This window comes from Janthinobacterium sp. BCJ23, from assembly GCF_059617945.1.
Window position 1 is genome coordinate 112,937 of the sequence record NZ_JCAQAW010000004.1, and the last position, 227,098, is coordinate 340,034.

Consider the following 227,098-nt stretch of genomic DNA (forward strand, 5'->3'; position numbering starts at 1 on the left):
TACATATTGCGCGACGACAAAGCCAGGCCATCGTCCGCGCGGTAGGTTTCGGCGGCGATGATTTCCGTCGGCAGCGCGAACTGGCGCGCCATGTTGCGGATGATCATCAGCTGCTGGTAATCCTTCTTGCCGAACACGGCCACGCGCGGACCCACGCACGAGAACAGCTTGGTGACGACCGTGCACACGCCTTCGAAGAAGCCGGGGCGGAACTCGCCTTCCAGGGTATTGCCCAGGTCATCGGGCGGGCGCACGCGGTATTCCTGCGGTTCCGGGTACAGTTCCTTTTCCGTCGGCGCGAACAGCACGTACACGCCTTCCTTTTCCAGCTTGGCGATGTCGGCCGCCATGGTGCGCGGATATTTCTCGAAGTCTTCGTTCGGGCCGAATTGCAGGCGGTTGACGAAGATCGAGGCGACGACGGGGTCGCCATGCTTGCGCGCCAGGCGCATCAGCGACAGATGGCCTTCGTGCAGGTTGCCCATGGTGGGGACGAACGCCGTGCGCAGCTGTCCGCTGAGCTGGTCGCGCAATTCTTCGATGTCGGAAATAATTTTCATGGATTGCTTTCGCTAAAACCCCGTTGTACGGTGGTCAGTGACAAAGGGAAGGGGTCAGGCGGGCGAATAGGCCAGCCGGACGTAGATGGGGGCAAACGGTTCTGCCTGCGTGATTTCGATCAGGGTTTCCTTGGCCAGTTCCAGCAGGGCCACGAAGTTGACCACCACCACGGGCACGCCGCCGGCAATGTCGAACAGCTCGCTGAACTCGACGAAACGCGACGATTGCAAGTGGCGCAGGATGCTCGACATGTGCTCGCGCACGGACAGTTCCTGGCGGCTGATGCGGTGATGCTGGGTCAGCTTGGCGCGTTTCAGCACGTCGAGCCACGCCTGCTGCAAGTCCACCGGTTCCACGTCGGGCCAGGTGGGCGTCAGGCTTTGCTCGATGAAAATCTGCGTGCGCACGAAATCGCGCTCGAACTGGGGGATGGCGTTCAGGTCGTAGGCGGCCAGCTTGATCTGCTCGTACTCGAGCAGGCGGCGCACCAGTTCGGCACGGGGATCGCCGCCATCTTCCTCGACGTCGCTCTTGCGCGAAGGCAAAAGCATGCGCGACTTGATCTCGATCAGCATGGCGGCCATCAACAGATACTCGGCGGCCAGCTCCAGGTTGCGCACGCGGATCTGGTCGACATACTTCAGATATTGCAGGGTCACCTGCGCCATCGGAATATCGAGAATGTTGAAGTTTTGCTTGCGGATCAGATAGAGCAGCAAGTCGAGCGGGCCTTCGAAGGCTTCGAGGAAGATTTCCAGCGCGTCCGGCGGAATGTACAAATCCGTCGGCATGCGCATCATCGGCTCGCCATACAGGCGGGCGATGCCCAGCGGGTCGGCGGCGGGTGCCGCGTCCGTTACTGCCGTGGCGGATGCTGCAGGGTCGCCGCTGCCGTCGCCGTCAGCGACAGGTGGGGGCGACTCGATGACTGCGCCGGCACCGGAAGCATCGGCTTCCGGCGTGACTGCAGACTCTTCAGGCAACATCGTGCCGGTTCCAGATCTTAGTTCTTGTTCTGGTAAACGTAAGCCTGTTGCTTGACGGCCGACGCCAGCTGGCGTTCCTGCTCATCGATGCTGACGGCCGGCTTGTCCCACAGCAGGGCGCGGCCCGCTTGCTGGCCCGCTTCCATGCCAGGGTTCTTGGCCTTCAGTTCGGCGATGAACAAGGTGTGGTCGGATACGTAGTTGGTGTGTTTTGCAGGCAGTTTCATATTCTCTTCTGAGTGTCTTATGGGTAAGGTCAGCCGGCCGTATTTTACCGCGCCGTGCGGCTTGGCGGGTTGTTGTATCGGCAAGTCCGGGGCGAAATTGCTAAAAATCAATAACGCAGCAAACGCCGCATCACCATCGGTGCCGGTTCTGCGGGGTTGGCGTGCGAATATTCCAGTTCTTCGGCCAGGTCGAATTCGAAGGCCGCATAAAAATCTATCAGCTTGCGCTGGTCGCGCCGCACGGCCAGGCGCAATTCCTCGGCCTGGCACGACAGGCCATGATGAATGATGGCTTCGAGCAAGTGCTGCGAGACGTGGCTGCCCCGGTAGGCGGGCAGCACGCCCATGCGTGAAATCTTCCAGATGGCGGGGTCGCTGTCGAGCGGCATCCAGCGCAGCGAACCGGCTGGAATGTCGTCGATCAGCAACAGAAAACCGCCGCCGTGGCGCAATTGCTCCGCCACTTGCTCGGCCGTCTCGTGGTGTCCACTGGACGAGGCTGCCACCTTGCCGGCCCATGCGGCGCGGGTCAGCTCGGCCATCAGCTGTGCATCGGCATTTGTTGCTTCGCGCACCACGATATTCATCATCGGTCCTTGTGGGCGCTTAGCGGATGCGCATGCCAGGTTCGGCGCCCGGCCACGGGTTCAGGATGTAGATGCCCGGATTCGCCTTCTCGTCGGCGGCGGACGCGGCCATGACCATGCCTTCGGAAATGCCGAACTTCATCTTGCGCGGCGCCAGGTTGGCCACCAGCACCGTCAGCTTGCCGATCAGCTCTTCCGGCTGGTACGCCGAGCGGATGCCGGAGAACACATTGCGCAAGCGGCCTTCGCCCGCATCCAGGGTCAGGCGCAGCAGCTTGTCCGAGCCGTCGACCAGTTCGCAGTTGACGATTTTCGCGATGCGCAGGTCGACCTTGAGGAAGTCGTCGATTTTGATTTCGGGCGCCAGTTCCTCGATGGCGGCAGCGGTTGCCACTGGAGCTGCGGCGTCATTCGCGGCGTCGCCGGCCGGTGCGGCAATGGCGGCGGCCGCTTGCTGCGCGTCGAACAGCGCTTCGATCATCTTCGCATCCATGCGCGTCATCAAATGGCTGTAGGCGCCGATGGTGCGGCCCAGCATGCTGTTCGAGACGGCGTCGCCGAACACCTGCGTGTCGGCCCAAGTGAATTCTGCGTCGTTGAGGAACGATGCCACGTTCTTCGCCACGCCCGGCAGGACCGGCGACAGCAGGATCGTCAACTGGCGGAACAGGATCAGGGCCGTCGTGCATACGTCGTGCAGTTCCGCGGTCTTGTCCGCGTCCTTGGCCAAAATCCACGGCTTGTTTTCATCGACATACTGGTTGGTGATGTCGGCGATTTCCATGATTTCGCGCAAGGCCTTGCCGAATTCGCGGTTTTCGAAGTGCGCAGCGATGCTGGCCTGGCGCTCGACGATGACGCCGTTGACGTCCACCGTCAGCGCGCGGTTGATCCAGCTTTGCGCGCCTTCCGACAGTGTCGACGCCAGCTTGCCGTCGAAACGCTTGGCGATGAAGCCGGCGCAGCGGCTGGCGATGTTCACGTATTTGCCGATCAGGTCGCTGTTCACGCGGGCGACAAAATCTTCGCCGTTGAAGTCCAGGTCTTCCACTTTCGAGTTCAGCTTGAAGGCGATGTAGTAGCGCAGCCATTCCGGGTTCATGCCCAGGTCCAGGTAGCGCAGCGGCGAGATGCCCGTGCCGCGCGACTTCGACATTTTCTCGTTGTTGACCGTCAGGAAGCCGTGGACGTTGACTTTCAGTTTGTCAATCACCGGGTGATTGGCGAACTTCAGCATGGCGGGCCAGAACAGCAAATGGAAGGAAACGATGTCCTTGCCGATGAAGTGGATCTGTTCCGTCGACGGATCATTCAGGAAGGCGTCAAAATCGATGCCTTTCTTGTCGCAATAGTTTTTCAGGCTGGCCAGGTAACCGACGGGCGCATCCATCCACACATAGAAGAATTTACCTGGTGCATCGGGAATCGGGATGCCGAAGTAGGGTGCGTCGCGCGAGATATCCCAGTCGGCCAGCTTTTCACCGGCTTCGCCCAGCCATTCGCTGACCTTGTTGACCATTTCCGGCTGCAAGCGGCCTGGCGTGTTGAGCCAATCCTTGAGGAATTCGAAGCAGCGCGGATCGGACAGCTTGAAGAAATACTGTTCCGACGGCTTCATCACGGGCGTCGCGTTAGTAAACACGGAGAACGGGTTGACCAGGTCGGTCGGCTGGTAGGCTGCGCCGCACACTTCGCAATTGTCGCCGTACTGGTTCTTGGCGCCGCATTTCGGGCATTCGCCCTTGATGTTGCGGTCGGCCAGGAACATGCCTTTGACCGGGTCGAAGAAGCGGTCGACGGTTTTCGTGACGATCAGGCCCGTATCGCGCAGCTTGCGGTAGATCGATTGCGACAGGTCGACGTTTTCCGGCGAATCGGTCGAATACCAGTTATCGAAGGCGATATGGAAGCCATCGAGATACTGGGCGCGGCCGGCCGCGATGTTGGCGACGAATTGCTGCGGCGTGATGCCTTCCTTTTCGGCGGCGATCATGATGGGCGTGCCATGCGTATCGTCGGCGCCCACAAAGTGCACTTCACGGCCGGCTGCGCCATCGCGTTGCATTCGCTGGAACCGGACCCAGATATCGGCCTGGATGTATTCCATGATGTGGCCAATGTGAAAAGCGGCGTTTGCGTAAGGCAGGGCAGTGGTGACGAACAGCTTGCGAGTCATGATTGATGCACTTTTGGGATGGATAATAGGACATTTTAACAGCGGAAAGGCAATATGAGCAGATGCAGGGCCGGCAAGTGATGCTTTTGCCGCCATCGCACCATGCAAATTTGCGCTAGACTGCGCGTATTGCACATATGTAGTACACACGGAGATTTACATGAGCATCACAGTAGAAGACGTCAAGGCCGCGCTGGCCCAGGTTATTGATCCAAATACACATAAAGATTTCGTTTCCAGTAAAACCGTCAAGAATCTGAAGGTCGATGGCGATGATATTTCCCTCGACATTGAGCTCGGCTACCCCGCCAAAAGCCAGATCGACCTGATCCGCAAATCCGTGCTGGCCGCCTTGCGCGTGCTGCCGGGCGTGGGCAACGTCAGCGTGGGCGTGTCGTCGAAAATCATTTCGCACACGGTGCAGCGCGGCTTGAAGCCGATGAGCAACGTGAAAAACATCATTGCCGTCGCTTCCGGCAAGGGCGGTGTTGGTAAATCGACCACGGCCGTCAACCTGGCCCTGGCCCTGGCGGCTGAAGGCGCCACCGTCGGCATGCTGGACGCCGATATCTACGGCCCGTCGCAACCGATGATGCTGGGCATCAGCGGCCAGCCGAAGACCCTCGACGGCAAGAGCATGGAACCGATGGAAAACCACGGCCTGCAAGTGTCCTCGATCGGCTTCATGATCGATCCGGACGAGCCGATGGTGTGGCGCGGCCCGATGGTCACGCAAGCCTTGCAGCAATTGCTGGACCAGACCAACTGGCGCGACCTCGATTATTTGATCGTCGACATGCCGCCAGGCACGGGCGACATCCAGCTGACCCTGTCGCAGAAAGTGCCCGTCACGGGCGCCGTGATCGTCACGACGCCGCAGGACATCGCGCTGCTCGACGCGCGCAAGGGCTTGAAAATGTTCGAGAAAGTCGGCATTCCTATCCTCGGCGTGGTGGAAAACATGAGCACGCACATCTGCTCGAACTGCGGCCATGCGGAAGAAATCTTCGGCGCCGGCGGTGGCGCGAAGATGTGCGCGGACTTCGGCGTGGAATTCCTCGGCGCCTTGCCGTTGACCATGGCGATTCGCCAGCAGACGGATTCGGGCACGCCAACCGTCGTTGCCGAGCCGGAAGGCCCCGTCGCCGTGATCTACAAGCAGATCGCCCGCACCATCGCGATCAAAGTGGCGGAAAAGGCGAAGGATATGACGAGCAAGTTCCCGTCGATCGTCATCAAGAACGATTGATGATCGGCCATGGGGTCAGACCCGCCGGGGGAGTGCATCCCAATGGAATGCGCTCCGATCGCGAAGCGACTGACCCCAGCAGCTCCCCGGCGCCATGGTCGCCAGGAATATGGTTTCATGCAGTCCGTGTTGTTATTAAACAAGAGGAGACATCATGCAATTGAACACCGTATTCCTGCGTAAAGCAGCCGCCGTGATTGCCGGCAGCTTGCTGGCCGCCAGCGCGTTCGCGCAATCCGTTTCCTTCGTCGAGCCAGCCGATGGCGCGACAGTGGCGAGCCCGTTCAAGGTCAAGTTTGCCGTCAGTGGCATGGACGTCAAGCCGGCCGGCGACATGACGGCCAAGACGGGCCACCATCATCTGCTCATCAATACGGGGCCGATGAAGGCGGGCGAAATGATCCCAATGGATGACAAGCATTTGCATTTCGGCAAAGGACAGACGGAAACGGACGTCACCTTGCCGCCGGGCCAGTACACCCTGACGATGCAGTTCGCCAACGGCGCGCACCAGTCGTATGGGCCGGAGCTGGCCAAAAGCATCAAAGTGACGGTCAAGTAAGCCAGGCAAATTCATCTGTTCCGGCATCGGGCCGGGTTCCAGTAATGGGGCCCGGCCTTTTCTTGTTATTGCTTCTGTCATCATTGCGTCATATAGTCGGCGTATGCTGCCCGGTGGCCTAACTTTTGATGAGCGGATATGACGAAACCTTTCTCCCTTTCCCGGCAACTGGCACAGGCGCTGCTGCTGGCCGCTGGCGTGGCGGCGTGCCACGCGCATGCGGCCAAGGCGGTGCCCAATGCTGCGACGCAGCCGAAGCTGGTCGTGGTGCTGGTAGTGGACGGCTTGCCGCAAGAGCAGGTGACGCGCTACCGCGACCAGTTCGGCCAGGGCGGTTTCCGCCGCCTGCTGGAACAGGGCGCGTGGTTCAGCGATGCGCACCAGGCGCACGGCATCACGGTCACCGCCATCGGCCACTCGGCCGTGTTGTCGGGCGCCTACCCTTACCAGCATGGCGTGATCGGCAATAACTGGATCGATCCCGTCACGAAGAAATCCGTGTATTGCACCGAGGATGGCAATTTCCATTACATCGGCGAAGAAACGCAACCCGACGACGGCACGGCGCCGACCAGGCTGCGCGTGAGCACCCTCGGCGACGAACTGCGCTATTCCACGGGTGACAAGGCCAAGGTCGTCACCGTGTCGGGCAAGGACCGCGGCGCCATCCTGCTGGCCGGGAAAACGGGCACGGCGTATATGTACATGGAAAAGACGGGCAATTTCGCCAGCAGCACCTACTATATGCAGCAGCACCCGCAATGGGTGCAGCGCTACCAGGCGGCCAAACCGCAGGACCGCTATTACGGCAAGAGCTGGACGCCGCTGCTGGCCGATTCGGCCTATGCGCGCGACGCCCGCGACGACCTCGTGCCTGCCAAGCCGGGCGCGCGCAACACCTTCCCGTTTGCCTACTACAGCGACAGCGGCAAGCTCGATGGCGAGTACTACAGCCGCCTGAAGTCCGGTCCTTTCCTCGACGAGCTGACCCTGGAATTCGCCCGCGCCGCCATCGATGGCGAAAACCTGGGCCGCAATCCGGCCGGCGTGCCCGATATCCTCGGCGTGAGCTTGTCCGCGCACGACTACGTGAACCATGCCTACGGCCCGGAAAGCAAGATGTCGCACGACCACCTGCAGCGCCTGGACCGCATGCTGGCCGGCTTCTTTGCCGACCTGGATAAAAAAGTCGGCATGGATAACGTGCTCGTGGTGCTGACGGCCGACCATGGTTTCGCCAACGTGCCGGAATTTTCCGAAACGCGCGGCTTTTCCGCCAAGCGCATCGACGGCGCCAAACTGGTCGATGCGCTGAATCAGCACCTGGCGACAAACCTGGGCATCGACAAGCTGGTGACGGCGTCGTCGCTGCCGAATATCTACCTCGATTACGCGCTGGCGGAAAAGAGCGGCGTCCATCGCGCCGCCCTGGAAGATGCGGCGGCCCGCTTTCTGATGCAGCAGGACGGCCTGGCTCAAGTCTACACGCGCACGCAGATGGAAACGGGAGCCGTCGCCACGCGCATGGACACCTTGATGCGTCGCGCCTGGAACCGCCAGCTGTCGGGCGACCTGATGGTCGTCACAAAGCCGGCCTGGTACTTCGGCAAGGGCAGTGGCGGCACCTCGCACGGCACGCCATACACCTATGACACCAACGTGCCGCTGATGGTGTTCGGCCCCCGCTGGATCAAGCCGGGCGCCTATGGCCAGTACGCGGAAGTGGTCGACATCGCACCGACCTTGGCCCACCTGCTGCGCATACGCCAGCCGTCGGCGTCGGAAGGGCGGATTTTGACGGAAGCGGTGCGGTAAGGCTCTTGGGCTGTGGTGTTGTCGGCTTACGCGCTGCGCGCTAAGCCGACCTACGGGGTTTGCATGTCGGCGCCGCCGCCAATTTGACCGGCGTTGTTTGCGTTTCGGTGCCGCCACCAACACGACCGGCCTTGGTCTTGTGAAGAGAGTAGGTCGGATTAGCGGGGCAAAGCCCCGCGTAATCCGACAACAACGTTGGCAAAACCGCTTACAACAACCAATCGATCGGCAGCACCGACAGAATCGCTACGCCCATGCGCTTCCACACGCTGGTGCCCGGTTCCGTGTCGTAGCGCGTGGTGGCGCCGCTGGCGTCGCGGGCGAGCCAGTACAGTGCGCCGTCGTCGCCAAGCAGCACCTGGTAGGCGCGCTGCGGGATCGTGGTGCGCATGGCTAGCCCCAGCTGGCTGGCCAGCGCGGGGCTGTCGATGACGAGGCCCATTTCCGTATTCAGCTCGATCGAGCGCGGGTCGAAGTTGAACGAGCCGACAAAGATGCGCTGGTCGTCGACGGCAAAGGTTTTCGCATGCAGGCTCGATGCGGAGCTGCCGAAGCGGCCCGGCTGTTCGCGCGCATCGCCCGCTTCCCACGAGCGGCGCGATTCGTACAGCAGCACGCCCGCTTCCAGTAGCGGCTTTCTCCACTTCGCATAACCGGCATGCACGGCCGCCACGTCGGTCGCTTCCAGCGCATTCGTCAGGATGCGCACGCCCACGCCTTTTTTCGCCAGGTCGGCAAAGGCTTGCGTGCCCGATTTGCCGGGCACGAAATACGGCGATACCAGGTCCACTTCCTTTTCAGGCACGCCCAGCAGGTTTTGCAGGTTTTCCGCTACGCCCGTGCCGGGCCTGGCCTTGTCCAGCACCTTGGCCGGGTCGTCGCTGACCATGCGCGTCCTGGCCCATTCGAAGGGCAGGGTGCGTTCCATCATCTGCTTGACGAAGGGCGAGGTGCGCAGCGCCTGCACGTATTCCTCGGCCGCCTTGGTGTCGTCGATGCGGTCCGCCTCGGCGGCGATAGTGGCCGCGTCGCCTTCGACAGGGCTCGTCAGCAGCAGCCTGGCCGGGTAGGCCGAGGCGCTGTTCCAGTAGCGGTCGAAATCGTGCGAGACCTCGTCGACGACGGGGCCGATGGCCAGCACGTCCAGGTCGGCGAACAGCACGTCGCCGGCCGCGCCAAAATATTCATCGCCCACATTGCGCCCGCCAATGATGGTGGCCTGGTTATCGGCCGTGAACGATTTGTTGTGCATGCGCCGGTTGAGGCGCGAAAAATCCGTGGCAAAGGCGAGTGCGCGCGGCGCACGGGGAATAAAGGGGTTGAACAGGCGGATTTCCAGATTCTGCTGCTTGCCCAGCATGGTCAGGGTCTGGTCCAGGCCCGCCGTGTTGTTATCGTCGAGCAGCAGGCGCACGCGCACGCCCCGTTCGGCCGCCTGGCGCAAGGCATCGAACAGCAAGGTGCCCGTGATGTCCTTGTGCCAGATGTAGTACTGCACGTCCAGGCTGCGCTGGGCCGCGGCGGCCAGCAGGGCGCGCGCGGCAAACGCATCGCGCCCGTCGACCAGCGGATAGATGCCGGACACGCCCGGATGCTGCGCCACCATGGGCGCAATGGCCGTGGCCAGTTGGGTGTGCGCGGTATCGGTGACGACTTGGGAAGGGACGCGGCCTTCCAGCGAGGGCAGTGAAGCGCAGCCGGCGAGGACGGCGGACAGCAGCAGGGGCAGCAGAGGCAGCAGCCGCAGGCTGGCGCTGCGTGAGGGTAGTGCGGGAACGGGCATGGCGGGCTTTCATCGAGTTGCACGATGTTAGCAGATGCGCATGCCCGCACGCGGGCGCGGTTTTACAGTTGTTCCAGCGCGATCAGTTCTGCCACCGTTTGGCGGCGGCGAATCAAGCGGGATTGCTCCCCATCGACCAGGTATTCGGCCGCATGGGGGCGGCTGTTGTAGTTCGACGACATCGACGCGCCATACGCGCCCGCGCCTTCGAAGACGACGTAGTCGCCCACCTGCGCTGCTGGCAGCAGACGTGTTTCGACCACGCCGCCATCGCGCTGGGTAAACACGTCGCCCGATTCGCACAGGGGGCCGCCGACGACGGTGGCGCATGCGGGGCTGGCGTCCAGCGCGCGGCCGTCATGCGCGATCACCGACATTTCATGGTAGCTGCCGTACATGGCGGGGCGCATCAGTTCATTGAAGCCCGTGTCGAGCAGGGTGAAGTGGTTGCCGCCCATTTGCTTGGTGGCGCGCACTTCGGCCACCAGCAAGCCCGCGTCGGCCACGAGGAAGCGGCCCGGTTCGATTTCCAGGTGCACGGGATGGCCCAAGTGCGCCTCGATCTGCTTGCGTGCCGCATCCCACAGCTGGAAGTAGTGGTCCGTATCGACGGGCTGCTCGCCGTCGCGGTAAGGCACGGACAGGCCGCCGCCCGTGGAAATGGCTTCGATGTCGTGGCCCATGTTCTTGACCAGGTCGACCATGGTGCCGCAGACGGTTTCCAGGTGGCTGTAGTCGACGCCCGAGCCGATGTGCATGTGCAGGCCCACCAGGTGCAGGCCATGCGCGCGGATGACGGCCAGCGCCTCCGGCAGCTCTTCATGCCAGATACCGTGCTTGCTGTTTTCGCCGCCCGTGTTGGTCTTGTTGCTGTGGCCATGGCCATAACCGGGATTGATGCGCAGCCAGACGCGGTGGCCGGGCGACACGGGGCCCAGCTGGCGCAGCATGTCGACGGAGCCGCAATTGACTTCGATTTTTGCCGCCGCCACGCGCGCCAGCGTGGCGCGGTCGAACAGGTCGCAGGTGAACACCACGCCGGCGGCGCCATGCGTTTGCGCCGGCGTAAAGCCTGCCTGCAGCGCGCGTTCGATTTCGCCCAGCGAGACGGCATCCACGTGCACGCCCGCTTCACGCATCAGGGTGAGAAGATGGATGTTCGAATTGGCCTTTTGCGCGAAGCGCACGGTGTCGAACTGCGCCAGTTGGGCGATGCGCGCGCGGATGGTGGCCGCGTCATACACCCACAATGGCGTGCCGTGTTCCTGGGCGAGTTGGGCGAGGGTGGCGTCTGGCACTGGTTTCATGGTGGCTGTCTTTGTCATGTTGTGGGGTGGTGTCGGATTACGCGGGCTTTGCCCGCCAATCCGACCTACGATGCTGGCCATGATGCGGGTTTTTTCGCTAAACATAAAATATCCATTTAAGCTGACCTTATTCATTTATGATATGGACATGACTATCTCCCTGCGCCATATCGAAGTCTTTCGCGCCATCATGACGACGGGCAGCGTGACGGCCGCCGCCGCCATGCTGCACACGTCGCAGCCCACCGTCAGCCGCGAGCTGGCGCGCCTCGAGCATTTGACGGGCTTGACCCTGTTCGAACGCGAGCGGGGGCGGCTGCGTCCGACGGCCCAGGCGCTGCAGCTGTTCGAGGAAGTGCGGCGCGCGTACTTCGGCCTCGAACGCATCGTCAGCACGGCGGCGGCCCTGCGCCAGTTCGACCAGGGGCAGTTGTCGATCGCCTGCCTGCCCGTGTTTTCCCAGTCCTTGCTGCCGCAGGCGTGCAAGCGCTTCGTCGCCGATTTTCCCAAGGTGAGCATCAGCATCACGCCGCAGGAGTCGCCGCTGCTGGAAGAGTGGTTGTCGGCGCAGCGCCACGATATCGGCCTGACGGAAGTGGACAATGCCCCGCCGGGTACGGCGCTCGCCACCCTGATGTCCGTCGATGAAGTGTGCGTGCTGCCCGACGGCCATTCGCTCGCCGGCAAGGCCGTGCTGCAGCCGGCGGACTTCGCGGGCCAGCCTTTCATCAGCCTGGCCGCCGTCGACCCGTATCGCCAGCAGATCGACGCCATCTTCGCGCAGGCCGGCGTGGAGCGGCGCCTGGCGCTCGACACGCACAGCGCCGCTTCCGTCTGCGCGATGGTGCGCGAAGGCGTGGGGCTGGCCATCGTCAATCCGCTCACGGCCCTCGATTATGCGGGGCAGGGCTTGCAGATTCGCCGCTTTGCCGTGTCCTTGCCGTTCACCGTGAATCTGGTCAAGCCTTTGCACCGGCCCTTGTCGCAACTGGTGGCCCTGTTCGAGCAGGCGCTGCATGCGCAGGCGGACGAGGTGAAAAGGCGGCTGCTGACACTATAAGACAAGCCCCTTGAAGGACCGGGGTCAGACCCTCAGGGGAAATGGGACCCAGTGGGCCCCATTTCGATCACGAAGTGACTGACCCCGGGGTTTGCCTTTGGGCTTTGCTTAGGTAGTAAAATGGCGTTTTACTTATTCAAGCCTGATTACTTCGATGACCACAACCGCTACTCCCGTCCGTACCCGTTTCGCTCCCAGCCCGACCGGCTATCTGCATCTGGGCGGCGCCCGCACCGCTTTATACAGCTGGGCGTATGCCCGCCACTTCGGCGGCACCTTCGTGCTGCGCATCGAAGACACGGACGTGGAGCGTTCCACGCCGGAAGCCGTGCAAGCCATCATCGAAGGCATGAAGTGGCTGGGCCTGGACCACGACGAAGGCCCGTTCTACCAGATGCAGCGCATGGACCGCTACCGCGAAGTGGTGGCGCAGATGCTGTCCGAAGGCACGGCATACCACTGCTACTCGTCGCCGGAAGAAGTTGAAGCGATGCGCGAACGCATGCGCGCCGCCGGCGAAAAGCCGCGCTACGACGGCACCTGGCGCCCGGAACCGGGCAAGACCCTGCCGGCCATCCCTGCCGACCGCAAGCCCGTCGTGCGCTTCAAGAATCCGCTCGATGGCGACGTGAGCTGGGACGACGTGGTCAAGGGCACGATCACGATCTCGAACCGCGAGCTGGACGACCTGGTGATCGCGCGTCCGGACGGCACGCCGACGTACAACTTCTGCGTGGCCGTCGATGACTGGGACATGCAGATCACCCACGTGATCCGCGGCGACGACCATGTCAACAACACCCCGCGCCAGATCAATATCCTGCGCGCCATCGGCGCACCGCTGCCGCTGTACGGCCACCTGCCGATGATCCTTGGTGCGGATGGCGAAAAGCTGTCGAAGCGCCACGGCGCCGTCAGCGTGATGGATTACCCGGCGCAAGGCTTCCTGCCGGAAGCGATGCTGAACTACCTGGCGCGCCTGGGCTGGAGCCATGGCGACGATGAAGTGTTCTCGACCGAGCAGTTCTGCCAGTGGTTCAACCTGAACCACCTGTCCAAGTCCGCCGCCCAGTTCAACAATGAAAAACTGGCCTGGCTGAACAACCACTATATCAAGCAGGCCGACAACACGCGTCTGGCAGACCTGGCGCGTCCGCAAATGGTCGCTGCCGGCGCCGTCTTCGAAGGTGCGCCGGACCTGGCGCAAGTGCTGGGCATGATGAAAGAGCGCGCCAACACGGTCAATGAACTGGCCGCCGCTTCGATACTGTTCTTCCGCGAGCCGCAGCCGGAAGCGGAACTGGTGGCGCAGCACATCACGGATGCCATCAAGCCCGTGCTGGCGCAATTCGCCGAGCGTATCGCTACGGTGGAGTGGAGCAAGGAAGCCGTGGCCGCCATGATCAAGGAAGTGCTGGCCGCCAACACCATCAAGATGCCGCTGCTGGCCATGCCTTTGCGTTTGATTTTGACGGGCCAGTTGCAGACCCCGGCCATCGATCAGGTCGTGGTGATCTTCGGCCGCGACACCGTGCTGGCGCGCCTGGCAAAGTGGCTGTAATCGCCGCTCTTAAATACGCGTAAAAATACGGTGCGGAAACCGCCTCTATGAAAAGTTGCTCATAGACGAAAAAGGGTATTTGCAGAGTGAAACTTCTTTGCTATACTCTTGTTTCTGCACCAACGGGGGTATAGCTCAGCTGGGAGAGCGCTTGCATGGCATGCAAGAGGTCAGCGGTTCGATCCCGCTTACCTCCACCAGCAGCAAAATCGCAGTCAGGTTTTGTTAGTCGTTGAAGTGGTGCAGATGTTGTTTGGAAGTTCCGCGGTCCCCATCGTCTAGAGGCCTAGGACATCACCCTTTCACGGTGAGTACAGGGGTTCGAATCCCCTTGGGGACGCCAGGTTGTTGTGGTATAGTAGTGGCAGTTGTTTGTACTGATTGTTGTAAGTTCAGGCCCGTAAAAACGGAACCTGGATGGAAAGCAAGTAGTAAAACAAAGTCGCCAAGTGCGGCTTTTATTATTTCTGCGCCCGGGGGGTATAGCTCAGCTGGGAGAGCGCTTGCATGGCATGCAAGAGGTCAGCGGTTCGATCCCGCTTACCTCCACCAACAGCGCAGACGTAAAGAAGTAAATGTAGTGCCGAGGTCCCCATCGTCTAGAGGCCTAGGACATCACCCTTTCACGGTGAGTACAGGGGTTCGAATCCCCTTGGGGACGCCAGTTCAGTCTGGTGTTGTAGTAAAGAAGTAGCAGTGTTTCTGCGCCCGGGGGGTATAGCTCAGCTGGGAGAGCGCTTGCATGGCATGCAAGAGGTCAGCGGTTCGATCCCGCTTACCTCCACCAAAAGCGCAGAAACAGGTAGTGAATAAATCAAAGTCGCCTCGAGCGGCTTTTTTTATTTTGGCGAAGTATTTCCGCCATACCCTCAGGGGAATATGGCTAAGCTGTTAGCGCGCTTGCATGGCATGCAAGAGGTCAGCGGTTCGATCCCGCTTACCTCCACCAACAGCGCAGAAACAGGTAGTGAATAAATCAAAGTCGCCTTGAGCGGCTTTTTTTATTTCTGTGCCCCGTCCTGGAGTGGGGCGTAGGTCGGATTAGTGCAGCGTAATCCGACAGCACCATCGGCCTAACTCGGCATCCATAAGTCGCTTATGCGGCTTTTTTTGCGCTTGCTGAAATCGCAATAACGCAGTATTGCCATATCGCACGAGCATCTTCTGCCCCATAGCGAGAACCCTGCAAATAAGATGCAAAATAAAACCCCCGGCAGTTGATTTCGTGAATCACTCCATGCTATACTTCGCGCACGCTTTTTTGAGGGGCTAAGCAAAGCCTTCAGCGAAGAGTCCGCTGAGAGTAAAGCCAGCACAGGTCCCCATCGTCTAGAGGCCTAGGACATCACCCTTTCACGGTGAGTACAGGGGTTCGAATCCCCTTGGGGACGCCAGGATTTCGTTGTAAAGTAAGAGTGCAGTGCTGAACGGGCCTGACAAGTCAGGCTTTTTTTGTTTCTGCAATATTGCTGCAGTACCGGGTCAGGATGCAAAGTAGCGCATTCAGGACAGATTTCTGTCCCCATCGTCTAGAGGCCTAGGACATCACCCTTTCACGGTGAGTACAGGGGTTCGAATCCCCTTGGGGACGCCAGATTCGCAAGCAGTAAGACAAGCAACAGGTCGGGATGCAGAGCAGCGCATTCAGGACAGATTTTCTGTCCCCATCGTCTAGAGGCCTAGGACATCACCCTTTCACGGTGAGTACAGGGGTTCGAATCCCCTTGGGGACGCCAGACCGGCTGAATCAGCCAACAACAAAGCCGCCTGGTAACAGTGCGGCTTTTTTGTTATGGGCTGCCATGTCACGTTTTTCTCTTTTCCTTTGAATATGCCATTAGCTACCGATCGCGCGCCATCCCTGGCCATCTTCTGCAAAGTCGTCGACAACTACGGCGATATCGGCATTTGCTGGCGCCTCGCGCGGCAGTTGGGTGGCGAGCACGGCGTAGCCGTCACCCTGTGGGTCGACGATCTTGTCAGCTTTCAGCGCATTTGCCCCGTGATCGACGTGGCAGTTGAGGCGCAGCAAGTGTCCGGCGTCACGATACGCCACTGGCGCGGCCAGGATGGTGTATTTGTGCCCGCCGATATCGCCGATATCGTCATCGAGTTTTTTGCCTGCGACATTCCGCCCGGCTATATCGCCGCCATGGCGCAGTGTTCGCCGCAGCCCGTGTGGCTGAACCTGGAAGGCTTGACAGCGGAAGAGTGGGTCGAGGGCTGCCATGCGCTGACGTCGCCGCGCCACGGCATGATCAAGCATTTCTTCTTCCCCGGCTTCACGGATAAAACGGGTGGCTTGCTGCGCGAAGCGGCGCTCGACGAGCAGCGGCTGGCGTTCCAGTCCGATGCCGCCGCCATGGCGGCATTCCTCGGGCAATTCGGCGTGACGGCGGCGGACATGCGCGCCTTGAAAGTGTCGCTGTTCTGCTATCCATCCGCTCCCGTCGCCGAGCTGTTTGCTGCCTGGCAGGCGGGCAGCGAGCCGATCACCTGCCTGGTGCCGGAAGGCGTCGCGTTCGATGCCGTTCAAGCGTTTATCGGCGACGATGCAGCGGTGCCCGGTGCGGCGCGCACGCACGGCGCGCTTACCGTGCGCGTGCTGCCTTTCGTGCCGCAAGACGATTACGACCGCCTGCTGTGGGCTTGCGACGTGAACCTGGTGCGCGGCGAGGACTCGTTCGTGCGCGCGCAATGGGCCGGTCAGCCGTTTCTCTGGCATATCTATTTGCAGGATGAAAACTTGCATCACGTGAAATTGCGCGCCTTCCTGCAGCGCTATGCGGCGGATGCGGACGGTCCCATCGACAGCCTGGTGCAGGCGGCGCTGGCCTGGAATGGCGCCAGTGCGGACGCCTTGCCGTGGGCCCGGCTGTGGCCCGCATTGCAGGCCGATCTGCCGCGCATCCGGGCGCGCACACAGGCCTGGCAGCGGCAGATGCAGGCTAATGGCGATCTGGCAAGTAACCTGCTGGGGTTCGCTGGCGCGACGAGATAGGCGCTTGCCCAAAATTAAGGTAAAATGCCCGGTTATTTCTAACGTATTTTTAACCGATCAAACGCAAGCTTGCGGCGCTGATGGCGCACAGGCGGCAGATGGTCTTCATGCAACCCACTTTTTACGTACATTCCTATGAAACCCGCAAAAGAAATTCGTGTTGGCAATATCATCATGGTCGACAGCAAGCCTATGATCGTGTTGCGTTCTGATGTCAACGGTTCGAGCCGCACGGGCTTCACCTACAAATGGAAGATGAAAAATCTTCTGACGAACACCCCGATGGAAAACGTGTTCCGCGGCGACGACAAGTTCGACGTTGTTGTTCTGGATAAAAAGCCAGTGACGTATTCGTACTTCGCCGACCCGCTGTTCGTGTTCATGGACACCGAGTACAACCAGTACGAAATCGAAGAAGAAAACCTGGGCGAAGCGCTGAACTACCTGAAAGATGGCATGGAATGCGAAGCCATTTTCTACGACGGCAAAGCTATCTCCGTTGAACTGCCTACGACCATCGCCCGTCAAGTGGTGTACTCGGAGCCAGCGGTCAAGGGCAACACCTCGGGCAACGTCCTGAAAGAAGCCAAGATCGAAAACGCCATCGACGCGCACCGCCACACCGTGCAAGTGCCGCTGTTCGTGGCACAGGACGACGTCATCGAAATCGACACCCGCACCAACGAATACAAGCGTGTCGTACGCAACTGATTTGCTCCAGTACTGGACCATCAAGAAACGCTGCCTTCGGGCGGCGTTTTTTTTGCTTGGAAAATAATTCCTTATCACAACTATTAACTTGCAAGGACTGCTATGCTATGGCTAGCACATTATTGCGTTAGAAACACTGAGGTTTCCTGGAGATACGATGCAGCGCAGTCAGATGTTACGCAGTGGCGCGTCCCGGAGCGTGCCGCGCCCCGTACTGGCCCGTGCCACGGCGCCGGCCAGTCCCATGGCCCATCTGCTCGACGCCGGCGTCTTGCCGCAACAGCAGATGATGCAGGCAGGCAAACTCAGTTCCCATGCGCTGACGTCGCAGTACCTGGCCCGCATCCGCTCTCTGTGCAGCATCGGCGCGCGCGCCTATCCCGGCATTGAAATCAATCCCGACGCCTTGAAAATCGCCTTGGAAATGGACCGCGAGCGGCAAGTGCACAAGGTGCGCGGCCCCTTGCACGGCATCCCCGTCGTCTTGCGCGACAACATCGCCACGGGCGACCGCATGAAGACGCGCACGCAGGCGCCGCTGGCCACGCATGCCAGCTGCGATTCCTTCGTGGCGGCGCGCTTGCGCGCGGCCGGCGCCGTCATCATCGGCAAAAGCAATTTGCGCCAGTGGGCCGCCGTCAGCGTGCCGCATGCCAGTGCCAGCTGGGCCGGGCTCACCATCCTGGCCGTCGACAGCGCGGCGGATGGCTCCATCGTCGCGCCGGCTTCAAACTGCGGCCTGGTTGCCATCAAGCCCACAGGCAGGGCCGCAGGCGGGCAGGGGGGCGAGCCGGCCACTGCCGGACCGATGGCGCCCAGCGTGCGCGAGGCGGCTTGGCTGCTTGCCGCCTTGAGCGGCGAGCGCCTGGCCGATGGCGTGGTGTTCGATGCCGCCGGCTTGCGCGGGCGCCGCATCGGCGTGGCGCGCAGCCTGTTCGGCCTGTGCGCCGGCACCGATGCCCTGATCGAGCAGGCGCTGAACGTGTTGCGCGAGCAGGGCGCGGAACTGATCGAATTGCCGCCCGCGTCGGGGCCGGGCGGCATCGACGCGCTGCTGCGCTCGGATGGCCTCGATGCGCTGGTGGGGCCGACTTGCCATGGCGTAGCGCAGCCGCAGTCCGACTTGCCGCACATCACGGTGCCTGCCGGCGTGCTCGGGGGCTTGCCGGTCGGCTTGTCCTTCATCGGTCCTGCCCACGGCGAGAAGCCGCTCATTGCGATGGCGTATGCCTACGAGCAGGCGACTTTGCACCGGCGTACGCCCGCACTGCCATCGAGCATCACCCTGGCGCTGCGCCGACCATGATGATTCTTTCGTTTTCTTTCGATAAACTATGCTTGCAACCTTGCTGCTGAGTGCGGCCGTGGCCGCCACCCCGACTCCTTTCGATGCCGAACAGCTGTCCGGCAGCTGGTCCGACAGCGTGAATACAAATAGTGTGTGCGAAGAAGCGCGCCACTTCACGCGCATGCAGCTGTCTGACGACCATCAGCGGCTGGCGATCTTCAACGACCGCACGTGGAAAAGCAAGCTGGGCGAAACCAACCGCTTTGCCGCGACGGTGGTGGCGGAAACGGAGCGTAGCCTGACGTTACGCTATGACAATGAAACCCGCCTCAATGCCGCCGGCAAACTGGTGGAATGGCAATTGATCATCGTCGCGCCCGGCGTGTACCGCTGGCGCGAGACGGGCTGGCCCGAAGGCAAGGTCAACGGAGTGGTCGGCATCCGCTGTTCTCCCTGAAGCGCGCACAAGCATGCCATTCTGCTATGCTTTCAGCATTATTCGATATTGTTAGGAAATTGCATGTCCGCACGTTTGCTCCTGCCCCTGTTCCTGGGCGCTGCCGTGGCGCTGGCCGCCATGCCGGCGCAGGCCCGTACGCCGAGGCTGTCGCTGATCGAGCAGGCGCAAAGTTGCGACGGCGGCGCTACCTGTCCGTATTTCCCGGATGTCTACAAGGCGGATTACGCCTTTCGCAAGGCTTTTAATGTCGGCTTGAAAAAGGCGGGCCTGAAGCGGCAGCGCTGGGTGCCCGATGGCGTGGCCAGCCCGCTCAAGCCGATCGAGATCGACGGCAAGGCGCGCCTGCTGAGCAGCGTCTGCGAACCGCACAATTGCGGCCACCGCTATTCGATTTTGTACGACCCGGCCGCGCGCAGCATGACGGGCGTGTACATGGGTAGCGATGGCAAGGGCGGCGTGCGCACCGTCTACTTCGGCGAGCCCAGCATCGCAGAAGCCGAACTGCTGTACAAGAACTGATGCACGCGTCACTGCACATTTCCAGCGAGCGCGACGAACTGGACGTGCCCATGATTCACCGCTACCTGAGCGAGCAGTCGTACTGGAAGCGCGGCGTGGCAATCGACACGGTGCGCAAGGGGATCGCCAATGCGCTGTGTTTCGGCGGCTATGTGGATGGACAGCAAGTGGCGTTCGCCAGGGTCGTCACCGACTACACGGATTTTGCGTACCTGCGCGACGTGTTTGTGTTGCCGCAATACCAGGGGCGCGGATATGGCAAGCAGATGGTGGCCGCCGTACTCGGCGATGATCGCTTGTGCGATGTCGCCTGGATGCTGGGCACCGACGATGCGCACGGCCTGTATGCTGGCTTTGGTTTTACGCCGCTGGAGGCGCCGCAAAAGTACATGCGCCGCCCGGCACCAGTAAAATTATCAAAAGAATAGTTGATTCCATAAAAACTATTGATATTGTCGTATCATATTAATATTGCCTTGATAATGACAATATGTCATTATGCGCGCTCTGCTGCGATTGCGCAGCCGTACTTTGCTGGTGTTTTGCCTTGCCATCGCCATACGGTGAGGGCGAGCTGAATGAGCGGTCTGACTGGTCGTCCCCTGGGTACGTTTTTTCGACAATGTAAAGGAATACATCATGAAACAATATGGCGCCGAATTTCTCGGCACGTTTTGGCTGGTACTGGGCGGTTGCGGCAGCGCCGTTCTGGCCGCGGCCTTCCCTGGTCTTGGCATCGGCTTTGTCGGCGTGGCGCTGGCGTTTGGCCTGACGGTGCTGACCATGGCTTACGCCATCGGCCACATCTCGGGCTGCCACCTGAATCCTGCCGTCTCGATCGGCCTGTGGGCCGGCGGCCGCTTTCCCGCCAGCCAACTGTTGCCATACATCATCGCGCAAGTGCTGGGCGCCATCGTGGCCGGCGGCGTGCTGTACGTGATCGCCAGCGGCCAGGCCGGTTTCGATGTGAGCAAGGGCTTTGCCTCGAACGGTTTCGGCGCCCACTCGCCGGGCGGCTATTCGATGCTGTCGGCGCTGGTCATTGAAATCGTGCTGACGATGTTCTTCCTGATCGTCATCCTGGGCGCCACCGACAAGCGCGCACCGGCCGGCTTCGCCCCGCTGCCGATCGGCCTGGCGCTGACCCTGATCCACCTGATCAGTATCCCCGTCACCAATACCTCCGTCAACCCGGCCCGCAGCACGGGCGTGGCCCTGTACGTGGGCGACTGGGCGACGAGCCAGCTGTGGCTGTTCTGGCTGGCACCGATCATCGGCGCCTTGCTGGGTGCGCTGGCCTACCGCCTGATTGCTGGCGAAAAAGAGTAGGCCGGCTTGGCCCGCAGGGCGTAAGCCGACAATACCGGCAACGCAGCTTGTCGGCTTACGCGCGGCGTTGCCACGCTAAGCCGACCTACGCGGCTGGCCTACCGCCTGATTGCCGGCAAACGATTTGACGAAAGCAGCCCACGGGCTGCTTTTCTTGTTTACTCCGCGGCGCGCCACTCGCTCAGGTAGTGCTGCGGCGTGCGACCCAGGATGCGGCGGAACATGGCGCTGAAGGCGCTGGGGCTGGCGTAGCCCAGCGCATAGGCGATGGCGGCCACGCCTTCGCCCCGGTCCAGGCGGCAGAAGGCCTCGGCCAGGTGGACTTGCTGCAGCCATTGGCGGTAGTGCAGACCCGTTTCCTTGGGGAATAAACGGATCAGGGTGCGCGCGCTGGCGCCCGCATCCTGCGCCCAGTCCTCGATGCTGCGCCGGCTGCCGGGCGCGTCCATGATGGCCGAGCACACGGCCACCAGGCGGCGGTCGCGCGGCCACGGTATGGCGAGGGGCACGGTATCGGCCGCCGCCAGTTCCGACAGGATCAGGTGCGCCAGCCAGTCGCCGCGGCCCTCTAGCGCATATTCGACCGGTTCGGCCAGCAAGGCCAGGATCAGTTCGCGCAGCAGCCGGCTCACTTCCAGCACCTTGCAATCGGCACCATATCGGGCCGCCACCTGTGCGTCGATGTACACGGTACGCATGCTCAGTTCGCTCAAGATGTGGACTTCATGCACGATGCCCACGGGGATCAGCAGGGCGCGCCGCGGCGGCAACATCCACACGCCGTGCTCGGTGGACACGCGCATAACGCCTTCCGTCGCATACAGCAGTTGCGCCCGCACATGGCTGTGCGGCGCCGTGTAGTCGCCCGCCGCATATTGCCGCGACATGGCCGTCACGGGGCGCGGCACGTGCTGGTAATCGTGCGAGCTGGTGCTGCGGCTGAACGGCACGCCATCGGGGTGGGTCTGGACGAGGGGTTGGGTGTACATGCTGGTCGTTGGATGCGCTCTTAATTGTCACCTAGTTGTCACTTGGGCGACGATTATTGGAAGTTATCAGTTCAGTGACCATACTATACTGGCTTCTTTGCCGGGCCGCCCGCCGAGCCCGATTATTGCGGATGACACATGCACACAACCACAACTGCTCCAGCATTGGCCAAGTCCGTGCCGGCGGCTCCTTCGCTTCATAGTTCCCAACAACAATCCGGTCTGGCCATGCACATCCTGGGCGCCGTCGCCTTCGTGCATTTGCTCAATGACTTGATCCAGGCATTATTGCCGTCGATTTATCCGATGCTGAAAGCCGAGTTTTCACTCAGTTTTACCCAGGTCGGCCTCATAACCCTGACGTTCCAGTGCACGGCTTCCTTGCTGCAGCCCTGGATCGGCTTGTACACGGACCGCCGTCCGCTGCCATTCCTGCTGCCCGTCGGCATGTGCTTTACCCTGGCCGGCGTGCTGATGCTGTCCGTCGTCTCGACCTTTCCCACCTTGCTGATCGCCTCGGGCCTGATCGGCGTCGGTTCCTCGACCTTCCACCCGGAAGCGTCGCGCGTGGCGCGCATGGCCTCGGGCGGGCGCTACGGCTTTGCCCAGTCGCTGTTCCAGGTGGGCGGCAATGTCGGTTCCGCGCTGGGGCCGCTGCTGGCGGCCGCCGTCATCGTCAACCGTGGCCACGGCAATATCGCCTGGTTCAGCCTGCTGGCCGTGCTGGCCATCGGCGTGCTGTACAAGGTCAGCCACTGGTACAGCGGCCACCTGGCCAGCTTCAAGCCGAAGGCGGGCGGCCATGGGCCGAACTTGTCGCGCAACAAGGTGATGGGGGCGCTGGGCGTGCTGGCCCTGCTGGTGTTTTCGAAGTACATCTACATGGCCAGCCTGTCGAGCTACTACACGTTTTACCTGATCGACAAATTCCACCTGTCGCTTGGCGATGCCCAGCTGTATTTGTTCCTGTTCCTCGCCGCCGTGGCGGCCGGCACCTTCATGGGCGGCCCCATCGGCGACCGCATCGGCCGCAAGCGCGTGATCTGGATTTCCATCCTGGGCGCCGCGCCATTTACCCTGCTGCTGCCCTACGTCGACCTGTTCTGGACGGCCGTGCTGACGGTGATCATCGGTTTCGTGATTTCATCAGCGTTTTCCGCCATCGTCGTTTTCGCGCAGGAACTGGTGCCGGGCAAGGTGGGCATGATCGCGGGGATTTTCTTTGGCCTGATGTTCGGCGTGTCCGGCATCGCCGCCGCTGCCATGGGCCACCTGGCCGACGTGGCGGGCATCGCCTATGTGTACAAAATCTGCTCCTACCTGCCGCTGCTGGGCATATTGACGGTGCTGCTGCCGCATATCGAGCAGGCGAAAAAATAAGCCAGCGCCGCGGGAGGGCTTGACGGCCCGCCCGCGCGCATGCGATATTGTCTCCATGATCTCTTCCATCCTCCCTCCAGTCCTTGCATACCGCGCCGCCGCTGCGCTGTGTCCGTGTACCTGGCTTCGCGAGGATGCGGCCCGGCGCCGTTAAACTTTTTACTCCTCATTCCGATGGCCACAGCGTTGAAAAACCTGTGGCCATTTTCTTTTTCCGCAACGCGCATGAAAGCCCCGCATGACACTTCATTTGTACGACACGTATAGCCGCAGCCTGCGGCCCTTCGAAACCATCGCCCCGGGCCAGGCGGGCCTGTATGCCTGCGGTCCCACCGTCTACGATTACGCGCACATCGGCAACCTGCGCACCTATCTGTTCGTCGACGGCTTGCGCCGTGCGCTCGAATTCAATGGCTTGCAGGTGCGCCACGTGATGAACATCACGGACGTCGGTCATCTGACGTCGGATGCGGACAGCGGCGATGACAAGATCGAGGCGCGCAGCGCCCGCAGCGGCAAGTCCGCCTGGGACATCGCTGCCGAATTTACGCGCGCGTTCGAGGGCGATCTGCAGCAGCTCAATATCCTGCCGCCCACCGTCTGGTGCCGCGCCACGGACCACATCGCGGAGCAGATCGCCTTCATTCTCGACCTGGAAGCGAAAGGCTATACCTACCGCACGGACGACGGGATCTATTTCGACACGAGGCGCCAGGACAGCTATGGAAAACTGGCGCGCCTGAACCGCGACGGCCTGCAGGCGGGCAAGCGCGTGGACCTGGGAGAGAAACGCGACATCTGCGACTTCGCACTGTGGAAGTTCAGCGGCGTGCCGGGACAGCGGCAAATGGAGTGGGACAGCCCGTGGGGCCTGGGTTTCCCGGGCTGGCACATCGAATGCTCGGCCATGGCGGAAAAGCACTTGGGGACATATTTCGACATCCATTGCGGCGGCGAGGATCACGTGGCCGTCCACCACAGCAACGAGATCGCACAAACGGAAGCGCGCCACGGCACGCGCCTGGCCAACTTCTGGCTGCACGGCGCTTTCCTGAAAACACAGGATGCGAAGATGTCGAAATCGTCGGGCGGCTTTTTACGCTTGCAAAGCCTGGTGGAGCAGGGCATCGATCCGCTGGCCTACCGCTACCTGTGCCTGGGCGCCCACTACCGCAGCAGCCTCAATTTCACGGATGAAGCGCTGCGCGCCGCCAGCAGCGGTTTGGCGCGCCTGCGCGTCAGCGTGCATGGCCTTGGCGAAGCACAGGGAGAGGCTGATCCCTCGTGGCTGGCGCGCTTTGCGGCGCAGGTCAACGATGACCTGAACTTTCCGCGCGCCCTGGCCGTGGCCTGGGAACTGCTGAAAAGCGAGTTGCCGGACGCCGTCAAAAAGGCCACCATGGCCCGCTTCGATGCGGCCCTGGGGCTCGATCTGCTGGCCTGGCAGCCGGCGCAAGTAGATGTGCCGCAGCCCGTGCAGGCGTGGATGGCGGAACGGGCCATCGCCCGCGCGCAGCGCCAGTGGGCCGAGGCGGACCGCTTGCGCGCACTGGCGCGCGCGGCCGGCTATGACATCGACGATACGCCGCAGGGGCAACAGGCGCGGCCTTTGTGAAGATGTCCGGCATAATGGCCGCTTGATGACACTGGAGATGCCGTGAAGCGCCGTTTGCTGCTATTGAGTTGTTGCCTTGCCTTTTCTGCCGCCCGGGCGGCCAGCGAATGCCCGGGCTTTCCCGCGCTGGCCACTTCCAGCGAGACGCTGCTGGCGCAAGTGCGCGCGCTGCCGCCCGTCGGCATCGACCGCGAACGGCAGGCGTGCGCGCCGGCGACCGTCATCGATTTTGCCTACAGCGGCGGGGTGCTGTGCAGTTTTGGCAGTGAAGTGGAGGCGGCGACATCCGCCGTCACGCGCCTGGCCGATGGCGGTGAACTGGTCGAATACCTGTATCTGTTCCCGTATGCGCCGGCCACGCATGCGCGCTTGCTGGTGCTGCTGGCCGCGCGTTTTACACCTGTCGACAGGGCGGCCTGGCCCGCCTTCCTGCAGGGGGGCAGGCCGGGCAAGGAAACCACGGCCCTGTTCACGCATGGCGGCTTTTATATCTCGCTGGGCAAGCCCACCGAAGGCGATCCTGCTGAATGGTATTCGAATGTGATCTTTGAAAAGATGGACAAGCCTGCGCTGGGCGTGCGCAAGGTCTGCAAGGAAGCTGGCGATGGCTGAAGCGGATGCCTTTCCGGCCGCATTGGCCGGCACTGTGGCGCAGCTGTTGCCTGCGCTGGGCAGTAACCACGCACACCCGCCATTTGCCGTGCGCCAGGATGGCGAGACTTTGCTGATCCCGACGCGCACGTATTACGATAGCGAGCGGCTGCTGGCTTGTACGCGGCTGCCCGGCGATGCGGGCGTGATTGCCCTGTGCCTGGGCGCGCGCCACCATGACGGCCATGTGCGCGAAGCGTGTGCAAGGCAGCTGTTGCTGCAGGAGCGGGCGTGGACGGTGCCGTTTGTCGTGCACCTGTGCGGCGAATACGTGCTGGAGATTGTCGAGATAATTGGCGCGGCGCTGCCGGCCTGGAATACGCAGGCGCTGGCGCGCTACCTGCGGGAGAACCCCGCCTATGTGGACACGCTGGAGCGGCGCACGATCAGTTACTGGAGCTGCTACTACCGCGGGCGCCATCCCGCGTGGGATAGCTACCCGGGACGCAGGACCATGGCGGCCCTGCGTGCATTGCAGCAGCTTACGCCTCGATAAAGCGCATCTTGAAGCTGCGGCCCTTGATATTGCCGAAGTCGCGGCCCAGGGTATTGCCCGCGTTCAGGCGCTTGAAGGCCGCTTCGGCCACCTTGCGGTCCAGCGCCACGTAGGTCATGAACTCGAACACGTTGATCTTGCCCACCTGCTCCTTGGTGAGGCCCGCGTCGCCCGTCAGCGCGCCCAGCAAGTCGCCCGGGCGCAGCTTGTCCTTCTTGCCGCCCATGATGCACAGGGTGACCATCGGCGCCGGCAGCACCTCCATGCCGTCATCTTCCGCCAGTTCCTTCAGGTCGTGCCATTCGGCAGCGCTGTTCTGGTATTGCTCGATCAGCTTGACCCATTTTTTCTCGTTCGGCGCGCACAGCGACAGGGCCAGGCCCTTCTTGCTGCCGCGCCCCGTGCGGCCGATGCGGTGGATGTGTACTTCCGTGTCCTTCGACACGTCGACGTTGATCACGGCGCCCAGGTCGGAAATATCGAGGCCGCGCGCGGCCACGTCGGTGGCCACCAGCACGGAGCAGCTGCGGTTGGCGAACAGCACGAGGATTTCATCGCGCTCGCGCTGTTCCAGCTCGCCGTACAGGGCCAGCGCGGAAAAGCCTTGCTGGCGCAGCTCGTCGGCCAGTTCGCGGCAATGCACCTTGGTGTTGCAGAAGGCCAGCGTGGATTCCGGCTTGAAGTGTTTGAGCAGTTTGCCGACGGCGCTATTGCGCTCGTCGAAGCCGATTTCATAGAAGCGCTGCTCGATCTTGTCGTTGTCGTGCTGCGCCTCGACCGTCACTTCCAGCGGATTGACGAGGAACGACGCCGTGGCGCGGCGGATGTCTTCAGGGTACGTGGCCGAGAACAGCAGGGTCTGGCGACGCGCCGGGCAGGCGCTGACGATGCCGGCGATTTCTTCGTAAAAGCCCATGTCCGTCATGCGGTCCGCTTCATCGAGCACCAGCGTTTGCACGTGATTCAGGTTGATGGTGCCGCGGCCCAGGTGGTCGCGCAAACGGCCCGGCGTGCCGACGACGATGTGCGCGCCGTGTTCCAGCGAAGCGATTTGCGGGCGCATCGGCGCGCCGCCCGTCAGGGTCAGGATCTTGATGTTGCCAGCCGCGCGGGCCAGGCGGCGCAGTTCATTGGCCACCTGGTCGGCCAGTTCGCGCGTGGGGCACAGCACCAGGCCCTGCACGGCAAACCAGGCCGGATTGAGCTTGTGCAGGATGCCGATGCCGAAGGCGGCCGTCTTGCCGCTGCCCGTTTTCGCCTGGGCGATCAGGTCGCGGCCATCGAGTACCGCCGGCAGGCTTTGCGCCTGGATGGTGGTCATCTCGTGGTAGCCGAGCGAATCCAGGTTGGCCAAAAAGGCGGGCGTCAGCGGCAGGCTGGAAAAAGAAGTGGTGGCGGATGTGGTGTTCATAAGGGCGGAGCCGGTAAAAAGCGGGTGGATGGGCACAGTCTACAGGCGTTATACGCCCTTGTGCGGATGGTTGTGGAAGCTGGCGGCAAACGGCCGCCGGCGTTGGTGTACTAGTTGTCGGGCGCCCAGATGGGCAAGCCGGTCAGATCGAGGCCGGCGTCGCGCGTCCATACGGGCAAGCCCGTGGCGTCGGTCGGCTCCAGCAATTCGAGCTGCACCTGCTTCAAAGCCACCTTGCGCGCGCGCGTGCGGCGTTGCGGTTCCGGCGCCGGCTCAGGCGCCTCGTGCGCTGGCGGCGGGCCGAAACCGGGCAAGTCGATGGTGGCGTTGTCTTTTTTATCTCTCATTTCTGAACCTCTGGTCCCTGGCCGCGAAAACATGGCGCCGGGGAGCGGGCAAAAAGCTGTCCGCGATGTGAATACTCTGTACGCTTCGTCCACAAAACAAAAGCCCGGCTACTGGAGTCGGGCTCATTGTTGGAACAACCGTCAGGAATACCTGTCCTGCGGATTTAAGTGCGGCACGCAGTGTATCACAGGCGTGCCGCATTGTGGGTGGCTTAGCGGAAGCTCAGAGCGCCCGTCAGGTCGCCCGGCGGCAGCGCGCCGCGCGACGCAAAGGCGTCGTTGCGCACTTTCAAGCCTTCGAGCAGCGGCAGGTCGTGCAGGCGCGTAATCAGGCGCAGGATCGACGTGGTGTCATAAAAACTGTGGTCGACGGCGCCTTTCTTCGCGTATGGCGAGACGACGATGGCGGGAATGCGCGTGCCCGGACCCCAGCGGTCGCCTTTCGGCGGCGCCACGTGATCCCACCAGCCGCCGTTTTCATCGAACGTGATCACGACGATCATGTCCTTCCACTGCGGCGATTCCTTCAAATGCTGGATGACGTTGGCCACGTGCTGGTCGCCCGATTCGATATCGGAATAGCCGGCGTGCAGGTTCAGATTGCCCTGCGGCTTGTAGAAGGTCACGGCCGGCAGCTTGCCCGCCACGGCGGCGGCGAGGAATTTGTTCGAGATCGGGCTGTCGCCTGTGCCGCCGTCGCGCAGGTGCTCGGCGCGCGCGGCCGTGCCTGGCGCGAACTGCTTGAAGTAGTTCAGCGGCTGGTGGTGGAACTGGAAGTTCGGCTTGCTGCCGCCGCCTTTTTGGTCGAGCGCCGCTTGCCAGCCGCCGCCATACCACGCCCAGCTGACACCCTTGCGCGACAGCAGGTCGCCGATGGTGTCATAGGTTTGCGGCGGCAGGGTGTTCGCGTCGGCCGGGTCGGCATGCAGCGGGTCGCCGTCGAAGGCGGGGCGGATGTAGCTCGGCTGATATGGCGGTGCCATGGTGTTGACGGCATAGCCGTCCGGCGTGATGGCGCCGTCGTTCACATATTTCGGCTTGCCGTCCAGCGCCGAGGCGGGGCAGTCGGGCGAGATCGCCAGGCGCACGCCTTGCGGGCCGTCGGACAGCACGGCGATTTTTTTCTTCGCCGCCGTTTCGGCCGCGTTGAAGTATTCGTTGGCGCGGCCCGTGACGAGGAACTGGTGGTTCATATAGGAGCCGCCGAAGGCCGCCATGAAGAAGTTGTCGCACAGCGTGTATTGCTCGGCGATCTGCCACAGGTTCAGGTTTTTCGACGTTTCGCCGTAGTGGCCCATCACCAGGCCGCCGCTGTCGGCCCACGCGGCAAAGCCGTCGTTCTTGCCGCCGTTGATCTGCATCTGGTTGTTATAGAAGCGGTGTACGAGGTCGCGCGTGATGATGCTCTCGGGCAGGGGTTTGCCGGCCGCGTCGCTCAATTTGTAGGGCGCGTTGGGCAGGCCGGAAATCTGGTCTTCCTTGATCAGGTAATCGGTGCCGCCGATATTTTGCTGGTTCGGCACGAGGCCGCCCCAGATCTTCGGCAGGGTGGCCAGCGGCTTGCCGTCGCGGTCCAGCTGCTGCGCCTGTTCCGCCGTGACGGCGGACAGGGGCGCGCTGGTGCCGGGGAAGTTGGCGAACAGGTTGTTGAAGCTGCGGTTTTCCAGGTAGATCACGACCACGTTCTTGACGTGCGCCTTGAGTTTCGCGTCGAGCGAACCCTTGGCGATGGTCTTTTTGGCGGGCGCGGCGTCGGCCAGCGCCGGCAGGCTGGCGGCCAGGCCGACTGCGGAAGCAGCCTGGAAAATGCGCCGGCGCGAGGGATTGGCGGGTTGGTCGGCCGGATCGGCTGGCAGGGCGGGGGCGAGGTCCTTCACACATTCTCCTTGGGTGTCTCTATGGGCACGGGCGTTGGCGGCAATGGCCGGCAACGCCCGTGAAGCGGGAAAATTGTATCACCGGCCCTGCGCCGGTGTGAAATGCTAGAACTGGTAACGCACGCTCAGCGCCACCTTGCGCGCCGGACCATACATGCCCGAGTACCACCAGTCCGACACGGAAGCCGTGTATTTTTTGTCGAACAGGTTGGCCACGTTGACGGTGGCAGACAGCTTGTCGTTGACGTCGTAGCGCGCCATCAGGCTGGCCACCGAGTACGCCTTCTGTTCCCAGTGCATGGTGCTGTTGATCTGCCACGCGTCGATGTCCGAATACACGCGGCTTTGCCAGTTCACGCCGCCGCCGATGGTCAGGCGATTGAGGTCGCCGGGCAGGCGGTAGGTGGTCCACAGTTTCACCAGGTGGCGCGGGAAGGTGGTCAGGATGGCCTTGCCGGCATTGTTTTCCGTCTGGCTGTACGACCACGAGGCAGACACGTTCCAGTCCTGTGTGATGGCGCCCGTCGCTTCCACGTCCACGCCCTGGGTCTTGGCGCCCTTGATGGCGCGGTTGGCAGGATTGTTCGTGCCAGGCACGGTGTAGCCGGGGTCCGATTCGGACAGATTGCTCTGGCGGATCTGGTACAGCGCGGCAGAGGTGTTCAGGCGGCCATCGAGCCAGCCGCTCTTGATGCCCGCTTCAAAGGTCTTGCCTTCGCGCGGCGCCAGCAGCTTGCCGTAGCGGTCTTGCGATGCTTGCGGCTGGTAGATGGTGGAGTAGCTGGCGTAGGCGCTGTGCGTGCCGTCGATATCGAATACGAGGCCGCCATACGGCGTGAAGACACGGCTCTCCGAGGCGGGGGACGCGCTGTAAAAATTCACGGAAGGCGCGTCCGAGATGTAGTTCTCGCTGTAGCGCAGCACCTTGGCGCCAGCGATCAGTTTCAGGCGTTCGGAGAGGTTGAAGCGGCTGGCCGCGTAGGCGCTGGCCTGGCGGCGCGTGCTGTCGTAGATGACGGTGGTACCGCCAAACACGGGCGTTGCCGTGCGATTCCAGCGGTACAGGTTGACGGGCGTGTTTTCGACGCCCCGGTCGAAACGGCCATCGGTCGTGCTTTGAAATTCGCTGTAGTCCATGCCCAGCACCAGCTCGTGCTGGCGGCCGAATGCGCTGAACGGCCCGCGCACATTGACGTCCACGCTGTTGACCTGAAGCTGGTAGTCGCGGTAGTCGGCGTTCAAGCTCAGGCCATCGCCCGTGGCCTGGTCGGGAAAGCCGCCACTCACGCTCAGGTAGACGGCGCGTTCTTCCTGCGACGATTGCACGCGGTTGGCCGAGATTTTCAGCTTCCAGTCGTTGGCCAGCGCGTGCTCCACGGTGGCGAAGAGGTCGGTCGAATTGGTGTCGAAGCGGTTCGACTTGGCGGCCGGGCTGAAAGAGCGTGGCAGGTCCGTCATGACGCCATTGCTGTAGAACAGGGGGAAGCCCAGGTAGGACAAGGATCCGTTCGAGCGCTTGCGCTGGTGCGTGACGCCGGCCGTCAGCTTCGTGTCGCGTGACAGATCCGCTTCGACCACGCCGTAGACCACTTTCTTGTTGCGGCTGTAGCCGTCGATGATGCTGTCGCCTTCTTCGTACACCGTCACCAGGCGGCCGCGCACGGTGCCAGTCTCGTTCAGCGGACCCGAGACGTCGGCCATGGCGCGCCGCTCATCATAGGAAGCCAGCTCGCCCTCGACCGAGGCCTGGAACTGCGCCGTCGGCTTCTTGCGCACCATGTTGATGGCGCCCGAAGCGTCGCCCGCGCCCGTCATCAGGCCCGAGGCGCCGCGCAGCACTTCGATGCGGTCGTACAGCGCCATGTCGGCCAGGCTTTGCGACGGTATCGCATTGAGGCCCAGGTTTTCCGAATGCGTGCTGACGCCATCGAGCTGGTAATTGGTGATCGAATAGCCGCGCGAAGTAAAGCCCGTGCGTTCGCTGCCCAGCGAGAACAGCGTGATGCCCGGCGTCTGCGCCATCACTTGCGCGATCGTGTTCAAGCCCTGGTCCTGCATGCGCTGCTGCGTGATGACGCTGACCGACTGCGGCGTTTCCCTGACCGACAGGCCCAGCGGCGTGGCCGTGGCGATCGGCAGGGTGGAGACATACGCGCCCGAGCCTTCCGTCGCATCCTGCTGCGCCTTGACCGACACTTCCGGCATCATCGCCATCGCTTCGCCACCTGCCGCCGCATCGGCCGGGCGCAGCACATAGCTGCCGTTGGCGCTGCGCTCGGCCTTCAGGCCCGTGCCGCGTAGCACGCCGTTCAGGGCGGCCAGCACGTCGTGGCGGCCGCTCAAGCCGGCCGAGGTCTTGCCGCGCGTCTGCTCCGGCGTGAAACTGAGGATGACACGCGACTGGCTGGCGACCTGGCGCAGCGCCGTGGCCAGGTCGCCGGCCGGCACCTGGAAGTCGAGGCTGGCCGCAGCGGCGGCCGCGCTTTCCTGCGCCAGGGCTGGCGTCTGGACGTTCAGCAGCAGGGCCGAACCGATGAAGACAAGCTCGATGGCATACGCCATGGGTTTGATACGCGGCTTGGAATGAATGGCAGGAGACATGGTTACCTTGTGGTGTAGTCGTCAAAAAGAACGTTGCCTACACAGGTCACGCGAGAATTGGAAACGGGTACTTTTTTTTGCGCCAGCGTCAAAATATATTTTCAGCGCGGCTGGCGCGCCTCGACCTGCACCCAGTAGCGCGTGCGCAGGCGCACGTCCACGGGCAGGGAGTCGGGCAGCGACAGCAGCACGGCATCCAGGTCGGCCAGCGGGAAGACGCCGGAGATGCGCAGGCCGGCGACGGCGTCGTCGCAGCCCAGCAAGCCGTGGCGGTAGCGGCTCAGTTCATGCAGGAAGTCGCGCAGCGGCATGGCGTCGGCCAGCAGCAAACCCTGGCGCCAGGCCCAGACATCGGGCGAGACGGCGTGCGCGGGCAAGGTATTCTGCGCCGTCATGCCGCCGCCCTGGCCCGCGCGGAGCACCGGGCTGGCGTTGCCATGGCGCGGCATCAGCCGCACGGCGCCTTCCTCGACGGCGACCAGGGTGCTGCCGTTCGCCTGGCGCACCGAGTAGCGCGTGCCCAGCGCCTGCGCGTGGCCTTGCGCCGTTTCGACGAGGAAGGGGCGGTAGGGCATGCCCGTTTCGCGGGCCGTGGCGATGAACACTTCGCCCTGCACCAGTTGCAGCAGGCGCTGCGTGCCCGTGTAGCGGATGTTGACGGCGCTGCCGCTGTTCAGGTGCAAACGGCTGCCGTCGGGCAGGGTCAGTTCGCGGCGTTCGCCCACGCCGGTGGACAGGTCTGCCAGCGCGGCGCGGGCCATGTCGGGCGCATATTGCGAGCGCGCGCCGAACCAGCCCGTGAGGCCGATGGCCGAGACCCACGCCAGCAACTGCAGGCTGCGGCGGCGCGAGATGGTCGAGGCAGGGCGGGAGCGCTGTGTCAACGCCGTGCGGCTGGCCTGTGCATCGAGTTCGCGCAAGCCGCCGCTGACGCTTTCGATATGTTTCCACGCCCGTTCATGGTCGGGGTGCGCCTGGCGCCACTGCTGCCAGGCCGTTTTTTCCGCCGGCGTCGTTTCGCCGCTCATCAGGGTGGCCAGCCATTCGGCTGCCTGCATGGCGATGGCCAGGTCGATGGGCTGGCCCTGTGCGTAGACGGTGGCGCCGCGCATGTCAGGAGGCGGCAAAATCGGGCACGGCAAAAAAGCATAGCAGGTTGGCCTTGCTCAGGTATTTTTTGACGGAATGCGTGGTGGTGCCGAGTTCGGCGGCAATCTCGGCGTAGGTCATGCCGTCCAGGTGGGCCAGCAGGAAGGCGGCCCTGGCCTTGGCGGACAGCTGGTCCAGCGCGCGGTCGACCAGCTGCAACGATTCGAGCAGGATGGACATCGCTTCCGGCGACGGCGTGCTCGCTTGCGGCTGGTGCAGCAGGGCGTCGAGGTAAGCCCGTTCCAGCTCTTCGCGCCGGCAGTGATTGGCCAGCAGGCGCTTGGCGATGGTGGCCAGGAAAGGGCGCGGCTGCGCGATCCCCGCACTGCTGCGCGCAACGAAGATCTTGATGAAGGTATCCTGCGCCAGGTCGCCGGCCAGCCCCGCATCGTGCAGGCGGCGCTTCAGCCAGTGCAGCAGCCAGGAATGGTGCTCGGCATACAGGGCCTGGAAGTCGGACGGAGGGGAAGGGGCGGACAGCATGCGAAGAGGGCGGGATAGCTTAATCTAAATGAGAATTGTTCTCATAATAACGCAGCGGCGCGCGCCAGGCAATCAGGAAAACGCGGCGTTGCTGAAATGCGACTGCGCGCCCGGGCCGCGCGCGGTGCCGGATTTGCGCCTGCGCACGGCAGATGTAAAAGTTTCCTTAGCGCAAGCTTTCATGTGAGAAAATGCGGCTTGTCGATGTGGTGCGGAGCGGAGCGAAAAATGATGTGGATGGTTGGCGGTGCCCTGATTCTATTGGTCGCCAGATTTTTATGGCTGGCCTATTTTCATCGGGTCAACGCGATGTCGCGCCAGGCGGAATTGATGAACTGGCTCGATATCGGCCGGGTGTCGAACCCCGATGGCGGCAAGGATATTCTGTTGGCGAGAAACGAGCGCGGCGCCCGGATCGACTGGCGCACGGGCGAAGTCTGGCTGATGAATCCCAAGGTGGCCGAGCCGTTTGCCGATTTCCTCGCCGTCGAGCGCTGGCTGACGATGCGCGACATGCCGGCGGCGGGCAAGCCGGCCGCAGCCACGCCTGCGCCAGTGGAGCCGGAACCGGAGGCGGCGCAGGACGCCGGACCCGTGCGCGACACCTTGCCGGGCTTCCAGCAAAAAGTCGATGCGTGTTTGGCCAAGGCTGAGGGTGGCCAGGAATTGCTGGAAACCAAGCAGGCGTTCGAGGCGGGCAGCGAACCCTATCTCGAGGCGTCGACTGAGTTGAGCAAGACGGCGCTCGAACTCGAAGTGTCGCCAGCCATGGTGGCCACGTTTCATATCAGCGCGTTCGCCGCCCTGGCCGAAACGGCGGGCGCCGACAAGCTGGAAAGAGTAGCGGCCAGCCTGCACGCGGCGGCCAGGCAGATCAGGGCCAGCGTCGCCGTGTAAAAAGCGGGCCTGACCCGGAATGAAAAAAACCGCTGACTCCCTTGCAGGAATCAGCGGTTTTTATGTGTTGGTTGCGGGGACAGGATTTGAACCTGTGACCTTCGGGTTATGAGCCCGACGAGCTGCCAGACTGCTCCACCCCGCAGGCGAATTATAACCGAGTTTGTTGCATTGCGAAAGAGCGGATTGACACGAAGGGCATTTGCTTTGCATGAGGGCGGTAGGCATGCTGCGCCGCAATGGAAAAAACCGCTGATCCCTTTGCAAGAATCAGCGGCTTTTTATATATCTGGTTGCGGGGACAGGATTTGAACCTGTGACCTTCGGGTTATGAGCCCGACGAGCTGCCAGACTGCTCCACCCCGCAGGCGAATTATAGCGGGGTTTGCTGCAATGCGCAATGGCCGGGTTTCAGACCCTCGATTACGCCGCCGCCAGGCGCCACAGTGAGGTGACTTCCTTCGAACGGGCCGCATGCAGGCTGTCGGTGGCGTCCTGCGCGCGCGGGTGCGTGGGTTTGACGTCCAGGCGGTCGACGACTTTCAAGCCCGCCTGTTCTATCCATTCGAGCAATTGTGCGCGCGGGCGCAAGCCCAGGTGCTCGGCCAGGTCCGACAGGATCAGCCAGCCTTCGCCGTTTGGCTCCAGGTGGTCGGCCAGGCCGGCGAGGAAACCGCGCAGCATGCGGCTGTCCGGATCGTAGACGGCGTATTCGATCGGCGAGCTGGGGCGGGCCGGCAGCCAGGGCGGATTGCACACGACGAGCGGCGCGCGGCCGGCAGGGAACAGGTCGGCCTGCACCACCTCGACCTTGTCGATCACATCGAGGCGGGCCAGGTTTTCGCGCGCGCAGGACAGGGCGCGCGGGTCCTGGTCGGTGGCGACGATGCGGGCGACGCCGCGCTGCGCCAGCACGGCGGCCAGCACGCCCGTGCCGGTGCCGATGTCGAAGGCCAGGCTGGCGCGCGCGGGCAGCGGCGCTTCCGCCACCAGGCCCACGTATTCGCCGCGGATCGGCGCGAACACGCCGTAGTGCGGATGGATGCGCTGGCCCAGGGCCGGCAGTTCCACGCCCGTGCGGCGCCATTCATGCGCGCCGATCAGGCCCAGCAGTTCGCGCAAGGAGGCGATAAACGGCTCTTCGCCGCGGCCATACGCTTCATTGCACGCCAGTTTCACGTCCGGCGCGCGGCGCAGCGGGATTGTGTAGTCGGCATCGAAGGGCAGCAGCAGCATGGCCAGGGTGCGGGCGCGCTGCGACTGGGCCTGGCGGTGCAGATGGAACGCTTCCGTGGCGGTCGGTTCCGGCTTGGCCAGCTTGGCGGCCTTGGCCTTCTTGCTTGGCTTGTCGTTCTTGTGGTCGGCGCGCCGTGCCAGCGCCTGCAGCAGCTGGCGCGCGTTCTGGAAGTCGCCGCGCCACAGCATGGCCGTGCCTTCGCAGGCCAGGCGGTAAGCCTGGTCGGCCGTCGTGCGGTCATCGGCGATGACGACGCGCTTGGGCGGCGGCATGCCGCTTTCCGAACGCCAGCGGGCCGAATGCTCGGCGCCGTTTTCGCTCCAGTGGATCTGCTGATGAACGGTAGGTGAAGAAGTGTCGGACATGGGATTCAATCGATAGAAGGGGGCGCGCGGCATGGTCGCCTGCGCAGGCCGTCTTCCATTATACGTTGCTGGCCGTGCCGTCTGTGCTGCCGGCGCTGTCCGTGCCATAGGCGAGTGCCAGCGCGCGGGCGCGCGCCTGGTCTTCCGGCGTGGTTTCCACGATTTTCTTGCCGGCGTCGGCCACCGCGTCCGGCTGCACCAGCTTGAGCAAGCGCAAGCTCAGGCTGCCCGCCAGGTCGCCATCGTTGCCGCTGGCGCTGGCGCCGTCGGACATGCCCTGATAGAGATTGCTTTGCAATTGCTGGCCCAGCAGCTTGAACAGGTCGTGCAGATTGCCGGCGAAATGCGTGTCGGGCAACTGTTTGGCGGGCAGGAAGCCGTCATCGGATGCCGGGGCTTCCGGCGTTTCGCTTTGGGTGTGCTCAAGCACGCCCGCGCTGATGTTCGATTGATATTGCACTTCCACTTCGAAGTCGAAGGTCTGGCCGTCGGCCGTCGTGATCTTGCCCTTGCCGATGAAATGCGCGTTTTCATCGAGGCTGAAGGCGGCCGCGCGGCTGCTGCCATTGGGGCCCGAGACGCTGGCGCTGCCGCTGCTGAAGCTGGAGCCGGCTTGCAAATCGACCGAATCGAAGGCGATGGTGGCGCCGTCGCCGAACAGCTGGCGCGTCATGTTGCTCAGGAAATCCTGCGCCACGTCGACGGTCGCGTTGCCCAGCGCATCGGTGCGTTGCGACAGCCCCTTGGCCGACAGGTCCAGGCCATTCTTCGACAGGGCCACCACGTCTTGCGCCGTGCGCTGCATCAGGGACGAGCCGGCCAGGCCCATGGCGCCGTTGCCCGTGCGGGACGGCTGCTGGCCAGCCAGCGTAGTCGAGGCGGGTTGACGGCTGGCGAGGGCGGGAAGCTGGGACATGGCGGTTTCTCAATGAGCGAAGTACCGTTATTAACGGCGTTCTACGCCCATTCTTTAACCATTAGTGGTGGTGCGACCAGCTACCGTCCGCCGATTCCAGGTAGGACTTGACGGCATCGGCCTGGCCCGTGGCGTGGCGCTTGAGTTCGCCGCATGCGCAAATGCCCTGGTATGGCTGGATATGCGAGCAGGCGGAGACTTTTTGCAGGTAGACCTGCATGGATTTGTGACATTTGACGCACTTGAAGGTGAGGCTGCGGGCGGCTTTCATGGGGTTCCTTGAACTGTTGCGGGGCGCAGGCGGTAGCTGCGCGAAGGCGGCGATTTTAACTCACTCCGCCTGCCGTTACATACTGTTGCAACTGCGCCACGCTGAAGTCAACTGAATCCGGTCTATCACGTTGAGACACTACGGAGGCCATCTGGCATCCATTGACGAGGTAGCACCATGGACAAGCATGACAAGGAAAAGCCTGCACAGCCCGCCAAGGAGCTGGTCAGGAAGTGGCTGAAAGCGGAGCTGGAACAGCGCCGGCCGCCGCCCGACCCCGAGCAGATCCGCCGCGAACTGGGCTGGGATATGCTCAGGCTGTGCCGGGAGCCGGCCAGCCGTTAGCGACCTAACGTACGGTCACCACGCTCTTGCCGCCGGACCCCGGCTGCACGAGGATGCGGGTGGCGATGCGCTCCGTCATTTCCTGTACGTGCGAGATCACGCCCACCTTGCGGCCCATCGCTTGCAAGCCGTCGAGCGCATCCATGGCCACGCGCAGGGTTTCCGTGTCCAGGCTACCGAAGCCCTCGTCGATGAACAGCGATTCCACGCGCACGCGGTTCGATGACAGCGAGGCCAGGCCCAGCGCCAGGGCCAGCGAGACGAGGAACGATTCGCCGCCCGACAGCGAGTGCACGGAGCGCAGCTCGCCGCCCATGTCCTGGTCGCGCACCATCAGGCCCAGCGATGGATTGTTCGGGTTGTCGATGCGTTCCAGCTGGTAGCGGCGCGCCAGGTGGTTCAGGTGCGCGTTGGCATAGCCGAGCAGCACTTCCAGGGTGAATTGCTGCGCGTAGTTGCGGAATTTCTTGCCGTCGGCCGAGCCGATCAATTCATTCAGGCTGGCCCAGCGCCGCTCGATGACGGCTTGCGCCTCGATTTGCGCCAGCATCGCTTGCGCGCTGTGGCGCCGGGCGTCGTCCTGCGCGATGGCCAGGCGCAAGCGCGTCGCTTCCTCGTTGGCCGCCTGGCGTTCCTGCAGCAGGGCGCCGAGCGCCGCCTGCAGCGCGGCCACGTCCATTTCCAGCGCTTCGGGCGGCTGCTGCACATGCGCGGCCAGCTGCTGCCGGCGTTCGGCCAGCACGGAAACGGCTGCCGTGTGGCGGTCGGCGATCACTTGCAGGGCGTCGCGTTCGGCGCGCATGGCGTCCGGCGCGATGGCCAGTCGCGCGCGCAAGCCGGCCATGTCGGCGGGAGCTTGGGCCGGATGGGCTTCTTGGAACTGGCGCAGCCAGTCGTGCAGGGCGGCGGCGGCGCCGTGTTCCTGTTCGCGCAAGGCGGCCAGGCGCCGCGACAACTGCGCGCATGCTTCGTCGAGGCGCGTGCGTTGCTGGCTGGCCGACTGCGCCGCCGTTTGCTGCCGCGCCAGCTGTTCTTTGGACTGCGCGATGGCCGCTGCCAGGCTGCGCTCGACCTCGGCCACGCTCTGGCCCTGCCATAGCGCGTGGCGCTGCGCTTGCAGTGCCGTTCGCTGTTTGTCGGCGGCGGCAAAGACGGCATGGGCTTCCTGCGCCGTGTGCCGCGCCTTGCCGGCGGCCAGCAGCGCCGCTTCCAGTTGCGCGGCCAGGGTCGCCAGTGCGTGGCCGCGCTTGTCCTGGTCCGCCTGCTGTTTCAGCCATTGCCGGCTTTCCGATTCACGCGCCGCGCGGAAGTCGGCCGGGCCGGCGCGCCAGCTGTCTTTCCAGTCCTCGGCGCCGTCGGCGTCGGCAAAGGCGCCATCGAGCTGCGCCAGCAAGGCATCGAGCGTGGCGCGCGCCGTCTCGCCCTTGTCGGCGTTGCCCGCTTGCTGCGCCTGCAGCTGCACCAGCTGCGCTTGCGCCTCGGCGACGGTGCTGGTGCAGCGCGCGTGCTCGCTGGATGCCAGTTCGTGCGCCGCCTGCGCCTGCTCGCGCCGCGCGCTGGCCTGGCGCAGCACCGTTTCCTGCTGCGCCAGCGCCTGCAAGCCTGCCGCATTGGCCGCCAATTGCTGCGTGAACCAGTCCGCGCGCTCGTCTACCGGCGGCAGCTGCAGGGTGTCCGCGTGCGGCTGCCATTGCGCATTCAGGCCGTCGATGATGGACGGCAGTGCCGATAGTTCTTCCGCCGTTTGCGCCTGTTCGCGCATATGGGCGGCCAGTGCCGCCTTGTGCGTGGCCAGCCGTTCCAGATTGCCGCGCGCCTGCGTGCGGCAGGCCAGCACGTCATCCTGCAAGCTGGCCAGCATCGCCTGCAAGGCGTCGTCGGCGTGGCTGTACGGGTGTTCCAGCGCGCCGCAGACGGGGCAGGGCAGGTCATCCTGCAAATTGGCCCGCAGCTGCTCGACGCTGGCCGCGCATGCCGCTTCGGCGCCCTTCAACGATTTTTCCGCCTGCGCCAGGCGTGCTTCCAGCAGCGCCGTTTGCGCCGCTTCCGCCGCCAATGCCGTGCTTTCCGTTTGCGCGGCCTGCGCCAGCTGGGCCGCCTTCGCTTGCCAGTGCGCCAGCGCCTGCCGCTGGCGTGCCAGTTCGCTCCAGGTTTTTTCCGCGCTGGTCAAGATGCGCGCGTGTGCCTCCAGCTGGCCGCGCTGTTCCTGCAGCCCCAGGCCATCGATGGCTTGCACGGCCGCCAGCGCCTCGCGCCGTTCGGCATCGCGCAGCGCCAGTTCGGCAGCGGCGCTGGCCAGCGCATCTTGCGCCGCCTGCGTGGTGTCAAGGGCCTGGCGCACCTGCCGCGCCGATGCGGCCATGCTGGCGTCGGCCGCATCGGCTTGCGCGGCCGCTTGCCCGGCCTGGGTAAACAATTGATCCCATAATTGCCACGATTGCGCCAGCGCCTGCCACTGCTGGTGCGATGCCAGCCACTGACTGCCCGCTTCCTGTTCCGCCTGCGCGGTCTGCTGGCGCTGCTGCAGCGTGTGCAGCGCGGCGCGCGCAGCCTCGTTGGCCTGGTCGGCACCTTGCGCCGCTTGCTTTGCCTGCTCATGCGCGGGCAGCTGGGCCAGGATACCGGCATCGAGCGCCTTGGCCTGGTCGAGCAGGGGCGCCGCATCGTGTTGCGCCGCTTCCCTGGCCTGCAAGGCCGCTGCCGCCAGTTGTACTGCCTGCGCCAGTTGCGTTTCGCTGGCCTCGGCCTGCGCCGCCTGCGCGCGCGACGCTTCCAAGGCCGCGCCCGTGCTGGCGATGTCGTTCGCCAGACGCGCCACGTCGTCGATCAGGGGCCGCGCCGGCTGCAGCAATTCCCACTGCGCCAGCGCCGCACGGCGTTCTTCGGCGGCGGCCCGTTCGGCATCCGCGCCATCGAGCGCCTCTTGCGCCGCCGCCACCTGGGCTTGCAGCTTGTGCGTCTCCTGGTGCCAGCGCTGCTGCAGTTCCAGCACGGCCTTGCGCAAGTCGATGGTGTGCAGGGTGGTGTCGGCCGCGCTGCACAGCGTTTCGGTATCGGCCCGTTCTTCCGGCGACAGGGGACGCTGGTCGGCCAGTTTTTCGCCCAGGCGTTCGAGGACCTGTTTTTCCTTTTTCGCCCGCTCGAAGGCGCGCATGGAGATATCCGTATAGATGCTGCTGCCCGTCAGGGTTTCGAGCAACTCGCCCCGTTCATTGTCTTCCGTCTTGAGGAAGGTGGAAAACTCGTTCTGCGCGAGCAGCACGGCGCGCGTAAACTGGTCGAACGACAGGCCGATGCGCTTTTCGATCTCTTCCTTGACTTCCGTCTTGGTACCGCCGATGGGTTGCAGCGCGGGCAGCTGGTGCAAGCTCATGGCGGTGGCCTGCAGCGCGCCTTCCGCCTTGGTGCGCGAGCGGCGCACGCTCCAGCGCGCGCGGTAGCTTGCGCCGTCCTTGCCGACGAAGTCCACTTGCGCGTAACCGTCGGGCGTGCCGCGCCGCAGCAGGGTGCGCGTATCCTGGGCATTGACGGTTTCCTTGCCCACGTCGGGCAGGGCGCTGCCCCGTCCCAGCACTTTCAGCAAACGCGGCGTGGCGTCGTACAGGGCCAGGCACAGGGCATCGAGCAAGGTGCTCTTGCCCGCGCCCGTGGGGCCGCTGATGGCGAACAGGCCGGAAGACGCCAGCGGCTCCTGCTGGAAGTCGACTTCAAATTCGCCGGCCAGCGAGGCCAGGTTCTTGCCGCTGATGTTCAGTATTTTCATGGTTCTTCAGTTGCGCTCACGCGCCGGGCAGCAGCAGTTCGGCCAGGGCCGACAGTTGTTCGGGGGGCGCTTCCTTGCCGTATTTTTGCAGGTACAGGCGGCGGAAGATGTCGTCGGGCTGCAGCTGTGCCAACTGGTCGAGCGTCAGGTTCTCGGGCGCGCTGCTGCGTGCCGCGCTCGACGTTTCGATCTTCGCCAGGCGCACGTGCTTGCCGTCGAGCGCCGTTTCGATGCGCGTGCGCAGGCCCGGTTCCGGCGCATCGAGGCGCACGCGTACTTCCAGGAAGGGCTGCGCTTCCGCTGGCGCCGCAGGCACGTCGAGGGCGGCCAGCTGCACCAGCACTTCGTTGATGGGCGCCGGCGTGGCGGGCACGCGCAGCAAGGGCACGGCGCGCGGCACTTCGATGACGCGCACCTCAGTCAACTGCTCGCCATCGATATCGAGGCACAGCACCTGATGCCGATAATTCACCTCCGCGAACGACAGGGGAATCGGGCTGCCGCAGTAGCGGATGTGCTCCTGACCGCCCACGGCCTGCGCCTTGTGCAGATGGCCCAGCGCCGCATAGGCGATGGCGGTATCGAAGATCCCCGACGGCAGCATTTCCGTGCCGCCGATGACGATGCGGCGCTCGGAGTCGTTCGACATTTCGCCACCCACCATGTGGCAGTGGCCCATGGCGACGATGGCTTGCCCGGGCTGGCGGCGCGCCAGCGCCAGGTCCGCCAGTTGGCGGTACAGCAGGGCGATGCCACCCAGGTAGGCGTCCTGCGTGTCGCCGGCCGGCAGTTTCGGCACGTCGCCGGGACGCAAAAAGGGCACGGCCAGGCACCAGGCCTGCACTTGCCCGTCGCCGCCGGCGAGCGGCAGCAGCAGGCGTTCCAGGTCGATATTGCCTGCCTCGTCGCGCAGCAGATGGCCGATTACGTGGGTGCCATGCGCGGCCAGCAGGGGGCCGGGCGCTTCGAGCCGTCCCGCCGAATCGTGGTTGCCGGCCACGACGACCAGTTGCAGCGCGGGCAGGCGCGCGCGCGCCTGTTGCAGGAAGACATATAACTGCTTTTGCGAGGCGGCCGACGGGTTGGCGTTGTCGAATACGTCGCCCGCCACCAGCAGCACGTCGACTTGCTCCGTCACGAGCGTGTCGAGCAGCCAGTCGAGGAAGCGCTGGTGTTCGTAGCCCCTTTCAAAATTGTGCAGGGTCTGGCCCAGATGCCAGTCGGAAGTGTGCAGCAGGCGCATGGTGTGGCAACGGTAGGGAGGACAGGCGCCAATATAGCAGGAATGATAGGGGTCAGACCCGTTGGGGACATGTTTCCTGGTAGGGAACTTGCCGATCGCGAAGCGACTGACCCCAGCCTTCAGTTGGGCTTGCCCTCAGCCATCAAGCCGTCAATGCGCCAGCTCTGTATGTATTGCGTCCATCCTGCTTGGCCTTGTACAGCAGCACGTCGGCGCGCTGCAGCAGCACGGCGGGGGAAATGTCTTCGTCGCGGTAGAAGGCCAGGCCGATGCTGGCGGAAATGCGCACGGTGATGCCGTCGAGTTCGAACGGCTGCTGCATGGCGGCGACGATTTTTTCCGCCAGCACGGCCGCGTCGTCGGGGCGGGTGATCTGTTCCATGATGATGGTGAATTCATCGCCGCCCAGGCGGGCGATGATGTCGGTGGCGCGCATGGTGTGCGTCAGGCGCTGGGCGAAGGCGCGCAGCAGGGCGTCGCCGGTGCCGTGGCCGTGCGTGTCGTTGACGGGCTTGAAGCGGTCGATATCCATGTACATGACGGCCATCAGGTGCTGCTGCTGGCGGCTCGCGTGCATGGCGTCGCTGAGTTTTTGCTGGAAGCCGGCGCGGTTCGACAGGCCTGTGAGCGCATCGACCTGGGCCAGCTTCAGCAGGCGCTGTTTTTCGCGCTTTTGCACGGTGATATCTTGGCGCATCACGTGAAAGCCCACCACCTGCAGCTTGTCTTCGCCGATCTGCGGGATGTAGATCACTTCCAGGCAGCGCTCGATGCCTTCCTTCTCGTCTTCTTCCTCGAAGCTCAGGGTTTCGCCGGCCAGCACTCTTTCGATATACGGCGCCACCGTGCGGTAGCGCGCTTCGCCCACCGTGTCGCGCACGCGCTTGCCCAGCGCCTGGCGGCCCGTCAGGCCGAATTCGCGTTCATAGGCGATGTTCAGGAAGCGGTAGACCTGGTCGGCGTCGATGTAGGCGATCATGGCTGGCAAGGTGTCGGCGATGGTGCGCAGGCGCGCTTCGCTTTCCAGCAGCGCCACTTCCGATTCGCGCAAGGTGGTGATGTCGTCCAGGGTTCCCACGTAGCCTTCGATCTTGCCGTCGATGAGGATGGGGGCAATTTTGACGGAGACCCAGACCAGCCGGCCGTCGCGCTGCAGGCAGCGCAAGGTGGACTGGAATGGCGCATGGCTGCGCGTCAGCTGTTCCAGCGCCACGTGCATCAGCGGATAGTCGTCCGGGTGCAGGGCGCTGGTCCAGCCGGCGCCCAGGGCGGCCGCGCGCGGCAAGCCCGTGATCGATTCGAAGGTGCGGTTGACATAGGTGCAGCGGCGCTGGCGGTCCAGGCGCACGAGGCCCAGCGGCGAGGCGTCGTTGACGGCGGCCAGTTCGGCCTGTTTCTGGCGCAGTTCCAGCTCTTGCTGGCGGCGCTGCGAGATATCCTCGGCGATGCACAGGATATGTTCGATCTGCTGGCGCTCGTCGAACACGGGCACGGAGACGGCGCGCAGGTAGCGCAGGCTGCCGTCCGCCAGGCGCAGCGGCTTTTCCGTATGGTCGATGACGCCGTGCTCGGCGAGGATGGCGCGGTCGTCCTCGGCGTCGTGCAGGCCGAAGTCGGGCGGGAAGGCCTGGCAATCGGTCTTGCCGATGACGTCGGCGGCCAGGTGGCCGGTGATGTCCTCGGCCGCCTTGTTCCACACTTCCATCTGGCCGAAGTTTTCCGGCCGTGCGCTTTTCACGTAGACCAGCACGGGCAGATGGTCGATCAGCGACTGCAGGAAGCTGCGGTTGTCCTGCAGCGCCAGTTCGTCGTGCTTGCGCGCGCTGATGTCGCGCGAGGTGACGGCCACGCCGTCGGTGATCGGCACCACCTGGTGGCGCAGCCAGCGCGTGGCGCCCGAGGCCAGGGTCAGCTCGAATTCATCTTCCAGCGGCTGGCGCGTTTCCATCACCAGCACGAAGCGCTGGAAGAAACGCTCGCCGCGCAGCAGCGGCATGTGCTGCAGCACGCGCTGGCCCAGCAGTTCGGAGCGCGGCTTGCCCAGCATGTCGGCGGCCCGCTCGTTGATGTCGGCGAAAATGAAGTCTTCCACCGGTTTGCCCGGGGCGGGGCGCCAGGCTTTCAGCAGCAGCACCGAGTCGAGGCTGCCGTGGTGCGCCGCGCGCAGCAGCGCCTGCGTTTCCGTGGCCTGGCGGATGCTGCGGCGCAGGCGCGCGCTCTGGCGCATCAGCAGGGCCGTAAAGCCGGCAATGAGCACGCTGGCGGCGAGCAGCGCGCCCACATACAACAGGCGGCGGTGTTCAAAGCGGGCCAGGGCAACGGCGCGGCTCACGCCCACCACGGCCAGCAGCGGGTAGCGCGGCAGCTCGCGGTAGCTGTAGATGCGCGGCGTCGCGTCGACGGGCGGCTCGATCAGCAGTTCCTCGGGGGCGTGCCGCGGCGGACCCGGCATGCGGAAGTCGATGCGGTCGCTGAGGATCAATTGCTCGCCGATGCGGCCCACCGTCAGGCCGCTGTCGCGCGCCACCAGCATCAGCGCGCCATGCTCGTCGAGGTTCAGGCGGTCGTAGTCGTCGACAAAATACGTTGGGTCGACGTGGATGACGATGGCGCCGGCAAAGCGGCCCCGCGCATCGTTCAGGCGGCGCGCCAGGCGGATGGTCCAGCGCTTGCCGTCCGCGTCGAGCATCGGTGTGTCGACCAAAACCGTGTCGGATGCATTGGCGGCCAGCGCCCTGAAAAATGGCTGCGCGGCCAGGTTTTCCGGCAGATAGGCGTGGGCGCTGTCGATGACGTTGCCCTGCGCGTCGATGAGGGCGATCGGCAGTTCCAGCTTCGATGGCAGCACGCTGTCGAGCAGGCCCTGGCGGCGCGTGAATTCATTGAGGCGCAGGCCGCCGTCCGTTTCCTCGTATTTGAGCTTGAACAATTGCGTGGCATGGTCGGTCTGGCGCAGCGTGAAACTGGTATGGTCGGCCAGGGTACGCGCCAGCGACTGGCTCGCGGCCACGGCGTCGCGCACGGCGCTGGCCCGCTCTTGGCCCACCTGATAGTAGACGGCCGCCCACAGCGCCAGCAGCAGGATGAGCGCGAACAGGGGCACCAGACTGATGCGGTACAGGCGGCGGGCAAGGCGTTGCAGGGGTCTCGTTATCGCTATCACGGGCGCTTGCAGGCTAGATTCATGGAAAAAGGGAGGGGCGGCGTGGCGCGCATGATAGCCGAAATCGGCTGCCTTGCGCATAAGCCCGTCGCCGCCACGCCCATCGTCTGTTCGCGGTCTGTCGCTGGGCTTATTTTGCGTTAAATCAAGTATCTGTGGTGCCGCGCACGCTAAAAAAGGTGCGCCGGTGGCGACACGGGCTGGCGGCGTGGCAGAAAAAGTACAATTGCGCCCCCATCCTCATTAAAATGGATGCTTCTACCTCCCATATCGAAAGTTGTCATGCAGAGTAAAAAGCCCGATGCGGCACGGCTGGACAAGATCGTGGCCGAAGCGCGCCGCGCCGCCGACCAGCGCGAGAGCGGCTACCGCGAGCGCTCGCTGAAGATGTACCCGTGGGTCTGCGGCCGCTGCATGCGCGAATTTACGCGTGCCAACGTGCAGCAGCTGACCGTGCACCACCGCGACCACAACCACGACAACAATCCGCCCGATGGCAGCAACTGGGAACTGCTGTGCCTGTATTGCCACGACAATGAGCACTCGCGCTACCTGGAAGCGGACCGTGGCGCCGGCCTGCTGTCGGCCGAGGTGGCGCCGGCCACGCACAATCCGTTTGCCGCGCTGGCGGGCCTGATCAAGAAAAAGGACTGAGCGGGCCGCGCCGCTTCGCCATGCGCATCTTGCTGACCGAAGACGACCCGCAGCTGGGCCGCGCCACGCAGATCGGCCTGGAGCAGGGCGGCTATGCCGTCGACTGGGTCACGAGCGCCGAACACGCGCACACGGCCGTGCGCCTGCACGACTATGGCTGCATCCTGCTCGACCTGGGCTTGCCCGGGCAGGACGGCATGCAGGCGCTGGGCGTGTTGCGCGATAACGGCTACAGCGGCGCCGTGCTGGTCGTCACGGCGCGCGACACGGTGGGCGAGCGCATCGCCGGCCTCGACGCGGGCGCCGACGACTTCATCGTCAAACCGTTCGACCTCGACGAGCTGGCCGCGCGCATCCGCAGCGCCTGCCGCCGCGCCGCCGGCCGCCTGCGCGAGCACCTCGTGCACGGCGACCTCGTGGTCGATATCGCGGACCGGCAAGTGACGCAGGGAGGCTTGCCCGTGACCCTGACGGTGAAGGAATTTCGCATCCTGCAACTGCTGCTGGAACATGGCGGGCGCGTGCTGAGCCGGGAACAGCTGGAGAAAAACCTGTACAGCTGGGGCGGCGAAGTGGAAAGCAATGCCGTGCAAGTGCACATCCACCACCTGCGCAAGAAGCTGGGGCGGGACTTGATACGCACCGTGCATGCGATCGGTTATTGCATCGACAAGCCGAAAGCGGCCTGACAAAGAAAACGGGCCGCCCTGAGGCAGCCCGTTGTGCTCTATGGCTGGTCAGCCATCAACTCATCAGAAATCGACGGTGGCCGACAGCCACAGGCGGCGTCCGTCCAGGCTGTTGACATAGCGGTTGGCGTAGGTCAAGGTCGGCGCCGACGAACCACGGTACGGCTGGTAATCGATGAAGTCCTTGTTGAGCAGGTTGTACACGGCCGCGTTCAATGTCACGCGCTTGTTCAGCTGGTAGCTGGTGCCCAGGTGCAGCATGGTGTAGCCCTTGTAGTCGCCCAGCGCGGCCTTGGCGGCGCGCGTGGAAGCCGAGGTGCCCGGATCGCGGAAGCGCTCGCTGCGGTACTCGGCGCGCAGCCAGCCATTCCATTCGCGCGAGATATCCCACGAGAGGCGCGCATTGACGGCGTGCTTTGGCGTGTCGCTCAGCGGCTTGCCCGCGTTGCTGCCACTCTTCTGTTCGCTTTCCGTGTACGTGTAGTTGGCGCTGGCCGACAAGGTCTTGCCCAGCGGGAAGCGCGTGTTCAGCTCGACGCCGCGTGTGACGGCCTCATCCACGTTGACGGACTGGCCAAACGCATCGACGTTGGGCCAGTTGCCGAAGCTGACGCAGCCTGGACGGTTCGGCGACGGACGGTAGTCGCAGTTGACGAGACCGGTGCCCGTCGTGATCTTGTCCTTGAATTCGTTGTTGAACAGGGAGCCGCTGGCCGTCCAGCCGGCCAGGTTGTCGAAGTAGGCGCCGATTTCCGTCGTCGTGCTCGTTTCCGGCTTCAAGTCCGGGCTGCCGACGAGGGGGATCGTGCCCTGGCCGCCGAAACCGTTGATGCCTGGCGACAGTTGCTCCACGCGCGGCGTCTTGTAGCCCTTGCTGATGCCGCCTTTGACGGTCCAGCTCGGCGTCGCGTTCCACACGGCATACGCGCGGGGGCTGGTCTGGCCGCCGAAGATGCTGTGATCGTCATAACGGGCGCCGAAGGTCAGCGCGACGTTCTCCAGCACTTGCCATTCGTCTTCCACGAACAGGGCTTTTTGCGTGAATTCGAATTTCTTCGGCGCCACGCCGTCCGTCATTTCCGCCTTCCACCATTGCGCGCCGACGGTCGCCATGTGCTTGCCTAATGGCATGACCAGCTTGGTGTCGAACACCTGGCTTTCCACTTCCAGCGTGCGTGCGCTGCCGGCCACGGCGCCGGGCGTGCCTGGCGGAATCGTGCGGCCCAGGGTCTCCGTCTTGTTCACCATGTAGCTGCTGTCCAGGGTGCCGAAGCCGAAGCGGCCCGTGTGCGACAGGGTCCACTGGTCGCGGTTGTATTTCTGCTCGGGACCGTAGCCGCCCTGCAAGCCCAGGGTGCCCAGCTGTTTCTTCGAATTGTCGTAGGTCTGGCGGCCTGCGTCCGCGTCGAGGATGACGGTGTGGTAGCGGTTCGGCGTGAAGGCCAGGCGCGCGCCAAAGTTTTCAATGTCCGCGCGCACGGGGTTGGCGCCCATGTTCGGCACGACTTCCGTACCGGTACCGTCGTTGTAGCGGATGTCGGCCGCATCGCGGCGCTGCTTGCTGCCGCGCAGGGACAGGCCCAGCAGGTCGGTGGCGATGGGGCCGCTCAGGTAGAAGCGGCCGGCCTTGACGTCGCCGAAGTCCGATTCCTGCTGCACGGTGTAGTCGGCCGAGACGGAGCCCATCCACTGCTTGCCCACCTTGCGCGTGATGATGTTGATCACGCCGCCCATGGCGTCCGAGCCGTACAGGGTCGACATGGGGCCGCGGATGATCTCGATGCGCTCGATGGCGGCCAGCGGCGGCATGAAGCTCGTCTGCGTGCCGCCGAAGCCGTTCGGCGTGACGTTGCCGGCCGCGTTCTGGCGGCGCCCGTCAATCAGCACCAAGGTGTAGTCGCTGGGCATGCCGCGGATGCTGATGTTCATGCCACCCGTCTTGTCGCCCGCCGCGCCCACGTCGATGCCTTCCACGCTTTCCAGCGCCTGCGTCAGGTTGCCGAAGCGTTCCTTCGACAGTTCCTGGCGCGTCAGCACCGTGATCGAGGCGGGCGCCTGCTTGATGTCCTGCTCGAAACCGGAAGCGGAGACCACCACTTCCGGCATGCTGGCAGGCGCGCCCGTCTGGGCGTGCGCCGGCAGGCAGGACAGGGCGGCCACGGCCAGGGCCAGGGTGGTGGGACGCGGCAGGGGCGCGCGGCGGGTGCTGTTGGACATGCAAACTCCTGATGGTGGATGAGTTATTGGTGTGTGTTGCTGTGCAAGCTAATGGGAATCATTGAGGCAATAAGAATCATTTACAATTGCGGACATGGCATCCCAAAAAATATTTCGCTCCGGATCTTGCGCAGAAGTTCTTAAGAGATTCTTAACGGCTGGCGGCGGCGTGAAAACCTGGTCCTTGCGGCGCACCCTGCTGGCCGTGCTGCTGGGCCTGACCCTGGCCCTGTGGGTGGGCAGCGCCGCCATCGTGTACGTGGAAGCGCGCCGTGAAAGCCAGGAATTGTTCGACCAGTCGCTGATCGAGACGGGTCATCTGCTGCTGTCGCTGGTGGAAAAGGATGCGCGCAAACACGGCTTGACGGGGCCGATCGACGTGCCGCTGCGCGGCCATCCGAATCCCCATCAGTATTTGCTGTTCAAGGTGCGCGACGCGCAGCAGCGCGTGCTGTACCGCAATGACGCGGCGTCCGATATCGCCCTGTCGCGCAGCGCGCCGGACGGCCTGTCCTGGACCAGCATCGGCGGCCAGCGCTGGCGGTTGTTTTCGCTGTGGGACCCGCAGCGCACTTTGCAACTGCTGGTGGCCGAGCCGACCAGCCACCGCGACGACATCAGCCGCGGCTTCTTTTACCGCATCGCGCTGTTCGGCCTGCTGCTGGTGGCGCTGGCCACGATCGCCATCTGGTGGAGCATCCACCGCGTGTTTCGCGTGCTGCAGGCGTCGGCCGATGAAGTGTCGGCGCGCACGCCCGATGAACTGGCCGACGTCAGGCTGGCGGGCGCGCCCGCCGAACTGCATCCGCTGCTGCTGGAAATAAACCGCCTGTTCGGCAGGGTGCGGCAAAGCCGCGACAACGAGCAGCGCTTCACGGCCGATGCGGCGCACGAGCTGCGCACGCCGCTGGCCGCCATCAAGACCAATCTGCAAGTGCTGCAGCGGGCCCGCAGCGCGGACGAACGCGAGGAATTCATCGCCGCCCTAGGCGCCAGCGTGGAGCGCGCCACGCGCCTCGTCAACCAGTTGCTGGCGCTGGCGCAGCTCGATCCGCAGTCGCAGGCGCAGGATACTGTACTGGCGCTGGCGCCGGGCGACCTGGCGCACCTGCTGGCGCAGCAGGGCGCCCAATGGAAGGCGCTGGCCGCGCCGTACGGACTGTCGCTGAGCGTGAACATGGCGCCGGCGCCGTGCGCGCTGCATGCGGACAGCCTGCAGCTGCTGCTGCGTAACCTGGTCGAGAATGCGCTGCGCTATACGCCTGCGCCGGGCTTTGTGGCCGTCAGCTGCGGCGTGGAAGCGGGGCGCAGCTATGTGCGCGTGGCTGACACGGGGCCCGGCATCGCCGAAGATCTGCATGAGCGCGTGTTCGAACGCTTCGTGCGCCTTGGGAGCACAGCGCTGCCCGGCAGCGGCCTGGGACTGTCCATCGTGCGCCGCATCGCCGAACGGCATGGCGCGTACATCATCCTTGGCGAAGGGCTGCAGGGCAGGGGGCTGGCGGTGACGGTCGTGTTTCCATGACGGCCCCGCCAGCGGTGCTTCACATGCTTACAGCGACTTCAGGAAAGCCAGCAGCGTCTCGCGGTCCGTCTTCGACAGATTCTCGAAACGCTGGCGCGCCTTGGTCCCTTCGCCGCCGTGCCACAGGATCGCTTCCGTTAGGCTGCGCGCGCGGCCGTCATGCAGGTAGCCAGCCTTGCCGCCATTGCCCATGACTTTTTCCGTGTAGCCGATGCCCCACAGGGGCGCCGTGCGCCACATGCTGCCTTGCGCCTGTCCTTCCGTGAAGGTGTCGGCCAGTTCGGGGCCCATGTCGTGCAGCAGCAGGTCGGTGTACGGGCGAATGGTCTGGTTGCGCAGTTCCGCAAACAGATGTCCCGCGCCCGTCTTCATTTCCACCGTGTGGCAGGCGGCGCAGCGCATGCCCTGGAACAGCTTCGAACCGGCGGCCACCTGCTGCGGGTCGACCTTGAGTTCCTCGATCGGCGCCACGCCTTTCGGGAAGCCGCTGGCGATGCTGCGCTGTGCCGGCACGGCCACCAGGGCCAGGTATTGCGTGATCGACTGCAGGTCCGCTTCCGAGATGCCCGGCTGGGCGCCTCCCGCCGCGCAGGCTGCCGGCCCCGCCATGCAGGCGCGGTTGCGGTACACGGGCGAGGTGACGGCCATGTCCAGCAGCAGTGCGTCGGCGGCCTGGTGGCGCAAGGTGGCTTTCGCGGCCTTCCAGCCGAAGCGGCCCAGGCGCACGGCGCCCGTCTCCGGTTCATACACATAGTTGGGCAGGCCCATGACGCCGTCGGCATCCGGCGTGCTGCGTGCGCGCGCCAGGATGTCGGCTTCCGGCACGGCTTCCAGCAAGCCCGTGCCGATCATCGGCGGCGCCGCGCGCAGAGAGACGATTTGCGGCACGGGGCCTTCGAAGGCCAAGGTCGGCTTGCGCAGTTCGACCTGCGTGCCATCGGCCAGGGTAGTCTTGCGTGTCGTAAAACCACCCACGCTGACGCTGTTGCCCCAGTTTTGCGGCGCGCCGGACGGCGACACGGCATTCATCTGGATCGCCGTGCCGTATTGCGGGTGCGGCACCTGCTGGCCCGCCGCATTGATGCTGGCGACGCGCACGGCCATCGTGTCGAGGCGCTGGTTCACAGCCATCGGCGCGGGGCTGCGGCCATTGTTGACGTGGCAGGCGATGCAGGCCGACTGGCCGTAGCGCTGTCCCTGCAGGCCGACGGCGGGCGCGTAGCGGTCGTTGCCGCCTTCGTTGTGGTCACCGGTGGTGAAGTTGGTGTGCACAAGGCGGCGGCCCTCGACAAAGCGCTGCATGTTCTGCATGCCGATGTTGTTGTGCGGCTGCTGGAACATGAACAGGGCGTTGTCCGAGTAGTTATACGACACGGAACCGAGGCCGCCGGACAGCGTTTCTTCCGGCAGGGGCACGCCATTGAGGCGCGGCTGCACGCCATACCACGGCCGCAGTCCCGCGCCTACCACATACGTCCATTCGTACGAGTAGTAGCGGATGCCGCCATCATCGCCTTTCGATGCCATCGACGCGGTGGTGGAAAACATCGATGGCGACACTTCGATGATGTCGCCGGCCGTCAGCGCGCGCGCCTTGACCTCGGTGCCATTCGGCATGCCGCCGGCATCGAGGCCGCCATGGCCCGGGTACTCCTTGATCAGCAAGGTGCAGGCGCCGTTGATGCCGTTGGCGTTCGTCAGCCTGTCGTTGGCCGGATAGGCCATCGGCTTGCAGACGGGGACGTTGCGGTCCACCAGTTCGCCGGGCGACATCCAGCCATAGCCCGTCACGCCGGGACGGTCGAAGCCGCGGAAGAAGGCCACGCCGCCGGACAGGAAATCGACGGTGGTGTACTGGTTGACGATCAGCGTAGGCTTGGTGACGCCGCGGACCTTGCTGTTGTCGATGATTTCCACGCCCCAGGTGCGGTTCTTGAAGTACTGCGGCACGAAAGTGAGGTAGTTGCCCGGGCCCTTGTCCTGCGGCAGGTCCGTGACGGGATCGACCGTTTCATTCGGACCGTAGCCGATCTCATTCCATTCCTCGCCCCGCTCGCGGCCATGGCGCGCCAGGCCGCGCGCGCCGAAGCGCGTCACCAGCGTGCCGTCGGCAAGCGTGAATTGCAGGCTTTCCAGCGGCTGCGCGGCGGCGGGCAGCGGTGTCCAGCCGGCGCCGTTGGCGGGGAATTTCAGCGCCGACGTCGCGGTCGACGGCAGGCTGTTGTCGCTGCCCGGCGTCTTGAAGCTCACTTCCAGCAGCGAATAGCCATACTGCGTGGCGCGCGCCACGCCCTGCAGGCGGATGTAGCGGGCATGGATGCCCAGGTTGAAGAATTCCTCGGTGCCGCCGTGGCCATTGCTCACGTAGCGCACTTGCGACCAGTTCTGCCCGTCGTCGGACACTTGCAGCGCGTACTGCTTGCCGTACGCGTTTTCCCACAGCAGTTTCATGTAGCCGACGGGCGTCTTCGCGCCGAAGTCGAACTGTATCCAGGCGCCGTCCTCGAACTTGCTGGCCCAGCGCGTGTCCGTCTTGCCGTCGATCGCCATGGCGGCCGACATGCCGTTGTTTTCCACGGGAGAGGAAGTGGCGGCCACGGGCGAGATGGCCACGCCGGGCTGGCCAGGATCGATGGTGACCGGGGGCGGTTCGGTGACGGGCGGCGTCACGGGCGGCAGTACGGGTGTGCCCGAAAATGCCTGGATTTCAAAGATGGAGTAGCCATACTGGCCCACGCGCTTGACGCCCTGCATGCGCAGGTAGCGTCCTTGCGCGTCGAACCCCGTGATGTCCTCGATGCCGCCCTTGCTGTCGCTGACGTTCTGGATGGTGGTCCAGTGCGTATTGTCGTCCGATACCTGCAGCAGGTAGGCGCTGGCGTGCGCGTTTTCCCAGGCGATATGCACGCGCGTGATGCGCTGCGAGATGCCGAAATCGAGGGTCAGGTATTCATTGTCGGAGAACGCGCTGCCCCAGCGCGTGCCGTCGTTGCGGTCGATCGCGGCGCTGGCCGACAGGTCGCCCCGTTCCGCCGAGCTGGCCGTGGCGGCGACTGGCGTCAGTGCCGTTTCGGCCGATGGCTGCGCCAGCAGGTGCTGGGCCATGGCGGGCGTGGCCGGCTTGTCGCTGCCACCGCCGCCGCATGCCGCCAGCAGCAGGGCCACGGCCAGCGGCAGGTGCCGCCTGGAAAAGTGGATGAAGCCGGCCTGGTGCTGCCGGGGCCGAAGCAGGGATGTGTGCATGCGATCTTCCTTGTTTTTATTGGTTATGCGAGATTGGTCAGACGGGCTACCTCCGCATCCCGCCTATGGTGTTGCGCGTGCTTCACCGCCACGGCAGCGCCTTGCGGGCAAAGATAGGGGAGTGGTTTAATTGCTGTGTGGCAATATTGTTCTTAAGTTATAGAAGCACATACGGCATGTCAAGAAGTCTCGTGCGCTTGTCATCAACTGTTCATATAGCCTGGGTTTTTTGCACTATGCTGGTGCGCAAGGTGACTAAAAATGTGCGAAGGTATGAATAAAATTGGCTATGTCACCGTTAGATGTGGAAATGCACCCAGCGTTGCTTTCAACAGCGTTTCCGGTGAACGGATACGCCTGGCGTCGAGTATCCAACGCCATCCCAGATAGTTCGGCAAGTAGCGCGTCGCCACGCCGTGAAACGGCCCCATCCATTGTCGCAAACGGCTGTGATAGGCGTTGACGTTCTGCACGTGGGCGGCGCCCTGCACGCGGATGCCGGCGCGCAGGTTGACGGCCTGGTGGCTGATCCCCGCTTCCTTGGCGAAGCCCGATAGGCTGCATGACCATCGGTGACCAGTAGCACATCCTTGTCGATGACGGGCAACAAACAGTGATGCAACTGCGCCTTGGTTAGCGCTCCTTTTCCCGTGACGAAATCGAGGGTCTGTCCCGTACGGTCGCGCGCCACCAGGATGCAGACCTGTTCGTTCGATATGCCGCGTTTATGGGCATGGCCGCCCCGGCGGCGGGGCGGACGCGTCATGTTTCTGGATCCCTTTTCCGATTCCAGCAGATATAACTCGTCTGCCTCGGCGATGCCGTGCCGGCCATGCGGCCGGTCCGTCTTTGTCAACGACAAAAAACGGTGGCGCCAGCGAAACGTGGTATTGCGGTGTACGCCCAGCTGTAACGCCGCCTTGCGCACGGAATCCGATGCCAGCAGACAATCGGCGTAATCGAGCCACAAGGTCTTGTGGCGCAGGTGCGCCAGCGGCGTGCCCGTCAAGGCGTTGAAGGTGCGGCCGCAGGGCACGCAACGGTAGCGCTGCAGTCCGTGCACATGACCATGCCGGTGCAGGTGCGCCGAGCCGCAGGCGGGACAGGCCAATCGCGGCTGCGCCACATTTTCCAGCAGCGCGACGGTCGCGTCGTGTGGCGCGTTGCCATGCAGCAGGGCAATGCCTGCCTGCCGCTGGCGTCTGCTCAAACGAGCAAACTGCGCAATCAAGGTGATCCATTCGGCTGACCGCATGATCTGCTCCTGCAGGGTAAGTATGCAGAGTCAGACAAGACATCCAAGGGAAGATTCCGGCATTTCCCCTACTTGCCGATGACAGAGCCATAAAATTCAAGAAAAAATGCGTGGCGCGCGACGGGAATGCGGTATCTTCCTGAAATGCCTGCCGCCGACGCGTCCCTTTTTTTTGAGGAAGAACTGACCTTGCCGATTCCGCCAGCCGCACCGATACTCGCGCCCCTCTCCCTGGCCGCCGCGCGCGCCTTGCACTTGGCCGCACAGGGCTTGCTGCAGGCGCGCCGCAAGAAGGCCGTGAAGGCCGACGTGCTGGCCGCCATCCGCCAGATGGGCGTGCTGCAGATCGACACCATCCACGTGGTCGCGCGCAGCCCGTACCTGGTGCTGTGGAGCCGGCTGGGCGACTATCCGCAGCCGTGGCTCGAGCAATTGCTGGCCGAGGGCGCGCTGTTCGAATACTGGGCGCATGAAGCGTGCTTTGTGCCCATTGAAGACTATGGCTTGTACCGCCACCGCATGCTCGACCCGGCCGCCATGGGCTGGAAGTATTCGGTCAAATGGATGGCCGAGCAGGGCGAGGCCGTCGCTTCCGTGCTCGAACATATCCGCGCCAACGGCGCCGCGCGCTCGGCCGATTTCGAGCGCACGGATGGCAAGGCCGGTGGCTGGTGGAGCTGGAAGCCGGAAAAGCGCTCGCTCGAAGTCTTGTTTACCTCGGGCGTGCTGATGATCGCCAAGCGTCATCAGTTCCAGCGTTATTACGACCTGGCCGAACGGGTGCTGCCGGGCTGGCACGACGGCTTGCTGCCATCGGAAGAACAGGTGCGCCGGCGCCTGCTGCTGGCCAGCGTGAAGGCGCTGGGCCTGGCGCGCGCCAGCTGGATCAGCGACTACTTCCGCACCAAACAGCCGCGCGCCAGCCTGGCGCACGATTTGCAGGCGCTGGTGGACGAGGGGGCGCTGCTGCGCTGCACGGTCGATGGCTGGATGGACGCCGTGTACGTGCATGCCGATCACGCGGAACTGGCGCGCGCGGCGGCCGCCGGCAAGCTGGCGCCCACCCTGACGACGATTTTATCGCCGTTCGACCCCGTCGTCTGGGACCGCCGCCGCGCCCTGGAATTGTTCGGCTTTGACTACCGGCTCGAATGCTACACGCCCGCTGAAAAACGCCGCTACGGCTACTTCACCTTGCCGATCTTGCGCCGTGGCGCGCTCGTGGGACGCCTGGACGCCAAGGCGCACCGCGCGCAGGGGCGCTTCGAGATCAAGTCGCTGGCGCTGGAAGACGGCGTGCGCGTCAGCCCCCGCCTGGTGCAGGACGTGGCCGGCGCCGTGCGGCGCCTGGCGCTCTGGCATGCCTGCCCGGATATTGAAATAGCCCAGGCGCAGCCGGCCGCTTTTGGCGCGCTGCTGGCCGAGGCGCTGCACGACGGCGGCGCCGCCGCAAGGCAGGCCGCATGATGTTGCCGCCGGCTCCGCCCGCGCTGCTCGACGCCGACGGCCAGCCATGTTTCGGCCGCTACACGGGCCAGCTGGACGCTTTCGACTGGGTCGCGCTGGCGCCGCCGTACGCGCGCGGCGGCCTCTGGCGCTTGTTCCACCACAAGCGCTGGCATTACGTGGCCCTGTCGACACCGGCCGTATTTTGCGGCGTGGCCATCGTCGACCTGGGCTGGACCAGCACGGCCTTCGCGTATGCCTTCGACCGCCACAAGGGCAAGATCGTGGCCAGCTTTTCGCAGGATGGCATCCCCGGTCTGTGCGCATCGGTGGCGCCGCATGCGGGCGCCAGCAGCCGTTTCCGTTTTTTGTCGCAAAAAATCAGCATCGAGGCCCAGCCGCAGCAGCGCTACCGTTTGCGGCTCGATTGCGGCCATTTCGGCATCGATGCGGAATGCGGCCCGCCCGTGGCGCCCACCTTGCTGGCCATCGGCCCCGTGGGCGAGGGCGGCAGCGTGCATGCGACGCAAAAGTCGGGCGGTCTGCCCTTGTGGGGCACCGTGCGCTGCGGCGCCGTCGGCTACAGTTTGGATGACGGCGTGGCCAGCTTCGATTATTCGAACGGGCTGCTGGCGCGCGAGACGGAATGGCGCTGGGCTTCGGCGCACAGCCTGGACCTGGGATTCAATCTGCAGGCCGGCTATTTCGGCGCGCATGAAAACGCGCTGTGGCTCGATGGCCAGCTGTATCCGCTGGGCCGCGCGCATTTCGATTTCAATCCCGACAATCCGCTGGCGCCCTGGCATGTGTGGACGGACGACGATTTGCTCGACCTGCACTTCAAGCCGGAAGGCGCGCGGCGCGAAGATAAAAACCTGTGGATCGCCGCCAGCCGCTACATCCAGCCCATCGGCACGTTCAGCGGCTGGGTGCGCACCAGCGCGGAGTCTCCCAAGCGCATCGTGGCGCAGCTGGCGGGTGTCACGGAAAGCCACCGCTCGCGCTGGTAGGCGCGTGATTTTTTGCGAAACGCGTGACAAGGTCAAGTTTTTTTGGCAACGCATCCTATACACTGGACGTGACCAAGCCGCTCCGGCAAACCATGAGGCCAGAACATGAGTATCCGTAATCTCGACAAGCTGTTCAAGCCGGCCTCGGTGGCCCTGATCGGCGCCACGGCGCGCGAGCGCAAGCTGGGCGCCATCGCCCTGTACAACCTGCTGGGCGGCGGCTACCAGGGAGAGATTTGGCCCGTCAATCCCAAGTACGACGAACTGATGGGCCTGAAATGCTACCGCAAGCTGGCGCACTTGCCGAAGGCACCCGATTTGGCCATCATCTGCACGCCGCCTGCCACCATCACGGCGCTGATTCGCGAACTGGGCGCGCTGGGCACGCGCGCGGCCATCGTCATGACGTCGGGCCTCGATCCCGTGCGCGAACAGTCGCTGCGCATGGCCATGCTGAAAGCGGCCAAGCCGCACCTGCTGCGCATCCTGGGGCCCAACAGCATGGGGCTGCTCGTGCCGAAACTGGGCTTGAACGCCAGCTTCGCCCATGTCGGCGCGACGAGCGGCAAGATCGCCTTCGTGTCGCAGTCGGGCGCGCTGGTGTCGGGCGTGCTTGACTGGGCCAACGCGCACGGCGTGGGTTTTTCCAAGTTCATTTCGCTCGGCGCCAGCTACGACATCGATTTCGGCGACCTGCTCGACTACCTGGCCGGCGACATCGACACTGCCGCCATCCTGCTGTACATGGAAGATATCCAGGCCGCGCGCAAGTTCATGTCGGCCGCGCGGGCGGCCGCGCGCAGCAAACCCGTGATCGTCCTGAAAGCGGGGCGCGAGGCGGAAGGCGCGGCCATGGCGGCCTGGCACACGGGCGCGCTGGCCGGCTCCGACGCCGTGTACGACGCGGCCATCCGCCGCGCCGGCATGCTGCGCGTGTATTCGGCCGAAGAACTGTTCGACGCCGTGGAAACCCTCACGCATATCCGCTCGCAGCGCGGCGAGCGCCTGGCGATCCTGTGCAACGGCGGCGGCCTGGGCGTGATGGCCACCGACGCGCTGGTGAGCAGCGGGGGCAAGCTGGCCGAGCTGTCGCCCGACACCGTGATCGCGCTGGAAAAGGCGCTGCCGCGGGGCTGGTCGCACGACAACCCCGTGGGCTTGCCCGGCGACGCGGCCGTGCAGCGCTATGCCGACGCCATCAAGCCGCTGCTCGACGAGCCGCAAGCGGACGCCTTGCTGCTGCTGCACGCGCCAACGGCCATGGTCTCGTCGATCGACATCGCCGAAGCCGTCACGCCGCTGATCAAGGCCACTTCGCGCACGGTGCTGTCATGCCTGCTGGGCGGCACCACCGTGGCGCCCGCGCGCCAGGTCTTCAACCGGGCCGGCATTCCCACCTACGATACGCCGGAAAAGGCCGTGCATGGCTTCATGCAGATCGTGCAGTACCGGCGCAACCAGGAAACCCTGATGCAGGTGCCGGCGCAGCTGCCCATGTCGGCCACGCCGCGCCGCGCCAGGGTGCGCGAAATCGTCGCCGCCGCGCTGGCGGCCGGCCAGACGGTGCTCGGCGAATGTCGTTCGAAAGAGATTTTGGCCGCCTACGGCATTCCCGTCGCCACCACGCGCATGGCGGCCGACGTGGAAGAGGCGCTGGCCGTGGCGGCCGAGATCGGCTATCCCGTCGCGCTGAAGATCCATTCGCCCGACATCGCGCATAAATCCGACGTGGGCGGCGTGGCGCTCGACCTCGACACGCCCGACATCCTGCGCACTGCCGCCGCCGCCATGCTCAAGCGCGTGCGCCGCATGCGCCCCGATGCGCTGATCGACGGCTTCACGGTGCAGCAGATGGCGCGCCGGCCGCAATCGCATGAATTGATCGTCGGCGTGACGACCGACGCCGCCTTCGGCCCCGTGATCCTCGTGGGGCAGGGCGGCATCGCCGTGGAAGTAACGGCCGATCACGCCATCGGCCTGCCGCCGCTGAACATGGTGCTGGCGCGCGACATGCTGGCGCGCACACGCGTGTCGAAACTGCTGGCCGGCTACCGCAACCAGCCGCCGGCCGACATCGACGCCATCTGCTACACGCTGATCCAGGTGGCCGAACTGGTGGCCGACATCGGCGAACTGGCCGAACTCGACATCAACCCGCTGGTGGCCGATGCCGATGGCGTGATCGCCCTCGACGCGCGCATCCGCTTGCAGCCGGGCCAGCAGCGCGACCGCCTGGCCATCCGCCCGTATCCGCAGGAACTGGAAGAGCAGGTGACGTGGATGGACCAGCCGATTCTGCTGCGCCCCATCCGCCCCGAGGATGCGCCGCAGCACATGGACCTGTTCCACGCGCTGGACCCGGACGACGTGCGCCTGCGCTTCTTTACATCCATGCGCGAGCTGCCCGTGTCGCAGCTGGCGCGCCTGACGCAGATCGATTACGACCGCGCCATGGCCTTCATTGCCACGCACACGGGGCCGGACGGCAAGCCGGAAACCCTGGGCGTGGTGCGCGCCGTGGCCGACCCGGACAATATCCACGCCGACTTCGCCATCGCCGTGCGCTCGGCCCTGAAAGGCAAGGGACTGGGCCACATCCTGTTTGAAAAGCTCGTCGATTATTTCCGCAGCCGCGGCACGGAAGCGCTCGTGGGCGAGGCCATGGCGCGCAACAAGGGCATGCAGCGGCTGGTGAAAAGCTTTGGCGGCGACGTCACGCCGTCGGAAGAGCCTGGTGTTGTCAACCTGCATATCGGCTTGCGCGCGCCGTAAAAGAAAGCGCGGCTGGCCCGCCGCGGGTTTGTGCAGGATCAAACCGGCCGCTGTCGGTAGTCTTTACACTTTCACTTCCAGGATCAGACATCCAGCCCATTTTCGGGAGTGAGTGCATGCTTACGGCAACATATATATTGGTTTCCCTGTCGGTGGAACAGGCCAGCATCCGCATGAGCCTGCTGGCCTTTCAGAAGTACATGCATGTGCAGCTGCGCCACCAGAGCAGGCTCAACCTGGCCCAGCTGCAGTATGCGGGCGACTGGCTGAGCCGGCTGTACCAGGGCGGCTACTGGCGCAAGGTGGAGATGTATCTGATCCCCGCCATCCGCCAGGCCGCGCCGCATGCGGACGGTTTGCTCAATGAGCTCAACGGTTTGAACCATGCGGCGCTGGAAAGCATCAACGTCGTGCAGCAGCGCGTGGGCGCCGCCATCGACCATTCCGAATCGCAGGCCGAGCAGCTGTGCGCGGCCATCGACGCCTTTTGCGCGGCCTTGCTGCAGCGCCTGGAAAAAGAAGAGCGCGAACTGTTCGCGCTGGCGCGCAAGGTCATCGTCGGCGAAACGTGGTTTGCCATCGCCTACCAGTTCCTCGCCCATGACGCGCGCGCGCAGGAAGCGCGCCGTGGCAAGGCGCAGGTGCTGCCTTTTGTTTTGCCGGCAGCCGGCGGCAGCGCCGAAACGATAGCGGATGGCACAGAGTCCGCGTCGCCCGTGCCGCCGCAGCCGCTGCGCGCGCAGGCTTGAACGGGGAGCGAGCGCACACCCCGTTCACCCGTTTGCGCCGGGGCCGCGTCCGTGGTTTTGCACTGGCGCTCTCATAGGAGAAATGCCAGCTTGCTTACTATGTTACTGATTTGGTAACTTGTACATACCTGTCCGATGCAATACTCCGGGCTTTGTTATGATGGTGGTTTTGATCCACGCGAAACCCGTCATGTTCGAATTTCTCTTCAAGCGTTCTGCCAGCAAGACTGCCGCACCCGATCCTGTCGTGGCAGAACAGGCCGCCGCCTCGGCGCAGAGCGCATCGCGCCGCGCCGAACAGGTTGCGCGTGCCCATGCCGTGGCCGGCGACGAAGCCGCCGCTGCCGATTTCATCATGTCCAGCGAATTTGCCGATGCCCGTCTGATCGCGGCCGAACACGTCCACGCCTTGCCCTTGCTGGAAAAAGTCCACCACGCCATGCGCAACACGGACCGCCGCGTGGCCAAACTGATGCAGGGCCGCATCGACCTGATCCGCCACCAGGCAGCCGAGACGCAACGCGCCCAGGCCAGCATCGACACGGCACAGCGCCTGTTGAACGATGAAAAGCTGAGCCCGAACCAGGTTGCCGAGCTGGACCGCCAATGGCAAGTCATCAAGGCCACGCCCGAGCTGGCGACGGCGTTTGCCGCCGCGCGCGCCGCACTGGCCGCCCGCCTGGAAGCGCAAGTGGCGCTGCAGCGCGCCGTGATCGACGCCGTTGCCGCCACGCGCGCCTTGGCTGCCAGCGGCCAGTCCGCCGGCGAGCTGGCGCAGGCGCTGGCACGCCTCGACGCGGAACATGCGCAGCATGCGCAATCGCCCGAGCGTGCCTCCTTGCCGAAACACCTGGAAACCGATTTCATCCAGGCGCGCGAGCAGGCGCAGTCCGCCTTGCAAGCGCTGCAGCAGCACCAGGCCTTGTTCGACGCACGCCAGGCCGCGCTGGCAGAATGGCAGGCGCAGGACGCCGCCACCCTTGACGTGGATGTCTTGAAACGCGCTTGGCAAGCCTTGCCGCGCCTGCCCGAGTCGCCATTGTCCGACAGCTTGCAGCAGCAATTTGCGGCCGTGCTGGCCAGCGCGCCGGCGCCCGTGCACGCGGTGCCAGAGGCCGCAGCGGCCCATGCCGAGCCTGTACCTGTACCGCGCAAGCCGCGTCAGGAACACGCACCCGTGTCGAAAGAAGCGACAGAGCAATTCTTCAAGGTGCTCGACGCCATGGAAGCGGCCCTGCAGGATGGCTTGCTGCACGTGGCTTCCGAACACGACAAGACTTTGCGCGACACCAAGCACGGCCGTTTGACGCCGGCGCAAGCGGACCGCCTGGCCCATGTGCGCGCAGAGTTCAAGCGCCTGGCCGACTGGGCGCGCTGGGGCGGCAACGTGTCGCGCGAGGAACTGGTCAAGGCGGGCGAGGAATTGCCGGCGCAGCAACTCCCAATGGCCGAGCTGGCCAAGAAAGTGGGCAGCTTGCGCGAGCGCTGGAAGTCGCTCGACACCCTGTCCGGTCCCGCACCGAAGTCTTTGTGGGAACGTTTCGACGCGGCATGCAGCGTAGCCTATGCGCCAGCGGCCCAGCATTTCAAGCAACTGGCCGAAGAGCGCCACGGCAATGCGGCCAAGGCCCAGGAATTGATCGCGGAAACGGCGGCCCTGGCGGCCGAAGAGAGTACCGACTGGAAACACGTCGCCTCCGCCTCGCAGCGCTTGCGCCAGGCGTGGACGCGCCTGGGCACCATCGACCGCAAGGAAAAGAAACGCCTGGACGCGGAATTTGGCGCCGCGCTGGACGCCCTGTCGAAGCCGCTCGATACGCAGCGCCAGATCGAGACGGCGCGCCGCGAACAATTGATCGTCGAAGTGGGCTTGCTCAAGCCTTCGGAGCGCAACACGGTCGACATGCTGAAAGCCTTGCAGGATAAATGGCAGGAACTGGCGAAAGCCCTGCCGCTCGAGCGCCGCGCGGAACAGGCGCTGTGGCAGCGTTTCCGCGCCGCCTGCGACGATATCTTTGCCAAGCGCAAGGAAACGGCCCACGCGGCCGACCACGAGCGCCGCGAACACCTGCATGCGCGCGAAGCGCTGTGCGCGGCGCTGGAAACGGCCGTCGTGCCCGAGGGCGATGACAAGAGCCGCACCGCCTTCATCAACCACTTGCTGCGCGACACCCGCGCCGCCTGGAACGCCACGGGCCCCGTGCCGCGCGCCAGCGAAGCGAAGATCGAGCAGCGCTACCAGGCGGCTGTCGCCGGCGTGCAAGCGCAAGCGGACGCCATCGCCGAACGGGCTGGCGCGGCCCAGGCCAATGCCCTGCGCGACAAGCTGCGCCTGGTGCAGTCGCTGGAAGCGGCACTGGCTGATGGCGCTGGCACCGATGCGCAAGCATGGAGCGAGCGCTGGAGCGCCTTGCCGCCGCTCGACGCGCAATACGAACGCAGCCTGCAGCAGCGCTTTGCCGCCGCCCAGGCCGCGCTGGGCGAGGGCAGCGCCGCCTACGTGCGGCAATTGCAGGCCAACCAGGAGCGCTTGCTCGATGAAGTGTTGCGCCTGGAAATCGTCGCCGGCGTCGACAGCGGCGCCGAATTTGCCCGCGACCGCCTGAAAATGCAGGTGGAAGTGCTGCAATCGTCGCTGAAATCGGGTCAGAAGCCGCTCACGCAAGCGTCGCAACTGATGCAGCTGTGCGCGATTGCCGCCGCCACCGATGCGCGCACGGCCAGCCGCATCGAAACCCTGCTGCGCCGTATCGGAGGCAACGTCAAATGAGTACCACCGTCCGCGTCCAGCAAGCTGATTTTGACTTGGGTCAAGAAATCGCACAATTGCGTGCAGGCAACCCCAAGGTGGGCGCCGTCGTCGGCTTCGTCGGCACGGTGCGCGACATGAACGAAGGACTCGACGTGGCCGCCATGGAGCTCGAGCATTATCCGGGCATGACGGAAAAGTCCATTGTAGCCATCGTCGAGCAGGCGCGCGAGCGCTGGCCCCTGTCCGGCGCGCTGGTGATCCACCGTGTAGGTCCCCTGCTGCCGCAGGAGCAGATCGTGCTGGTGGCGGTCTCGTCCGCCCACCGGGGCGAGGCCTTCGCCGCCTGCGAATTCATCATCGACTACCTGAAGACGGAAGCGCCATTCTGGAAGAAGGAAGACACGCCCGAAGGGGCGCGCTGGGTCGATGCGCGCGACAGCGACGAGACGGCGTTAAACAAGTGGGCGGCAAAAGCAAGCGCCATTTGAATCGTACGGGTCCCGCACCGTAGCTTTTGCCCAAATGCATCGGTTTTCTGCTTTGTGTATGCTTGAAAAGTACTCTCTCACCCCAATTTGGTTAACAACTAATTAACCGGGAGCGATTTTCATGCGACAAGACAAACTCACTACCAAATTACAGGAAGCCCTGGCCGATGCGCAAAGCTTGGCCGTGGGCAACGACAACCCCTATATCGAACCAGTCCATTTGCTGACGGCCCTGTTGAACCAGGACGACGGCGGCGCCCGCTCGCTGTTGCAGCGTGCCGGCGTCAACGTGGGCGGCCTGTCCAAGGCCCTGGGCGCCTCGATCGAACGCTTGCCCAAGGTGTCTGGTACGGGCGGCGACGTGCAGGTCAGCCGCGAATTCGTGGCCTTGCTGAACCTGGCCGACAAGGAATCGCAAAAGGCGGGCGACCAGTTCGTCTCCAGCGAAATGGTCTTGCTGGCGATGACGGACGACAAGTCCGACTGCGGCAAGCTGGCGCGCGAAAACGGCCTCACCCGCAAGGCACTGGAAGCGGCCATCGACGCAGTGCGCGGTGGTAACAAGGTCGACTCGCAAGAGGCCGAAGGCCAGCGCGAAGCCCTGAAAAAATACACCTTGGACCTGACGGAGCGGGCGCGCAAGGGCAAGCTCGACCCTGTGATCGGCCGCGACGATGAAATCCGCCGCACCATCCAGATCCTGCAGCGCCGCAGCAAGAACAATCCCGTGCTGATCGGCGAACCGGGCGTGGGCAAGACTGCCATCGTCGAAGGCCTGGCGCAGCGCATCGTCAATGGCGAAGTGCCCGAGTCCCTGAAAGGCAAGCGCGTACTGTCGCTGGACATGGCCGCCTTGCTGGCCGGCGCGAAATTCCGCGGCGAGTTCGAGGAACGCCTGAAATCCGTGCTGAAAGAACTGGCCATGGATGAAGGGCAAACCATCGTCTTCATCGACGAGATGCACACCATGGTGGGCGCGGGCAAGGCCGAAGGCGCGATGGACGCGGGCAATATGCTCAAGCCGGCGCTGGCGCGCGGCGAGCTCCATTGCGTGGGCGCGACGACCCTCGACGAATACCGCAAGTACATCGAGAAGGATGCCGCGCTGGAACGCCGTTTCCAGAAAGTGCTCGTCGACGAGCCGACCGTGGAAGCGACGATCGCCATCCTGCGCGGCTTGCAGGATAAATACGCGCTGCACCACAAGGTGGAGATCACGGACGCGGCCATCATCGCCGCCGCCGAGCTGTCGCACCGCTACATCACGGACCGCTTCCTGCCCGACAAGGCGATCGACCTGATCGACGAGGCGGCGGCGAAGATCAAGATCGAGATCGATTCGAAGCCGGAAGTGATGGACAAGCTGGAACGCCGCTTGATCCAGCTGAAAATCGAGCGCGAAGCCGTCAAGAAGGAAAAGGACGAAGCGTCGTTGCGCCGCCTGGGCCTGATCGAGGAAGAGATCGTCAAGCTGCAGCGCGAATACAATGACTTCGAGGAAATCCTGAAGGCGGAAAAAGCCGTGGTGCAAGGCAGCACGCACATCAAGGAAGAGATCGAAAACGTCAAGCTGCAGATGGAGCAGGCCACGCGCGAGAGCAACTGGCAGAAAGTGTCGGAGCTGCAATATGGCAAGCTGCCGCAGCTGGAAGCCCAGCTCAAGCAGGCTGACAGCGGCATCCCGAAACTCGATCCCGACCAGCCGAAGCTGCTGCGCACGGAAGTGGGCGCCGAGGAAATCGCCGAAGTGGTGTCGCGCGCGACGGGTATTCCCGTGTCGCGCATGATGCAGGGCGAGCGCGACAAGCTGCTGCACATCGAAGAGAAGCTGCATGAGCGCGTCGTGGGCCAGGATGAGGCGATCACGGCCGTGGCGGACGCCATCCGCCGCTCGCGCGCCGGCTTGAGCGATCCGAACCGTCCGTATGGTTCCTTCATGTTCCTGGGGCCGACGGGCGTCGGCAAGACGGAATTGAGCAAGGCGCTGGCCACTTTCCTGTTCGATACGGAAGAATCGATGATCCGCATCGACATGAGCGAGTTCATGGAGAAGCATTCCGTCGCCCGTTTGATCGGCGCGCCACCGGGCTACGTGGGCTACGACGAGGGCGGCTACCTGACGGAAGCCGTGCGCCGCAAGCCGTACAGCGTGATCCTGCTCGACGAAGTGGAAAAGGCGCATGCCGACGTCTTCAACGTGCTGCTGCAAGTGCTCGACGACGGACGCATGACGGATGGACAGGGCCGCACAGTGGACTTCAAGAATACCGTCATCATCATGACCTCGAACCTGGGTTCGCATAAAATCCAGGCGATGGAAAGCGATGATCCCGGTGTCGTGAAGCTGGCCGTGATGGCCGAGGTACGCTCGCACTTCCGTCCCGAGTTCGTCAACCGCATCGACGAAATCGTCGTGTTCCACGGCCTCGACGAGAAAAACATCGGCGCGATCGCGAAGATCCAGCTGAAGATTCTCGAAGAACGCCTGGCGCGCATGGACATGCAGCTGAGCCTGACTGACGCGGCCTTGCAGCAAATCGCCGAAGCGGGCTACGACCCGGTGTATGGCGCCCGCCCGCTGAAACGGGCGATCCAGCAGCAGATCGAAAATCCGCTGTCGAAGCTGATCCTGGAAGGCAAATTCGGCCCGAAAGACGAGATCCGCATCGACGCCCAGAACGGCAACCTGGTGTTTGCGGGTGCGCAGGTGGGGCTGGATAAGGTGTAATGTCGCAAAGGCCGGGGTCAGACCCCCGTCATTGTTAGCGCTGAATTTTGCGTTGGCGGTGTTGGGGGTCTGACCCCAGCGGTGAAAGCAGGGCGGTATCAGGCTAGACCTGATGCCGCCCTTCTTGCTATCATCGTCACTATTTTCTGACTAATTCCGGAGGCGGTACGATGGCAAACACATGGCAAGCAGGGCGGCGCATTGGAGTGGGACTGGCCTTGGCGGCGGCCGTACTGGCCTTGCCTGCGCACGCTCAGGCTCAGGAAGAGAAAGTCCTGAACATCTATAACTGGTCCGACTATATCGGCGACGATACGATCAAGAATTTTGAGAAGGAAACGGGCATCAAGGTACGCTACGACGTTTTCGACAATAACGAAATCCTCAATGCGAAACTGGTGGCGGGCAAGTCCGGCTACGACATCGTCGTGCCGACGGCACAGTGGGCGCGCTTGCAGATCGATGCGGGCCTGCTGCGTAAACTCGACAAGAGCAAGCTGACGAACCTGGGCAACCTGGACCCGAACCTGCAGGCCAAGCTGTCGAAGATCGACCCGAACAACGATTACCTGGTCGACTGGCTGTGGGGCTACACGACGGTGGGCATCAACGTCAACAAGGTCAAGGCCGCGCTGGGCGGCATGCCCATGCCCGACAACGCATGGGAACTGATCTTCGACCCGAAATATGCAGCCAAGCTGAAATCGTGCGGCGTGTCCTTCCTCGACTCGCCGTCGGAAGTGCTGCCGGCCGCCCTGCAATACCTGGGCAAGCCCGCGTACTCGAAAACGGCCGCCGACTACCAGGAAGCGGGCAAGGTGCTGCAGGCGATCCGTCCTTACGTGACCCTGTTCAGCTCGTCCGGCTACATCAATGACATGGCCAACGGTTCCGTCTGCGTGGCGCTGGGCTGGTCGGGCGACATCAATATCGCGCGCCAGCGCGCCATCGATGCGAAGAACGGCAACGTGATCCAGGTGCTGGTGCCGAAGACGGCCGCCTTGATGTTCGACACCATGGCCATCCCGGCCGACGCGCCGCACCCGAACAATGCGCACCTGTTCATCAACTATATTTTGCGCCCGCAAGTGCATGCCAGCCTGAGCAACAAGGTGTTTTATGCGAATCCGAATCTGGCCAGCATCAAATATGTGCGCAAGGACATCGGCGAGAACAAGGCCATCTTCCTGTCGGACGCCGACAAGCAGCGCATGGCCGCGCCTGAAGCGACCACGGCCGATATCCGCCGCTTGATGACGCGCATCTATACGAAGTTTAAAACGGGAGTGTAAGACGGGAGTATAAAAACGATGATGGCGCGAGGGACGGGCCTGTTTGGCCGTCGCTGGCGCCATGCGATAGTGCCGAGGTGAGCGCTACTCGTGATAGCGGTCCATCAGCTTATGGTGGCTGCCGCGCATTTCTTCGACCAGTTCAAAGGCGACAAAGCCGATGATGGCGGCGAAGATGGCGATGAAGAGAAAAACGAGGAAGGTGATTAACATGGTCTTTCAGCCGCCGTTGGACGGCTGTCCGCTGGGTTGCTCAATGTGCGGGAGCAGGGCTCTTGCACGTAGTTGATGCAATTAAACTCTAGCAGATCGGCAGCGCTTTACAAGGCTGCTGAGTTGCGAACGCCACTAGTATTTGTCCCAGCGCACTTTTTGCGCATTTCCCCGCATCGCCCCCTTTTTCACGACCCTTACTTCACCACCAGGTCATGCGCCATCACCGCCTTCAAATAGATACTGACGGGGTCGCCTGGCTCGCGCTGCGAAAACCACCAGGCGCTGGCCTTGCGCATTTCCCATTCCTGTTCCTCGCCCGTCAACAGCAGGGCGGCCGCCTGGCCCAGGGTGGGCTGGTGGCCGACGATGAGCACGGTTTCCTTGCCGCCGGGCCAGTTGGCCGCCTTCAGGATGTCTTCCGCCTCGGCGCCGGGCGCCAGTTCCGGCATCAGCTTGAACTTGCGCCCCAGCGCCTCCGCCGTTTGCAGGGTGCGCAGGGCGGGGCTGACGAGGATACGGCAATTTTCCGGTAGTTGCGAGGCCAGCCATTCCCCCATGCGGCGCGCCTGTTTCTGGCCTTTGACGGTCAGGGCGCGTTCGAGGTCGGGGACGCCCGGCTCGGCTTCTGCGTGTCGCCACAAGATGAGATCCATGCTGTACTCCTCTGTGTTGAATTGCCTATTCGCCGACCTCCGCGCCCGGCGTGCCCAGTGTGTGCATCAGGTATTGCTGGGCGCTGAACGGCGTTTGCTTGCCACGCGGCTTGCGGCGCGCGTAATGACCGGTCGGCTCCAGTTCCCATGCATTTGTATTATCCTTCAAATACGGATTCAAGCCCTCGGCGATCACGCGCCGTTTCAGCGCCCGGTCAAGCACGGGGAACGCCACTTCTACACGGCGGAACAGGTTGCGGCTCATCCAGTCGGCGCTGGCCAGGTAGACATCGTGCGCCAGGTCGTTGCGGAAGTAATAGATGCGGCTGTGTTCGAGGAAGCGGCCGATCACGGAGCGCACCTTGATGTTTTCCGACAGGCCAGGCACGCCCGGCTTCAGGGTGCAGGCGCCACGCACGATCAGGTCGATCTTCACGCCATCGGTCGAGGCCGCATACAGGGCGCGGATCACGGATTCGTCGACCAGCGCGTTGACTTTCACGATGATGCGCCCGCGCCGGCCCGAACGGGCGATCTTCGCCTCGTTGCGGATGGCCTTGATGATCTCGCTTTGCAGTCCGAACGGCGCCAGCCACAAGTGGTTCAGGTTGTGCGGCTTGGTCAGGCTCGTCAGGTGGATGAAGACTTCATTGACTTCCACGGCCAGGTCCTGGTTCGCCGTCAGCAAACCAAAGTCCGTGTACAGCTTGGTCGTCGTCGGGTGATAGTTGCCGGTGCCTAAGTGGGCGTAGAAGCGCAGCGCGCCTTCTTCGCGGCGGATGACGAGCGCTACCTTGGCATGGGTTTTCAATCCCACGACGCCGTACACGACCTGTGCGCCCGCCTGTTCCAGCTTGTCGGCCCAGTTGATATTGGCTTCTTCGTCGAAACGCGCCATCAATTCCACGATGACGGTCACTTCCTTGCCCATCTTCGCCGCCGTGATCAGCGACTCCATCAGGTCCGAGTTCATGCCCGTGCGGTAGATCGTCTGCTTGATGGCGACGACAGACGGATCGTAGGCGGCGCTGCGGATGAAGTCGATCACCGTCTGGAACGACTGGTACGGGTGGTGCAGCAGGATGTCGTGCCTGGTCAGCGCGGCAAAGATGTCGTTGCCGATGGCCTTGTGCGCGAGGCCGGGGAAGAACGGCGGGAAGCGCAGCTCGGGCTGCTTGACGTGGTCGATCATTTCCGACAGGCGCACCAGATTGACGGGGCCGTTGACGCGGTACAGCCGGCTTTGATCCAGGCTGAACTGGTCGAGCAGGAATTGCGACAATTCTGGCGGGCAATTGCGCGCCACTTCCAGGCGCACCGAGGTGCCGAACTGGCGGCCGACCAGCTCGCCTTTCAGGGCCTGGCGCAGATTCTTGACTTCATCCTCGTCCACCCACAGGTCGCTGTCGCGCGTGACGCGGAACTGCGAATAGGCGATCACTTCGCGCCCGGCGAACAGGTCGGAAATGTGCGCATGGATGACGGACGACAATAAACAGAAGGACACGCCATCGCCGGAAATCTCGTCCGGCAACTTGATGACACGCGGCAAGACGCGTGGCGCCTTGACGATGGCGATCGCCGTGCCGCGCCCGAACGCATCCTTGCCGCTCAGCGAGACGATGAAGTTGAGACTTTTATTGACTACCTGCGGGAACGGGTGGGCCGGGTCGAGGCCGATGGGCGTCAACAGGGGGCGTACTTCGCGGTCGAAATACTGCTTGACCCACGCGCGCTGCGCCTCGTTGCGGTCGCTGTCGCGCAGCAAATGCACGCCCGCTTCGCGCAGGGCCGGCAAGACTTCGCTATTTAATATCTCGTACTGGCGTTCCACCAGCGCATGGCATTCCTTGCCGATGCGCTCCAGGTTGGCCGCCAGGGCAGGGTGGCCGGCCAGCGAACCGCCGATGCTGCCGGCCGCCAGCAGGCTGGCCACGCGCACTTCGAAGAACTCATCCATATTGCTGCTGACGATGCACAGGTAGCGCAGGCGCTCAAGCAGCGGAATGTTCGGGTCTTCCGCCTGGGCCATCACGCGCCGGTTGAAAGTCAGTTGCGACAACTCGCGGTCAAGCAGGATGCCCGATTTGGTCACTTCCGTGTGCAGTTCAGGTTTCATATTCTTTTGTCTTTGCAGATAGTTAATTCTAGCCGTATTTCATCATGTATGACGCGTTGTGAGTGTAATCATGAAATATGACGTAAGCGTGACATAAGCTGTCATAAAGCGTCGCCGGTCCTGTCATTTTTCGCGCCGAAAATGGCAATTCCCCGGGCGTAGGCAATTATTTCAGGATTTTTTGGCCATGTCATAAAGCTGTCATATTCGCTTGCTAGACTGCGCAGCATTCAACCGGGACTTTGAGCCCCAACAACCCTGAGGACTTGATATGCAAATGAAGCAAATGTTCAAATTTATCGTCGTGGGTGCTTCGGCAGCGATGGCATTTTCTTCCGCTTCCGTCATGGCGGCAGATATGACAGGTGCTGGTGCAACCTTCCCGTACCCGATCTACGCCAAATGGGCTGAGACGTACAAAGCCAACACGGGCAATGGCCTGAACTATCAGTCCGTCGGTTCCGGCGCTGGCATCAAGCAAATCAAGGCCAAGACTGTTGAATTCGGCGCTTCGGACATGCCTTTGAAGGCGGAAGAGCTGGAAGAAGCGGGCCTGATGCAGTTCCCGGCCATCATGGGCGGCGTGGTCACGATCGTCAACCTGGACGGCGTAACCCCAGGCCAGCTGAAAATGACGGGTAAAGTCGTTGCCGACATCTACCTGGGCAAGATCACCAAGTGGAGCGCGCCTGAAATCGCCGCCCTGAACAGTGGCGTCAAGCTGCCGGACACGGAAATCACCGTGGTGCACCGCGCCGACGGTTCGGGCACCTCGTTCCTGTTCACCGACTTCCTGTCGAAAACCAACCCGGAATTCAAATCGAAAATCGGCGCTGGCTCGGCTGTGAAATGGGCCGTGGGCGTGGGCGGCAAGGGTAACGAAGGCGTCGCCGCCAACGTGCAGCGTATCAAGGGTTCGATCGGCTACGTCGAGTGGGCTTACGCCAAGAAAAACAAGATGTCGCACACCCAGCTGCAAAACAAGGACGGCAACTTCCTGCAGCCTGACGACGAAAACTTCAAGGCAGCAGCCGCTTCGGCACCTTGGACGCAAACCCCAGGCTTCGGCGTGGTCCTGACCGACCAGGCTGGCAAGAACAGCTGGCCTATCACGGGCGTGTCGTTCATCCTGATGCACAAAGTCCAGGCTGACGCAGCCAAGGCCAAAGAAGTCCTGAAATTCTTCGACTGGGCCTACAAAAACGGTGGCGCCGCTGCCGTTGAACTGGACTACGTGCCGATGCCGGCATCGGTCGTGAAACTGGTGCAGGAATCGTGGAAAGCCAATCTGAAAGATGCATCGGGCAAAGCCATCTATTGATTCGATAGCTTGACCAGATAAGTACCTGACATCCTTGCCCCGCCAGCAGCACGGCGGGGCAGGGAGTTAGCCAGGACCGCCCGCAAGCCCTTGCAGGCGTTCCCGGCTAAAAGAGCACGATAAAAATAGCAGTACCTGCAGTACCACCCATATGGCACACTATGAGCGCACAATCTACCTCCTCCACGATCCCCATGCCAGGCGGCACCATGACCGATTCCATCAGTCACGCGCAAATGCTTTCCACCATGCGCAAGCAGCGCTTCCAGGATTTCATGTTCCACAAGGTGACGATGCTGTTCGCCCTGTCGGTGCTGATCGTCCTGGTCGGCATCATCATTTCGCTGATCATGGAATCGATACCGGCCTTCAAGACCTTCGGCCTGCATTTCATCGTTTCGGCCGAGTGGGACCCTGTCAATGACCAGTACGGCGCCCTGATCCCCATCATCGGCACCCTGGTGACGTCAATCATCGCCTTGCTGATCGCCTTTCCCGTCAGCTTCGGCATCGCCCTGTTCCTCACGGAAATCTGCCCGGCCTGGCTGCGCCGCCCGCTGGGCACGGCTGTCGAGCTGCTGGCCGGCGTGCCATCGATCATCTACGGCATCTGGGGCCTGTTCGTGTTCGCGCCCCTGTTTGCCGACCACGTCCAGCCCATCCTGAAAGCCACCTTGGGCAACGTGCCCGTCATCGGCCAGCTGTTCAGCGGCCCCATGATGGGCATCGGCCTGCTGACGGCCGGTCTGGTGCTGGCCATCATGATCATCCCCTTCATCGCTTCCGTGATGCGCGACGTGTTCGAGATCGTTCCTGCCGTGCTGAAGGAATCCGCTTACGGCCTGGGCTGCACGCGCTGGGAAGTGGTGCGCAAGATCGTCTTGCCATACACCAAGACCGGCGTCGTCGGCGGCGTCATGCTGGGCCTGGGCCGCGCGCTGGGCGAGACCATGGCCGTGACCTTCGTCATCGGCAATGCGAATAAACTGTCGTGGTCGCTGTTTGCCGCCGGTAACAGCATCACCTCCTTGCTGGCGAATGAATTTGGCGAAGCGCAATCGGCACTGCACGTGTCCTCGCTGTTCTCGCTGGCCCTGATCCTGTTCGTCATCACCTTTATCGTCTTATCCGCCGCCAAGCTGATGCTGGCTGGCATGTCCCGCAAGGAAGGCACGAAATGAGCCAAGTAAGCACTCTCGACGTTCCGGCCAAGCCGGCCATGAACCCCGTCTACCGCAAGCGCCTGCTGATGCACCGTGTCGGCATCGCCCTGTCGGTGGCCGCCATGGCCCTGGGCCTGGCCGTGCTCGTGTGGATTTTGTTCACCCTGGTGATCAAGGGTTTCGGCGCCTTGTCCATCGACCTGTTCACGCAAACGACGCCGGCTCCCGGCAGCGAAGGCGGCGGCTTGATCAATGCCATCGTCGGCAGCGCGCTGATGGTGGGCCTGGCGACTGTCGTCAGCACCCCGATCGGCATCCTGGCCGGCATTTACCTGGCCGAATACGGCGAAGAAAACAAGCTGGCGCAAGTGACGCGTTTTGTGACGGACATCATGCTGTCGGCGCCATCGATCGTCATCGGCCTGTTCGTGTATGCGCTGTACGTGGCGCATGTGAAACATTTCTCCGGTTACGCGGGCGCCATCGCGCTGTCGCTGATCGCCGTGCCCGTGGTCGTGCGCACGACGGACAATATGCTGCGTCTGGTACCGAACAGCCTGCTGGAAGCCGCGTTTGCCCTCGGCGCGCCGCGCTGGAAAGTCGCCACCCTCGTGCGCTTGCGCGCCGTGAAAGCTGGCGTGATCACCGGCGTACTGCTGGCATTGGCCCGCATCGCCGGCGAAACGGCGCCGCTGCTGTTCACGGCCCTGAATAACCAGTTCCAAAGCTTCAACATGAATGCGCCGATGGCCAACTTGCCGTCCGTCATCGCATCGTTTGCGATGAGCCCGTACGACAACTGGCGCTCGCTGGCCTGGGGCGGCGCACTGCTGATCACCTTCAGCGTGCTGGCCTTGAATATCCTGTCGCGCACCGTGTTCAGCCAAAAAGTCCCTAATTAAACAGATACCGAGCGAAGCGAACCCATATGAATACGCAAATGAATCCAGCACAAGACCTGGCACCAAAGAAAAAAACCATCGAGATTTCGGGCCTGAACTTTTTTTACGGCAAAACGCAAAGCTTGCATAACGTCAACCTGGACATCCACGAGAAGAAGGTTACGGCCTTCATCGGCCCGTCCGGTTGCGGCAAGTCGACCCTGCTGCGCACGCTGAACCGCATGTACGACCTGTACCCGGGCCAGCGCGCGGAAGGCTCGATCCTGTACCGCGGCCGCAACGTGCTCGACGCGGACCAGGACGTCAACATGCTGCGCGCCAAGGTCGGCATGGTGTTCCAGAAACCGACGCCGTTCCCCATGTCCGTCTACGACAACATCGCCTTCGGCGTGCGCCTGTATGAAGACCTGTCGAAGGGCGAGATGGACGAGCGCGTCGAGTGGGCCCTGAAAAAGGCCGCGCTGTGGGGCGAAGTCAAGGACAAGCTGACGAAAAGCGGCCTGTCGCTGTCGGGCGGCCAGCAGCAGCGCTTGTGCATCGCGCGCGGCGTGGCCGTCAAGCCTGACGTCTTGCTGCTCGATGAGCCGACCTCGGCGCTGGACCCGATCTCGACCTCGAAAGTGGAAGAACTGATCAGCGAACTGAAACAGGATTACACGATCGCCATCGTGACGCACAATATGCAACAGGCGGCGCGCTGCTCCGACTATACGGCCTATATGTATTTGGGCGAGCTGGTGGAATTCGGCGAAACGGACCAGATCTTCATGAATCCGGCCCGCAAGGAAACGCAGGATTACATCACGGGCCGCTTCGGCTGATCCGCCCAGAATAACGACATACAAGACAACTGAATACGGAGAGACAGCATGATAGGCGAACATTCATCCAAGCAATACGACAACGAACTCGAAGCGATCCGCTCGAAAGTGCTCCTGATGGGCGGCATCGTTGAAACCCAGTTCCTCGACGCGATGACGTGTTTCCGCATCGGCAATGCCGAGCGCGCGGACCGCGTGATGCGCGAAGACGACGTCGTCAACCAGCTCGAAGTGTCGCTCGACGACGCGTGCAGCCACTTGATCGTGCGCCGCCAGCCGGCCGCCAACGACTTGCGCACCATCATGGCCACCATCAAGGTGATTACCGACCTCGAGCGCGTAGGCGACGAGGCGACCAAAATCGCCCGCGTGGCGAAGAATCTGCACAAGCGCGGCAACGGCGTCGTCAATCACTACGAGATGGTGCGCGGCATTGCCAATACGGCCACCGACATGCTGCACGACGCGCTCGACGCATTCGCGCGCAACGATGGCAAACAGGCATTACAATTAATTGCGCAAGACGCCATCATCGACCATGAGTTTCGGTCTATCATGCGCAACCTGATTACCTTTATGATGGAAGACCCGCGTACGATTTCGGCGGCGCTCGATACCCTGTGGGTGGCCAAGGCCATCGAACGGATCGGCGACCATGCGAAAAACATCGCCGAATACGTGATTTACGTGGTTGAAGGCAAGGACATCCGCCACACCAAGGTGGCTGCTCCCGCCATTTCCGAGGAGCTCCCTGAGTAAGCTTTATGGCATCTGATAAAACCACGGTATTGATTGTTGAAGATGAGCCGGCCATCGTTGAACTGGTGACCTATTCGCTGCGCGAATCCGGCTGGAATTGCTGTTCCGTACAAAACGTCGCCGATGCCTGGGAATTCATCCAGCACCGCACGCCGCACCTGATCCTGCTTGACTGGATGTTGCCGGACCAGACAGGCTTGCGCCTGCTGTCGCGCATCCGCGCCGACCGCAATTTCGCCGCCATCCCCGTCATCATGCTCACCGCCAAGAGCATGGAAGAAGACAAGCTGGCCGGCCTGAACAGCGGGGCCGACGATTACGTCACCAAGCCGTTCTCGCCGCGCGAACTGCTGGCCCGTGCCAAGGCTCTCTTGCGACGCAAGAGTCCGGAACACGCGCAGGCGCCCATGCGCGCCGGCAACGTGGCCCTGGACCCGGTCAGCTGCACCGTGATGATGGATGAACAGAAGATCGATATCGGCCATGCCGAATACAAGCTGCTGAAATTCCTGCTGGCCCATCCGGAACGCGTGTTTTCGCGCAGCCAGCTGCTCGACAAGGTGTGGGGCGACCATGTGGTGATCGAGGAACGCACGGTCGATGTCCACGTATTGCGCTTGCGCAAAGCCTTGAAAGAGGCGGAAAGCCTGATCAAGACGGTGCGCAGCGTCGGCTACATGTTGTCTGAAAAGTAAAGCTTGACTCTATGAATCCGAAATTGCTGTTCTGGGTACCGGCCGCCTTGCGCATGGTGCTGGCGCTGCTGGGCGTGGCCGTCGTCTGGTACCTGTTTGGCGCCACGTATGCGCTGGGCATCGCCTTCGTGCTGATGGCCATGATGGTGTTCGTGCAGCTGTCATATCTGTTCCAGCTGAGTAACTGGCTGGACAATCCGCAAAGCGCCAAGCTGCCCGACGGCTGGGGCGCCTGGACCAGCATTTTCGCGCGCCTGTACCGCATGCGCCGCGACGACGAGAAAAACCAGGCCGAGCTGACGGAATGGCTGGCGCGTTTCCGCCAGGCCATGCACCTGCTGCCCGACGGCGTCGTCATCATGGACGACGTGCTGTTCCTCGAATGGTGCAACCCGGCCGCCGAGAAACACCTGGGTCTCACGCACGAGCGCGACAAGGGCATGCGCGTGACGAATTTGATCCGCAGTCCCGAGTTCATGGATTACATCATCCTGGGCCGCTACGACCAGCCGCTGACGATCACCTTCCGCAACCGCAAGCTGATCGTGCAGATCATTCCATTCGAGAACCGCCGCCAGATCCTCGTCACGCACGATGTGACGGAGACGGAACGCATCGAAATGATGCGCCGCGACTTCATCGCCAACGCGTCGCACGAACTGCGCACGCCACTCACCGTCATCGTCGGCTTCCTGGAAATCGCTTCCGCCGAGCTGGATCTGGACGCCACCACGCGCGCCTCCCACCTCAAGCTGATGACGGAGCAGGGCCACCGCATGCAGCATCTGATCGAGGACATGCTGACCCTGTCGCGCCTGGAATCGGTCGATTATCCGCTGCGCCCCGAGCCCGTGGATATCAAGAAACTGATGCAGCAAGTCTTGCGCGACGCCAAGGGCTTGTCAGCCGGCAAGCATGAAGTGACCATGGAATGCGACGGCCCCGACGTGCTGGGCAGCTATGACGAGCTGTACAGCGCCTTCGGCAACCTGGCGTCGAACGCCGTGCGCTACACGCCGGCCGGCGGTACCATCACCCTGCGCTGGCAGGATGGCCCGGCCGGACCGCAATTCATCGCGCAAGATACGGGCATCGGCATCAGCCAGGAACATATTTCGCGCCTGACGGAACGTTTCTACCGCGTCGACAAGAGCCGTTCGCGTGAAACCCAGGGCACGGGCCTGGGCCTGGCCATCGTCAAGCACGTGCTGCTGCGCCATGGCGGTACCTTGGCCATCCAGTCCGTGGCCGACAAGGGCAGCAGCTTCATCGTCAGCATGCCCAAGTCCGTCGTCACGCCGCTGCAGGGCGAGTTGCTGGTCAAGTAAGCGAGGGAAGGGGAGGACTTCTTCCCTGTTTCCTCTGCGACTAGTGCAAGCTTGGCATAAGTCGTTACAATCAGGCCATGACTTTAATCAACACCTCTTTTCGCCACGCCGGCGCGCAACAACTGGCCCAGTCGCTGCAGGCTGCGCGCCACGCTACTTTATCGCTGTTCGACTGTTACGTTACTGCCGGCCTGGACGTGGTGGCCGGCATGCCCCGTCATCCGCGCCTCAATCCGCCCTTGTGGCAACTCGCACAGATCGCCTGGTTTGCCGAATGGTACATCCTGCGCGAAGCCGCTTCCAGCCATCCGGCCGACGCCATTTATAACTCGCTGCTGACGCGCGGCGACGACTTGTTCGACGCCAACATGGTGGAGCACCGTACGCGCTGGAAGCTGGAACTGCCCAGTCCGGGCGCCGTGAAGACGTATTGCCGCGAAGTGCTCGACCGGGTGCTCGATAAACTGTCGCGCGAAGCCAATGTAGACAGCGCCCTGGCGCCGTACCGGCTGGCCTTGGCGCATGAAGACTTGTGTGGCGAGGAAATGCTGGCCGGTTTGCAATGGCTGGGCCTGGAAGCGCCGGAATCGCTGGCGGCCAGCCCGGCCTTGCCGCCGGGGGCGGGCGAGATCGCTTTTCCAGGCGGCACCATCGAACTGGGCTCGCAGCGTGGGGCCGGGTTTGCCTTCGACAATGAATCGCCGCCTTATGCCTGCTACGTGCCGCCATTTTCCATCGATGCCTGCGCCGTATCGAACGCCCAGTTTGCCGATTTTGTTGCCGATGGCGGCTACCAGAACCGCCAGTTCTGGAGCGCGGCCGGCAGCGCCTGGCTGATGCAGCAGGAGCGCTCGTCGCCCCTGTACTGGCTGCGCGAAGCAACACAGTGGCGCACCATGCGCTTCGGCCAGCGCACGACCTTGCCGCCGAATGAAGCCGTGCGCCACATCAACCTGTATGAAGCGCAGGCGTACTGCGCCTGGGCGGGGCGTCGCCTGGCGACCGAGGCGGAATGGGAGTATGCTGCGCTGTCCGGCCACCCGCGCTTTCACTGGGGCCAGGTGTGGGAGTGGACGGCGACGCCGTTCGAACCGTATCCGGGCTTTGCGGTCGATGCCTGGCGCGAATATTCGGCGCCGTATTTCATGCAGCACCAAGTGCTGCGCGGCGCCGCCTTCGCCACGCCGCCGCGCCTGCATTCGCCCCGCATGCGCGCTTTCCACGCGCCCGAACGGGGCGACGTCTTTGCCGGCCTGCGCACTTGCGCCTGGTAACGGCGCAGAGAGTAGCAACCATTTCAGGAATTCTTTTGAGTACAGATAACGCCCCGCAGTTCATTCCCAAACGCATCACGCCCACGCCGGAGCAGGTCGCCATCCAGACGGCGCAAAAGAAGGTGGTCTTGATCGACGCCAATGCCGGCGCGGCCAAGACGACGACCCTGGCCCTGCGCCTGGCCGAAGCGCTGCACCGGGGACGTGCGCCCGAACGCATGCTGGCCCTCGTCTTCACGGAAGCGGCGCGCGTGGCCCTGCGCCAGCGCCTGCTGGAAGTGGGTGTGCCGCTCGGTGTCGTCAAGCGCCTGACGGTCGACACCTTCGACGCCTTTGCCGCCAAGGTGCTGTTGCAGCTGGAAAACATGCAGGTGGCAGCCATGCGCAGCGATGAAGAGCTGCGCCCGATTGCCTGGGAAGCGCTGGAAGTCGTGTCGGAAAAATATGCTCACCGCTATCCGCTGGAAATCAACACGACGAACGGGGCGATCGCCGAATTCTTGAAATTGCAGTTGCGCACCAAGGCGCGCCTCGATTTCCAGAATCCCGACTTCGAAAGCAATTCCCTGGACGACAACCTGGAGCTGCTGGGCATGTCGCGCACGCATTACCTGTGGCTGCGCGAATATGAAGGCTTGCGCGGCGCCGACACGGGCGACATCCAGTTCCGCGCGCCGTTCGACGCCACCTACGACCTCGTGCGCATGCTCGACGGAGACGAGCCGCTGCGCCAGCAACTGCCGGCCTTCCAGATCATCGTGGCCGATGAATTGCACGATTTGAATGAAGCATCGTTCCGCCTGCTGACCATGCTGATACGCCGCGGCAACGCGTTTTTCTGCGGCGCCGGCGACAAGGATCAAGTGATCTACACGTGGTCGGGCGCCGACCACCGCTTCCTGCGCCAGCGCTTCGAGCAGGAATTCCCCACCTTGCAGCGCTTGCCATTGACGGCATCCTACCGCTACGGCCCGCAATTGGCGCAGGCCGTGGGCGTGCTGAAAAACAAGGCCAGCGTGTCGGCTCTCACGCGTGCCACCCACATCGAGCTGCTCGAATATGACCACGCGCAGCCGCAGGCGTGCAGCGCCCAGCTGATCGCCGCGCTCGAACACGCGCATGCGGGCACGACGGCCATTTTGCTGCGCGACCGCGACCAGGCCATCCGCGTGGAAACGGCGCTGTTCCAGAGCGGCATCGCGTATGGCCTGGTGGACATGAACAGCTATCTGCTGAGCCTGGAAGTGCTGATGCTGCGCGGCATGGTTGCCATCGCCCGCAAGGATTTGCATGCGATCAAGAGCGGCCCGCGCCGCGGCGAGATCCTCGAAGCCCTGGTGGCGTTCGCGGAAATCCCGTTTACGCGCGCGGAACTGCAGCAAGCCAAGGCCGACGTGGCCAACTATCCCGACTTGCTGGAAGGCTTCTTGACGAACCAACTGGCCAAGTCGCAGAACCAGGACAAGGCGGCGCTGACCCTGGCCGCCGTCGATTATCTGCGTGCGCTGCCTCCCGATGCGCTGGCGGGCGATGCGCTGCAGCACATCTTTGGCTTGATGCAGCTGGAACAGACGGCGCGCCGCATCTACGTCGATCCGGCCCAGGCGCGGGTTGTCGCCCGCTCCCTGCACGGTTTTATCGCCGTGTGCAGCGAAGCGGGCGTGGCGCTGGGCGGCTTTGCCGGCTGGCTGGGCGAGATGGAAGAGGCCGTGACGGTCTCGACCGGCAAGGCCAAACTGGTCATCGCCTGCATCGACCAGATCAAGGGCCTCGAATACAACCATGTGATCTTGCCTTACCTGGCCGTCGACGAATTCCCGCGCAGCAAGACCGACCCGCTGGAAGAAGAAAACCGTTTCTACGTGGCCGCCACGCGCGCGCGCGACAGGCTCACCTTGCTCACGCCGGAAGACCCCGCCTACCGGAGCCGCTACATCGCCGCCCTGCAGCTCAAGCAGAAGATTGTTGCGCCGAAGTCATAGATCTTTTGCTGTGTGGCCGCTTTTTGCGAAAGACGAAAGCGGGCATACTGGACTGGTGTGATTGACAGCAATCTAACCAGACAGGAGTAAAACATGAAGGTATTTGTTACGGGGGCAGCAGGTTTCATCGGCAGTTCCATCGCGGCGGGCCTCGTGCACGCCGGTCATCAGGTGACGGGCCTCGTGCGCAAACCGGAGCAGGTGGCGGAGCTGGCCAAGGTCGGTGTGTTGGGCGTGCACGGCGATTTGAACGACCGCGCATTGCTCATCGAGCAGGCGAAGGCGGCGGACGCCGTCATCAATGCGGCCAGCAGCGACCACCGGGGCGCCGTCGAGGCGATCCTTGAAGCGCTGGCCGGCACCAACAAAGTGTTTCTGCACACGAGCGGCTCGTCCATCGTGGGCGACGCGTCGGGCGGCGAGGGCACGGAACAGATTTACTTTGAAGACAAGCTGCCGGCACCGACGGCCGACAAGGCGGCCCGGGTCGCCATCGATGACCTGGTGCTGGCCAGCGCAGGCCAGGGCGTGCGCGCGAGCGTGCTGTGCAACACCCTGATCTACGGCCACGGCGCCTTGCCGCGCGACAGCGTGCAATTGCCCCGCTTATTGAAACAGGCGCGCAAGAGCGGCATCGTGCGCCACGTGGGGCCGGGCCGCAATAGTTGGTCCAACGTGCATATCGACGATGTCGTCAGCCTGTATCTGCTGGCGCTGGAAAAGTCGCCCGCCGGCACGTTTTACTTCGTTGAATCGGGCGAAGCGGCTTTCCGCGACATGACGGCCGCCATCGCCACCGCACTGGACCTGGGACCTGCGCAGGACTGGCCGCTGCCGGAAGCGATTGCCGAATGGGGCTACGAGATGGCTTCCTACGGCCTCGGTTCCAACAGCCGCGTGCGCGGCGAGCGGGCGCGCAAGCTGCTGGGCTGGCAGCCGCAGGGACCGTCCGTGCTGGCATGGATCGAGAACGATATGCTCAATCCGCCGCACGCCACCGCCGGTTGATGCAGCTCAGCAAAACCGCACCAGTGTGCGCTAGCGAACGGTGCTGTTTTGCGATCGGGAGTATGATGGCTTTGCTTGGTTGAGACGCACTGCCGTGAAGTTGTCGGCATGTTCGATCTTCCAGCAGGTCAGCCGGTCGCCTCAAGGATCGGCACCAGATTTCCGCCGCCGGCGCCGTTTGCGCCATGCGGCTGTGCACTGCAACTCCAGGTCGCGGTGTGTGCTGCGAACCCCTTCAAGGCCGGCCTAGCCGGTCTTTTTTTTGCCTGTTTTTTCTGCCGTTGCGCCATTCACCGCCACCTGTCCGCCATTCGCCGAAGCGCTGTTTTCGCGCGCCCGAAATCCGCGTATCTTTACGATCAACCAACTTCAAGGGGTGACCGTGAAACCTGAACCAGCGTATTACCGCCGTACCCAGCTGCTGTGGGGCGTGCTGCTGATCGCCATCGGCGCCATCATCCTGCTGGACCGGCTCGATGTGATCTATCTCCATGACTACTATGCACTATGGCATTATTGGCCAGTGATACTGGCCGTCTTCGGCCTCAACAAGCTGCTCACGCCCGTGTCCGCCAAGCAGGTGCTGAGCGGCCTGTGGCTGATCTTCTTCGCCGCCTGGTGGTATGTGTCGTATGAAGAACTGTGGAACTTGAATTTCTACAATAGCTGGCCCGCCTTGCTGATCGCCTGGGGCGTGGGCCTCGTGCTCGAACCGCTGTTGAACAAACATTTTATTGCCTACCGGGAGTCCGAGCATGAAAAATAGACCGCCGCTGCATTCGCCATCGCAGATCGTGCTGGGCGTCATCGTCATCGGCCTGGGGCTGCTGTTCCTGCTCGATAACCTCGGCTTCATCAATGTGCGCTATACCTTCCGCTTCTGGCCGACCATCCTCATCATTTTCGGCTTGCTGAAAATATCGCAAAGCCATTCCCGCTCCGGCTACATCGTCGGCGGCGTGATGGTCTTGCTGGGCCTGAGCTGGACCTTGAAAGCCATGGGATTGTTCTACATCAACTGGAGCATGCTGTGGCCGCTGCTCATCATTGCCGCCGGCGTGGCCGTCGTGTCGAAATCCCTGCCTGGCAGACGGCAGCGCCAGCGCCGCCGTCACTTTGCCGCGCCGCCCGATGCCAGCGCCGCGCCCGATTCCTTCGGCCAGCCCAGAAATGGCGCCGTATCGCTCGACAAGGAACCGGCCGATGCCACTGCAGCGCCCGGCGCCGGAGGCCAGGCGGATGACGATAGCATCATCGAAGTAACGGCCATCCTGGGCGGCTACGTGCGGCGCGTGTCGTCGCAGTGCTTCAAGGGCGGCGATATCAACGTCATCATGGCCGGCTGCGAAATCGACTTGCGCCAGGCCTCGATCGAAGGCGAAGCCGTGCTCAACGTATTTGCCCTGTGCGGCGGCGTCACCATCAAGATTCCGCCCGACTGGAGCGTGGTGCTGCAGGGCACGCCCATCCTTGGCGGCTTCGAAGAAAAGACCATCGTGCCGCCGAACCAGAACAAGCGTTTGTACGTGACGGGCTACGCCATCATGGGCGGCCTGGAAATCCGCAACTAGGCGCGCATGTCCGGACCCTTGTCGAAGCGGCGCGGCGCCGTGGTGGCGTTTCTGGTCTGCATCGCGCTGGGCCTGGCCCTGGCCGCCATCCTGGCCAGGGTGGCGCACGCGCCCTGGCTCAATGCCGTCCTGCTGGTGGCGCCCGCCACGCTCGTGTATGCGATCGGTTCGGGGTTTTCCGCGTTTTATTTGTGCCGCGCCTATCCCTTGCACGCCCGCCATCCGCTCGCCATTGCCGGCGTGATGGGCGTGGCGGCCCTGTTCGCGGGCTTGCTGTGGGCGACCCTGCTGCAATTTTTGAACAGCGTCAGCCAGTTGACGGAGCAGTACTGGCTGGGCGTGAACCTGACGCCATCGCTGCTGGCCCTGTTCTTCGGTCTGGGCGCGCTGTTGTATTGCCTGGCCGCCGCCGTCCATTACCTGCTGCTGGAATTCGTGCGCGCCAGGATGGCCGAGCAACGGGGCCTGGAAGCGCAGCTGATGGCGCAGGAAGCGCAACTGCGCATGCTGCGCACGCAGATCGATCCGCATTTCCTGTTCAACAGCCTGAACTCCATCAGCGCCCTGACGTCTATCGATGCGGCGGGCGCGCGCCAGATGACGGTGCAACTGGCCAGTTTCTTTCGCCAGAGCCTGAGCCTGGAAGCACACAAGCACATCACCGTGCAAGAGGAACTCGTGCTGATCCGCCACTTTCTCGCCATCGAACAAGTGCGTTTCGGCGCGCGCCTGCAGGTGGCGGAAAGCATCGACACTGCCGCGCTGGCGTGTCTGTTGCCGCCCATGCTGATACAGCCGCTCGTGGAAAATGCCGTCAAGCATGGTATCTGCGGCTTGACGGAGGGCGGCCTGATCGCCATCGAGGTCCGGCGCGCGGGCAGCTTGCTGCAGATCGCCGTGCGCAATCCCGTCGATGCGGATCAGGGGCCGGCGCGCGGCAACGGCGTGGGCCTGGAGAATGTGCGCCAGCGCCTGGCCGGTGCGTATGGCCACGAAGCGGGCGTGCATTGGGCGCGGCGCGGCGCGGCGTTTGAAGTAACGCTATCGATGCCGGCACAGACCGGCGACACGGAGGAAGCATGATGCAGGCAAGAATGCGGGTGGCCATCGTCGATGACGAATTACTGGCGCGCAGCGTGCTGCGCGAATACCTGGCACGCCATGACGATATCGAGATCGTCGCCGAGTGCGCCAACGGCTTTGACGCCGTCAAGGCCATCGCGGAACTGGAACCGGAGCTGGTGTTCCTCGACATCCAGATGCCGCGCCTGGACGGTTTTGAAGTGGCCGAATTGATCGGCGCGAAGACAAAGTTGATCTTTGTCACGGCCTACGACCAGTACGCCTTGAAAGCGTTCGAATGCCATGCCCTCGACTATCTGTTGAAACCGTTCAGTGAACAGCGCTTCGACCAGGCGCTGGCCCATGCGCGCGCCAACCGCAGCACGCCGGCCGCGTCCACTGCTGTGCAAACGCTGGCGCGCGAGGCGGCCACGCGCGCCGCGCCCCTCGACCGCGTGCTGATACGCGACGGCGCCAAGGTCCACGTCATCGCCAGCGCGCGCATCGACTACATCGAGGCGCAGGACGATTACATCAGCATCCGTTCCGAAGGCAAGTCCTATCTGAAAAGCCAGCGACTGTCGGAGCTGGAAACCCAGCTTGATCCCGCCAAGTTCCTGCGCGTGCACAGGTCGTATCTGCTCAATATCGACGGCATCCGCCGCATCGAGGCGGCAACGAAAGACAGCCACGTGGCCATCCTGCGCGATGACACGCGCATTCCCGTGAGCAAGGCGGGCTACCAGAAGCTGAAGTTACTGGTTGGCTAGCTGCACATCCCACCAGGTGGGCAAGAGTTGCCGGATTTCCGGGCGCGAAAAACGGTCGTCGATCAGGTAGACGACGCCCTTGTCCGACTGTGTGCGGATCACCCGGCCTGCCGCCTGCACCACCTTTTGCATGCCCGGATACAGATACGTGTAGTCGTAGCCGGCGCCGAAGATGTCGCCCATGCGCTGGCGGATCTGCTCGTTGACGGGATTGATCTGCGGCAAACCCAGGGTGGCGATGAAGGCGCCGATCAGGCGTGCGCCGGGCAAGTCGATGCCTTCGCCGAACGCGCCGCCGAGCACGGCAAAGCCGATGCCGCGCGTGTCCAGGCCGAAACGGCCCAAAAATTGTGCGCGGGCAGTATCATCCATGCGGCGCGGCTGTTGCCACAGGGGCACGTCCGGATAATGCTGGGAGAACAAGTGGGCCGTCTTTTCCATGTAGTCGAAGCTGCTGAAGAAGGCCAGGTAGTTGCCCGGCGTTTCCGCGTATTGCTTCGCCATCAGCTGGGCGATGGGCAGCAAGGAGGCGGCGCGGTGCTGGTAGCGCGTGGAAATCGTGTCGGCCACGCGCACGGACAATTGTTCCGCCTGGAATGGCGATTCCACGTCGACCCAGGCCGTGTCGGCCGGCATGCCGAGGGTGTCGCTGTAGTAATTCCACGGACTCAGGGTGGCGGAAAACAGGGCCGTGCTGTGACTGGCCGCGAAGCGTTCCTTGAGAAACGGCGCCGGCACGATGTTGCGGATGCAGACGGTGGAGCCAGTGTCTGTTTTGCTGACGTCGAACAGCGAATGCTCGCCGAAACTTTCCGCCAGGCGGTTGATCAGCAGCACGTCAAAGTAAAAGCGCTGCAAGTCCTCGTCCAGGGCCGTAGCGTGTTCGGCCATGTAGTCGCCGATGGCCGTGGCCACGCCTTGCAGGGCGCCAAAGAATTTGTCGGGCAAGGCCGCATGCACGTGGTAATCGCCATCCTGCTCTTTCAACAAAGCCGTCCACTGGCGCGAGAGGCGGTCGAGCGGTTTTTTCAAGGTGTCGGGCGCGAACTTGCGCAGCATCTTCAGGTCGATCTGCGCCAGTTCGGCGGTATACATGCTGCGCGCGCGCGACACCATATTGTGCGCCTCGTCGACCAGCACGTTGACTTTCCAGTCGTGGGCCAACGTCATGCCGTACAGCATGGCGCTGAGGTCGAAATAGTAATTGTAGTCGCCGATGACGACGTCGCTCCAGCGCGCCAGCTCCATGCCCAGGTAATAGGGGCAGATACCTTGCTGCAAGGCGACGGCGCGCACGGCCTCCTTGTCGAGGATCAAGCCGCTGGCCAGCGCCACCTCGCGCGCCAGTGGCAGGCGGTCGTAGAAACCCTTGGCCAGCGGGCACGATTCGCCATGGCAGGCTTTGTCCCGATGTTCGCAGGCGCTGGTCTTGGCGCTCAGTTCCAGCACGCGCAAGGGCAGCAGCGGGGCGCTATCCTTGAGGATGGCGCAGGCGTCGAGCGCCATCTGGCGGCCGGGTACCTTGGCGGCCAGAAAAAACAGTTTATCGAGGCCATGCGCGGCCGTCGCTTTCAACATGGGGAACAGGCTGCCCACCGTCTTGCCAATGCCGGTCGGCGCCTGCGCCAGCAAGCCGCAGCCGCGGCTGCTGGCCTTGTACATGGCTTCGGCCAGCTGGCGCTGGCCCGGGCGAAAGTCCGCATGGGGAAAGGCCATGGCCGTGAGTTGTGCGTCGCGGCTGGCGCGGTGCGCCATTTCCTGCTCGGCCCAGTCGAGGAACAGCGCGCAATGCTGTTCGAAGAAGGTGCGCAGCGCCTCGGCCGTGCACTCCTCGTGCATGACGGTTTCCTTCTGGCTCACGATATCGAAATACACGAGCGCCACGCGCAGCATGGGCAAGTTCAGTTGCTGGCACAGCAAGTGGCCGTAGATGCGCGCCTGCGCCCAGTGCAACTGGCGATGGTTGGCGGGCATGGCGTCCAGTTCACCCCGGTAGGTCTTGATCTCTTCCAGCTGGCGCCGCGCCGGGTCGTAGCCATCGGCGCGGCCCCGCACGTGCAGGGGGCCGAAGTCGCCGGAAAGACTAATTTCACGCTGGTAATCATCATCGCGCCGGCTCGTCACGGTGGCGTGGCCGGCCATGCCTTCCTGCGCCGTGGGGGACGGTGTGAAACGCAAGTCCAGGTCGCCCACCTTGGCCGTGAATTCGCACAGGGCGCGCACGGCGATCGTGTACTTCATGCCGCTCATGTGGCCACCTGCCACTGCAGGTAGCACACGCTGACGGGCATGGCGTGCTCGGCGCAATACGCGATCCAGCGCAGCTGGTTGTCTTGCAGACGGTCGCCGGGACCCTTGACTTCGATCATGCGGTAGCGCTGTTCGGCCGGCCAGAACTGGATCAGGTCGGGAAAGCCGCTGCGGTTGCTTTTGATGTCGAGCAAGATGCGCTCGAACGCCTTTTTCAAGTGCGCGGCCGGGATGCAGGCCAGCGCCAGGTCCAGCAAGCCGTCGTCCAGCACCTCCCAGCTGACGAAGGGCGAGACGATGCCGTGCTTGGCGGCAAGCGTGGCGCGGATGGCCGCGTGGTAGCTGCCGTCGCCCAGTTGCGCCAGGCAGGCGGCAAAGTCCTTGCTGCGGCGCTGGTAAAAATCGGCGCTGTGCAAGTCGGCCGGGCCACGGTGGAACGGGTGGAAGAAGGCGCCCGGCATGGGCTTGAAGATGGCGGGCCAGCACAGCAGGCCGAACAGCGAGTTGATCAGGGTGTTTTCCACGTAATACACGGGCGCATCGTCCCGCATCAAATGCTGCTGCACCACGCCTTCCACGTAGCACGCCTGTTCCGGATAGGGCAGCAGCAGGTCGATGCGCTCCACGGCGGCGGCCGCATTGGCCGCCTGCTTCGCATGGCCCAGCTTGCGCCGCAAACGGGGCGCCATGCGCAGCAGCAATTGCTGTTCCGCCTCGCTTTCCGGCGCGGCCAGGGCGATCAGCAGGCGTTCGTAGGCCGCTTGCGGCTGCTCGTCTTTTTCCAGCACGCGGATGGCGCGGCCACGCGCGCCCGGATAGCGGCAATCGGCGTAGGCACGGTAGGCGGCCGGCCAGTCCTGGCATTTTTCCAGGTGCTGGGCGATCTGGAAGCGCAGCTTGTCGCGCCAGCTGGCCAGCCAGGTATTGTTCTCGGACAAGGGCAGCGCAGCCAGTTCCTGCAGCACTTCGTCGGCCGGCGCGCTGTCGTTGTAGCGTTCGCGGCACTGGTGCAGCACTTCATAGTGCTCGATATCCTGGCGCGTGCGAAACCCGCGCGACTGCGGCGAGAATTCCACTTTTTCATACTGGTACACGCCGAGGTCGGACAGCACGAATTCCGACCAGTCCTGGTGGTAGTTGCCAAAGTAAATCAGGCGCAGGCGGTCGCACAGCGCTTGCAAGCCGATGCGGTACAGCACGTCGGTGCAGGCTGGATGCCAAGCGGAAAACGGTTTACTTTCCCCATGCTGCTCGCGCAAGGCGTCCAGCTGCTCGGCCTTGCGCGCCGCTTTCAGCGGGGCGGCGAGGGCGAAGGCCTGGACGATTTCTGCTTTCAGCAGCAGTTCGAACAGTTCATCGAGCGAGATCGCTGGATCAGCCTCGACCCAGCCCGTGGCCAGCAAGGGCAGGGCGGCCGCGCGCGCGTCGCCGATTTCCGGGTAATTGAGCTTGCTGGCGCGAAACAGGCAGCCCTTGCGCATGACGAGGCGCACGAACAGGGCGCGCGACGGCTGCGGCAGTGCGCTGAAGGCGGCGATGAACTGCGTTTCTTCAGGGCTCAGCAGATCGGCGTAACGCGCAGCTATCCAGTTCAGCACATCCTGGAAATTATCCAGATAGTACAGGGGATTTTCCAGGACTCTCAACATGGGGGCAATAGGGCAAGGTTAACGATTTTACTGTGTTTATATACAGTTTAAACCTTCAGCCGCCGCTTGCCCAGCGATTTTATGTTCAGTCAGCCGTGCTGTAGGCAAAATAGCTGTTGAACTTTTCACAGGGAATCAGTTCTGCGCGCAGGCTGGCCAGTTCGATATCGGTCAGCAATCCCCTGTGCGTTTCCGTGCGTCCCTTCGGCAGCGCCACCTCGTAATCGATGATGTCCCTGGCCAGCAAGGCGTGCAACACTTCGGCTTGCCGCGCCGTCAGGTAGCGCGCGTGCGTGCCCAGGGTTTTTGCCAGTTGCTCCTTGAATGCCTCGTCGCTGACGTCGTTGTACGTATCCTGGTCCGCCATGCTGTTCAACAACATGTGAACCATGAAATCTTGCAGGTTTTTTGCCAGGTACTGGGCTTCATTCTCGTCATGCCACAGCAGCACGATGGGCATCTCGCCGTCTTGCTCGCTTGACGCGAAAAAGCAGTAGTGGTCGCCCGCGCCCGTTTGCGCGAAGGGAATGAACTGGAAGGTGGGATCGATCTGCCGGTAATCGTCCGTATCCAGCAAGGTTTCCGCTTCCGCGGCAACGGCCTCGATGTTGAGCAATTCGAAATCGTCCGCATGCAACAGCAGGGTGGGCCGCTCCGTCAATGTGGGATAGACCAGCTTGTACCAGTCGGGGCCGTATTCGCCCACGGCCAGCATGCCGTCGCGCTCCAGCTGCCGATACAATGCGGGATAGGTGAAGCCGTGCTGCTGTTCAATTTCTGACAGTGTCATGTTTGCCCCGTTAAACGTGATTCGTGTGGGCATGATAGCCGAGGCCGTGCCTCGCACGCTTCACGGCAGCAACGATGGACATCATTAATAAACATTTAAGTTTGCTTATGTGGCATGGTCACGTATGCTTGCCAGACTAACATCCGCCGAACCCGCATGAAAAACATCATCCTGATTTCCGCCGCCTGCCTGCTGGCGCTGCTGTCGACCATCGGCGCCTCGCTGCCATACCCGATTCTGCCACCCCTGTTCGCAGCCGAGGCGCCGAATGCCTTCAACAATTTCCTGGGCTTGCCGTCCAAATTGCTGTTCGGCCTGGCGCTGACCATCAACCCGTTGGGCTTGCTGATCGGCTCGGCTTTGCTGGGGCCCTTGTCCGACCGCTATGGCCGCCGTCCCTTGCTGATGCGCACGGCCGTGGGCGCCGCCATCGGCCACGCCATCACGGCCTGGGCGTTGGTGATCCAGTCCTACCCGCTGTTCATCGTGGCCCGTTTCATCACGGGTTTGCTGGAAGGGAACGGTGCCGTGGCGCGCGCCATGCTGGCCGACCAGTTGACGGGACCGCTGCGCCTGCGCGCCATGTCGTGGCTGAACGGGGCGTTTTATCTGGGCTGGCTGGTAGGCCCGATCCTGGCGGGCGCGACCCTGCATTGGGGCGTGACGGTGCCGTTCTGGATCGCCGCCGCCGCCCTGATGCTCGTCGCCGTGCTGGTGGCCGTGGGTTTACAGCGTGAAACGCCCTCGCTATTGACGACGTCGTGGTGGCAAGTGGCGCGTGACCGCCATTCGCTCAATTTGCTGCGCCATGAGGAGCTGCGCACCCTGTTCATCGTGCAATTGGCGTTTACGTGCGGCGTGGCCAGTTTTTACGAGTTCTATCCGCTGTGGCTGGTCGAGACGGCCAATTACCATGCACAGGAGATTGCCTGGGTGAATGTGGGCCTGTGCGGCACGATGACCATCACGTCCTTGCTGGCGGGCGGTCCCAGCCGCCATGCGCCGCTGCTGCGGGCCTGCTGGTATGCGTGCGGCGTGGCGCTGGCCGTAGGGATCTTGGCGTTAGGTAATATCTGGGTGGGCATCGCCGCCATCGTGCTGTTCGGCATTCCGAATGCCCTGTACAACACGGTCATACAGGGCTGGTGCGCCGAGCGCTTCAGCGCACACGGACAGGGCGCCGTGATGGGTTTGCTGGCCACGACGTTTTGCATCGCCAACATCGTCGTCGCCCTCAGTGGTTCCGTGCTGACTCTGATCGATACGCGGCTGATCCTCGTCGCGGGTGCCTTGTCCGCCGCCTGGGCCGCGTGGCGCATGGCGGCCTGGCGCCGCCAGCTGGACGGCGCCGTCGAGGCGAAGGCATGCCAGGATTTCTGCAGCTAGGCTCAGGCTATTTCGGGGGGATGGGAGGGGGCGAATACCGGACCCTGCCGGTGGATTCTTGTAGGTGGTAGGTCGGATTAGCGCGCAAGCGCGTAATCCGACATCACCATTAACGCCAACAATGCGTCGGATTACTTTTTGGCAGCCTTCGGCTTGGCGGCCGGCGCAGCTTTTTCAGGCGCAGCAGTGGCACCGGTCGTGGCTTTTTCCGTGGCCTGCGCCACTTGCGCGCTGGCCTTGGCGATCTGCTCTTCGACGGTCTTCACGGCCTGTTTCGTGGCCTTGGTCACTTGCTCGTAGCCGAGGAAGGCATTGTCGATGGCGGCCTTGACGATGGCGACGGCGTTTTCCGAGCCTGGCGGCACGTTTTTCGTGACGTCGTAGATCAGGGCGCTCAGATTGCTTTTCGCTTCGGCCACATGGGCTTCTGCGGCCGTGGTGAATTCCGTGTGGATTTCCTTGATGATGTCGTCGAGTTGCTGTTTATACGCTTTGGCGCCGGCCACGCCCGGTTGCAGCTGGGCAGCGGCGGCGGCCATGGCGGCCTTCGGATCCTTGGCCTGGCTGATTTCCTTGCCGGCGGCGATGCCATCCTCGATGCCGGACTTGGCGGTGGCCATGTTCAACGCCAGCACCTGTTCCACGCCTTGAACGGCCTTCGAGGTGAGGGTGTTGAAGGTCATCAGCTGGAATTCAAACAGGGCCTTGGTGGCCGATGCGAATTGTTCGGGATTCGTAAACATGTGGTCTCCTCGGTTTGAATAGATACGTTCTTATCGTTCCATACTCTTTCGACGCCGCAATGCCATCGCTTGCAATCAAGCCGGTGCCCCCGTGTGGTCATGGCCCCATTATTTAACAAGCGCCGGTTTTTCGCAACGGCTATCTTTGTACGGTCCCGAGGCCAGTTCCCAGCCAAATCCCAGGGTCGATTGGGCGCACGACAGGGTGCCGTCGATCTTGCTGCGCCATTTGTACCAGGGGGCAGGTCCGGCCATTGCGCAGGCGCACACTGCCAGCAAGGCCGTGGCGATCAGGTATTTCATGGGTGCTCCGAAAGAATGCTTGCGGGCATTGTAGCGCGCTTGCCGCTCAGGGCGCGGGCGATTGCGGCGCCACGGCGGGCAGCTGCAGGGTGAAGGTGGTGCCGCTGGCGTCGCCCGTGCTGCTGGTGGCGTCGATATGGCCGCCCAGCACGCCCGTGATGATGTTGTGCGCCACATGCAGGCCCAGGCCCGAGCCGCCGGAACCGAGCTTGGTCGTGAAGAAAGGGTCGTAGACGTGCACGAGGTCGTCGGCGGCGATGCCCACGCCCGTGTCGGCGATGGACATGGTGATCGTCTTGCCGTCGTCGCTGCTGCGTGCCCTGATGTGAATGGTGCCGCCGCTGCGGCCCTCGAAGGCGTGGCGCAGGCAGTTTTCCAGCAGGTTGCTCAGCACCTGGCCCAGCGGACCCGGATAGCTGTCCATGGCCAGGCCCTCGGGCACGTCCTGCGTCAGCGTCAAGCCGGCCGCCTTGAGCTGCGTGGACAGGGGCAGCATCAGCTCGGCCACGAACTGGCGCAGCAGGAAGTGGCGGCGCTGCGAGCTGGCGCGGTCGACGGCGATCTGCTTGAAGCTTGAGACGAGGTCGGCGGCGCGCTGCAGGTTGCGCAGCATGATGGCGTCGGCCTCGCTGGCCTGCGTCAGGTAGGCGCCCAGTTCGGAGCGGCGCAAGCCATCGAGGAAGCTGGCCTGGATTTCGCGCGTGCGTTCGGCCATCGTGGTGGCGACCACCAGGCCGTTGCCGATCGGCGTATTGAGTTCATGCGCGATGCCGGCCACCAGCGCACCGAGCGCGGCCAGCTTGTCGCGGCGCACCAGTTCTTCCTGCGTGATGGACAGGTTTTCCAGTGCGGCGGCCAATTCGCGGTTCGTCTGTTCCGAGTGTTCCTTGGCCTGCGTCAGGGCCGCCGTGCGTTCGGCCACCAGCTCTTCCAGGTGGGCGCGGTGGCGCTCCAGTTCGCGCTCGTGGCGCATGCGGCCAATCGCAATGCCGGCCAGGTCGGTCGCCGTGTCGATCAGTTCGAGGTCGCGCGCATCGGGCTTGCGCACATCGCGGTAGTACATGGCGAAGGAACCGAGTACGGCGCCATCCTGGCCGAAGATGGGGCGCGACCAGCAGGCGCGCAAGCCGAACGGCGCGGCCAGCTCGCGGTAGGGCGCCCACAGCGGATCGCACATGATGTCGCTGACCACCACCGGTTCGCGCAGGAACATGGCCGTGCCGCAAGAACCCACGCCGGGGCCGATGGCCACGCCTTCGAGCAGGGCCATGTAGTCTGGCGGCAGGCTGGGGCCGGCCGCGCTGTGCATGTGGACGCCATCGTCGTCGAGCAGCATGATGGAGCAGAGCACGCCGCGCGACTGGCCTTCGATTAACAGCAGCAGCTGGTTCAGGGTCGGGATCAGCGGCGCGCCCTTGGCGACCATTTCCAGCAGGGCGCTCTGGCCCGAGCGCATCGCTTCGGCGAGGTTGCGTTCAGTCAAGTCGATGATGCGCGCATGCACGAGCTGGCGTCCCGGCACGGACAGGCGCATCAGCCGGATTTCGCAGGCGATCGGGCGGCTGTCGCGGTGGCAGCAGCTGGCGCGGAAGACGACGATCTTGCCTTGCAAGGTATCGCGGATCTTTTCTTCCAGCAGTTGCGGCGAGGCGCGGCCGTCGCTCTGATGCTGGGGGAACAGCGGCTCCATGCCGCCTTGCAGCAGCTCGGCCAGCGGCATGCCGAACAATTCTTCGGCCAGATGGTTGGCGTCGATCAGCAGGCCGTTGTCGATATCGAACAGCAGCACGGCGTCGGGCGAGCCGGCCAGGATCGAGTGGTAATTGACTTCCAGCGTTTGCGGATGCAGGGGGCGCGGCGGCGTGGCCGCACGCGGCGCGGGCGCCTCGGCCTTGTGCAGCGCCAGTTCCATGAGGATTTTTTCCGCCACGTCGCGCGCGTTGAAGGGCATCTTGATGTAGTCGGAGGCGCCGGCGCCCACGCTGCGGCCCTGTTCCTCGGCGCTGGGCGTGGCCGACATCAGCAGCAGGGGCACGCTGTGGCGTCCGCCCGCATTGCGCAGGCGCATGCAGGTGGCGCCGATATTCGAGCCCGCCAGGGCCGCGTCGAGCAGGATCAGGTCCGTGCCGCCGGCCGCCAGTTCCACGCCTTCGTCGATATCGCCCGCCAGTCCCGTGCCCAGATTATGCCTGTCCAGCACATACAGCAGTTCGCGCACATCGTTCGGCGAATTGCTGACCAACAGCACATTGGCCCGGTCGGTGATGGAAGAAATCAACTGGTTCATGGTGTCGCGCCCTTACGCGTTTCATGGGCCTAGTATTACATCAAGGCAAGTAGGAGTAAACGATAATTCTTGATGACTCAAGGCAATGCGGATGGGTCTCGTTCACGCGGCGTTTTGTGCCGCGGGCGCCGCTGCCAGGTCGGCGCGCGCCTGTTCGATGCGCGGGTAATTATCCTCGATCCAGTCGACCAGCACGGCCAGGCGTTCTGCCGCCTCGCGTCCCAATGGCGTGAGGCTGTATTCCACCTTGGGCGGTATCACCAAGTACGCCTGGCGCAGCACGAAGCCGTCGCCCGCCAGCGCTTCCAGGGTTTGCGCCAGCATTTTTTCGCTGACGCCGCCCACTTCCCGGCGCAGTTCGCTGAAGCGCCGTGTGCCGCTCAGCAGCAGTACCAGCACCAGCACGGCCCAGCGGCTGGTCAGGTGGCTGAGCACGGCGCGCGACGGGCAGGTGGCCGCCAGCAGGTGGGCGTCCTGGGTTTGCCGGGCGAGGGCGGCGCGCAGGCTGGCGCCGGGAGTGTCTGTGGACATGATAGTTGGCCTTGTTAAGGTGGATTGCATTCATACTTACCAAAAGGTACGTACTTACAATAAGTAAGTAATAGTCCTATTATAGGGTTTTACCACCCACGTACCAAGGAGAAATCATGATCGTCATCACCGGCGCCACAGGCAATCTGGGTCAGCACGTCATCGCCAGCCTGCTCAAATCCGTCCCCGCAGCCAATATCATCGCCGCCGTGCGCAACCCGGCCAAGGCCGCCGACCTGGCCGCCCGGGGCGTGCAAGTGCGCCAGGCCGATTACAACGATGGGGCCAGCCTCGACGCGGCGTTCAAGGGCGCAAGCAAGGTTTTGCTGATTTCGTCGAGCGAAGTGGGTCAGCGCGCGCAGCAGCACCAGAACGTCATCGATGCGGCCAAGCGCGCCGGCGTATCCCTGCTGGCCTATACCAGCGTCTTGCGCGCCGACACGTCGCCGCTGGGCCTGGCCGCTGAGCACGTGATCACGGAAGCGGCCATCCGCGCCTCCGGCCTGCCTTACAGTTTCCTGCGCAACGGCTGGTACCTGGAAAACCATACGGAACACCTGGCGCCCGTGCTCGAGCATGGCGTCGTGCTGGGTGCGGCGCAAAACGGGCGTTTCTCGTCCGCCGCGCGTGCCGACTACGCAGCGGCAGCTGCCGCCGTGCTGACGGCGGCCCAGCCGCAGGCCATCTATGAACTGGCTGGCGACCAAGGGTTCACCTTGGCCGAGTACGCGGCCGAAGTGGCGCGCCAGTCGGGCAAGGCGATCGTGTACAAGGATTTGCCGCAGGCGGATTTCAAGGCGGCGCTGGTGAGCGTGGGCGTGCCGGAAGGCTTTGCCGATCTGCTGGCCGACTCCGATGCGGGCACGGCCAAGGGCGGCCTGGAAGACCATGGCAAGCAATTGAGCGCGCTGATCGGCCGTCCGACGACGAGCCTGCTTGACGCCGTGAAGGCGGCGCTGGCGAAATAAGGGGGGGAGGATGCCGTGGCAACGCGGCATCCGGAAATGAAAAAAGCCGCAAACTCGTGAAAGTTTGCGGCTTTTTTGCGAATTAGGTAATGGTGCCCACGAAGGGACTCGAACCCCTACACCCGAAGGCACATGGACCTGAACCATGCGCGTCTACCAATTCCGCCACGTGGGCACTGATGCTGCTTGTTGCTTACTGCTATATCTCACTACTGTACTGCGGACTACAACGAAAACAACTCGTTGCTGGTGGTGCCCACGAAGGGACTCGAACCCCTACACCCGAAGGCACATGGACCTGAACCATGCGCGTCTACCAATTCCGCCACGTGGGCATTGTGCTGCTTGTTACTGCAATCTTACTACTTTACTGCGGATCACAACGATGAACAACTCGTTGCTGGTGGTGCCCACGAAGGGACTCGAACCCCTACACCCGAAGGCACATGGACCTGAACCATGCGCGTCTACCAATTCCGCCACGTGGGCATTGTTACTGCTTGCTGCTTGTCGCTGCGTGTTCTGCAGCGAGGACAAAATCATAAGGGCTGGCGCGCATTCGGTCAATCAACATTTTGCACTTTTCTTCAAGAAACATGTTTTTTCGCCTGAAAAGGGCTGTTCCCTATGAAGAAAGGCTGAGGCTGCCTATTTTTTCAGCGTTTTCCGCAGCTTTTTGTCCGCAGCCATGCCAAGTGAGTTGCTTGCCGGAAGGAGAGGGCTTTTCGCTGCGGAAATGAAAAAAGCCGCAAACTCGTGAAAGTTTGCGGCTCTTTTGCGAATTAGGTAATGGTGCCCACGAAGGGACTCGAACCCCTACACCCGAAGGCACATGGACCTGAACCATGCGCGTCTACCAATTCCGCCACGTGGGCACTGATACTGCTATTGCTTATTACATTGCTGCTCGAGTACTTGTTGCCAAATAACTTAGCAACAATTCTGCTATTATAGCGACTTGAAGAGTTTTGCGCCAGATGAGCTTTCGCTCCATACTGCACATCAACCCTGTACCGCTTTCCTGCAACTGCATTCCCGTGAAGGTTTGTCGCTGCAAGAGACCGAGATTATAGAGCAATATTTGCCGAAGTCAAATGCATTGCGCAGCTTTTCTCCTTTTTTTCATCGGCGGGGCACTTGTTCGGTTTCCGCTACGCTGTCCGTTAGGCAAACCAAGGCGTCCTCCGGTACACTACCGGACATCACCGTGTCAATATTGACGGTGATGTCATCGGTCTTTGTCTTCCGTTTGATCACTGTCAATAACAACTATAGAAATACTTTTGAGCCAAAATACCCACACCATCCCCAGCCGGGAGGACATTCTCGGCATATTCCGCAGCGTCAACGCGCCTCTCGACCCGCAGTCTCTCGGGAAAACGCTGCAAGTGCATGCCGATTCCATGGATGTCCTGGTCCGTCGCCTGAAGGCGATGGAGCGCGACGGCCAGCTCAAGTCTGACGCCAGCGGTGTTTTCAGCCTGGCCGACCAGAGCGCGCTTGTCGCCGGTCGCGTCACCAGCCACCGCGATGGCTTCGGCTTTGTCATTCCCGATGACGCCAGCGCCGACCTGTTCCTGCCTGAGAAAGAAATGCAGAAAGTACTGCATGGCGACAAGGTCATGGCCCGCATCGTCGGCACGGACCGCCGCGGCCGCCCCGAAGGCACGATCGTCGAAGTCACCTACCGCGCCAATACCCACGTCATCGGCCGCCTGATCCAGGAAAACGGCACCTGGGTCGTCGCGCCGGAAGACCAGCGCATCGGCCAGGACATTCTCGTCACCGGTTCGGTCGGCAAGGCAAAAGCCGGCCAGATCGTCAGCGTCGAGTTGACCGAGCAACCAATGCGCTTCAAGCAGCCGGTCGGCAAGATCGTCGAAGTGCTGGGCGCTTTGGATGATCCCGGCATGGAAATTGAAATTGCCGTGCGCAAATTCAACGTGCCGCACATCTTTTCCGCCGCCGCCCTCAAGCAAGCTGAAAAGCTGCCGTTCGAAGTACGCGCCGCCGACCTGAAAGACCGTGTCGACCTGCGCGACGTGCCGCTTGTTACCATCGACGGCGAAGATGCGCGCGATTTCGACGATGCCGTGTATTGCGAGCCCGTCAAGATCGGCCGTGCCAACTGCTTCCGCCTGATCGTGGCGATTGCCGACGTCAGCCATTACGTGAAACCGAACGACGCGCTCGATATCGACGCGCTCGAGCGCAGCACGTCCGTCTACTTCCCGCGCCGCGTGATCCCGATGCTGCCGGAAAAACTGTCGAACGGCCTGTGCTCGCTGAACCCGGCCGTCGACCGCTTGACCCTCGTCTGCGACGCTGTCGTCAGCGACAAGGGCGAGCTGAAGGCTTACCAGTTCTATCCGGCCGTCATCCATTCGGCCGCGCGCCTCACGTATGACGAAGTCGCTGCCGTGCTGGGCAATACCAAGGGTCCCGAAGCGGCACGCCGCGCGGACATCCTGCCGCACCTGCAAAACCTGGAAGCCGTCTACCGCGCCTTGCTGAAAGCACGCACGGAGCGGGGCGCCATCGATTTCGAGACGACGGAAACGTATATCGTCTGCAATAGCGCCGGCAAGATCGAAAAGATCATTCCCCGCACGCGCAACGAAGCGCACAAGATCATCGAAGAGTGCATGCTGGCGGCCAACGTCTGCGCGGCCGATCTGTTGCTGCGTAACAAGCACCCAGGCACCTACCGCATTCACGCCAGCCCGACCAAGGAAAAGCTCACGCAAGTGCGCACTTTCCTGAAACAGGTTGGCCTGAACCTGACGGGCGGCGACACGCCATCGGCATCCGATTACCAGACCCTGATGCAGCAGATCAAGGAGCGTCCCGACGCGGCCCTGCTGCAAACGATGCTGCTGCGTTCGATGCAGCAAGCCGTCTATAGCCCGGACAATATCGGCCACTTCGGCCTGGCGTACGAGGCGTATGCCCACTTCACCAGTCCGATCCGCCGCTATCCCGACCTGCTGACGCACCGCGCCATCAAGGCCATCTTGCAAGGCAAGAAGTACGAGCCGAAGCTGTCCGAGAAGACCGTGCTGAACACGAACGTGTCGAACGCCACGCGCAAGCAGCAGGCCAAGGACAAGGCCGACGGCAAGCCGAAGAAGACGGATCTGACGATCTGGGACGCGCTGGGCGTGCATTGCTCGGCCAACGAGCGCCGCGCCGACGAAGCATCGCGCGACGTGGAAGCCTGGCTGAAGTGCTACTTCATGCAAGACAAGCTGGGCGAGGAATTCACCGGCACGATCACCGGCGTGACCACCTTTGGCGTCTTCGTGCAGCTGGACACCCTGTTTGTCGAAGGCCTGGTGCACGTCACCGAGCTGGGCACCGACTACTTCCAGTACGACGATGCGCGCCATGAATTGCGCGGCGAACGTACGGGCAAGCGCTACCAGCTGACCGACCGTCTGACGGTGCAAGTGGCGCGTGTCGATCTGGAAACGCGCAAGATCGACCTGCGCCTGGTCACCGATGCGGAACTGGCGGGCGAAGAAGCGCCAGCCAAGCAAGCTGGCGGCAAGCGCAAGGGCGAAAAGAAATCGATGGTCAAGCCCGGTCCCGCGACCGAGCAGCGTCACGAGATCAAAACCAGCGTCAATGGCGGCGGCAACAATGGTGGCAAACCCGGCAAGGGTTCCGGCGGCCGTTCCAACGGCGCCAAGGCGCAAGCCAAGCCTGCAGCCAAGGAAGTCCCCAAGGCGGCAGCCCCCAAGGCCGCCGCGCCGAAGCGCAGCAAGAAACCAGCCGCGGCACCCGCTGCGGCGGCACCACGTGCAGCAAAAACTGTATCAAAATCAAGCAAGAACAAGCGATAAGCGATAGATAGATAATGAAGAATAAAATGATTTTCGGCTTCCACGCCGTCACCTCGCGTCTGCGTCATGAAGCGTCGTCCGTGGAAGAAATTTTCGTCGATGCCAGCCGCGTCGACGGCCGCATGAAGGACATGATCGCCGCCGCCAAGGCTGCCAACGTGCGCGTCATGCCCGTCGACTCGTCGCGTCTGGACAAGATCGTCGGCACGCGCCGTCACCAGGGCGTGATCGCGTTTGCCTCGCAACTGTCGCTGGCGCGCAATCTCGATGAGCTGCTGGACGCCATCGACGGCCCGCCGCTGCTGTTGATTCTTGACGGCATCACCGACCCGCACAACCTGGGCGCCTGCCTGCGCGTGGCCGACGGCGTCGGCGCACATGCCGTCATCGTGCCGAAGGACCGCGCCGTGGGCTTGAACGCCACGGCCGCCAAGGTCGCCAGCGGCGCCGCCGAAACCGTCCCGTACATCACCGTGACGAACCTGGCGCGCACCATGCGTGAATTGAAGGATCGCGGCATCTGGCTGATCGGCACCTCGGACGACGGCGAAAAAGGCTTGTACGAAGCCGATTTCACGGGCCCGACGGCTCTCGTCATGGGTTCCGAAGGCGAAGGCATGCGCCGCTTGACGCGCGACACCTGCGACATCCTCGTCAGCATCCCGATGTTCGGCTCCGTCGAGAGTCTGAACGTGTCCGTGGCATCGGGCGTGTGCTTGTACGAAGCCCGCCGCCAGCGCATCGCTTTAGAAGCATAAGTTAGCGTCACTTGGGGTCAGACCCGTCGGGGTGATGCGTTCCAATGGAACGCATCACGATTCCGAAGGAACTGACCCCAGCTTGCCGTTGAGGGGCCTCTCGACGTCAGCCCCTCCAGCATTCCCCCTCCGAATACGCTACCATTTGCGTTCCACCTTATCCATTTTCATTATGTTCCACCACCTGCGCGAAGACATCAACAGCATCATTGAACGTGACCCGGCCGCCCGCAATGGCTGGGAGGTGCTGACCTGTTATCCGGGCTTGCACGCCATCGTCATGCATGGCTGGGCGCACTGGTGCTGGACGCGGCACATGAAGTGGGTGGGGCGCTTCATTTCCTATATCGCCCGCATCATCACGGGCATCGAGATCCATCCGGGCGCGGTCATCGGCCGGCGCGTCTTCATCGACCATGGCTTCGGCGTGGTGATCGGCGAGACGGCCGTCGTCGGCGACGACTGCACCATCTACCAGGGCGTGACCCTGGGCGGCACCTCGCTGCACAGCGGCGCCAAGCGCCATCCGACCCTCGAGCGCGGCGTCATCGTTGGCGCCGGCGCGCAGGTGCTGGGCAGCTTCACTGTGGGCGAGTACGCCAAGGTGGGCTCGAACGCCGTACTGCTCAAACCCGTGCCATCCGGCGCCACGGCCGTGGGCAACCCCGCGCACATCGTGCAAAAGGATGTCAGCGCTTTGCGCGAGGGCAGCACGGCCCATTTGTTCGCCGCGTATGGCGTCACGCCCAACGGCGACGATCCGCTGTCGAAAGCCCTGCAAGGCTTGATCACGCACGCCGTGGCGCAGGAACAGCGCATCGAAACCATCCTCGCCACCCTGAAGGCGGCGGGCATCTGCTGCCAGGGCGTGCCCGAGTGTGATAAATTCGATTCCGAGCAAATGAACAAGCTGGTTGATTAAGGATACAGGCATGACTACAGACGCAAACATAGCTGAAAACGCAGCAGAAAAGAGCACCGACAATCCGAATCTGCTCGACCCCTTCGAGATCCGCGTGCTGGCCGTGCTGGCTGAAAAGGAAGCGCTGACGCCGGACAGCTATCCGCTCTCGCTCAACGCGCTGACGAACGGCTGCAACCAGCTGTCCAGCCGCGACCCCGTCATGGCCCTCTCCGAAGAAACCGTCTACGACGTGCTGCAGCGCCTGATGCAACGCAAGTTCGTCAACGGCATCACGCAGGCGGGTGCGCGGGTCGCCAAGTACGAACACCGCATGCGCATCAAGTGGTCGCTGGAACAAGATAAACTGGCCATCCTGACGATCCTGATGCTGCGCGGCTTGCAGACGGCGGGCGAGATCCGCAGCCGCAGCGGCCGCGTACATGAATTCAAGTCCGTGGCGGAAGTGGAGTCGGGCCTGCAGTTCTTGATCGACAAATATCCGCCGCTGGTGGCCAAGCTGGCCGTCGCACCCGGTGCCAAGGAACCGCGCTACGGCCACTTGCTGGGCGGTGAAGAGGCGCTGGCGCAGATCGAGACGGCGGCAGGCTACGCCGGCGCCGTCAGTGCGCCGCAGCAGGGCAGCAGGGTGGCCCAGCTGGAACAGGAAGTGCTGCAATTGCGCAGCGACTTCGATGGACTGGCGGCGCAGTTCGAGGCGTTCCGCAAGCAGTTCGAGTAATTTCCGGGCACGCGCCTATTGGGCTTGCGGGTCGAAATAGGCGCTCCAGGTCAGGCTGGAAGGGGCAAGGTCCTGCGCCTTGCCAAATTGCGCCATGGCCTTGCGCGGTTTTGCCAGTCCCGCCAGAGCCACCCCCAGGTTGTAATGGGTATGGCTGTCAGTCGAGCCCAGCGTGAGCGCCGTTTCCAGCACGTTGACGGCTTCCCTGTACTTGCCCTGGTCACACAGCACGGCGCCCAGGCAAGTGAGCAGGGCGGTATCTTGCCGATCCGTTTGCCGATCCGTTTGCAAGGCGCTGCGCAGCACGGCTTCCGCTGCCGCCATGTGCGCATCCCATTGCCCGGCATCGCCTTCGGCCAGTTTGATATATGCCTTGCTTGCGGCGATGGCGTCCATTGCCGTTAGCTGGGCCAGGCGGCGCAATTGCTTCCGTCTTCCAGGGCTTCACGGCCGATTTTCTCTATCAACTGCCAAAATTTTTCTTCGTTCATTGTTCATTTCTCGTCAATGGCCAATCGATGCCGAAAGAGGGCAGGCATGCAATGCCGGCGGCGCGCTGCGTCCCGTCCGCGCATCTTGAGCTTGTTGAGAATACCATCTTGCCAAACGTTTGCCTATCGGCCCCTTCTTCGGTTGGCGCGTGCCTGCCGCGTGACAGGCCCGGCTTTGCAGCCGCTCCCTGTCGGTCAGCTCGCGTTTCCGGTATCATTCGGCATGAATAATATTTCCTTCCAACCGTTTGTTATTGGTGTCGCTGGCGGAAGCGGCAGTGGCAAGTCCACCGTATCCCAGCAAGTGCTCGCGTCCTTCGGCGCCGACATGGTCTCGGTCGTGATGCAGGACGACTACTACTGCGACCAAACCCATCTCTCTCCTGAAGTCCGGCGCCAGCAGAATTACGACCATCCGCAGGCGTTCGAGTGGCCATTGCTGGTGCAGCACATCCAGGCCTTGCGCAATGGCGAAGCGATCGAGATGCCCGAGTACGACTTCACGCTGCACAACCGCTCCAACAGGACCATCCCCGTCAAGCCGGCGCCCGTGATCGTGATCGAAGGCCTGTTCGCCTTGTATGACGAAGACTTGCGCAACATGATGTCGCTGAAGATCTTTGTCGACACGGCTTCCGACGTGCGCTTCATCCGCCGCATGCAGCGCGATATCACGGAACGCGGCCGCTCCGTGGAAAGCGTCATCGAGCAGTATCTGGAAACGGTACGCCCGATGCACAAGCAATTCATCGAGCCGACCAAGCGCAATGCCGATGTCATCTTGCCACATGGCGCCAACGGCCCCGCGGTCGACATGATCACGGCCAAGGTGGCCAGCGTCATTGGCCGCCTGAAGCCTGCCGGTTAACAGCCCGCCAGCTTACCGCTCCCCCATCGATTCCGAGAATGTCTTGGTGATCGGTTTCGTCAGGTAGCGCAAGACCGTCTTGCGGCCCGTGTTGATTTCCACGGTGGCCGTCATGCCGGGCTGGATTAGGATCGGCTCGCCATTCTTGCCCATCAGGTTGCGCCCGCTGGTCTTGATCTGCACGCGGTAGTACGGCTGCTCGTTGCCCTTGTTGTCTTCACTTAAGGTGTCCGCGCTGATGTAGCTGACGGTGCCGCGTAGGCGCCCGTAAATGCCGTAGTCGTAGGCGTCGAGCTTCACGGCCGTGGGCAGGCCAGGCTTGATGAAGGCGATGTCGGCCGGTTTGACTTTCGCTTCGATGATCAGGTCATCGTCTGTCGGTACGATCTGCAGGATTTCCTCGCCCGGCTTGGCCACGCCGCCCAAGGTAGTAAGGCGCACGTTGCGCACGATGCCGTCCGTGGGCGCGTAGATATCCGTCGAACCCAGCTGCTCCTTGCGCTGGGTGACCGTCTGCAGCACGCCGGCCAGGTCTTCCTGGGCTTTCACCAGATCCGTCTGGCTATCCTGCAGATATTTGTTGCGCCGGTTGGTGATCTGCGCCTGGATGTCGACCACTTGCCGCCGCAGTTTCAGCACTTCGGCGCGGCTGACGTCTCCCGTTTCCAGCAGCGGCAGGTTCATTTCCAGTTCTTCCTTGATCAGCTTCATGGCGCTTTCCAGCGAGCCCACCTCCGCCTGCACGGCGCCCTGGCGCTTGCTGAACAGGGCCAGCTGGTTGGCGCGAAACTCCGGAAACGCCTGCAGTTCGGGCGGGAACTTCGGCGCGCCGCCAAACACCTCGGCTTGCAAACGCGCCACGGCCGCCTTCAGTCCCGCCGCCTTGGCCGTGCTTTCCAGGTAGCTTGTCTCGGCCCGCGTGCGGTCGAAGCGGGCCAGTAATGCTCCCTTTTTCACCACGCTGCCTTCGTGCACACGCAGTTCGGCCAGCACGCCGCCATCGGCCACTTGGATGATCTGGTTGCGCGAACTGGCGATCACCTGGCCGTTGGCGCGCGTGACCTGGTCCAGCTCCGCCCACGAAGCCCAGGCGATGATGCCGGCCAGTGCCGCCGTGCAGCTCCAGATCAGCACCCGTCCCCGTTTCGCTTCCTCTTTCGCTTCGACCTTGGCCAGTTTCATGCGACCGCTCCTTGCGCCACCGGCGCCGTTGCGGAACTGGGCACGGCCTGCGGCTTGCCCGACAGCTTGGCCAGGACAAAGTCGCGCGGGCCGTCGAGCAGCGCCCGGCCGGCCTGCAGCACCACCAGGCGGTCGAGCAAGGGCAAGAGGGCGTTCTTGTGCGTGGTGGCGACCATGGTCACGCCTTCGGCCGCCAGTTCGCCCAGCAGCCCCACGATGCGCGCTTCCGTCTTCGCATCCATGGCGCCCGTCGGTTCATCGAGCAGCCAGATGCGCGGCTTGGCCAGCAGCAGGCGCGTGACGGCGATCAATTGCCGCTGGCCGCCAGACACGCCGCGCCCGCCTTCGGTGATGCCCAGCGCCAGTCCCCGTGGCTGGCCCAGTATCAGCTCGATCAGGCCCGTGCGCTTTGCCGCCGCGAGGATCGCTTCCTCGCCCGGGTCGGCCAGTCCCAATAACAGATTGTCGCGCAGGGTGCCGCTGAACAGCCGCGTTTCCTGCGGCAGGTAGCCGACCATTTCGCGCACCACGGCCGGCGCCAGCAGGGCCATGTCGACGTCGCCCAGGTACACCTTGCCCTCGGCAGGCTGGTACAGGCCCGAGGCCAGTTTCAGCAGGGTGCTCTTGCCCGAGCCGATGGCGCCCACCAGACCGACCCGTTCGCCGGGGCGGATGGCCAGGCTTTCCACTTCCAGCGCCACCTTTTGCGCGCCGCCATACGTAAAGCGGATGCGCTCGAAGCGCAAGCCCGTATCGAGGCTGCGCGGCGTCAGCGCGAACTGCGCGGTGTCGGCTTCGTTGGGCAGGCTGATGACCTGTTCCAGGCCGTCGATCGAGGCGCGCGCATGCGCCCACTGCACCATCACGGCGGGCAGCTGCACGATGGGCATCAGGGCGCGGTTGCTGATGATGGTGCACGCCATCAGGGCGCCCATGGTCATCTGGTTCTCCGCCACGAACCACGCGCCCATGGAGATCAGCGCCACGTTGGTCAGCTGCTGGAAGGCGGCCGTGATGTTTTGCGACAGGGCCGCATAGTCGCGGATATTCTGCTCCGCGTGGCTGGTCTCGGCCACCAGCTCGGCCCAGCGCGCCTGCATCATCCATTCGGCGCTGCTGCCCTTGAGCGTTTCCACGCCATCGACGGCTTCCACCAGCAAGCCCGCCTTGCGGTTGCTGGCGTTGAGGTTCTTGCGCGTATGGCTCTGGATGGCGCGCTGGAACATCAGCCCGCACACAAGGGCCAGCGGCAGGGCCACCAGCGGCACCACCACGAGCCAGCCGCCGATGATGGTGATCATGGCCAGGAAAATCACGGCGAAGGGTACGTCCGTCAGCACGAACAGCGAGGTCGACGTGAGCACGCCGCGCACCATTTCAAAGCCTTTGACTTGCGCCGCCAGGGTGCCGACGGAAGCGGGACGCGCCTCCATGCGGATGCCCAGCATGCGCTGGAAAAACCATTCGGACAATTCATGGTCGACGTCGTTGCACGAGTGGTCGACGATGCGGCTGCGCACCTGCTTGAGGATGAATTCCAGGCCGATCGACAGCGCCACGCCCACTACCAGCACCCACAGGGTGCTGAAGCTCTGGTTCGGGATCACGCGGTCGTACACCTGCATGGAAAACAGCGAGGTGGCCATGGTCAGCAGGGTCACCAGCGCGGTGGCCAGCACGGCGTCGACAAACACGCTTTTCTTCAGCCACAGGGCCTTGCGCACCAGGCTTAGCGCTCCGGGGCGGGCGCCGCTTTTTTCGCTGCGGCGCGGCAGGCCCACGCAAGCTAAACCTGCCAGCGAGGCCAGTTGCAAGGCGCGGCCATCGATGCCTTCGCCGCGCCAGGCGCCGTCGGCGCCGCGCGACTGCAGCAAGCCCCAGCCCGTGCTGGGGCTGTAGACGGCGAATGGCAGCTCGCCCGGCGTCGGCTCGTGCAGCGGGCGCGCCGCGCCTTCCAGCCCGGCCGCCTGCCAGATGGCGGTAAGCACCACGGCGGGCGCGCCGCTGTCGTCGATATCTTCGAGCTGGCGCTGCAGGTCGGCCAGGCGCGCGGCCGCCAGATGCTGGCCTGTCAGGCGGGCGGCCCGTTCGACGAGTGTCAGCAAGCCATGTTTGATGGAGGTATCCACGCTGTCTCCTGTCTGCATCATGTCGGTGTCAATTCGCGCGCGCCAGGCCCGGCGGCGCCGTGCGCCCGGCCAGGGTGCCCGTCTGCGCGGCCAGGCGCAGGCTGGCGGCAATCGCCTGCGCGCGCGTGTCTTCCAGCGAAAACCGCGCCTGGGTTGCTTCGCGCACGGCGTTGAGCACGTCGTTCCAGCTCTTGCGGCCGATCACGTACTGGCGTGCATACGATTCGAATACCTGCGTCGAGGTGGTGCTGGCCTCGCCCGCATTGTCCAGGCGCTGGCGGCTCGCTTCGGCCTCGTTCCAGTCCAGGGTGAAACGCTCGCGCACGTCGCGCTCGGCCGCATCGTGCGCGGCGCGCGCGCCTTCGCGGCGGGCAACGGCGGCGTCCACGCCGGCCTTGGCCGACAAGCCGGCGCCCGGCTGCGCCTGCAGCACCAGCATGGCGCGTGCGCGGTTGTCCGCATTGATGCCGCCGCCCGTGGGCTTTTCCATGCGCAGCACCACCTTCGGCATGTAGGCAGAGCGCTGCATGGTGATCTCGGAATCGGCCGCCTGCGCCTCGAAATCGAGGCGCTGCAGGGTAGGGGAGTAGCCGATGGCCTGGCGCATGACCCGTTCCAGGCTGGCATCGGGCAGCGGTTCGCCCACGCCGATGCCGGCGGCGGTGACGAGGCGCACGGGTTTGCCGGCCAGCTGCGACAGCTGCGCCAGCGCGTTTTCCTGCGCCTGGCGCGCATTCGACACGTCGTTGGCCGCCTGGTAGGCGCGCGATTCGGCCAGGCGCTGGTCCGTTTGCGAACTGACCGACTGCGCCACGCGGCGCTTGATCATGTCCAGCAGGCGCTGGTGCTCGGCCAGTCCCTCTTCGGCCGAGCGCATGCGCGCCGTCTGGCGCAGCGCTTCCGTGTAGGCGGCGATCACGCGCAGCGAGAGGGTCAGGCGTTCTTCCTCGATGGCGGCGCCGGCCGCGTCGACCCGGCTGCCGGCCGCATCGATGCCGGCGTCGATGCGCCCGCCGCTCCACAGCGGCTGCTCGAGGCGCACCACGCCGCCCGTTTCCTGCGAACCCGTGGGGACTTCGGCCGACAGGCTGGGGAAGCGCTGCCATTGCGCGCCATCGAGGTCGGCGCGCGCGGCCGCCTGCGCCGAGCGCTTGCCCTGCACGGCGGGATGGCTTTGCAGCGCCTGCTGCAAGACCTGGTCGAAGCTCCAGGCGGTGCCGCCCTGGGCCTGGACGAAGGAGCTGATGGATGCCATGGCCATGGCCGCCAGCAAGGCCGCGCCACGTGGCAGTGAAAACAATGCTGGGGAACCGCGTAATCTCATCCCGTATTTTTCCGGCACCAGGCCTGACGCATTTCTAGGTGTGGCGGGAGCGCCCGCTGTGCTGCGCTCCCGCCGCCGTGCCAGGCGCGGCGCCTGGCGTGGGTGCCCGGCTTCAGACGACGAAGTTGGCACCCGTCAGCTGCGTGATGTTCACGCCGCTGAGCAGCACCAGCGCCGTGTCGATGGCGTTGGCGTTGCTCAGGTCAGTCGAGTGATACACGGTCACGGCGCCGCTGTTTTGCGCATCGGCGATGACGATGTAGCCCTGTCCCGACAAGACGCTGTCATCGGCCGCGATGGCGCTGGCCGCCGCGCCGATCGACACGGACGTGCCGTCGAAGATGAACAGGTTGTTGTTGCCAAAGTCCGTGCTCACGTTGACGCCCACGGCCACCGATGCCGCCAGGTCGGCGATGGCCGACATGTCGATCACGTCGCCGCCGGCGGCCGGCAATCCCGTGCTGAAGTCGGCTACCGTCAGCGGGTTGTGCAGGGCATTCTGGCTCAGCACGAACAGCTGGCTCGCGTCCGTCAGGTCGGCCTGGGCCTGGGCCGCCGCTGCCGCCGCGGCATCGGCATTCGCCGCCACCGTCAGCGAGCCGGCGTCCGTCAGGTCCGCCTGCGCCTGCGCCTGCAGGGCCGCGGCCGCGGCCGCATCGGCGGCCAGTTGCAGTGCGCTGGCGTCCGTCAGGGCGGCCGTCTGCGCCGCTGCCAGCGCTGCTGCCGTTGCCGCATCGGCGGCCTGCGTGAGCGCCACGGCATCGGTCTGGTCGGCGATCGCTTGCACGGCGGCGGCGTTGGCCGCATCCGCATTCGCCACGACGGCCAGCGCGCTGGCGTCGGTCTGCGCCGCGATGGCGTTCGCTTGCGCCAGTGCCGCGTCGGCTGCCTGCGCGTCGGCATTGGCCTGGGCCGCCGCCGTGTCGTCCGCCTGCGCGGCATCCGCATTGGCATGTGCTTGCGCCGCAGCCGCTGCCGCGCTGGCGGCGACCGCATCGTCCGCTTGCGCCGCTTGCAGGGCCGCCAGGGAAGCGGCGGCCTGTGCCTGCGCCAGCGGCGCGGCGGCATCGGCCGCATGGGCTGCCGCTGCCGCTGCTATCGCATTGTTGGCGTTGACGGTGGCGGCCGCTGCCGCCGCATCGTCGGCCTGTGCCGCCTGGGTGATTGCCAGCGAGGCGGCGGCCTGGGCCGCTGCGGCTGCTGCGGCGTCATCGTCGTTCTGCGCTGCCGTGGCCGCTGCCAGTGCGCTGGCGGCCGTTGCCGCCGTGCTGACGGCCAGCGCGTCGGCGGCGATGGCTGCCGTGTGCGCGGCGGTGGCGGCAGCGGCATTGGCCGCTGCCTGGTTGGCGGCCGTGTCGTCGGCTTGCGCCGCCTGGGCTGCGAGCAGCGATGCTGCCGCTGCGGCGGCGCTGGCGGTGGCGGCGGCATCGGCGGCTGCCGCTGCCGTGGCAGCCGCTTGCGCCAGTGCGGCGGTTGCGGCGGCATCGGCTGCGGCCTGGTCGTCGGCGACGGCGGCATTGTGCGCCGCCTGGGCGTTGGCCGCGTTGGCCGCTGCCAGCGCGGCTGCCGCGTCATCGGCTTGCGCCGCCTGTGTGGCGGCCAGGGTGATGGCGGCCGCAACGGCCGCTGCCGCTGCCGCAACATCAGCGTCATGCGCGTTTTGCGCCGCCAGTTGGGCTGCCGCCGCGGCGGCGGCCGTGGCGGCGACGTCGGCGTCGGCGGCCAGCGCTGCATCGAGTGCCAGTTGCGCATTGGCTGCGGCGGTGGCGGCTGCTGCCGCAGTGGCGTCGTCCGCCTGGGCATTGAGGGTGGCGGCCAGGGAAATGGCCGCTTGCGCTGCTGCCGCTGCCGCGGCGGCATCGGCGTTTTGCGCCGCGACCGCCGCCGCATGCGCGGCAGTGGCATTGGCGGCAGCGGTGGCTGCAGCCGCATCGTCGGCCTGGGCCGCCGCCAGCGCCGCATGGGCGGCAGCCGCATTGGCATTGGCCTGGGCCGCGTCATCGGCCGCACTCTGGGCGGCGATGAGGAGGTTCAGTTTCAGCGTCTTGTCATTGTCGGCATCCGTGGCGTTGATATCGGCCGTCACGGCGGCGTTCAGGTTGAGGATGGCCGCATCGAGTGCGGCATGGGCGTTGAGGGCTGCCGTGTCGGCCAGTTGCGCCGCCAGGGTGGCGGCCGCCGAGAGGGCGGCCGTGTGCGCGGCATTGGCGGCTGCATCGTCTAGGGCCAGCGCCGCGCTGGCTGCCGCCAGTGCATTATTGGCCGCCGTGGCAAGGGCCGCCAGGGCGACATCGGCCACCAAGGCCGCATCGGAAAGCAGCTGGGCCGCTGCGGCAGCGGCTGCCGTGCTTGCCGCCGTGGCGTCGTCTGCCGCAGCGGCATTGGCGGCGGCGAGCGAGGCGCTGGCCGTCAATATCGCCGCGTTGAGCGTGGTGACGGCCGCATTCAGGGCCGCTTGCGCGTTGGCCGCCGCCGTGGCTGCTGCTGCGGCAGCGCCGTCGTCGGCCAGGGCCTGGTTCAGCGCGGCCACGGCGCTCGCTGCCGTTGCCGCAGTCGTGCCGACGGCGAGATCGGCGGCCAGCGCGGCTTGCGTGGCTGCCAGCGAGATCGATGCCGTGAGGGCGGCGGCGGCAGCAGCGATATCGTCCGCTTGCGCGTGCTGCGTGGCGGCGGCCGAGATGGCGGCCACGGCGGCCGCCGCGGCAGCAGCCGTGTCGGCGGTGGCGGCGGCCACCGCGGCGGCCGTTGCATTGGTGGAGTTCAGCACGGCCGCAGCGGCAGCCGCATCGTCGGCCAGGGCCGCATTCAGGGAAGCGAGCGCGTTGGCGGCGATGGTGGCGGCGCTGGCGGCGGCATTGTCTGCCAGTTGCGCCGCTTGTGCGGCCGCTTGCGAGACGCTGGCGACAGTGGCGGCCGTCGCAGCGGCCAGATCGTCGGCGATGGCGGTAGCGGTGGCCGCGCTTGCCGCCACGGCGGCAGCGGCCGTGGCGGCCGCATTCGCGTCCGCCTGCAAGGCCGCATTCAGGGCGGCCAGGGCGTTGGCCGCCGTCGCTGCCGTCGCGGCGGCGGCGGCATCGGCTGCCTGCGCCGCCTGGGCCGCGGCCAGCGAGGTGGCGGCCACGCCAGCGGCCGTGGCCGCGAGCGTGTCGTCCAGCGCCGCCGCCGTTGCTGCCGCCTGGGAAGTCAGGGCCAGGGTGGCGGCGGCGGTGGCGGCACTGTCAGCCGCGAGAGCATTGTTCAGGGCGGTCAGGGATGCTGCCGCCGTGGCGGCTGTCGAGGCGGCAGCCGCGTCATCGGCTTGCGCCGACTGCGCGACGGCCTGCGACAGGGCCGCCGTGGTAGCCGCTGTGGTGGCCGCCAGCGCCGCCACCAGGTCGAACGGGTGGGCAGCTGAATAGGCGGCCAGGGCGGCGGCATTGGCCGCATCGTTGCTGGCGACGGTGGTCAGTGCGGCGGCATCCGTCAGGGCAGCCTTGGTGGCCGCCACGGTGGCGGCCGTCACATTGAGCGTGTGGGCGGTACCGAGCAGGACGGCGTCGGTGAGACCGGCGACGGCGGCTGCTGCCGTCGAGGCGGTGGCGTTGACGGTCGCGACCAGGCCCAGGGCGACGGCGTCCGTCAGGTTGGCCGTCGTTTGCGCGGCCGTGGCGGCGGCCGCATCGACGGTGGACACCAGGCCCAGGGCGACGGCGTCGGTCAGCGCGGCGGTGGCCGCTGCCGTGTTGGCGGCGGCCGTGGCGGCCGTCGACGCGGTGCCCAGGGCCACGGCATCGGTCAGGTTGGCGACGGCGGCAGCGGCGGTGGCGGCCGTGTTGGCGGCCGTCGAGACGAGGTTCAGTGCCACGGCATCGGTCAGGTTGGCCGTCGTTTGCAGGGTGGCGGCGGCAGCCGCATCGGCCGTGGCCACCAGGCCCAATGCCGTGGCGTCCGTCAGCGCGGCGGTGGCGGCAGCCGTATTGGCGGCCGTGGTAGCCGCTGCCGAGAGCGTGCCCAGGGCCACCGCATCGGTCAGGTTGGCAACATTCGTCGCCGTATTGGCGGCGGCTGCGGCGGCCGTGGCGAGCAGGCCCAGGCCGGCGGCGTCCGTCAGGTCGGCCGTTGCCTGCAGGGTGGCGGCCACGGTGGCATCGGCGGTCGAGATCAAGCCCAGCGCCGTGGCGTCCGTCAGCGCCGCCAAGCTGGCGGCCGAGGAGGCGACCAGCGCATCGGCATTCGAGATGAGGCTCAGCGTGGTGGCATCGGTCTGGCCAGCCGTCGTGACGGCCAGGGCTGCGGCCGCGTCGGCTGCGGAAGAGACCAGACCCAGGGCCACGGCGTCGGTCAGGTTGGCAACGGATTGTGCCGCCGTCAGCGCGTTTTGCGCCAGCGTGTTGGCGGCCGTCAAGGTGGTGACAGCCGTCTGGGCGGCAAGTTCGGCGGCGGCGTCGGTGGTGGAAACGAGGCCCAGCGCGCCGGCATCGGTCAGCAGGGCCGTGGCGGCGGCAGCCGCGGCGGCGGCCTGTGCGGCGGCGGCAGCACTGACTGCCGAGATATCGATCCCGCCCAGCCCGGCGGCCACCTCCGCCGCCGAGACGGCAGCGGCCGCCGCAGTGATGAGTGCATCGGCATCGGTCGCGGCGGCGAGGGTTTGCAGGCCGGCTGCCGTCAGCGCATCGGCGGTGGAGATGCCGGCAAGGATGGTGGCATCGAACAGGGAGGCAGTGATATCGGCATTATCGGCACCGAGCTGCAGGGTATTGACGACAGCCGTCAGATCGAGCACGCTCGTCTGGCCGGCTGTGACGTTGGCGGCCACGGCGGCGATGCTGGCGAGGTTGAAGGCGTTGAGCGCAACGTTGACGTCCAGCAGGCTGGCTTGCGCATTGGCGGCAGCCGCGTCGGCATCGGCCTGGTCGGCCGCTTGCTGCAAGGCGACCACATCGGTCTGGTCGGCCACAGTCTGGGCATTGGCGGCATCGCTGGCGGCCGCTGCGTCGGCGGCGGCCAGGGCGGCCGCATCAGTCTGGTTTGCCGTCGTTTGCGCGGCCAGCGCGGCGGCGGCATCGGCGTCGGAAACCAGTTGCAGGGCGGCCGCGTCCGTCAACGCTGCCTGCGCGGCGGCGCCGATGGAGGTATTGGCGGCCGCATCGGCCGTGATTTGCAGGGCGGCCGCGTCGCTCAGGCTGGCTGTGACGACGGCGTTGGCCGCCACAGTGGCGGCAAGGGCGGCGGCGGCGTCGAGCGCGGCGGCATCGCTACTGGCGGCCAATGCGGCTGCGGCTGCGGCGGCAGCGTCGGCATCGGAAATCAGGGCCAGCGCAGCCGCATCCGTCAAGCCGGCCTGCAGTTGTGCCGCGTCCGACGCCAGGGTAGCGGCATCGGCGATCAGGCCCAGGGTGGGCGCGTCCGTCATGTTCGCTTGCGTCTGTGCATTGGCCGCGTTCGTCGCGGCGGCATTGGCGGCCGCTTGCAGGGCGACGGCGTCCGTGGCGTTGGCGATGGCGGCGTCCTGAGCGGCAATACCGGCGGCGGCGTCCGCTGCCATCGTCAACGCGACGGCATCGGTGAGGTTTGCTTGTGCATCAGCGGCAATGAAGGCATTTGCGGCGGCGGTGGCGGCAATGCCCAGTGCCGTGGCGTCGCTGGCATTGGCCGCTGTCGCGGCATCGGCGGCGGCCGTGGCGGCGGCGCTCGCGGCGGCGGCCAGGGCGGCGGCATCGGTGACATCGGCCAGTTCGGTCGCGGCGGCAGACGCGGCGGCATCCGCATCCGAAATGAGGGCCAGGGCAGCGGCATCGGTAAAGCTGGCCTGGATGCCTGCGGAGACGGCGGTGTTGGCGGCGGCGGTTGCCGCCAGGTCCAGCGCGGCGGCGTCCGTGGCATTGGCCAGCGCCGTGGCGGCGGCTGCAGCGGCGGCGTCATTGGCCGCGATGACGCCCAGCGCGGCCGCATCGGTCAGCGCCGCCTGCGTGATGGCCGCGGCGGCGACCACGTCGGCCGCATCGGCGATGGCTTGCAGGGCAGGGGCGTTGGTCTGGTCCGCTTGTGTTTGCGCCGCATCGGCGGCGGCGTGTGCGGCGGCGGCGTTGGCGGCGGCCGTGGCGGCAGCCGCATCGGCATTTTGCGCCGACGTGGCGGCGGCCTGGGATATGGCGGCGGCAGCGGCAGCGGCGGCGGCAGCGCTGTCGTCATTCGTGGCGGCGGTCGCTGCCGCTTGCGCGCCGGGCACGACAGCGGCCGTGCTGGCCGCCAGCGCATCGTCGCTGGTGGCACTATTGGCGGCGAGCAAGGCGGCCGCCGCGTCAGCGGCCGCTTGCGCCGCCAGCTGGTCGGCCAGGATGGCCGCATTTGCCGCGGCCAGCGAAGCTGCGGCCGTGGCCGCTGCAGCCGCCGCGGCGGCGTCATCGGCCAGGGCATTGGCGGCGGCCGCCGCGGCGGCAGCGGCGGCCAGCACGGCTGCGTTGCTCACGACGGTGGTGGTGGATTGATTGCCAGTGCCACCGCCGGTCGAGCCGCCCGTGCCACCCGTGCCACCTGTGCCGCCGGTACCGCCCGTCCCCGTGCCGCCTCCGGTACCACCGGTGCCGCCTGTGCCCGTGCCGCCACCGGTGCCGCCTCCGGTACCACCGGTGCCGCCTGTGCCCGTGCCGCCACCGGTGCCGCCTCCGGTGCCGGAACCGCCAGCCGCGGCGCCACCGCCTCCGCCACCGCCGGCTGCGGCGGCGACCAGGCCAAGGCCGCCGAGCGCGCCCAGCACGCCAAGTCCGCCCAGGCCACCCGCAGCGCCAGCGCCCGCGCCGCTACCGGCGCCAGCCGATGCGCCGGCCACATCCACGACACTGCCGCTGGGGATGCCGGCAGCACCGGCGCCTGTGCCCGCGGCACCTGCGGCGCCACCATTGTTATCGCTTTGCGGCGTGCCGAGGTCGGCACTGCCATTGCCGGCCTGGCCTGCGGCCGCGCCACTGCCACCGGCTGCCAGGGCGGCTGCCGCCACAGCGGCCGCCGCGCCCACGGCGCCGGCATTGCCGTTGGCGGCGCTTCCCGTGACTTCCACGACATTTTCAGGCGGCATGGTCGCGCTGGCATCGTCCCCTTTGATCAGTTCATCTTCGTCATACTGCTTGCGGTCGCCGTTTTTTGGGTCGACGGCTTTTTTTGCGGGCGTCGCGATCTTGGCGCCAGCGCCTTCGGCATTGACGGGAACTTGTGCTGGGTTTTGGGTGGTGGCCATTTGAAAGTCTCCGGAAAAGGTTAAGTATTCGTACAATTTTCTAAAATAATAAAAAATCAATAATCTGCTTCGATTCCTTGCTTGCTCCGGCGAGGCTTGGGCCGTGGTTGAACTCTGGTGTTTCCGATGTTGATAGTGGCAAGTAAAACATAATTGGGAAAAAAACGTTGGGGCAAAAGAACGCGATTTCGGCGATATTTAAAATGTTATTTCCATATTCGTTTTATGCGTTGCCGCTTTCCTGTATTTTGTGGCGCCGGCAACTGGCTGGTCCGGCGAGACGTAACGGCAGGATGCAGCGTGTGCACGACGTATGTGCTGGCTGCCACTATGAGGATAGTTTCAATTTTGAAACTTCCAATTTCATTTTGATCACTTCCCACGGTCTTATTTTCTCTGGCGTCATGCGGCTAAATACTCACGAATTGTCACGAAGCAGGTGTTTTCGGCTGAGTCTGCTGTCGTGCCCGCGTATTTCTGCGCTTTTTATCCAAAAAACCGCCTTCCTATCGAATTGCTAGTTGTTGTTTTTTAACTGTCGATTATCAAATGTGATTGGTAATAAAATACGATAGAAATAATTATTTGTAATTTTTATATCGGATTAATGCTATCGAATGAATAGTCTTGATGTTGCGATAGGGAGTTTTCATAATAACTATCGCTAAGGTAGTTATTATTTTTTGGGGCTGAATGGAGTAGAAATGAAAAACGCCCCGGCGGGCGGGGCGTTTTGTGGGGGAGGTGATATGGCGCTGTCAGCCTTCCTCGCGCCAGCGGCGCAGGCGGATGGCGGTGTAAATCAGCGCCGCGCCTGCCGCCGCACCCAGCCAGACGGCTGGCAAGGCCAGGCTGGACCAGGAGTTGCTGAACACATCGATGCGCGTCATGTGCGATCCCCCTTCTTCCAGGGCATGCATTTGCGACAGCAGTTGCGGCTCGAACAGATACCAGCTGCCGGGGAGGGTGCCCAGCAGGGCGCGTCCGATGACATTCATCTGTATCCAGCTGACATTGCTTTCCGTCTGCGTCAGCTTGCCGGCCCACACTGTCAGGATGAGCAGCAGCAGCGGCACGCCGACGGCCCACAGGAAGACTTTCGATTTGGCCCAGCTCGAGACCATCAGCAGCCAGCCGACCGTCGGCAAGGCCCACAGGCAATACACGGGCAGCAAGCCGAACACGCGCAGCGGTCCCAGGTACAGGCCGGGGGTGGCGAGCAGTTCGGCAAACACGTGGATGCCGTTGGCTGCCAGCACGCCGCTGAGTATCAGGATCAGGGCCAGCGAAGTCAGGCTGGCGGCGGCGGCCACGATCAGCGGCGCGACCAGCAGGGCGATGGCTGCTTTCGACAGCACCGTCTGCGCATCCGAGATGGGCAGCGATTTCCAGAACAGCACGCTGCGGTCGCGGCGGTCGTCATGCAGGGCGCTCAGGCAATAGAAGAACACGAGGAAACCCAGCGCCAGGAACAGCGGCGCGGCCGCGTACGTGTAGTTGTTGGCGACGGCGTCGATGATTTCCGTGCGGCGCGGGCCGAAAGTGCGGGTATTGAAGACGGTGCTCCAAGACACTTCCTCGCCATTGACGATGAGCGCCGTGCGCATCTTGGTCTTGGCGATGGTGCCTATCGTCATCAAGGCGCCCAGCACAGTCATGACGATGCCGATCAGGGCGGGTGTCCATACCAGCATGCCCTTGTGTTCCCACAGTTCACGCCGGATCAGCCATTGCAGCTTGTTGGCAGGGGAAATACTCATTGGTACGATCCTTTCATGGTCGCGACAAACAGGTCAGCCAGGCTGGGCGTGCGTACTTCGCCCAGGGCGGCCAGCTGGGTGCGGGCGACGCCGTCGAACAGCATCACCGACTTGCCGAATACGCTGCGTTCGCTGATCGGCTGCAGGGCGCGCGCCGGATTGACGTGCTGCGGGCCCACCATCACCTCGATATAGCGCTCGCCCACTTCTTCCATGCTTGAGGCCAGCACGATCTTGCCGTCGCGAATGAACATCAGGTCGCTAAGGATGTGTTCCACTTCCTCGATCTGGTGTGTGGTGATGACGATGGTCTTGTTTTCATCGAAATAGTCTTCCAGCAAGTTCTGGTAGAACTGCTTGCGGTACAGAATGTCCAGGCCCAGGGTCGGCTCGTCGAGCACCAGCAGTTTGGCGTCGATGGCCATCACCAGCGCCAGGTGCAGCTGCACCACCATGCCTTTCGACATGGCCTTGACCTTCATCTTCGGCGACAGCTTGGTGTGGGCCAGGTAGCGCTCGGCCTTGCTGCGGTCGAAACGTGGATGCACGCCAGCAACGAAATCGATGGCGTCGGCCACGCGCAGCCAGCCCGGCAGGATGGCCACGTCGGCGATGAAGCACACGTCGTCCATCAGCGCATCGCGCTGCACACGGGGATCGCGCCCCAGCACCGACAAGTCGCCTTCGAAGCCCGTCAGGCCCAGGATGGCTTTCAGGGTGGTGGTCTTGCCGGAACCGTTCGGCCCGATCAAGCCGACGATGCGTCCCGGCGCGATATCGAAGCTGATGCCATCGATGGCCACCTGCTTGCCATATTGCTTGCGCAAGCCGCGCGCGCTGATGACGCTATCCTTGTTCAATGCATTCATGCGCTCTCTCCGTGTGCGCCGCTGTCGCGGCTCGCTTGCAGTAGTTGCTCGAGGTTCAGGCCCAGTTGCGTGATGCGTTCAAGCATCGCCGGCCATTCTTCGCGCATGAAGCGCTCGCGTTCACTGGCCAGCAATTTGTCGCGGGCGCCTTCCAAGACATACATACCGAGTCCTCTGCGTTTTTCCACCAGGGCATCGTCGACCAGTTCCTGGTAGGCGCGCGACACCGTGATGGGATTCAATTGATAGTCGGCCGCCACCTGGCGCACCGAAGGCAGGGCGTCGCCGGACTGCAGCACGCCATCGAGCATCATGCTCACCACCCTGGCCTTGAGCTGGCGGTAGATGGGGCTATTGTCGTTCCATTCCGCGCTCATGGAATGCGCTCCCATAAGGATGGTGCGGCGCGGCGCGTGAAAAATGCGGTAGGCATCGAAGCTCCGTGATGTATTGAGTTGGTGTTGTAGTTAACTATAACACTAAGACCCAAAAAAACAACACGTATTTTCAGGTCATCCGCGCCTGCAGATCCAGCGCATTGAACAGAGCGGCCCCGGCCGCCGTATTGTCGAAGATGCACCAGCTGTCCGTCTGCGCCGATGCGTGCAATTCGGCGGCCAGCGTCGCCAGGTAATCGGCAGGGTAGTCCGAATAATATATTCTCGGGCTGCCGTGCAGGCGCACGTAGGCCACGTTGGTCGTCGGTACGTGCGGGCCCGGCTGGCCGGCGGGCGGATCGGCGCGCACGCGCGTGATGCGCTGCATCGTCAACAGCTCGGTCGCGCCTTGCTCGAACCAGCTGGGGTGGCGCGCCTCGCACGCGAGCATGCCATCGAAGCGCTGGCGCAGCGCACTGAAAAATGCGGCGGCCACGTCCGCCTCGAAACGCAGGCTGGGCGGCAGCTGCACCAGTACGCAGCCCAGCTTGCTTCCCAATTCCCCCACTTCCGACGCAAAGCGATCGAGTTCGGTCGCGCCATCGCGCAAGCGCCGCTCGTGCGTGATGCTGCGCGGCAATTTCACGCTGAAGCGGAAATGGTCGGGCACGCTGTCGGCCCAGCGTGCGTAGGTGGCGGGCTGGTGCGGGCGGTAGAACGAGCTGTTGATTTCCACGCAGTTGAGCACTTGGGCATAGCGCTGCAGGTGGCTGCCATCGAGGGGAAAGTGGCTGGCGGCGGCGCTGGAAATGCTCCAGCCGGCCGTGCCGATGTAAACAGTATGCATGGCGCCATTACAGCAAGGCCAGGCGGGCGCGGCTATCGGACAAACGCCCGTGCCGCCGTCGGCGCAGAGCTAGTCGATGATGTTGCCGTTCAGGTCGTGGCGCGTGATGTTGCCGCGCGCATCGATGGCGATCCAGCCGCCGCGCGGCGGCGTGACATCGCATTCCCAGTCGGGCAAGACATAGCGCAGGGTATGGCCGACCTGGTGCAGTGCAGGGCGGTGCGTATGGCCATGGATCATGACGGTGCTCGCATGTTCGGCAAACACTTGCGCGACAGCATCGGGCGTGACATCCATGATGTCCATGGATTTTTCGCCATTGTGCTCGCGGCTGCTCTTGCGCAAACCGTCGATGATGGCCTTGCGCTGCGCCAGCGGCATGGACAGGAACTGTTTTTGCCAGGCGGGCTGGCGCACCATGGCGCGAAACTCCATGTATTGCACGTCTTTCGTGCATTCGGCGTCGCCGTGCAGCAGGACGATGCGCTGGCCGGCTATCGTGGCCACGTGCGGTTCGCTGAGCAGAGTGGTGCCGGCGGCAGCGGCAAAGCCGGAGCCGACCAGAAAGTCGCGGTTGCCGGCGATCCAGTAGACGTGCACGCCAGCATCGCTGACGGCGCGGATGGCGGCCGTCATGCGCGCATTGAACGGGTCTTCCAGGTCATCGTCGCCGGCCCAGTATTCAAACAGGTCGCCTAATAGATACAGCGCTTGCGCATATTGCGCATGGTGTTCCAGGAAAGAAAGAAACGCCGCGCTGGTGCGCGGGTGCGAGCTCTGCAGATGCAGGTCGGAAATAAAGAGTGCGGCAGGCATTGTCATCGTTCAACGCTCCCAAAAAGTGATGTGCATGGAGAGGCGAAAACGTTGCAATGCCTGTTATTCATGATGCTGAAGCCTGATTACGCGGCTTCTACCTTCTCGATGATCACGTCCGTCACTGGCACGTCGGCGAACATGCCGGCGCGCGAGGTTTTCACGGCGCGGATGGCGTCGACGACTTCCTTGCCTTCGGTGACTTTACCGAACACGGCGTAGCCCCAGCCGTCCTGGCCTGGATAGTCGAGGAAGCTGTTGTTCTTGATGTTGATGAAGAACTGGGCCGATGCCGAATGCGGATCCGACGTGCGGGCCATGGCCAGCGTGTAGGTATCGTTTTTCAGGCCGTTCTTGGCTTCGTTTTCCACGGTGGTGTCGGCTGGCTTTTGTTTCATGCCTGGCTCGAAACCGCCGCCTTGGATCATGAAGCCGTCGATGACGCGGTGGAAAATCGTGTTGTCGTAGTGACCGGCTTTCATGTAGGCCAGGAAGTTGGCAACCGTTTTCGGCGCTTTTTCGGCGTCCAGTTCAGCGGTGATCTTGCCCAGATTGGTGGTGATGATGACGGAGGTCATGATGATCCTTAATAAATTGGATGAATAATTGATTCAGCGGCGCCATGCAGGCCGGCGCCGCAAAAACGCTATTTTACAGTTTTGCTGGCGCGGATTTGAGTAAAGTCGCCGATTCGATCACCACGGGGGTGACCGGCACGTTCTGGTGCGGGCCCTTGTCGGCAACGGGCACGGCCTTGATCTTGTCGACCACGTCCATGCCGCTGACGACTTTGCCGAACACCGTGTAGCCGAAACCGTCGCGGCCAGGGTAGTCGAGCGCGCCATTGTCGTTGACGTTGATAAAGAATTGCGCGGTGGCCGAATGCGGGTCACCCGTGCGCGCCATGGCGATGCTGTAGGTGACGTTTTGCAAGCCGTTTTGCGCTTCATTCTTGATCGGCGCCTTGGTGGCTTTCTGTTTCATGTTCTTGTCGAAGCCGCCGCCCTGTATCATGAAGCCGTCGATGACGCGGTGAAACACCGTGCCCTTGTAGTAACCGCTTTTGACATACTGCAAGAAATTGGCCACGCTTTGCGGCGCTTTTTCCTGGTTCAGTTCCAGCACGATCTCGCCCATGCTGGTTTTCAGGGCCACATGGGGCGTGGGGTCGAGGGCCGTCGCCGGGGCGGCTGCCACGACGGCGCTGCCCAGGGTCAGGCCGGCAAACAGGGTGCAAAAACGGGCCAGGAAAGACAGGCGTTTCGATTTGGTTTCTTGCATGAAGGTGTCCTTGATCGTTATTTTTCTCTAAACTTGCTTTAATTGTAAAGAAATGAAAATTCGGTTGAACATCGTAAAAACCTGATTCATATCGGGCCAGTATGGTTTTTATCAATGTTATACTTGACCGCTAACGCCCTAATTCTAACAAACAAGAACAACAATACAGCGGGTCGTCCCGTCTCGGCGCACACGGCAGTTCTGTGGCGCGGCACCCCCGGTGTCCGCGCCTGTCTGTCGTTTTGCCAGGCTGGCGGCCGCTCCACTTGCAAAGTACGATGAGCAATCTAAAGATTTACAACACCCTGGCGCGCGAGAAGCAGGTATTCGTCCCGATGGAAGCGGGCAAGGTACGCATGTACGTGTGCGGCATGACCATCTACGATTATTGCCATATCGGCCATGCGCGCATGATGATGGCGTTCGACGTCATCTACCGCTGGCTGAAAGCCTCCGGTTTCGACGTCACCTATGTGCGCAACATTACGGACATCGACGACAAGATCATCCGCCGCGCCGTGGAAAACGGCGAGACGATTTCCCAGCTGACGACGCGTTTCACCCGCTACATGGATGAAGACACGGCCGCGCTGGGCATTTTGACACCCGACCACACGCCGCGCGCCACTGAATACGTGCCGCAGATGCTGCGCCTGATCGAGCAGCTGGAAGCGAAGGACCTCGCTTACCAGGGCGCGGACGGCGATGTGAATTATGCCGTGCGCAATTTCCCCCATTACGGCAAGCTGTCGGGCAAGTCGCTCGACGACCTGCGCGCGGGCGAACGTGTCGACGTGAACACGGGCAAGCGCGATCCGCTCGATTTCGTGCTGTGGAAGTCGTCGAAAGAGTCCGAGCCGGAAGAAGTCAAATGGGATTCGAAATGGGGCAAGGGCCGCCCGGGCTGGCATATCGAGTGCTCGGCCATGTCCTGCGCCTTGCTTGGCGAACAGTTCGACATCCATGGTGGCGGCGCGGACTTGCAATTCCCGCACCACGAAAACGAGATCGCCCAATCCGAAGGCGCGTTCGGCCATACCAGTGTCAATTACTGGATACATAACGGCTTCGTGCGCCTGGACAATGAAAAGATGTCCAAGTCGCTCGGCAATTTCTTTACCATCCGCGAAGTGCTGCAAAAGTTCGATGCCGAAGTGATCCGCTTCTTCATCCTGCGCGCGCACTACCGCAGCCCCCTGAATTACTCGGATGTGCACCTCGATGACGCGCGCCTGTCCCTGACCCGCTTGTACACGGCGCTGGCCGACGTGGCGCTGGAAGAGGGCGCCATCGACTGGAACGAGGCGCACGCCGTGCGCGTGCGCGAAGCGATGGACGACGATTTCAATACGCCGCTGGCCGTGGCCGCCCTGTTTGACCTGGCAACGGAAGTGAACAAGAGCAAGTCGCCGGCCCTGGCGCGCCAATTGAAGGGCCTGGCGGGCGTATTCGGCTTGCTCGAACGCACGCCGCAGCAATTCCTGCAAGCGACCGTCGGCGCCGCCGCCGGTGGCCAGGACGAAGCGGCCGGCATCGAAACGGCCATCGCGGCGCGCAGCGCGGCGAAAAAGGCGCGCGACTTTGCCCAGTCCGACAAGATCCGCGCCGACTTGCTGGCTGCAGGCATCATTCTTGAAGACAAGCCTGACGGCTCGACCAACTGGCGCCGCGCATGATGCCAACGTCCAGGGAAAACGGGGAAGCGCCGGTGGAAGCGCAGGTGATCCAGGTGCCGCATTACTGGGAAGAGGCGAAGATCGAGCTGATGAAGCGCGACCGCATCATGAAAAAACTCATCCCGCAATTTGGCGACCTGCACCTGGTCGGCCATAGCGACCCGTTTACCACCCTGGCCCGTTCGCTGGTGGGACAGCAGATCACGCCCAAGGCGGCCGATGCTGCCTGGAAAAAGCTGCTGCTCGCTTGCCCGAAATGCACGCCGTCGCAAGTATTGAAAGCAGGCGCCGAGCAGCTGTCCGCCTGCGGCTTGTCCAAACGCAAGACCGAATACATCCTCGACCTGGCCGACCATTTCAAGGCCAAGCGCGTGCACGCGAGCCAGTGGGACCAGATGGATGACGAAGCCGTCATCGCCGAACTGGTGCAAATCCGCGGCATCGGCCGCTGGACAGCCGAGATGTTTCTGATATTTAATCTGCTCCGGCCGAATGTCTTGCCGCTCGACGACCCCGGTTTGATCCAGGGAATCAGCGTCAATTATTTCTCCGGCGAACCAGTTTCCCGCAGCGATGCGCGCGAAGTTTCCGCCAATTGGGAACCGTGGCGCACCGTGGCGACGTGGTATTTGTGGCGCAGTCTCGACCCTGCAGCCGCCCCTGCCGCACCCGATGCAGCCCCCGGTGCACCAGCCGGTACGGTAAAATAAACATAGATGACGCCGCGCGCCCTGGCGCCGTGGCCGGTAAAACCTGGAGGTACAATGACTAAAACGACTTTCCTCAATTTTGAACAGCCGATCGCGGAACTCGATTCCAAGATCGAAGAGTTGCGCTTCGTGCAAGACGATTCGGCCGTCGATATCTCCGAAGAGATCGACCGCCTGGCCAAGAAGAGCCAGCAGCTGACCAAAGATATCTACGCCAAGCTGACCCCTTGGCAAGTGGCGCAGATCGCGCGCCACCCGCAGCGCCCCTACACCATGGATTACGTGAATGAAATCTTTACCGATTTCCACGAATTGCATGGCGACCGCAGCTACGCGGACGATCTGTCCGTCGTGGGTGGCCTGGCCCGCTTCAACGGCCAGCCGTGCATGGTCATCGGCCACCAGAAGGGCCGCGACACGAAAGAGCGCGCCATGCGCAATTTCGGCATGCCGAAACCGGAAGGCTACCGCAAGGCCATGCGCCTGATGAAAGTGGCTGAAAAGTTCAACTTGCCCATCTTCACCTTCGTCGACACGCCAGGCGCCTTCCCCGGCATCGACGCGGAAGAGCGCGGCCAGTCGGAAGCCATCGGCCACAACCTGTACGTGATGGCCGAACTGAAAGTGCCGCTGATCGCCACCATCATCGGTGAAGGCGGTTCCGGCGGCGCGCTGGCCATTGCCGTGGGCGACGCCGTGCTGATGCTGCAATACTCGACCTATGCCGTGATCTCGCCGGAAGGCTGCGCCTCGATCCTGTGGAAGAGCGCCGAGCGCGCCTCCGACGCGGCCGAAGCGCTGGGCCTGACCGCCCACCGCCTGAAAGCCATGGGCCTGATCGACAAGATCATCAACGAACCGCTGGGCGGCGCCCACCGCGATCCGAAACAGATGGCCACCTTGCTCAAGCGCGCACTGGCCGACACCCTGCGCCAGTTCCACGGCATGAAAACCAAGGACCTGCTGGCCGCGCGCCATGAAAAATTGCTGAGCTACGGCAAGTTCAAGGAAACGACGCCGAGCGAGTAAGGCTGGGGTCAGACCCGTCGGGTCTGACCCCAAATGTAAGCCAACATAGCATTCAAACACCAGGGACAGCCAGCTAAACGAACCCATCCGTTTAGCAGCCTGTCCCTCTTTGCATTCCCGGAGTCCTGATTGAAAAAGCAACAAACCGCCACCATCGCCGATATCTTTGCCCATGCGCTGGACGCCTGCGGACCCCAAGCCGGCGAGACGGTCGCCATCGCCCTCAGCGGCGGCCTCGATTCCTCGGCCCTGCTGCACCTGGCCCATGCCTGGGCGCAAGAGCACGGCGTTGCTTTGCGCGCCTTTCACGTGCACCACGGCCTGAGCCCGAACGCGGACGCGTGGCTGGTCCACTGCGAACAATTGTGCGCCGGCATGGGCATCGCTTTCGAGGCGCGCAAGGTCACCTTGGAAAAAAATGCGAAGACGGGCACGGAAGAAGCGGCCCGCAAGCGCCGTTACGCGGCCCTGGGCGAGCTGTGCGCCGCGCACGGCGTGCGCCTGCTGCTGACTGCCCACCACCAGGATGACCAGGCCGAGACGGTGCTGCTGCAATTGCTGCGCGGCTCAGGCACGGCGGGCTTGTCCGGCATGGATGGCGCCAACAGCGCGCCCGAGCTGCTGGGCAACCCGGACCTCGTGATGGCGCGCCCCCTGCTGCCCGTGTCGCGCAAACAGCTCGAAGCGTATGTGGAAAAACATGCGATCGCGCATATCCACGATGAATCGAACGACGACCCCCGCTTTGCCCGCAATGCCCTGCGGCACCAGGTGATGCCCGTGCTGGCGCAGGCCTTTCCCGGCTTCCAGGAACGCTTCGCCCGCAGCGCGCAGCACGCGCAATCGGCGCAGCGCCTGCTGACGGAACTGGCGACGCAGGATCTGGCGGCGTGCCTCGATGGCGATTGCATCGAGCTGGCGAAATTGCGCGAGTTGAGCGCGGACCGCTGCTACAACCTGCTGCGCCACTGGTTCGGCACGCGCGGCTTGCGCATGCCGTCGACGGCGTGGCTGGCGGAAATGCTGGCGCAATTGCTGGAAGCGCGGCCCGATGCGCAATTGCTGGTCACGCATCCAGAATGCCACGTGCGGCGCCACCGCGACCGGCTGTACCTGACGCCGAAGCTCGATGACCTGGCCGGCATGCGCGACAAGAGCGATGCGGGCATTCCCGGTCTGGAAAAAGCCAGCCAGGAATTTGTGTGGAAAGGCGAGGCCAGCCTGGCCTTTCCCGCGTATGGCGGCGTGCTGCATTTCGATGCGGTGGAAGAGGGCGGCCAGGGTATCGATATTGCCTGGCTGCAGTCTCAAACCTTGGCCATCGATTTCCGCCAGGGCGGCGAGCGCCTGAAACTGGCCTTGAACCGACCCACGAAGAGCTTGAAATACCATTACCAGGCGTTTGACGTGCCCGCCTGGGAGCGCGAACGCTTGCCGCTTGTCTGTGCGGCGCAACAATTGCTGTTCGCGGCCGGTATTGGCCTCGATTGCCATTGCTTGAGTCTGCTGGATCGTCCCCGCGTCACCTTGCGCTGGGTCTCCTGCTGAGCGCAGGGGCAGCCGCCACGGCCATTCCCGGGGTGGCCGCCAAGCGGCTCCCCAAGCCGGCTGGACTGCATGGATTGGTTATTTCCATATGCGCAATCGGTATGAGCTAATGCGCTTTTTAGCTTGTTATTTTGCATTGCGGCATGTAGAGTAAAGCCCTCCTTTTTTATTCTTCTTGAGCGGAAACTTCACTCTTATGGCTTTAATCGTCCACAAATATGGCGGTACGTCGATGGGCTCGACTGACCGTATCAAGAATGTCGCCAAGCGCGTTGCCAAGTGGCACGACGCTGGGCATCAAATCGTGGTGGTGCCATCCGCCATGTCGGGCGAAACCAACCGCCTGATTGGACTGGCCAAGGAAATCATGGATCAACCCGATCCCCGTGAACTTGACATGATCGCCTCGACAGGCGAACAAGTGTCCGTCGGCCTATTGTCGATGGCACTGCTGGCGATCGGCAAACAAGCCGTATCCTATGCTGGCTGGCAAGTCGCGATCAAGACCGATTCCGCCTTTACCAAGGCACGCATCCAGTCGATCGATGACGAAAAAGTCAAACGCGACCTCGATGCGGGCAAGATTGTCATCATTACCGGTTTCCAGGGCGTCGACGAACACGACAACATAGCGACCCTGGGCCGCGGCGGTTCGGACACCTCGGCCGTGGCGATCGCCGCCGCCATGAAGGCGGCCGAATGCCTGATCTTCACGGACGTCGACGGCGTCTACACGACCGACCCGCGCGTGGTCTCCGAGGCGCGCCGCCTGAAGACCATCACCTTTGAAGAAATGCTGGAACTGGCTTCGCTGGGCTCCAAAGTGCTGCAAACGCGTTCGGTGGAATTCGCCGGCAACTACCGCGTGCCCACGCGCGTGCTGTCGTCGCTGACCGACCCGATGTTGCCGCTGGAAATAGAAGCCAATTCAGGCACCCTGATTTCGTTTGAGGAAGATACAAACATGGAACAAGCAGTCATCTCCGGCATCGCCTTCAACCGCGATGAAGCCAAAATCACCGTGCTCGGCGTGCCCGACCGTCCAGGCGTGGCCTACCACATCCTGGGACCGGTGGCGGACGCGAACATCGAAGTCGACATGATCATACAGAATCAGTCGGTCGACGGTAAAACGGACTTCACCTTCACCGTCTCGCGCGGTGAATATACGCGCGCGCTGGCCGTGCTGGAAGCGAACCGCGAATCGCTGGGCGCGGCCAGCATCACGGGCGACGCGAAAGTGTCGAAACTGTCCGTCGTCGGCGTGGGCATGCGCAGCCACGTTGGCGTAGCCTCGCAAATGTTCCGCACCCTGTCGGAAGAGGGCATCAACATCATGATGATCTCCACTTCCGAGATCAAGATCTCCGTGCTGATCGACGAAAAGTACATGGAACTGGCCGTGCGCGCGCTGCATAAAGCGTTCGAGCTGGAAAAAGCTTAAATATCCAAAAATATTGCCCCACGCCCTTGACCAAAGGGGGGGCAATCGATATTATGACGTTCGTCGCTGCAGCGCAGTTAGCTACAGAGACATAGTTGAGTAATCAGCTAGGAGACGTGGCCGAGTGGCCGAAGGCACATCCCTGCTAAGGATGCATACGGCTTATACCTGTATCGTGGGTTCGAATCCCACCGTCTCCGCCAGAATCAAATAAAAAAGCCTCCCCTGCGGGAGGCTTTTTTATTTGTCTGGACGGAACGGTGGGATTCGAAGACGGAGCGCCCTAGGGGGCGCGAGGCTATTCGAATCGCCATTCTGCCGCGCCCTGCGCGGCCCCGCTGGCCGCGCAGCGGCCAGCGCCGTCCCCTCATCTCAGGCACTAGCAGCCAGCTCTCCCACCGGCGCCATGCCCCACACCAGCATCCATGCCGACATGGAGTGGTGAACGTACGGTGGCTCAATGAATTTTTGCAAGATTACATCTTATAAAAAGTGATCGAACAAGCGCGACTCAATGAATCGTTTGCCAGAAAGAATGCGCACAATCGCTGGCCGGCAGCCCCACATACCCCTACGGCGCACGCGCGCATACACAAATAATAATGATTCTCATTTATAATTCGGGTCAATGGGGTAGCATGGGCTGGCGCCATGGCGCCACGGGCGGTGAAGGAGGCATGATGGGCAGTGTGTATGGCAACGAGGATGTGATCGCGCACGAGCATCGCGTGCTGATGGGAGAGTATGGCCGCGCGCAGGCGCGCTGCAGTGCGCAGCTGGCCGCGCAGGCGGCCCGCATCGCGCAGCTGGAATCGGAATTGATGCGCTCGCGGGCGCAGGTCGTGATCCGCGATACCAAACTGGCGCTGGCGCGCGACGAACTGGCCGAACTGGCGGCCAGCGCGCCCGGCTTGCCGACGCGTGCCAGGCTGGCGCGCAAGGTCGAATGGCTCGGTGAGCGCGTGCAGGACCTGATGCGCGAGTTGCTGCGCCAGCAGTGGTTGCCCATGCCAGCCATGCAGGCCGACGTGCGCGAAAAAGCCGTGCTGTATGTGGGCAGCTATCTGGACCCGAATGCGGGCCAGCAGGCCGCCGGCGCCAACGTGGCGCAGCAGGCCATCGAGCAGGCCGGCGGGCGCTTCCTGCACCATGCGGGCGGCGACGACGGCGCTGATGACGTGGCCGCCCTGGAAGCGGGCCTGGTCGCGGCCGATCTGGTGATTTGCCAGACGGGCTGCGTCAGCCACGACGCCTACTGGCGCGTGCACGACCACTGCAAGCGCACGGGCAAGCGGTGCGTGCTGGTGGACCAGCCGCAAGCCATGCATTTCGTGCGCAAGGAAGTGCTGCTTACCTGACGCCTGTTTCTTCCTGGCCGAGTCCGATGCCGGCGTCGTATCCGACCCGCGCCGTTTCGCGCAGCAGGGTGGGCTGCGACAGGTGCTGGATCATGTGGCCGGCGCCGGGCAGCAAGGTCAGTTCGCTGTTGTCCAGCGCATCGTGCAGGCGCGCGGAATGGTAGCTGGCGCTGACGATCGCATCCTCGCGCCCTGCCACGATGGACACGGGCATGCGCAGTTCCGGGTAGTGTTTGCGCAGCACCGCCGCGCTCGGGATCATCATGGCCGTTTCTTCCGCCTCGGCGCGCAACTGGCGGGGCCGCAGCATCATCCACGGCGACAGGTGCTTGAAGCTGTCCGGCACCGCCGAGGGCGCGAACGCGCGTTTGACCAGCAGGGGCCACATCAGGCGCCCCAGCAGGGGCGACACGGTATGGCTGAGCACATCGCCGATGACGGGGATGGCCGGCGTTGCCGTGAGTACATCGAAGCGCACGCTGGGATAGTAGTAGCCGGAAGCGAGCACCAGGGCTTGCACCAGCTGCGGCTGCTGCACGGCCATCGAGATCGCCACCAGGGTGCCCCACGAGTGCGCCAGCACCACGGCGCGGTGTACGCCCAGCTGATCGAGCGCGGCCGCCAGCAGCGCAGCCTGAGCGGCCGGCGTCCACAGCGTGCCGCGCGGCCGGCTGCTGTAGCCGAAGCCGGGCCGGTCGAAGGCGATCACGCGGTGCGTGCGCGCCAGCTGATCGAACAGGCCCGCATGGCGAAAATCCTCGGCGATCACGCCGTTTCCATGCAACAGCACGATGACGGGACCTTCACCCTGGCTCAGGTAGTGCAGGCGCGTGCCGTGCACATCGAGAAATTGGCCGGCAGGCGGATGCGCGCGCTCCGCCTGCCGGCTGCGGCTGCGGACAAACAGCCACGCCGCGCCCAGGGCCAGCGCGCCCAGGACCCAGCCAGTATTTGCCTGTGCCGGCACCGGCGCGCCCTTCGCCATCACCTTGTTGATGTCTTTATTCATCTCTTGCTCCCGTGCGAGTATGCCAGGCATCCATGATGCCCATGGCAGGCCGCCGGCACGATAGGCGCGCTGCGGTGCCTGGCGTAGGAAAAACACCCGCTCGTCCTGATCCCTTGGCGCTGTCCGGCGGGGCTTGAGGCACAATGGGCGCCTTGACTGTTGATGAAAGCGCCCATGCTGTCCCTGCAAATCGGTCCCCTGGCCCTGCCCACGGGCCTCGTCCTGCTGTTCGTTTCCCTGTGCGTCGCCTACGGCGTGGCGTGGTGGCTGCGCAGATCCCGCCAGTTGCCGGACGCCGGCCCCCTCGTTTCCGACATGCTGATCGCCGGCCTGCTGGCGGCGCGGCTGGCATTCGTCTTGCGCTGGCACGAACAGTACCTGGCCGCTCCCTGGTCCATCATCAATATCCGCGATGGCGGCTTCCTCGCACCGGCCGGTATCGCGGCGGCGCTGGCCATCGCCGCGTGGCGCTGCCGGCGTCCCGCCATGGCGGCCATGCGCCGTCCGCTGGCCATCAGCGTGGCGGCCGGCGCAATGGCCTGGGGCGTGTTGAACGCGGGGATCTCGCTGGCCTACGACAAGCCGGCGGCCTTGCCGGCCGTGGCCCTGCATGCGCTCGACGGTGCGCCAACGACCCTGGCGGCGCTGGCCGGCGGCAAGCCGCTGGTGGTGAACCTGTGGGCCAGCTGGTGTCCGTCATGCCGGCGCGAGATGCCCGTGCTGGCCGCCGCGCAGCAGGCGCGTGCCGATATCGTGTTTGTGTATGCGAACCAGCGCGAGGATGCGGCGGCGGCTGGTGCTTTCCTGGACAGGAGCGGCGTGACCCTGCGCAATGTGGTGCTCGACAGCGGGGCGGCGCTGGGCAAGGCGGCCGGTTCCTCGGCCCTGCCCACCACCCTGTTCTACGACGCGCAGGGGCGCCTGGTCGACACGCACTTGGGCGAACTGTCCGATGCCTCGCTGGCCAGCAAGCTGCAAAAGATCGCGCCGGCGCCTTGAGGCGGCCGTGGCCGTTTCTGATAGTATACCCCCCTATAGTATTGATCGAGGTGAAATCATGGGACACACGACGCACAACAAGACCAAGCTGCTCAATCGCGTAAAGCGTATCCGGGGGCAGGTGGAAGGCCTGGAGCGGGGCCTGGAAGAGGGGCGCGACTGCGGCGAAGTGCTGCAGCTGATCGCCGCCGTGCGCGGCGCCGTCAATGGTTTGATGGCCGAAGTCATCGAAGAACACTTGCGCGAGCACGTGGCCAGTCCCGATATCTCCGGCGAGGAGCGGGCCAGGGGCGCCGACGACATCGCGGGCATCCTGCGCACCTACCTCAAATAAGGAGAACGTCATGAAAACGCAATCCCTCGGCGAAGACCTCTCCGCCTGGCAGCACGAACACGTTTTTGACAGCAGCAATGGCAAGGCCGAACGCCGTGCGCGCATCGTCATGTGGATCACCCTGGCCACGATGGTGCTGGAAATCGTCGCCGGCTGGTGGTACAACTCCATGGCCCTGCTGGCCGATGGCTGGCATATGAGTTCGCACGCGCTGGCCATCGGCCTGGCCGCGTTTGCGTATGCGGCCGCGCGCCGCTATGCGCGCGACCCCCGCTTTGCCTTCGGCACGTGGAAGATCGAAGTGCTGGCCGGCTACACGAGCGCCATCCTGCTGCTGGGCGTGGCCGTGCTGATGGTCGTCGCCTCGCTCGAGCGCCTGTTCTCGCCGCAGCCCATTCACTATCCGCAGGCGATGGCGGTGGCGGCCATCGGCCTGGCGGTCAACCTCGTGTGCGCGCTGATCCTCGGCGGGCACCATGACCACCACCATGGCCATGGGCATGATCATCACGATCATCACGGCCACCACGATCACCATGGCCATGGCGAAGACCTGAACATGAAAGCCGCGTACATCCACGTGCTGGCGGACGCCGCCACGTCCGTGCTGGCCATCGTCGCGCTGGCCGGCGCTTGGGCTTACGGCTGGCAGTGGCTCGATCCCGTGATGGGTATCGCGGGCGCCGTGCTGGTGGCCCTGTGGGCGAAAAAGCTGATGCAGGAGACGGGCAAGGTCTTGCTGGACCGCGAGATGGACCACCCCGTCGTGGCTGAAATCCGCGAGGCCGTGGAAGTGGAAAGCGCCGGCGATACGCCGCGCATCGTCGACCTGCACGTGTGGCGGGTCGGCAAGCAGCTGTATTCGTGCGCCTTGTCCGTCGTCAGCCGCGATGCCGCATTGACGGCCGCCGAGCTGCGCGCGCGCATCGGCATCCACGAGGAAATCGTCCACAGCACCATCGAGATTATTCGCCGGCCTTGACAATGATGGTGAAACAAGCCCGCTGATGCGGGGCGTAGGCAGTATAATGTCGGCTTTTACAGCACACGCTGTTCACCAGACAGAGAAGAAAATGAGCACATTACCACCATGCCCGCAATGCAAGTCCGAATTCACGTACGAAGACGGCAGCCAGTTGATCTGCCCTGAATGCGCGCATGAATGGTCGGCCACGGCCGGCGAAGCGGTGGAAGAGGGCGCCAAGGTGTACCGCGATTCGGCCGGCAATATCCTGCAGGACGGTGACACCGTCAGTGTCATCAAGGACTTGAAATTGAAGGGTGGCGGCGGTGTCGTCAAGATGGGTACCAAGGTCAAGAACATCCGCCTGGTCGACAGCGACCACGATATCGACTGCAAGATCGACGGTTTCGGTTCCATGAGCCTGAAGACGGAATTCGTCAAGAAGGTCTAAAGCTTTTACCCGTAACACGGCGCGCCGGTTTCATTCCTGCGCGCCGTTTTTTTATTCAGACGCCATGCAAATCGATACCATCCGCCAGCGCCTGCGCGCCTTGGGCGCCAAGCCCCTGCACGAACAGCGCGTGCTGCGCGACTGGATACAGGGGCAGCCGCACGACCAAGGCCGGCGCCGCGCCGAGGATTTTTTGCCGCTGCCCGTGCGCGAGGCCTTGCCCGCGCTCGACCTGGAATTGCAGGGCGTGCTGAAACTGCTCAGCACCCATCCGGGCGCCGACGGTTCCGCGCGCCTGCTGGTGGGACTGCACGACGGCCAGACGGTGGAAAGCGTGCTGCTGCCGCGCGACGGCTTGTGCGTCTCGAGCCAGGTCGGCTGCGCCGTCGGATGCCAGTTCTGCATGACGGGTCGCGACGGCTTGATCCGCCAGGTGACCAGCGGAGAAATTGTCGCCCAGGTGGTACTGGCGCGCACCATGCGGCCCGTAAAAAAAGTCGTCTTCATGGGCATGGGCGAGCCGGCGCATAACCTGAACAATGTGATGGAAGCGATCGAGCTGCTGGGCACCGAAGGCAATATCGGCCACAAGAACCTCGTGTTTTCCACGGTGGGCGACCCGCGCGCCTTCGAGCGCCTGCCGCGAGGTCGTGTCAAGCCGGCGCTGGCCCTCTCCTTGCACACGACCAAGCCGGAACTGCGCGAACAGCTGCTGCCGCGCGCGCCCAGGCTCACTCCGCGCGAACTGGTGGACTTTGGCGAGTCGTATGCGCGCCTGACCGGCTACCCGGTGCAGTACCAGTGGACCCTGATGGAAGGCATCAACGATGGCGAGGACGAGATGGACGGCATCGTGGAACTCCTGCAGGGAAAATATGCGGTGCTCAACATGATCCCGTATAACACGATAGCCGACTTGCCGTTCAAGCGCCCCAGCTGGGAAAAGGCGCGCGCCATTGCCGCCGCCCTGCACGCGCGCGGTGTGCTGACCAAATTGCGCGATTCGGCCGGGCAGGACGTGGAAGGCGGCTGCGGGCAGTTGCGGGCGCGCGAAGCGAAGGGCAAGGTTATTCCCATCCGCGCCAGCGTGGCGGCGTAGGTCGGATTAGCGGAGCGTAATCCGACATTCGAGCATACGCTAACAATGGTGTCGGATTACGCGGTGCCCGCTAATCCGACCTACGTGACTGAGCAAATTGCGCGATTCGGCCGTGGAAGGTGGCTGCGGGCAGTTGCGGGCGCGCGAAGCGAAGGGCAAGGTCATTCCCATCCGCGCCAGCGTGACGGCGTAGGTCGGATTAGCGGAGCGTAATCCGACATTCGAGCATACGCCAACAATGGTGTCGGCTCACACCCCGCCCAGCAAATCGTTTTCATTCAATATCGCAAACGCGATCTCGGGATGCGCTGCCAAGCAGCGGCGCACGGCGGCGGGAATGGCGGCGCGCGTCTTGCGGCACAGGCCGGGCCGCTCCAGCAGGCGGATCTGGAAGCCGCGCACGGTGCGCACTTCGCCGCTGCCCGGTGCAATCTGCAATTCCACGCCCAGGTTTTTCTGCAACAGCAGTTGCAGTTTCCGCAGCTGCGAATGGGTGGCGATGCCCTCGATGTGCGCGAGCAGGCGCTTTTCTTCCGTCAGGTTCAGGCGCAGGATGGACAGGTCCGCCTGGGCATCGCCGAGCAGGCGCTCGCGCCCGCAGTCGCATAACTGCGGCGGGCACTCCTTGCGGACTTCAAAGTCGACGATACGCATGTACGGCTTCCAATAGCAACCCCGGATGTCAAGTATCGTCCGCCACCTGGCGCGTGTCAATCAGCGCGGCTGACGATCAGGCGGCATGAATGGCCTTCCGTCTGGACGAAGTGGGCGCTCCCTATTCTGGTACACAATCGTGCGCGGCCTTGACCGCGTGTCTTGGTGCGCGCGCCGCCCTGTGTTGTAATGTTGATCATCCGGACTGAACACGCAAGGCCATGAGAACCCGCATCAAGATCTGCTGTATCGCTTCCATCGACGAAGCGCAACTTGCCATTGCCGCCGGCGCCGACGCGCTGGGCCTGGTAGCGGCCATGCCGTCCGGCCCCGGCCCGATTCCCGACGCGCGCATCGCACAGATCGCCGCCTGGACGCCGCCCCCGGTAGCCACCTTCCTGCTGACGTCCGAGACGACGGCGCAAGCCATCGCCGAACACGTGCGCGCCACGCAGCCATCGACCGTGCAGATCGTCGGCCATATCGACCCGGGTGAGGTCGAGAAACTGGCGCGTTTGCTGCCGCACGTGCGGCGCGTGCAGGTGATCCACGTGGAGGGGCCGGAGGCGCTGGACCTGATTCCCGCCTACGCGCCCCACGTCCATGCTTTTTTGCTCGACTCGGGGCGCCCCGGCGCGGCGGTGCCGGAACTGGGCGGCACGGGCCGCACGCACGACTGGTCCGTCAGCGCGCGTTTCGTGCGCGCCAGCCCCCGTCCCGTTTTCCTGGCCGGTGGACTGGACGACACCAATGTGATGGAAGCGCTGCGTCAGGTTCGCCCCTACGGCATCGACCTGTGCTCGCGCGTGCGCACGGACGGCCAGCTCGATGTCATGAAGCTGGCCTTGCTGATGGCGGCCGTGCGCGACGTCGATGCGGCGCTGTATGCGGAAGGCTAGAGTGTATTCATCTCGCGCACGAACGCTTCCGTAAATGCGGCCACCATGCCGCTGGCCGCGCGCGGCGAGATCAGGCCGACGACGGAGTGCGATTCCTCGTCCGGCAGGGCGATGAAACGCACGCCCGGCGGCGCCACCAGGCGCATGCTGTCGGGGACGATGGCGATGCCCATGTTGGCCTCGATCAGGTTCAGCTGCGACGTCTTGCGCGACAGGGCGCGCGCCGCCTTCGGAAAGAAACCCTGCGCCAGGCACAGGCCCGCCACCAGGTAGCTGAGGCCTCCGCGGTCCTTGTGCGGGATCGAGACGAACGCCTCGTCGCGCAGGGCGGCTATCGTCGTGCGTTCCAGCGCGGCCAGCGGCGACGCCGCCGACACGGCCACCACCAGCTTTTCCGCAAACAGTTCGCGCACGATGATGTTGGCATGCTTGCGCAAGGTGGGCAGGCGCACGAGGCCCAGGTCGGCGCGGCCTTCTTCGATGTCGGCAGCCTGGTTTTCCGACGATCCCTTCGACACATCGAGCGAAACGCCGGGGAACTGCGCCAGCAGGCGGTTCAGCACGGCGCCGATGGCGGGCGTGAGGGTGACGGAGCTTGAATGCAGCAGGCGGATGATGCCTTGCGCGCCTTGCCCCACGTGGCGCGTCTGGCGCACGGTTTCCTCGATGTCGTCGAGGATGCGCTTGGCCCGTTCATAGAACACCTGGCCCGCGGGCGTGAGTTCGATATGGCGCGCGTCGCGCGTGAGCAGCAGCGCCTGCACCTCGCCCTCGAGCTCCTTGATCTGCCGGCTCAGGGCCGACTGCGCGATGTACAGCTTTTCCGCCGCGCGCGAGTAGCTGCCCGCATCGACGACTTCGACAAAGTAGCGGAACTGTCTGATGGAAATCAATCGTATGCCTTTTCGAGATCGGAGACTGCCTGATTTGATATTGGCCCGGCCCCGCCGTTCGCGCTACAGTGGCCTGGTCTGCTGTCACTGCAAAGGAAAGGCCATGCTGGAATTGATCGGGGTGCTGGGACTGCTCGTCAGTATTATCGTAAAACTGATTTTCGTCCAGATCGGAGGCGCTGGAAAAGGAAAGGAAGACTAAGAGGCGAGGGTCGCGACGTAAGGCGCAGGCAGGGATAGGGGCTGTAAATGGCAGTCTATGGGCCGTGCATCCCACTCCGCCAACTGCCTGCCCATGCACTTGAGCGCCGCCTCGCGCGCCGTCCACGCCTGCGCCAGCGCCAATGGGCGCTGCGCATCGGTGCAGGCGCTCAGTGCTTCGGCCACCTGCGGCCCCAGGTAATCGCGCGCCAGAGTGAACCAGTCGGCAATGTCCTGCACGCGCATCGCGTCGATGCCAACGGCGCCTTGCAGGTTGATGGCGCCCAGCGACAGTCCCTCGTCATGGCTGAACGACAGGCTGGCCGCGCGGCCGGCCAGCAGCAAGCGGGGAGGGGCGCCCGGCGTCGACTCCACCGAGATCGCCTCGATGTCCAGCTTCAGCCAGTGCGCCACCGCCTCGCGCACGGCGGCGCGGATGCGCAACCGGGCCTCCAAGCGCGGCAGCACGGCGGCGATGCCGATCACCAGTACGCCATCCCCTGACCAGAGCACCGTAAAAGCCATCAGCTACGATCCGTTGCGTAAAGGCGCGGCCGGGCAGCCCGCCCAGTTGCTGCCGGCGGGGATGTGCTCGCCCTTCATCACCAGGGTCAACGGTCCCAGGCGCGCGTTGTCGCCCACCTTGGCGCTGTACAGCACGGAGCTGCGCGGGCCCATGTAAACGCGCTGGCCGATCTCCACGTGGTCGATCTTCATCACGCGGTCTTCGAACAGATGCGTCTGTGGGCAGGTCAGCGCATTCAATTCGCTGTAGTCGCCGATGTGCACGCAGTCGAATTCCGTGATGTCCGTCGTGTCCATGTAGACGCCGCGGCCGATCTTGCAGCCGAACAGGCGGAAGGCCAGCGGCAGCCACGGCGTGCCGCGCAGGTAGCGCATGAAGTTGGGCACGGCGATGCCTTCATACAGATTGGTCACGCCTTCGGAAATCCACACGAATGGCGTCCACATGGGCGCCGCGTGCTTGCGGTAGCGTCCCAGCAGCAGCCACTTGAACAGCACGACGACCAGGAAATTGCCGATGCCGTAGGCTAGGCCGGCAATGGCCAGGTCGCTCACCACTTCACCCCAGCGCCCGGCACCCGCGATTGGCATCACGTCCAGCACGAGGGTATAGCCGACGGCGATCACCACGGCGTGCGGCGCGACGATGCGGAACGCTTCGATCAGGCTGCGGCCCAGGCGGCGCAACAGCGATGGCTTGAACGTCAGGTGCTCGGCAAAGCCGCTGACCTGTTCGCGCGCGGGCAAATGTATGGGCGGGGAGCCGAGCCACGTATCGCCGCTGTGCATCTGCTCATTGCGCGGCGCATGCGTGTGCACGCCGATCAGCACGTGCTCGGGCAGCACCGTGCCATCCGGGATGTAGCTGCCGTTGCCGACGAAGCTGCGGTGCGAGATGACAGTGGGGCGCATGGTCATCCAGCCGCCGTCGATCTGCTCGTCGCCCAGCATGACGGCGTCGGCGATGAAGGTGTCGTCGCCCAGGGTCAGCATGTCGGGCACGACGCCCAGGGCCGTGGAAATCTCGGCACCCTTGCCCACCTTGGCGCCCAGCAGGCGGTACCAGTACGGCGCGTACACGGTGGCGTAGATGCCGTGCAGGACGTTCAGGCTCGATTCCTGGATATGGCTGACCAGCCACTTGGCGCAATAGATATTGCTGTGCACGGGGGAGCTGCCCGGCTTCAAGCGGGGCAGCGCACCCCAGCGGATGGCGGCCGACAGCAGGGCGGTGAGCACGATCAGCACGGCGCTGGCGGGGAAGGCCAGCAGGAAGTAGCGGGCCAGCTGGGTCGTCACGTCGCGGCCCTGCAGCCACGGCATCATTTCGCGCTCGTCGAACCAGTCGATCAGCACGAAGCTGGGGAAGACGGGCATGAAGAACAGCACGGCGATGAGGACCATGCCGAAGCAGAAGAACACGGTTTCTCCCGTCAGGCGCAGGCGCGAGACGGCGGGGCGCGGTGGGTGGCTGGCAGGGTCGAACGCGCCAATGTCGCGCGCGGGCGACCCCGTGTACACGCGTCCGGCCGGTACCGCGGCGCCATCGGCCAGCGCGGACTGGCCTTCCAGGTGGCCAAACGCGCCCACCGTGGTATTGCCTTCCAAAATCGCGTAAGAGCTGATGCAGGCATCGTCGCCGATGTCGATCTGGCCCAGCAGCAAACGGCCCCGTTCGACCCGGGCGTTTTCAAAGTTGACGGCATTGCCCACGCTGACGTTGTCGCCGATGGACAGCAGGTCGGGCGCGCGCAGGGTCATCGAGCCGATGACGACTTCCTTGCCCACTTTCGCGCCGAGAGCGCGCAGCCACCAGCTGTTCAGGGACGAGCCGCTGAGCAGGTAGGCGGGCGCCGATTCGACCAGGCGGTCGGCCAGCCACCAGCGGTAGTAGGTAACGCCCCACAGCGGATAGCTGCCCGGCTTCAAGCGTCCGGCGATCAGCCACTTGCCGGCAATCGCAATGGCAAATTCGGCCAGGGTCGCCAGCAGGAACACGCCGATCGAGGCGGCGATGGCGCGCGACACGGTGTCGCCCGTGTCGCCCGTGAAAAAGTGATAGGTGAAGAACGGCGCCATCCACTGCGCCATGCGCAGGGTGACGAGGCCCGGCACGGCCGCCGCCTGCGCCGCGCCGCAGGTCCAGCGCTTCCACGTCGATGGCGGCGTCCACTCCGCTTCCGGCGTGGCCAGCGCCGGCGCTTCATTGAGCACGGCGGCGATCTTGCCGATCTGCCGGTTCTGGTAAATATCGCGCACCGTCATGTGGGCGTAGGCCGGATCGGCGCGCAGGGCGGATGCCAGGCGGGCGGCCAGGAAGGAGTGGCCACCGAGGTCGCTGAAGAAGTCCAGCTGGCGCAAGATCGCCTGGCCCGGGAACAGCTTGGCCAGCGCCGCGAACAGGGCCGCTTCGGCCGGCGTTTCCGGCATGTCCGATACACCTGCTTCGCCAGGCGGCGGTGCCGACAGTGGCATGGCTTTCAATGCTTTTCTGTCGATCTTGCCCGAGGTCAGGCGCGGCATCAGCGGCAGCAATTCAAAACGGCCCGGCACCATGTAGGGCGGCAGGTGCAGGTTCAGGGCCGCGCGCAGGGTTTTCACGGCCAAGGCGTCGGCCGGCGCCTCGTCGCTGCCGACGATGTAGGCCACCAGCTGGTCGATGCCGTCATCCTTGCGCAGCAGGACGGCCACCGTGCCCACGCCCGGTTGCTGCGCCAGCACGGCTTCGATCTCGCCCAGTTCCACGCGGAAGCCGCGAATCTTCACCTGGTCGTCGGCGCGGCCCAGGCACAGCACCTGGCCGTCCGCATCGATGCGCGCCAGGTCGCCCGTGCGGTACAGGCGCGCATCGTCGGGGCCCGTGCTCCAGGGATTGGGCAGGAATTTTTCCACCGTCAGGTCGGGCCGGCCCAGGTAGCCCTCGGCCAGGCCGGGGCCGATGATGCACAGCTCACCCGTCTCGCCGCGCGCCAGCAAAGTCAATGGACGGTTTTCTCCCGGCTCGGCCACCTGCAGCACCAGCAAGCCGTAGTTGGGCAGCGGCGTACCGATGGTCACAGGCTCGCCGGGGCGCAGGCGCGCCAGGCTGCACGAGACGGTCGCTTCCGTGGGACCATAGGTGTTGAACATGGCGCGGCCCGGACGCGACCAGCGCTCGACGAGCGATTCCGGGCACATCTCGCCGCCCAGGTTGATCAGGCGCAGGCTCGGTACTTCCTCGGCGAACAGGGCCAGCAAGGTTGGTACGGCGTGCAGCACCGTCACGTGGTTGTCGGCCAGTGCGCGCGGCAGCGCTTCCGGGTCGCCCGACATCTCCTTGGGGCCCAGCCACAGGGTGGCGCCCACCAGGTAGGCGATCCAGATTTCCTCGAACGACATGTCGAAGGCGACGGAAAAGCCCTGGTAGACGGTGTCGGCTTGCGTCACTTCCAGCACGGCGTTTTCGCTGCGCAGGAAGTGGCAGATGCTGCGCTGATTGATCAATATGCCCTTGGGCTTGCCCGTGGAGCCGGACGTGTAGATCACATAGGCCGGGTGCTCGGGCAGCACGGTTGCGCGCGCGGGCAGCAGTTCGCCTGGCGCGGCGGGGGCCAGCAGGCTTTCCGCCGTCCATACGGGGCGGCCGATGCCTGCCTCGGCCAGGCGCGGCGCGAATTGGGCGCAGCTGACGACACCAAAGCCGTTTGCGTCATCGAGGCACACCTGCAGGCGCTCGACGGGCGTGTCTTCATCGACGGGCAGCCAGGCGGCGCCCGACTTGGCGATGGCCGCCTGCATCAGCAGCAGAGGGGCACCGCGCGGCAGCCACAGGCCCACGATGTCGCCGGGCTTGACGCCGGCCGCCACCAGGCGCATTGCGGCCAAGCTGGCTTGCGCATCGAGCTGCGCATACGTGATGCGGCGTTCGCCATCGATCAGGGCGATTTGCTCGGGGCAGCGGCGGGCCGTCGCTTCCAGCAGGTCGGCCAGTACTTCCTCGCGCAGCAGATCCGGTCGCGTCGGGCCGTACAGGATGTCGGCGTGGGTGGAAGGGATGCCTGGACTGACTGCGGTGAAATCGTTCATGGATGACGCTTATCTGTAATGCGGAGTGAGGAATCTGATGGGCTGCGCATGGCGCGCGGCACAGTTGATACATTACAGTACGCAAGACATTTCAGCGTTGCAGATCGGGGAATTTTGTGACGCTTTCAGTAATTTTTGTGCCGCAGGATCAACTGCCATGATTACGGAATGTAAATCGCGGAAACATGGCGCCGATTTGCGCCAAAGTCGTCGCCGCCGGATAGCCGTGCAGGGGGCGGCCAGCCAGCGCCGCGTCCGCGCAGCCTTCGGCGCGGAACTGCTGCAGCACGTAGTTGTCGACACCTTTCGCGGCCAGGGTGGCGGCCAGGGCCAGCAATTGTTCGTCCGGCAGCAGGTCCGGGTGGGTGGTGGTGCGGCATTCGTAGGCCACGCCGCTGGCGAGGATGGCATCGAGGCAGGCGCGCGCCGGGTCGCCGCTGCCGGCCACGCGGGTCACATGACGATAGTCGGCAAACGGCGCCTTGATATCGAAGCCGACCCAGTCGACCAGGGGCAGCACTTCCTGCAGGCGTTGCGGATAGATGCAGGCCGTGTGCAGGCCGATGCCGAATCCCAGTGCCCTGGCGTCCTGCATGGCGCGCGCCAGCGCCGGGTCCATGCACGCTTCGCCGCCGCTGAAGACGACGGCATCGACCAGGCCCACGCGGCGGCGCAGCCAGGTCAGGACGTCCTGCCAGGGCATGGCGCCTTCCGGCGTGCGCGCCTGCAAGTGCGGATTGTGGCAATAGCCGCAGCGCCAGGGGCAGCCCTGCACGAACACCACGGCCGCCAGCTTGCCCGGGTAGTCGGTGGCGGAAAAGGGCGTCAGGCCGCCCACTTTCAGCTCAAACGCCATGGCAGGCGGGCTGGCCAAGCCGGGCGCTCGCTTCCGTAAAATACTGGCGCTCGTGGAATTCGCCCTGTTTGCCGATGTTGAACGAGGCGACGGGGCGGTGGTAGCCCATCACGCGCGTCCAGATTTCGCAGCGCTGGCGTTCCGTATCGAGCAGGGTGATGGCGGGAGTGAAGTCGGGACGTACGTTCATGGCGTTTCCTTGAGTGGGTGAGCGAGATCGGACTGCTTGCGGGCGATCAGTTCCGCGTCGCAGGTGGGGCAGAATTCATGTTTTCCGGCCAGGTAGCCGTGGCGCGGGCAGATGGAAAACGTGGGCGTGACGGTGATGTAGGGCAGCGAGAAGCGGCTCAGCGCGCGTTTCACCAGTTCGCGGCAGGCGTTGGCATCCGACAGCGCTTCCGTCATGTACAGGTGCAGCACCGTGCCGCCCGTGTACTTGCGCTGCAGCGCGTCCTGCAATTCCAGCGCTTCGAACGGGTCGTCCGTATGGCCGACGGGCAGTTGCGACGAATTCGTGTAGTACGGATTGTCGACCGTGCCCGCCTGCAGGATGGCCGGATAGCGCTTGCGGTCTTCGCGCGCGAAGCGGTAGGTCGTGCCTTCGGCCGGCGTCGCCTCCAGGTTGTACATATGGCCCGTCTCTTCCTGGAATTGCACCATGCGGGCGCGCACGTGGTCGAGCAGGCGCACGGCCAGCGCATGGCCTTCCGGCACCGTGATGTCGTAAGCGTCGCCGCTGAAATTGCGGATCATCTCGTTGATGCCGTTCACGCCCAGGGTGGAAAAGTGATTGCGCAAGGTGCCCAGGTAGCGTTTCGTGTACGGGAACAGGCCTTGCTGCATCAGTTCCTCGATGGTGCGGCGCTTGATTTCCAGGCTGGTCTTGCCCAGTTCCAGCAGGCGGTCCAGGTCCGCCATCAGCGCTGGCTCGTCGCCGCGCCACAAGTGGCCCAGGCGCGCGCAGTTGATGGTGACCACGCCCAGGGAACCCGTCTGCTCGGCGGAACCAAACAGGCCATTGCCCCGTTTGAGCAGTTCGCGCAAGTCCAGCTGCAAGCGGCAGCACATGGAACGTATCATGTTCGGCTTGAGTTCCGAATTGATGAAATTCTGGAAGTAGGGCAGGCCATAGCGGGCCGTCATCTCGAACAGGCGCTCCGCGTTGTTGCTATGCCAGTCGAAATCCTCGGTGATGTTGTAGGTGGGGATGGGGAAGGTGAAGACCCGGCCCTTGGCGTCGCCCGCCATCATGATTTCGATATAGGCGCGGTTGATCATGTCCATTTCCGTCTGCAGCTCGCCATAGCTGAAGTCCATTTCCTGGCCGGCGATGACGGGAATCTGCTCGCGCAAATCGTCCGGGCAGACCCAGTCGAAGGTGAGGTTGGTGAACGGCGTCTGCGTGCCCCAGCGCGATGGCACGTTGAGGTTGAAGATCAGTTCCTGCATGTACTGGCGCACGTCTTCGTAGCACAGGCTGTCCTTGCGGATGTAGGGCGCCATGTAGGTGTCGAAGGAGCTGAACGCCTGCGCGCCGGCCCACTCGTTTTGCAGGGTGCCGAGGAAGTTGACGATCTGGCCAATGGCGCTCGACATGTGTTTCGGCGGGCCCGATTCGATCTTGCCCGGCACGCCATTCAAGCCTTCGTGCAGCAGGGTGCGCAGCGACCAGCCGGCGCAATAGCCGGCCAGCATGTCGAGGTCGTGGATGTGCAGCGCCGCTTCGCGGTGCGCCGCGCCCACTTCCGGCGGATACACCTGGTCGAGCCAGTAGTTGGCGATGACCTTGCCCGACACGTTGAGTATCAGGCCGCCCAGCGAGTAGCCCTGGTTGGCGTTGGCGTTGACACGCCAGTCGCGCCGGTCCAGGTATTCATTGATGGACGCGGCGACGTCGACCTGGCCGCGTGTGGGGGAAACTGCATTTGTCGTCATGAAACCTCCAATAAACACAACATGCGGTGTTTTTATGGAGATTAATCACTAAATATAGTGGCGTCAAAGGGCGCGTGCAGTTGCGTGACGAATCCTTGATGCAGGTGAAGAAAGCGCGTCAGCGGCTTTTTTTTGCGCGGCCCAGGCGCGGGATGAAGCAGCTCAGGCCAAAGTACATGGCGCCGCAGACGGCGATGCTGGCGACGGAGGCGGGCAGCACGTGCGCCCAGATTTCCCGTGCCGAGAAGGTGCTCCAGCTGGCCACGCGCGCGTCGAACGTGACGTAGTTCGCCAGCAGCCAGTAGACGGCCAGCAGGCCCGTGCAGATGCCGGCCTGGCGCAGCACGGGCATGGCGCGGCGGGCGAAGACGGCTTGCAGGAACAGCAGCAGCACGCCGGCCCAGACGCCCAGCGCCTCGGGCGAGAGCACGGAGAGCGTTTCTTCGACATAGCCGTCGGCGGGCGAAGCCCACTGTATTTGCAGCACGGTGAGGAATAGGGTGAGCAGGAATAGCAGCAGCGGTTTGTGGGGCATGGCGGGGAATCGGTGAGGGAGAAAAGTGGGGCATTTTACAGCCAGGTCAAGCAAGTTGAACGCGCGCCAGCCATGCATGCATTCCTTCACCTGCGTCAAGGACTGGGCGGTATGGGCGGGGCTATAGTCTGCACCCTGAGCCGATACAGGACTGTGAACACCATGATGCTTGAATCAACCACCGCCACCCGCGTGGCCGGACCGCTGGAACTGGTCTGCCCCGCCGGCAGCCTGCCTGCCTTGAAAGCGGCCATCGACAATGGCGCCGATACCGTCTACCTGGGTTTTCGCGACGCCACCAATGCGCGCAATTTCGCCGGCCTCAATTTCGACGAGAAGGCCATCGCCGAGGGCGTGCGCTACGCCCACCAATATGGACGCAAGGTGCTGCTGGCGCTGAACACCTATCCGCAGCCGCACAACTGGGCCGTCTGGCGCAGCGCCATCGACCGCGCCGCGCAGGCCGGTATCGACGCCATGATCGTGGCCGATCCGGGCCTGATGGCGTATGCAAGCGAGCACCACCCGCAGCTGCGTTTGCACCTGTCCGTGCAAGGTTCGGCCACCAACTACGAAGCGATCAATTTTTACCATGAGCACTTCGGCATCGCCCGCGCCGTGCTGCCGCGCGTGCTGTCGATGGCGCAGGTCGAGCAACTGATCGCCAAGACGGAAGTCGAGATCGAGGTCTTCGGCTTCGGCAGCCTGTGCGTGATGGTCGAAGGGCGCTGCGCGCTGTCGTCGTATGCGACGGGCGAGGCGCCGAACACCCACGGCGTGTGCTCGCCGGCGAAATCCGTGCGCTGGCTGGAAACACCGAACGGCCTCGAATCGCGCCTGAACGGCGTGCTGATCGACCGCTATGCCCCAGGCGAAAACGCCAGCTATCCGACCCTGTGCAAGGGACGTTTCGAAGTCAACGACGAAGAGTATTACGCGATCGAGGAGCCGGCCAGCCTGAACACGCTGGCGCTGCTGCCGCAGCTGATCGCCATGGGCGTGCGCGCCGTGAAGATCGAAGGACGCCAGCGCAGCCCCGCCTACGTGGCGCAGGTGACGCGCGTGTGGCGCGAAGCGATCGACGCCTGCCGCGAAGGCAATGCGCGCTACGCCGTCAAGCCGGCCTGGATGGCGTCCATGGACAAGCTGGCCGAGGGCCAGCAGCACACCTTGGGTGCCTACCATAGATCTTGGAAATAAAGGATGAACATGCTGAAGCTTTCTTTGGGCCCTTTGCTCTACTACTGGCCGCGCGCCACCGTTTTCGAGTTTTACCAGCAGATCGCCACCACGGCCGCCGATATCGTGTACCTGGGCGAAACCGTCTGCTCGCGCCGGCACGAGGTGCGCCTGGCCGACTGGCTCGATATCGCCGACATGCTGGCCGCCGCCGGCAAGGAAGTGGTGTTGTCGACGCAGGCGCTGATCGAGGCGGGTGCTGAACTGGCGACCCTGCGCCGCATCACGGGCAATGGCCGCTACGGCGTCGAGGCCAACGACATGGGCGCCGTGCACTGCATGGAAAAGGGCACGCCCTTCGTCGCCGGTCCCCATCTGAACCTGTTCAATGGCCCCAGCCTGCAATTGCTGGCGCGCCTCGGGGCGCGGCGCTGGGTGATGCCGCTGGAAATGGGACAGACGGCGCTGGCCGAGATGCAGCGCCAGAAACCGGAAGGGCTGGAGACGGAGGTATTCGCCTACGGCCGCATGCCGCTGGCGTTTTCCGCGCGCTGCTTCACGGCGCGCAACCGCAACCTGCCGAAGGACGATTGCGGCTACAGCTGCCTGGAAGAGCCGGACGGCCTGCTGCTGCGCACGCGCGACGAAGTGCCGTTCCTCGTGTTGAATGGCACGCAGACGCAGTCGGCGCTCGTCTACAACCTGGTGCGCGAACTCGACGCCATGCGCGACATGGGCGTGTCCGTGGCGCGCATCAGCCCGCAAGCCATGCATACGGAACAAGTCATCGCCATCTTCGACCGCGCCCGCCGCGGCCAGGTCAGCGGCATCGGCGCCCAGGCCCAGCTGGCGGCTTGCCAGCCGGCCGGCGCCTGCGACGGCTACTGGCACGGCCAGCCTGGCATGGAACAGCACCAGCACGCCGCCCATTGAACGCATCGAAAGGAAGCACCATGCAAGATCAACTGGAAAGATTGCCCGTCCCGGCCAAGCCTCCCATGAGCAAGCCCGCCGCGTCATACCGGCTGCCCGAACCGCTGGCCGAATTGCTGTCCAAGCTGCCGCCGTATCCCGCCTCGTGGCTGTTCGTGCAAGGCTTGAACCGCCTGCTGGCGCCGCAATTGCCCGACGACGTGCGAAGCAGCCTGGAAGGGCGCAGCCTGCGCTTGCGGCTGCTGGACGCGGGCATCGCCTTCGATTTCGAGTGGCAGGGAACGGTGTTTGTGGCCGAGCGCTATGTGGACGTGCCGGACCTGTGCATCGCCGCCAGCGTGCATGACTTGATGCTGCTGGCGCGGCGCCAGGAAGATCCGGACACGCTGTTCTTCAGCCGCCGTTTGAGCCTGGAAGGTGATACGGAGCTGGGCTTGCTGTTCAAGAATACGCTCGATGCCATCGAGTTGCCGCCGTTCGACCTGCAGGCGCTGGGACCGCGCCGGGTGCTGGCGCATCTGCGCGACCGGGGCGCGCGGGGAGGGTAGGCGGAGAGCTGGCGGTGCGCAGTGGCGGCACTCAATGGCGGCAGTGGCCGCAGGCGCCGCTGCACGAGGCCAGCTGTACTTCATCCGTTGCTTCGCCCATGAAGCCGGCGTCGTTGACGGCGGCCAGCAGGCGTTCCTGCGTGGCCAGGCGTTCGTCGAATTGCACCGTGGCGCCGTGGCGCGCCAGCGAGACGCAGACGGTGGCCACGCCCGTGACGGCTTCGAGCGCGCCCGTCAGCCTGTCGGCGCAGCCTTCATGATCCATTCCAATAATATTCAAGCGCGCTGTCTGCATGGGTTCCTCTTGTTTTTCAGATAAAAAAACAGCGTAGGCGAGGGGCAAGCATGCCGTCCAGAGCCGCACGCAAGATTTATTTTCTATTTGCGGTTTTATTGATCTGGATTAATTCCAACCGCTGCTGGCCAGCCTGAAAGTGCTGTTGTTTTATACACGGTCGCCGTATTCCAGTCGACAAGCGTGCTCTGCTGCGTGATACTGTCATTCTGATAAGTACGCTGATGAAAGCGCTGGAAAGGAGGGCCCATGCAGCGCCGCCCCCTGCTCAAGCTTGCCGCCCTGTGGCCGTTGGGCGCTGCCGCCGCCGGCAAGTCGTCGCCGCTGCCGCTCGTGTATCCGCGCCACCAGGCGATCGATGATCCGCAGCAAGGCTATGTGACGGCCTTGCTGCAACAGGCGCTGGCCCGCTCGGGCCAGGCCTATGTCTTGCGCCGCTCCGAACTGCGCATGGTGCAGACGCGCGCCATGCAGGAAATCGCCACGGCGTCGGGCAGCGTCGACGTCGTCTGGACGATGACGAGCCGCGCGCGCGAGACGCAATTGCTGCCGGTGCGCATCCCCATCGACCGCGGCCTGATCGGCTGGCGAGTGGCCCTGATCCACGCGCGCCAGCCGCAGTTGCTGCGCGATGTGCGCAGCATCGCCGCGCTGGCGCGGCTGTCAGCCGGCCAGATGCGCGACTGGCCCGACTCCGTCATCCTGCAGGCAAATGGCTTGCGCCTCGATACCTCGAGCACCTATGAAGGCCTGTTCCAGCAACTGGCGGCGGGGCGCATCGACTACTTTCCCCGTTCCGTGATCGAGGCGCAAAGCGAGCTGGCCAGCCATGCGCGATTGCCGCTGGCGCTCGATACTCACCTGGTCATTCGCTACCCGGCCGCGCTGTACTTTTTTGTCGGCAAGCACCGGCCGGAACTGGCGCGCCATATTGAAATCGGGCTGGAGAAAATGTTGGCCGATGGCAGTTTCGCGCAGTTGTTCCAGCGCCATTTCGGCCGCTTCGCCGATGGTTTGAAATTGTCCCGGCGCCACGTGCTGGAGCTGGCCAATCCCGACCTGCCCGAAGAGACGCCGCTGGCGCGCAAGGCACTTTGGTATCGTCCAAAAAATTACTAATAGTTTTATTGATCAGTGTCAAACATGCGCTTCAATCGTGCGCATGATGTTTGATGAAACGCAAAGCGAGTTCAACAGAACACCTGTTGACACTTATAAAATTTTCGCCGAACATAATTCCACGTTGCAACACTTTTGCAAACCTTTCCCAGCACAAGCGGTGATACGCAGGTGTCGTGCGGGACCCGTGCGCCCGTTCAACAGCCAGCTGCCGCCAGCCGCCGAACGCTCTGTTCCCTTGTAACCATCCGTTATCTTTTCGAAGGTTTGCCCATGCTCGAGTCGATCACGTCGGTATTGCACCAGGTGCCGGAACTGGCCCTGTTCCTGGCGCTGGCGCTCGGTTACGGGGTAGGGCAGATACGCTTCGGTCCCATCCAGCTGGGCGGCGTGTGCGGCACCCTGATCGCCGCGCTGCTGATCGGCCAGCTGGGCATCACGCTGGACGCCAGCGTCAAGAACGTCTTCTTCATGCTGTTCATCTTTGCCCTCGGCTATGCGGGCGGTCCCCAGTTCTTTGCCAACCTCAATGCCAAGGGTTTGCGCCTGGGCTTGTTGTGCCTGATCGAAGTGGTGGTGGTGCTGGCGCTGGTGCTGCTGGCCACGCGTTTCCTGGGCCTGGACCAGGGAACGGCGGCCGGCATGATGGCGGGCGCGGCGACGGAATCGGCCGTCGTCGGCACGGCCACGGACGCCATCTCGAAACTGGCGCTGCCGGCCGCCCGCATCGCCGAGCTGCAGGCCAACGTGGTTACCGCGTATTCCATCACGTATATCTTCGGCCTGATCGCCATCGTCATCGTCACCAGCCAGATTTTTCCGCTGCTGCTGCGCGTCAATCTGCGCGAGGAAGCCGATAAATTGTGGGAAAAGATGGGCGGCGCGCAGACCGATGGCGACGGCGTGCAGGCGACGCCGGAAATGGTGGGCCGCGCCTACCGCATCAGCCGCGGCGCGGGCCGCCGTCTCGACGCCTTGCAGCATATTTTCGCGGGCCGCGCCAGCATCGCGCGCGTGCGCCGGCATGGCAAGGTATTGCCCTTGGAACCCGCGCTGCGCCTGCGCAATAACGACGAAGTGCTGGTGATCGGCCACCGTCCCGCGCTGGTGGCGGCCGAAGCCATCCTGGGCGAGGAATTTGCCGACACGACGGGCTTGAACATGGCGGTTTCCGCCGTCGAAGTGGTGCTGCAGCAAGCCGCGCTCGTCGGCCAGCCCTTGCGCCAGCTGGCCTTGCCTTCGGGCGTGCACGTGGCGGCCGTCGTCCGTGGCGAGCACAGCATGCCGCCGCTGCCCGACCTGGCATTGCAGCGCGACGACGTGCTGCGCCTGTACGGCACGACGGAAGGGCGCGAACTGAACACGGCGCTGGCCGCCATCGGCAAGCGCGTGCCGACGGGCGACCGCAGCAATATCGTCTATGCCAGCATCGGCATCGTCCTGGGCGTGTATATCGGCGGCTTCAGTGCCAAGCTGGGCGGCATTCCGTTTTCGCTGGGCACGGGCGGCGGCGCCTTGCTCACAGGCCTCGTGTTCGGCTGGTACCAGGCGCGCAAACCGGGCATGCCGGGCATCCACCCGAGCGCGCTCGACATGATGAAGGATATCGGCCTGGCCACCTTCATCGCCTGCGTGGGCCTGGCGTCGGGTCCGCAGGCGATCGACCTGATCCGCCAGTACGGCCTGTCGCTGCCGCTGATGGGCGTGCTGATCGCCGTCATCCCCGCTTCGCTGTCGCTGCTGGTCGGTCACTTTTTCCTCAAGCTGGAAGCACCCGTGCTGCTGGGCGCCATCGCCGGCCAGCAGTGCAGCACGCCGGCCCTGTCCGCCGTGCAGAACGCGGCCGGCAATTCCACGCCCTTGCTGGGCTACACGATTACCTATGCGATTTCGAACGTGGTGCTGCCCCTGTTGGGGCCGCTGATCGTGGCCCTGGCCGGGTCGGTGCACGCATGAACAGCTTGCAAGAGCATAAGCAGTAAAGAATTCCTTCAACATGAAAGGCGGTCCGCATGGAATGGTTGCATGAGTTATTCAAGAAGTCGCCTGAAATTGCCTTGTTTCTCTCCCTGGCAGTGGGTTACTACATCGGCAAGATCAAGTTCGGCTCGTTCCAGCTGGGCGGGGTGGCCGGTTCATTGCTGGTGGCGGTACTCGTCAGCCAGGTAGGCGTCGCCATCGATCCTGGCGTCAAGTCGGTGCTGTTCGCGCTGTTCATTTACGCGGTCGGCTATGAAAGCGGCCCGCAGTTCTTCAATTCCCTGGGGCGCCAGTCCGTGCGCGAAATCATCCTGGCCGTCGTGCTGGCCGTGACGGCGCTGCTGACGGTGGTCATCCTGGCCAAGATGTTCGACCTGGACAAGGGCCTGGCGGCCGGCGTGGCCGCGGGCGGCTTGACGCAGTCGGCCATCATCGGCACGGCAGGCGACGCGATCACCAAGCTGGGCCTGGCGGCCGACGAGGTGGCGCGCTTGCAGGGCAATGTGGCCGTCGGCTATGCCGTCACCTATGTGTTCGGTTCGTTTGGCGCCATCATCGTTTGCGTCAACATCTTGCCAAAGCTCATGGGCCGTACCATCCGCGAAGATGCGATCAAGGCGGAAACGGCGCTGCAGGCGGGCGTGCAAGTGCTGGGGCCGGGCCAGACGCCGGCCGCGCCCGACCTAATCGGCCGCATCTACGACGTGGGCCCCGGTGCCGGGCGCTCCGTGGAGGAGATCGAAAGCGCCCATCCGAACACGGCGATTACCATTGAGCGCGTGAAACGCAATGGCCAGATCATCGATGTCAGCCCGGACCTGGTGCTGGCGGCCGACGATATCGTGCTGCTGGTGGGTCGGCGCGAAGCCATGCTCAGCGTGTCTTCCCAGCTGGGCAAGGAATTGCTTGCCGTCGAAGGCATGGAACTGGTGATGCAGCGCCGCGACATGGTGCTGACCAACAAGGCTTACCACAACAAGACGGTGGGCGAAATCCGCAGCGCGACGGCGCCGGGTGTGCGTCACGGCATCTTTGTCGTGCAGCTGAGCCGCATGGGCAAGATCTTGCCGATGCAGGCGGAAACCGTCGTGCAGACGGGCGATGTGGTGACCATCTATGGCGCCGAGCAGGACGTCAAGCGCGTGGCGGCCGAAGTGGGCTATATGATCGTGCCGAGCGCCAAGACGGACTTCGTCTACATGGGCGCCGGCCTCGTCGTCGGCCTGCTCGTGGGCTTGCTGGTGGCGCGCATCGGCTCGATTCCGCTGACCCTGGGCAGCGGCGGCGGAGTTCTGCTGTCGGGCCTGGTGTTCGGCTGGTTCCGCGCCAAGCGCCAGACGTTCGGCTACATGCCCAGCGGCGCCGTGCAAATCTTGAAAGACTTGGGCCTGGCCGGCTTCGTTGCCGTCGTCGGCCTCACGTCCGGCCTGCAAGCCGTGCAAACCGTGCGCGAACACGGCCTGACACTATTCGGCGTCGGCGTGGTGGTGACCATCCTGCCGATGATCTTGACCATGCTGATCGGCCGCTACATCTTGCGCTATGACAACGTGGCCGTGTTTGCGGGCGCCTTGTCCGGCTCGCGCAGCGCCAATCCCGCGTTCGGCGAAGTGCTGAACGCGGCGCAAAACTCGATTCCCACCGTACCGTTTGCCATCACGTATGCCTTGGCCAACGTTTTCCTGACTTTGCTGGGGCCGCTCATCGTGGCCTTCGTCTGAGTCTGCAAGAACCCTGCACATTGTCTGTCAATAAGGAGTAGCACACATGGATTTCAGTAACCCAAGCAAACTCGCCCTGTTGAGCCCATTCGAATTGAAGGATGCGCTGATCCAGACGGCCAAGCAAAGCAACCGTTTGATGCTCAATGCGGGCCGCGGCAACCCGAATTTCCTGGCCACCACGCCACGCCACGGTTTCTTCCAGTTCGGCCAGTTCGCCATGACGGAAGCGGAACGTTCCTATGTGTACATGGACGACGTGGGCGGTTTCCCCACGCGCGACGGCATCGAGGCGCGCTTTGAAATCTTCGTGCGCAAGCATGAAGGCAACCCGGGCGTGCATTTCATCGAAGCGGCCGTGTCGTACGTGCGCGACCAGCTGGGCTTGAGCGCGGGCGACTTCCTCTACGAGATGTGCGAAGCCATCCTCGGCTGCAACTATCCCGTGCCGGACCGCATGCTGCGCCTGTCCGAGAAAATCGTCGGCCAGTATATCCACCGCGAAATGGTGGGCGACCATCCTTTCGTCGGCAACTTCGACATGTACGCCGTCGAAGGCGGCACGGCCGCCATGACGTATCTGTTTGCCAGCCTGAAATCGAACCACATCATCCAGGAAGGCGACACGATCGCCCTGGGCATGCCGATCTTTACGCCGTACATCGAAATTCCCCAGCTGAACGATTACAAGCTGAACACCGTGCACATCGATGCGCCGCAATCGAACAACTGGCAATTCACGAAGAAGGAACTGGACAAGCTGCTGGACCCGAAAGTCAAGGCTTTCTTCCTCGTCAACCCCAGCAATCCGCCATCCGTCAAGATCGATGACGACACCCTGGAATACATCGCCAAGATCATCAAGAAGCGCCCGGACCTGATCATTTTGACCGATGACGTGTATGGCACTTTTGCCGACAATTTCGTGTCGCTGTTCGCCATTTGCCCGTTCAACACCATCCTCGTGTACTCGTTCTCGAAATACTTCGGCGCGACGGGCTGGCGCATGGGCGTAGTGGCCACGCATGAAGACAATGTGCTCGACGCCAAGATTGCCAAGTTGCCGGAAACCATCAAGAAGCAGCTCGATGCGCGCTACCACTCGATCACGACGGAGCCGCGCGCGCTGAAATTCATCGACCGCCTGGTGGCCGACAGCCGCACGGTGGCGCTGAACCACACGGCCGGCCTGTCCACGCCCGTGCAGGCGCAGATGACCTTGTTCTCCCTGTTCTCGCTGATGGATGAAGAGCAAAAGTACAAGCAGTCGATGAAGCGCATCGTGTTGCGCCGCAAGGAAGCGCTGTACCGCGAGCTGGGCTTGCCGATGGTGCACGACGCCAATTCCGTGCGCTATTACCACTTGCTGGACATGGAATCGCTGGCCGCGCAAATGCATGGCGTGGAGTTTTCGCAGTGGCTGCTGAAAAAACTCAAACCGAATGAAGCGCTGTTCCGCCTGGCCGAGGAAACGGGCGTCATCCTGCTGCCGGGCCGCGGCTTCGGCACCACGCACCCGTCCGGCCGCGTATCGCTGGCCAACCTGAACGAATACGACTACGCCAACATCGGCCGCGCCATCCGCAACATGGCGTCCGAGTTCTTTGCCGTGTTTGAAAAGGAAAAAGAAAAGGGTAGCAAGAAGGCGAAGAAATAATTAGTTTGGTAAAGGCTTGACCGCAACGGGCGCCCCGCAAGAGGCGCCCGTTTTCATGTGCCAGTCCCGGTAACCAATAGTGCAGGCTGGAATGGACATCCGTAGATATAATTGCTATTGTGAAAGTATAAACATGGCAACCCCGTGCTTTCCCCTCATTCATTGACTGGACGCTACATGGGCAGATTGCAAGGACACTTATCATTATTGCTGGCCGGCGCGCTGGGCGCGGCCATGCCCGCCCAGGCGGAACCGCTGACCTTTAACGAAGCGCTGCAGCAAGCGGCCAAGGCTTCGGGCGCCGTGCAGGGCGCCGCGCTCGACGTGCGCGCAAAAACACTCAAAGCCGAGGCGCTATCGAATATCGATGGTCCATCCGTGGACTTGACGGCGTTTCGCGGCCGTTTGTCGACGGACTTGAATATCGATACGAGCGGCCTGGCCGGCGTGGTGGGCGGCATCGAATCCGTGCTGCCGCCGATTCCCGGCTTGCCCAGGCCGCACATTCCCAATTCCCTGAACCGCGAAGTGGTGACGGATTTGACGTCGTTCGGCTTGCTGGGCATGTGGCCCATCTACACGGGCGGGCGCCTGGACGCCGTCAAGGGCCTCGCATCGAGCCTGACCCTGGCCGCGCAGGCCGAGCGCACGGAAGCGGAAGAGCAGCTGGCCACCCTGGTGGCGCAGCGCTATTTCCAGTTGCTGCTGGCCAAAAGAGTGGTGGCCGTGCGGGCCGAAGTGACGGCCGGCGTGACGCAGCACCAGCGCGACGCGGCGAAGCTGGAAAAGGGCGGCCTGATTTCGCGCGCGGAACGCCTGCGCGCCGACGTGGCCCTGGACAGTGCCCGCAGCGACGAGGCACAGGCACGCAGCGACGAGGAAATCGCCCAGGTGGCGCTCGACCGCTTGCTTGCCGTCAATACACAAGTGCTTCCCAGCACGCCGCTGTTCGTCAACAGCTTGCCGGTCGGCACCTTGCAATCGTTCATCAGCACGGGCATGCGGGAAAACGCGAACTGGAAAAAGATCGACAGCAAGCGCGTGCAGGCCGAGCAAGCGTTGAAGCTGCATGGCAAGGAATACGCGCCCACCGTGTTTGCCATCGGTAACTACAATCTCAATCGCGGTAACGAAAAGCTCGTGCGCTCGAACTGGGCCATCGGCCTCGTCGTGTCCGTGCCGCTCGTGCACCGCATCAATACGGGCAAGATGATCGCCGCCGCCAAGCTCGACCAGGAGCGGGTGGAAGTGGTGGCGCGCCAGGCCGAGCGCGACATTCCCACCCTGATCGAGAAGAACTGGCGCGCGCTGGAAAACGCCCGCATCCAGTATTTGTCAACGGCCTCGTCGGTGGAGCTGGCGCGCGAAAATATCCGCTTGCAAACGGTGGCTTTCCAGCAAGGGCAAGTGACGTCGCTGGAAGTGGTCGACGCGCGCCTGAACCTGGCCAAGGTCGAGACTCAGCGTGCGCAGACTGCCTATAACTATGTGATGGGCCTGGCGCAATTGCTGGAAGCGACGGGCGAGACGCAGCGCCTGGGCAGCCTGGCCGCCGCGGCCGATATCCAATTACCTGTGGACAAATAATAATGAGTACTTCCAAAAAACCCTTGGCCATCGGCGCCGCCGTCATCGTGCTGGCCTTCGTCGGCTGGGGCTTGTACCAGGCATTCCAGCCGCAGCGCCTGCCTTTGCAGGGACAGATGGATGCGCAGGAAGTCAATGTCTCGTCGAAAGTGCCGGGCCGGGTGGGCGAGCTGTACGTCAAACTGGGCCAGACGGTGCCGAAAGGTGAGCTGCTGTTCCAGCTGACGAGCCCGGAAGTGGATGCGAAGATTGCGCAGGCCACGGCCGCGAGCCAGGCGGCCGAGGCCGTGGCGCAAAAGGCGCAAGCCGGTGCGCGTCCGGAAGAAGTCGCGGCCGCGAAAGCCAACTGGGAGCGGGCGCAGACGGGGGCGACCATCGCCAAAACGACGTACACCCGCGTCAACAATATGTACGAACAAGGCGTGATCGCCCAGCAGAAACGCGACGAGGCGCAAGCCCAATGGCGCGCCGCCGACCAGCTGGCGCAGGCTGCCCGCGCGCAATATGACATGGCGCAAAAGGGCGCCCGTCCGGAAGACAAGACGGCCGCCGCCGCCCAGGCGCGCCAGGTGGGCGCCGTGTTGACGGAAGCGCAGGTCGCCCTGGCCGAAACGAAGATCGCCGCGCCGGTCGCCGGGCAGGTGAGCAAGATCCAGATACAGCCAGGCGAGCTGGCGCCGCAAGGTTTCCCCGTGATTACCCTGGTGAACCTCGACGACGCCTGGGCCGTGCTGCAAGTGCGTGAAGATGAAATGGCCGCGTTTGCCATGGGCAGCACGCATACGGCGAATGTGCCGGCGCTGAAACAGCAACTGAGTTTCAAGGTCAGCTCCGTGGCCGTGCTGCCGGACTTCGCCACGTGGCGCGCGGCCCGTCCGGGCGGCACGGATTTGCGCACGTTTGAAATCCGGCTGCGTCCCGCCATCAAGGTCGAGGGCTTGCGCCCGGGCATGTCGGTCGTGTTTCCACCGCTCTGATACTAGATGAACGAAGCGGATAAAGAGCCGGTCTCGGCGCTGGCACGCGAGTGGCGGCGCTTGCGCGGCGACTTCTGGGACTTTGGCATGCTCAGCTGGATTCCGGTCGTGCTGTGCGGCATGTTGTGGCTGGTGTTTTCCGCCGGCATCGCGCGCGACTTGCCCATCGTTGTCATCGATAATGATAACTCCACCTTGTCGCGCCAGCTCACGCGCTGGCTCGACGCCTCGCCCGGCATCGAGGTGGCGGCGAAAGTGGCGTCCAGCGATGAAGCCTTGCATCGCCTGCGCGAGCGCACGGCGTTTGGCTATTTGCTGATCCCCGACGATTTCGAGCGGAAGCTGCTGGGCGGCCGGCAAGCCACCGTGCAATGGCTGTACAACGCGCAGTTTTCCTCGCACGCAGGCGCCTTGCTGCGCGACGTGCGCACGGTCAGCACGACCTTGTCGGCCGGCATCGAGATGACGGCGCGCGCGAAAAAAGGCATGTCGGGCGTGCAGGCGGCCGCCCAGTTCGAACCGATACGCACGACCTTGAACAGTTTATACAACGAAAACATCAGCTATGAAGCGTTCCTGACCCTGGCCCTGATGCCGGCCATGCTGCAGATTTTCATCGTCGTCGCCATCGTCACGAGCATAGGACGCGAGTTACGCGACGGCACGGTGCCGCAATGGCTGGCTTCAGCCCATGGCAGCTGGCTGCGCGCCATCGGCGCCAAGCTGCTGCTTCCCCTCATCGCCTACTGCGCGCTGGCGCTGCTGTACTTGCTGTTCTTCAGCCTGGCGCGAGGCTGGGCCGTGGCGGGCAGCTTGCCGGCGTTACTACTGAGCATGCTTCTGCTGGTGCTGGCCTATTGCGGCCTGGCCACCTTGCTGATCGCCGCGACCTTGTCGCTGCGTCTGGCGCTGTCGGGCGCGGCCTTCATCACGGCGCCGGCCTTCGCGTTTGCGGGCCAGGCCTTTCCCTTGATGGCCATGCCGGTGCCGGCCCGCGTCTGGGCGGAAGCCTTGCCGCTTACGCATTATCTGCAGCTGCAAACGAAATACTGGCTGGCCGGCGCGCCATGGCGTTATGGTGTGCAGGAAATGCTGATACTGGCCGGTATCGCCATCGGCTGCGGCGCCGTGGGCGTGTTCCTGCTGGCGCGCCGCGCGAATGCGCCAGCCGCCTGGGGACGCGCATGATGTGGCCGGCCTTTCTCGCCACCTGGCGCGCCATGCTGACGGACAAGGGCGCGCTGACCTTGTTGTTCATCGGCGGCATCATCTATTCCTTCTTCTATCCTTTGCCGTACTCGACGGAAATCGTTCAGCGCGTGCCCGTGGCCGTCGTCGACCAGGACCGCAGCGCCTTGTCGCGCCAGCTGACGCGCTTTGCCATGGCCCATCCGTCGCTGGAGGTGATCGCCGTCACGCCGGACCTGCCCGTCGCGCAGGATTTATTGTGGCGCGATGAAGTCATGGGTGTGCTGATCATTCCCGACGGCTTGCAGACGGACGTGCTGGCCGGACGCGCCGCCCACGCGCAAGTGGCGGGCAACGGCTTGTATCTGATGCTCAACAAGGTGGCCTTGAATGGCCTGGCCGAAGTGGTGGGCACCGTGTCGGCCGGTATCGAACTCAAGCGTTTGGGTGCGGGCACGCCATCGGGCATCCAGGCCAATGCGCAGCGCTCGCCCATCGCCTTCGACGCCGTGCCCCTGTTTAACGTCAAGGAAGGCTATGGCGCGTATGTCGTGCCGGGCGTGGCCACCTTGATCGTGCAGCAGACCTTGCTGATCGGCATGACCATGCTGTTCGGCACCTGGTACCAGCGCAAGAGTTTCCCCGTGGCGGGCAAGCGCACGGCGGGTGGATATATGGGCATGCTGCTGGCGTTTGCCTGCGTGGCTTTCCTCAACTGCTGCTATTTCTTCGGCTTTGTCTTCTGGTTCCAGGATTACCCCCGTGGCGGCAACTTTGGCGGCATGCTCTTGCTGCTGGTGCTGTTCTCGCTGGCGGAAGCGGCCTTCGGCATGCTGCTGGGCATGCTGTTCCGCACGCGCGAACGGGGCACGCAGCTGATGATCGCCACCTCGATGCCCGTGCTGTTCCTGGCGGGCCTGACCTGGCCCGTGTCGTCCATGCCCGTCGTGCTGCAATGGCTGCGCTGGCTGCTGCCATCGACGGCCGGCATCCAGGGTTTTGTCGCGCTGAACCAGATGGGGGCCTCGCTGTATGAAATCCGCCATGAAGTGGCGGGCTTGCTGGCCTTGCTCGTGGCCTGCGTGGCGCTGGGCTGGTGGCGCTGGCGCGCCGAGGCGCCAGTGCCCGTCATCCAGCAAGGCTGAGCATGCAGCCAGGGAGTGAGCTGGAGCCATAACTGCCCGTATCGTTAGCGACGGGATCCATCAAGCTTTCTGCAGTGCCGCCAGCAGCAGCTGGCAAAAACCGTCACGCACCGGGTCGGGCAGGTTGTCATTGGCCCGCAGCAGGCTGTCGACGCGAGGCAGCGGTGCCAGCCGTTCCAGTGCCGCGTGCCGGTGCACACCCGGGCCCAAGTTACGTTCATTGACCACCGCCATGCCCAGGCCGGCGGCAATCGCGGTCAGCATGCCCGCCACCGATGGGCATTCCAGGCCCACGCTCCAGGCCATGCCGGCCTGGCCCAGCTTTTCCTCGGCCAGCCGGCGGTAAAAGCAGTGCGGCCCGTAGGTGATCAGCTTGACGGTCTCTCCCGGCAAGGTCTGCTCTGCCGTGGCAGCGCACCAATGCAGCGTTTCTGTCCATAACAGCGCGTCACCCGGCGCCGCCTTGTCGGCAAAATCCTGGTGCAAAATCACATCGAGCACGCCGTCGGCAAAGCGTTCGCGCAATACCTGGCTTTGCTCCACCACCAGTTGCACATCGACCTTGGGGTGGTGATGCGAGAACTGCGACAGCACCGCGCACACGTCGGCCAATGAAATCTGCTCCGTCACGCCGATGCGCAGCCGGCCTTGCATCGCCGATGGCGAAAAATGGGCGACGGCGTCATCGTGGGCGTCGAGTATGTTGAGCGCATGCCGCAGCAGCACGGCTCCCTGGTCGGTCGTGCCAAACAGCCCGCCGCTGCGCGCCAGCAGCTGGCAATCGAGCTGCTGCTCCAGCCGCTTGATTTTCCAGCTGACGGCCGACTGGCTCAGATGGAGCAGGCTGGCGGCCTGGCTCATGCTGCCGGTTTGTACCACTGCCCTGAACACACGCAGGGCGTCGACGGATAGACGCAAATTCATGGGTTATGACAAAAGTTGGATTGAAAGTAAAAATAATGTCGCTGGCGTCATGTTCAGTCTAGCCTTAGCCTGCAGGTTCTGCAAACAAAAGGACATCTGATGACGAGTCAAGAACCGCTGTTGAATGGCCACGCCCTGATCCACGGCCAGCGTATCGCCACCGGCATCCATGGCGCAGGCACGCCGCTGGTGCTGGTGCATGGCACGCCGGCGCACAGCATTATCTGGCGCGCACTGGTGCCGCTGTTCGTCGATGCGGGTTTCCACGTGCACCTGTATGACTTGCTGGGCTTCGGACGATCCGAGCGGCCCGTCGAAGCCGATACCTCGGTAGCGGCGCAGGTGACCGTGCTGGCGGCCTTGCTCGACCACTGGCAACTGCCGACCACCCACTTGTTCGGCCACGATATCGGCGGCGCCATTGCGCTGCGCTTGGCGTTCGACCATGCGGCGCGCCTGCGCAGCTTGAGCATCGCCGACGCGCCCAGCTACGATTCCTGGCCATCGCCTACCTGGAAGCATCTGCGCGATGACTTCGCCCGGTATGCTTTGACGCCGGCCAGCGAGCATCGCGCCACGATGGCGCGCCAGCTGGGCATGGCCGTTTTTCACAAGGACAGGATGCAGGGCGAGCTTCTGCGGTGTTACCTGAAGCCGCTGTGCGGCGTGGTGGGGCAGCCCTCGTTCTACCAGCACCAGGTGGCGCACTATAACGCCTGCCATACGATGGACTTTACCGAAAAACTGCCGCAGTTGACCTTGCCGGTACAGGTCTTATGGGGCAAGCAGGACGAGTGGCAGCCGGTCGCGTATGGCCATCGCCTGCAGCGCGATATTCCCGGCGCCACCTTGCACCTGTTTGACGAGGCCGGGCACTTCCTGATGGAAGATGCGCCAGCGGCCGTCGCGGAACAAGTGATCGCGTTTATTCATCAGATGGAGAGGAGGGGGCCATGATATTGATCGGAATGCTCGATTCGCCTTACGTCAGGCGCGTTGCCATTGGCATGAAAGTGCTGGGTCTGGAACATGAACACCGGCCCTTGTCGGTGTTTTCCGATTTCGACCAGGTACAAGCGATCAATCCTGCCGTCAAAGTGCCGACCCTGGTCACCGGCGACGGCCAGGTGCTGATGGACTCGACCCTGATCCTCGCATATCTGGAGGAGCTGGCCGCGCATGCTCCCCGCATCAGGCCTGAGCCGGAGCCTGCACGCCTGCGCGCGCTGTGCCAGACCAGCTATGCTTTGGCGGCCTGCGACAAAGCCGTGCAGATCGTCTATGAGCGGCGCTTGCGTCCGCAGGAAAAACAGCACCAGCCCTGGCTGGACCGCGTCCAGCTGCAGTTGCATGGGGCCTGGCGGCAGCTGGAAGCGTCATTGCGCGAAGAGGCGCCGGACTGCCTGAGTATTGCCGGCATCACCATTGCGGTGGCCTGGAGTTTTGCTCAGCAGATGGTGCCCGACGTGATGGCGGCCGGCGACTATCCGGCCGTGGCCGCGCTGACGGCGCTGGCCGAGCGGCAGCCGGTGTTTCTGGCTACGCCGATGGCGGGCTAATCTGCTTTCATCCGAACCGGTGCTTGCAGGCGGCTTGTGCAATAATTTCATTTCCTTAACGGAAGAGTATTGCCATGCCGTCTTTTAATCTGTTCCAGCGCCTGTCCCAGGCCCCCACCAAACCCAAGTCCGCGCCCGTTGCGCGGCAGTTCGACGTGGCCGACCTGTACCAGGGACCCATCGCGCTGGGAGCGGAAGGCGAGGCGCAGGCGCGGCCTTTCGATGAAAAGCTGCGCCAGGCCTACTTCTGGATCGTCAACCACGCCATCATCAGTCCCCATTACGATATCGAATACAACGACGGCCCGTCGCAGACGTATTCCGTGGGCGACAGCCGGCGCACCCTGAATCTGCCGTCGGCGCAAAGCTATTCCAGTTTCATTCTGCTGCCGCTGCTGACGTTCGCCACGCGCCGCAAATGCCTGTTCGTCGGCGGGCCGGGGCGGGGCAAGACGGCCAGCGCCTTGCTGATGGGCGTGCTGGCCGGCTCCACCGTCAAGGAAGTCAAACGCGCCATGCAGCATGGCCACCCGCAGATGACGGTGGCCGATTTGCTGGGCAATCCGCTGCCCGCCGATTTGGTCAACGCGCAAAGCATGGACGATATCCGTATCGCCTGGCGCGCCTGGCTGGGCATGCGCGTGAAAATCGTCGATGAATACAACCGCATCCCCACGCGCACGCAAAGCGCGCTGCTCACCGTCATGGGCGACAATTATGCGGAAGTGCTGAACCATATTTACGAATGCCCGGAAGCGGCCTGGTATCTGACGGCCAACGACGACCAGGGCGGCGGCACCTACCAGGTGATCGAAGCGCTGCGCGACCGGGTCGACGTGACGGTGCAGGCGCTCGCCTTCAATCCGCGCTTTTTAAATGAACTGCTGCTGCGCGTGGAAGAAAACGTGCGCCCCGAAGAGCTGGTGCCGCCCGATATCATCTTCACGGAAGGCGAAGTGGACCAGATCGGCGAGGCGATCCGCCAGGTGGGTATCCCCGACGCCGTGCGCCGGCGCCTGGAATTCTTCGCCAGCCAGTTCGAGCTGTTCGAGACGGCCGGCGGCCAGTTCGAATACATGACCAAGGACACGGCCCGCCTGGCCGGCGCCGACCGGGGCCAGGCGCAGGCGGCCGACAATGGGCGCGACCGCCTGAAGGATCTCGGTTGCCAGACCCTGAACGGCATCTCCGTGCGCACCCTGATGGCGCTCATGATCTACGCCAAGGCCATGGCTTATTTCCGCGGCAATGGCGAGGTGGAGCTGGAAGACTTGCGCCAGGTGCTGCCATTCGTCCTGCATAACAAGCTGCAGCCGGACCCGGACGCGCCATTCTTCGCGCTGCCGGAAAACGCCGCCTACCGCAGCGACAGGCTGGGCTGGCTGCGCCGCCTGTTCGATCTGTCGAACGATGAATTCAACCGCCTGGACCTGGACCGCGACGATCCTGTCGGCGTGCTGTCGGCCGAATTCGACCTGGGCCTCGACGGCGTCAGCGAACGCGAAACCCTGGCGCGTTTGAACCGCATCGAAAAGCTGATCGCCGAACGCACGAAGGGGAGAAAACTATACGGTCCCCTGTACGACGACCTGTTGAAACTCAAGTACCTGCACCAGCGCTATACCAACTACCGCAGCTGGCTGCGTTCGCAATGAGCGTCCTGCGTTGTCAAGGCTTCCTCGAAGCGCTGGCCCTGCTCAATGGCGAAGCCCGTGACCTGTGCGCCAGCTACGAGTTGCAGCGCCTGCCCGATGCGCCCGATCTCTCCACGGCGCTGGGCTTGCGCGTGGAAGATTACGCCTTGCACGTCATCGCCCCCGCGCGCGATTTGCCGGCCGCCCTGTGGCACATCAAGGTCGCGCCGTGCGGGCACGCGGAATTGGAACAAGTGTGCCAGCGCTGGTTTTTCTCGTCGCGGCACATGCAGGCGGCGCCACCGGGGCGCTTCCGCGCGCAGCTGGTGGCCGCTTTCCTGGAGTCGGTCGATGACGCGCTCGGTGGATTTTCCCCGCACGCCGTGACGATGACGCCACCAATGTGGTACGCAATCCACTGGGACGAGATCGCGTTCGAGCGCGATGGCGAACGCTATCTGCTGCACTTTTCGCACAGCGACTGACGGGCCGCGATGATTTCTCCTGCTTTTGCCTCGATACTTGCCAGCGGCCGCGCCCAGTTCAATGCGCGCGCGGCGGAAGCGCGCCGGCGTTTCCCCTCGCTCGACATGGCCGCCTTCGGCGCCTTCTTGCACGACGGCGTCGATCCGCTGGTGCTGGCCGTGTGTTCCGCCGCGCCCGAGCGCGTGGGCGGCGCCACCCTGGCCGCGTACGACATGGCCCTGGAACTGGTGGGCCATGGCCTGGCCGGCCCGGCCGCGAAAAATACCTTCTTGAATACCGTGTGGCGCGAACTGGCGCCGCAGTTCGCACCGCTGCTGGCGACGGCGCCCGTGGATGTATTGGGCATGCTCAGCAACGCCGCCATCCACATAGCCTCTGTGGCCGGCGCGCGGCCCGCGCAGTGGCAGGCCGGGATGGCCGCCGTGGCGCCGCAAGTGGGCAGCGTCGCGCAGCTGCGCGCCGTGGGCCAGGTGCTGGCCTGGCGCGCCGGCGTCGCGCATTTCCGCCAGGGCGCGCTGGCCGCCGCCGACACCTTGCCGCCCGCGCTGGCGCTGGCCGCGTTTGACGAGCCGAGTGCGCAATGGCCGGAGGTGCGGGCACAGCTGCTGGACTATCCCTGGCGCGGCAACGCCGAGGGCAGGGAGTTCGGCAGCTTCAGCGGCCTCGGTGGCGACTTCGGCACGCCGCCGCAAGTGCGCGCAACAAACGACGGTTTTATCGTGCGCAGCGCCGAGCGCCATTACCTGCTGGTGGCCGACGCCCATGGCGCCGTGCTGCACAGCGCCACGGCGCACGAGTATGAGCAGGCGAATTCCGGCATGCCATCGTCCGTGCGCCTCGATGGGGCCACCGTGCATATCGGTGCGCGCAGCATCGCGCTCGACCTGCCGGCCGGTGACATCGCGCTTGCCGCGAATGCGCACACGCTGGCCATCACGTCGCCGTGGACGCACGCGATCCGCCTGCTGCCGCTCGCATGAAGACGACCGCCGACACCGCGCTGATCGACGCCTGGCGCGCCGCCTGGCCCGAGGCCCTGGCCGTGTGGAGCAAATTTACGCGCTTGCGCGACCCCAGCCTGTGCGCCAGCCGCGTCGAAGCCAGCAAGCAGGGCTTGTCCGGCAGCTTCGCCATGATCCGCTTGCTGGACCAGAGCGTCGTGGTGGACTTGCCGCTGGTGACGGAGCTGGGCCTGCAAGACTATGCGCTGGAAGTGCTTGCCCATGAAATCGGCCACCATATCCTCGCGCCGGGCAGCGCAAGCGACCAGTTCCGTCTGCTGGCGCGCATGCGCCGCGCCTTGCCAACCCTGGAGCAGCACGCGCCCATGGTGGCCAATCTGTACACGGACCTGTTCATCAACGACCGTTTGCAGCGCCAGGCGAACCTGCGCATGGCCGATATCTACCGCAAGCTTGAGCAGGGACGCACGGCGCAAGCTGACGCCAAGGACAAGGCCAGCGGCGGCGTATGGACCCTGTACATGCGCATCTATGAAAACCTGTGGCAGCTGGAAAAGGGAGAGCTGGGCGGCGGCCACGCCGACGAGCGGCTGGACACGGATGCCTGGCTCGGCGCGCGCCTGATACGCGTCTATGCAAACGACTGGATGCTGGCGGCGGGCCGCTTCGCCACCTTGCTGCTGCCTTACCTGGTCGAGGACACGGATGCCTTGAGCCCCAGTCGCTATCTGCTCGACACGCGCGATGCGGCCCGTGGCTGCCAAACGTATGGCGCGCAGCAGATCGAGGATGACGAAGAGGACGGTGCCATCCATCCCGTGCACGACAAGCGCATCTCGGGCCTCGATGGGGATGAGTCGCCTGCCGAGCCGGCGGCCAGGCAGGGCGGCGGCCAGCTGCGCGAACCGTTCGAGCTGGGCGACATTCTAAAGGCGTCGGGCGTGGACCTGAGCGACCATGAAATCGCCATCCGCTATTACCGCGAGCGGGCCTTGCCGCACCTGGTGGCGTTCCCCAGCCGCCCCGCGCCCGAATCGCAGGAACCGCAGATGGAAGGGCTGGAACCGTGGGAAATCGGCGACCCGCTGGAAGACATCGACTGGCTGCAATCGGTGATGCAGTCGCCGCGCCCCGTGCCGGGCGTGACGACCGTGCGCCGCGTGTATGGCCGTGAACCGGCGCGCGCCATCGACGCCGTGCCCGTGGACCTCGACATGTACGTGGACAGTTCCGGTTCCATGCCGAACCCGCAGTCGCATACTTCGTTTTTGACACTGGCTGGTGCAGTCATCGCGCTATCGGCCTTGCGCGCCGGCGCGAAAGTGCAGGTGACCCTGTGGAGCGGCAAGAACGAAGTGATGCAAACGCCGGGTTTCGTGCGCGATGAATACATGATCCTGGGCGTGCTGACGGAATTTTTCGGCGGCGGCACCTGCTTCCCCATCCACCGCCTGCGCCAGACTTATGCGGCCAAACGGGAACGGCCCGCGCACATTTTGATGATTTCCGACGATGGCATCACCACGATGTTCGACAACGATGAACTGGGCAACAGCGGCTGGGATATTTCCGCCAAGGCGCTGGCGCAGGGGGGCGCGGGCGGCACCATGGCCCTGAACCTGGAGCGCGAATGGGAGGGCGCGGCGGCTAACAAGTGGCTGCAGAAAACCTATGACGATTTAAAGCGCGCGCGCCGTGAACAGGGCTGGGACATCCACGCCGTCGAGCGCTACGAGGACTTGCTGGACTTTGCGCGGGCGTTCAGCCGGCGCCACTATGTTTAAATCCGGGGTCAGACCCGCCGGGTCTGACCCCAGCCTTTGCTTTTGGGGCTAAATTTGCGCATCACTGTATTAAGAAAAGGCCCATGAATATCTCTGGTCCCCACCTCGAAACCCTGACCCACCGCCTGGCCGATACGCCCGTCGAATTCCTCGCCGAGCCCCGCATTGCCGGCGTCGCCAATGCGCAAGCCGTGGCCGTGGCCGCGCTGGTCAACGACATTTTGCTGCTGCATGGCGCCCGCGCGCCGGCCGCGTCCTTGCAGGGGTTTATCGGCGCGCAGGTGAAGGCGGACCGCAACCGGCTGGCGCTGGCCATGATCGTGTGCTGGCTGCTGGCCGACGACTGGTTCACCAGCCAGCAGTTGCCGCAGCCAGCCTTGCTGCAGGTGCTGGGCGAGGCGGCGCGCGAACTGGCCGCCGCCACGCCGGCCCACCAGTTCACGCAAGACCCCGAGCGGCGCGAGGAACTGGCGCGCATCGTGCTGGCGCGCCTCGGTTTTCGACCGCGCGACGAAAGCGTGGCGCAGGCGACGGATCGATTGTCGGCCATCAGCGGCACGGAACGCCGCCGCCTGCTCGAAGCGAGCCGGCTGGCCGAGCAGCGCGCGCGCGAAATCCGCGAAGCGCTGGCGAAAAAGGCGGCCGAGGAATCGGCCGACAAGTGGTCGCGCGAATGACGCTCGCTGGCAAACCTGACGTCAACCTGCCTGGCGGCGCCTGGGAATCGGACCGCGACTACTGTCCCACCCTGACGCCGGCGGGCGCGCGCATGCTGGCGCACTTGCGCAATCATCCTAGCGCCCCTGTCTACCGCAACCGCAGCGGCAACAAGCTGCTGGCAGCGGAGGTCGAATCACTGCGCACCTACGAGCAGGAAGTCATGGACGCGGTAGTCGCTTGGGGCGCCGATGCGCCGCCGCCCTGGCTGGCCGATTTTCTCAGGACGGTCTACGCCACAGTGCCGCATTACCGCGCCTGCGGCTCGCCACCCGCGCGTCTCGCGGACGTGGCGCCCATCAGCCGCGCCGAACTGGCGCACGACATCGCCGCCTTCGTGCCCGACGATGCGGACCTGGCGCGCATGATCAACTTCCAGACGACGGGCACCACGGGCCACCCGCTGCTGATCGCTTCGCACCCGCTGGTGGCGGGCCGCTACCTGGCCTTTCACAAGCGCGCGCTGCGCCGCTTCGGCGTGACCCTGCGCCATGGGGCGGGACAGGTGGGCGTGATGCTGCTGGGGCACCAGCGCCGCTGCTTCACCTATGTCTCCGTCACGCCCACGATGAACGAATCGGGCCTGGCGAAGATCAACCTGCACGTGGACGACTGGCGCGACCCGGACGACCGCGCGCGCTACCTGGACGCCATGGCGCCGGAGCTGATCGCGGGCGACCCCATCTCGTTTGCCGAACTGCTGACCCTGTCCATGACGCACAAGCCGGCCGCGCTGATGTCCGTGTCGATGATGCTGTTGCCCGGCATGCGCGCGCGCCTGGAAGCGCGTTTCGGTTGCCCCGTGCTCGACATCTATTCGCTCAATGAAGTGGGACCCGTCGCCGTCTACGATGAACAGGCGGGCGGCCACGTACTGCTGCAGCACCGGCTGTACGTGGAAATCCTCGATACTGCGGGCCAGCCCGTGCCCGAGGGCGCGCGCGGCGAAATCACGGTGACGGGCGGCTTCAATTTCTGCCTGCCCCTCGTGCGCTACCGCACGGGCGACTACGCTTCGCTGGCGCATGGCCCGCACGGCCCCGTGCTGGTGGGGCTGGCGGGACGCAGCCCTTTGCGCTATCGCACGCTCAACGGCGAATGGATCAATAATATCGACATCACGCACGCCTTGAAACCGCTGGCCATCGCCCTGTTCGGCGTGCACCAGCATGGCGATGGCGCCATCGTGCTGCGCCTGGCGCCGAACGCCATGCCGCAGGCTGACCGGGCGCGCGCCTTGCTCGCGCCTTTTTTCGGTGCCATCACGGTCGAGACTTTGCTGGCGGAAGACAAGATCATTCAATACACCTCGGATTTGCAGGAAGCGGCAGCATGAACCTTTACAAGCGCGGCCTCGTGGTCGGCAAATTCTGCCCGCTGCACCAGGGCCACGAACTGTTGCTCCATCGTGCGCAAGACGCCAGCGAAGAACTGCTGGTGGTCAGTTACACCAAGCCCGAATTTCCCGGCTGCGAGCCGGCGCGCAGGGACGGCTGGCTGCGCGCGCAGTTCCCCCAGGCGCACATCGTCGTGCTGGACGATGCGCGCCTGGCCGCGCTGTGTGCCGCGCGCGGCGTGCCTGCGCGGACCTTGCCGCACAACGATGCCGATGGCGACGCGCATCGCCACTTCATGGGCTGGCTGTGCTGGACGGTGCTGGAGCGGCCCGTCAATGCCGTCTTCACCAGCGAAGAGTATGGCCCCGGCTTTGCACAGGTACTGGACCGGCATTATGCGAGCGGACCTGTGGCGCACGTGAGCGTGGATCAGGCGAGAACGTTGGTGCCCGTGTCCGGCACCGTGGCGCGGCAAGACCCGCATGCGCACAGCGCCTTCCTGTCGCCGATTGTGCGCGCTGATTTTGTCACGCGCGTGTGCGTGCTCGGTGGCGAATCGAGCGGCAAGACCACCTTGGCGCAAGCGCTGGCGGTGCATTTCGAGACGGACTGGGTGGCCGAGTATGGCCGCGAATTGTGGGAAAGTCAGGATGGTATTTTGGTTTATGACGATCTGCTGAAGATCGGCCGGGAACAGCTGCGCCGCGAAGCGCAGGCGCTGTTGGCCGCGCGGCGCTGGCTGTTTTGCGACACCTCGCCCATGACCACGTATTTCTACTGCGTCGAGATGTTCGGCAAGGCCGAACAGGAACTGGCGCAGCTGGCCGAACACCGCTACGACCTGGTGCTGCTGTGCGCCCCCGATTTTCCCTTCATCCAGGATGGCACGCGCCGCGACGAGGATTTCCGTGCGCGCCAGCATGCGTGGTACCAGGCCGAACTGGCGCGGCGGGGGATTGTCTATGTCAATGTGTCAGGCACGGTGGCCGAGAGGGTCAGGCAAGTCGCCCAGTTGCTTGCGCGTAGGTCGGATTAGGCCCGAAGGGCCGTAATCCGACATCACCACATACGTCAACAATGTTGTCGGATTACGCGGCTGCGCCGCTAATCCGACCTACGTCGTAAAAGCTGTGTTCACGGCTTTCAGGATTTCATCGGAAAACGCTTCATCGTCGACGGCGCGCGCCAGCGCCACGGCGCCCACCATAGCCGACAGCATGACGATGGCGTCCTGCCGCGCATGGTTTTTCTTTTTCCACGGAAAATGCGCTGCCAGCTTGCCGATGATGGCTTTCAGATGGAAGGTGAAGGCAGGGCGTACGGCCGGCTGCTTGCGCGCGTCGCCCGCCAGCGCCGCCAGCAGACAGCCATCGCCCGGTGCGTCGCGGTGGGCTGCGCTCACGTAATCGCGCACGTACTGGCGCATCGCTTCCGGGCTGATGGTCGCCGCATCGAGCGCCACGCGCGAGTGTTCCGAACCGTGCAGGGTGCTTTCCGCCATCAGCGCTTCCTTCGAGGCGAAGTGGTTGTAGAAGGGGCCGTGCGTGAGTCCCGTCGCCTGCATGATCTGCCCCACGCTGACGCCGTCGTAACCCTTTTCACGGAATAGCCGCGCCGCCTGCGTCAGGATGCGCTGGTGCTTTTCGGCGGTTTCTTCGGCGGGATAACGCATGGCAGGCTCCTGATCGCGATTCAAAAAATAATGGTTGACATCATACATGATGTTCGTCATGCTTCAACACATTAAACATGATGACCGTCATATTTAATGTGTTGAAGCATGATGGCTATCATGTTTTATGGCCTCAACCCACCCCATACTGAAGAAGGAATGACCATGAATGCAGTTACTACCCAAGGCACGGCCCTCATCACCGGCGCCTCGTCCGGCCTGGGCGCCGTATATGCGGACCGCCTGGCCGCGCGCGGCTTCGATTTGATCCTCGTGGCGCGCCGGGTCGAGCGCCTGGGCACCCTGGCTGCCTCGCTGGCGGAAAAATATGGCGTGGCCGTGCGCGCCATGGCGGCCGATCTGGCCGCACCGGCCGACCTGCAGCGCGTAGCCGAAGAACTGGCCAGCAACCCAGCCATCACCATGCTGGTGAATAATGCTGGTGTCTCGACCCTGGGCGCCGTCGTGGACTCGCCACGCGAGGGTATCGCCGCGATGGACCAGGTCAACGTGGCGGCGCTGGCGCAACTGACGTACGCCGTGCTGCCGCAATTCAAGCAGCGCAACCGGGGCACCGTCATCAACATCGGCTCCGTGCTGTCCTTCCACATCCTGCCCGTCAGCACGATCTACAGCGCCACCAAGGGCTATGTGATGAATTTCACGCGGGGCTTGCAGCAGGAACTGGCCGGCACGGGCATCACGGTGCAGCTGGTGCTGCCCGCGTCGACGGCGACGGAGATCTGGGAATTGAGCGGCGTGCCGCTGGCACAGCTGGACCAGGCGACCATCATGCGCGCGGAAGACTGCGTCGATGCGGCGCTGGCGGGCCTGGACCAGGGCGAGCTGGTGACCTTGCCTTCGGTGGAAGACCAGGTCTTGTGGGAGCGTTTTGACGCGGCCCGCCTGGCCCTGTTCGCGGGCGCGATGCGCGGCAAGCCGGCATCGCGCTATGGCGTCAAAGCCAGCGCTTAAGCGGCGTTGAGCGCCTGCTCCAGGTCTTCGCGCAAGTCGTCGATATGCTCGATGCCCACGGACAGGCGCAGCATGTCTTCGGACACGCCCGCCTTGGCCAGTTCCTCGGGATTGAGCTGGCGGTGCGTGGTGGACGCCGGATGCGTGGCCAGCGACTTGGCGTCGCCGATATTGACCAGGCGCGTGAACAGCTGCAGGGCGTCGAGCACGCGGGCGCCTGCCGCGCGCGGATCCTCGCCAGCCGCCAGTTTCAGGCCGAAGGACAAGATGCCCGAGGCGCGGCCGTGCATGTATTTTTTCACCAGCGCGTGGTCCGGGTGATCTTCCAGGCCCGCGTAATTGACCCACGCGACCTTCGGATGCTGTTTCAGGTGTTTGGCCAGTGCCAGCGTGTTGTCGCAGATGCGGTCCATGCGCAGGGCCAGGGTCTCGATGCCCTGGATCAGCTGGAACGCGCTCAAGGGCGAAATCGCGGCACCCATGTTGCGCAGCGGGACGACGCGCGCGCGGCCGATGAAGGCGGCGGGGCCGAACGCTTCCGTGTAGACGACGCCGTGATACGACACGTCCGGTTCGTTCAGGCGCTTGAAGCGTTCCTTGTGCTCGGCCCACGGGAATTTGCCGCTGTCGATGATGGCGCCGCCCACGGTGGTGCCGTGGCCGCCCAGGTATTTTGTCAGCGAATGGACGACGATGTCGGCGCCATGCTCGATGGGGCGGAACAGATAGGGACTCGGCACCGTGTTATCGACGATCAGCGGGATGCCGTGCGCGTGCGCGATTTCGGCCAGTTTCGCCACATCGGTCACATTGCCCAGCGGGTTGCCGATCGATTCGCAGAAGATGGCCTTGGTGCGCGAGTCGATCAGGGCGGCGAAGGTCTCGGGCTGGCGCGCGTCGGCGAAGCGCACTTCGATGCCGATCTGCGGCAGGGTGTGGGCAAACAGGTTGTAGGTGCCGCCATACAGCTGGCTGGCGGAGATGAAATTGTCGCCCGCCTCGGCAATCGTCTGGATCGCATAGGTGATGGCCGCCATGCCCGACGCCACGGCCAGCGCGGCCACGCCGCCTTCCAGCGCCGCGACCCGCTTTTCCAGCACGTCCTGCGTGGGGTTCATGATGCGCGTGTAGATGTTACCTGCCACCTTGAGGTCGAACAGGTCGGCGCCATGCTGGGCATTGTCGAAGGCGTAGGCCACCGTCTGGTAGATGGGGACGGCGGCTGCCTTGGTGGTCGGGTCGGGGGTGTAGCCGGCGTGCACGGCCAGGGTTTCGATTCTCATGTGGTCTCCGGTTTCAATAATCTGTGTGGTGAAATCCGCAGCCATTGTGCCATGCGACCATTAGCGCGTTGCTACGCTTGATAGAATATTAAGTCATAAGCTAGTGCGGTCTTGATATAAGTCATGCAGCTCCGCCGGTCCGATGAACCGTTCATGCGTGCCAATCTGCGCGCAGGCAAACGCGCCGCCGATGGTGCCGCGGCGCATGGCGGTGTCGATGCCCGCGCCGTCCAGCCAGGCGTGCAAAAAGGCGGCGACAAACGAGTCGCCGGCGCCATTCGTGTCCACGACGGGCAGCATCAAGCCCGCCGCCGGATAGTGGCGCACGGACGCGTCGTCCCGTTCCAGCAGGTAGGCGCCATCCGCGCCCGCCATGGCGATGACGGCTTGCGCGCGGCCTTCCGAAATAATCGCGCGCATGACGTCGTCCCGGCGCTCGCCCAGCGCCGCCGTGCTGAGAAACACGAGGTCGGCGCGCAGTGCGAATTTTTTGTGGTGCGGGTTGACGCCATCCCAGTCGTGCAGGTCGGTCGATACCGTCGTGCCGCACGTCAGTGCATCGTCAAACAGCTCGGCCACCCAGCCCATGATGGAAAAGTGCGCGTGGCGCGCCGGTCCCAGGTAGGGCAGATAGAAGGCGGCAGGCATGCGCACGTCTTCCGGGTGGCGCCCGTCATACAGCGACAGCCGGCGTCCTTGCGGGTCGACGAGGTTGACGCTGCGCCGCGTGCCCGAAGGTTCGACGATGTGCGAGAAATCGAGTTTGGCTTCCTTGTAGCGCTGCAGGATGGCCGCGCCTTGCGCATCGTCGCCGATGAAGTCGATGAACTTGCAGCGCAAGCCCAGCGCGTGGCAACCGAGCGCCACGCCATTGCCCGTGTGCGCCACGTAGTCGCGGATGGGCGGCACATGCAGCGAATCGGCCACGGGCAATTGCAGGTCGGGGACGCGGACGATGGTGTCGATGCCGGCGCCGCCGACCACTAAAATGTCATAGGTACTCATGGTGCAGCTTTCTCCAGCAGGACGGTGCCGGCAGCGTGTACCGCGACGGCGCCGTCCTTGACTATGTAGGTTTGGTTTGTATAGGCGTCGCGCAAGCTGGCGCCGTCGGCGAACACGCCGTGTACTTTGAGTTCGAGCGCGCCTTGCGCCTCGGGCACGGCGATGATGGCGTCATCCTGCATCACGCGGGCGAACGCATATGGCTTGTCGTTGATGAACCGGTGTTCGCCGCGCGCCAGGGCAGGGTGGCGCAGCCGGAACTGGCCCAGCTTGCGCGCATGGGCCAGGGTGGCCGCATCGAGCTTGTTCCAGTTCATGCTTGACCGCGTCGCCTGCTGTTCGTCGCCGATGGGCGCCGCGCCAGGCTGGCGTGCGCTTTCATCGCCATAGAACAGCTGCACGCCGCCTGGCGCCAGCAGCAGGGCGGACAAACCATGCTTCAGCTGATCGCGCGGGAACAAACTGGTGTCGTGCGACGAGATATACGACAGGATGTCGTAGCGGGGACCCGAGGCTTTGTTCAGCAAGCCCGCATACTGGCGGTATACGCCGTCGATGCTTTTCCAGTCGCCGCTCGCGCGATTCTGGAAATCGAAATTGATCATCGAGTCGAATCCCGCGTCATGCCAGCTGCTGCGCTCGGGGCCATGGCCCCATGCTTCGCCCGTCATCCAGAATGGTGCGTCGTCGATTTTCTGCTGCGGGTGGCGCGCCTTCCAGTCGGCCAGGGCATCGGTGGCCGCCGCGCGCAGGGCCAGCCAGCTGGCCGGCTCCACGTGCTTGACGGTGTCGGCCCTGAAACCGTCGACGCCGAATTCGCGCACCCAGTCGGCCAGCCAATGCACCAAGTAGCCGCGCACGGTGGTGTCGGGCAGGGCGACGGCGCGTGTATCGGCTTTGCGCTGCAGAATCGGCGGCAAGCCCACGGCCTTGCCGCTTTCCGTGCGGAAGTCGGGCAGGTAGGCCAGCTGCATGGTGTAGTCGTCCTTGCCGCCGTCTGAATAGCCGGGCAAGCCGGCGCGCACCCAGTCCGGACCCCACCACTGCGCGAATGCGAAGTTGTTGTAGTCGATGAAGCTGTGATAGTCGCGCAGCACGGCCTTTTCGTGGCCGGGCCACAGCACGGGCACCTTGTACTGCGCCAGGGTGCGCAGGTCCGCATAGCCGGGATGGTTCAGCACCACGTCGAACAGCACGCGGATGCCTTGCGCGTGGGCCGTGTTGATCATTTCGCGCAATTCCTCGCGCGTGCCCATGTTGGCGTCCATCGTCGTGTAGTCGAGCGCCCAGTAGCCGTGGTAGGCGTAGTGCTGGAATTGCTGTTTGCCGCCCACCACCCAGCCGTGTATCTGCTCGTACGGCGCCGTGATCCACAGGGCGTTGACGCCCAGTTCCCTGAAATAGCCGGCCTTCAGCTTCTGCGTGATGCCGGCGATGTCGCCGCCGTGGAAGCTGCCGACGTCGCCGCCTTGCGGGTCGGCGGCGCGGCCATAACTGTGGTCGTTGCCGGGATTGCCGTTGGCGAAACGGTCTGTCACGGCGAAGTAGACAATCGGATTCTCGGCAAAGCTCCCTGCCTGCGCCGAAGCGCACAACAGCAGGGCGGCCAGCGTAGTCAGGGGGCGCCGCATGGTCAGCCTTTCACGCCGCCAGCCGTCAGGCCGGAGATCATCCATTTTTGCGCCAGCAGGAACACGGCCGTGATGGGCAGGCCGGACAAGATGGCTGCCGCGGCGAAGTCGCCCCACAGGTATTTTTGCTCGTACAGGAACAGCTTCGAGCCGACGGCCAGGGTCAGGTTGTTCTGTTCATGCAGCAGCACGGAAGCGATCGGGTACTCGATGATGGCGCCGATGAACGACAGCAGGAACACCACCATCAGAATGGGCACCGTCATCGGCAGCAGCACGTAGACGAACGCTTGCCACTGCGTGGCGCCGTCGACCTTGGCCGCTTCCTCGATTTCGATGGGGATGGTTTGATAATAGCCCTTGATGGTCCAGATATGCAGGGCGATGCCGCCCGTGTAGGCCAGCACCAGGCTGCCGTGGTGGTCGATGCCCAGCCATGGCACGTAGCTGCCCAGCACGTCGAAGATGGCGTAGATGGCCACCAGGGCCAGCACGGCGGGGAACATCTGCAGCAGCATCAGCGCGGACAGCGTCTGCGACTTGAAACGGAACTGCATGCGCGCGAACGCATACGCGCAGGTGGTCGACAGCAGCACGGTGACGGTGGCGCTCATGCTGGCCACCTTGATGGAATTCCACAGCCACAGCAGCACGGGAAAGTCCGGTTCGACGAGGGCACCGTTGGGCGCCTGGTAGGACATGCCCAGCGCCAAACGCCAGTGCTCGAAGCTGATCTCGGGTGGTATCAGGCTGCCCGAGGCGAAATTGCCGGGCCGCAGGGAGATCGACAAGATCATCAGGAAGGGGAACATCACCAGCGCGATCAGCGCGATCACGGCGACGTGGGCCGCCAGGATGCGCCAGCGGTTGGAACGGTCGACAACGATAGCCATGGCTGTCCTTTATGCTTTGTTCATGCGCGTCAGGCGCATGTTGACCAGCGAAATCGCGGCCACGAGGAAGAAGATCAGGGTCGAGATGGCGGCAGCCAGGCCAAAGTTCTGGCCGGAATCCTCGAACGCGATGCGGTAGGTGTAGGACACAAGCAAGTCCGTCGTGCCAGCCGGCAAGGTGGTGTCGAGGAAATCGGGACGCCCGCCCGTCAGCAAGCTGATCAGCACAAAATTGTTGAAGTTGAAACCGAGACTGGCCACCATCAGCGGCGTGAGCGGCTTGATGATCAGCGGTAACGTGATCTTGAAGAAATTCGTCAGCGGTCCCGCGCCGGCCAGGGCCGACGCTTCGTACAGGTCCGACGGAATCGCCTTGATCAAGCCCATGCACACCACCATCATGTAGGGGTAGCCGAGCCAGGTGTTGACGATCAAAATCATGGCCTTGGCCAGGGTGGTGTCCGAGAACCAGGCGGGCTTGATACCGAACAGGGCGTCGAGCACGAGGTTGATTTCGCCAAAGTTGTTATTGAACAAGCCCTTGAAGACGAGGATGGAAATGAAACCGGGCACGGCGTACGGCAGGAACAGCAGGGTGCGGTACAGGCCGCGGAAGCGCAGCGCATCCCAGTTCAGGAGCACGGCCAGCACCATGCCCAGGCCCGTCGTCGTGGCCACGCTGATCAGGGCGAAAACGATGGTCCAGACGAAAATGCGCAGGAAGGGGCCGCGGAACGCTTCATCGGAGAAAATCTTGACGAAGTTGGCGAAGCCGACGTTGACCTTGAAGCCCGGTTCCAGTTTCGTGCCGTCCGGCATTTCATAAAAGCCCGTCTTGAAGTTCGGCGTCACCAGTTCGCCCGTGGCGATCTTCTTCAGGGTCTTGTCCGGCAGTTGCTTGTAGACGTGCGCGACGGGACCGAATTCGCGCAAGCCCACCATGCGCAGCTCGATCTTGTTCGGCAGCACGAGGGTGAGCAGCTTCAAATCCTTTTGCAGGGCGATGATTTCCTTGATGCCCAGCGGCGCGGCCAGCACGGGCGCCTGCACGGGATCGATCGGCGCCACTTCCACGTTCAGGGGCACGGCGCGCTTCAGGGCCAGCGGCTGCGTCAAGAGCACTTCGCCCGTGTCCGGGCTTTCCAGGCGCAAGCGGTATTCCTTGTTGTCGGCATGCACGGTCATCGCATAGCCGGCGCTTTCCACCCGCTGCGTTTCGTCGAGCAGATATTGCGTGGCCCGTTCATAGGTGAGCAGGTTGCGCGAACTGAAATTGGTAAAGCCGATCGACACCGTGTACACCATCGGCAGCAGCACGAAGACGATCACCGCCGTGATGCCGGGAAACAGATAACGGTAGGCATAGGCGCGCGGCGACGTGAAGACGAACGTCGTCAGGGTCAGCAAGCCGAGGAAAACGGCGGCCAGCATGGTCTGGCCGGAAATGTACAACATGAAGAGCAGATACAGACCCAGCGCCATGCTGATGGTCAATACCGTAGGGCCGATAAACTTGCGCACGATGGATACCTGTGAAGATGGATGCTGGATGAAGGCGTTGTGGTGTAGGTCGGATTAGGCCCAAAGGGCCGTAATCCGACAACATTGTTGGCTGCACATGTCGGATTACGCGCAAGCGCTAATCCGACCTACGCGAAGTTACGTGGTGCAGCGCGACATTGATTAATTCGCCGTCGTAATCCGCTTCGCCGCCGCATCGAGGCCATCCTTGGTCGTCTGGCGGCCTTGCGTGATGTTTTCCAGCGCCGATTGCATCGACGACCAGAAACGGCCCATTTCCGGGTTGTTCGGCATCGGGCGGCCCGCTTGCGCGCTTTCCATCGTTGCCTGGATGTTCGGATTGGCCTTCAGTTCCGCGAACAGCACTTTATTAGCTGGCGTGCCCAGCGGGACGTCGGCGTTGATGGTTTTCAGGCCATTGATCTGCAGCATCTGGTTTTCCAGGAATTCCGTGGCCAGGTCCTTGTTTGGGCTGGCTTTCGAAATCATCGCGCCCAATACGCCCACGAATGGCGTGGCCGTCTTGCCTGCCACGGTAGGGATCGTTGCCACGCCGAAATTGATCTTCGACTTGCGCGCATTGTCCCACGACCATGGGCCGTTGATCATCATGGCGATCTTGCCCTGGTTGAAGCCCGCTTCCATTTCCGCGTAGCCGGCGCCCTTCGGCATGGCGCCGCTGTTGATCAGGGTCATCAGCGCATTCACGCCTGCCTGCGAACCGGCATTGTTCACGCCCGTTTTCGCCGCATCGTAGCGGCCGTCGGACTTGACTTCAAACGGGAAGCCGCCGCCCGCGCCCAGCAATGGCCACGTGAAATAGGTATTCGTGTAATCCCACAGGATGGCTTTCTTGCCTTGTGCGGACAGTTTCTTGTCCAGCGCGGCGATTTCCTCGAAGGTTTTTGGCGGCGTCGGCACCAGGTCCTTGTTGTAGACGAGGGCGACGGCTTCGATGGAGATCGGGTAGCCCCAGGTCTTGCCGCTCACCGTGAAGGCGTTCCAGGCCAGCGGCAGGATGGCGGCGCGCGCTTCCTTGCTTGGCGTCAATGGTTGCAGCAAGCCGGCGTCGATCCAGGTGCCGATGCGGTCATGCGGCCAGATCCAGATGTCCGGACCCTTGCCGGCGGCGGCTGCTTGCTGGAATTTGTTTGGCGCATCTTCCGGATGCTCGACGACGACCTTGATGCCCGTCTTCTTGGTGAATTCCTCGCCGACCTTGGCCAGGCCCTTGTAGCCTTTGTCGCCATTGATCCAGATCAGCAGGGTGCCGGCTTCGGCCGCGTTCGCCATGCTGACGGCGGCCAGGTTGCCGATGCCGGCCAGGGCGGCGGCGATCAGGGTGGTTTTGATGAAGCTGCGTTTCGGGTGCGTGAAGGACATGTCAATCTCCAGTATCTTTTTTTATGCTAAGTTTATGTTGAGTATCAAGGCTGAAACGATACAACCAGGCCAGGCGGCGCCTGTAGCGCCTGGCCCTTTAAATGCCGAATCAGGTACGGGTCTGGCCGTGCTCGTCGAATACGTGGACGCGGGCGGGCGCCACCTGCAGCGCCACGGATTGGCCAATGGTCCAGTCCGTTTCCGCATCGGCGCGCACGACCAGCGGCTCGTCGCCGCCTGCTACGTGCACGTACAGATAGCTGATGTCGCCCAGTTTCTCCACGGCCTGCACGGTGGCCGTGATGGCGGCCGTGGCGCCGGGCGCGCATGCCTGTACGTGTTCGGGACGCGCGCCGACGGTGACGGGGGTGCCGCTGGCCAATGGCTGCGTCAAGACGGCTTGCAGCATGCCGCCCGCGTTGGTGGCGATGGTGGCCACGCCGTCGGCGTAGCTGTGGATCTTGCCCTTGAGGAAGTTCATGCGGGGCGAACCGAGGAAGCCGGCCACGAACAGGTTGGCCGGGTGGTGGTACAGCTCGAGCGGTGCGCCCACTTGCTCGATACGGCCCGCGTTGAGCACGACGATGCGGTCGGCCAGGGTCATCGCTTCGACCTGGTCATGCGTGACGTAAATCATGGTCGAACGCAATTCGCGGTGCAAATTCGCCAGTTCGATGCGCATTTGCACGCGCAGCGAAGCGTCCAGGTTGGACAGCGGCTCGTCGAACAGGAAGACGTCGGGCTTGCGCACGATGGCGCGGCCGATGGCCACGCGCTGGCGCTGGCCGCCCGACAAGTCCTTCGGTTTGCGTTCCAGCAAAGGCTCGATGCGCAGGATTTGCGCGGCGCGCTGCACGGCGTCGGCGATCTGCACCTTGCTCATGCCGGCCAGTTTGAGACCGAAGGCCATGTTCTGCGCCACGCTCATGTGCGGATACAGGGCATAGCTCTGGAACACCATGGCGATGCCGCGTTTGGCGGGCGGCACGTCGTTCATGCGGGTCTTGCCGATGAACAAGTCGCCGCCGCTGATTTCTTCCAGGCCGCAGATGCTGCGCAGCAAGGTGGATTTGCCGCAACCCGACGGGCCCACGAAGACCATGAATTCGCCATCGGCGATCTCCAGGTCGATGCCGTGCAGGGTTTGCACGTCGCCATATGCCTTCTTCAGGCCTGTTAACTTCAGTCCAGCCATGTCGTCCTCGTTCTCTCAATTTGGCCCCGCTGATGCGCGGGGCTCGTTATTGTAATTGGCGGCATGGCCGCCAAAGCCTGCGATTTACGCCAAAGTGCCGAACCAGCCGCCATGCGGGGGCAGGCTGAGCTGTTGGTTATCTTTACTACCTGGCAAGCCATGGCCAGCAAGATCGGCCGCTGCCGCCGCGTCCGGCCAAGTGAAGGTGACGGCCTCCGTGCCCAGGTTGAAGGCAGCCAGCACGGACGGTTGGCCGGGCAAGTCGCGGCGCAGGGCCAGTACAGGTTCCGGCGCATCGAAGAAGACGATATCGCCGCGCAGCAATTGCGGCAGGGTACGGCGCCAGGCGAGGATGTTCTGCGCAAAGCGCAGCGCCGAGCCGCTATCGTGTTCTTCCACGTCAGCGGCGCGCGCCAGGTGTTCCGGCGGCACGGGCAACCACGGCGTGGTGGTGCTGAAGCCGCCATGCGGCGCTTCGGCCACCCACGGCATCGGCGTGCGGCAGCCGTCGCGGCCCTTGAACTGGGGCCAGAACGGAATGCCGTACGGGTCTTGCAGCGCTTCGAAAGGAATGTCCGCTTCCGTCAGGGCCAGCTCGTCGCCCTGGTACAGGCACGGCGTACCTTTCAAGGCGGCTTGCACGGCCAGCACGACCTTGGCCAGCGATGGCGACGGGTTCTCGCCGCCCCAGCGCGTCATGACGCGCACGCTGTCGTGGTTGCCCACGGACCAGGAAGCCCAGCCGTCGGCCACTTGCGCTTCGAATTCTTCCACTTGCTTGCGGATGTGCGCGGCCGAAAACTCCGCCGTCAGCAAGTTGAAACTGTAGGCCATGTGCAGCTTGTCGGCGCCCGTATAGGCAGCCATGGTGGCCAGCGCATTGTCGTCGCCCACTTCGCCGATGGAAACGGCCTTGTATTCATCGAGCACGGCGCGCACGCGCTGCAGGTAGGCGATGTTTTCCGGCTGCGTCTTGTCGTACACGTGCGCTTGCATGCCGTAGGGATTGATGGCCGACACGCTGCTCGCGTCGCGCTGCGCGGCTGGCGGATTATCGCGCAGCAATTGATCGTGATACGGGAAGTTGCAGGAATCGAAGCGGAAGCCATCGACGCCGCGCTCGAGCCAGAAGCGCAGGTTGTCCAGCTGGGCCTGCTGTACGGCCGGATTGTGGAAGTTCAGGTCGGGCTGGCTGACGAGGAAATCATGCAGGTAATACTGGCCGCGGCGCGGCTCCCATTGCCACGCGGAACCGCCGAATACGGACAGCCAGTTGTTCGGCGCCGTGCCGTCCGGTTTCTGGTCGGCCCACACATACCAGTCGGCCTTGGGATTGTCGCGGCTGGAGCGGCTTTCCACGAACCACGGATGGTTGTCGGACGAGTGCGACAGCACCTGGTCGATCATCACTTTCAAGCCCAGTTCATGGGCGCGTGCCACAAGACGGTCGAAATCGGCCAGGGTGCCAAACATCGGGTCGACGTCGCAGAAATCGGCCACGTCGTAGCCGAAGTCCTTCATCGGCGACGTGAAGAAGGGCGAGATCCACACGATGTCGGCGCCCAGGGCGGCGATGTAGTCGAGCTTGGAGGTAATTCCGGGCAAGTCGCCGATGCCGTCGCCATTGCTGTCGAGGAAGCTGCGTGGATACACCTGATAGATGACGGCGCTGCGCCACCAGTCGGCGGGCAGGTGGGCGAGATTGTTCTGGATGGTCGGCATGAATGATTTCTTAAAAGTTGCCTGTAGCGTTGGCTATCAGGGCGGCGCTGCTGGTTGGTAGGCGAACGTCTTATTTTAAAATTCAAAGCGCTTTGGGTATGAAATGAGTATAGTTCAAAGCGCTTTGAAAAGTAAAGCGATACACGCTCCAGACATACGATTTTTTTATGAGGGTGATTCAGAAAGGGAAAAACTGCGCGAAGAGGGCGTTTACGAAACCCCCCAGCGGAGGCCGGGGTCGGACCCTGAGGGGGAATGGTCCCAGTGGGACCCATTCCGATCACGCAGTGACTGACCCCAGCTTTCTGCTGCGGGCCAATGCAATATTTAACTACCTAATTACCGGTCCCGCCGACTCGCCCGGCAACAGTTCGCACGGCCACAGTTCCTGCAAGTCGGTGACGGGCGTGCCGTCCATCAGGGCCAGCAGCATGTTGATCATTTTTGCGCCGGCGCCGCGCGGGTCGGGCTGGACGACGGTGGTGACGTTGTGGCCGGCCAGGGAATCTTCCATCACGCCCCAGACGATCAGCGACATCTCGCTGCCTATGGCGATGCCCGCGTCGAGCAGGGCGCGCACGGCGCCCACGCCCGACATGTGATTGTCGACGATGACGGCGGTGGGGCGGGGCGAGCGGGCCAGCAGGCGCTGCATGGCCTGGTAGCCGGCGCGGCGGTCGTGGGCGTTGTCGACCAGGTTGTCCGGGTCGACGGCCAGGCCGCCCGCCTGCATGGCGTGCTGGAAACTCTCGACGCGCTGGCGCACGAAGTTCAGGTCCGGCGTTGCGCTGATCAGGCCGATGCGCTGGTGGCCCAGCTGCGCCAGGCGCTCGACGGCCAGGCGCATGCCCGCCTCGTTGTCGTAGTCGAACCACGCGTGCGGCTGGTTCAGCTGCGTGCGGCCATGCGCGACAAACGGCATGCCCTGCTGCGCCAGGTAGGCGATGCGCTCGTCGAACGGTTTCGTGCGCCCGACGATCAGGCCGTCGATGCGGCGGCCCTTGACCATGCGCTCATACGTGTGGAATTCATTGGTGGCCGAAGCGGGCGCGATCATCATGTCCATCTGCTGCGCTTCCAGCGCTTCCGACATGCCGCCCACGATGTCGATGAACATGGGGTCGGCCAGGTCGTTCGGCATCAGCGGGTAGATGATGCCGACGATATTCGTGCGCCCGACGGCCAAGCTGCGCGCCATGGGATTGGGACGGTAGCCGGCCGCCTGCGCGGCGGCCAGCACCCGCTCGCGCGTGCGTTCGCTTACTTCCGGATAGCCATTCAAGGCGCGGCTGACGGTGGTTTCGGATATTCCTAGCGTTTTGGCGAGATTTTTGAGGTTCATGGATGCTGCAGTCGGGGTGGGTCGGGAGCGGTGCGGTGCCGTGCAATGCAGGGTAGTTTATCTGATAAATGCCGGAATGATCAGAGGTATGGCAAGCGGCGGCGGCGCCCAAAAAAATACGCGGGCAAACCCAGGGGCGCCCGCGCTAAAAGAGGATACTGCTGAATCACTACATTGAAGCTGCCGGCCATCGCGTGCAGCGGCGAAATGGTGGGTCCGGTTACTACCTGCCCCTGAATGAGCGGGTGGTGCTGCTGCCAGTGGCTGGCGCCTTGCGGCGTCAGCCAGTGTTGGATGCCTCTGGTCAATAAAGAGCGTCTGATAAAACGTTCAGGGCAAGGCGCGCGGTCGCAGACAGTACGCTAGTACGGCAAGACCGTGCAACGCCGCCATGGACGTTTTTCAGATGCTCTTACCACCACGACTCGACCTGGAAACCGACCGAGCTGCCGTTTGTTTTTCCACCAAACACGCCCGTCGACGACAGCGCCGATTCCGCGGCGGCGGCCGACTGGGCTGCCTTGTTCCATTTGGCGTAGGTGTAGAAGGCGCGCAGCACGGGACGCGACCAGAAGCTGTTGCCGGCCGACAGTTGCGGCGCGAAGGTCAGCTTGGTCAGGTTGCGGCTCTCGCCGCCTTCCGGCTTGACGATGTCGTGGCCCAGTTCCACGGCCAGGCTGTAGTTGTCCGTGAAGTGGTAGACGGGACGCGCGCCGATCGATGTCCATTTGCTGCTCACGCCTGCCGTTTCCTTGTCTTCGTAGACGAAGGTGCCCATGCCCGACCACGCGCCTTTGGGCTGGATCATGATCTGTTCCGTCAGGCGCACGACCTTGTCATCCTTGCCGGCGCCCAGGCTGAAGCCGCCCGTGTTGGCGGCGCTGCCTTTGCCGTACTGCAATGCCACCTTGTTGAAGCCGCCCAGCAGATTGCCTTGCGTATGCATGACGGTCAGCAAGTGGCCGCTGGCGATGGGGGCCGCGCCTTGCGCGTTGCGTTTCTGGTTGAATTGCAGGCCCAGGGTCAGTTCGCCATCGGGGTTGACCTTGATGCCGGAGAAGCGCAAGTCGTGCGACAGGCCCATGCGATTGCTGTCGCCATCGTCGGCCGTGCGCACGATGGCGTAGGCCAGCTTGGCGGCGCCCAGGTCGATGTTTTCCAGGCCGGCGCCCGGGCCGCTGTTATTCCAGAAGTAGTAATCGGTGATGTGCACGTCCTGGCGGTCATAGTAGCGCTTGCCGACCCAGGCGCGCGCTTCGGCGAAGGCGCCCGTGCCGATCTTGTCGGCGACCACGTTCATTTCACGCCACGCCGGGTCCGATTGCTCCCAGTCCTGGTTCTGATTGACGGAAAACGCCACCAGGGTATTGATGCGGAAAGTGGTGCCGTTGGCTGCCTTGAAGGCTTCGCCGCCGAATTTCAGCTCGCCGTAGGTTTCGCACTCATTGCCCAGACGATACTTGGACGATGCGCCAGCCAGGCCGAAACACGCTTCCTTGCCGCCTTCGCTGCTGGTGCCGAAGCCCGAGCGGATGTAGCCGCCGAAGTCGATCGGCAGGGCGGCCTGGGCCGACGCGCTCAAGGCCATGAGCACTGCCGCTGGCAACGCTTTCAAGAAAAATTTGTTCATTGTGTCTCCAGTGTTTTTATAGGTGTGGGATTAGCGCGCGTAGTTTCGCACAACCAAAGCGCTTTAGTTATGTTTCAAAGCGCTTTGAGTATAGTTCAAAGCGCTTTGATCAGTAAACTAGTTTTATTCCTTGAAACTTTTGAGGTGTTGCGGAGAAACATCAGGGCGGGCGGCGGCGCGTGGGCGCCGCCGTGTACGGCAGGAGGAACTATGATGGTCGTGAATTATTGCTGCACCTTGCAGGCGGGCAGGGCGGCCGTGCCCGTTGCTGCACCAGCTGGATGACGCAAAAAGGCCAGGATCAGCAGGGCCGAGGCCGTCGTAATGCTGGCCAGCACATACAGCAAGTGGCGGAAGGCGGCGCCATACGCTTGCGCCAGTTCGGCGGCGCCGGCCTGCGGCAACAGAGCGCCCGCATGGCGTAATTCTCCCAATGCCAGGAAGGGCGCCGCCAGCGCCGCCTGCTCCAGGGCGAGGCCGGGCACCTTGCCCAAGGCCGCCATCGTGAGCGTACCGAGCAGCGCGCTGACGATGGCCAGCGCCAGGCCTTCACCCGCCACACGCGTCGTATTGAAGATGCCGGCCGCCATGCCGGCCCGTTCGACGGGCACGATGCTGATGGCCAGGCCATCCATCAAGCCCCACGGCAGACTGATGCCGCAGCCGATCAGTAGCAGCGGCCCGATCAAGGTAGCTGGCGCCTGGCCCGGCACGCAAGTGGACAGCCACAGCAAGCCACCCGCCGCCAGCAGCAGGCCGCTGGCGCAGATGTGCGCGGCGGCGATGCGTTGCGCCGCCATGCCGGCCAGGATCGGCAGCACTAGCATGGGCGCCGACAGGGCGATCATCATGCGTCCCGCCTCCAGCGCGCTGTAGCCTTCGATGCCGATGAAGCGGGCTGGCAGCAAGACCAGCAGCACGACAAAGGAAAACGCGGGCGCGGCGGCCAGCAGCTGCACGCCGGCAAAGGCGGGCAGGCGGAACAGGGTCAAGTCCAGCATGGGCCGTGCCGCGCGCCGCTCCACGCGGATGAACACGCCCAGCAGCAAGGCCGCGCCACCGAGCAGCCCCAGGCTGGCGGCGCTGCCCCAGCCGCTGTCGGGTGCCTGCAGCAAGCCATAGGTAAACAAGGACAGCGCACCGGTAAACGTCAGGGCGCCCGGCCAATCGACGCCTTGCGCCTGTGGGTCGCGCGATTCGCGCATGGCCCGCGCGGCGGCCAGCAGGGCGGCCAGGCCAGCCGCGGCCGTGGCCGCAAAAATGGCGCGCCAGCCCGTGTGGGCGATGAGCGCGCCCGCGAGGAAGGGGCCGAAGGCCAGGCCCACGCCGAAGGCCGTGCCGATCAGGCTGAAGGCGCGCGCACGGGCGGGGCCGTCGAATTCCTGCGCCAGCGCTGCCAGTCCGCTCGACAGGGCCATGGCGCAGCCCAGGCCCTGGACGGCGCGCAGCACGTCGAGCCACACAATGCCGGGCGCGGCCGCCAGTGCCAGCGCGGCGGCGGAAAACACGGCCATGCCCAGCAAGAACACGCGCTTGCGGCCATAGCGGTCGGCCAGCGCGCCGGCCACCATCAGGCAGCCGCCAAAGCTGAGCATGAAGGCGTTCGTGATCCACGCCAGCGCCAGCGGCGTGCCGTGCAGGTCGGCGGCGATGGAGGGAATGGCGATGGCCGGCCCTGTAAAACTGAGCGGCATGCATAGCGCGGCCAGGCAGACGGCTGCCAGCACCAGCGTACGCCGTGCAGTTGCTGGTTCCGGGGCTTGCGCGGGAAGATTCGTATCCATGGGAATGATTCCAGAAAGAGGGAATCCGATGATAATATGGACGTAATCTGTGAAAAAGTGGCTGAAAATCCGCTCATAGCGGACAAATATTCCCTAATAGAGACAGCGAGGTCGCATGGATAATCTGAATGGCATTGCCGCCTTCGTGCGCGCGGCGGAAACTTCCAGCTATGTGGCGGCCGGGCGGCTGCTCGGTGTGTCGGCCTCGGCCGTGGGCAAGAGCGTGGCGCGGCTGGAAGAAAAGCTGGGTGTGCGCCTGCTCAACCGCAGCACGCGGCGCATCAGCCTGAGCAACGAGGGCGCGCTGTTCTACGAGCGTTGCCAGCGCATCCTTGCCGACCTCGGTGATGCCGAGGCGGAACTGTCGCACCTGGCAGAAGCGCCGCGCGGCAAGCTGCGTGTCAGCCTGCCCGTGATTGGCTACCGCATCATCCTGCCCCTGCTGGCGGAATTTACCCGGTTGTACCCGGAGATCGAACTCGACCTCGATTTCAACGACCGCCTTGTCGACGTGGTGGCCGAAGGCGTGGACGTGGCCGTGCGCAGCGGTACGCTGACCGATTCGCGGCTGATGGCGCGCGAACTGGGGCCGTTTGCCTTTGCCATCGTCGGCTCGCCCGCGTATTTCGCCCGCCATGGCGTGCCAGCCACGCCGCGCGCGCTGGAAGAGCACGCTTGCGTGCGCTACAAATTTCCCACCACGGGCAAGTTGCAGGAATGGGCATTGCAGCGCGCCGAGGGCGACAGCGGCGGGGAGTTGCGCTTGCCGACCGCCTTGACTTGCAACAATATCGAAGCCTTGATCGGCGCCGCCACGCAGGGCGTGGGCCTCGCTTATCTGCCTGACTTTATCGTGCGCGACGCCATCGCGCGCGGCGAACTGCAAGCCGTGCTGACCGGCTACTTGCTGCACTCGAGCAAGTTCTGGGTGCTGTGGCCGTCAAGCCGCCACCTGTCGCCGAAGATTCGCGTCTTTGTTGACCATTTGTGTACCCACTTGCATTTCTCTTCGCTCCCTCCCGGCCCCGCGCCACTCCTTTGATCCCCCTGGCCGCCGCGCTGGCGGCTGCTTGGGGAATATTCCTACCCAAAAGCGATTAATCCTAACGCCGCCGAATTTATATTTGCTGCACCGCATCAAGCTATGCCGCACGGCATCAACTTATACCCTTTCTGAATACCCATCATTCGTTATGGAAATTGCCATAAGGAATTTATTTATGTTAATTTCATATCTGTTTCTGCAACATTGCATCGGCTCGCCGCTTGCGGGGACATGGGCAGGATTAGGCGCTATCAGCGTGTAGTAACCAACAATTAAGGGATGATAGTCCCGTTCCGTTCAGGGAGTGTGCATGAAGACAGTCACGACGACACCGCCGGATCCGGCATCAGCCGCGACAGCGAAACCGGCCCGCAAAACGGGTTTGCTGCTCGGTGGCGGTGCACCAAATTCCACCTTGATCGCCGGTGCCCTGGCCGCGTTTCTCGATGAGGGCATCGAATTCGACGTCATTTCCGCCTCGGGCGCCGGTGTGTTGATGGGTTTGCTTTACACGACGCCGCACGAAGCCACGCCGCGCCAGGCCTTGCAAAGCTGGGCCGACACGGGCGTGGCCGACAGCATCTACAAGATGATCCCGATCAATTACAAGGTCTTCCAGAAGCCGGGCATGCACGCGAGCACTTTCCGAGACGCCTTCCAGCCGCCGGCCAACAATCCTTTTTTCCAGGCATTCCAGCAAACGTTTGCGGGTGTGCCCACGGCCTGGTCCGACTGGGGCAAGCTGATGGTGTCGTCGCTGTCGCCATCGGACTTGTCGGCGAAAAGCCTGGGCCTGTGCGCGCATTTGCCCTTCCTGGAAAAAGCCGTGGATTTCTCGGGCGTGGCGCGCATGCGTCCCGATTTCTACATCAATGCCTATAACCTCAGCGAGCACCGCATGCAAATCTGGGGCAAGCACGAGATCGAACCGATCCACGTGCGTGCGGCCCTGTCGTTTCCTTTCCTGTATGCACCGACGACCATCGCCGGCGACGACTACATCGAAGGCGCGGCCCTCGACACGCTCAATTTCGACCCGTTTATCGAAGGCAAGGGCGAGCACCATGACGCTGACACCCTGGTCATCCTCGACATCCTCGGCGACGAGCGCTTGCTGCGCAAGCCGCGCAACCTGTACGACGCCTGGGTGCGCTCCATCATTACGCCGCTCGTGAAAATTTCCAAGAGCGAGCTGCGCCTGTTTGAGCTCGAGCACAACACGGATGCGCGCACGGGCCAGCCCAAGCGGCGTTTGCTCAAGCTCGACCTGATGGGCGGCATCCCGGAGCAGCACTGGCCCGACACCCTGGACTGGTCCAGTTCGAACATGCAGTTGCTGTTCGACGTGGGCCACAAGGCGGGCCTGGCGTTTTGCCGCCAGCATGGCGACTTGCTGCGCCGCTTGCCTGACGCCGCCCCGCTGGCGGCCTAGCCGCTAGCAACCGATCCCGGCCACCCGATCGGCAGCTACTCATCCTGCCTGGCCTTGCCAGGCCACCTTTTTTACTGTGACACACCATGAATATCACCAAGCAATTAATTCTGACCCTCACCATCGCCTTGCTGGCCCTGCTATTGCTGGGCGCCGGCGGCGCCATCCAGCTGCAGCGCGCCCAGGAGCGTTTCGACACCGTGCAAAACCGTATCATTCCCAGCATCCAGGGCTTGAATGCGGCCAAGGGTTTCCTCGCCGATTCGCGCCTGGCCGGCTACCGCCTGTCCGTATTCTCGAACCTGGCCGACAAGACGGCGCTGGACAAGGCCGTGGCCGACGCCAACACGAATTTCGACAAGGTCATCGCCACCTACCGCGCCGAGCGCTTGTACGATCCGACGGACAGCAAGATGCTCGACGCCGACCAGGCCGCCATGGAAGCCTACCGCCGCGCGCTGGCGCCATTCTTTGCCGCCGCCTACGCAGGCGACATGGATGGCGTGCGCGCCACCTTGCTGGCCGGCACGCCGCTGGCCATCACGGCCGCCGCCGCGAAAAAGAGCATGGATGACCATATCGCCTACAACAACAAGCTGGTCGACGATGTAAAAGCGGAAAGTCTGGCCGCCTACGACACGGCGTTCAGCACCATGCTGGCCGTGCTGGGCGTGGCCGTGCTGCTGACGGGCGCGCTGGCCTGGCATATCTACCGCACCATCAGCGGTGGACTGGGCAATATCGAACATACCCTGGAGCGCGTCAGCGCTTCGCTGGACCTGTCCGCCGCCATGCCCGTCGAGCGCATGGATGAAGTGGGCCGCACGGCCACGGCCTTCAACAAGTTCCTCGAGCGCATCGTCGGCGTGATCGCCACCGTGCGCGCTTCGGCCGATACGGTCAGCGTGGCGGCCGCGCAGATTTCCGCCGGCAACGCGGACCTGTCCGTGCGCACGGAGCAGCAGGCGTCGTCGCTGGAAGAAACGGCGTCCAGCCTGGAAGAGCTGACCTCGGCCGTGCGTCAGAATACGGACAATGCGCGCCAGGCGAACTCGCTGGCCGTGTCCGCCTCGGACGTGGCACGCAAGGGTGGCGCCGTGGTGGCGCAAGTGGTGGGCACGATGGGGTCGATCAACGAATCGGCGAAGAAGATCGCCGACATTATCGGCGTAATCGACGGCATTGCCTTCCAAACCAATATTCTGGCGCTGAATGCTGCCGTGGAAGCGGCCCGCGCGGGCGAGCAGGGCCGTGGCTTCGCCGTGGTGGCCACCGAAGTGCGCAACCTGGCCCAGCGCTCTGCGGCGGCCGCCAAGGAAATCAAAGGCTTGATCGAGGATTCCGTGGATAAAGTCAACACGGGCAGCGCGCTGGTCGACCAGGCGGGCGCGACGATGGAAGAAATCGTCGTCAGCATCCGCCGCGTGACGGACATCATGGGCGATATCGCCAACGCCAGCCACGAACAAAGCGCCGGCATCGAACAGGTCAACCAGGCCATTTCGCAAATGGACCAGGTCACCCAGCAAAACGCGGCCCTGGTGGAAGAGGCGGCCGCGGCCGCATCCTCGCTGCAAGACCGCGCGGTCGAGCTGGTCGACGTGGTGGCCGTGTTCCGCCTGCGTGGCGATGCTCAGGGAAAGGCGTTGAAAGTGGCGGGCGGCTTGCCTGCCCCGGCAACAGCTGCCGCCAGCCGGCGGGTGGCGCTGCCGGGACGTAGTGCTCGCGGCTAAATCTTTTGACCGCTCCGGTTCATTTAATGGAGGTATTAGGGAAAAAGCGCAGGTATCCAGCGATGTCAGGTCCGCCTCCAGCAAGTTTATCTTTTGGATGGAGTCGGCCTTCGTTGACTGCTACCTCTTCAAAGTCAAACGGGCTGATTCCTTCCAGGCAGGCCACATTGATCCCGAATTGATCGGGTTTTGACCGGCGTTGGTGATGTGTGTATATCCCGCATTTTGAGCAGAAATAGTGCTTCGCTTGCATGGTGTGAAACTGATAGAGCGTGAGCAATTCCTCTCCAGAAGTGATCTCTATATCCTGAAGCGCCGCAGAAACTGCTATCGCACCGCGCATGCGGCAATAGGAGCAGTTGCAGCGCCGTGCCGTATTGAGTCCGTCGCTAAGTCGAACTTGAAATCGTACAGAGCCACAATGGCATGAACCTCGTAACTTCCCATCAGTGCTGTTCATTTTTTTCCTTTCAATGACGGCTTATGGCCGTTCAATCAAAGACAATCCGCTGCCCCACCTCGAATTGATTCTCATGGCAATAAAACAGGATAAGCGGCGTGTCCTTCGAATAGATCATCGCGTCGTCACGTGACGGCACAAAAATATCCGACCAGTTCTCGATCAGGAACGCACTGCTGCAGACGAAGCATGCGTCTTCTCCAAACACCACGACGACCTGCTGAATTCCCGGCACACGAGCACGTAACCAGCTGCTTGCGACGGCCACATCGTCTCCGGAGGCGAGCCGCTCGATTGAATCGACGGTGTCAACGTTCAGGCCGGGATGCGTCTTCGAGTCATGAAGACCAACCAAATCATAGGCACGGCGAGCTTCCTCGGCATCCAGCCAGGCAATATCGGCCGAGTGATGCTGTAGCTCCTGAACTCTCCAATGTGTTGCATTCATAATTTTCAAAATCTAAGGGCTCTTGGCCAGCGTTTCTAGGGTAGCATCGTGCCCAGGTGTGGATACATGCCTTGTCATTTGTTTGTATAGCCAGAATGCAATTATATTGATATTAATAGGGAGATACCCACTGATGCAAATCGAAGAAAGCATCCACATTGCAGTCCCGCCCACGGTCGTCGATCAGATTTGGAGCGAGGTCGACCGATGGCATCAGTGGGATCCGGATACAAAGCAAGCCCGGCTCAATGGGCCATTTGCGGTGGGAACACATGGCCGTATCGTTCCCAGCAAGGGGATGGGCATTCCCATGCTCGTCACGGAGCGCTCCGCGGGCCGTTCGTTCACCGTCGAAGGCTACATCCCTTTGTTCCGCATCCATTTCGAGCACACGGTGGTTGCCGCAGATGGCGGATCGGAAGTCGTTCACCGCGTGTGGTTTACGGGAGCGCTTGCCTTTTTGTTCGGGCCAGGCGTTGCCAGGCAAGTCCGGGACGGGCTTCCCAGGACGATGCGCTCGCTCAAGGCCTATGCCGAGAAGCGCAACGAGACTCCCCATGATGGTGAAGCGGCGGGGCCAGCGCGACAACAGCCTGATAGATAGTTTCCCCTCGTCAATTCCTTGCAAACTGCCGCGTCAAATTAACGTGCCGTTCCCCTCATGATGGAATACAATTCTTGCGTGGCAGCCAGCTTGCCTGGCAATGCCGGGCACGGCGCCTTTGACCTCGGAAAGATGTTTGCTTATGACTCTGCAGTTCCCCCTGCCGAATGTACCTCTTGCGCCTTGCGCGCCATCGAGTCGGTCCCAGCCATTCGGCTCCCTGTTTGCCCTGACCCTGTTCTGCCTGATTCCAGCCGCGTCCGTGATGGCGGCTGCGCCCGCCAGCAGCAGCGTGATGCTGGAAGAGCTGACGAGCACGGAGTTGCGCAGCCGTATCGACCACGGCGCCACGACCGTGTTGGTGCCGATAGGTGGCGTCGAGCAGAGCGGGCCGTATATCGCGCTGGGCAAGCACAATGTGCGTGCCGGGCTGCTGGCGCGGCAGATTGCGCAAAAGCTGGGCAATACCATTGTCGCGCCCGTCGTTTCCTATGTGCCCGAAGGTGCGATTGTTCCGCCGGCCGGCCACATGCGCTTTGCCGGCACCATCTCGATACCGCCCGCCGCTTTCGAAGCCGTGCTGGAAGGGGCGGCCGCCAGCCTGCGCCAGCATGGTTTCCGCGACATCATCTTTCTCGGCGACCATGGCGGCTATCAAAAAAACGAGCAGAACGTGGCCAACAAGCTCAACCGTGCCTGGGGCAAAGCCGCCACCGCCAAGGATGCGCGCGCTTACGCCTTGCTCGACTACTATGACATCACGCAATCGGCGTATATTGCCGAGCTGCAGAAACGCGGCCACAGCAGCGCCGAGATCGGCCTGCATGCGGGCTTGGCGGACGCGGCGCTGATGCTGGCGACGGACCCGTCGCTGGTACGCAGCGAGGCCATGGCGCACGGGCCGAAGCCCGGCGTGGCGGACGGCGTGCGCGGCGATGCCTCGCGGGCGACGGCGGAGCTGGGCCAGATCGGTATCAAGCTGCAGGTGGACACGTCGGTGGCCGCCATCAAGCAGCTGCTGCAACGTACTAAATAATTCCGCTGGAAGTGCTGAACTTCCAGCTTTTGCAACGAAACGACGCGAAATTACATGAAAAAATCTCAACGACGCACCATCGTCACCTTGTCCGCCCTGGCTGCCGCATTGGCCGGCCTGGGCGTGGCCAGCCAGGTCATCGGCGCCAGCACGCCGGCCCCGGCCGCCGTAGCGCCGGCCGCCGCCTATTCGCCGCTGCCGGGCATGCCGCCGCTGGTGGATCCGAAAAACGTGTACGGCAGCATCGCCAGCAGCAATATGAGCCCCGTCGTCAAGGATCATTTGCGCCGCGTCTATGTGCCCAATCTGCGCTCGAACGATGTGTACGTGATCGACCAGGAGAGCCTGAAAGTGGTCGACAAGTTCAAGGTCGGCAGCGGCCCGCAGCACGTCGTGCCGTCGTGGGACTTGCGCACCCTGTGGGTGGCGAACAATGCCGAGCGCACGGACAAGGGCAGCTTGACGCCAATCGACCCGTTGACGGGCAAGCCGGGCAAGGAAGTGCCCGTCGATGACCCCTACAATATGTACTACACGCCCGATGGCAAGTCCGCCATCGTCGTGGCCGAAGCGCGCCACCGCCTCGATTTCCGCGATCCGAAGACCATGGCCGTGCAGTATTCGATCGACACGCCCCAGTGCGGCGGCATCAACCATGCGGACTTTTCGAATGACGGCCGCTACGCCATGTTCACCTGCGAGTTCGACGGCACCATCGCCAAGATCGATCTGGTGGGCCGCAAGGTCGACGGCTACCTGAAATTGCAGATGCCGGCCAAGCGCTTTGCCGAGTCCGGTCCTGTAGGCGGCCCGGCGAATGAAATCTGCAGCGTCAAGAAAGGCATGCCGCAAGACATACGGATCTCGCCGGACGGCAAGAAATTCTTTATCGCCGACATGGACGCCGACGGCGTGCACATCGTCGATGGCGCCACCCTGAAGGAAATCGGCTTCATCCAGACGGGCGTGGGCGCGCACGGTCTGTACCCTAGCCGTGACGGCAAGAAATTGTACGTGGCCAACCGCGGCACGCACCGCATCCATGGCAAGGCGAAGGGCAAGGGCAGCGTCAGCGTGATCGATTTCGCAACGGAAAAAGTCGTGTCGAACTGGCCGATTCCCGGCGGCGGCAGCCCCGACATGGGCAATGTGTCCGCCGACGGCAAGTATCTGTGGCTGTCCGGCCGTTTCGACGACGTGGTCTACCGCATCGATACGAACAGCGGCGACGTTGCCAAGGTCAAAGTCGGCCAGGAGCCGCACGGCCTGACCGTGTGGCCGCAGCCGGGCCGCTATTCGCTCGGCCATACGGGCAACCTGCGCTAGGCTGGCGCATGGCGCTTCCTGGAGTAACTGCGGCGGATATACAGTCGTGATTGCCTAAAAGGCAATATTGGCGCATACTGTATTTTCTATTCCACTACCTCCAGGGAGCGCCACCATGATTCTTGATCACATCGGTTTGAATGTCAGCGATGCACAGGCCAGCAAGGCCTTCTTTTCGGCCGCCCTGGCGCCACTGGGCGTATCGGTGGTGATGGAAGAGCAGGGCTGGGTTGGCATGGGCAAGGATGGCAAGCCCGATTTCTGGTTCGGCGTGGGCGACAAGCCGCATGCCGGCATGCATCTGGCCTTCGCGGCGGACAACCGTGGCCAGGTGGACGCATTCTACAAGGCCGCGCTGGAAGCGGGCGGCAAGGATAATGGCGCGCCAGGCATCCGCGCCCTGTACCACCCGAATTACTATGGCGCTTTCGTGCTGGGGCCCGATGGCCACAATGTCGAAGCCGTCTGCCACCGTCCCGAGTCTTGACGCCGGGCATTACCTGAAGAGAGCAGCATGAAGCACAGCGCCACCCTGTTTGCCGACGATGCCGGCCGCTATGCCTACGTCAAAGCGGGTTTTTCCTGGCCGGCCCTGTTCCTGGGCTCGTTCTGGGCCGTCGCCAAGCGCCGCTGGTGGCTGTTGCTGCTCATGCTGGCGATGGATGCCTGCCTGTGGTTTGGCAGTCATCTCGCCACCGGAATGCGCATCGGCCCGATGATGCTGCTGATGGCCGGCGCGGAACTCAGTTACCTGCTGGCGCGCGGCTGGTATGGCAACCGCTGGCTGGAAGCCTCGCTGCGCAGCCATGGCTACAAGCCCGTCGTGCCAGGCACGGGCGCCGTTGGCTGAGCCTGCCTGGCACAAATATCTCCCTCTGTTACTGACGTTTGCCAAGGGCAAGCTGTCCAGTACAAACTTTCTGCGCTGCCTGGCGCACCTTTGATCCAGATCATCCCTCACCTGCGGTGCTCACGTAGCCTTGGGACTCGCGTTGCAAAGCATCTTCCCACCAACCGGATATGTTTTTTCGCGTTTCGTGGCGTAGCCCGGCCGTCTGCCTCACCCGTTCGACAGCCGGTGGTGCCGCCATATGTCCACCCAACCGCTATTTAATGAGGAACTCCATGTATCCATATTCCCGTAGTGTTACCCCCGCCGCCAAAAACCACCTGGAAGCACAACTGGCTTTTTTCAATGGCCTGTCGAAGTCGCTGTTTCAATCGATGCAGCAGTTCAGTGACCTGAACATGCAGCTGGCGCAAGGCTTGCTGGAAGAAACCACGGTTACCAGCCAGAACCTGCTGACGGTCGAGCGCGCTGAAGATGCGTTCCAGGTGGCTGCCGCATCGGGCCAGCCAGCCGCCGAGCAATTGCGCAAGTACCAGCAACAGGTGTCGCGCCTGGCCGCCGATACGCAGGTCGAACTGGCCAATGTGGCAGAGCGTCATGTGAATGAAACGAGCCGTACCGCCAAGGCCCTGGCCGAAGAAGTGGCCCGCACCGCTTCGGAAGAAACGGAGAAAAACGTGCGCAAGCAGCAGGAAGCGATGCAGCGCATGGCCGAACCGTTCCAGGCTTATCAGCAAAACGGCGCCAACCGCGACCAGCAACGTGGCGCGCAAAGCCGTGACGGTCAAAGCCTGCAAAGTGCCAGCCACCAGGGCAGCCAGCAGTCGGCCGGCAGCGAAGGCTCGGCCAGCGGCAGCGCCTCGCAAGCGGGCTCTGCACAAAGCAAGAGCGGCGCCAGCCGCAAAGAGTAAGCACGAGGCTGCTTGCAGCTGAGCCGCATCGCGAGGGCCGAGCCTTGCTATGCGGCCAGACGGCACGCGGTATCGTGCGTATTGGTTCAGGCAGAACGCCCGCCCTTCATGGGGCGGGCGTTTTGTCGTAGGCGTGCGGCTCAGGCGCCGGCATGGCCGCGCCAGGTACGTGAGGCTGCAAGGCTATGCCTGCCGGCAAGGCTGTATCTGACAAGACCGCGGACAAGACTGCGGACGAGGCCGCATCACCGCTCCCGGTCCCGCTGTTCGCATCGATGAAGGCGCTGACGGCATCCAGGGTGGGTGCCAGCCTGCGCAAGGGGCCGGCCAGCGTGGCGACCAAGGTGGCGTGGCCCACGTGGTCGAAATAGGTTTCCGTCACGGGCCGGTGCAGCGCCCGCAAGGCGCTGGCCAGGCCGCCCGTGTTGCGTTGCGGATTGACCAGCTTGTCCTTGCCGGGCAGCGGGGCGATCAGCAGGGCGGGCGGGGCGTCGGCCGTCACATGGTGGATCGGCTGCGAAGCGGCGGGCGTGTCCGGGTAAAAAAAGACGGGCCGGGTCGTGGTGTTTTCGATGGGCAGGAAATCATAGGGGCCGGCCAGGCCTATCCAGCCCCGCAAGTCGTGCGGACGCATGCCGTGGCGCGCCAGCAGGCTGGCGTCGAGCGCCAGCATGGCCGCATTGTAGGCGCCGGCGCTATGGCCCATGACGAACAGGCGCGTCGGGTCGCCGCCATGGCGGCGCGATTCCATCGCGGCCCAGGCCACGGCGCGGGCCGCATCCTGCAAGATCTCGGGGTAGTGCACGTCCGGATACAGCCGGTAATCGGTGATCACGGCCAGGTAGCCGCGCGCAGCGAGCGCGTGGCCGACGAAGGCATAGTCGGCGCGTTCGCCCGTCGTCCAGTTACCGCCATAAAAGAACACCACGACGGGCACGGGTCCCGTGCGGGCCTTGGGGGCATACACATCGAGTTTCTGCCGTGGCAGGGGGCCGTAGGCCAGGCCCCGCGTCACTTGCGAGGCGCTGCCGGACGACAAGGCATTGATGGCGGTCAAGGGCGAGCAGGCGGCCAGGCCGGCAGCGAGCGGGATGGCCGCCAGCACGCCGAGCAGGGTGGTGCGCAGGATCGTCATGCAAGCTCCCGATGTTGGTGGATGATGCTTGCAGTGTAGGCCAGGCTGGGCAGGGCGCACACGGGAAAGTTGCTCTCTAGCATAGATAAATGTTGCATGCGTCAATCAATCCTGTAACAGCCATTTGCGCGCCGTGGCGATGACGGCGTCCGACAGCGTGCGCGTGAGGGGCGTCTGGATATCCCAGGCATGCCAGGTCAGGGGCACGTCGAGCGCTTGCCCGGCCGCCACGTCGATGAGCCGGCCGGCGGCCAGCGCCATTTCCGCCTGCAGCAAAGGCACCATGCCATAAGCATAGCCCGCTTCGATGAAGCGTACGAAGTCGCGCGCAGAACCGAGCACATGGTGCGGATAGCGGCCCGTGTAGCCGAGCCGGTGCTGCAGGTAGCGCTCGTGCAGCGCATCCTTGCTGCCAAACGTGATGGCGGGCGCCTGGCTGACGGCTTCCACCGTAAAGCCATGGGGAAACCACTGCTGCGCGAACCCTGGTGAGGCCACGCACAGGTAGCGCATGCCGCCCAGCGGCGTGGCCGTGGTGCCGGCCACCAGGTCGTTGGCGCTGGTGACGCAGGCAAACACGCGCCCTTCGCGCAGCTGGCTCAGGGTGTGGTCCTGGTCGTCGAGGCGGATATCAAGCAGGCAGGACGGCGGCAACAGCAGCGGCCCCAGCGCTTCCGGAATCCAGGTGGCGGCGCTGTCGGCGTTGACGGCGATGGCCAGCGCCGGCAATTGCGTGGTGGGGCCGGGCTGGGCGTCGAGCGCCGCTTCGAGCAGCTTGACTTGCCGGTAATGGGCGATCAGGCGCTGGCCCGCTTCCGTCGGCAGGGGCGGGTGGCTGCGGATGATCAGCAGGGTGCCTTCCAGATTTTCCAGGGTGCGGATGCGCTGCGACACGGCCGGCTGGCTGATCGCCAGCGCCTGCGCGGCCTTTTCAAAGCTGCCCAGTCCGATCACGGCGTCGAGGGCGGCCAATCCACGGTAATCGACGACACGCATAAGTTTCTCTTATATATGGTTAAAATCATTCATTATACTTATATTTACTTTTTCTTTACACTGTTGAAATAGGGTAACAACTCCACTCTGCCGCGCGGTCCTCCTGGTTCCGCACCACCCTCCACCTACCTCTGATGACTTTGCCTTTGCCGGCAGAGCGTGGGCGGCCGTGCGCGCGATGGAAAGCAATAAAGGAATCGATATGGACAGCGCAATCTTCTTGAAAGGCATGGGGCTCGGCGCGAGCCTGATCGTGGCCATCGGCACGCAAAACGCCTTTTTGCTCAAACAGGGCTTGAAGCGCCACTACGTGCTCACCTGTATCCTGGTCTGCCTCGTGTGCGACGCGATATTGATCACGGCCGGCGTGGCCGGCATGGGCACGTTCATCGCCGACAACCCGAATTTCCTGCTGTGGGCCAAGGCCGGCGGCGCCACGTTCCTGATCGCCTACGGCTTGCGCGCGGCCAAGTCCGCCTGGCGCCCAACGGCCCTGACGGTGTCGGCCGCCAAGTCGCCCGAAGGCTACTGGGCCGTGATCGGCGCGGCGCTGGCGTTCAGCCTGCTGAATCCGCACGCCTTCCTCGACACGGTCATCCTGCTCGGCTCGATCGGCGGCCAGCATGAAGGCGTGGGACGCTTCTACTTCGCCGGCGGCGCCATCATGGCGTCGGCCCTGTGGTTCTTCCTGCTGGGCTTTGGCGCCCGCTACCTGGCGCCCGTGTTTGCCAAGCCCATGGCCTGGCGCGTGCTCGACGGCATCATTGCCCTCGTCATGTGGGCCATCGCCGCCTCGCTGTTCCTGTAAGCGGGACAAGCGCCGCAGCCTGCCTGCGGCGCGCGGCAATTCCCCGTAGAATAGCCGTCAACTTGACGCTATGCTTTCCAGGAATGCCATGACCACCACGCCAGACTCCCTGCACATCGTGTGCTCCCATTGCGACGCCGTCAACCGCCTGCCGGCCGCGCGGCTCGCAGAACAGCCCACTTGCGGCAAGTGCCAGAAGGATTTATTCACGGGCCAGCCCGTGGACCTGGCCAGCGCCCGTTTCCTCAAGCATATCGAACGCAGCGACATTCCCGTGCTGGTCGACTTCTGGGCGCCGTGGTGCGGCCCGTGCCGCAGCATGGCGCCATTCTATGTGCAAGCCGCCAAGACCCTGGAGCCGGCGTTTCGCGTCGTCAAGGTGAATACGGAAGCGTCGCCGGACCTGGGCAGCCGTTTCAATATCCGCAGCATTCCCACTCTGGCCCTGTTTCGCAAGGGCGTGGAAGTGGCGCGCCAGCCGGGCGCCATCGATGCCAATGCCATCGTCGCGTGGGCGAGGGACAAAGCCCGCCTTTGAGCCGACAGGAAAACCAGCACGGTTTTCCATTTGACATTTAATATGGCGCCATATTATATTGCGCCATATGATAAAACTCGAACAGAAATACACGGCCTTGCTCGGTGACGTGCAGCGCCGCGCGCTCGGCGCGCACACGCAGGCATCGATCGGACGCTTGCGCCTGTGTTTTGAAGTGCTGGGCCTGGCGTCCGCCATCGATGGCGATTGCGCTGTGCGCCTGGGCCGGCATGGCTTGTCGGAAGGGAAATTTGTGCTGCTGTCTCTGTTGCGCGACGTGCCCGACGGACTTTCGCCGCACGCACTGGCCGAGCGGGCAGGCGTGACGCGCGGCACCATCACGGGCTTGCTCGACGGCCTGGAACGCGACGGTTTCCTCGCGCGCCATGCTGACCAGCTTGATCGGCGCAAGCTGCTGGTGCGCCTGAGCCCCAAGGGAGAAGCGGCCGCCGCGACCCTGGTCGATGAGCACGCGCAGTGGATCGCCAGCCTGTTTGCCGATTTCACGCCGGCAGAAATGCAGCTATTGAATGCGCTGCTGGAAAAAGCCTGGCGCAAGACGGACCGGGGTGCCGCATGAGCCGCGGCATCGCCGACATCGCGCCCGCGCGCCTGGCCCTGCTGAACGGGGGCAATGTGCCCAGCGCCACCCTGACGGAAGGGCTGGCCATCGATTTCGCCCAGCTGCTGGCCGCGGCCGTGCCCGGTATTGGCGCCGCCGCCCGCCTGGAGCAGATGCGCGCGCAGGCGGCAGACGGCATCACCAGGCGCATGGCGCTGGCGGCGCAATTGCTGTTTGACGCGCAAGTTGACCTGGCGCTTTTGCAAGGACACGCCTCCGACACGGTACGCGGCTGGGTCTGCTTTGCCATCGCCGCCCAGGCTGGTTTGACCTTGCCGCAGCGGCTGGCCGCCATGCGGCCGCTGGCCGACGATGGCCACTTCGGCGTGCGTGAATGGGCCTGGCTGGCGCTGCGTCCCCATCTGGCGGCGCATCTTGACGAGGCCATCACCTTGCTGGCGCCGTGGACGGCGGATCCGTCGGAAAGAGTGCGCCGCTTTGCCTGCGAAGCGCTGCGTCCGCGCGGCGTGTGGTGCGCGCATATCGCCCGGTTAAAGGCGCAACCGCAGCTGGCCTTGCCCGTGCTGCAGCCTTTGCGCGCCGACCCGGCCGTCTACGTGCAGGATTCCGTGGCCAACTGGCTCAACGATGCGGCCAAGAGCCAGCCGGACTGGGTGCGCAGCCTGTGCGCGCAATGGCTGCTGGAAACCCCTGCCGCTGCCACGCAACGCATCTGCAAGCGCGCCCAGCGCTCGCTTTCTTAATTCTTGGGAGGAAAATATGCATTATCTGTTAGAACTGTACAGCCCGAAACCGGCCTGGCTGGCCCTCGAAGGCGCTGCGCGCCAGGCGTATTTCGACAGGGTCGGCGCCGGCATGGCGGCCTTGTCCGGCATGGGCGCCGAAGCGCTGGCCATGGGCGCCATCGATGGCGGCAAGCTGCACGCGGCTGCCCGGCAATTCTATGCTGTCTGGCGCTTCCCGGACGAGGCGGCACTGGACGCCTTGCTGGCCGGCATCGCCGCCACGGGCTGGCATGATTACTTCGACACCATCAATGCGGCTGGCACGGCCGTGGATTTCCCTGGCCACCTGGCGCTACTGGCGGCCATCTAAGCGTACGGCGTTTTCCTTGCCGCTGCGGTAAAGTTGGCATTTCCATCCGAACACTGACGTTGATGCCAACCAAACTGCTCTCCACCCTGTTGCTTGCCCTGGCGCCCATGCTGGCGTCAGCAGTCCCTGCCACCCCGCAAGCCCTCGTCGCCGCCGCCCGCAAGCAGGTGGGCGTGACCGTGCGGTACGATCCGCGCTACGAACGGCTCGCCTATCCGGGCGGCGATGTGCCGCTCGAGCGGGGCGTGTGCACGGACGTGGTCGTGCGCGCTTACCGCCAGCTGGGGCAGGATTTGCAGGTGCTCGTACACGAAGACATGCGCAAGGCGTGGCAGGTGTACCAGCAGCAGGGACGCTGGCAGATGAAGGGACCGGACCGCAATATCGACCACCGCCGCGTGCCGAACCTGGGCACCTACTTTGCCCGCCACGGCACCAGCCTGCCGCCAAGCAAGGAGGCGAACGCCTACCGCGCGGGCGACATCGTCACGTGGCGCCTGCCGGGCAACCTCACGCACATCGGCATCGTCAGCGACAAACAGTCGTGGGGCGGCGTGCCGCTCATCATCCACAACATCGGCGAGGGCGCGCGCGAGGAGAATATTCTGTTCAGCTATCCGATTACCGGACACTACCGCTGGCAGCCGCGCTGACGGATACGGGTGCTATTTCCTGCAGGATCGCCAGCACCTTGGCCAGCGCCGTGTCGATATCGAGCTTGTCGATGGCGCCATAGCCGAGGAACAGGCCTTCGTGGCGGGCGGGGCCATGGTAAAAGCTGGCCAGCGCATACAGGCTGATGTCGGCCTGGCGCGCGCGGCGCTGCAATTCGGCGATATCGAGCGGCGCCTGGGCCAGGGCCGCCACGTGAAAGCCGGCGCTGGCCGGCACCAGGCGGAACCATGGCGCCAGCGGACCGTTGAACCAGTGCAGCAGACGCTCGCGCCGCCCCGCATAGATGTCGTGGCAGCGTCGGATGTGGCGCAGCAAATGGCCGTCGCCGATGAACTTGGCCAGCGCATGCTGGCCCAGGCTGGCCGTATGGCAATCGCTCAGGTATTTCACCGTCTGCACGGCGGCCACGATGGCTTGCGGCAGCACCACATAGCCGAGCCGCAGTTCCGGCAGCATGATCTTGGAAAAGCTGCCCACGTGCGCGACGATGCCGTAGCGGTCCATGCTTTGCAGCGCGTCCTCGGGCCGGCCCTCGTAGCGGAACGCGCTGTCGTAATCGTCCTCGATGATGATGGCGCCCAGCTGTTGAGCCCGCTCCAGCAAGGCGTGACGGCGCGCCATGCTCATCGGCATACCGAGCGGGAATTGATGCGCGGGCGTGACATAGATCAGCCGCGTGCCGTCCGGGATTTGCCCGACGATCAGGCCATCCTCGTCCACTTCAATGCCCACCACGCGCGCGCCCTGGCTGGCGAACACGGCGCGCGCCACCGGGTAGCCGGGTTCTTCCACGGCAACCGTGTCGCCCGGTTCCAGCAAGGTTTGCGCCAGCAGGTGCAAAGCTTGCTGTGCGCCGCTGGTGACGAGCACCTGTTCTTCTGTGCAATGGATGCCGCGGCTGAAGGCGGCATGGCCGGCGATCGCCGCGCGCAAGGCGGGCAAGCCTTCCACAGGACCATAACGGCCGCGCGCCTGGCCACCCTGGCGCAGCGCGTGCAGCATGCAGGCGCGCCATTCATCCTGCGGGAAGTGCGCGGGCGTGGCACGTCCGCCGATGAAGGCGTAGCGCGCCGGCGTTTCCTGGCTGGCGCGGCGCAAGGGCGTGGGCGTCGCTTCCCAGCGGGCGATGCGCTGCGCGCTGGCCAGCGGCGCGCTGGCGTGGCGGCGCTGCGGCGAGGCGTGCGGCGTCTGCACGAAGCTGCCCACGCCCACTTTGCCGACCAGCAGTTTTTCATAGCCGAGCTTGTCATACACGTCGGACACCGTCTTGCGCGACAGGCCCAACTGGCTGGCCAGCAGGCGCGAGGGTGGCAATTGCTGGCCGTCCGTCAGCCGGCCCGAGCGGATGGCTTCGCTGAGCTGGCGGTACAGCTGGCCGCCCAGGTCGCGCGTGCCGTCGATCAGGATATGTAATTCCATGGTGTGTCTGCTGGTGGTCTGCTGTTTTTCGGGGAGATTGGCCTGCCGCACGTACTTCTTGCGCTTCTACAATGATGCATCTCTACTTTATCAAGGAATGCCATCATGACACAGCAACGACTCGATTTCATGCAAGCCTCGCCCGATGCCATCAAGGCCATGTACGCGCTGGAAGCGGCGATCGCCAAGCTGGGCGTCGAACACTCGCTGCTCGAGCTGATCCGCCTGCGCGCCTCGCAAATCAATGGCTGCGCCTTTTGCGTGGACATGCACACGAGCGACGCGCGCAAGGCGGGCGAAACGGAGCGCCGCTTGTATGCCGTGTCCGTCTGGCGCGAAACGCCGTTCTTCACGCCGCGCGAGCGGGCCGTGCTGGCCTGGACGGAAGCGCTGACCCTGCTGCCGCAGAATCACGCGTCCGATGAAGATTATGCTGCGCTGGCGGAACAATTGACGCCGGCGGAAATGGTCAACGTCACCCTGGCCATCGGCTCCATCAATACCTGGAACCGCCTGGCCGTGGGCTTTCGCAAGATGCCGGAATAAGTTCTTTGTTCGTTCGCGAACAGACGCATGGCTTGCCCCTGCGTAGGCTGGCAGGACGATTGATCAGCCAGGGAGCCGCCATGCAAGTACCTATCGGGGAAGGCGCCGACAAGACGCCCGAGCAACAGGAAGAAGCGCGCCGCGAATTCATCGCCGAACTGTGGCGGCGTTTCGAAGCCTTGCAGGAGTGGGCTGTCAGCCACTGGCCCGACCAGCAGCACCCGCTCAGTTCCGCCGACTTCGTCGAGACGCGCAAGGAGATCTTGAGTCTGCGTTCGCCGGCGGGGTCGTTGAACCAGCCGTCGCAAAAGGATGAAGCGGAACCGGAGCAGGGCGGGGCGCAGTACCTGGATGTGACGCCAGCGCCGTGGCCGTAGGTCGGATTAGCGCTTGCGCGTAATCCGACGTCACCCGCCAACAATGTTGTCGGATTACGGCCCTCCGGGCCTAATCCGACCTACGCGTTGCTTTTGCCTTGCGCAAACACCCAGCAAACCAAACTCACCAGCAGCCCCGCCATCACGCCATACGCCAGGTTCAAGGCGCTGTCGAACAGCAGCGGCGCCACCAGGCCCGAGACGAGGGCGAACAGCAGCATCTGGATGAACGACTGCATCGACGAGGCCAGGCCACTGTTGTTGGGGAAGTGGTTCAGGGCCATCAGGGTCATCGGCGGCATGGCGATGGACAGGGCGAATGAATAGAAGAACAGCGGCAGCACGGCCCACGGCACTTCGGCGGCAAAGACATAGTTGTAGCCGATGTTGGCGGCGGCCGCCACCAGCATCAGAATGAAGCCGGCCCAGATCATCTGGCGCTGGCTGTAGCGGTGGGCGATTTTCGCCGACAGGGCCGAGCCGAACACCATGCCGCTGATCAGGGGAATGAACAGCCAGGCAAACGCCGTTTCCGGCAGGTGCAGGATGTTGATGATGAAGTAGGCGGCCGAGCCGATGTACAGGGCGAAGCCGCCAAAGGCGGCGCCGATGGCCGTCGACAGCAGCAGGAACTGGCGGTGGCACAGCACTTTCCAGTAATTGACGGCGATGTCGCCCAGGTGGAAGGCTTGGCGCTGCTCCTTCGGCAAGCTTTCCGGCAGCGCGCGCCAGACGACGACGAACATCAGCACGCCGAACGCCGTGAGGAACCAGAAGATCCAGCGCCAGCCCAGGCCCACTTGCAGCCAGCCGCCCAGCACGGGCGCGATGGCCGGCGCCAGCGCGAACACCATCATGATGTGCGAGAGGATTTTCTGGGCGGCGGCGCCCGAATAGCGGTCTTGCACGATGGCGCGGCCGATCACGGAACCGGCGCCCGCCGACAGTCCCTGCAGCACGCGCCAGGCCAGCAGCCAGCCCAGCGACGGCGCCAGCGCGGCGCCCACTGAGGCGATCACATACAGCACCAGCGAGACGAGAATCACTGGACGGCGGCCGAACGAGTCGGACAGGGTGCCGTAGAACAGCATCATGAAGGCGAACGTGAACAGGAAAAAGCTCAGGGTTTGCTGCACCAGCAGGGGGCTGGCATTGAAATCTTGCACGATGGCGGGGAACGACGGCAGATAGGTGTCAATTGCAAGCGGTCCGACCATCGCCAGGCCCGCCAAGATCCATGTTAATAATTTAGTCATGTTAAACAGTGTTTTTGTTAGTCCGTCATTTTACGCTAGTGGCAACAATCGGGTTTGATCGCTGGCCGCCACGCGGTTGATATGCGTTTTTCGTATATGTAATCTTGGAATTCTTCGTTGGAATCGCAGTGCCTGGCCGCTAAGCTGGGGCGACCCGGCTTGTTCGCCGTTTTCTGGAAGCGATACCCATGCACAGCATTTATCCCGCGGCGCCCGCCGACGACACGGCCCAGTGGAACCTGGGGCCCGTGATCCAGGATTTGCGCAGCTCGCGCGAAGACAAGCACAAGATCCGTCATAACGGCAGGGTGCGCGAGCTGCCGTCGCGCGAAGCGCTGACCACCATCGTCAACGGCCTGTCGGCGGCCCTGTTCCCCACGCATTACGGGCGGCCCAACCTGACGGACGAAAGCATCGACTACTTTGTCGGCGACACGCTCAATACCACGTTGAACCGCCTCAGCGAACAGGTGCGGCGCGGTTTGCTCTTTTCCGTACCGGCCGGTGATGAGGGCGATGCCGCCAGCGACGATGCGGCCCTGGCGCAGCAGGCGCGCGACATCACGCGCGCGTTTGCCGCCAGCCTGCCCGATATCCGTGCGCTGCTCGTGTCGGACGTGCAGGCCGCCTACGCAGGCGACCCTGCCGCCACCTCGGTGGCCGAGATCATGCTGTGCTATCCGGGCACCATCGCCATTTTGTACCACCGCCTGGCGCACCAGCTGCACGCGCTCGGTGCGCCATTCCTTGCGCGCCTGATCGCCGATATCGCGCACACCCTGACGGGCATCGACATCCACCCGGGCGCGCGCATCGGCGCCTCGTTCTTCATCGACCATGGCACGGGCGTCGTGATCGGCGAGACGGCCATCATCGGCCAGCGGGTGCGCCTGTACCAGGCCGTCACCCTGGGCGCCAAGCGTTTTCCGGCGGATGCTTCCGGTGCGCTGATCAAGGGCACGCCGCGCCACCCCATCGTCGAGGACGACGTGGTCATTTACGCGGGCGCGACTGTGCTGGGGCGCATCACCATCGGCGCGGGATCGACTATCGGGGGGAATGTGTGGCTGACGCAGAGCGTGCCAGCTAACAGCAATGTATCGCAGGCGCAGATGCGTAACGATTGAAGAGTGGCCGAGAAAACGTCCATGGCGGCGTTGCAGCGCCTTGGCGTACTAGCGTACTGTCTGCGGCGCCGCGCCTTGCCCTGAACGTTTTTCGATCACTCTTCATGCCAGGAGATAGTCCTGGCCTTGTAGTTACTTACTTTGCGGTCAGGACTTCATACCGCGCCACGGGCACGCCATCTTTCAGCAGCAGCAATTCCTGGTCGGCGTAGCGGTAGCCGTTGACTTCGCCCAGGGTGGCCAGCAGCAGGCGCTCGAGGTCCATGTCCTGCGGCTGGCACATCATCATGGTGCCGGCCATCTGTCCAAAGTTCAAGGTGCTGACGCCATCGCTGGTGTAGCTGCCCATCATCTGGTTGCAGCCGCTGTTGCCGCTGGCGCGGCCTTCAGCCAGCTGCAGGGTCACTTCGCGCTGCTCGGGCGCCTTGCGCACCACTTGCTTGCCCTTCAATTCCTTCAGTTTCCACTGCGTGCCCGTCAGCTTCGGCGCCGGCTTGGCGGGCGAGGTGGCGCCCGGCGCGGCGGCGGCAGCGTCGCTGCGCACGGGCGTTTGCGCGCAGCCGGCCGTGATGGCGACGATGGCGGCGAGAGGAATCAGTCTGGCGAGTGTGAACATGGCAATCCTTCTTCAATTGAATGGCGCCAGCGTAGCAGATCGGCGCCGCGCCAGCGTGCACGGTTGGCAAGCTCACTGCTGTTTTTCCTGCTCCAGGCGGGACTCGAGCACGGTGCGCGCCGCCGCCACGTAGGCGCGGCAAGCCTGCGGGTCGATGAACGCCTCGCTGCCGGCCGTGGCGCTCGCTTCCAGCCTTTCCCACAGCTGCGACGCTTCCGGGTGGGCCGAGATCAGCACGTCGCACGGCAGTTTTTCCAGTGTCTCGAAGCTGTGGCGCAAGTCCGCCACCGCGTTCGGATACTCACTGCTGGCGCTGAACTTGAAGCCGGGACGCGAAACGGCGTTGAGGCTGTCCGCGTAGACCATGTTCAGGCAACGGGGGCCGTCGCACGATTGCCATGTCCAGCTCAGGCCTCCGGGCGTGTGGCCCGGCGTGGCGTGCGCCGTCACGTTGACGGGACCGACATTGAACTGGCCGCCATCGCGCGCCAGGCGCATGTCCTTGACGGGCGGGTACTTGGGCAGCGCGTGGTATTGCGGATCGTCCGGGCCCACTTCGCCCGACGCCAGGTCCAGCGCGGCCGACGGGCTGGCCGCCACCAGCGCATCGCTGCGCCGCTGCAGTTCGGCCAGGCCGCCCGCATGGTCGATATGGCCGTGCGAATTGAGGATCAGTTTCACGTCCTCGATGCGAAAACCCAGGGCGGCGATATTGGCGATGATCTTGGGCGCCGATTCCGGCAAGCCGCCGTCGACCAGCACGTGGCCCTGCGGCGACGTCACCAGCACGGAACTGAGGCCTTTCACACCCACATAATAGGTATTGCCGAAGATGCGGAACGGCGCCTGGTCCGCGTTCCAGGTGGCGCAGACGTCGCAGCCCGGCGTCTGCGCCTGGGCGACGGGGCCGGCCAGCAGCAGGGCCATGGCCAGCACGCGTGTAAGAGTAGGGGGCATTGCGATCCTTATCCGTGTTGCCAGGGTGGCGTATGCTGACACGGAACGGGGCTGGACGCAAACGTCACAACGATGCGGGCGGCGCATCGCCAGTGTCCTTGTACACCAGTTCGATCAGGGTATCGTCCGCATAGCGGGTATCGCCCACGGGCGCCAGGAAGGACGTGCCGCCATTTTTTACCTGCAGCGCGACGCGGCGCTCCCCATCGAGCAGGGTGGCGCTGGCGATGGCCGGATCGCTGTGCGTGCCCATCTTGAGCGCGTCGGCGGAACACCAGTCGGTGGTGCGCAGCTTGGTGGCGACCAGGGTGCGTATCAAGAAGGGCGTCTCTTTCTTTGCAATGGCGACCATCACCTGGCATTGCAGGCGCAAGTCGCCCAGGCGGCGCATGCCGGGCGGCACACCGTCGCTGCGGACGCTGGCCTGCCAGCGGAACTGGCCTTGCTTCCTGTTGGTGACCAGGTCCGCATCTTCGCTGTCGGCTTGCGCGCTGCGGGGCAGCACAAAGCTGCCATCGGCCGACAGGGGCACGGTGATCGTGGTGTCGTTGCCGGCGATGCGCAAGGTCACGTCCTGCATGATGTCCGCCGGAGTGCCGGGGCCGGGGATCAGCTGGAAGCGCACTTCGCGCGCCTTGGGCGCCAGTGCATGGTAGTCGTCAAAGGCATCGAGGCCGGCCGCCATCACGCGGTAGGATTTCAATTCCGGATTGCGGATGCTGTTGACGTGGACGGCCTGGCCGGTGTCGGCCGGCGCATCGGCGTGCGCCGCGCTGTGGCCGAGGGCCAGGATGGCGAGGACGGTAAGTAAGGAAAGGTGCACGTAGCCGCCTGTTTGTTTTTACCATGGCAAGCTAACATGAATGACAAGGCTTGTCACTGGGGCGGCGAGCCAGCCTCAGATCGCGTGCGCGGCGTGCAGTTCGCCCAGGATGGCCTCCTTCAATGCGGCGTGCGCCACCGGCGTGCGCAGGCGGGGACGGGGCGCGGCCACGTCGTAATGGGCGCGTGGCGTCTGAAATGGTCATAACTTAGTTCACTTTGATGTGATGGCGGCTAAACAATGCTTTGAAGAACTGTTCAACCATAATCGATGACTCAGCGGATTGCAGTTCAATCCCTCCAAATCGATAAACCTCATAACCTGCCAATTTGAGCTCCCGATCTCCTGCCGCCAATCTAGCATACCGGCGCGTGTCAGCTCGGCAGGTATCATCGGCGTAGTGTTGAACCCCGTCAACTTCAATTACGACTCTAGCACCGCCAGGGAAAAGAAGAAGGAAGTCCATACGATGGTTGAGTAGTGCGTGCACACCACGCTGTGCCACTGTCTTAGGATCCCAGTGCAGCCATACCTCAGGTAATAGCGCCGGTAAATCGGGAATCTCCTTTCCGAATGCTCTGTAGAACGATGTAAACAGTAAGCGCTGGGGTGGTGAAGATTTTGGCAAGCAAGATAATAGTCTTTGGTACAACGTCTTTTTCGCAGCTTGCTGGTCTTTTTCCATCGACATATCGGCCCACCATTGCTGCAAGTCTTTCCAACGCAGACCTTCTAAGCCTATTGGCCTGTCATAGAAGAGACAGTCGTTTGCGTTTGACACAATTTCGATGTCGTTGTTTACTGCGTCTCGGAAACGAATGTCTGGTTTGGTGGAGGATGCGAAGATAAGGTTTTTCGGCCGAGTGAGTGTTGTATGCAGAGTTACCAAGTTGAAGACAGGGTAGCCTTCGTGCTCGTCTGTGTGACGCATCTCTGCGCCACATGCCTTAAGAGGTACGTTCATCGCCGCTATGATAGACATCTGGTGCTCGATGTCTCTTTGGACATCTGCTGAGGTGAGGCCTTTGAGAAAGACACTAAATCGATTGTCAGAAAGATCAAACGCATTCAGGTAGTCGAATAGCCATTCGACGTCGGCGTCTTCTTCATTGCGGACAAAATGTCGAAAAATTTCTCCGAGTACTCCAGTGGGTTCGCCATTTAAAGATGCCCAGCTTACTGTCTCGTAGATGACAAACACATCTTTAAGCAGTTGAGCAAAGCTATCCCAATGGTGAAAGAGCACGAGTGATTGCAGTGCACGTGCGACGTCGCGACGGTGCCGTTTCGGTATAACAACAACTGGCGTATCGCCCCAAAGGATGTCTTGGACGTTATTACGCACTTGAGGACTCAAGTGCTCCCGGTCGACCAATTCTTGTGCGAAGAGGGGGACATCCACATCTTCCAAAGCATCGAAAGCGGCGTGCCATCGTTCTCGCTTACTGCCTACGTCGTCCGGAACTGGTAGCCCTAACTCAATGCAGCGTTCCGGTATAAACGTGTTCGTACAGTGATCTTTGAAATCGCCGACGATAGGACGAAGTAGGTCGCGTAAAGCAGGAATATCCATTTGGTCGCGTTGGTCAGAGGACTAACCAATTCTACTCTATGGCGAACAGCTATAGGCGAGTTGCCGAGCTAGACGAGCAGAAGTAACTATCGAGCGTAGAATTTTTATATATTGTGTAAGTGTGACCTGGCCAGCCGCAGGGGACCTTTATCGGAGCTAACCGCCGACTGCAGCTCATCTCATAAAGTGTCTGGAATTGCGGAATTGGCGAAATCCTATGGTGAGCTTTTTTATCTATTCTGCACGGCCGCTCCACACGCAAGAAGTCGGGATTTCACTTCACCTTAGTCCGGGCTCGGTCAGGGTGGGCAAGACGCCGACGGCGGCGCCGCTGGCGGCCAGTTGCAAGATGGTTCTGCGTTTCATGGTGTCCTTGAATGGGGAGTTGGATATGTCAGGCCGCTGCCAGGGCGGCGGGTGCGATGCTGACCAGGCGTCCCGCGTGATCGGCAGGCAGGCGCGGGCCCTGGCCGAAGACCTTGTGGCGCAAGCTGCCTTCCTCGTAATGGGTGCGGTAGCGGCCGCGCCGCTGCAGTTCCGGCACGATGTGGGCCACCACGTCGGCCATGCTGTCGTGGGCCACGGCGAAGGCGAGGTTGAAGCCGTCGATGCCCGTTTCATCGAGCCAGCTTTCCAGCTGGTCGGCCACCTGGCGCGCATCGCCCACCAGCACGGGGCCGCGCCCGCCCAGGCCGATGTATTCGGCCGCTTCGCGCACCGTCCACGTGCGATCCGGATCGGCCTGGCTGAACGAGGCCAGCGCCGAGCGGCCGGCCGGGGAATCGATGTAGTCGATGGTGGCGTCGAGCGGGTAGCGGCTGAAATCGACGCCCGTCCAGCCCGACAGCAGCACGAGGGCCGCCTCGATATTCACGTGGCGCAGGTAGCCGGCGTGCTTGGCGCGCGCTTCTTCTTCCGTGGCGCCCGTGATGACGAGCGCCTGCGCGTAGATCAGCAGCGCGTCGCCATCGCGTCCGCTTTGCCGCACGGCGGCGCGCAAGTCGTCGGCGTAGCGTTTCACCACCGTCTTGCTGGGGCCACTGACAAAGGTCGCTTCCGCGTGGCGCGCCGCGAAGCGCGTGCCGCGCGGCGAGGTGCCCGCCTGGTACAGCAGCGGCGTGCGCTGGGGCGACGGCTCGCACAAATGGATGCCGGGCACCTGGTAGTGGCGCCCGGCATGGTTGATCGGATGGACTCTGGCCGGATCGGCGTAGATGCCGCGTGCCTTGTCGTTGACGACGGCGTCGTCATCCCAGCTCTTTTCCCACAGCTTGTAGACGACGTCCAGGTATTCGTCGGCAAGGTCGTAGCGCTCGTCGTGGCCCAGCTGCTGGCTCAAGCCCAGGTTGCGCGCCGCGCTGTCTAAATAGCCGGTGACGATATTCCAGCCGATGCGCCCACCCGTCAGGTGATCGAGCGTGGAAATGCGCCGCGCGAACGTATACGGGTGTTCGTAGGTGAGGGCGCAGGTGACGCCGAAACCCAGGTGCGTGGTCGCCTGCGCCATGATGGGCACGAGCGCCAGCGGATCGTTCAGCGGCACCTGCACGCCGTGTTCCAGGGCCGCATCGAGGCTGCCCCGGTACACGTCGTACACGCCCAGCACGTCGGCCAGGAACACGGCGTCGAACAGGCCCGCTTCCAGCAGTTGGGCCAGTTCCGTCCAGTGTGCGGGATCCGTGTAGCGGTGGCTGCGGTCGCGCGCATGCGTCCACAGCCCCGGCGACTGGTGGCCGACGGTATTCATCTGGAAGGCGTTGAAGCGTATCGTCTTTGCCATGGCTTATTTGGCTGCCGTCTGCAACGCTTGCTGGTAATCGGGTTTCGAATAGCCGGCAAAGTGCTTGTTTGTGATGTCGAGGAACTCGCGCGAGCGGTAGGCGGCCGCCAGGTCTTTCGCGAACTGCTTGTCCTTGTCCGCCGTGCGGATTGCCACCAGGTTGATGTAGTTGGGCGAGATTTTCTCGGCCACCAGCGCCTCCGTCAGTTTCAGTCCCGAGGCCAGCGCGTAATTGCCATTGATGAAGGAGTAGTCGGTGTCGCCCAGCGAGCGTGGCAGTTGCGCCGCTTCCAGCGGCAGCAGCTTGATTTTCTTCGTGTTGACGGCGATATCCTTTTCCGACGCGCGCACGGGGTCGAAGCTGGCGCGCAGCTTGATCCATCCCAGCTGGTCGAGCAGCACCAGCGCGCGCGCCTGGTTGGTCGGATCGTTCGGCAAGCCCACCGTCGTGCCTTCCTTCACGTCGTCCAGGGTCTTGTGCTTCTTGCTGTAGATGGCAATCGGCGCGGTCGGGATCGTGATCAGGTCCGTCAGGGCCAGCTTGTGCTCCAGCGCGAATTTCTTCAGGTAGACGATGTGCTGGAACACGTTGGCGTCGAGCGAACCCTCGGCCAGCGCGAAGTTCGGCTGGATGTAGTCATTGAACTCCACCAGCTTGACCTTGTAGCCCTGTTTTTCCAGGATAGGCTTGATGCCCAGCTTGATCTGGTCCGCATACGGCCCGGCGCTGGTGCCGATGGTGATGTCTTTCGGGTCCTTGGCGTGGGCGAAGCTGGCCGTCAAGGCCAGGGTCAGGGCAGTGAGAAGGATGCTGCGGCGGGCGATGGTCATGGTAACTCCTGCATAGTGAAGAACTGGGGTCAGACCCGCCGGGGGAAATACGTCCAATGGGACGTATTCCGATCGCGAAGCGACTGACCCCGGAAGTCCGCTAAATAGCCTGCGGCGTGAATGTATCGATTCGCCAGGCCGTGATTTTACGAGTACGCGGTCGGCTCGGGCACCGTGCCTGTCAAGGCAAAGCGTCCCAGGTCGCGCAGCTTGTAGTCGATGGGGTCGTGCAGGGTATGCACGCGCACGTTGCGCCAGTAGCGGTCGTAGCCATACTGGGCCGAGGTGGAACGGGCACCCGTCAGTTCGAACATCTGGCTGCTGATCTCGAGTCCCGCCTTGTGCGCCAGGCACTTGGCTTCAGCCACGGCCACGGCCAGCAAGCCCCGTTCGCGCGCCGTCACCAGCGCGCCCTTGCGGAACACTTTTTCCAGTTCCTGCGCCGCCAAGTCGGCCAGCACTTGCGCGGGGCGCAGCAACAGCCACAGCTGGCCATAGCGGTGCTGCACCAAGGGGTCGTCCGCTGCCTTGGCCACGCCCGAGGCAAACCAGGCTTTCGCCTGTTCGTCCGTGTACTGGCGCGCCGCCTCGAACGCGCCTTCGGCGATGCCCAGATAGAGGTTGCTCATGATCAGTTGCGCGATCTGGGAGCGCACGGTCGCTTGCGGCGTGGGGACCTGCGCGGGCGCCTGCAGCACGAGGTCGCGCGGCAGGCCTACCGCCTGAAAGTGCACATTGCCGCTATCCGTCTGGCGCTGGCCGAAGGCGTCCCAGTCCGCCTGCACGGTCACGCCGTCCTGGCGCGTGGGCAGGGCGACGATCAGCGCCGTCTGCGTGGGCGCATGCCAGGCGGAGACGGTCAGCCAGTCGGACCCCACGGAACCGGAAGAAAAACTCTTGATGCCGTCGAGGATAAAGCCGTCATCGCTGTCGCTGGCCGTGACCCGCTTGTCGAGCGGGTTCAAGGCATTGCCCCAGAACAGGCGCTCGTCGGCGGTCAAGGTGAGCAGGCGGCGTTGCTGCTGGGCGCTGCCATACAGCTGCAAGCCGGCCAGCTGCAAATGGTGGAAGCCGAAGACATGCGCGAGGGCGCTGTCGGCGCGCGCCAGGATGCGGATCACCTGGTACACGAGGGGCCACGACGCGCCTTGGCCGCCGAATTCCACGGGGATCGACAAGGTCAGCAAGCCCGACTCGCGCAGCCATTCGCGTTCCTGCGCCGCATGGCCGCCGGCCTGGTCGCGGGCATTGGCCGTTTCGGCCAGGCGCGCGGCCAGCGACGTGGCGATGCTGATGGCGTCCTGCAGGGGTTCCGGCACAGGCGGCTGGGGACGGGCGGCATGGAGAAAAACGCTAGACATGAGTGAGATTCCAGAAAGACGATGACGCCGATATTGCACCGCCCCGCGTGCGCCGTACACGAAGAAAACCGCGCATGGATATGCGAAAAAAGCCATGCGCGGACCGGTGCCTTCGCTTGCGGGGCGTCAGGCCCGGATAGTCAAAAAACGCATATCGAAGCGCGAAAGCATTCGTTTTACCGGGCGGCTGATGGCGATAGGCTGCAAGCATCCGAGCAACGCCACTTTCGACAACCTACAGGGACGGGCATCACATGAGCATCTTGTTATTGGGCGGTAGCCCGCAACTCCCATCGAGTTCCAGCCGTTTGCTGCTGCATATCGGCGAACAGCTGGTGCTGCAAGGCCACAGCTACGCCCAGCTGCATGTGCGCGACCTGCCGGCGCGCGCCTTGCTGCTGGCCGATTACGATGACACGGCGATAGCCCGCGCCGTGCGCGCCGTGGCCGACGCGGACGCCATCGTGATCGCCACGCCCATCTACAAGGCGTCGTATACCGGGTTACTGAAAGCCTTCCTCGACCTGCTGCCGCAAGATGGCCTGGCCGGCAAGCTGGTGCTGCCGCTGGCCACGGGCGGCGGCCATGCCCACACCCTGGCGCTCGACTATGCGTTGCGTCCCGTGCTCCATGCGCTGGGTGCCAAGCAAGTCTTCACCAGCATTTATGCCAATGCCCAGCAACTGGCGTGGCATGAAGAAGGGGGCTTGAGCTTGGACGCGCCGATTGCCGACCGCGTGCAGGCCGGCATCGAGGAACTCTCCACGGGCCTGTTCGTGCTGCAGGGACAGCGCCCGCCTGCGCCAGCCGAGATCCCGCACCCCGTGCGTTCGCTGCAAGACCAGCCGTACGCGTCCCACTATCAAGCCGCCTGATTAATCACCGACCAAGGAATTGCCATGACACACCGCCACGCACAACGACTCTCGCGCCGTACCACTTTGGGCCTGCTGTTTGCCGCCGCTGCCGGCGTGATGGCGGCCGGCATGCCGGTCGCGGCGCAGGCGCAGGCCAAAGGGGAGCTCCAGGTGCGCATCGGCTACCAGAAATACGGCACCTTGACCCTGTTGAAGGGGCGCGGCACCCTGGAAAAACGCCTGGCCGAGCAGGGCGTGGGCGTGAAATGGACGGAGTTCCCGGCCGGCCCCGTGCTGCTGGAAGGCTTGAACGTGGGCAGCATCGATTTCGGCACCGTGGGCGAGGCGCCGCCGATCTTTGCCCAGGCGGCTGGCGCCAACCTGGTCTACGTCGGCAACGAGCCGGCGTCGCCGGCCAGCGAAGCCATCGTCGTGCCCAAGGGTTCCGGCTTGCGTACACTGGCCGATTTGAAGGGCAAGAAAATCGCCCTGAACAAGGGCTCGAACGTGCACTACCTGTTATTGAAGGCGCTGGAAAAGGCCGGCGTCGCGTATGCCGACATCCAGCCCGTGTTCCTGCCGCCGGCCGATGCGCGCGCCGCCTTCGAGCGGGGCAGCGTGGATGCGTGGGCCATCTGGGACCCGTTCCTGGCGGCCGCCGAAAAACAGCTGGGCGCGCGCGTGCTGGCCGATGGCAAGGGCCTGGTGGCGAACTACCAGTTTTATCTCGCCTCGCGCACGTATGCGGAAAAAAATCCCGATATCCTGCGCATCGTGCTCGATGAAGTGGCCAAGGTCGACGACTGGGGCCGCAACAACCCGGACGAAGTGGCGACGATCCTGTCGGCACAGACGGGGTTGGGCAAGGATGTCGTGGCGCTGGCCGCCTCGCGCTATGCATATGGCGTCAAACCCGTGTCGGTCGACGTTATCGCTTCGCAGCAAAGGGTGGCCGATGCGTTTTCCAGCCTGAAGCTGATCCCGAAACCGATCGTCGTCAAGGACGCGCTGCTGCCGGCGCGCCAGCTGGCCACCAGCACAAAATAAGGAACGAATACCATGTCATTGAATGTCTTCTGGTTTATCCCTACCCACGGCGACAGCCGTTACCTGGGCACGTCGCAGGGCGCGCGCCCCGTCGATGCCGATTACCTGCGCCAGGTGGCCGTGGCCGCCGACACGCTCGGCTACGACGGCGTGCTGCTGCCGACGGGCCGCTCCTGCGAAGACGCGTGGGTGGTGGCGTCGTCGCTGATCAGCGTGACGCAAAAGCTCAAATTCCTCGTCGCCATCCGCCCCGGCCTGTCCACGCCCGGCCTGGCCGTGCGCATGGCGTCCACGTTCGACCGCCTGTCGAACGGACGCCTCCTGATCAACGTCGTCACGGGCGGCGACCAGGGTGAGCTGGAAGCGGACGGCCTGTTTGCCGACCACGCCAAGCGCTATGAAATCTCCGATGAATTCATCAAGGTGTGGCGCGCCACGCTCGCGGGCGAGGGCGGCGCAGCCGGCTACGATTTCGAGGGCAAGCATATCCAGGTGAAGGGCGCGAAAACCCTGTATCCGCCCGTGCAAAAGCCGTATCCACCGCTGTATTTCGGCGGCTCGTCGGAACCGGCGCATGAACTGGCGGCCGAGCAGATGGACGTCTACCTGACGTGGGGCGAGCCGCCGGCCGCCGTCGCCGAGAAAATCGCCGACATCCGCGCGCGCGCGGCAAAAAAAGGTCGCACGGTCCGGTTTGGCATCCGATTGCACGTGATCGTGCGCGAAACGAACGAGGCGGCCTGGCGCGCGGCCGATGAACTGATCAGCCACCTGGACGACGACATCATCGCCAAGGCGCAGGCGGCCTTCGGCAAGATGGATTCCGTGGGCCAGCAGCGCATGGCGGCCCTGCATGGAGGGCGGCGCGACAAGCTCGAAGTATCGCCCAACCTGTGGGCCGGCGTGGGCCTGGTGCGCGGCGGCGCTGGCACGGCCCTCGTCGGCGACGGCCCGACCGTGGTGGCGCGCATGCAGGAATACGCGGACCTGGGCATCGACACCTTCATTTTCTCGGGCTACCCGCACCTGGAAGAATCGTACCGCTTTGCCGAACTGGTGTTTCCGTTGCTGGGCAAGGGCAAGGCCGTGGGTGAGCAGTCCTTGAGCGGCCCCTTCGGCGAAGTCATGGCCAGCAATATCGTGCCTGCCGCGCCGCAGAAAAAGGCGGCCTGAGATGGCGGCCGGCTCCATACGACGGGCACGCGCCGCGCCATGGCGTGATTCGCTGGCGCCATGGGCCTTGCCCGTGGTGTTGCTGCTGGCCTGGCAGCTGGCGACGCAGTGGGGCTGGCTGTCGAGCCGCATCCTGCCCGAGCCGTGGGCCGTGGCGAAGGCGTTCTGGCACCTGGCCGTGTCGGGCGAACTGTGGCTGCACCTGAAAACGAGCTTGTGGCGCGCGACGGTCGGTTTCGCCGTCGGTGCGGGACTGGGCTTGCTGCTGGGCTTATTGACGGGCAGCTTCCGCCACGCGGAAACCCTGCTCGACACGACCCTGCAAATGGTGCGCAACATCCCCGCGCTGGCCCTGATTCCGCTGGTGATCCTGTGGTTCGGCATCGATGAAACGGCCAAGCTGTTCCTGCTGGCCGTCGGCGTCTTCTTTCCCGTCTACCTGAATACTTTCCACGGCATCCGCTCGGCCGACCAGGGCTTGATCGAAATGGCGAAAAGCTATGGCCTCTCGGGCTGGCCTTTGTACCGCGACGTGATCCTGCCGGCCGCCATGCCCTCGATTCTGGTCGGCGTGCGCTTTTCGCTGGGCCTCGTGTGGGTGCTGCTGATCGTCGCCGAAACCATCTCGGCGCAGGCCGGCATCGGCTACATGACGATGAATGCACGCGAATTTTTGCAAACGGACGTGGTGCTGGTGGGGATTTTGTTGTACGCCTTGCTGGGCAAGCTGGCCGATCTGTTCTCGCGCCGGCTGGAACGCCACTGCCTGCGATGGAATCCCGCTTACCGATAGTGACGAAATGACGAAGGAAGACACCATGCTGCTCGCCCCCATCCAGATCGAAACGGATTTTTTGTCGCATTTCGTGCAATACGACCCGGCCAGTGCGCCGCCGCAGGCCAAGGCCGCGCCGCAAGCTCCCTTGGCGCGCCGTGGCGTGCCTTTGGAGCTGACGCAATTGAGCAAGGCCTATGGCGAACGTCCTGTTTTGAAGAACGTCGACCTGCAGCTGGAAGCGGGCGAGTTCGTCGCCATCGTGGGGCGCAGCGGCTGCGGCAAGAGCACCTTGCTGCGCTCGATCGCGGGACTGGAAAGCGTCGATGACGGCAAGGTTGCCATCGGCAGCGGCGTGGGCGCGCCCGACATCCGCATCATGTTCCAGGAATCGCGTCTGCTGCCGTGGAAAACGGTGCTCGATAACGTGGCCCTGGGCCTGCCCCGTTCCGTCGGCGCGGCGGCCGCCTCGCTGTGGACGGTGGGCCTGGCCGAACGGGCAAACGACTGGCCATCTGCCCTGTCGGGCGGGCAGAAGCAGCGCGTGGCGCTGGCGCGCGCCCTCGTGCACGAGCCGCAACTGCTGCTGCTCGACGAACCGCTAGGTGCGCTTGACGCCCTGACGCGCATCGAGATGCAGCAGCTGATCGAGTCGCTATGGCTGGCGCGCGGTTTCACGGCCGTGCTGGTGACGCACGACGTGGCCGAAGCCGTGGCCCTGGCCGACAGGGTGCTGCTGATCGAGGATGGCCAGATCACCATGGACGTGCCGGTGGACTTGCCGCGCCCCCGACAGCGCGGCCATGCGGCCTTCGCTGCCCTGGAGCAGTCTATCTTGTCGCGCGTGCTGCAGCCGTCTCGGCAAGGACAATAAAGCCGTCGCTATCGACGGTTGCCACGATGGCTTCATAATTGTCGATGGCCGGGTGGCGCGTGGCCAGCGGGTGCGCATGCGTGGCCGTGACGACGATGACCTTCGCGCCAGCCGCTTCGCCCGCCTCGATGCCCACCGACGCGTCTTCGAACACGAGGCAGTCGGAGGGCGCCACGCCCAGTTTTTCAGCCGCCAGCAAGTAGCAATCGGGTTTCGGCTTGCCTGCCTTGACGTCTTCCGCCGTCACCATGATGGCCGGTATCGGCATGCCGGCCGCCTTCAGGCGGGCCGTCGCCAGCGCACGCGGCGCCGAGGTGACGATGGCCCATTGTGCGGGCGGCAGCGATTCCAAAAAGCGCAGCGCGCCCGCGATTTCAATGATCCCTTCCACGTCGATGATTTCCGCATCCGTGATGCCCTGCGACTCGCGCTGCGCGTCGACGCCGGGCAAGCGCAGTTTGGCGATGGTGTCGACCGAGCGCGCGCCATGGATGGTGGGCAAAAAGGCCGCCACGTCGAGGCCCTGGCGCTGCGCCCACGTGCCCCAGATGCGTTCGGCGGCGGCGATGGAATTGATGACGGTGCCGTCCATGTCGAACAGAAAAGCGCGGTAGCGGCCGGCGGCCGATGGTGTCGGGGATGAAGACGGCGAGGGCAGTGCGGACATGGCTTCCTTCCAGATGATGGGCTGGAAGCCATTGTAACGGCAGTCGATTTTTATTTCACAGGTACACCGATTCAAACCTGGCCACGGGCGCGCCATCCTTGAGCAGGATCAGCTTCTCGCCATCGAGCTGGTAGCCCGTCACGCTGTTCAAATTGGCCAGCACGGCGCTTTCCAGCTGCATCAAAGGGGGCGGGCAGGCCATGCGCGTGCCGGCCAGTTGCGTGAAGCGAAGGGCCGTACCGGCCACGGTATAGCCGCCCATGACGCGGTTGCAGCCTGTGAAACCGGTGACCTTGCCATCGGCGGTAAGGGTGATGCGCACTTCGCGCTCCTGCTGCGGCGCCATCGCCACGGGCGCGCCATCGAGCTGCGTCAGCTTCCAGTAGGTATTCGTCAGGCTGGCCTGCGGCGCCAGGCTGGCGTTCGGCTTGGCGCTGTCGCTGGTGGCGGCACAGCCACCGGCCATGGCGATGGCGGCGGCGAGAGGAAGGTATTTCAGGCGATGCGGCATGGGATGCTCCTGTGAGGGGGAATGCCTGCAGACTAGCAGGTTTTTCGCGCCGTTCAGCGCACGGCAGCGTTCATTGTTTCCATTTTGCCAGTCCTGGCATTAAACTCATGCTTTCTATTCTTTTAACGTTGATCGGGGAGCCGGGCCGATGCTGCAAGCGCAAGCGCTGGATAATCGACTGGTGGCCACCACGGCCGACGACGTGCTGGTCGACCGCATCGTGCCCGGCGCGCCGCTGGTGATCGCCTTCGGCTTCGTTTCGTGGACCACGCGTCCCGCCTTCGATTTTTACGGGCGCCTGAGAAAGCTGGAGCAGGTTAGCGGCCAGCACCTGAACAAAATCCTCGTGCGCGATTCGGGCAATGTCTGGTACCACCGCCGCATCGCAGGCCTGGGCAGCCATGTCGACGAGACGGCGCAAGCCCTGCGCGAACTCGTGCGCCGCATCGCGCCCAGCCAGGTAACGACCGTCGGCCAGTCCATGGGCGCGTATGCTGCCGTCATGTATGGCTTGCTGCTGGACGCGCAGCAGATCGTCGCCTTCGGACCGCTGTCCTTCCTCGACGTGCAGCAGGCGCGCTTGTACCACGAGCTGCGCTGGCTGCCCGTGATGGAGTCGCTGGCGCAAGACCCGCCAGCCTCCGGCTACTACGACCTGGCGGCCCTGTGCCGCGCCAGGGCAACCGAGCATACGCAGCTGCACCTGGTGTTCGGCACGCGGCCTGACGCGGCCCGGCCGGATGTGGCCAACCCTGGCGCCAGCGCCAGCGAATCGGTCAACCTCGACGCCATGCACGCGCAGCGCCTGGCCGCCTTCGGCCGCTGTACCCTGCACCCATTTCCGCACTCGGGCCACGCCGTGGTGCAGCACCTGATCGACACGAAACGCATCAACGGCTTGCTGGCCAAGTGCATACTGGGTCTCACCCTGGAAGAGGAAGCGATGCCGGAGATCGGCGCCGCCTGGCGGGACTGGGTGGCGGAAAACCTGCGTTTGGGCTGCGCCGGCGAACAGCTGGTGGCCGTGCTGCAGCAGCACGGTTTTTCGCTGGCCAGCAGCATGGCTGCCGTGGATGCCGTCCGCGCCAAGGCCACATGACGCCGCAGTTCGAACTCGACACCCTGAAAATCCGCATCGCCGCGCCCGAACTGGCGGCGCTCGATTTGCGCGTGCGCGTGCAACGTGCGCTGCGCCAGCTGATACTCGATGGCGTGCTGGCGCCGGGCCTGCGCCTGCCGGCCACGCGCGCGCTGGCGCAATCGCTGGGCGTGTCGCGCGATACGGTGGAAATGGCGTACGCGCAGCTGCGCCTGGACGGTTATATCCAGCGCCAGGCGGGATCGGGCAGTTTCGTCTCGCCGACGATAGGGGCGAACTTGCTGGGCAAGTCTGCGATGACGCTGCCGCCCTTGTCCACGCAGACGGTGGCGCTCAGCGCGCGCGGCGCACAGATTCTCGCCAGCGGCGGCGTGGCCGACCAGCAGACCGTAAAAGCTTTCGCCACGGGCTTGCCGGAAACGCGGGCTTTTCCGCTTGACGTGTGGGAGCGCTTGCGGCGCCAGGCGGCCAGCGAACACCATGTGCTGCTGCACGGCGACCCGCAAGGGGCAGAGCCTTTGCGCCAGGCCATCGCCGACTATGTCAACCTGGAGCGGGGCGCGCGGGCCACGGCCAGCCAGGTGCTGGTGCTGAGCAGCACGCGCCAGGCGCTGTACCTGTGCGCGCAGGTGCTGGTCGACGCGCATGGCCCCATCCTGATGGAAGACCCCGGCTATTTCGGCGCGCGCAAGGCGTTCGAGATGGCGCAGCTGCGCGTCGTGCCCGTGCCCGTCGATGCGCATGGCTTGTCCATCAAACATCTGCGGGCGGACCGCAGCGGCGCCAACACGGCGTACGTCACGCCGTCGCATCAATATCCGACGGGCGCCACCCTGGCGCTCGAGCGCCGCCTGGCCCTGACTGCCTGGGCGGCCGAGCGCCAGGGCTGGATCATCGAGGATGATTACGACAGCCAGTTCCACTACGCGGGCTTGCCGACGGCGTGCGTGCAGGGGCTCGACACGCAGCAGCGCACGATTTACCTGGGCACCTTCGCCAAGTCGCTGTATCCGGGGCTGCGCATCGGTTACATGGTGCTGCCGCCCGCGCTGGTGCAAGCGATGACCCATGCGCGCAGCATCCTCGATGGCCACACGCCGCAACTCGATCAGCTGACACTGGCCCGTTTCATCGCCGACGGCCACTTTGCGGCCCATGTGCGCGCCATGCGCAAGGTCTACGCCGTGCGCCGCGATGCGATGGCGCAGGCCGTGCAGCGGCACTTGCCGCACGTGGTCACGGCGCAGCTGCCGCCGGGCGGCTTGCAGATGCCGTGCCTGCTGCACGAGGGCAGGGTGGAGCTGGAAACGATACGCATGGCGGCGCAGGCGGGCATCGTGCTGCCGGGCCTGAGCCGGCTGTACGCGACGCCGCCGGCGCGCGGCGGCTGGCTGCTGGGCTTTGCGACGCTCACCCCGCACGAGATTGACAGCGGCATCGTCCGCCTGGCCCGCGCGCTCGGTTAATGCTGTCAAAGTGGTCTGCTGTATGTTCTTGAATTGGCCTGCCTGAGCAGTCCATGTGAGCATTAATATGCTGGCTTTTAATGGCAGAGGCATATACATGACAACAACCACAACAACCGCCGCCATGGCTGGCCGGGCGCGCTGGCGCGACCTGGCATCCCCCGCCATGGCCGCCTTCATTTCCGTCCTCGTTAACTATGGCGGCACCTTCGTGCTGGTGTTCCAGGCGGCCCAGCTGGCCCAGCTGAGCGCCGCGCAGACGGCGTCCTGGGTCTGGTCGCTGAGCATCGGCGTGGGCGTGACGGGCATCTGGCTCAGCTACCGCTACCGCGCGCCCATCCTCACGGCCTGGTCCACGCCCGGTGTGGCTTTTCTCGCCACCGTCATGCCGCACACGCCGTATGCCGAGGTGATCGGCGCCTATATGATTTCCGCCATCGCCTTCATTCTGCTGGGCATGTCCGGCGCCTTCGAACGTCTCGTGCGGCTGATCCCCGGTGGCATCGCCGCCGGTTTGCTGGCCGGCATCCTGCTGCAGTTCGGCGTGAACGCGTTTGGCGGCGCCAGCGCCGATCCTGTGCTGGTGGTGGTATTGCTGCTGTCGTACGCCGTGCTGCGCCGCTTTACGGCACGCTTTGCCGTGGTCGGCATCATGCTGATCGGCCTGGCCCTGCTGCTGGCGCAGGGGCGCATCGATGCGCAAGGCATCGAACTGGCCTTGGCCGCGCCCGTGTTCGAGATGCCGCGTTTTTCCGTGGCGTCCCTGCTGGGCGTGGCGCTGCCCCTGTTCCTGATCACCCTGACGGGGCAATACATGCCCGGCATGCTGGTGCTGCGCAACGACGGCTACCAGGTCAGCGCCAATCCTATCTTGACGGTGACGGGGCTCGGTTCGCTGCTCATGGCGCCGTTCGGCGCGCACGCCTTCAACGTGGCCGCCATCACGGCCGCCATCTGCACGGGCAAGGATGCCCATGCGGACCCGTCGAAACGCTATGTCGCGGGCCTGACTTGCGGCGTGTTGTACATCCTCGTGGGTATCTTCGGCGTCACCCTGGCCAGCCTGTTCATGGTCTTGCCGCGCTCCTTCATCACGGCGCTGGCGGGCCTGGCCTTGCTGGGCGCCATCGGCAATAGCCTGGCACAGGCGATGGCGGACGTGCGCATGCGCGAAACGGCCTTGATCACCTTCCTGGCCACGGCTGCGAACGTGACCCTGCTGGGCGTGGGCGGCGCCCTGTGGGGGCTGGCGGCGGGACTGGCGGCGCATGGGCTGATGCATTGGGGGCGCAAGGCGGCATAGCATGGATATTTGCCCATTTTGCCAGCCGCCGCATACAATTGCTGCGCCCGTGCCCGTTGGCACCGTCTTTTCCCGATGTGAGCGATGGCCGACCTGACTTCCCTGGCGCAGTATCTGCTGGCGATCACGCCCGCCTTCCTCGTCTGCGCCGCCTTGCTGCTGGCCGTTCCCCGGACGGTGCCGCTGCTGCGCGTGCTCGTGCACATCGTGTTTTTCGTGCTGGCGCGCGACGCGATGACGGCGCACGGCTACTGGCAAGTGGCGGCGGGCGGTTTGCGCTTCACTGCGCCGCCGCTGGTCTTGCTGGTGCTGGGCACCATGTCGCTGGGGCTGGTGGCCAGCACGTGCTGGCTGGAAAACGAGGCGTGCCGCCAGATCCGCTGGTTCGGCATGCGCCCGGTTCTGTCCGTGCTGCTGGGCGTGGCGGGCGCGGCACTGATCATCGCGCTGGCGACGGGTTTGAAAGCGTTGTTCGGCTTGCCGTCCCTGCCGCCCGTCGCGTCATCGCTGCTACCCTTGCTGCTGGGCTTTGCGCTGGCGGCCAACTGTTATGAGGAATTGCTGTTTCGCGGCTTGCTGCAACAGCAATTGCGCGCCTGGCTGCCGGCCTGGCGCGCGGCGCTGGTGTCGGGCCTGCTGTTTGGCCTGTGCCACGCCTTCCTTGCCACCACCGTCACGCAGGTGGGTGCGCCCATCGTCGTCTTCACCGTGATCGAAGGCGTGGTGGCGGGGCTGGTATATTGCCGTGCCGGCTTACTGGGCGCGTCCCTGGCCCATGGCCTGGCGATTTTTGCGCTGGCCGCCGGCTGGGTGTGAATCCTGTTGTTTCAATTTAATGAAGAGTGAGAAAGCGATGCCTGTCAGTTCCTACCTGAATA

Annotated in this window: 193 protein-coding genes, 15 tRNA genes and 1 pseudogene (2 of these 209 cut by a window edge); 120 read left to right on the forward strand and 89 right to left on the reverse strand. The window is 63.9% G+C overall.

Going from position 1 to position 227,098, the window contains the following annotated elements; genetic code table 11:
- From panC to metG, 5 genes are all read right to left on the reverse strand, one after another.
- Positions 1-560 carry the 5' portion of a pantoate--beta-alanine ligase gene (gene panC / locus AC54AG_RS14725; RefSeq protein WP_034758326.1) on the reverse strand. The gene continues 280 nt to the left of window position 1, outside the view, so the window shows 560 of its 840 coding nt (coding positions 1-560); the start codon lies at positions 558-560; the stop codon falls past the left edge of the window.
- Positions 561-614: 54 nt separating this feature from the next.
- Complete coding sequence (locus AC54AG_RS14730) at positions 615-1,547, reverse strand: segregation and condensation protein A (protein ID WP_034758323.1); 933 nt, start codon at positions 1,545-1,547, stop codon at positions 615-617.
- A 17-nt stretch (positions 1,548-1,564) separates the two neighbouring features.
- Positions 1,565-1,774, reverse strand: a complete 210-nt coding sequence (locus AC54AG_RS14735; protein ID WP_035826611.1) for a DUF3460 family protein — start codon at positions 1,772-1,774, stop codon at positions 1,565-1,567.
- Positions 1,775-1,881: 107 nt separating this feature from the next.
- The gene (locus AC54AG_RS14740) at positions 1,882-2,361 is read right to left on the reverse strand and encodes a GNAT family N-acetyltransferase (RefSeq protein WP_034758490.1); all 480 of its coding nucleotides are present in this window, start codon (positions 2,359-2,361) and stop codon (positions 1,882-1,884) included.
- 19 nt (positions 2,362-2,380) lie between these two features.
- Positions 2,381-4,537: a methionine--tRNA ligase gene (gene metG, locus AC54AG_RS14745; RefSeq protein ID WP_496630770.1), complete on the reverse strand. Its 2,157-nt coding sequence runs from the start codon at positions 4,535-4,537 to the stop codon at positions 2,381-2,383.
- 160 nt (positions 4,538-4,697) lie between these two features.
- Between metG and apbC the strand changes: the two genes are divergently transcribed.
- The 3 genes from apbC (at position 4,698) to AC54AG_RS14760 (ending at position 8,163) form a co-directional block, all read left to right on the forward strand.
- Positions 4,698-5,786, forward strand: a complete 1,089-nt coding sequence (gene apbC / locus AC54AG_RS14750) for an iron-sulfur cluster carrier protein ApbC (protein ID WP_034758315.1) — start codon at positions 4,698-4,700, stop codon at positions 5,784-5,786.
- 154 nt (positions 5,787-5,940) lie between these two features.
- Entirely contained in the window at positions 5,941-6,348 is a 408-nt protein-coding gene (locus AC54AG_RS14755) for a DUF4399 domain-containing protein (protein WP_496630771.1), read from the forward strand.
- A gap of 138 nt (positions 6,349-6,486) precedes the next feature.
- The gene (locus AC54AG_RS14760) at positions 6,487-8,163 is read left to right on the forward strand and encodes an alkaline phosphatase family protein (protein WP_496630772.1); all 1,677 of its coding nucleotides are present in this window, start codon (positions 6,487-6,489) and stop codon (positions 8,161-8,163) included.
- Positions 8,164-8,371: 208 nt separating this feature from the next.
- Here the strand turns inward: AC54AG_RS14760 and AC54AG_RS14765 are convergent, their stop codons facing one another.
- Both AC54AG_RS14765 and lysA read right to left on the reverse strand, forming a co-directional pair.
- Positions 8,372-9,946, reverse strand: a complete 1,575-nt coding sequence (locus tag AC54AG_RS14765) for a phospholipase D family protein (protein ID WP_496630773.1) — start codon at positions 9,944-9,946, stop codon at positions 8,372-8,374.
- A gap of 62 nt (positions 9,947-10,008) precedes the next feature.
- Positions 10,009-11,253: a diaminopimelate decarboxylase gene (gene lysA / locus AC54AG_RS14770; RefSeq protein WP_496630774.1), complete on the reverse strand. Its 1,245-nt coding sequence runs from the start codon at positions 11,251-11,253 to the stop codon at positions 10,009-10,011.
- Between the two features lie 148 nt (positions 11,254-11,401).
- Between lysA and AC54AG_RS14775 the strand changes: the two genes are divergently transcribed.
- The 17 genes from AC54AG_RS14775 (at position 11,402) to aqpZ (ending at position 21,182) form a co-directional block, all read left to right on the forward strand.
- Positions 11,402-12,313, forward strand: coding sequence for a LysR family transcriptional regulator (locus tag AC54AG_RS14775; RefSeq protein ID WP_496630775.1), 912 nt, complete (start codon positions 11,402-11,404; stop codon positions 12,311-12,313).
- A 154-nt stretch (positions 12,314-12,467) separates the two neighbouring features.
- Entirely contained in the window at positions 12,468-13,874 is a 1,407-nt protein-coding gene (gene gltX, locus AC54AG_RS14780; RefSeq protein WP_496630777.1) for a glutamate--tRNA ligase, read from the forward strand.
- A gap of 124 nt (positions 13,875-13,998) precedes the next feature.
- Positions 13,999-14,074: transfer RNA gene (locus tag AC54AG_RS14785), tRNA-Ala, on the forward strand.
- A 67-nt stretch (positions 14,075-14,141) separates the two neighbouring features.
- Positions 14,142-14,217, forward strand: a tRNA-Glu gene (locus tag AC54AG_RS14790).
- 133 nt (positions 14,218-14,350) lie between these two features.
- A tRNA-Ala gene (locus AC54AG_RS14795) sits at positions 14,351-14,426 on the forward strand.
- Between the two features lie 36 nt (positions 14,427-14,462).
- Positions 14,463-14,538: transfer RNA gene (locus AC54AG_RS14800), tRNA-Glu, on the forward strand.
- 47 nt (positions 14,539-14,585) lie between these two features.
- A tRNA-Ala gene (locus tag AC54AG_RS14805) sits at positions 14,586-14,661 on the forward strand.
- 531 nt (positions 14,662-15,192) lie between these two features.
- Positions 15,193-15,268 (forward strand) — tRNA-Glu (locus AC54AG_RS14810).
- Between the two features lie 124 nt (positions 15,269-15,392).
- A tRNA-Glu gene (locus tag AC54AG_RS14815) sits at positions 15,393-15,468 on the forward strand.
- Positions 15,469-15,534: 66 nt separating this feature from the next.
- Positions 15,535-15,610 (forward strand) — tRNA-Glu (locus AC54AG_RS14820).
- A gap of 95 nt (positions 15,611-15,705) precedes the next feature.
- Positions 15,706-16,875, forward strand: coding sequence for an elongation factor P maturation arginine rhamnosyltransferase EarP (earP, locus tag AC54AG_RS14825; RefSeq protein WP_496630778.1), 1,170 nt, complete (start codon positions 15,706-15,708; stop codon positions 16,873-16,875).
- A 135-nt stretch (positions 16,876-17,010) separates the two neighbouring features.
- Complete coding sequence (locus tag AC54AG_RS14830) at positions 17,011-17,586, forward strand: elongation factor P (RefSeq protein ID WP_034758247.1); 576 nt, start codon at positions 17,011-17,013, stop codon at positions 17,584-17,586.
- A 199-nt stretch (positions 17,587-17,785) separates the two neighbouring features.
- Positions 17,786-18,892, forward strand: a complete 1,107-nt coding sequence (locus tag AC54AG_RS14835) for an amidase family protein (RefSeq protein WP_496630780.1) — start codon at positions 17,786-17,788, stop codon at positions 18,890-18,892.
- A gap of 28 nt (positions 18,893-18,920) precedes the next feature.
- Positions 18,921-19,331: a hypothetical protein gene (locus AC54AG_RS14840; protein WP_139143284.1), complete on the forward strand. Its 411-nt coding sequence runs from the start codon at positions 18,921-18,923 to the stop codon at positions 19,329-19,331.
- Positions 19,332-19,394: 63 nt separating this feature from the next.
- Positions 19,395-19,853, forward strand: coding sequence for an Ivy family c-type lysozyme inhibitor (locus AC54AG_RS14845; RefSeq protein WP_219329825.1), 459 nt, complete (start codon positions 19,395-19,397; stop codon positions 19,851-19,853).
- Positions 19,853-20,281 carry a GNAT family N-acetyltransferase gene (locus tag AC54AG_RS14850; protein ID WP_219329824.1) on the forward strand — a complete coding sequence of 143 codons (429 nt, stop codon included), beginning with the start codon at positions 19,853-19,855 and terminating at the stop codon, positions 20,279-20,281. Before AC54AG_RS14845 ends, AC54AG_RS14850 begins: the two co-directional genes overlap by 1 nt.
- Positions 20,282-20,492: 211 nt before the next feature.
- Positions 20,493-21,182, forward strand: coding sequence for an aquaporin Z (gene aqpZ / locus AC54AG_RS14855; protein WP_034758233.1), 690 nt, complete (start codon positions 20,493-20,495; stop codon positions 21,180-21,182).
- A gap of 158 nt (positions 21,183-21,340) precedes the next feature.
- Here aqpZ and AC54AG_RS14860 read toward each other — a convergent pair whose 3' ends face one another.
- Entirely contained in the window at positions 21,341-22,171 is an 831-nt protein-coding gene (locus AC54AG_RS14860) for an AraC family transcriptional regulator (protein WP_070301578.1), read from the reverse strand.
- A gap of 138 nt (positions 22,172-22,309) precedes the next feature.
- Between AC54AG_RS14860 and AC54AG_RS14865 the strand changes: the two genes are divergently transcribed.
- The 4 genes from AC54AG_RS14865 to AC54AG_RS14880 all read left to right on the forward strand — a co-directional run bounded on the left by AC54AG_RS14865 (position 22,310) and on the right by AC54AG_RS14880 (position 26,313).
- Positions 22,310-23,551 (forward strand): MFS transporter, encoded by a 1,242-nt coding sequence (locus AC54AG_RS14865; RefSeq protein ID WP_072454775.1) that lies wholly within the window; start codon positions 22,310-22,312, stop codon positions 23,549-23,551.
- Between the two features lie 238 nt (positions 23,552-23,789).
- Complete coding sequence (gene cysS, locus AC54AG_RS14870) at positions 23,790-25,166, forward strand: cysteine--tRNA ligase (protein WP_496630782.1); 1,377 nt, start codon at positions 23,790-23,792, stop codon at positions 25,164-25,166.
- A 42-nt stretch (positions 25,167-25,208) separates the two neighbouring features.
- Entirely contained in the window at positions 25,209-25,778 is a 570-nt protein-coding gene (locus AC54AG_RS14875) for a hypothetical protein (protein WP_496630783.1), read from the forward strand.
- Positions 25,771-26,313: a hypothetical protein gene (locus tag AC54AG_RS14880; protein WP_496630784.1), complete on the forward strand. Its 543-nt coding sequence runs from the start codon at positions 25,771-25,773 to the stop codon at positions 26,311-26,313. The genes AC54AG_RS14875 and AC54AG_RS14880 overlap by 8 nt, the downstream gene beginning before the upstream one ends.
- Here AC54AG_RS14880 and dbpA read toward each other — a convergent pair.
- The 6 genes from dbpA to AC54AG_RS14910 form a co-directional block, all read right to left on the reverse strand.
- Positions 26,300-27,724 (reverse strand): ATP-dependent RNA helicase DbpA, encoded by a 1,425-nt coding sequence (dbpA, locus tag AC54AG_RS14885; protein ID WP_485879488.1) that lies wholly within the window; start codon positions 27,722-27,724, stop codon positions 26,300-26,302. The genes AC54AG_RS14880 and dbpA overlap by 14 nt on opposite strands.
- Before the next feature lie 110 nt (positions 27,725-27,834).
- Positions 27,835-28,071, reverse strand: coding sequence for a hypothetical protein (locus AC54AG_RS14890; protein WP_034758223.1), 237 nt, complete (start codon positions 28,069-28,071; stop codon positions 27,835-27,837).
- 212 nt (positions 28,072-28,283) lie between these two features.
- Positions 28,284-29,948, reverse strand: a complete 1,665-nt coding sequence (locus AC54AG_RS14895) for an acid phosphatase (protein ID WP_496630785.1) — start codon at positions 29,946-29,948, stop codon at positions 28,284-28,286.
- Positions 29,949-30,053: 105 nt separating this feature from the next.
- Complete coding sequence (locus AC54AG_RS14900; RefSeq protein ID WP_496630786.1) at positions 30,054-32,549, reverse strand: TonB-dependent siderophore receptor; 2,496 nt, start codon at positions 32,547-32,549, stop codon at positions 30,054-30,056.
- A 101-nt stretch (positions 32,550-32,650) separates the two neighbouring features.
- Positions 32,651-33,661: a FecR domain-containing protein gene (locus AC54AG_RS14905; RefSeq protein ID WP_496630787.1), complete on the reverse strand. Its 1,011-nt coding sequence runs from the start codon at positions 33,659-33,661 to the stop codon at positions 32,651-32,653.
- A gap of 1 nt (position 33,662) precedes the next feature.
- Positions 33,663-34,181 (reverse strand): sigma-70 family RNA polymerase sigma factor, encoded by a 519-nt coding sequence (locus AC54AG_RS14910; RefSeq protein WP_331777672.1) that lies wholly within the window; start codon positions 34,179-34,181, stop codon positions 33,663-33,665.
- 228 nt (positions 34,182-34,409) lie between these two features.
- Between AC54AG_RS14910 and AC54AG_RS14915 the strand changes: the two genes are divergently transcribed.
- On the forward strand, positions 34,410-35,078 hold the full coding sequence (locus AC54AG_RS14915; RefSeq protein ID WP_496630788.1) for a hypothetical protein: 669 nt from the start codon (positions 34,410-34,412) through the stop codon (positions 35,076-35,078).
- A 68-nt stretch (positions 35,079-35,146) separates the two neighbouring features.
- On the opposite strand, the gene AC54AG_RS14920 is transcribed toward AC54AG_RS14915, so the two are convergent.
- From AC54AG_RS14920 to AC54AG_RS14940, 5 genes are all read right to left on the reverse strand, one after another.
- Positions 35,147-35,223: transfer RNA gene (locus AC54AG_RS14920), tRNA-Met, on the reverse strand.
- A gap of 145 nt (positions 35,224-35,368) precedes the next feature.
- Positions 35,369-35,445: transfer RNA gene (locus tag AC54AG_RS14925), tRNA-Met, on the reverse strand.
- Positions 35,446-35,501: 56 nt separating this feature from the next.
- Positions 35,502-36,680 (reverse strand): methyltransferase, encoded by a 1,179-nt coding sequence (locus AC54AG_RS14930; RefSeq protein ID WP_496630790.1) that lies wholly within the window; start codon positions 36,678-36,680, stop codon positions 35,502-35,504.
- 58 nt (positions 36,681-36,738) lie between these two features.
- Positions 36,739-37,596: a hypothetical protein gene (locus tag AC54AG_RS14935; protein ID WP_496630791.1), complete on the reverse strand. Its 858-nt coding sequence runs from the start codon at positions 37,594-37,596 to the stop codon at positions 36,739-36,741.
- 61 nt (positions 37,597-37,657) lie between these two features.
- Positions 37,658-37,867 carry a hypothetical protein gene (locus AC54AG_RS14940; protein WP_034755039.1) on the reverse strand — a complete coding sequence of 70 codons (210 nt, stop codon included), beginning with the start codon at positions 37,865-37,867 and terminating at the stop codon, positions 37,658-37,660.
- A 177-nt stretch (positions 37,868-38,044) separates the two neighbouring features.
- Between AC54AG_RS14940 and AC54AG_RS14945 the strand changes: the two genes are divergently transcribed.
- Positions 38,045-38,212, forward strand: a complete 168-nt coding sequence (locus tag AC54AG_RS14945; RefSeq protein WP_166449232.1) for a hypothetical protein — start codon at positions 38,045-38,047, stop codon at positions 38,210-38,212.
- Between the two features lie 4 nt (positions 38,213-38,216).
- On the opposite strand, the gene AC54AG_RS14950 is transcribed toward AC54AG_RS14945, so the two are convergent.
- From AC54AG_RS14950 to AC54AG_RS14960, 3 genes are all read right to left on the reverse strand, one after another.
- Positions 38,217-41,975, reverse strand: a complete 3,759-nt coding sequence (locus tag AC54AG_RS14950; protein ID WP_496630793.1) for an AAA family ATPase — start codon at positions 41,973-41,975, stop codon at positions 38,217-38,219.
- A 16-nt stretch (positions 41,976-41,991) separates the two neighbouring features.
- Complete coding sequence (locus AC54AG_RS14955) at positions 41,992-43,218, reverse strand: exonuclease SbcCD subunit D C-terminal domain-containing protein (RefSeq protein WP_331777677.1); 1,227 nt, start codon at positions 43,216-43,218, stop codon at positions 41,992-41,994.
- 142 nt (positions 43,219-43,360) lie between these two features.
- Positions 43,361-46,381 carry a PAS domain-containing protein gene (locus AC54AG_RS14960; protein WP_331777678.1) on the reverse strand — a complete coding sequence of 1,007 codons (3,021 nt, stop codon included), beginning with the start codon at positions 46,379-46,381 and terminating at the stop codon, positions 43,361-43,363.
- Positions 46,382-46,663: 282 nt separating this feature from the next.
- Here AC54AG_RS14960 and AC54AG_RS14965 point away from each other — a divergent pair, with 282 nt between their 5' ends.
- Positions 46,664-47,035 carry a YajD family HNH nuclease gene (locus AC54AG_RS14965; RefSeq protein ID WP_034755042.1) on the forward strand — a complete coding sequence of 124 codons (372 nt, stop codon included), beginning with the start codon at positions 46,664-46,666 and terminating at the stop codon, positions 47,033-47,035.
- Between the two features lie 20 nt (positions 47,036-47,055).
- Entirely contained in the window at positions 47,056-47,724 is a 669-nt protein-coding gene (locus AC54AG_RS14970; protein WP_331777679.1) for a response regulator, read from the forward strand.
- Positions 47,725-47,787: 63 nt separating this feature from the next.
- Here AC54AG_RS14970 and AC54AG_RS14975 read toward each other — a convergent pair whose 3' ends face one another.
- The gene (locus AC54AG_RS14975) at positions 47,788-49,941 is read right to left on the reverse strand and encodes a TonB-dependent receptor domain-containing protein (RefSeq protein ID WP_331777680.1); all 2,154 of its coding nucleotides are present in this window, start codon (positions 49,939-49,941) and stop codon (positions 47,788-47,790) included.
- Between the two features lie 169 nt (positions 49,942-50,110).
- Here AC54AG_RS14975 and AC54AG_RS14980 point away from each other — a divergent pair, with 169 nt between their 5' ends.
- Positions 50,111-51,466, forward strand: a complete 1,356-nt coding sequence (locus AC54AG_RS14980; RefSeq protein ID WP_331777681.1) for a sensor histidine kinase — start codon at positions 50,111-50,113, stop codon at positions 51,464-51,466.
- A 27-nt stretch (positions 51,467-51,493) separates the two neighbouring features.
- On the opposite strand, the gene AC54AG_RS14985 is transcribed toward AC54AG_RS14980, so the two are convergent.
- A complete protein-coding gene (locus AC54AG_RS14985) occupies positions 51,494-54,709 on the reverse strand; it encodes a di-heme oxidoredictase family protein (RefSeq protein WP_331777682.1) in 3,216 nt (1,071 codons plus the stop codon).
- Between the two features lie 287 nt (positions 54,710-54,996).
- Positions 54,997-55,964, reverse strand: a pseudogene (locus tag AC54AG_RS14990) (IS1595 family transposase).
- 189 nt (positions 55,965-56,153) lie between these two features.
- On the opposite strand from AC54AG_RS14990, the gene AC54AG_RS14995 reads away from it, so the two are divergent.
- The 8 genes from AC54AG_RS14995 to AC54AG_RS15030 all read left to right on the forward strand — a co-directional run bounded on the left by AC54AG_RS14995 (position 56,154) and on the right by AC54AG_RS15030 (position 69,201).
- Positions 56,154-57,431 carry a winged helix-turn-helix domain-containing protein gene (locus tag AC54AG_RS14995; protein WP_496630794.1) on the forward strand — a complete coding sequence of 426 codons (1,278 nt, stop codon included), beginning with the start codon at positions 56,154-56,156 and terminating at the stop codon, positions 57,429-57,431.
- Positions 57,428-58,420, forward strand: coding sequence for a DUF2804 domain-containing protein (locus AC54AG_RS15000; protein ID WP_496630795.1), 993 nt, complete (start codon positions 57,428-57,430; stop codon positions 58,418-58,420). Before AC54AG_RS14995 ends, AC54AG_RS15000 begins: the two co-directional genes overlap by 4 nt.
- 105 nt (positions 58,421-58,525) lie before the next feature.
- A complete protein-coding gene (locus AC54AG_RS15005) occupies positions 58,526-61,192 on the forward strand; it encodes a bifunctional acetate--CoA ligase family protein/GNAT family N-acetyltransferase (RefSeq protein ID WP_496630796.1) in 2,667 nt (888 codons plus the stop codon).
- Between the two features lie 116 nt (positions 61,193-61,308).
- Complete coding sequence (locus AC54AG_RS15010) at positions 61,309-61,941, forward strand: hypothetical protein (protein ID WP_496630797.1); 633 nt, start codon at positions 61,309-61,311, stop codon at positions 61,939-61,941.
- Between the two features lie 190 nt (positions 61,942-62,131).
- Positions 62,132-64,711: a DUF349 domain-containing protein gene (locus tag AC54AG_RS15015; protein WP_496630799.1), complete on the forward strand. Its 2,580-nt coding sequence runs from the start codon at positions 62,132-62,134 to the stop codon at positions 64,709-64,711.
- A complete protein-coding gene (gene moaE, locus AC54AG_RS15020) occupies positions 64,708-65,181 on the forward strand; it encodes a molybdopterin synthase catalytic subunit MoaE (protein WP_331777687.1) in 474 nt (157 codons plus the stop codon). The genes AC54AG_RS15015 and moaE overlap by 4 nt, the downstream gene beginning before the upstream one ends.
- 121 nt (positions 65,182-65,302) lie before the next feature.
- On the forward strand, positions 65,303-67,909 hold the full coding sequence (gene clpB / locus AC54AG_RS15025) for an ATP-dependent chaperone ClpB (RefSeq protein ID WP_496630800.1): 2,607 nt from the start codon (positions 65,303-65,305) through the stop codon (positions 67,907-67,909).
- A 170-nt stretch (positions 67,910-68,079) separates the two neighbouring features.
- Positions 68,080-69,201, forward strand: coding sequence for a polyamine ABC transporter substrate-binding protein (locus tag AC54AG_RS15030; protein ID WP_034755057.1), 1,122 nt, complete (start codon positions 68,080-68,082; stop codon positions 69,199-69,201).
- Positions 69,202-69,285: 84 nt separating this feature from the next.
- Here the strand turns inward: AC54AG_RS15030 and AC54AG_RS15035 are convergent, their stop codons facing one another.
- The 3 genes from AC54AG_RS15035 to ppk1 all read right to left on the reverse strand — a co-directional run bounded on the left by AC54AG_RS15035 (position 69,286) and on the right by ppk1 (position 72,189).
- A complete protein-coding gene (locus AC54AG_RS15035) occupies positions 69,286-69,414 on the reverse strand; it encodes a hypothetical protein (protein WP_256267160.1) in 129 nt (42 codons plus the stop codon).
- A gap of 197 nt (positions 69,415-69,611) precedes the next feature.
- On the reverse strand, positions 69,612-70,070 hold the full coding sequence (sixA, locus tag AC54AG_RS15040; protein WP_034755059.1) for a phosphohistidine phosphatase SixA: 459 nt from the start codon (positions 70,068-70,070) through the stop codon (positions 69,612-69,614).
- 25 nt (positions 70,071-70,095) lie between these two features.
- On the reverse strand, positions 70,096-72,189 hold the full coding sequence (gene ppk1, locus AC54AG_RS15045; protein ID WP_072454753.1) for a polyphosphate kinase 1: 2,094 nt from the start codon (positions 72,187-72,189) through the stop codon (positions 70,096-70,098).
- 286 nt (positions 72,190-72,475) lie between these two features.
- Here ppk1 and pstS point away from each other — a divergent pair, with 286 nt between their 5' ends.
- The 14 genes from pstS to AC54AG_RS15115 all read left to right on the forward strand — a co-directional run bounded on the left by pstS (position 72,476) and on the right by AC54AG_RS15115 (position 86,845).
- Positions 72,476-73,510 carry a phosphate ABC transporter substrate-binding protein PstS gene (gene pstS, locus AC54AG_RS15050; protein WP_496630801.1) on the forward strand — a complete coding sequence of 345 codons (1,035 nt, stop codon included), beginning with the start codon at positions 72,476-72,478 and terminating at the stop codon, positions 73,508-73,510.
- Between the two features lie 209 nt (positions 73,511-73,719).
- Positions 73,720-74,691 (forward strand): phosphate ABC transporter permease subunit PstC, encoded by a 972-nt coding sequence (gene pstC, locus AC54AG_RS15055; RefSeq protein WP_223278949.1) that lies wholly within the window; start codon positions 73,720-73,722, stop codon positions 74,689-74,691.
- Positions 74,688-75,575 carry a phosphate ABC transporter permease PstA gene (gene pstA, locus AC54AG_RS15060; RefSeq protein ID WP_139091291.1) on the forward strand — a complete coding sequence of 296 codons (888 nt, stop codon included), beginning with the start codon at positions 74,688-74,690 and terminating at the stop codon, positions 75,573-75,575. Before pstC ends, pstA begins: the two co-directional genes overlap by 4 nt.
- Positions 75,576-75,613: 38 nt before the next feature.
- The gene (gene pstB, locus AC54AG_RS15065) at positions 75,614-76,396 is read left to right on the forward strand and encodes a phosphate ABC transporter ATP-binding protein PstB (protein WP_373631409.1); all 783 of its coding nucleotides are present in this window, start codon (positions 75,614-75,616) and stop codon (positions 76,394-76,396) included.
- A gap of 48 nt (positions 76,397-76,444) precedes the next feature.
- Positions 76,445-77,155 (forward strand): phosphate signaling complex protein PhoU, encoded by a 711-nt coding sequence (phoU, locus tag AC54AG_RS15070; protein ID WP_034755071.1) that lies wholly within the window; start codon positions 76,445-76,447, stop codon positions 77,153-77,155.
- Positions 77,156-77,160: 5 nt separating this feature from the next.
- Entirely contained in the window at positions 77,161-77,850 is a 690-nt protein-coding gene (locus tag AC54AG_RS15075) for a response regulator (RefSeq protein ID WP_034755074.1), read from the forward strand.
- A gap of 11 nt (positions 77,851-77,861) precedes the next feature.
- Entirely contained in the window at positions 77,862-79,178 is a 1,317-nt protein-coding gene (gene phoR, locus AC54AG_RS15080) for a phosphate regulon sensor histidine kinase PhoR (RefSeq protein ID WP_034755076.1), read from the forward strand.
- 77 nt (positions 79,179-79,255) lie between these two features.
- Positions 79,256-80,452 carry a selenoneine synthase SenA gene (gene senA, locus AC54AG_RS15085; protein WP_496630803.1) on the forward strand — a complete coding sequence of 399 codons (1,197 nt, stop codon included), beginning with the start codon at positions 79,256-79,258 and terminating at the stop codon, positions 80,450-80,452.
- 35 nt (positions 80,453-80,487) lie between these two features.
- The gene (locus AC54AG_RS15090; RefSeq protein WP_496630804.1) at positions 80,488-82,434 is read left to right on the forward strand and encodes a UvrD-helicase domain-containing protein; all 1,947 of its coding nucleotides are present in this window, start codon (positions 80,488-80,490) and stop codon (positions 82,432-82,434) included.
- Between the two features lie 93 nt (positions 82,435-82,527).
- Positions 82,528-83,442 carry an NAD-dependent epimerase/dehydratase family protein gene (locus tag AC54AG_RS15095; RefSeq protein ID WP_496630805.1) on the forward strand — a complete coding sequence of 305 codons (915 nt, stop codon included), beginning with the start codon at positions 82,528-82,530 and terminating at the stop codon, positions 83,440-83,442.
- A gap of 382 nt (positions 83,443-83,824) precedes the next feature.
- The gene (locus AC54AG_RS15100) at positions 83,825-84,208 is read left to right on the forward strand and encodes a LiaF transmembrane domain-containing protein (protein ID WP_034755139.1); all 384 of its coding nucleotides are present in this window, start codon (positions 83,825-83,827) and stop codon (positions 84,206-84,208) included.
- Positions 84,198-85,013, forward strand: a complete 816-nt coding sequence (locus AC54AG_RS15105; protein WP_496630806.1) for a LiaI-LiaF-like domain-containing protein — start codon at positions 84,198-84,200, stop codon at positions 85,011-85,013. The genes AC54AG_RS15100 and AC54AG_RS15105 overlap by 11 nt, the downstream gene beginning before the upstream one ends.
- 6 nt (positions 85,014-85,019) lie before the next feature.
- Positions 85,020-86,096, forward strand: coding sequence for a sensor histidine kinase (locus AC54AG_RS15110; protein ID WP_496630807.1), 1,077 nt, complete (start codon positions 85,020-85,022; stop codon positions 86,094-86,096).
- An 11-nt stretch (positions 86,097-86,107) separates the two neighbouring features.
- Positions 86,108-86,845 (forward strand): LytR/AlgR family response regulator transcription factor, encoded by a 738-nt coding sequence (locus AC54AG_RS15115; RefSeq protein WP_034755089.1) that lies wholly within the window; start codon positions 86,108-86,110, stop codon positions 86,843-86,845.
- Here AC54AG_RS15115 and AC54AG_RS15120 read toward each other — a convergent pair.
- From AC54AG_RS15120 to AC54AG_RS15130, 3 genes are all read right to left on the reverse strand, one after another.
- Positions 86,831-89,086: an ATP-dependent DNA helicase gene (locus AC54AG_RS15120; RefSeq protein ID WP_496631007.1), complete on the reverse strand. Its 2,256-nt coding sequence runs from the start codon at positions 89,084-89,086 to the stop codon at positions 86,831-86,833. The two genes, AC54AG_RS15115 and AC54AG_RS15120, sit on opposite strands and share 15 nt — an antisense overlap.
- 5 nt (positions 89,087-89,091) lie before the next feature.
- Positions 89,092-90,744, reverse strand: a complete 1,653-nt coding sequence (locus AC54AG_RS15125) for a VRR-NUC domain-containing protein (RefSeq protein WP_496630809.1) — start codon at positions 90,742-90,744, stop codon at positions 89,092-89,094.
- An 85-nt stretch (positions 90,745-90,829) separates the two neighbouring features.
- Positions 90,830-91,534 carry an SMI1/KNR4 family protein gene (locus AC54AG_RS15130; RefSeq protein WP_331777696.1) on the reverse strand — a complete coding sequence of 235 codons (705 nt, stop codon included), beginning with the start codon at positions 91,532-91,534 and terminating at the stop codon, positions 90,830-90,832.
- 156 nt (positions 91,535-91,690) lie between these two features.
- Here AC54AG_RS15130 and AC54AG_RS15135 point away from each other — a divergent pair, with 156 nt between their 5' ends.
- Positions 91,691-92,920: an MFS transporter gene (locus tag AC54AG_RS15135; protein ID WP_219329798.1), complete on the forward strand. Its 1,230-nt coding sequence runs from the start codon at positions 91,691-91,693 to the stop codon at positions 92,918-92,920.
- A 131-nt stretch (positions 92,921-93,051) separates the two neighbouring features.
- Here the strand turns inward: AC54AG_RS15135 and phaP (AC54AG_RS15140) are convergent, their stop codons facing one another.
- The 4 genes from phaP (AC54AG_RS15140) to AC54AG_RS15155 all read right to left on the reverse strand — a co-directional run bounded on the left by phaP (AC54AG_RS15140) (position 93,052) and on the right by AC54AG_RS15155 (position 96,784).
- The gene (gene phaP / locus AC54AG_RS15140; RefSeq protein WP_331777697.1) at positions 93,052-93,663 is read right to left on the reverse strand and encodes a TIGR01841 family phasin; all 612 of its coding nucleotides are present in this window, start codon (positions 93,661-93,663) and stop codon (positions 93,052-93,054) included.
- A 108-nt stretch (positions 93,664-93,771) separates the two neighbouring features.
- The gene (locus AC54AG_RS15145; protein WP_034755105.1) at positions 93,772-93,966 is read right to left on the reverse strand and encodes a hypothetical protein; all 195 of its coding nucleotides are present in this window, start codon (positions 93,964-93,966) and stop codon (positions 93,772-93,774) included.
- 46 nt (positions 93,967-94,012) lie between these two features.
- Entirely contained in the window at positions 94,013-96,253 is a 2,241-nt protein-coding gene (locus AC54AG_RS15150) for an ATP-binding protein (protein ID WP_331777698.1), read from the reverse strand.
- A gap of 102 nt (positions 96,254-96,355) precedes the next feature.
- Positions 96,356-96,784 (reverse strand): winged helix-turn-helix transcriptional regulator, encoded by a 429-nt coding sequence (locus AC54AG_RS15155; RefSeq protein WP_034755112.1) that lies wholly within the window; start codon positions 96,782-96,784, stop codon positions 96,356-96,358.
- Positions 96,785-96,900: 116 nt separating this feature from the next.
- Between AC54AG_RS15155 and AC54AG_RS15160 the strand changes: the two genes are divergently transcribed.
- Positions 96,901-97,752 (forward strand): SDR family oxidoreductase, encoded by an 852-nt coding sequence (locus AC54AG_RS15160; RefSeq protein WP_070304195.1) that lies wholly within the window; start codon positions 96,901-96,903, stop codon positions 97,750-97,752.
- A 90-nt stretch (positions 97,753-97,842) separates the two neighbouring features.
- On the opposite strand, the gene AC54AG_RS15165 is transcribed toward AC54AG_RS15160, so the two are convergent.
- From AC54AG_RS15165 to AC54AG_RS15180, 4 genes are all read right to left on the reverse strand, one after another.
- A tRNA-Leu gene (locus AC54AG_RS15165) sits at positions 97,843-97,927 on the reverse strand.
- Positions 97,928-98,002: 75 nt separating this feature from the next.
- Positions 98,003-98,087, reverse strand: a tRNA-Leu gene (locus AC54AG_RS15170).
- Between the two features lie 69 nt (positions 98,088-98,156).
- Positions 98,157-98,241 (reverse strand) — tRNA-Leu (locus tag AC54AG_RS15175).
- A 301-nt stretch (positions 98,242-98,542) separates the two neighbouring features.
- A tRNA-Leu gene (locus AC54AG_RS15180) sits at positions 98,543-98,627 on the reverse strand.
- A gap of 408 nt (positions 98,628-99,035) precedes the next feature.
- Here AC54AG_RS15180 and rnr point away from each other — a divergent pair.
- The 4 genes from rnr to AC54AG_RS15200 all read left to right on the forward strand — a co-directional run bounded on the left by rnr (position 99,036) and on the right by AC54AG_RS15200 (position 103,998).
- Positions 99,036-101,597 (forward strand): ribonuclease R, encoded by a 2,562-nt coding sequence (gene rnr / locus AC54AG_RS15185; protein WP_219329795.1) that lies wholly within the window; start codon positions 99,036-99,038, stop codon positions 101,595-101,597.
- A gap of 14 nt (positions 101,598-101,611) precedes the next feature.
- Entirely contained in the window at positions 101,612-102,355 is a 744-nt protein-coding gene (rlmB, locus tag AC54AG_RS15190) for a 23S rRNA (guanosine(2251)-2'-O)-methyltransferase RlmB (protein WP_058048541.1), read from the forward strand.
- Positions 102,356-102,527: 172 nt separating this feature from the next.
- On the forward strand, positions 102,528-103,277 hold the full coding sequence (gene cysE / locus AC54AG_RS15195; protein WP_034784004.1) for a serine O-acetyltransferase: 750 nt from the start codon (positions 102,528-102,530) through the stop codon (positions 103,275-103,277).
- Between the two features lie 10 nt (positions 103,278-103,287).
- On the forward strand, positions 103,288-103,998 hold the full coding sequence (locus tag AC54AG_RS15200) for a YceH family protein (protein WP_046684714.1): 711 nt from the start codon (positions 103,288-103,290) through the stop codon (positions 103,996-103,998).
- 15 nt (positions 103,999-104,013) lie between these two features.
- Here the strand turns inward: AC54AG_RS15200 and AC54AG_RS15205 are convergent, their stop codons facing one another.
- A complete protein-coding gene (locus AC54AG_RS15205; protein WP_496630811.1) occupies positions 104,014-104,394 on the reverse strand; it encodes a tetratricopeptide repeat protein in 381 nt (126 codons plus the stop codon).
- A 318-nt stretch (positions 104,395-104,712) separates the two neighbouring features.
- Between AC54AG_RS15205 and udk the strand changes: the two genes are divergently transcribed.
- On the forward strand, positions 104,713-105,357 hold the full coding sequence (udk, locus tag AC54AG_RS15210) for a uridine kinase (RefSeq protein ID WP_070303044.1): 645 nt from the start codon (positions 104,713-104,715) through the stop codon (positions 105,355-105,357).
- Between the two features lie 12 nt (positions 105,358-105,369).
- Here udk and AC54AG_RS15215 read toward each other — a convergent pair whose 3' ends face one another.
- The 11 genes from AC54AG_RS15215 to AC54AG_RS15265 all read right to left on the reverse strand — a co-directional run bounded on the left by AC54AG_RS15215 (position 105,370) and on the right by AC54AG_RS15265 (position 123,155).
- Entirely contained in the window at positions 105,370-106,539 is a 1,170-nt protein-coding gene (locus AC54AG_RS15215) for an HlyD family type I secretion periplasmic adaptor subunit (protein ID WP_219329792.1), read from the reverse strand.
- The gene (locus AC54AG_RS15220; RefSeq protein ID WP_496630812.1) at positions 106,536-108,668 is read right to left on the reverse strand and encodes an ATP-binding cassette domain-containing protein; all 2,133 of its coding nucleotides are present in this window, start codon (positions 108,666-108,668) and stop codon (positions 106,536-106,538) included. The genes AC54AG_RS15215 and AC54AG_RS15220 overlap by 4 nt, the downstream gene beginning before the upstream one ends.
- A 28-nt stretch (positions 108,669-108,696) precedes the next feature.
- Positions 108,697-109,968, reverse strand: a complete 1,272-nt coding sequence (locus AC54AG_RS15225) for a TolC family protein (RefSeq protein WP_496630813.1) — start codon at positions 109,966-109,968, stop codon at positions 108,697-108,699.
- A 136-nt stretch (positions 109,969-110,104) separates the two neighbouring features.
- On the reverse strand, positions 110,105-117,205 hold the full coding sequence (locus AC54AG_RS15230) for a hypothetical protein (RefSeq protein WP_496630814.1): 7,101 nt from the start codon (positions 117,203-117,205) through the stop codon (positions 110,105-110,107).
- 758 nt (positions 117,206-117,963) lie between these two features.
- A complete protein-coding gene (locus tag AC54AG_RS15235; RefSeq protein ID WP_496630815.1) occupies positions 117,964-118,965 on the reverse strand; it encodes a hypothetical protein in 1,002 nt (333 codons plus the stop codon).
- Positions 118,962-119,834, reverse strand: coding sequence for an ABC transporter ATP-binding protein (locus AC54AG_RS15240; protein ID WP_034756930.1), 873 nt, complete (start codon positions 119,832-119,834; stop codon positions 118,962-118,964). Before AC54AG_RS15240 ends, AC54AG_RS15235 begins: the two co-directional genes overlap by 4 nt.
- Positions 119,831-120,211 carry a GntR family transcriptional regulator gene (locus tag AC54AG_RS15245; RefSeq protein WP_496630816.1) on the reverse strand — a complete coding sequence of 127 codons (381 nt, stop codon included), beginning with the start codon at positions 120,209-120,211 and terminating at the stop codon, positions 119,831-119,833. Before AC54AG_RS15245 ends, AC54AG_RS15240 begins: the two co-directional genes overlap by 4 nt.
- A 130-nt stretch (positions 120,212-120,341) precedes the next feature.
- Positions 120,342-121,058 (reverse strand): DUF72 domain-containing protein, encoded by a 717-nt coding sequence (locus AC54AG_RS15250; RefSeq protein WP_496630817.1) that lies wholly within the window; start codon positions 121,056-121,058, stop codon positions 120,342-120,344.
- 69 nt (positions 121,059-121,127) lie between these two features.
- Entirely contained in the window at positions 121,128-121,874 is a 747-nt protein-coding gene (locus AC54AG_RS15255; protein ID WP_496630818.1) for a UDP-2,3-diacylglucosamine diphosphatase, read from the reverse strand.
- 86 nt (positions 121,875-121,960) lie between these two features.
- Entirely contained in the window at positions 121,961-122,452 is a 492-nt protein-coding gene (locus AC54AG_RS15260; RefSeq protein WP_034756945.1) for a peptidylprolyl isomerase, read from the reverse strand.
- A 73-nt stretch (positions 122,453-122,525) separates the two neighbouring features.
- Positions 122,526-123,155: a peptidylprolyl isomerase gene (locus AC54AG_RS15265; protein ID WP_200968928.1), complete on the reverse strand. Its 630-nt coding sequence runs from the start codon at positions 123,153-123,155 to the stop codon at positions 122,526-122,528.
- A gap of 278 nt (positions 123,156-123,433) precedes the next feature.
- On the opposite strand from AC54AG_RS15265, the gene cysS (AC54AG_RS15270) reads away from it, so the two are divergent.
- The 7 genes from cysS (AC54AG_RS15270) (at position 123,434) to AC54AG_RS15300 (ending at position 130,920) form a co-directional block, all read left to right on the forward strand.
- Complete coding sequence (gene cysS, locus AC54AG_RS15270; protein WP_331777709.1) at positions 123,434-124,831, forward strand: cysteine--tRNA ligase; 1,398 nt, start codon at positions 123,434-123,436, stop codon at positions 124,829-124,831.
- The gene (locus AC54AG_RS15275; RefSeq protein ID WP_425324038.1) at positions 124,828-125,541 is read left to right on the forward strand and encodes a DNA-3-methyladenine glycosylase family protein; all 714 of its coding nucleotides are present in this window, start codon (positions 124,828-124,830) and stop codon (positions 125,539-125,541) included. Before cysS (AC54AG_RS15270) ends, AC54AG_RS15275 begins: the two co-directional genes overlap by 4 nt.
- Before the next feature lie 54 nt (positions 125,542-125,595).
- Complete coding sequence (locus AC54AG_RS15280; protein WP_034756951.1) at positions 125,596-126,570, forward strand: acetyl-CoA carboxylase carboxyltransferase subunit alpha; 975 nt, start codon at positions 125,596-125,598, stop codon at positions 126,568-126,570.
- A 129-nt stretch (positions 126,571-126,699) separates the two neighbouring features.
- The gene (gene tilS / locus AC54AG_RS15285; RefSeq protein ID WP_496630821.1) at positions 126,700-128,118 is read left to right on the forward strand and encodes a tRNA lysidine(34) synthetase TilS; all 1,419 of its coding nucleotides are present in this window, start codon (positions 126,700-126,702) and stop codon (positions 128,116-128,118) included.
- A gap of 196 nt (positions 128,119-128,314) precedes the next feature.
- Entirely contained in the window at positions 128,315-129,562 is a 1,248-nt protein-coding gene (locus AC54AG_RS15290) for an aspartate kinase (RefSeq protein WP_035817435.1), read from the forward strand.
- Positions 129,563-129,672: 110 nt separating this feature from the next.
- Positions 129,673-129,765, forward strand: a tRNA-Ser gene (locus AC54AG_RS15295).
- Positions 129,766-130,164: 399 nt separating this feature from the next.
- On the forward strand, positions 130,165-130,920 hold the full coding sequence (locus tag AC54AG_RS15300) for a DUF2325 domain-containing protein (RefSeq protein WP_496630823.1): 756 nt from the start codon (positions 130,165-130,167) through the stop codon (positions 130,918-130,920).
- Here the strand turns inward: AC54AG_RS15300 and AC54AG_RS15305 are convergent.
- Positions 130,913-131,929: an alpha/beta fold hydrolase gene (locus AC54AG_RS15305; protein ID WP_496630825.1), complete on the reverse strand. Its 1,017-nt coding sequence runs from the start codon at positions 131,927-131,929 to the stop codon at positions 130,913-130,915. The two genes, AC54AG_RS15300 and AC54AG_RS15305, sit on opposite strands and share 8 nt — an antisense overlap.
- A 174-nt stretch (positions 131,930-132,103) precedes the next feature.
- On the opposite strand from AC54AG_RS15305, the gene AC54AG_RS15310 reads away from it, so the two are divergent.
- The 5 genes from AC54AG_RS15310 (at position 132,104) to AC54AG_RS15330 (ending at position 135,776) form a co-directional block, all read left to right on the forward strand.
- Positions 132,104-132,928 (forward strand): TlpA family protein disulfide reductase, encoded by an 825-nt coding sequence (locus AC54AG_RS15310; protein ID WP_496630827.1) that lies wholly within the window; start codon positions 132,104-132,106, stop codon positions 132,926-132,928.
- A 58-nt stretch (positions 132,929-132,986) separates the two neighbouring features.
- Positions 132,987-133,262 carry a metal/formaldehyde-sensitive transcriptional repressor gene (locus AC54AG_RS15315; RefSeq protein WP_072454733.1) on the forward strand — a complete coding sequence of 92 codons (276 nt, stop codon included), beginning with the start codon at positions 132,987-132,989 and terminating at the stop codon, positions 133,260-133,262.
- A gap of 10 nt (positions 133,263-133,272) precedes the next feature.
- Positions 133,273-134,244, forward strand: coding sequence for a CDF family Co(II)/Ni(II) efflux transporter DmeF (dmeF, locus tag AC54AG_RS15320; protein ID WP_496630828.1), 972 nt, complete (start codon positions 133,273-133,275; stop codon positions 134,242-134,244).
- Positions 134,245-134,335: 91 nt separating this feature from the next.
- The gene (locus AC54AG_RS15325) at positions 134,336-134,677 is read left to right on the forward strand and encodes a zinc ribbon domain-containing protein YjdM (protein ID WP_034756972.1); all 342 of its coding nucleotides are present in this window, start codon (positions 134,336-134,338) and stop codon (positions 134,675-134,677) included.
- 64 nt (positions 134,678-134,741) lie between these two features.
- Complete coding sequence (locus AC54AG_RS15330) at positions 134,742-135,776, forward strand: RNA methyltransferase (protein ID WP_496630831.1); 1,035 nt, start codon at positions 134,742-134,744, stop codon at positions 135,774-135,776.
- Between the two features lie 249 nt (positions 135,777-136,025).
- Here the strand turns inward: AC54AG_RS15330 and AC54AG_RS15335 are convergent, their stop codons facing one another.
- Positions 136,026-136,430: a hypothetical protein gene (locus tag AC54AG_RS15335; RefSeq protein ID WP_338681731.1), complete on the reverse strand. Its 405-nt coding sequence runs from the start codon at positions 136,428-136,430 to the stop codon at positions 136,026-136,028.
- A 221-nt stretch (positions 136,431-136,651) separates the two neighbouring features.
- Between AC54AG_RS15335 and AC54AG_RS15340 the strand changes: the two genes are divergently transcribed.
- Positions 136,652-137,329, forward strand: coding sequence for a phosphoribosylanthranilate isomerase (locus AC54AG_RS15340; RefSeq protein WP_072454729.1), 678 nt, complete (start codon positions 136,652-136,654; stop codon positions 137,327-137,329).
- On the opposite strand, the gene AC54AG_RS15345 is transcribed toward AC54AG_RS15340, so the two are convergent.
- From AC54AG_RS15345 to AC54AG_RS15375, 7 genes are all read right to left on the reverse strand, one after another.
- Positions 137,326-138,222 carry a LysR family transcriptional regulator gene (locus AC54AG_RS15345; RefSeq protein WP_496630834.1) on the reverse strand — a complete coding sequence of 299 codons (897 nt, stop codon included), beginning with the start codon at positions 138,220-138,222 and terminating at the stop codon, positions 137,326-137,328. The genes AC54AG_RS15340 and AC54AG_RS15345 overlap by 4 nt on opposite strands.
- A 198-nt stretch (positions 138,223-138,420) precedes the next feature.
- Entirely contained in the window at positions 138,421-138,936 is a 516-nt protein-coding gene (locus AC54AG_RS15350; RefSeq protein ID WP_331777717.1) for a 4'-phosphopantetheinyl transferase family protein, read from the reverse strand.
- Positions 138,937-138,951: 15 nt separating this feature from the next.
- A complete protein-coding gene (locus AC54AG_RS15355; protein ID WP_496630836.1) occupies positions 138,952-143,013 on the reverse strand; it encodes a Pls/PosA family non-ribosomal peptide synthetase in 4,062 nt (1,353 codons plus the stop codon).
- Positions 143,014-143,161: 148 nt separating this feature from the next.
- Entirely contained in the window at positions 143,162-143,869 is a 708-nt protein-coding gene (locus tag AC54AG_RS15360) for an anaerobic ribonucleoside-triphosphate reductase activating protein (protein ID WP_331777882.1), read from the reverse strand.
- On the reverse strand, positions 143,859-144,059 hold the full coding sequence (gene nrdD, locus AC54AG_RS15365) for an anaerobic ribonucleoside-triphosphate reductase (RefSeq protein ID WP_331777719.1): 201 nt from the start codon (positions 144,057-144,059) through the stop codon (positions 143,859-143,861). The genes AC54AG_RS15360 and nrdD overlap by 11 nt, the downstream gene beginning before the upstream one ends.
- Entirely contained in the window at positions 144,056-145,804 is a 1,749-nt protein-coding gene (locus AC54AG_RS15370) for a ribonucleoside triphosphate reductase (RefSeq protein ID WP_496630837.1), read from the reverse strand. Before AC54AG_RS15370 ends, nrdD begins: the two co-directional genes overlap by 4 nt.
- A 118-nt stretch (positions 145,805-145,922) precedes the next feature.
- Complete coding sequence (locus AC54AG_RS15375; RefSeq protein ID WP_338681740.1) at positions 145,923-146,339, reverse strand: hypothetical protein; 417 nt, start codon at positions 146,337-146,339, stop codon at positions 145,923-145,925.
- A gap of 162 nt (positions 146,340-146,501) precedes the next feature.
- On the opposite strand from AC54AG_RS15375, the gene ubiU reads away from it, so the two are divergent.
- Genes ubiU through ubiT form a run of 3 tightly spaced genes read left to right on the forward strand, consistent with a single transcriptional unit; the run spans position 146,502 to position 148,999 of the window.
- The gene (ubiU, locus tag AC54AG_RS15380; protein ID WP_413774577.1) at positions 146,502-147,539 is read left to right on the forward strand and encodes a ubiquinone anaerobic biosynthesis protein UbiU; all 1,038 of its coding nucleotides are present in this window, start codon (positions 146,502-146,504) and stop codon (positions 147,537-147,539) included.
- 9 nt (positions 147,540-147,548) lie between these two features.
- Positions 147,549-148,451 carry a ubiquinone anaerobic biosynthesis protein UbiV gene (gene ubiV / locus AC54AG_RS15385; protein WP_496630839.1) on the forward strand — a complete coding sequence of 301 codons (903 nt, stop codon included), beginning with the start codon at positions 147,549-147,551 and terminating at the stop codon, positions 148,449-148,451.
- A 20-nt stretch (positions 148,452-148,471) separates the two neighbouring features.
- Positions 148,472-148,999, forward strand: a complete 528-nt coding sequence (gene ubiT, locus AC54AG_RS15390) for a ubiquinone anaerobic biosynthesis accessory factor UbiT (protein ID WP_080698764.1) — start codon at positions 148,472-148,474, stop codon at positions 148,997-148,999.
- A gap of 31 nt (positions 149,000-149,030) precedes the next feature.
- Here ubiT and AC54AG_RS15395 read toward each other — a convergent pair whose 3' ends face one another.
- Positions 149,031-149,294, reverse strand: a complete 264-nt coding sequence (locus tag AC54AG_RS15395) for a heavy-metal-associated domain-containing protein (RefSeq protein WP_070304264.1) — start codon at positions 149,292-149,294, stop codon at positions 149,031-149,033.
- Positions 149,295-149,543: 249 nt separating this feature from the next.
- Between AC54AG_RS15395 and AC54AG_RS15400 the strand changes: the two genes are divergently transcribed.
- From AC54AG_RS15400 to AC54AG_RS15435, 8 genes are all read left to right on the forward strand, one after another.
- Positions 149,544-150,413 (forward strand): substrate-binding periplasmic protein, encoded by an 870-nt coding sequence (locus tag AC54AG_RS15400; protein WP_319992672.1) that lies wholly within the window; start codon positions 149,544-149,546, stop codon positions 150,411-150,413.
- Between the two features lie 273 nt (positions 150,414-150,686).
- Complete coding sequence (gene aspT / locus AC54AG_RS15405) at positions 150,687-152,369, forward strand: aspartate-alanine antiporter (RefSeq protein WP_496630840.1); 1,683 nt, start codon at positions 150,687-150,689, stop codon at positions 152,367-152,369.
- Between the two features lie 56 nt (positions 152,370-152,425).
- A complete protein-coding gene (gene aspT, locus AC54AG_RS15410; RefSeq protein ID WP_034757016.1) occupies positions 152,426-154,114 on the forward strand; it encodes an aspartate-alanine antiporter in 1,689 nt (562 codons plus the stop codon).
- 46 nt (positions 154,115-154,160) lie between these two features.
- Entirely contained in the window at positions 154,161-155,771 is a 1,611-nt protein-coding gene (locus AC54AG_RS15415) for a bifunctional aspartate transaminase/aspartate 4-decarboxylase (protein ID WP_034757019.1), read from the forward strand.
- Positions 155,772-155,948: 177 nt separating this feature from the next.
- Positions 155,949-157,358, forward strand: a complete 1,410-nt coding sequence (locus AC54AG_RS15420; RefSeq protein WP_496630842.1) for a TolC family protein — start codon at positions 155,949-155,951, stop codon at positions 157,356-157,358.
- Between the two features lie 2 nt (positions 157,359-157,360).
- Entirely contained in the window at positions 157,361-158,335 is a 975-nt protein-coding gene (locus AC54AG_RS15425; RefSeq protein WP_496630843.1) for an HlyD family secretion protein, read from the forward strand.
- A gap of 6 nt (positions 158,336-158,341) precedes the next feature.
- Positions 158,342-159,523: an ABC transporter permease gene (locus AC54AG_RS15430; protein WP_496630844.1), complete on the forward strand. Its 1,182-nt coding sequence runs from the start codon at positions 158,342-158,344 to the stop codon at positions 159,521-159,523.
- Positions 159,520-160,668, forward strand: coding sequence for an ABC transporter permease (locus AC54AG_RS15435; protein WP_331777726.1), 1,149 nt, complete (start codon positions 159,520-159,522; stop codon positions 160,666-160,668). Before AC54AG_RS15430 ends, AC54AG_RS15435 begins: the two co-directional genes overlap by 4 nt.
- 60 nt (positions 160,669-160,728) lie before the next feature.
- On the opposite strand, the gene AC54AG_RS15440 is transcribed toward AC54AG_RS15435, so the two are convergent.
- Positions 160,729-161,592 carry a LysR family transcriptional regulator gene (locus tag AC54AG_RS15440; RefSeq protein ID WP_496630846.1) on the reverse strand — a complete coding sequence of 288 codons (864 nt, stop codon included), beginning with the start codon at positions 161,590-161,592 and terminating at the stop codon, positions 160,729-160,731.
- A 99-nt stretch (positions 161,593-161,691) separates the two neighbouring features.
- On the opposite strand from AC54AG_RS15440, the gene AC54AG_RS15445 reads away from it, so the two are divergent.
- The 9 genes from AC54AG_RS15445 (at position 161,692) to AC54AG_RS15485 (ending at position 171,107) form a co-directional block, all read left to right on the forward strand.
- Positions 161,692-162,549, forward strand: coding sequence for an alpha/beta fold hydrolase (locus AC54AG_RS15445; protein WP_496630848.1), 858 nt, complete (start codon positions 161,692-161,694; stop codon positions 162,547-162,549).
- Complete coding sequence (locus AC54AG_RS15450) at positions 162,546-163,151, forward strand: glutathione S-transferase (protein WP_046683630.1); 606 nt, start codon at positions 162,546-162,548, stop codon at positions 163,149-163,151. The genes AC54AG_RS15445 and AC54AG_RS15450 overlap by 4 nt, the downstream gene beginning before the upstream one ends.
- Positions 163,152-163,225: 74 nt before the next feature.
- Positions 163,226-164,806, forward strand: coding sequence for an AAA family ATPase (locus tag AC54AG_RS15455; protein WP_046683631.1), 1,581 nt, complete (start codon positions 163,226-163,228; stop codon positions 164,804-164,806).
- A complete protein-coding gene (locus tag AC54AG_RS15460; protein ID WP_496630849.1) occupies positions 164,803-165,270 on the forward strand; it encodes a hypothetical protein in 468 nt (155 codons plus the stop codon). The genes AC54AG_RS15455 and AC54AG_RS15460 overlap by 4 nt, the downstream gene beginning before the upstream one ends.
- A 9-nt stretch (positions 165,271-165,279) precedes the next feature.
- The gene (locus AC54AG_RS15465) at positions 165,280-166,251 is read left to right on the forward strand and encodes a hypothetical protein (RefSeq protein WP_496630850.1); all 972 of its coding nucleotides are present in this window, start codon (positions 165,280-165,282) and stop codon (positions 166,249-166,251) included.
- The gene (locus AC54AG_RS15470; protein ID WP_496630851.1) at positions 166,248-168,017 is read left to right on the forward strand and encodes a class III extradiol ring-cleavage dioxygenase family protein; all 1,770 of its coding nucleotides are present in this window, start codon (positions 166,248-166,250) and stop codon (positions 168,015-168,017) included. The genes AC54AG_RS15465 and AC54AG_RS15470 overlap by 4 nt, the downstream gene beginning before the upstream one ends.
- Before the next feature lie 83 nt (positions 168,018-168,100).
- Complete coding sequence (locus AC54AG_RS15475; protein WP_072454712.1) at positions 168,101-168,694, forward strand: hypothetical protein; 594 nt, start codon at positions 168,101-168,103, stop codon at positions 168,692-168,694.
- Positions 168,691-170,070 carry a phenylacetate--CoA ligase family protein gene (locus AC54AG_RS15480; protein WP_496630852.1) on the forward strand — a complete coding sequence of 460 codons (1,380 nt, stop codon included), beginning with the start codon at positions 168,691-168,693 and terminating at the stop codon, positions 170,068-170,070. Before AC54AG_RS15475 ends, AC54AG_RS15480 begins: the two co-directional genes overlap by 4 nt.
- Positions 170,067-171,107 carry an AAA family ATPase gene (locus AC54AG_RS15485; protein ID WP_331777734.1) on the forward strand — a complete coding sequence of 347 codons (1,041 nt, stop codon included), beginning with the start codon at positions 170,067-170,069 and terminating at the stop codon, positions 171,105-171,107. The genes AC54AG_RS15480 and AC54AG_RS15485 overlap by 4 nt, the downstream gene beginning before the upstream one ends.
- A gap of 78 nt (positions 171,108-171,185) precedes the next feature.
- On the opposite strand, the gene AC54AG_RS15490 is transcribed toward AC54AG_RS15485, so the two are convergent.
- A complete protein-coding gene (locus AC54AG_RS15490) occupies positions 171,186-171,743 on the reverse strand; it encodes a TetR/AcrR family transcriptional regulator (protein ID WP_331777735.1) in 558 nt (185 codons plus the stop codon).
- Positions 171,744-171,908: 165 nt separating this feature from the next.
- Between AC54AG_RS15490 and AC54AG_RS15495 the strand changes: the two genes are divergently transcribed.
- Positions 171,909-172,718: an SDR family NAD(P)-dependent oxidoreductase gene (locus AC54AG_RS15495; protein WP_496630853.1), complete on the forward strand. Its 810-nt coding sequence runs from the start codon at positions 171,909-171,911 to the stop codon at positions 172,716-172,718.
- Here the strand turns inward: AC54AG_RS15495 and AC54AG_RS15500 are convergent.
- The 11 genes from AC54AG_RS15500 to AC54AG_RS15550 form a co-directional block, all read right to left on the reverse strand.
- The gene (locus AC54AG_RS15500; RefSeq protein ID WP_496630854.1) at positions 172,715-174,001 is read right to left on the reverse strand and encodes an O-acetylhomoserine aminocarboxypropyltransferase/cysteine synthase family protein; all 1,287 of its coding nucleotides are present in this window, start codon (positions 173,999-174,001) and stop codon (positions 172,715-172,717) included. The two genes, AC54AG_RS15495 and AC54AG_RS15500, sit on opposite strands and share 4 nt — an antisense overlap.
- A 93-nt stretch (positions 174,002-174,094) precedes the next feature.
- On the reverse strand, positions 174,095-175,006 hold the full coding sequence (locus AC54AG_RS15505; protein ID WP_496630855.1) for a carbohydrate kinase family protein: 912 nt from the start codon (positions 175,004-175,006) through the stop codon (positions 174,095-174,097).
- Entirely contained in the window at positions 175,003-176,637 is a 1,635-nt protein-coding gene (locus AC54AG_RS15510) for an alpha-amylase family glycosyl hydrolase (RefSeq protein ID WP_496630856.1), read from the reverse strand. Before AC54AG_RS15510 ends, AC54AG_RS15505 begins: the two co-directional genes overlap by 4 nt.
- A 2-nt stretch (positions 176,638-176,639) precedes the next feature.
- Entirely contained in the window at positions 176,640-177,530 is an 891-nt protein-coding gene (malG, locus tag AC54AG_RS15515; RefSeq protein ID WP_034757081.1) for a maltose ABC transporter permease MalG, read from the reverse strand.
- Positions 177,531-177,539: 9 nt separating this feature from the next.
- Positions 177,540-179,051, reverse strand: coding sequence for a maltose ABC transporter permease MalF (gene malF, locus AC54AG_RS15520; RefSeq protein WP_496630857.1), 1,512 nt, complete (start codon positions 179,049-179,051; stop codon positions 177,540-177,542).
- Positions 179,052-179,213: 162 nt separating this feature from the next.
- Entirely contained in the window at positions 179,214-180,434 is a 1,221-nt protein-coding gene (gene malE / locus AC54AG_RS15525; protein ID WP_058047926.1) for a maltose/maltodextrin ABC transporter substrate-binding protein MalE, read from the reverse strand.
- A gap of 109 nt (positions 180,435-180,543) precedes the next feature.
- On the reverse strand, positions 180,544-181,629 hold the full coding sequence (locus AC54AG_RS15530; protein ID WP_496630858.1) for an ABC transporter ATP-binding protein: 1,086 nt from the start codon (positions 181,627-181,629) through the stop codon (positions 180,544-180,546).
- Positions 181,630-181,713: 84 nt separating this feature from the next.
- Complete coding sequence (locus AC54AG_RS15535; RefSeq protein ID WP_051991838.1) at positions 181,714-183,351, reverse strand: alpha-amylase family glycosyl hydrolase; 1,638 nt, start codon at positions 183,349-183,351, stop codon at positions 181,714-181,716.
- Positions 183,352-183,682: 331 nt separating this feature from the next.
- Positions 183,683-184,693: a substrate-binding domain-containing protein gene (locus tag AC54AG_RS15540; protein ID WP_319992692.1), complete on the reverse strand. Its 1,011-nt coding sequence runs from the start codon at positions 184,691-184,693 to the stop codon at positions 183,683-183,685.
- Positions 184,694-185,105: 412 nt separating this feature from the next.
- Positions 185,106-186,323, reverse strand: coding sequence for a maltoporin (locus tag AC54AG_RS15545; RefSeq protein ID WP_072454702.1), 1,218 nt, complete (start codon positions 186,321-186,323; stop codon positions 185,106-185,108).
- A 224-nt stretch (positions 186,324-186,547) separates the two neighbouring features.
- Positions 186,548-188,107 (reverse strand): MFS transporter, encoded by a 1,560-nt coding sequence (locus AC54AG_RS15550; RefSeq protein WP_496630859.1) that lies wholly within the window; start codon positions 188,105-188,107, stop codon positions 186,548-186,550.
- A gap of 115 nt (positions 188,108-188,222) precedes the next feature.
- On the opposite strand from AC54AG_RS15550, the gene AC54AG_RS15555 reads away from it, so the two are divergent.
- The 3 genes from AC54AG_RS15555 (at position 188,223) to AC54AG_RS15565 (ending at position 192,317) form a co-directional block, all read left to right on the forward strand.
- Positions 188,223-189,149 carry a LysR family transcriptional regulator gene (locus AC54AG_RS15555; RefSeq protein ID WP_496630860.1) on the forward strand — a complete coding sequence of 309 codons (927 nt, stop codon included), beginning with the start codon at positions 188,223-188,225 and terminating at the stop codon, positions 189,147-189,149.
- Positions 189,150-189,462: 313 nt separating this feature from the next.
- Positions 189,463-190,584 carry a patatin-like phospholipase family protein gene (locus AC54AG_RS15560; protein ID WP_496630862.1) on the forward strand — a complete coding sequence of 374 codons (1,122 nt, stop codon included), beginning with the start codon at positions 189,463-189,465 and terminating at the stop codon, positions 190,582-190,584.
- Positions 190,585-190,670: 86 nt separating this feature from the next.
- Positions 190,671-192,317, forward strand: a complete 1,647-nt coding sequence (locus AC54AG_RS15565; protein WP_496630863.1) for a methyl-accepting chemotaxis protein — start codon at positions 190,671-190,673, stop codon at positions 192,315-192,317.
- A 19-nt stretch (positions 192,318-192,336) separates the two neighbouring features.
- On the opposite strand, the gene AC54AG_RS15570 is transcribed toward AC54AG_RS15565, so the two are convergent.
- A complete protein-coding gene (locus AC54AG_RS15570; RefSeq protein ID WP_496630864.1) occupies positions 192,337-192,777 on the reverse strand; it encodes a GFA family protein in 441 nt (146 codons plus the stop codon).
- A gap of 31 nt (positions 192,778-192,808) precedes the next feature.
- Entirely contained in the window at positions 192,809-193,225 is a 417-nt protein-coding gene (locus tag AC54AG_RS15575; protein ID WP_496630865.1) for a hypothetical protein, read from the reverse strand.
- A gap of 133 nt (positions 193,226-193,358) precedes the next feature.
- Between AC54AG_RS15575 and AC54AG_RS15580 the strand changes: the two genes are divergently transcribed.
- From AC54AG_RS15580 to phaP (AC54AG_RS15605), 6 genes are all read left to right on the forward strand, one after another.
- A complete protein-coding gene (locus tag AC54AG_RS15580) occupies positions 193,359-193,829 on the forward strand; it encodes an SRPBCC family protein (RefSeq protein WP_219328262.1) in 471 nt (156 codons plus the stop codon).
- A gap of 142 nt (positions 193,830-193,971) precedes the next feature.
- On the forward strand, positions 193,972-194,865 hold the full coding sequence (locus AC54AG_RS15585; protein ID WP_496631008.1) for a creatininase family protein: 894 nt from the start codon (positions 193,972-193,974) through the stop codon (positions 194,863-194,865).
- A 54-nt stretch (positions 194,866-194,919) separates the two neighbouring features.
- The gene (locus tag AC54AG_RS15590; RefSeq protein ID WP_496630866.1) at positions 194,920-196,191 is read left to right on the forward strand and encodes a YncE family protein; all 1,272 of its coding nucleotides are present in this window, start codon (positions 194,920-194,922) and stop codon (positions 196,189-196,191) included.
- Between the two features lie 115 nt (positions 196,192-196,306).
- Positions 196,307-196,678: a VOC family protein gene (locus AC54AG_RS15595; RefSeq protein ID WP_485879596.1), complete on the forward strand. Its 372-nt coding sequence runs from the start codon at positions 196,307-196,309 to the stop codon at positions 196,676-196,678.
- Between the two features lie 27 nt (positions 196,679-196,705).
- Positions 196,706-197,041, forward strand: coding sequence for a hypothetical protein (locus AC54AG_RS15600; RefSeq protein WP_051991844.1), 336 nt, complete (start codon positions 196,706-196,708; stop codon positions 197,039-197,041).
- A 275-nt stretch (positions 197,042-197,316) separates the two neighbouring features.
- Entirely contained in the window at positions 197,317-197,952 is a 636-nt protein-coding gene (gene phaP, locus AC54AG_RS15605; RefSeq protein WP_034757122.1) for a TIGR01841 family phasin, read from the forward strand.
- A 106-nt stretch (positions 197,953-198,058) separates the two neighbouring features.
- Here the strand turns inward: phaP (AC54AG_RS15605) and AC54AG_RS15610 are convergent, their stop codons facing one another.
- The gene (locus AC54AG_RS15610; RefSeq protein ID WP_496630868.1) at positions 198,059-199,087 is read right to left on the reverse strand and encodes an alpha/beta hydrolase; all 1,029 of its coding nucleotides are present in this window, start codon (positions 199,085-199,087) and stop codon (positions 198,059-198,061) included.
- Positions 199,088-199,192: 105 nt separating this feature from the next.
- Positions 199,193-200,083 carry a LysR family transcriptional regulator ArgP gene (locus AC54AG_RS15615; protein ID WP_496630869.1) on the reverse strand — a complete coding sequence of 297 codons (891 nt, stop codon included), beginning with the start codon at positions 200,081-200,083 and terminating at the stop codon, positions 199,193-199,195.
- A 202-nt stretch (positions 200,084-200,285) separates the two neighbouring features.
- On the opposite strand from AC54AG_RS15615, the gene AC54AG_RS15620 reads away from it, so the two are divergent.
- The 6 genes from AC54AG_RS15620 to AC54AG_RS15645 all read left to right on the forward strand — a co-directional run bounded on the left by AC54AG_RS15620 (position 200,286) and on the right by AC54AG_RS15645 (position 203,760).
- Positions 200,286-200,891, forward strand: a complete 606-nt coding sequence (locus AC54AG_RS15620; protein WP_034785705.1) for a LysE/ArgO family amino acid transporter — start codon at positions 200,286-200,288, stop codon at positions 200,889-200,891.
- Positions 200,892-200,979: 88 nt separating this feature from the next.
- On the forward strand, positions 200,980-201,429 hold the full coding sequence (trxC, locus tag AC54AG_RS15625) for a thioredoxin TrxC (protein ID WP_496630871.1): 450 nt from the start codon (positions 200,980-200,982) through the stop codon (positions 201,427-201,429).
- A 70-nt stretch (positions 201,430-201,499) separates the two neighbouring features.
- On the forward strand, positions 201,500-202,009 hold the full coding sequence (locus AC54AG_RS15630; RefSeq protein ID WP_496631009.1) for a MarR family winged helix-turn-helix transcriptional regulator: 510 nt from the start codon (positions 201,500-201,502) through the stop codon (positions 202,007-202,009).
- Positions 202,006-202,755: a DNA alkylation repair protein gene (locus AC54AG_RS15635; protein WP_496630872.1), complete on the forward strand. Its 750-nt coding sequence runs from the start codon at positions 202,006-202,008 to the stop codon at positions 202,753-202,755. The genes AC54AG_RS15630 and AC54AG_RS15635 overlap by 4 nt, the downstream gene beginning before the upstream one ends.
- 16 nt (positions 202,756-202,771) lie before the next feature.
- Complete coding sequence (locus tag AC54AG_RS15640; protein ID WP_496630873.1) at positions 202,772-203,107, forward strand: DUF6616 family protein; 336 nt, start codon at positions 202,772-202,774, stop codon at positions 203,105-203,107.
- 62 nt (positions 203,108-203,169) lie between these two features.
- Positions 203,170-203,760: a DUF1287 domain-containing protein gene (locus AC54AG_RS15645; protein ID WP_496630874.1), complete on the forward strand. Its 591-nt coding sequence runs from the start codon at positions 203,170-203,172 to the stop codon at positions 203,758-203,760.
- On the opposite strand, the gene pdxR (AC54AG_RS15650) is transcribed toward AC54AG_RS15645, so the two are convergent.
- Positions 203,729-205,201, reverse strand: a complete 1,473-nt coding sequence (gene pdxR / locus AC54AG_RS15650; protein ID WP_072454687.1) for a MocR-like pyridoxine biosynthesis transcription factor PdxR — start codon at positions 205,199-205,201, stop codon at positions 203,729-203,731. The two genes, AC54AG_RS15645 and pdxR (AC54AG_RS15650), sit on opposite strands and share 32 nt — an antisense overlap.
- Before the next feature lie 105 nt (positions 205,202-205,306).
- Between pdxR (AC54AG_RS15650) and AC54AG_RS15655 the strand changes: the two genes are divergently transcribed.
- Both AC54AG_RS15655 and AC54AG_RS15660 read left to right on the forward strand, forming a co-directional pair.
- Positions 205,307-205,747 carry a carboxymuconolactone decarboxylase family protein gene (locus AC54AG_RS15655; RefSeq protein WP_072454686.1) on the forward strand — a complete coding sequence of 147 codons (441 nt, stop codon included), beginning with the start codon at positions 205,307-205,309 and terminating at the stop codon, positions 205,745-205,747.
- 80 nt (positions 205,748-205,827) lie between these two features.
- Entirely contained in the window at positions 205,828-206,124 is a 297-nt protein-coding gene (locus tag AC54AG_RS15660; RefSeq protein ID WP_051991917.1) for a hypothetical protein, read from the forward strand.
- Positions 206,125-206,204: 80 nt separating this feature from the next.
- Here AC54AG_RS15660 and AC54AG_RS15665 read toward each other — a convergent pair whose 3' ends face one another.
- Positions 206,205-207,380, reverse strand: coding sequence for a multidrug effflux MFS transporter (locus AC54AG_RS15665; RefSeq protein WP_034757161.1), 1,176 nt, complete (start codon positions 207,378-207,380; stop codon positions 206,205-206,207).
- Between the two features lie 188 nt (positions 207,381-207,568).
- On the opposite strand from AC54AG_RS15665, the gene epsC reads away from it, so the two are divergent.
- A complete protein-coding gene (gene epsC / locus AC54AG_RS15670; RefSeq protein ID WP_496630876.1) occupies positions 207,569-208,507 on the forward strand; it encodes a serine O-acetyltransferase EpsC in 939 nt (312 codons plus the stop codon).
- Positions 208,508-208,643: 136 nt separating this feature from the next.
- Here the strand turns inward: epsC and AC54AG_RS15675 are convergent, their stop codons facing one another.
- From AC54AG_RS15675 to AC54AG_RS15705, 7 genes are all read right to left on the reverse strand, one after another.
- Positions 208,644-209,123 carry an META domain-containing protein gene (locus AC54AG_RS15675; protein ID WP_496630877.1) on the reverse strand — a complete coding sequence of 160 codons (480 nt, stop codon included), beginning with the start codon at positions 209,121-209,123 and terminating at the stop codon, positions 208,644-208,646.
- A gap of 72 nt (positions 209,124-209,195) precedes the next feature.
- The gene (gene bla / locus AC54AG_RS15680) at positions 209,196-210,080 is read right to left on the reverse strand and encodes a subclass B3 metallo-beta-lactamase (protein ID WP_496630878.1); all 885 of its coding nucleotides are present in this window, start codon (positions 210,078-210,080) and stop codon (positions 209,196-209,198) included.
- A 64-nt stretch (positions 210,081-210,144) separates the two neighbouring features.
- Positions 210,145-210,903, reverse strand: a complete 759-nt coding sequence (locus AC54AG_RS15685) for a hypothetical protein (protein WP_496630880.1) — start codon at positions 210,901-210,903, stop codon at positions 210,145-210,147.
- 208 nt (positions 210,904-211,111) lie between these two features.
- Positions 211,112-212,476, reverse strand: a complete 1,365-nt coding sequence (locus tag AC54AG_RS15690; protein WP_331777753.1) for an AbiJ-related protein — start codon at positions 212,474-212,476, stop codon at positions 211,112-211,114.
- Positions 212,477-212,870: 394 nt separating this feature from the next.
- On the reverse strand, positions 212,871-214,256 hold the full coding sequence (locus tag AC54AG_RS15695; RefSeq protein ID WP_496630882.1) for an LLM class flavin-dependent oxidoreductase: 1,386 nt from the start codon (positions 214,254-214,256) through the stop codon (positions 212,871-212,873).
- Positions 214,257-214,259: 3 nt separating this feature from the next.
- Positions 214,260-215,087 (reverse strand): MetQ/NlpA family ABC transporter substrate-binding protein, encoded by an 828-nt coding sequence (locus AC54AG_RS15700; RefSeq protein WP_219328278.1) that lies wholly within the window; start codon positions 215,085-215,087, stop codon positions 214,260-214,262.
- Positions 215,088-215,233: 146 nt separating this feature from the next.
- Positions 215,234-216,448: an acyl-CoA dehydrogenase family protein gene (locus AC54AG_RS15705; RefSeq protein WP_496630884.1), complete on the reverse strand. Its 1,215-nt coding sequence runs from the start codon at positions 216,446-216,448 to the stop codon at positions 215,234-215,236.
- A gap of 254 nt (positions 216,449-216,702) precedes the next feature.
- Here AC54AG_RS15705 and ssuE point away from each other — a divergent pair, with 254 nt between their 5' ends.
- The 5 genes from ssuE to AC54AG_RS15730 are packed head-to-tail and all read left to right on the forward strand — an operon-like array spanning position 216,703 to position 221,174.
- Positions 216,703-217,323, forward strand: a complete 621-nt coding sequence (ssuE, locus tag AC54AG_RS15710; RefSeq protein ID WP_496630886.1) for an NADPH-dependent FMN reductase — start codon at positions 216,703-216,705, stop codon at positions 217,321-217,323.
- 24 nt (positions 217,324-217,347) lie between these two features.
- The gene (locus tag AC54AG_RS15715; RefSeq protein ID WP_496630888.1) at positions 217,348-218,352 is read left to right on the forward strand and encodes a sulfonate ABC transporter substrate-binding protein; all 1,005 of its coding nucleotides are present in this window, start codon (positions 217,348-217,350) and stop codon (positions 218,350-218,352) included.
- Between the two features lie 12 nt (positions 218,353-218,364).
- Positions 218,365-219,525: an FMNH2-dependent alkanesulfonate monooxygenase gene (gene ssuD, locus AC54AG_RS15720; protein WP_034757207.1), complete on the forward strand. Its 1,161-nt coding sequence runs from the start codon at positions 218,365-218,367 to the stop codon at positions 219,523-219,525.
- Position 219,526: 1 nt separating this feature from the next.
- Positions 219,527-220,318 carry an aliphatic sulfonate ABC transporter permease SsuC gene (gene ssuC, locus AC54AG_RS15725; protein WP_070304309.1) on the forward strand — a complete coding sequence of 264 codons (792 nt, stop codon included), beginning with the start codon at positions 219,527-219,529 and terminating at the stop codon, positions 220,316-220,318.
- Positions 220,319-220,343: 25 nt separating this feature from the next.
- Positions 220,344-221,174: an ATP-binding cassette domain-containing protein gene (locus AC54AG_RS15730; protein WP_496630889.1), complete on the forward strand. Its 831-nt coding sequence runs from the start codon at positions 220,344-220,346 to the stop codon at positions 221,172-221,174.
- Here AC54AG_RS15730 and AC54AG_RS15735 read toward each other — a convergent pair.
- Positions 221,131-221,841, reverse strand: a complete 711-nt coding sequence (locus AC54AG_RS15735; protein ID WP_496630891.1) for an HAD-IA family hydrolase — start codon at positions 221,839-221,841, stop codon at positions 221,131-221,133. The two genes, AC54AG_RS15730 and AC54AG_RS15735, sit on opposite strands and share 44 nt — an antisense overlap.
- 55 nt (positions 221,842-221,896) lie before the next feature.
- Positions 221,897-222,352: an META domain-containing protein gene (locus tag AC54AG_RS15740; protein ID WP_436481929.1), complete on the reverse strand. Its 456-nt coding sequence runs from the start codon at positions 222,350-222,352 to the stop codon at positions 221,897-221,899.
- A 148-nt stretch (positions 222,353-222,500) separates the two neighbouring features.
- Between AC54AG_RS15740 and AC54AG_RS15745 the strand changes: the two genes are divergently transcribed.
- From AC54AG_RS15745 to AC54AG_RS15765, 5 genes are all read left to right on the forward strand, one after another.
- Positions 222,501-223,451 carry a hypothetical protein gene (locus tag AC54AG_RS15745; RefSeq protein WP_496630892.1) on the forward strand — a complete coding sequence of 317 codons (951 nt, stop codon included), beginning with the start codon at positions 222,501-222,503 and terminating at the stop codon, positions 223,449-223,451.
- On the forward strand, positions 223,448-224,917 hold the full coding sequence (gene pdxR, locus AC54AG_RS15750; protein WP_496630894.1) for a MocR-like pyridoxine biosynthesis transcription factor PdxR: 1,470 nt from the start codon (positions 223,448-223,450) through the stop codon (positions 224,915-224,917). The genes AC54AG_RS15745 and pdxR (AC54AG_RS15750) overlap by 4 nt, the downstream gene beginning before the upstream one ends.
- A gap of 124 nt (positions 224,918-225,041) precedes the next feature.
- The gene (locus AC54AG_RS15755) at positions 225,042-226,220 is read left to right on the forward strand and encodes a benzoate/H(+) symporter BenE family transporter (RefSeq protein ID WP_496631010.1); all 1,179 of its coding nucleotides are present in this window, start codon (positions 225,042-225,044) and stop codon (positions 226,218-226,220) included.
- 84 nt (positions 226,221-226,304) lie between these two features.
- Positions 226,305-227,036: a CPBP family intramembrane glutamic endopeptidase gene (locus tag AC54AG_RS15760; RefSeq protein WP_496630896.1), complete on the forward strand. Its 732-nt coding sequence runs from the start codon at positions 226,305-226,307 to the stop codon at positions 227,034-227,036.
- A gap of 37 nt (positions 227,037-227,073) precedes the next feature.
- Positions 227,074-227,098: the 5' end (the start) of a gamma carbonic anhydrase family protein gene (locus AC54AG_RS15765; RefSeq protein ID WP_331777765.1), read on the forward strand. Its footprint extends 515 nt past the window's final position; the window shows 25 of its 540 coding nt (coding positions 1-25); it begins with the start codon at positions 227,074-227,076; its stop codon lies beyond the right edge, outside the window.

Excerpts from the sequence above, each read along its gene's own strand:
- AC54AG_RS15530 (WP_496630858.1), bottom strand. The coding sequence starts at position 181,629 with ATGGCTGGACTGAAGTTAACAGGCCTGAAGAAGGCATATGGCGACGTG.
- AC54AG_RS15015 (WP_496630799.1), top strand. The coding sequence starts at position 62,132 with ATGTTCGAATTTCTCTTCAAGCGTTCTGCCAGCAAGACTGCCGCACCC.
- AC54AG_RS15155 (WP_034755112.1), bottom strand. The coding sequence starts at position 96,784 with ATGTCCACAGACACTCCCGGCGCCAGCCTGCGCGCCGCCCTCGCCCGG.
- AC54AG_RS15735 (WP_496630891.1), bottom strand. The coding sequence starts at position 221,841 with ATGTCCGCACTGCCCTCGCCGTCTTCATCCCCGACACCATCGGCCGCC.
- AC54AG_RS15510 (WP_496630856.1), bottom strand. The coding sequence starts at position 176,637 with ATGCGGCGCCCCCTGACTACGCTGGCCGCCCTGCTGTTGTGCGCTTCG.
- AC54AG_RS15490 (WP_331777735.1), bottom strand. The coding sequence starts at position 171,743 with ATGCGTTATCCCGCCGAAGAAACCGCCGAAAAGCACCAGCGCATCCTG.
- AC54AG_RS14910 (WP_331777672.1), bottom strand. The coding sequence starts at position 34,181 with ATGCTGTCCGCCCCTTCCCCTCCGTCCGACTTCCAGGCCCTGTATGCC.
- AC54AG_RS15340 (WP_072454729.1), top strand. The coding sequence starts at position 136,652 with ATGAGAACCCGCATCAAGATCTGCTGTATCGCTTCCATCGACGAAGCG.
- AC54AG_RS15305 (WP_496630825.1), bottom strand. The coding sequence starts at position 131,929 with ATGAATAAAGACATCAACAAGGTGATGGCGAAGGGCGCGCCGGTGCCG.
- AC54AG_RS15230 (WP_496630814.1), bottom strand. The coding sequence starts at position 117,205 with ATGGCCACCACCCAAAACCCAGCACAAGTTCCCGTCAATGCCGAAGGC.
- AC54AG_RS15595 (WP_485879596.1), top strand. The coding sequence starts at position 196,307 with ATGATTCTTGATCACATCGGTTTGAATGTCAGCGATGCACAGGCCAGC.
- AC54AG_RS15415 (WP_034757019.1), top strand. The coding sequence starts at position 154,161 with ATGGATTTCAGTAACCCAAGCAAACTCGCCCTGTTGAGCCCATTCGAA.
- AC54AG_RS15315 (WP_072454733.1), top strand. The coding sequence starts at position 132,987 with ATGGGACACACGACGCACAACAAGACCAAGCTGCTCAATCGCGTAAAG.
- AC54AG_RS15475 (WP_072454712.1), top strand. The coding sequence starts at position 168,101 with ATGAATATCTCTGGTCCCCACCTCGAAACCCTGACCCACCGCCTGGCC.
- AC54AG_RS14950 (WP_496630793.1), bottom strand. The coding sequence starts at position 41,975 with ATGAAAATACTGAACATCAGCGGCAAGAACCTGGCCTCGCTGGCCGGC.
- AC54AG_RS15265 (WP_200968928.1), bottom strand. The coding sequence starts at position 123,155 with ATGCAAGAAACCAAATCGAAACGCCTGTCTTTCCTGGCCCGTTTTTGC.
- AC54AG_RS15420 (WP_496630842.1), top strand. The coding sequence starts at position 155,949 with ATGGGCAGATTGCAAGGACACTTATCATTATTGCTGGCCGGCGCGCTG.
- trxC (WP_496630871.1), top strand. The coding sequence starts at position 200,980 with ATGACCACCACGCCAGACTCCCTGCACATCGTGTGCTCCCATTGCGAC.
- AC54AG_RS14840 (WP_139143284.1), top strand. The coding sequence starts at position 18,921 with ATGCTTGCAACCTTGCTGCTGAGTGCGGCCGTGGCCGCCACCCCGACT.
- AC54AG_RS14945 (WP_166449232.1), top strand. The coding sequence starts at position 38,045 with ATGGACAAGCATGACAAGGAAAAGCCTGCACAGCCCGCCAAGGAGCTG.
- gltX (WP_496630777.1), top strand. The coding sequence starts at position 12,468 with ATGACCACAACCGCTACTCCCGTCCGTACCCGTTTCGCTCCCAGCCCG.
- AC54AG_RS14765 (WP_496630773.1), bottom strand. The coding sequence starts at position 9,946 with ATGCCCGTTCCCGCACTACCCTCACGCAGCGCCAGCCTGCGGCTGCTG.
- AC54AG_RS15300 (WP_496630823.1), top strand. The coding sequence starts at position 130,165 with ATGATTCTCATTTATAATTCGGGTCAATGGGGTAGCATGGGCTGGCGC.
- AC54AG_RS15485 (WP_331777734.1), top strand. The coding sequence starts at position 170,067 with ATGAACCTTTACAAGCGCGGCCTCGTGGTCGGCAAATTCTGCCCGCTG.
- AC54AG_RS15280 (WP_034756951.1), top strand. The coding sequence starts at position 125,596 with ATGACTAAAACGACTTTCCTCAATTTTGAACAGCCGATCGCGGAACTC.
- AC54AG_RS14740 (WP_034758490.1), bottom strand. The coding sequence starts at position 2,361 with ATGAATATCGTGGTGCGCGAAGCAACAAATGCCGATGCACAGCTGATG.
- AC54AG_RS15445 (WP_496630848.1), top strand. The coding sequence starts at position 161,692 with ATGACGAGTCAAGAACCGCTGTTGAATGGCCACGCCCTGATCCACGGC.
- AC54AG_RS14880 (WP_496630784.1), top strand. The coding sequence starts at position 25,771 with ATGGCTGAAGCGGATGCCTTTCCGGCCGCATTGGCCGGCACTGTGGCG.
- AC54AG_RS15545 (WP_072454702.1), bottom strand. The coding sequence starts at position 186,323 with ATGAACAAATTTTTCTTGAAAGCGTTGCCAGCGGCAGTGCTCATGGCC.
- AC54AG_RS15275 (WP_425324038.1), top strand. The coding sequence starts at position 124,828 with ATGATGCCAACGTCCAGGGAAAACGGGGAAGCGCCGGTGGAAGCGCAG.
- AC54AG_RS15310 (WP_496630827.1), top strand. The coding sequence starts at position 132,104 with ATGCTGTCCCTGCAAATCGGTCCCCTGGCCCTGCCCACGGGCCTCGTC.
- AC54AG_RS15145 (WP_034755105.1), bottom strand. The coding sequence starts at position 93,966 with ATGAAATACCTGATCGCCACGGCCTTGCTGGCAGTGTGCGCCTGCGCA.
- AC54AG_RS15095 (WP_496630805.1), top strand. The coding sequence starts at position 82,528 with ATGAAGGTATTTGTTACGGGGGCAGCAGGTTTCATCGGCAGTTCCATC.
- AC54AG_RS15000 (WP_496630795.1), top strand. The coding sequence starts at position 57,428 with ATGATGTTGCCGCCGGCTCCGCCCGCGCTGCTCGACGCCGACGGCCAG.
- AC54AG_RS14970 (WP_331777679.1), top strand. The coding sequence starts at position 47,056 with ATGCGCATCTTGCTGACCGAAGACGACCCGCAGCTGGGCCGCGCCACG.
- AC54AG_RS14735 (WP_035826611.1), bottom strand. The coding sequence starts at position 1,774 with ATGAAACTGCCTGCAAAACACACCAACTACGTATCCGACCACACCTTG.
- AC54AG_RS14730 (WP_034758323.1), bottom strand. The coding sequence starts at position 1,547 with ATGTTGCCTGAAGAGTCTGCAGTCACGCCGGAAGCCGATGCTTCCGGT.
- AC54AG_RS15245 (WP_496630816.1), bottom strand. The coding sequence starts at position 120,211 with ATGAGCGCGGAATGGAACGACAATAGCCCCATCTACCGCCAGCTCAAG.
- AC54AG_RS15495 (WP_496630853.1), top strand. The coding sequence starts at position 171,909 with ATGAATGCAGTTACTACCCAAGGCACGGCCCTCATCACCGGCGCCTCG.
- AC54AG_RS15135 (WP_219329798.1), top strand. The coding sequence starts at position 91,691 with ATGAAAAACATCATCCTGATTTCCGCCGCCTGCCTGCTGGCGCTGCTG.
- AC54AG_RS15585 (WP_496631008.1), top strand. The coding sequence starts at position 193,972 with ATGACTCTGCAGTTCCCCCTGCCGAATGTACCTCTTGCGCCTTGCGCG.
- udk (WP_070303044.1), top strand. The coding sequence starts at position 104,713 with ATGAATAATATTTCCTTCCAACCGTTTGTTATTGGTGTCGCTGGCGGA.
- AC54AG_RS15235 (WP_496630815.1), bottom strand. The coding sequence starts at position 118,965 with ATGAGTATTTCCCCTGCCAACAAGCTGCAATGGCTGATCCGGCGTGAA.
- AC54AG_RS15010 (WP_496630797.1), top strand. The coding sequence starts at position 61,309 with ATGCTTACGGCAACATATATATTGGTTTCCCTGTCGGTGGAACAGGCC.
- AC54AG_RS14830 (WP_034758247.1), top strand. The coding sequence starts at position 17,011 with ATGAAACCCGCAAAAGAAATTCGTGTTGGCAATATCATCATGGTCGAC.
- AC54AG_RS15105 (WP_496630806.1), top strand. The coding sequence starts at position 84,198 with ATGAAAAATAGACCGCCGCTGCATTCGCCATCGCAGATCGTGCTGGGC.
- AC54AG_RS15690 (WP_331777753.1), bottom strand. The coding sequence starts at position 212,476 with ATGGATATTCCTGCTTTACGCGACCTACTTCGTCCTATCGTCGGCGAT.
- rlmB (WP_058048541.1), top strand. The coding sequence starts at position 101,612 with ATGAAGAATAAAATGATTTTCGGCTTCCACGCCGTCACCTCGCGTCTG.
- AC54AG_RS15455 (WP_046683631.1), top strand. The coding sequence starts at position 163,226 with ATGCCGTCTTTTAATCTGTTCCAGCGCCTGTCCCAGGCCCCCACCAAA.
- AC54AG_RS15730 (WP_496630889.1), top strand. The coding sequence starts at position 220,344 with ATGCTGCTCGCCCCCATCCAGATCGAAACGGATTTTTTGTCGCATTTC.
- AC54AG_RS15645 (WP_496630874.1), top strand. The coding sequence starts at position 203,170 with ATGCCAACCAAACTGCTCTCCACCCTGTTGCTTGCCCTGGCGCCCATG.
- AC54AG_RS15570 (WP_496630864.1), bottom strand. The coding sequence starts at position 192,777 with ATGAACAGCACTGATGGGAAGTTACGAGGTTCATGCCATTGTGGCTCT.
- malG (WP_034757081.1), bottom strand. The coding sequence starts at position 177,530 with ATGGCTATCGTTGTCGACCGTTCCAACCGCTGGCGCATCCTGGCGGCC.
- ssuD (WP_034757207.1), top strand. The coding sequence starts at position 218,365 with ATGTCATTGAATGTCTTCTGGTTTATCCCTACCCACGGCGACAGCCGT.
- AC54AG_RS15480 (WP_496630852.1), top strand. The coding sequence starts at position 168,691 with ATGACGCTCGCTGGCAAACCTGACGTCAACCTGCCTGGCGGCGCCTGG.
- AC54AG_RS15540 (WP_319992692.1), bottom strand. The coding sequence starts at position 184,693 with ATGAACCTCAAAAATCTCGCCAAAACGCTAGGAATATCCGAAACCACC.
- AC54AG_RS15150 (WP_331777698.1), bottom strand. The coding sequence starts at position 96,253 with ATGAACCAGTTGATTTCTTCCATCACCGACCGGGCCAATGTGCTGTTG.
- AC54AG_RS14850 (WP_219329824.1), top strand. The coding sequence starts at position 19,853 with ATGCACGCGTCACTGCACATTTCCAGCGAGCGCGACGAACTGGACGTG.
- AC54AG_RS15715 (WP_496630888.1), top strand. The coding sequence starts at position 217,348 with ATGACACACCGCCACGCACAACGACTCTCGCGCCGTACCACTTTGGGC.
- AC54AG_RS15130 (WP_331777696.1), bottom strand. The coding sequence starts at position 91,534 with ATGACACTGTCAGAAATTGAACAGCAGCACGGCTTCACCTATCCCGCA.
- cysS (WP_331777709.1), top strand. The coding sequence starts at position 123,434 with ATGAGCAATCTAAAGATTTACAACACCCTGGCGCGCGAGAAGCAGGTA.
- AC54AG_RS14845 (WP_219329825.1), top strand. The coding sequence starts at position 19,395 with ATGTCCGCACGTTTGCTCCTGCCCCTGTTCCTGGGCGCTGCCGTGGCG.
- AC54AG_RS14775 (WP_496630775.1), top strand. The coding sequence starts at position 11,402 with ATGACTATCTCCCTGCGCCATATCGAAGTCTTTCGCGCCATCATGACG.
- AC54AG_RS15395 (WP_070304264.1), bottom strand. The coding sequence starts at position 149,294 with ATGCAGACAGCGCGCTTGAATATTATTGGAATGGATCATGAAGGCTGC.
- metG (WP_496630770.1), bottom strand. The coding sequence starts at position 4,537 with ATGACTCGCAAGCTGTTCGTCACCACTGCCCTGCCTTACGCAAACGCC.
- pstB (WP_373631409.1), top strand. The coding sequence starts at position 75,614 with ATGAATCCAGCACAAGACCTGGCACCAAAGAAAAAAACCATCGAGATT.
- dmeF (WP_496630828.1), top strand. The coding sequence starts at position 133,273 with ATGAAAACGCAATCCCTCGGCGAAGACCTCTCCGCCTGGCAGCACGAA.
- pdxR (WP_496630894.1), top strand. The coding sequence starts at position 223,448 with ATGACGCCGCAGTTCGAACTCGACACCCTGAAAATCCGCATCGCCGCG.
- AC54AG_RS15205 (WP_496630811.1), bottom strand. The coding sequence starts at position 104,394 with ATGGACGCCATCGCCGCAAGCAAGGCATATATCAAACTGGCCGAAGGC.
- phaP (WP_331777697.1), bottom strand. The coding sequence starts at position 93,663 with ATGTTTACGAATCCCGAACAATTCGCATCGGCCACCAAGGCCCTGTTT.
- AC54AG_RS15620 (WP_034785705.1), top strand. The coding sequence starts at position 200,286 with ATGGACAGCGCAATCTTCTTGAAAGGCATGGGGCTCGGCGCGAGCCTG.
- AC54AG_RS15640 (WP_496630873.1), top strand. The coding sequence starts at position 202,772 with ATGCATTATCTGTTAGAACTGTACAGCCCGAAACCGGCCTGGCTGGCC.
- AC54AG_RS15115 (WP_034755089.1), top strand. The coding sequence starts at position 86,108 with ATGCGGGTGGCCATCGTCGATGACGAATTACTGGCGCGCAGCGTGCTG.
- aspT (WP_496630840.1), top strand. The coding sequence starts at position 150,687 with ATGCTCGAGTCGATCACGTCGGTATTGCACCAGGTGCCGGAACTGGCC.
- AC54AG_RS14930 (WP_496630790.1), bottom strand. The coding sequence starts at position 36,680 with ATGTCCGACACTTCTTCACCTACCGTTCATCAGCAGATCCACTGGAGC.
- AC54AG_RS15600 (WP_051991844.1), top strand. The coding sequence starts at position 196,706 with ATGAAGCACAGCGCCACCCTGTTTGCCGACGATGCCGGCCGCTATGCC.
- AC54AG_RS15700 (WP_219328278.1), bottom strand. The coding sequence starts at position 215,087 with ATGACCATCGCCCGCCGCAGCATCCTTCTCACTGCCCTGACCCTGGCC.
- ssuC (WP_070304309.1), top strand. The coding sequence starts at position 219,527 with ATGGCGGCCGGCTCCATACGACGGGCACGCGCCGCGCCATGGCGTGAT.
- aqpZ (WP_034758233.1), top strand. The coding sequence starts at position 20,493 with ATGAAACAATATGGCGCCGAATTTCTCGGCACGTTTTGGCTGGTACTG.
- AC54AG_RS14900 (WP_496630786.1), bottom strand. The coding sequence starts at position 32,549 with ATGTCTCCTGCCATTCATTCCAAGCCGCGTATCAAACCCATGGCGTAT.
- AC54AG_RS15705 (WP_496630884.1), bottom strand. The coding sequence starts at position 216,448 with ATGTCTAGCGTTTTTCTCCATGCCGCCCGTCCCCAGCCGCCTGTGCCG.
- pdxR (WP_072454687.1), bottom strand. The coding sequence starts at position 205,201 with ATGGAATTACATATCCTGATCGACGGCACGCGCGACCTGGGCGGCCAG.
- AC54AG_RS15610 (WP_496630868.1), bottom strand. The coding sequence starts at position 199,087 with ATGACGATCCTGCGCACCACCCTGCTCGGCGTGCTGGCGGCCATCCCG.
- AC54AG_RS15240 (WP_034756930.1), bottom strand. The coding sequence starts at position 119,834 with ATGAATGCATTGAACAAGGATAGCGTCATCAGCGCGCGCGGCTTGCGC.
- lysA (WP_496630774.1), bottom strand. The coding sequence starts at position 11,253 with ATGAAACCAGTGCCAGACGCCACCCTCGCCCAACTCGCCCAGGAACAC.
- AC54AG_RS15560 (WP_496630862.1), top strand. The coding sequence starts at position 189,463 with ATGAAGACAGTCACGACGACACCGCCGGATCCGGCATCAGCCGCGACA.
- dbpA (WP_485879488.1), bottom strand. The coding sequence starts at position 27,724 with ATGAACACCACATCCGCCACCACTTCTTTTTCCAGCCTGCCGCTGACG.
- sixA (WP_034755059.1), bottom strand. The coding sequence starts at position 70,070 with ATGGATCTCATCTTGTGGCGACACGCAGAAGCCGAGCCGGGCGTCCCC.
- earP (WP_496630778.1), top strand. The coding sequence starts at position 15,706 with ATGCCATTAGCTACCGATCGCGCGCCATCCCTGGCCATCTTCTGCAAA.
- AC54AG_RS15075 (WP_034755074.1), top strand. The coding sequence starts at position 77,161 with ATGGCATCTGATAAAACCACGGTATTGATTGTTGAAGATGAGCCGGCC.
- AC54AG_RS15580 (WP_219328262.1), top strand. The coding sequence starts at position 193,359 with ATGCAAATCGAAGAAAGCATCCACATTGCAGTCCCGCCCACGGTCGTC.
- AC54AG_RS14940 (WP_034755039.1), bottom strand. The coding sequence starts at position 37,867 with ATGAAAGCCGCCCGCAGCCTCACCTTCAAGTGCGTCAAATGTCACAAA.
- pstC (WP_223278949.1), top strand. The coding sequence starts at position 73,720 with ATGACCGATTCCATCAGTCACGCGCAAATGCTTTCCACCATGCGCAAG.
- apbC (WP_034758315.1), top strand. The coding sequence starts at position 4,698 with ATGAGCATCACAGTAGAAGACGTCAAGGCCGCGCTGGCCCAGGTTATT.
- AC54AG_RS14860 (WP_070301578.1), bottom strand. The coding sequence starts at position 22,171 with ATGTACACCCAACCCCTCGTCCAGACCCACCCCGATGGCGTGCCGTTC.
- AC54AG_RS15425 (WP_496630843.1), top strand. The coding sequence starts at position 157,361 with ATGAGTACTTCCAAAAAACCCTTGGCCATCGGCGCCGCCGTCATCGTG.
- AC54AG_RS15565 (WP_496630863.1), top strand. The coding sequence starts at position 190,671 with ATGAATATCACCAAGCAATTAATTCTGACCCTCACCATCGCCTTGCTG.
- AC54AG_RS15200 (WP_046684714.1), top strand. The coding sequence starts at position 103,288 with ATGACTACAGACGCAAACATAGCTGAAAACGCAGCAGAAAAGAGCACC.
- AC54AG_RS14935 (WP_496630791.1), bottom strand. The coding sequence starts at position 37,596 with ATGTCCCAGCTTCCCGCCCTCGCCAGCCGTCAACCCGCCTCGACTACG.
- AC54AG_RS14905 (WP_496630787.1), bottom strand. The coding sequence starts at position 33,661 with ATGCGCGGCGCCACCGTCTACGCACAGGGCCAGCCCATCGACCTGGCC.
- AC54AG_RS15250 (WP_496630817.1), bottom strand. The coding sequence starts at position 121,058 with ATGCATACTGTTTACATCGGCACGGCCGGCTGGAGCATTTCCAGCGCC.
- AC54AG_RS15215 (WP_219329792.1), bottom strand. The coding sequence starts at position 106,539 with ATGAAACTGGCCAAGGTCGAAGCGAAAGAGGAAGCGAAACGGGGACGG.
- AC54AG_RS15550 (WP_496630859.1), bottom strand. The coding sequence starts at position 188,107 with ATGGATACGAATCTTCCCGCGCAAGCCCCGGAACCAGCAACTGCACGG.
- AC54AG_RS15400 (WP_319992672.1), top strand. The coding sequence starts at position 149,544 with ATGCAGCGCCGCCCCCTGCTCAAGCTTGCCGCCCTGTGGCCGTTGGGC.
- cysS (WP_496630782.1), top strand. The coding sequence starts at position 23,790 with ATGACACTTCATTTGTACGACACGTATAGCCGCAGCCTGCGGCCCTTC.
- AC54AG_RS15535 (WP_051991838.1), bottom strand. The coding sequence starts at position 183,351 with ATGCCGACCATCCAGAACAATCTCGCCCACCTGCCCGCCGACTGGTGG.
- AC54AG_RS14965 (WP_034755042.1), top strand. The coding sequence starts at position 46,664 with ATGCAGAGTAAAAAGCCCGATGCGGCACGGCTGGACAAGATCGTGGCC.
- AC54AG_RS14915 (WP_496630788.1), top strand. The coding sequence starts at position 34,410 with ATGATGTGGATGGTTGGCGGTGCCCTGATTCTATTGGTCGCCAGATTT.
- malE (WP_058047926.1), bottom strand. The coding sequence starts at position 180,434 with ATGTCCTTCACGCACCCGAAACGCAGCTTCATCAAAACCACCCTGATC.
- AC54AG_RS15665 (WP_034757161.1), bottom strand. The coding sequence starts at position 207,380 with ATGACTAAATTATTAACATGGATCTTGGCGGGCCTGGCGATGGTCGGA.
- AC54AG_RS15695 (WP_496630882.1), bottom strand. The coding sequence starts at position 214,256 with ATGGCAAAGACGATACGCTTCAACGCCTTCCAGATGAATACCGTCGGC.
- AC54AG_RS15755 (WP_496631010.1), top strand. The coding sequence starts at position 225,042 with ATGGCTGGCCGGGCGCGCTGGCGCGACCTGGCATCCCCCGCCATGGCC.
- AC54AG_RS15450 (WP_046683630.1), top strand. The coding sequence starts at position 162,546 with ATGATATTGATCGGAATGCTCGATTCGCCTTACGTCAGGCGCGTTGCC.
- AC54AG_RS15440 (WP_496630846.1), bottom strand. The coding sequence starts at position 161,592 with ATGAATTTGCGTCTATCCGTCGACGCCCTGCGTGTGTTCAGGGCAGTG.
- AC54AG_RS15500 (WP_496630854.1), bottom strand. The coding sequence starts at position 174,001 with ATGAGAATCGAAACCCTGGCCGTGCACGCCGGCTACACCCCCGACCCG.
- AC54AG_RS15120 (WP_496631007.1), bottom strand. The coding sequence starts at position 89,086 with ATGAAGTACACGATCGCCGTGCGCGCCCTGTGCGAATTCACGGCCAAG.
- AC54AG_RS14955 (WP_331777677.1), bottom strand. The coding sequence starts at position 43,218 with ATGCGCCTGCTGCACACTTCCGACTGGCATCTGGGCCAGACCCTGCAC.
- AC54AG_RS15635 (WP_496630872.1), top strand. The coding sequence starts at position 202,006 with ATGAGCCGCGGCATCGCCGACATCGCGCCCGCGCGCCTGGCCCTGCTG.
- AC54AG_RS15675 (WP_496630877.1), bottom strand. The coding sequence starts at position 209,123 with ATGTTCACACTCGCCAGACTGATTCCTCTCGCCGCCATCGTCGCCATC.
- AC54AG_RS14975 (WP_331777680.1), bottom strand. The coding sequence starts at position 49,941 with ATGTCCAACAGCACCCGCCGCGCGCCCCTGCCGCGTCCCACCACCCTG.
- AC54AG_RS15615 (WP_496630869.1), bottom strand. The coding sequence starts at position 200,083 with ATGCGTGTCGTCGATTACCGTGGATTGGCCGCCCTCGACGCCGTGATC.
- AC54AG_RS15335 (WP_338681731.1), bottom strand. The coding sequence starts at position 136,430 with ATGCGTATCGTCGACTTTGAAGTCCGCAAGGAGTGCCCGCCGCAGTTA.
- AC54AG_RS15360 (WP_331777882.1), bottom strand. The coding sequence starts at position 143,869 with ATGGCGTTTGAGCTGAAAGTGGGCGGCCTGACGCCCTTTTCCGCCACC.
- senA (WP_496630803.1), top strand. The coding sequence starts at position 79,256 with ATGACTTTAATCAACACCTCTTTTCGCCACGCCGGCGCGCAACAACTG.
- AC54AG_RS14985 (WP_331777682.1), bottom strand. The coding sequence starts at position 54,709 with ATGCACACATCCCTGCTTCGGCCCCGGCAGCACCAGGCCGGCTTCATC.
- AC54AG_RS15740 (WP_436481929.1), bottom strand. The coding sequence starts at position 222,352 with ATGCCGCATCGCCTGAAATACCTTCCTCTCGCCGCCGCCATCGCCATG.
- AC54AG_RS15255 (WP_496630818.1), bottom strand. The coding sequence starts at position 121,874 with ATGCCTGCCGCACTCTTTATTTCCGACCTGCATCTGCAGAGCTCGCAC.
- AC54AG_RS15590 (WP_496630866.1), top strand. The coding sequence starts at position 194,920 with ATGAAAAAATCTCAACGACGCACCATCGTCACCTTGTCCGCCCTGGCT.
- AC54AG_RS15745 (WP_496630892.1), top strand. The coding sequence starts at position 222,501 with ATGCTGCAAGCGCAAGCGCTGGATAATCGACTGGTGGCCACCACGGCC.
- AC54AG_RS15575 (WP_496630865.1), bottom strand. The coding sequence starts at position 193,225 with ATGAATGCAACACATTGGAGAGTTCAGGAGCTACAGCATCACTCGGCC.
- aspT (WP_034757016.1), top strand. The coding sequence starts at position 152,426 with ATGGAATGGTTGCATGAGTTATTCAAGAAGTCGCCTGAAATTGCCTTG.
- AC54AG_RS15160 (WP_070304195.1), top strand. The coding sequence starts at position 96,901 with ATGATCGTCATCACCGGCGCCACAGGCAATCTGGGTCAGCACGTCATC.
- pstS (WP_496630801.1), top strand. The coding sequence starts at position 72,476 with ATGTTCAAATTTATCGTCGTGGGTGCTTCGGCAGCGATGGCATTTTCT.
- AC54AG_RS15375 (WP_338681740.1), bottom strand. The coding sequence starts at position 146,339 with ATGCCCCACAAACCGCTGCTGCTATTCCTGCTCACCCTATTCCTCACC.
- AC54AG_RS15465 (WP_496630850.1), top strand. The coding sequence starts at position 165,280 with ATGATTTCTCCTGCTTTTGCCTCGATACTTGCCAGCGGCCGCGCCCAG.
- AC54AG_RS15505 (WP_496630855.1), bottom strand. The coding sequence starts at position 175,006 with ATGAGTACCTATGACATTTTAGTGGTCGGCGGCGCCGGCATCGACACC.
- AC54AG_RS15005 (WP_496630796.1), top strand. The coding sequence starts at position 58,526 with ATGAGTATCCGTAATCTCGACAAGCTGTTCAAGCCGGCCTCGGTGGCC.
- phaP (WP_034757122.1), top strand. The coding sequence starts at position 197,317 with ATGTATCCATATTCCCGTAGTGTTACCCCCGCCGCCAAAAACCACCTG.
- AC54AG_RS15260 (WP_034756945.1), bottom strand. The coding sequence starts at position 122,452 with ATGACCTCCGTCATCATCACCACCAATCTGGGCAAGATCACCGCTGAA.
- ssuE (WP_496630886.1), top strand. The coding sequence starts at position 216,703 with ATGAGCATCTTGTTATTGGGCGGTAGCCCGCAACTCCCATCGAGTTCC.
- AC54AG_RS15290 (WP_035817435.1), top strand. The coding sequence starts at position 128,315 with ATGGCTTTAATCGTCCACAAATATGGCGGTACGTCGATGGGCTCGACT.
- AC54AG_RS15555 (WP_496630860.1), top strand. The coding sequence starts at position 188,223 with ATGGATAATCTGAATGGCATTGCCGCCTTCGTGCGCGCGGCGGAAACT.
- AC54AG_RS15355 (WP_496630836.1), bottom strand. The coding sequence starts at position 143,013 with ATGAACGATTTCACCGCAGTCAGTCCAGGCATCCCTTCCACCCACGCC.
- nrdD (WP_331777719.1), bottom strand. The coding sequence starts at position 144,059 with ATGAACGTACGTCCCGACTTCACTCCCGCCATCACCCTGCTCGATACG.
- epsC (WP_496630876.1), top strand. The coding sequence starts at position 207,569 with ATGCACAGCATTTATCCCGCGGCGCCCGCCGACGACACGGCCCAGTGG.
- AC54AG_RS15330 (WP_496630831.1), top strand. The coding sequence starts at position 134,742 with ATGCAAATCGATACCATCCGCCAGCGCCTGCGCGCCTTGGGCGCCAAG.
- AC54AG_RS15435 (WP_331777726.1), top strand. The coding sequence starts at position 159,520 with ATGATGTGGCCGGCCTTTCTCGCCACCTGGCGCGCCATGCTGACGGAC.
- ubiU (WP_413774577.1), top strand. The coding sequence starts at position 146,502 with ATGATGCTTGAATCAACCACCGCCACCCGCGTGGCCGGACCGCTGGAA.
- pstA (WP_139091291.1), top strand. The coding sequence starts at position 74,688 with ATGAGCCAAGTAAGCACTCTCGACGTTCCGGCCAAGCCGGCCATGAAC.
- bla (WP_496630878.1), bottom strand. The coding sequence starts at position 210,080 with ATGCCCCCTACTCTTACACGCGTGCTGGCCATGGCCCTGCTGCTGGCC.
- AC54AG_RS14760 (WP_496630772.1), top strand. The coding sequence starts at position 6,487 with ATGACGAAACCTTTCTCCCTTTCCCGGCAACTGGCACAGGCGCTGCTG.
- AC54AG_RS15035 (WP_256267160.1), bottom strand. The coding sequence starts at position 69,414 with ATGTTAATCACCTTCCTCGTTTTTCTCTTCATCGCCATCTTCGCCGCC.
- AC54AG_RS15470 (WP_496630851.1), top strand. The coding sequence starts at position 166,248 with ATGAAGACGACCGCCGACACCGCGCTGATCGACGCCTGGCGCGCCGCC.
- ubiT (WP_080698764.1), top strand. The coding sequence starts at position 148,472 with ATGCAAGATCAACTGGAAAGATTGCCCGTCCCGGCCAAGCCTCCCATG.
- AC54AG_RS15430 (WP_496630844.1), top strand. The coding sequence starts at position 158,342 with ATGAACGAAGCGGATAAAGAGCCGGTCTCGGCGCTGGCACGCGAGTGG.
- phoR (WP_034755076.1), top strand. The coding sequence starts at position 77,862 with ATGAATCCGAAATTGCTGTTCTGGGTACCGGCCGCCTTGCGCATGGTG.
- AC54AG_RS15325 (WP_034756972.1), top strand. The coding sequence starts at position 134,336 with ATGAGCACATTACCACCATGCCCGCAATGCAAGTCCGAATTCACGTAC.
- AC54AG_RS15110 (WP_496630807.1), top strand. The coding sequence starts at position 85,020 with ATGTCCGGACCCTTGTCGAAGCGGCGCGGCGCCGTGGTGGCGTTTCTG.
- AC54AG_RS14865 (WP_072454775.1), top strand. The coding sequence starts at position 22,310 with ATGCACACAACCACAACTGCTCCAGCATTGGCCAAGTCCGTGCCGGCG.
- AC54AG_RS15660 (WP_051991917.1), top strand. The coding sequence starts at position 205,828 with ATGCAAGTACCTATCGGGGAAGGCGCCGACAAGACGCCCGAGCAACAG.
- AC54AG_RS15760 (WP_496630896.1), top strand. The coding sequence starts at position 226,305 with ATGGCCGACCTGACTTCCCTGGCGCAGTATCTGCTGGCGATCACGCCC.
- AC54AG_RS15460 (WP_496630849.1), top strand. The coding sequence starts at position 164,803 with ATGAGCGTCCTGCGTTGTCAAGGCTTCCTCGAAGCGCTGGCCCTGCTC.
- AC54AG_RS15030 (WP_034755057.1), top strand. The coding sequence starts at position 68,080 with ATGGCAAACACATGGCAAGCAGGGCGGCGCATTGGAGTGGGACTGGCC.
- phoU (WP_034755071.1), top strand. The coding sequence starts at position 76,445 with ATGATAGGCGAACATTCATCCAAGCAATACGACAACGAACTCGAAGCG.
- AC54AG_RS15655 (WP_072454686.1), top strand. The coding sequence starts at position 205,307 with ATGACACAGCAACGACTCGATTTCATGCAAGCCTCGCCCGATGCCATC.
- moaE (WP_331777687.1), top strand. The coding sequence starts at position 64,708 with ATGAGTACCACCGTCCGCGTCCAGCAAGCTGATTTTGACTTGGGTCAA.
- AC54AG_RS15125 (WP_496630809.1), bottom strand. The coding sequence starts at position 90,744 with ATGTTGAGAGTCCTGGAAAATCCCCTGTACTATCTGGATAATTTCCAG.
- clpB (WP_496630800.1), top strand. The coding sequence starts at position 65,303 with ATGCGACAAGACAAACTCACTACCAAATTACAGGAAGCCCTGGCCGAT.
- AC54AG_RS14755 (WP_496630771.1), top strand. The coding sequence starts at position 5,941 with ATGCAATTGAACACCGTATTCCTGCGTAAAGCAGCCGCCGTGATTGCC.
- ppk1 (WP_072454753.1), bottom strand. The coding sequence starts at position 72,189 with ATGAAACCTGAACTGCACACGGAAGTGACCAAATCGGGCATCCTGCTT.
- ubiV (WP_496630839.1), top strand. The coding sequence starts at position 147,549 with ATGCTGAAGCTTTCTTTGGGCCCTTTGCTCTACTACTGGCCGCGCGCC.
- AC54AG_RS14890 (WP_034758223.1), bottom strand. The coding sequence starts at position 28,071 with ATGAGAGATAAAAAAGACAACGCCACCATCGACTTGCCCGGTTTCGGC.
- AC54AG_RS15370 (WP_496630837.1), bottom strand. The coding sequence starts at position 145,804 with ATGACGACAAATGCAGTTTCCCCCACACGCGGCCAGGTCGACGTCGCC.
- cysE (WP_034784004.1), top strand. The coding sequence starts at position 102,528 with ATGTTCCACCACCTGCGCGAAGACATCAACAGCATCATTGAACGTGAC.